226 protein-coding genes, 7 tRNA genes and 3 rRNA genes (2 of these 236 running past the window's edge) are annotated in these 224,394 nt (G+C 56.4%); 118 read left to right on the plus strand and 118 right to left on the minus strand.

All coding sequences use genetic code 11. From position 1 onward, the window contains the following. The 9 genes from infB to pspF form a co-directional block, all read right to left on the minus strand. Nucleotides 1-1,316, minus strand: partial view of a translation initiation factor IF-2 gene (gene infB / locus Q0778_RS06730; RefSeq protein ID WP_298335020.1) — the 5' portion only. It extends 1,240 nt beyond the left edge of the window; the window shows 1,316 of its 2,556 coding nt (coding positions 1-1,316); the start codon lies at nt 1,314-1,316; the stop codon falls past the left edge of the window. Nucleotides 1,317-1,396: 80 nt separating this feature from the next. Continuing rightward, entirely contained in the window at nt 1,397-2,146 is a 750-nt protein-coding gene (locus tag Q0778_RS06735) for a DUF448 domain-containing protein (protein WP_298308498.1), read from the minus strand. Beyond that, on the minus strand, nt 2,127-3,803 hold the full coding sequence (nusA, locus tag Q0778_RS06740) for a transcription termination factor NusA (RefSeq protein WP_298309278.1): 1,677 nt from the start codon (nt 3,801-3,803) through the stop codon (nt 2,127-2,129). The genes Q0778_RS06735 and nusA overlap by 20 nt, the downstream gene beginning before the upstream one ends. Continuing rightward, nucleotides 3,800-4,378, minus strand: coding sequence for a ribosome maturation protein RimP (gene rimP / locus Q0778_RS06745; RefSeq protein WP_298335022.1), 579 nt, complete (start codon nt 4,376-4,378; stop codon nt 3,800-3,802). The genes nusA and rimP overlap by 4 nt, the downstream gene beginning before the upstream one ends. A 157-nt stretch (nt 4,379-4,535) precedes the next feature. After that, nucleotides 4,536-5,024, minus strand: a complete 489-nt coding sequence (locus Q0778_RS06750) for a PilZ domain-containing protein (RefSeq protein WP_298335023.1) — start codon at nt 5,022-5,024, stop codon at nt 4,536-4,538. 120 nt (nt 5,025-5,144) lie between these two features. Beyond that, nucleotides 5,145-5,465, minus strand: a complete 321-nt coding sequence (locus Q0778_RS06755; protein WP_298308488.1) for a hypothetical protein — start codon at nt 5,463-5,465, stop codon at nt 5,145-5,147. A gap of 309 nt (nt 5,466-5,774) precedes the next feature. Beyond that, nucleotides 5,775-5,978 carry a hypothetical protein gene (locus Q0778_RS06760; protein ID WP_298308482.1) on the minus strand — a complete coding sequence of 68 codons (204 nt, stop codon included), beginning with the start codon at nt 5,976-5,978 and terminating at the stop codon, nt 5,775-5,777. Between the two features lie 74 nt (nt 5,979-6,052). Then, the gene (locus Q0778_RS06765; RefSeq protein ID WP_298335025.1) at nt 6,053-7,204 is read right to left on the minus strand and encodes a hypothetical protein; all 1,152 of its coding nucleotides are present in this window, start codon (nt 7,202-7,204) and stop codon (nt 6,053-6,055) included. A gap of 59 nt (nt 7,205-7,263) precedes the next feature. Further along, nucleotides 7,264-8,313 (minus strand): phage shock protein operon transcriptional activator, encoded by a 1,050-nt coding sequence (gene pspF / locus Q0778_RS06770; RefSeq protein WP_298308475.1) that lies wholly within the window; start codon nt 8,311-8,313, stop codon nt 7,264-7,266. A 205-nt stretch (nt 8,314-8,518) separates the two neighbouring features. Between pspF and Q0778_RS06775 the strand changes: the two genes are divergently transcribed. The 15 genes from Q0778_RS06775 (at nt 8,519) to Q0778_RS06845 (ending at nt 14,123) form a co-directional block, all read left to right on the plus strand. Then, nucleotides 8,519-8,686 carry a hypothetical protein gene (locus tag Q0778_RS06775; protein WP_298308471.1) on the plus strand — a complete coding sequence of 56 codons (168 nt, stop codon included), beginning with the start codon at nt 8,519-8,521 and terminating at the stop codon, nt 8,684-8,686. A gap of 174 nt (nt 8,687-8,860) precedes the next feature. Continuing rightward, nucleotides 8,861-9,691, plus strand: a complete 831-nt coding sequence (pspA, locus tag Q0778_RS06780; RefSeq protein ID WP_298309276.1) for a phage shock protein PspA — start codon at nt 8,861-8,863, stop codon at nt 9,689-9,691. A gap of 59 nt (nt 9,692-9,750) precedes the next feature. After that, nucleotides 9,751-10,062: an envelope stress response membrane protein PspB gene (gene pspB, locus Q0778_RS06785; RefSeq protein WP_298308467.1), complete on the plus strand. Its 312-nt coding sequence runs from the start codon at nt 9,751-9,753 to the stop codon at nt 10,060-10,062. Next, the gene (pspC, locus tag Q0778_RS06790; protein WP_298308463.1) at nt 10,059-10,436 is read left to right on the plus strand and encodes an envelope stress response membrane protein PspC; all 378 of its coding nucleotides are present in this window, start codon (nt 10,059-10,061) and stop codon (nt 10,434-10,436) included. The genes pspB and pspC overlap by 4 nt, the downstream gene beginning before the upstream one ends. 38 nt (nt 10,437-10,474) lie before the next feature. After that, nucleotides 10,475-10,741: a hypothetical protein gene (locus tag Q0778_RS06795; RefSeq protein ID WP_298308457.1), complete on the plus strand. Its 267-nt coding sequence runs from the start codon at nt 10,475-10,477 to the stop codon at nt 10,739-10,741. Nucleotides 10,742-10,762: 21 nt separating this feature from the next. Next, nucleotides 10,763-11,077, plus strand: a complete 315-nt coding sequence (locus Q0778_RS06800) for a hypothetical protein (RefSeq protein WP_298308454.1) — start codon at nt 10,763-10,765, stop codon at nt 11,075-11,077. Next, nucleotides 11,078-11,419 (plus strand): hypothetical protein, encoded by a 342-nt coding sequence (locus tag Q0778_RS06805; protein ID WP_298308452.1) that lies wholly within the window; start codon nt 11,078-11,080, stop codon nt 11,417-11,419. Continuing rightward, nucleotides 11,419-11,772, plus strand: coding sequence for a hypothetical protein (locus tag Q0778_RS06810; RefSeq protein WP_298335027.1), 354 nt, complete (start codon nt 11,419-11,421; stop codon nt 11,770-11,772). The genes Q0778_RS06805 and Q0778_RS06810 overlap by 1 nt, the downstream gene beginning before the upstream one ends. After that, nucleotides 11,769-12,128: a hypothetical protein gene (locus Q0778_RS06815; protein WP_298308444.1), complete on the plus strand. Its 360-nt coding sequence runs from the start codon at nt 11,769-11,771 to the stop codon at nt 12,126-12,128. The genes Q0778_RS06810 and Q0778_RS06815 overlap by 4 nt, the downstream gene beginning before the upstream one ends. Then, nucleotides 12,128-12,421: a hypothetical protein gene (locus Q0778_RS06820; protein ID WP_298335029.1), complete on the plus strand. Its 294-nt coding sequence runs from the start codon at nt 12,128-12,130 to the stop codon at nt 12,419-12,421. Before Q0778_RS06815 ends, Q0778_RS06820 begins: the two co-directional genes overlap by 1 nt. Beyond that, complete coding sequence (locus Q0778_RS06825; RefSeq protein WP_298335031.1) at nt 12,421-12,699, plus strand: hypothetical protein; 279 nt, start codon at nt 12,421-12,423, stop codon at nt 12,697-12,699. The genes Q0778_RS06820 and Q0778_RS06825 overlap by 1 nt, the downstream gene beginning before the upstream one ends. Beyond that, a complete protein-coding gene (locus Q0778_RS06830) occupies nt 12,696-13,061 on the plus strand; it encodes a hypothetical protein (protein ID WP_298308434.1) in 366 nt (121 codons plus the stop codon). Before Q0778_RS06825 ends, Q0778_RS06830 begins: the two co-directional genes overlap by 4 nt. Then, nucleotides 13,058-13,312, plus strand: coding sequence for a hypothetical protein (locus Q0778_RS06835; protein ID WP_298308431.1), 255 nt, complete (start codon nt 13,058-13,060; stop codon nt 13,310-13,312). The genes Q0778_RS06830 and Q0778_RS06835 overlap by 4 nt, the downstream gene beginning before the upstream one ends. Before the next feature lie 41 nt (nt 13,313-13,353). After that, nucleotides 13,354-13,770, plus strand: a complete 417-nt coding sequence (locus tag Q0778_RS06840) for a SufE family protein (RefSeq protein ID WP_298308428.1) — start codon at nt 13,354-13,356, stop codon at nt 13,768-13,770. A gap of 5 nt (nt 13,771-13,775) precedes the next feature. After that, entirely contained in the window at nt 13,776-14,123 is a 348-nt protein-coding gene (locus tag Q0778_RS06845; RefSeq protein WP_298308425.1) for a YbaN family protein, read from the plus strand. A 6-nt stretch (nt 14,124-14,129) separates the two neighbouring features. On the opposite strand, the gene Q0778_RS06850 is transcribed toward Q0778_RS06845, so the two are convergent. From Q0778_RS06850 to Q0778_RS06865, 4 genes are read right to left on the minus strand one after another with little or no spacing between them, the layout of a single operon-like run. After that, on the minus strand, nt 14,130-14,534 hold the full coding sequence (locus Q0778_RS06850; protein WP_298335033.1) for a hypothetical protein: 405 nt from the start codon (nt 14,532-14,534) through the stop codon (nt 14,130-14,132). A 24-nt stretch (nt 14,535-14,558) separates the two neighbouring features. Then, on the minus strand, nt 14,559-15,095 hold the full coding sequence (locus Q0778_RS06855) for a sterol desaturase family protein (RefSeq protein WP_298335035.1): 537 nt from the start codon (nt 15,093-15,095) through the stop codon (nt 14,559-14,561). Continuing rightward, nucleotides 15,092-15,910, minus strand: a complete 819-nt coding sequence (locus tag Q0778_RS06860; protein WP_298335037.1) for a fatty acid desaturase — start codon at nt 15,908-15,910, stop codon at nt 15,092-15,094. Before Q0778_RS06860 ends, Q0778_RS06855 begins: the two co-directional genes overlap by 4 nt. 45 nt (nt 15,911-15,955) lie before the next feature. Then, nucleotides 15,956-16,366 (minus strand): thioesterase family protein, encoded by a 411-nt coding sequence (locus tag Q0778_RS06865; RefSeq protein WP_298308415.1) that lies wholly within the window; start codon nt 16,364-16,366, stop codon nt 15,956-15,958. Nucleotides 16,367-16,490: 124 nt separating this feature from the next. Here Q0778_RS06865 and leuC point away from each other — a divergent pair, with 124 nt between their 5' ends. The 11 genes from leuC to Q0778_RS06920 all read left to right on the plus strand — a co-directional run bounded on the left by leuC (nt 16,491) and on the right by Q0778_RS06920 (nt 24,166). Next, nucleotides 16,491-17,918 (plus strand): 3-isopropylmalate dehydratase large subunit, encoded by a 1,428-nt coding sequence (gene leuC, locus Q0778_RS06870; protein WP_298335039.1) that lies wholly within the window; start codon nt 16,491-16,493, stop codon nt 17,916-17,918. A gap of 2 nt (nt 17,919-17,920) precedes the next feature. Then, nucleotides 17,921-18,325: an aldehyde-activating protein gene (locus Q0778_RS06875; protein ID WP_298308410.1), complete on the plus strand. Its 405-nt coding sequence runs from the start codon at nt 17,921-17,923 to the stop codon at nt 18,323-18,325. 45 nt (nt 18,326-18,370) lie between these two features. After that, nucleotides 18,371-18,598 (plus strand): isopropylmalate isomerase, encoded by a 228-nt coding sequence (locus Q0778_RS06880; protein ID WP_298308407.1) that lies wholly within the window; start codon nt 18,371-18,373, stop codon nt 18,596-18,598. A 30-nt stretch (nt 18,599-18,628) separates the two neighbouring features. Continuing rightward, nucleotides 18,629-19,474 carry an N-acyl homoserine lactonase family protein gene (locus tag Q0778_RS06885; RefSeq protein WP_298308402.1) on the plus strand — a complete coding sequence of 282 codons (846 nt, stop codon included), beginning with the start codon at nt 18,629-18,631 and terminating at the stop codon, nt 19,472-19,474. After that, nucleotides 19,474-20,073 (plus strand): 3-isopropylmalate dehydratase small subunit, encoded by a 600-nt coding sequence (leuD, locus tag Q0778_RS06890; RefSeq protein ID WP_298335041.1) that lies wholly within the window; start codon nt 19,474-19,476, stop codon nt 20,071-20,073. Before Q0778_RS06885 ends, leuD begins: the two co-directional genes overlap by 1 nt. A gap of 15 nt (nt 20,074-20,088) precedes the next feature. Continuing rightward, nucleotides 20,089-21,087, plus strand: a complete 999-nt coding sequence (locus tag Q0778_RS06895; RefSeq protein ID WP_298308395.1) for an NADPH:quinone oxidoreductase family protein — start codon at nt 20,089-20,091, stop codon at nt 21,085-21,087. 75 nt (nt 21,088-21,162) lie between these two features. Beyond that, nucleotides 21,163-21,486: a DUF1476 domain-containing protein gene (locus Q0778_RS06900; RefSeq protein ID WP_298308392.1), complete on the plus strand. Its 324-nt coding sequence runs from the start codon at nt 21,163-21,165 to the stop codon at nt 21,484-21,486. 5 nt (nt 21,487-21,491) lie between these two features. Beyond that, the gene (locus Q0778_RS06905; RefSeq protein ID WP_298308389.1) at nt 21,492-21,725 is read left to right on the plus strand and encodes a BolA/IbaG family iron-sulfur metabolism protein; all 234 of its coding nucleotides are present in this window, start codon (nt 21,492-21,494) and stop codon (nt 21,723-21,725) included. 41 nt (nt 21,726-21,766) lie between these two features. Then, nucleotides 21,767-22,099 carry a Grx4 family monothiol glutaredoxin gene (gene grxD, locus Q0778_RS06910; protein WP_298335043.1) on the plus strand — a complete coding sequence of 111 codons (333 nt, stop codon included), beginning with the start codon at nt 21,767-21,769 and terminating at the stop codon, nt 22,097-22,099. 419 nt (nt 22,100-22,518) lie between these two features. Continuing rightward, nucleotides 22,519-23,310: an NUDIX domain-containing protein gene (locus Q0778_RS06915; RefSeq protein WP_298335045.1), complete on the plus strand. Its 792-nt coding sequence runs from the start codon at nt 22,519-22,521 to the stop codon at nt 23,308-23,310. 7 nt (nt 23,311-23,317) lie between these two features. Then, the gene (locus Q0778_RS06920; RefSeq protein ID WP_298335047.1) at nt 23,318-24,166 is read left to right on the plus strand and encodes a phytanoyl-CoA dioxygenase family protein; all 849 of its coding nucleotides are present in this window, start codon (nt 23,318-23,320) and stop codon (nt 24,164-24,166) included. 345 nt (nt 24,167-24,511) lie between these two features. On the opposite strand, the gene Q0778_RS06925 is transcribed toward Q0778_RS06920, so the two are convergent. The 6 genes from Q0778_RS06925 to Q0778_RS06950 all read right to left on the minus strand — a co-directional run bounded on the left by Q0778_RS06925 (nt 24,512) and on the right by Q0778_RS06950 (nt 29,890). Next, a tRNA-Met gene (locus Q0778_RS06925) sits at nt 24,512-24,588 on the minus strand. 166 nt (nt 24,589-24,754) lie between these two features. Next, a 5S ribosomal RNA gene (gene rrf, locus Q0778_RS06930) occupies nt 24,755-24,869 on the minus strand. Between the two features lie 137 nt (nt 24,870-25,006). Next, a 23S ribosomal RNA gene (locus Q0778_RS06935) occupies nt 25,007-27,802 on the minus strand. Nucleotides 27,803-28,063: 261 nt separating this feature from the next. Further along, nucleotides 28,064-28,139 (minus strand) — tRNA-Ala (locus tag Q0778_RS06940). Between the two features lie 13 nt (nt 28,140-28,152). After that, nucleotides 28,153-28,229 (minus strand) — tRNA-Ile (locus tag Q0778_RS06945). A gap of 175 nt (nt 28,230-28,404) precedes the next feature. After that, nucleotides 28,405-29,890, minus strand: a 16S ribosomal RNA gene (locus Q0778_RS06950). The 16S, 23S and 5S rRNA genes sit together here with 3 tRNA genes alongside, the layout of an rRNA operon. Before the next feature lie 781 nt (nt 29,891-30,671). On the opposite strand from Q0778_RS06950, the gene Q0778_RS06955 reads away from it, so the two are divergent. The 3 genes from Q0778_RS06955 (at nt 30,672) to Q0778_RS06965 (ending at nt 35,184) form a co-directional block, all read left to right on the plus strand. Next, the gene (locus tag Q0778_RS06955; RefSeq protein ID WP_298335049.1) at nt 30,672-32,204 is read left to right on the plus strand and encodes a lipopolysaccharide biosynthesis protein; all 1,533 of its coding nucleotides are present in this window, start codon (nt 30,672-30,674) and stop codon (nt 32,202-32,204) included. Nucleotides 32,205-32,278: 74 nt separating this feature from the next. Continuing rightward, a complete protein-coding gene (locus tag Q0778_RS06960; RefSeq protein WP_298308374.1) occupies nt 32,279-33,277 on the plus strand; it encodes an aspartyl protease family protein in 999 nt (332 codons plus the stop codon). A gap of 65 nt (nt 33,278-33,342) precedes the next feature. Next, the gene (locus Q0778_RS06965) at nt 33,343-35,184 is read left to right on the plus strand and encodes an ABC transporter ATP-binding protein/permease (protein WP_298309270.1); all 1,842 of its coding nucleotides are present in this window, start codon (nt 33,343-33,345) and stop codon (nt 35,182-35,184) included. 6 nt (nt 35,185-35,190) lie between these two features. Here the strand turns inward: Q0778_RS06965 and Q0778_RS06970 are convergent, their stop codons facing one another. The 5 genes from Q0778_RS06970 to bamE form a co-directional block, all read right to left on the minus strand. Beyond that, nucleotides 35,191-38,043 carry a pitrilysin family protein gene (locus Q0778_RS06970; RefSeq protein WP_298335051.1) on the minus strand — a complete coding sequence of 951 codons (2,853 nt, stop codon included), beginning with the start codon at nt 38,041-38,043 and terminating at the stop codon, nt 35,191-35,193. A 61-nt stretch (nt 38,044-38,104) separates the two neighbouring features. Next, a complete protein-coding gene (locus tag Q0778_RS06975; RefSeq protein ID WP_298335053.1) occupies nt 38,105-38,500 on the minus strand; it encodes an ACT domain-containing protein in 396 nt (131 codons plus the stop codon). Continuing rightward, nucleotides 38,500-39,801 (minus strand): ATP-dependent protease ATPase subunit HslU, encoded by a 1,302-nt coding sequence (gene hslU / locus Q0778_RS06980; RefSeq protein WP_298308365.1) that lies wholly within the window; start codon nt 39,799-39,801, stop codon nt 38,500-38,502. Before hslU ends, Q0778_RS06975 begins: the two co-directional genes overlap by 1 nt. 54 nt (nt 39,802-39,855) lie before the next feature. Continuing rightward, a complete protein-coding gene (gene hslV / locus Q0778_RS06985) occupies nt 39,856-40,416 on the minus strand; it encodes an ATP-dependent protease subunit HslV (protein ID WP_298335055.1) in 561 nt (186 codons plus the stop codon). Nucleotides 40,417-40,464: 48 nt separating this feature from the next. Further along, on the minus strand, nt 40,465-40,944 hold the full coding sequence (gene bamE / locus Q0778_RS06990; RefSeq protein ID WP_298308359.1) for an outer membrane protein assembly factor BamE: 480 nt from the start codon (nt 40,942-40,944) through the stop codon (nt 40,465-40,467). A gap of 224 nt (nt 40,945-41,168) precedes the next feature. Here bamE and Q0778_RS06995 point away from each other — a divergent pair, with 224 nt between their 5' ends. Continuing rightward, nucleotides 41,169-41,696 carry a ubiquinol-cytochrome C chaperone family protein gene (locus Q0778_RS06995; protein WP_298308355.1) on the plus strand — a complete coding sequence of 176 codons (528 nt, stop codon included), beginning with the start codon at nt 41,169-41,171 and terminating at the stop codon, nt 41,694-41,696. Then, nucleotides 41,693-42,247 carry a YceD family protein gene (locus Q0778_RS07000; RefSeq protein WP_298335057.1) on the plus strand — a complete coding sequence of 185 codons (555 nt, stop codon included), beginning with the start codon at nt 41,693-41,695 and terminating at the stop codon, nt 42,245-42,247. The genes Q0778_RS06995 and Q0778_RS07000 overlap by 4 nt, the downstream gene beginning before the upstream one ends. A gap of 3 nt (nt 42,248-42,250) precedes the next feature. Here the strand turns inward: Q0778_RS07000 and Q0778_RS07005 are convergent, their stop codons facing one another. From Q0778_RS07005 to Q0778_RS07025, 5 genes are all read right to left on the minus strand, one after another. After that, on the minus strand, nt 42,251-42,454 hold the full coding sequence (locus Q0778_RS07005; RefSeq protein ID WP_298308352.1) for a helix-turn-helix transcriptional regulator: 204 nt from the start codon (nt 42,452-42,454) through the stop codon (nt 42,251-42,253). Beyond that, the gene (locus Q0778_RS07010) at nt 42,451-42,903 is read right to left on the minus strand and encodes a hypothetical protein (RefSeq protein WP_298335059.1); all 453 of its coding nucleotides are present in this window, start codon (nt 42,901-42,903) and stop codon (nt 42,451-42,453) included. The genes Q0778_RS07005 and Q0778_RS07010 overlap by 4 nt, the downstream gene beginning before the upstream one ends. A 101-nt stretch (nt 42,904-43,004) precedes the next feature. Continuing rightward, entirely contained in the window at nt 43,005-43,559 is a 555-nt protein-coding gene (gene ssb, locus Q0778_RS07015) for a single-stranded DNA-binding protein (RefSeq protein ID WP_298308347.1), read from the minus strand. 125 nt (nt 43,560-43,684) lie between these two features. After that, nucleotides 43,685-44,362 carry a COQ9 family protein gene (locus tag Q0778_RS07020; protein WP_298335061.1) on the minus strand — a complete coding sequence of 226 codons (678 nt, stop codon included), beginning with the start codon at nt 44,360-44,362 and terminating at the stop codon, nt 43,685-43,687. 12 nt (nt 44,363-44,374) lie between these two features. Further along, the gene (locus tag Q0778_RS07025; RefSeq protein ID WP_298308339.1) at nt 44,375-44,986 is read right to left on the minus strand and encodes an ankyrin repeat domain-containing protein; all 612 of its coding nucleotides are present in this window, start codon (nt 44,984-44,986) and stop codon (nt 44,375-44,377) included. Nucleotides 44,987-45,130: 144 nt separating this feature from the next. Here Q0778_RS07025 and Q0778_RS07030 point away from each other — a divergent pair, with 144 nt between their 5' ends. The 7 genes from Q0778_RS07030 to Q0778_RS07060 all read left to right on the plus strand — a co-directional run bounded on the left by Q0778_RS07030 (nt 45,131) and on the right by Q0778_RS07060 (nt 49,822). Next, nucleotides 45,131-45,742, plus strand: coding sequence for an SCO family protein (locus Q0778_RS07030; protein ID WP_298335063.1), 612 nt, complete (start codon nt 45,131-45,133; stop codon nt 45,740-45,742). Further along, nucleotides 45,730-46,188 carry a YcgN family cysteine cluster protein gene (locus Q0778_RS07035; RefSeq protein WP_298335065.1) on the plus strand — a complete coding sequence of 153 codons (459 nt, stop codon included), beginning with the start codon at nt 45,730-45,732 and terminating at the stop codon, nt 46,186-46,188. The genes Q0778_RS07030 and Q0778_RS07035 overlap by 13 nt, the downstream gene beginning before the upstream one ends. 3 nt (nt 46,189-46,191) lie before the next feature. Then, on the plus strand, nt 46,192-46,929 hold the full coding sequence (locus tag Q0778_RS07040; RefSeq protein WP_298335067.1) for a YgjP-like metallopeptidase domain-containing protein: 738 nt from the start codon (nt 46,192-46,194) through the stop codon (nt 46,927-46,929). Between the two features lie 74 nt (nt 46,930-47,003). Beyond that, the gene (locus Q0778_RS07045; RefSeq protein ID WP_298335069.1) at nt 47,004-47,615 is read left to right on the plus strand and encodes a DUF4402 domain-containing protein; all 612 of its coding nucleotides are present in this window, start codon (nt 47,004-47,006) and stop codon (nt 47,613-47,615) included. 167 nt (nt 47,616-47,782) lie between these two features. Continuing rightward, nucleotides 47,783-48,208 (plus strand): hypothetical protein, encoded by a 426-nt coding sequence (locus Q0778_RS07050; RefSeq protein ID WP_298335071.1) that lies wholly within the window; start codon nt 47,783-47,785, stop codon nt 48,206-48,208. A 2-nt stretch (nt 48,209-48,210) separates the two neighbouring features. After that, complete coding sequence (gene ribD / locus Q0778_RS07055) at nt 48,211-49,188, plus strand: bifunctional diaminohydroxyphosphoribosylaminopyrimidine deaminase/5-amino-6-(5-phosphoribosylamino)uracil reductase RibD (protein ID WP_298308321.1); 978 nt, start codon at nt 48,211-48,213, stop codon at nt 49,186-49,188. A gap of 10 nt (nt 49,189-49,198) precedes the next feature. Next, nucleotides 49,199-49,822 carry a riboflavin synthase gene (locus Q0778_RS07060; RefSeq protein WP_298308318.1) on the plus strand — a complete coding sequence of 208 codons (624 nt, stop codon included), beginning with the start codon at nt 49,199-49,201 and terminating at the stop codon, nt 49,820-49,822. 74 nt (nt 49,823-49,896) lie between these two features. Here Q0778_RS07060 and Q0778_RS07065 read toward each other — a convergent pair whose 3' ends face one another. The 3 genes from Q0778_RS07065 to Q0778_RS07075 form a co-directional block, all read right to left on the minus strand. Further along, on the minus strand, nt 49,897-50,091 hold the full coding sequence (locus tag Q0778_RS07065; RefSeq protein WP_298335073.1) for a hypothetical protein: 195 nt from the start codon (nt 50,089-50,091) through the stop codon (nt 49,897-49,899). A 127-nt stretch (nt 50,092-50,218) separates the two neighbouring features. Beyond that, nucleotides 50,219-51,196, minus strand: a complete 978-nt coding sequence (locus tag Q0778_RS07070) for an OmpA family protein (RefSeq protein WP_298308315.1) — start codon at nt 51,194-51,196, stop codon at nt 50,219-50,221. 386 nt (nt 51,197-51,582) lie between these two features. Then, the gene (locus tag Q0778_RS07075; protein WP_298308312.1) at nt 51,583-51,720 is read right to left on the minus strand and encodes a hypothetical protein; all 138 of its coding nucleotides are present in this window, start codon (nt 51,718-51,720) and stop codon (nt 51,583-51,585) included. A 249-nt stretch (nt 51,721-51,969) separates the two neighbouring features. Between Q0778_RS07075 and Q0778_RS07080 the strand changes: the two genes are divergently transcribed. After that, nucleotides 51,970-52,587 (plus strand): hypothetical protein, encoded by a 618-nt coding sequence (locus Q0778_RS07080; protein ID WP_298308309.1) that lies wholly within the window; start codon nt 51,970-51,972, stop codon nt 52,585-52,587. Here the strand turns inward: Q0778_RS07080 and Q0778_RS07085 are convergent. The 3 genes from Q0778_RS07085 to Q0778_RS07095 form a co-directional block, all read right to left on the minus strand. Beyond that, nucleotides 52,536-53,084: a GNAT family N-acetyltransferase gene (locus Q0778_RS07085; protein WP_298335076.1), complete on the minus strand. Its 549-nt coding sequence runs from the start codon at nt 53,082-53,084 to the stop codon at nt 52,536-52,538. The two genes, Q0778_RS07080 and Q0778_RS07085, sit on opposite strands and share 52 nt — an antisense overlap. A 9-nt stretch (nt 53,085-53,093) precedes the next feature. Next, the gene (locus Q0778_RS07090) at nt 53,094-54,281 is read right to left on the minus strand and encodes an aromatic amino acid transaminase (protein WP_298308303.1); all 1,188 of its coding nucleotides are present in this window, start codon (nt 54,279-54,281) and stop codon (nt 53,094-53,096) included. 102 nt (nt 54,282-54,383) lie between these two features. Then, the gene (locus tag Q0778_RS07095; protein WP_298335078.1) at nt 54,384-55,322 is read right to left on the minus strand and encodes an EipA family protein; all 939 of its coding nucleotides are present in this window, start codon (nt 55,320-55,322) and stop codon (nt 54,384-54,386) included. 304 nt (nt 55,323-55,626) lie between these two features. Between Q0778_RS07095 and Q0778_RS07100 the strand changes: the two genes are divergently transcribed. The 4 genes from Q0778_RS07100 (at nt 55,627) to Q0778_RS07115 (ending at nt 59,541) form a co-directional block, all read left to right on the plus strand. Next, a tRNA-Ser gene (locus Q0778_RS07100) sits at nt 55,627-55,717 on the plus strand. Nucleotides 55,718-55,883: 166 nt separating this feature from the next. Further along, entirely contained in the window at nt 55,884-57,032 is a 1,149-nt protein-coding gene (locus Q0778_RS07105; protein WP_298335080.1) for an integrase arm-type DNA-binding domain-containing protein, read from the plus strand. Between the two features lie 643 nt (nt 57,033-57,675). Continuing rightward, complete coding sequence (locus Q0778_RS07110; protein WP_298335083.1) at nt 57,676-58,467, plus strand: reverse transcriptase domain-containing protein; 792 nt, start codon at nt 57,676-57,678, stop codon at nt 58,465-58,467. 177 nt (nt 58,468-58,644) lie between these two features. Beyond that, nucleotides 58,645-59,541 (plus strand): hypothetical protein, encoded by an 897-nt coding sequence (locus Q0778_RS07115; RefSeq protein ID WP_298335085.1) that lies wholly within the window; start codon nt 58,645-58,647, stop codon nt 59,539-59,541. Between the two features lie 13 nt (nt 59,542-59,554). Here Q0778_RS07115 and Q0778_RS07120 read toward each other — a convergent pair whose 3' ends face one another. Next, entirely contained in the window at nt 59,555-60,211 is a 657-nt protein-coding gene (locus Q0778_RS07120; RefSeq protein WP_298335087.1) for a hypothetical protein, read from the minus strand. A 53-nt stretch (nt 60,212-60,264) separates the two neighbouring features. Continuing rightward, the gene (locus Q0778_RS07125; protein ID WP_156172168.1) at nt 60,265-60,414 is read right to left on the minus strand and encodes a hypothetical protein; all 150 of its coding nucleotides are present in this window, start codon (nt 60,412-60,414) and stop codon (nt 60,265-60,267) included. Nucleotides 60,415-60,739: 325 nt separating this feature from the next. Between Q0778_RS07125 and Q0778_RS07130 the strand changes: the two genes are divergently transcribed. The 3 genes from Q0778_RS07130 (at nt 60,740) to Q0778_RS07140 (ending at nt 62,492) form a co-directional block, all read left to right on the plus strand. Next, nucleotides 60,740-61,060: a helix-turn-helix transcriptional regulator gene (locus Q0778_RS07130; RefSeq protein ID WP_298335091.1), complete on the plus strand. Its 321-nt coding sequence runs from the start codon at nt 60,740-60,742 to the stop codon at nt 61,058-61,060. A gap of 1 nt (nt 61,061) precedes the next feature. Beyond that, a complete protein-coding gene (locus Q0778_RS07135) occupies nt 61,062-61,643 on the plus strand; it encodes an ImmA/IrrE family metallo-endopeptidase (protein ID WP_298335092.1) in 582 nt (193 codons plus the stop codon). 339 nt (nt 61,644-61,982) lie between these two features. Then, the gene (locus Q0778_RS07140; RefSeq protein WP_298335094.1) at nt 61,983-62,492 is read left to right on the plus strand and encodes a GNAT family N-acetyltransferase; all 510 of its coding nucleotides are present in this window, start codon (nt 61,983-61,985) and stop codon (nt 62,490-62,492) included. A 78-nt stretch (nt 62,493-62,570) separates the two neighbouring features. Here the strand turns inward: Q0778_RS07140 and Q0778_RS07145 are convergent, their stop codons facing one another. The 6 genes from Q0778_RS07145 to Q0778_RS07170 form a co-directional block, all read right to left on the minus strand. Next, nucleotides 62,571-63,539: a DMT family transporter gene (locus Q0778_RS07145; RefSeq protein ID WP_298335096.1), complete on the minus strand. Its 969-nt coding sequence runs from the start codon at nt 63,537-63,539 to the stop codon at nt 62,571-62,573. Nucleotides 63,540-63,834: 295 nt separating this feature from the next. Further along, nucleotides 63,835-66,774, minus strand: coding sequence for a MobF family relaxase (gene mobF, locus Q0778_RS07150; protein WP_298335098.1), 2,940 nt, complete (start codon nt 66,772-66,774; stop codon nt 63,835-63,837). 3 nt (nt 66,775-66,777) lie between these two features. After that, nucleotides 66,778-67,083: a hypothetical protein gene (locus Q0778_RS07155; RefSeq protein ID WP_298335100.1), complete on the minus strand. Its 306-nt coding sequence runs from the start codon at nt 67,081-67,083 to the stop codon at nt 66,778-66,780. Nucleotides 67,084-67,570: 487 nt separating this feature from the next. Continuing rightward, nucleotides 67,571-68,842, minus strand: coding sequence for a type II toxin-antitoxin system HipA family toxin (locus Q0778_RS07160; protein WP_298335102.1), 1,272 nt, complete (start codon nt 68,840-68,842; stop codon nt 67,571-67,573). Then, nucleotides 68,839-69,096, minus strand: coding sequence for a helix-turn-helix transcriptional regulator (locus tag Q0778_RS07165; protein WP_298335104.1), 258 nt, complete (start codon nt 69,094-69,096; stop codon nt 68,839-68,841). The genes Q0778_RS07160 and Q0778_RS07165 overlap by 4 nt, the downstream gene beginning before the upstream one ends. A 334-nt stretch (nt 69,097-69,430) precedes the next feature. Next, nucleotides 69,431-72,637, minus strand: a complete 3,207-nt coding sequence (locus tag Q0778_RS07170) for a cytochrome P450 (RefSeq protein WP_298335106.1) — start codon at nt 72,635-72,637, stop codon at nt 69,431-69,433. 562 nt (nt 72,638-73,199) lie between these two features. On the opposite strand from Q0778_RS07170, the gene Q0778_RS07175 reads away from it, so the two are divergent. From Q0778_RS07175 to Q0778_RS07185, 3 genes are all read left to right on the plus strand, one after another. Next, nucleotides 73,200-73,781, plus strand: coding sequence for a MarR family transcriptional regulator (locus Q0778_RS07175; protein ID WP_298335108.1), 582 nt, complete (start codon nt 73,200-73,202; stop codon nt 73,779-73,781). A gap of 61 nt (nt 73,782-73,842) precedes the next feature. Then, complete coding sequence (locus tag Q0778_RS07180; protein ID WP_298335110.1) at nt 73,843-74,532, plus strand: DUF4166 domain-containing protein; 690 nt, start codon at nt 73,843-73,845, stop codon at nt 74,530-74,532. Continuing rightward, on the plus strand, nt 74,529-76,079 hold the full coding sequence (locus tag Q0778_RS07185) for a TIGR01777 family oxidoreductase (protein WP_298335112.1): 1,551 nt from the start codon (nt 74,529-74,531) through the stop codon (nt 76,077-76,079). Before Q0778_RS07180 ends, Q0778_RS07185 begins: the two co-directional genes overlap by 4 nt. Here the strand turns inward: Q0778_RS07185 and Q0778_RS07190 are convergent. Next, on the minus strand, nt 75,979-76,794 hold the full coding sequence (locus Q0778_RS07190) for a M90 family metallopeptidase (protein WP_298335114.1): 816 nt from the start codon (nt 76,792-76,794) through the stop codon (nt 75,979-75,981). The two genes, Q0778_RS07185 and Q0778_RS07190, sit on opposite strands and share 101 nt — an antisense overlap. Before the next feature lie 375 nt (nt 76,795-77,169). Here Q0778_RS07190 and Q0778_RS16335 point away from each other — a divergent pair, with 375 nt between their 5' ends. The 3 genes from Q0778_RS16335 to Q0778_RS07200 all read left to right on the plus strand — a co-directional run bounded on the left by Q0778_RS16335 (nt 77,170) and on the right by Q0778_RS07200 (nt 78,918). Beyond that, on the plus strand, nt 77,170-77,271 hold the full coding sequence (locus tag Q0778_RS16335; protein ID WP_366519527.1) for an SWIM zinc finger family protein: 102 nt from the start codon (nt 77,170-77,172) through the stop codon (nt 77,269-77,271). A 140-nt stretch (nt 77,272-77,411) separates the two neighbouring features. Beyond that, nucleotides 77,412-77,570 carry a hypothetical protein gene (locus Q0778_RS07195; RefSeq protein ID WP_298335116.1) on the plus strand — a complete coding sequence of 53 codons (159 nt, stop codon included), beginning with the start codon at nt 77,412-77,414 and terminating at the stop codon, nt 77,568-77,570. Between the two features lie 82 nt (nt 77,571-77,652). Beyond that, a complete protein-coding gene (locus Q0778_RS07200) occupies nt 77,653-78,918 on the plus strand; it encodes an acyl-CoA dehydrogenase family protein (RefSeq protein ID WP_298335118.1) in 1,266 nt (421 codons plus the stop codon). Between the two features lie 12 nt (nt 78,919-78,930). Here Q0778_RS07200 and Q0778_RS07205 read toward each other — a convergent pair whose 3' ends face one another. From Q0778_RS07205 to Q0778_RS07230, 6 genes are all read right to left on the minus strand, one after another. Further along, nucleotides 78,931-80,100 (minus strand): ABC transporter permease, encoded by a 1,170-nt coding sequence (locus Q0778_RS07205; protein WP_298335120.1) that lies wholly within the window; start codon nt 80,098-80,100, stop codon nt 78,931-78,933. 95 nt (nt 80,101-80,195) lie between these two features. Then, nucleotides 80,196-80,939: an ABC transporter ATP-binding protein gene (locus Q0778_RS07210; RefSeq protein ID WP_298335122.1), complete on the minus strand. Its 744-nt coding sequence runs from the start codon at nt 80,937-80,939 to the stop codon at nt 80,196-80,198. 8 nt (nt 80,940-80,947) lie between these two features. Beyond that, the gene (locus Q0778_RS07215) at nt 80,948-82,183 is read right to left on the minus strand and encodes an efflux RND transporter periplasmic adaptor subunit (protein WP_298335124.1); all 1,236 of its coding nucleotides are present in this window, start codon (nt 82,181-82,183) and stop codon (nt 80,948-80,950) included. Nucleotides 82,184-82,388: 205 nt separating this feature from the next. Continuing rightward, a complete protein-coding gene (locus tag Q0778_RS07220; protein WP_298335126.1) occupies nt 82,389-85,973 on the minus strand; it encodes a M1 family aminopeptidase in 3,585 nt (1,194 codons plus the stop codon). A 15-nt stretch (nt 85,974-85,988) separates the two neighbouring features. Continuing rightward, nucleotides 85,989-86,885: an ABC transporter ATP-binding protein gene (locus tag Q0778_RS07225; protein ID WP_298335128.1), complete on the minus strand. Its 897-nt coding sequence runs from the start codon at nt 86,883-86,885 to the stop codon at nt 85,989-85,991. 121 nt (nt 86,886-87,006) lie between these two features. Further along, nucleotides 87,007-89,640, minus strand: coding sequence for a M14 family metallopeptidase (locus tag Q0778_RS07230; RefSeq protein WP_298335130.1), 2,634 nt, complete (start codon nt 89,638-89,640; stop codon nt 87,007-87,009). Nucleotides 89,641-89,864: 224 nt separating this feature from the next. Between Q0778_RS07230 and Q0778_RS07235 the strand changes: the two genes are divergently transcribed. Then, on the plus strand, nt 89,865-93,227 hold the full coding sequence (locus tag Q0778_RS07235; RefSeq protein ID WP_298335132.1) for a TonB-dependent receptor: 3,363 nt from the start codon (nt 89,865-89,867) through the stop codon (nt 93,225-93,227). Between the two features lie 83 nt (nt 93,228-93,310). Here the strand turns inward: Q0778_RS07235 and Q0778_RS07240 are convergent, their stop codons facing one another. Both Q0778_RS07240 and hppD read right to left on the minus strand, forming a co-directional pair. Next, nucleotides 93,311-93,883, minus strand: a complete 573-nt coding sequence (locus Q0778_RS07240) for a VOC family protein (RefSeq protein WP_298308034.1) — start codon at nt 93,881-93,883, stop codon at nt 93,311-93,313. Then, nucleotides 93,880-95,001, minus strand: coding sequence for a 4-hydroxyphenylpyruvate dioxygenase (gene hppD / locus Q0778_RS07245; RefSeq protein WP_298335133.1), 1,122 nt, complete (start codon nt 94,999-95,001; stop codon nt 93,880-93,882). Before hppD ends, Q0778_RS07240 begins: the two co-directional genes overlap by 4 nt. Nucleotides 95,002-95,149: 148 nt before the next feature. On the opposite strand from hppD, the gene Q0778_RS07250 reads away from it, so the two are divergent. From Q0778_RS07250 to Q0778_RS07300, 11 genes are all read left to right on the plus strand, one after another. Next, nucleotides 95,150-95,683: a VOC family protein gene (locus Q0778_RS07250; protein ID WP_298335135.1), complete on the plus strand. Its 534-nt coding sequence runs from the start codon at nt 95,150-95,152 to the stop codon at nt 95,681-95,683. A 3-nt stretch (nt 95,684-95,686) separates the two neighbouring features. Further along, entirely contained in the window at nt 95,687-96,331 is a 645-nt protein-coding gene (locus Q0778_RS07255; RefSeq protein WP_298335138.1) for a carboxymuconolactone decarboxylase family protein, read from the plus strand. Nucleotides 96,332-96,859: 528 nt separating this feature from the next. Continuing rightward, on the plus strand, nt 96,860-97,945 hold the full coding sequence (locus tag Q0778_RS07260; RefSeq protein WP_298335140.1) for an alcohol dehydrogenase catalytic domain-containing protein: 1,086 nt from the start codon (nt 96,860-96,862) through the stop codon (nt 97,943-97,945). 186 nt (nt 97,946-98,131) lie between these two features. Next, on the plus strand, nt 98,132-99,238 hold the full coding sequence (locus tag Q0778_RS07265) for an alkene reductase (RefSeq protein ID WP_298335141.1): 1,107 nt from the start codon (nt 98,132-98,134) through the stop codon (nt 99,236-99,238). A 119-nt stretch (nt 99,239-99,357) separates the two neighbouring features. After that, nucleotides 99,358-99,528 carry a hypothetical protein gene (locus Q0778_RS07270; RefSeq protein ID WP_298308017.1) on the plus strand — a complete coding sequence of 57 codons (171 nt, stop codon included), beginning with the start codon at nt 99,358-99,360 and terminating at the stop codon, nt 99,526-99,528. Between the two features lie 119 nt (nt 99,529-99,647). After that, complete coding sequence (locus Q0778_RS07275; RefSeq protein ID WP_298308014.1) at nt 99,648-100,181, plus strand: TetR/AcrR family transcriptional regulator; 534 nt, start codon at nt 99,648-99,650, stop codon at nt 100,179-100,181. 141 nt (nt 100,182-100,322) lie between these two features. Beyond that, a complete protein-coding gene (locus tag Q0778_RS07280; protein ID WP_298335142.1) occupies nt 100,323-100,733 on the plus strand; it encodes a nuclear transport factor 2 family protein in 411 nt (136 codons plus the stop codon). Nucleotides 100,734-100,779: 46 nt separating this feature from the next. Then, nucleotides 100,780-101,346: a carboxymuconolactone decarboxylase family protein gene (locus Q0778_RS07285; RefSeq protein WP_298335144.1), complete on the plus strand. Its 567-nt coding sequence runs from the start codon at nt 100,780-100,782 to the stop codon at nt 101,344-101,346. A gap of 101 nt (nt 101,347-101,447) precedes the next feature. After that, a complete protein-coding gene (locus Q0778_RS07290) occupies nt 101,448-101,816 on the plus strand; it encodes a glutathione S-transferase family protein (RefSeq protein WP_298335146.1) in 369 nt (122 codons plus the stop codon). A 30-nt stretch (nt 101,817-101,846) separates the two neighbouring features. Beyond that, nucleotides 101,847-102,074, plus strand: coding sequence for a glutathione binding-like protein (locus Q0778_RS07295; protein ID WP_298335148.1), 228 nt, complete (start codon nt 101,847-101,849; stop codon nt 102,072-102,074). A gap of 52 nt (nt 102,075-102,126) precedes the next feature. After that, entirely contained in the window at nt 102,127-102,612 is a 486-nt protein-coding gene (locus Q0778_RS07300; protein ID WP_298308003.1) for a GNAT family N-acetyltransferase, read from the plus strand. A 179-nt stretch (nt 102,613-102,791) separates the two neighbouring features. Here the strand turns inward: Q0778_RS07300 and Q0778_RS07305 are convergent, their stop codons facing one another. Both Q0778_RS07305 and Q0778_RS07310 read right to left on the minus strand, forming a co-directional pair. Then, nucleotides 102,792-104,315, minus strand: a complete 1,524-nt coding sequence (locus Q0778_RS07305) for an acetyl-CoA acetyltransferase (RefSeq protein WP_298308001.1) — start codon at nt 104,313-104,315, stop codon at nt 102,792-102,794. A gap of 10 nt (nt 104,316-104,325) precedes the next feature. Next, nucleotides 104,326-105,594, minus strand: a complete 1,269-nt coding sequence (locus Q0778_RS07310; protein WP_298335150.1) for an acetyl-CoA C-acetyltransferase — start codon at nt 105,592-105,594, stop codon at nt 104,326-104,328. Between the two features lie 142 nt (nt 105,595-105,736). On the opposite strand from Q0778_RS07310, the gene Q0778_RS07315 reads away from it, so the two are divergent. Further along, nucleotides 105,737-106,498, plus strand: coding sequence for a crotonase/enoyl-CoA hydratase family protein (locus Q0778_RS07315; RefSeq protein ID WP_298335152.1), 762 nt, complete (start codon nt 105,737-105,739; stop codon nt 106,496-106,498). A gap of 65 nt (nt 106,499-106,563) precedes the next feature. Beyond that, complete coding sequence (locus Q0778_RS07320; RefSeq protein ID WP_298307993.1) at nt 106,564-107,727, plus strand: acyl-CoA dehydrogenase family protein; 1,164 nt, start codon at nt 106,564-106,566, stop codon at nt 107,725-107,727. Nucleotides 107,728-107,871: 144 nt separating this feature from the next. Here Q0778_RS07320 and Q0778_RS07325 read toward each other — a convergent pair whose 3' ends face one another. After that, nucleotides 107,872-110,442, minus strand: coding sequence for a TonB-dependent receptor (locus Q0778_RS07325; protein WP_298335154.1), 2,571 nt, complete (start codon nt 110,440-110,442; stop codon nt 107,872-107,874). A gap of 211 nt (nt 110,443-110,653) precedes the next feature. Then, entirely contained in the window at nt 110,654-112,669 is a 2,016-nt protein-coding gene (locus Q0778_RS07330) for a TonB-dependent receptor (RefSeq protein ID WP_298335156.1), read from the minus strand. Between the two features lie 122 nt (nt 112,670-112,791). Here Q0778_RS07330 and Q0778_RS07335 point away from each other — a divergent pair, with 122 nt between their 5' ends. From Q0778_RS07335 to Q0778_RS07360, 6 genes are all read left to right on the plus strand, one after another. Then, entirely contained in the window at nt 112,792-114,303 is a 1,512-nt protein-coding gene (locus Q0778_RS07335; protein ID WP_298307987.1) for an NAD(P)/FAD-dependent oxidoreductase, read from the plus strand. A 52-nt stretch (nt 114,304-114,355) separates the two neighbouring features. Continuing rightward, a complete protein-coding gene (locus tag Q0778_RS07340; RefSeq protein WP_298335158.1) occupies nt 114,356-115,129 on the plus strand; it encodes a molybdopterin-binding protein in 774 nt (257 codons plus the stop codon). A gap of 2 nt (nt 115,130-115,131) precedes the next feature. After that, nucleotides 115,132-115,443, plus strand: coding sequence for a hypothetical protein (locus Q0778_RS07345; protein WP_298335160.1), 312 nt, complete (start codon nt 115,132-115,134; stop codon nt 115,441-115,443). A gap of 27 nt (nt 115,444-115,470) precedes the next feature. Beyond that, the gene (locus Q0778_RS07350) at nt 115,471-115,896 is read left to right on the plus strand and encodes a hypothetical protein (protein WP_298307982.1); all 426 of its coding nucleotides are present in this window, start codon (nt 115,471-115,473) and stop codon (nt 115,894-115,896) included. A 79-nt stretch (nt 115,897-115,975) separates the two neighbouring features. Next, on the plus strand, nt 115,976-116,950 hold the full coding sequence (locus Q0778_RS07355) for a polysaccharide deacetylase family protein (protein WP_298335162.1): 975 nt from the start codon (nt 115,976-115,978) through the stop codon (nt 116,948-116,950). Further along, nucleotides 116,947-117,855 (plus strand): GNAT family N-acetyltransferase, encoded by a 909-nt coding sequence (locus tag Q0778_RS07360; RefSeq protein ID WP_298335164.1) that lies wholly within the window; start codon nt 116,947-116,949, stop codon nt 117,853-117,855. Before Q0778_RS07355 ends, Q0778_RS07360 begins: the two co-directional genes overlap by 4 nt. 107 nt (nt 117,856-117,962) lie before the next feature. Here the strand turns inward: Q0778_RS07360 and rplA are convergent, their stop codons facing one another. Together rplA and rplK are read right to left on the minus strand one after the other, a co-directional pair. Further along, entirely contained in the window at nt 117,963-118,655 is a 693-nt protein-coding gene (gene rplA, locus Q0778_RS07365) for a 50S ribosomal protein L1 (RefSeq protein WP_298307974.1), read from the minus strand. 4 nt (nt 118,656-118,659) lie between these two features. After that, nucleotides 118,660-119,088, minus strand: a complete 429-nt coding sequence (gene rplK, locus Q0778_RS07370; RefSeq protein ID WP_298307971.1) for a 50S ribosomal protein L11 — start codon at nt 119,086-119,088, stop codon at nt 118,660-118,662. Between the two features lie 423 nt (nt 119,089-119,511). On the opposite strand from rplK, the gene Q0778_RS07375 reads away from it, so the two are divergent. From Q0778_RS07375 to Q0778_RS07390, 4 genes are all read left to right on the plus strand, one after another. Further along, a complete protein-coding gene (locus Q0778_RS07375) occupies nt 119,512-120,588 on the plus strand; it encodes an aspartyl protease family protein (RefSeq protein WP_298335166.1) in 1,077 nt (358 codons plus the stop codon). A 104-nt stretch (nt 120,589-120,692) separates the two neighbouring features. Beyond that, nucleotides 120,693-121,133, plus strand: a complete 441-nt coding sequence (locus Q0778_RS07380; RefSeq protein ID WP_298335167.1) for an ABA4-like family protein — start codon at nt 120,693-120,695, stop codon at nt 121,131-121,133. After that, nucleotides 121,130-121,966 carry a hypothetical protein gene (locus tag Q0778_RS07385; protein ID WP_298307961.1) on the plus strand — a complete coding sequence of 279 codons (837 nt, stop codon included), beginning with the start codon at nt 121,130-121,132 and terminating at the stop codon, nt 121,964-121,966. The genes Q0778_RS07380 and Q0778_RS07385 overlap by 4 nt, the downstream gene beginning before the upstream one ends. Before the next feature lie 182 nt (nt 121,967-122,148). Further along, nucleotides 122,149-122,820 (plus strand): PspA/IM30 family protein, encoded by a 672-nt coding sequence (locus Q0778_RS07390; RefSeq protein ID WP_298307957.1) that lies wholly within the window; start codon nt 122,149-122,151, stop codon nt 122,818-122,820. Nucleotides 122,821-122,823: 3 nt separating this feature from the next. Here the strand turns inward: Q0778_RS07390 and Q0778_RS07395 are convergent, their stop codons facing one another. Both Q0778_RS07395 and Q0778_RS07400 read right to left on the minus strand, forming a co-directional pair. After that, nucleotides 122,824-123,024: a hypothetical protein gene (locus Q0778_RS07395; protein ID WP_298307954.1), complete on the minus strand. Its 201-nt coding sequence runs from the start codon at nt 123,022-123,024 to the stop codon at nt 122,824-122,826. A gap of 10 nt (nt 123,025-123,034) precedes the next feature. Further along, entirely contained in the window at nt 123,035-123,805 is a 771-nt protein-coding gene (locus Q0778_RS07400; protein WP_298307951.1) for an SDR family oxidoreductase, read from the minus strand. A gap of 102 nt (nt 123,806-123,907) precedes the next feature. Between Q0778_RS07400 and Q0778_RS07405 the strand changes: the two genes are divergently transcribed. After that, nucleotides 123,908-124,807, plus strand: a complete 900-nt coding sequence (locus Q0778_RS07405; RefSeq protein WP_298307948.1) for a LysR family transcriptional regulator — start codon at nt 123,908-123,910, stop codon at nt 124,805-124,807. On the opposite strand, the gene nusG is transcribed toward Q0778_RS07405, so the two are convergent. Next, nucleotides 124,800-125,336 carry a transcription termination/antitermination protein NusG gene (gene nusG / locus Q0778_RS07410; protein WP_298307945.1) on the minus strand — a complete coding sequence of 179 codons (537 nt, stop codon included), beginning with the start codon at nt 125,334-125,336 and terminating at the stop codon, nt 124,800-124,802. The two genes, Q0778_RS07405 and nusG, sit on opposite strands and share 8 nt — an antisense overlap. A 66-nt stretch (nt 125,337-125,402) precedes the next feature. Further along, nucleotides 125,403-125,627, minus strand: a complete 225-nt coding sequence (gene secE, locus Q0778_RS07415; RefSeq protein WP_298335168.1) for a preprotein translocase subunit SecE — start codon at nt 125,625-125,627, stop codon at nt 125,403-125,405. A gap of 314 nt (nt 125,628-125,941) precedes the next feature. Between secE and Q0778_RS07420 the strand changes: the two genes are divergently transcribed. After that, nucleotides 125,942-127,471, plus strand: a complete 1,530-nt coding sequence (locus tag Q0778_RS07420) for an amino acid carrier protein (protein WP_298335170.1) — start codon at nt 125,942-125,944, stop codon at nt 127,469-127,471. 408 nt (nt 127,472-127,879) lie between these two features. Here the strand turns inward: Q0778_RS07420 and Q0778_RS07425 are convergent, their stop codons facing one another. Continuing rightward, complete coding sequence (locus tag Q0778_RS07425) at nt 127,880-128,326, minus strand: hypothetical protein (protein WP_298335172.1); 447 nt, start codon at nt 128,324-128,326, stop codon at nt 127,880-127,882. 131 nt (nt 128,327-128,457) lie between these two features. On the opposite strand from Q0778_RS07425, the gene Q0778_RS07430 reads away from it, so the two are divergent. After that, nucleotides 128,458-129,699 carry a PQQ-dependent sugar dehydrogenase gene (locus Q0778_RS07430; RefSeq protein ID WP_298335174.1) on the plus strand — a complete coding sequence of 414 codons (1,242 nt, stop codon included), beginning with the start codon at nt 128,458-128,460 and terminating at the stop codon, nt 129,697-129,699. A gap of 16 nt (nt 129,700-129,715) precedes the next feature. On the opposite strand, the gene Q0778_RS07435 is transcribed toward Q0778_RS07430, so the two are convergent. Further along, nucleotides 129,716-129,791, minus strand: a tRNA-Trp gene (locus tag Q0778_RS07435). A 148-nt stretch (nt 129,792-129,939) separates the two neighbouring features. Between Q0778_RS07435 and aat the strand changes: the two genes are divergently transcribed. Continuing rightward, the gene (aat, locus tag Q0778_RS07440) at nt 129,940-130,659 is read left to right on the plus strand and encodes a leucyl/phenylalanyl-tRNA--protein transferase (RefSeq protein ID WP_298335176.1); all 720 of its coding nucleotides are present in this window, start codon (nt 129,940-129,942) and stop codon (nt 130,657-130,659) included. On the opposite strand, the gene Q0778_RS07445 is transcribed toward aat, so the two are convergent. From Q0778_RS07445 to Q0778_RS07460, 4 genes are all read right to left on the minus strand, one after another. Beyond that, nucleotides 130,608-131,135, minus strand: coding sequence for a DUF2155 domain-containing protein (locus Q0778_RS07445; RefSeq protein ID WP_298335178.1), 528 nt, complete (start codon nt 131,133-131,135; stop codon nt 130,608-130,610). The genes aat and Q0778_RS07445 overlap by 52 nt on opposite strands. Nucleotides 131,136-131,154: 19 nt before the next feature. Beyond that, the gene (locus tag Q0778_RS07450) at nt 131,155-131,574 is read right to left on the minus strand and encodes an NADH:ubiquinone oxidoreductase subunit NDUFA12 (RefSeq protein ID WP_298307926.1); all 420 of its coding nucleotides are present in this window, start codon (nt 131,572-131,574) and stop codon (nt 131,155-131,157) included. A gap of 79 nt (nt 131,575-131,653) precedes the next feature. Then, nucleotides 131,654-132,169, minus strand: coding sequence for a DUF192 domain-containing protein (locus tag Q0778_RS07455; protein ID WP_298307923.1), 516 nt, complete (start codon nt 132,167-132,169; stop codon nt 131,654-131,656). Between the two features lie 7 nt (nt 132,170-132,176). Continuing rightward, a complete protein-coding gene (locus tag Q0778_RS07460) occupies nt 132,177-132,821 on the minus strand; it encodes a regulatory protein RecX (protein WP_298335180.1) in 645 nt (214 codons plus the stop codon). Between the two features lie 180 nt (nt 132,822-133,001). Here Q0778_RS07460 and Q0778_RS07465 point away from each other — a divergent pair, with 180 nt between their 5' ends. Continuing rightward, entirely contained in the window at nt 133,002-134,735 is a 1,734-nt protein-coding gene (locus tag Q0778_RS07465; protein ID WP_298307916.1) for a fatty acyl-AMP ligase, read from the plus strand. On the opposite strand, the gene Q0778_RS07470 is transcribed toward Q0778_RS07465, so the two are convergent. After that, nucleotides 134,732-135,718, minus strand: coding sequence for a hypothetical protein (locus tag Q0778_RS07470; protein WP_298307913.1), 987 nt, complete (start codon nt 135,716-135,718; stop codon nt 134,732-134,734). The genes Q0778_RS07465 and Q0778_RS07470 overlap by 4 nt on opposite strands. A 2-nt stretch (nt 135,719-135,720) precedes the next feature. Beyond that, complete coding sequence (locus tag Q0778_RS07475; protein WP_298335183.1) at nt 135,721-137,325, minus strand: TIGR00341 family protein; 1,605 nt, start codon at nt 137,323-137,325, stop codon at nt 135,721-135,723. A 196-nt stretch (nt 137,326-137,521) separates the two neighbouring features. On the opposite strand from Q0778_RS07475, the gene Q0778_RS07480 reads away from it, so the two are divergent. The 5 genes from Q0778_RS07480 to Q0778_RS07500 all read left to right on the plus strand — a co-directional run bounded on the left by Q0778_RS07480 (nt 137,522) and on the right by Q0778_RS07500 (nt 143,241). Then, a complete protein-coding gene (locus tag Q0778_RS07480) occupies nt 137,522-138,754 on the plus strand; it encodes a toxic anion resistance protein (RefSeq protein WP_298307907.1) in 1,233 nt (410 codons plus the stop codon). A gap of 13 nt (nt 138,755-138,767) precedes the next feature. Further along, nucleotides 138,768-139,583, plus strand: a complete 816-nt coding sequence (locus Q0778_RS07485) for a hypothetical protein (protein ID WP_298335185.1) — start codon at nt 138,768-138,770, stop codon at nt 139,581-139,583. 2 nt (nt 139,584-139,585) lie between these two features. Next, the gene (locus Q0778_RS07490; protein WP_298335187.1) at nt 139,586-139,888 is read left to right on the plus strand and encodes a polyhydroxyalkanoic acid system family protein; all 303 of its coding nucleotides are present in this window, start codon (nt 139,586-139,588) and stop codon (nt 139,886-139,888) included. 186 nt (nt 139,889-140,074) lie between these two features. Beyond that, entirely contained in the window at nt 140,075-140,674 is a 600-nt protein-coding gene (locus Q0778_RS07495; RefSeq protein ID WP_298335189.1) for a biliverdin-producing heme oxygenase, read from the plus strand. Continuing rightward, a complete protein-coding gene (locus Q0778_RS07500; RefSeq protein WP_298335191.1) occupies nt 140,671-143,241 on the plus strand; it encodes an HWE histidine kinase domain-containing protein in 2,571 nt (856 codons plus the stop codon). Before Q0778_RS07495 ends, Q0778_RS07500 begins: the two co-directional genes overlap by 4 nt. Nucleotides 143,242-143,244: 3 nt before the next feature. On the opposite strand, the gene Q0778_RS07505 is transcribed toward Q0778_RS07500, so the two are convergent. The 3 genes from Q0778_RS07505 to Q0778_RS07515 form a co-directional block, all read right to left on the minus strand. Continuing rightward, nucleotides 143,245-144,081, minus strand: a complete 837-nt coding sequence (locus Q0778_RS07505) for a class I mannose-6-phosphate isomerase (protein ID WP_298335193.1) — start codon at nt 144,079-144,081, stop codon at nt 143,245-143,247. After that, nucleotides 144,081-145,118, minus strand: a complete 1,038-nt coding sequence (locus tag Q0778_RS07510) for a sugar phosphate nucleotidyltransferase (protein WP_298307888.1) — start codon at nt 145,116-145,118, stop codon at nt 144,081-144,083. The genes Q0778_RS07505 and Q0778_RS07510 overlap by 1 nt, the downstream gene beginning before the upstream one ends. Nucleotides 145,119-145,207: 89 nt before the next feature. Beyond that, nucleotides 145,208-145,939, minus strand: coding sequence for an energy transducer TonB (locus Q0778_RS07515; protein ID WP_298335195.1), 732 nt, complete (start codon nt 145,937-145,939; stop codon nt 145,208-145,210). A gap of 250 nt (nt 145,940-146,189) precedes the next feature. Between Q0778_RS07515 and Q0778_RS07520 the strand changes: the two genes are divergently transcribed. Then, complete coding sequence (locus Q0778_RS07520; protein WP_298335197.1) at nt 146,190-149,219, plus strand: ATP-binding protein; 3,030 nt, start codon at nt 146,190-146,192, stop codon at nt 149,217-149,219. Nucleotides 149,220-149,295: 76 nt separating this feature from the next. Here the strand turns inward: Q0778_RS07520 and Q0778_RS07525 are convergent, their stop codons facing one another. The 3 genes from Q0778_RS07525 to Q0778_RS07535 form a co-directional block, all read right to left on the minus strand. After that, nucleotides 149,296-152,772 carry a TonB-dependent receptor gene (locus Q0778_RS07525; RefSeq protein WP_298335199.1) on the minus strand — a complete coding sequence of 1,159 codons (3,477 nt, stop codon included), beginning with the start codon at nt 152,770-152,772 and terminating at the stop codon, nt 149,296-149,298. A gap of 268 nt (nt 152,773-153,040) precedes the next feature. Continuing rightward, complete coding sequence (locus tag Q0778_RS07530; protein WP_298335201.1) at nt 153,041-153,982, minus strand: 2-oxoglutarate and iron-dependent oxygenase domain-containing protein; 942 nt, start codon at nt 153,980-153,982, stop codon at nt 153,041-153,043. 62 nt (nt 153,983-154,044) lie between these two features. Beyond that, the gene (locus tag Q0778_RS07535) at nt 154,045-155,289 is read right to left on the minus strand and encodes a nucleoside transporter C-terminal domain-containing protein (protein ID WP_298308253.1); all 1,245 of its coding nucleotides are present in this window, start codon (nt 155,287-155,289) and stop codon (nt 154,045-154,047) included. A gap of 203 nt (nt 155,290-155,492) precedes the next feature. Between Q0778_RS07535 and Q0778_RS07540 the strand changes: the two genes are divergently transcribed. Next, a complete protein-coding gene (locus Q0778_RS07540) occupies nt 155,493-156,212 on the plus strand; it encodes a queuosine precursor transporter (protein WP_298335203.1) in 720 nt (239 codons plus the stop codon). Here Q0778_RS07540 and Q0778_RS07545 read toward each other — a convergent pair. The 5 genes from Q0778_RS07545 to Q0778_RS07565 all read right to left on the minus strand — a co-directional run bounded on the left by Q0778_RS07545 (nt 156,209) and on the right by Q0778_RS07565 (nt 160,336). Beyond that, a complete protein-coding gene (locus Q0778_RS07545) occupies nt 156,209-156,397 on the minus strand; it encodes a hypothetical protein (RefSeq protein WP_298307872.1) in 189 nt (62 codons plus the stop codon). The genes Q0778_RS07540 and Q0778_RS07545 overlap by 4 nt on opposite strands. 257 nt (nt 156,398-156,654) lie before the next feature. Further along, nucleotides 156,655-158,430, minus strand: a complete 1,776-nt coding sequence (locus Q0778_RS07550) for a sodium:solute symporter family protein (RefSeq protein ID WP_298307869.1) — start codon at nt 158,428-158,430, stop codon at nt 156,655-156,657. Between the two features lie 13 nt (nt 158,431-158,443). Continuing rightward, nucleotides 158,444-158,752, minus strand: a complete 309-nt coding sequence (locus Q0778_RS07555) for a DUF4212 domain-containing protein (protein ID WP_298307866.1) — start codon at nt 158,750-158,752, stop codon at nt 158,444-158,446. An 86-nt stretch (nt 158,753-158,838) separates the two neighbouring features. Further along, complete coding sequence (locus Q0778_RS07560; protein WP_298335205.1) at nt 158,839-159,651, minus strand: DUF2189 domain-containing protein; 813 nt, start codon at nt 159,649-159,651, stop codon at nt 158,839-158,841. Between the two features lie 7 nt (nt 159,652-159,658). Further along, nucleotides 159,659-160,336, minus strand: coding sequence for an OmpW family outer membrane protein (locus Q0778_RS07565; protein WP_298335208.1), 678 nt, complete (start codon nt 160,334-160,336; stop codon nt 159,659-159,661). Between the two features lie 301 nt (nt 160,337-160,637). Between Q0778_RS07565 and Q0778_RS07570 the strand changes: the two genes are divergently transcribed. The 11 genes from Q0778_RS07570 (at nt 160,638) to Q0778_RS07620 (ending at nt 170,897) form a co-directional block, all read left to right on the plus strand. Further along, nucleotides 160,638-161,336, plus strand: coding sequence for a helix-turn-helix domain-containing protein (locus Q0778_RS07570; RefSeq protein WP_298335210.1), 699 nt, complete (start codon nt 160,638-160,640; stop codon nt 161,334-161,336). 85 nt (nt 161,337-161,421) lie between these two features. Beyond that, complete coding sequence (gene ccoN / locus Q0778_RS07575) at nt 161,422-163,098, plus strand: cytochrome-c oxidase, cbb3-type subunit I (protein WP_298335212.1); 1,677 nt, start codon at nt 161,422-161,424, stop codon at nt 163,096-163,098. 26 nt (nt 163,099-163,124) lie between these two features. Continuing rightward, nucleotides 163,125-163,901: a cytochrome-c oxidase, cbb3-type subunit II gene (gene ccoO, locus Q0778_RS07580; RefSeq protein ID WP_298307851.1), complete on the plus strand. Its 777-nt coding sequence runs from the start codon at nt 163,125-163,127 to the stop codon at nt 163,899-163,901. Then, nucleotides 163,898-164,062, plus strand: coding sequence for a cbb3-type cytochrome c oxidase subunit 3 (locus Q0778_RS07585; RefSeq protein WP_298335214.1), 165 nt, complete (start codon nt 163,898-163,900; stop codon nt 164,060-164,062). The genes ccoO and Q0778_RS07585 overlap by 4 nt, the downstream gene beginning before the upstream one ends. Next, complete coding sequence (ccoP, locus tag Q0778_RS07590; protein ID WP_298307845.1) at nt 164,055-165,011, plus strand: cytochrome-c oxidase, cbb3-type subunit III; 957 nt, start codon at nt 164,055-164,057, stop codon at nt 165,009-165,011. Before Q0778_RS07585 ends, ccoP begins: the two co-directional genes overlap by 8 nt. Further along, a complete protein-coding gene (gene ccoG / locus Q0778_RS07595) occupies nt 164,998-166,548 on the plus strand; it encodes a cytochrome c oxidase accessory protein CcoG (protein ID WP_298335216.1) in 1,551 nt (516 codons plus the stop codon). The genes ccoP and ccoG overlap by 14 nt, the downstream gene beginning before the upstream one ends. After that, nucleotides 166,548-167,000 carry a FixH family protein gene (locus Q0778_RS07600; protein ID WP_298335218.1) on the plus strand — a complete coding sequence of 151 codons (453 nt, stop codon included), beginning with the start codon at nt 166,548-166,550 and terminating at the stop codon, nt 166,998-167,000. The genes ccoG and Q0778_RS07600 overlap by 1 nt, the downstream gene beginning before the upstream one ends. Beyond that, the gene (locus tag Q0778_RS07605) at nt 167,001-169,133 is read left to right on the plus strand and encodes a heavy metal translocating P-type ATPase (protein ID WP_298335220.1); all 2,133 of its coding nucleotides are present in this window, start codon (nt 167,001-167,003) and stop codon (nt 169,131-169,133) included. It begins immediately after the preceding gene. Then, complete coding sequence (gene ccoS, locus Q0778_RS07610) at nt 169,130-169,288, plus strand: cbb3-type cytochrome oxidase assembly protein CcoS (protein ID WP_298307828.1); 159 nt, start codon at nt 169,130-169,132, stop codon at nt 169,286-169,288. The genes Q0778_RS07605 and ccoS overlap by 4 nt, the downstream gene beginning before the upstream one ends. Then, the gene (locus tag Q0778_RS07615; RefSeq protein WP_298307825.1) at nt 169,285-169,503 is read left to right on the plus strand and encodes a hypothetical protein; all 219 of its coding nucleotides are present in this window, start codon (nt 169,285-169,287) and stop codon (nt 169,501-169,503) included. The genes ccoS and Q0778_RS07615 overlap by 4 nt, the downstream gene beginning before the upstream one ends. An 83-nt stretch (nt 169,504-169,586) precedes the next feature. Beyond that, nucleotides 169,587-170,897, plus strand: a complete 1,311-nt coding sequence (locus Q0778_RS07620) for a radical SAM protein (protein WP_298335222.1) — start codon at nt 169,587-169,589, stop codon at nt 170,895-170,897. A 38-nt stretch (nt 170,898-170,935) separates the two neighbouring features. Here the strand turns inward: Q0778_RS07620 and Q0778_RS07625 are convergent, their stop codons facing one another. Continuing rightward, the gene (locus Q0778_RS07625) at nt 170,936-173,377 is read right to left on the minus strand and encodes a histidine kinase dimerization/phosphoacceptor domain -containing protein (protein WP_298335224.1); all 2,442 of its coding nucleotides are present in this window, start codon (nt 173,375-173,377) and stop codon (nt 170,936-170,938) included. Nucleotides 173,378-173,873: 496 nt separating this feature from the next. On the opposite strand from Q0778_RS07625, the gene Q0778_RS07630 reads away from it, so the two are divergent. Then, the gene (locus Q0778_RS07630) at nt 173,874-175,094 is read left to right on the plus strand and encodes a saccharopine dehydrogenase NADP-binding domain-containing protein (protein WP_298335226.1); all 1,221 of its coding nucleotides are present in this window, start codon (nt 173,874-173,876) and stop codon (nt 175,092-175,094) included. A 90-nt stretch (nt 175,095-175,184) separates the two neighbouring features. Continuing rightward, nucleotides 175,185-176,246 carry a fatty acid desaturase gene (locus tag Q0778_RS07635; RefSeq protein WP_298335228.1) on the plus strand — a complete coding sequence of 354 codons (1,062 nt, stop codon included), beginning with the start codon at nt 175,185-175,187 and terminating at the stop codon, nt 176,244-176,246. Nucleotides 176,247-176,374: 128 nt separating this feature from the next. Here the strand turns inward: Q0778_RS07635 and Q0778_RS07640 are convergent, their stop codons facing one another. After that, nucleotides 176,375-178,267, minus strand: a complete 1,893-nt coding sequence (locus Q0778_RS07640; protein WP_298335230.1) for an AMP-binding protein — start codon at nt 178,265-178,267, stop codon at nt 176,375-176,377. 22 nt (nt 178,268-178,289) lie between these two features. Further along, on the minus strand, nt 178,290-178,964 hold the full coding sequence (locus Q0778_RS07645) for a nitroreductase (protein ID WP_298307801.1): 675 nt from the start codon (nt 178,962-178,964) through the stop codon (nt 178,290-178,292). An 88-nt stretch (nt 178,965-179,052) separates the two neighbouring features. On the opposite strand from Q0778_RS07645, the gene Q0778_RS07650 reads away from it, so the two are divergent. Beyond that, a complete protein-coding gene (locus Q0778_RS07650; RefSeq protein WP_298335232.1) occupies nt 179,053-179,946 on the plus strand; it encodes a LysR family transcriptional regulator in 894 nt (297 codons plus the stop codon). Here Q0778_RS07650 and Q0778_RS07655 read toward each other — a convergent pair. The 8 genes from Q0778_RS07655 to Q0778_RS07690 form a co-directional block, all read right to left on the minus strand. Beyond that, a complete protein-coding gene (locus tag Q0778_RS07655; RefSeq protein ID WP_298335234.1) occupies nt 179,933-180,085 on the minus strand; it encodes a hypothetical protein in 153 nt (50 codons plus the stop codon). The two genes, Q0778_RS07650 and Q0778_RS07655, sit on opposite strands and share 14 nt — an antisense overlap. Nucleotides 180,086-180,349: 264 nt before the next feature. Beyond that, entirely contained in the window at nt 180,350-181,774 is a 1,425-nt protein-coding gene (locus Q0778_RS07660) for a hypothetical protein (RefSeq protein ID WP_298335236.1), read from the minus strand. Between the two features lie 69 nt (nt 181,775-181,843). Beyond that, nucleotides 181,844-182,488 carry a peptidoglycan-binding domain-containing protein gene (locus Q0778_RS07665; RefSeq protein ID WP_298335238.1) on the minus strand — a complete coding sequence of 215 codons (645 nt, stop codon included), beginning with the start codon at nt 182,486-182,488 and terminating at the stop codon, nt 181,844-181,846. Further along, nucleotides 182,485-183,264, minus strand: a complete 780-nt coding sequence (locus Q0778_RS07670) for a hypothetical protein (RefSeq protein ID WP_298307789.1) — start codon at nt 183,262-183,264, stop codon at nt 182,485-182,487. The genes Q0778_RS07665 and Q0778_RS07670 overlap by 4 nt, the downstream gene beginning before the upstream one ends. A 106-nt stretch (nt 183,265-183,370) precedes the next feature. Next, nucleotides 183,371-184,087: a C39 family peptidase gene (locus Q0778_RS07675; protein WP_298335239.1), complete on the minus strand. Its 717-nt coding sequence runs from the start codon at nt 184,085-184,087 to the stop codon at nt 183,371-183,373. Between the two features lie 98 nt (nt 184,088-184,185). Continuing rightward, nucleotides 184,186-185,265 (minus strand): hypothetical protein, encoded by a 1,080-nt coding sequence (locus tag Q0778_RS07680; protein WP_298307783.1) that lies wholly within the window; start codon nt 185,263-185,265, stop codon nt 184,186-184,188. 22 nt (nt 185,266-185,287) lie between these two features. After that, entirely contained in the window at nt 185,288-185,914 is a 627-nt protein-coding gene (locus Q0778_RS07685) for a hypothetical protein (protein ID WP_298307780.1), read from the minus strand. Next, the gene (locus tag Q0778_RS07690) at nt 185,911-186,468 is read right to left on the minus strand and encodes a hypothetical protein (protein ID WP_298335241.1); all 558 of its coding nucleotides are present in this window, start codon (nt 186,466-186,468) and stop codon (nt 185,911-185,913) included. The genes Q0778_RS07685 and Q0778_RS07690 overlap by 4 nt, the downstream gene beginning before the upstream one ends. 480 nt (nt 186,469-186,948) lie before the next feature. On the opposite strand from Q0778_RS07690, the gene Q0778_RS07695 reads away from it, so the two are divergent. Next, a complete protein-coding gene (locus Q0778_RS07695; RefSeq protein ID WP_298335243.1) occupies nt 186,949-187,221 on the plus strand; it encodes a helix-turn-helix transcriptional regulator in 273 nt (90 codons plus the stop codon). Nucleotides 187,222-187,363: 142 nt separating this feature from the next. Here the strand turns inward: Q0778_RS07695 and Q0778_RS16340 are convergent, their stop codons facing one another. The 3 genes from Q0778_RS16340 to Q0778_RS07705 all read right to left on the minus strand — a co-directional run bounded on the left by Q0778_RS16340 (nt 187,364) and on the right by Q0778_RS07705 (nt 189,407). Then, nucleotides 187,364-187,531: a DDE-type integrase/transposase/recombinase gene (locus Q0778_RS16340; RefSeq protein WP_366519529.1), complete on the minus strand. Its 168-nt coding sequence runs from the start codon at nt 187,529-187,531 to the stop codon at nt 187,364-187,366. A 151-nt stretch (nt 187,532-187,682) separates the two neighbouring features. Then, nucleotides 187,683-187,758, minus strand: a tRNA-Lys gene (locus tag Q0778_RS07700). A gap of 137 nt (nt 187,759-187,895) precedes the next feature. Next, the gene (locus tag Q0778_RS07705; protein ID WP_298335245.1) at nt 187,896-189,407 is read right to left on the minus strand and encodes a tetratricopeptide repeat protein; all 1,512 of its coding nucleotides are present in this window, start codon (nt 189,405-189,407) and stop codon (nt 187,896-187,898) included. 269 nt (nt 189,408-189,676) lie between these two features. On the opposite strand from Q0778_RS07705, the gene Q0778_RS07710 reads away from it, so the two are divergent. Further along, nucleotides 189,677-190,189 (plus strand): PEP-CTERM sorting domain-containing protein, encoded by a 513-nt coding sequence (locus Q0778_RS07710; protein WP_298307766.1) that lies wholly within the window; start codon nt 189,677-189,679, stop codon nt 190,187-190,189. Between the two features lie 101 nt (nt 190,190-190,290). On the opposite strand, the gene folK is transcribed toward Q0778_RS07710, so the two are convergent. From folK to Q0778_RS07725, 3 genes are read right to left on the minus strand one after another with little or no spacing between them, the layout of a single operon-like run. Then, nucleotides 190,291-190,755, minus strand: coding sequence for a 2-amino-4-hydroxy-6-hydroxymethyldihydropteridine diphosphokinase (folK, locus tag Q0778_RS07715; protein WP_298335247.1), 465 nt, complete (start codon nt 190,753-190,755; stop codon nt 190,291-190,293). 11 nt (nt 190,756-190,766) lie between these two features. Next, nucleotides 190,767-191,633, minus strand: a complete 867-nt coding sequence (aguB, locus tag Q0778_RS07720) for an N-carbamoylputrescine amidase (protein ID WP_298307760.1) — start codon at nt 191,631-191,633, stop codon at nt 190,767-190,769. A gap of 19 nt (nt 191,634-191,652) precedes the next feature. Then, nucleotides 191,653-192,522 (minus strand): hypothetical protein, encoded by an 870-nt coding sequence (locus Q0778_RS07725; RefSeq protein WP_298335249.1) that lies wholly within the window; start codon nt 192,520-192,522, stop codon nt 191,653-191,655. Nucleotides 192,523-192,660: 138 nt separating this feature from the next. On the opposite strand from Q0778_RS07725, the gene msrA reads away from it, so the two are divergent. Both msrA and Q0778_RS07735 read left to right on the plus strand, forming a co-directional pair. Continuing rightward, on the plus strand, nt 192,661-193,206 hold the full coding sequence (gene msrA, locus Q0778_RS07730; protein ID WP_298307755.1) for a peptide-methionine (S)-S-oxide reductase MsrA: 546 nt from the start codon (nt 192,661-192,663) through the stop codon (nt 193,204-193,206). A gap of 13 nt (nt 193,207-193,219) precedes the next feature. Continuing rightward, a complete protein-coding gene (locus Q0778_RS07735; RefSeq protein WP_298335251.1) occupies nt 193,220-194,038 on the plus strand; it encodes a hypothetical protein in 819 nt (272 codons plus the stop codon). Here Q0778_RS07735 and Q0778_RS07740 read toward each other — a convergent pair. Further along, complete coding sequence (locus Q0778_RS07740; RefSeq protein ID WP_298335252.1) at nt 194,022-195,263, minus strand: RsmB/NOP family class I SAM-dependent RNA methyltransferase; 1,242 nt, start codon at nt 195,261-195,263, stop codon at nt 194,022-194,024. The genes Q0778_RS07735 and Q0778_RS07740 overlap by 17 nt on opposite strands. A gap of 59 nt (nt 195,264-195,322) precedes the next feature. Between Q0778_RS07740 and Q0778_RS07745 the strand changes: the two genes are divergently transcribed. Continuing rightward, nucleotides 195,323-195,493 (plus strand): DUF1674 domain-containing protein, encoded by a 171-nt coding sequence (locus Q0778_RS07745; protein ID WP_298307744.1) that lies wholly within the window; start codon nt 195,323-195,325, stop codon nt 195,491-195,493. A gap of 67 nt (nt 195,494-195,560) precedes the next feature. On the opposite strand, the gene Q0778_RS07750 is transcribed toward Q0778_RS07745, so the two are convergent. From Q0778_RS07750 to Q0778_RS07765, 4 genes are all read right to left on the minus strand, one after another. Continuing rightward, on the minus strand, nt 195,561-196,970 hold the full coding sequence (locus Q0778_RS07750) for a cytochrome P450 (protein ID WP_298335254.1): 1,410 nt from the start codon (nt 196,968-196,970) through the stop codon (nt 195,561-195,563). A gap of 79 nt (nt 196,971-197,049) precedes the next feature. Beyond that, the gene (gene hemH / locus Q0778_RS07755; protein ID WP_298335256.1) at nt 197,050-198,084 is read right to left on the minus strand and encodes a ferrochelatase; all 1,035 of its coding nucleotides are present in this window, start codon (nt 198,082-198,084) and stop codon (nt 197,050-197,052) included. Nucleotides 198,085-198,178: 94 nt separating this feature from the next. Then, the gene (locus Q0778_RS07760; RefSeq protein WP_298335258.1) at nt 198,179-200,473 is read right to left on the minus strand and encodes a molybdopterin cofactor-binding domain-containing protein; all 2,295 of its coding nucleotides are present in this window, start codon (nt 200,471-200,473) and stop codon (nt 198,179-198,181) included. A 5-nt stretch (nt 200,474-200,478) separates the two neighbouring features. After that, nucleotides 200,479-201,480 carry an Mrp/NBP35 family ATP-binding protein gene (locus tag Q0778_RS07765; RefSeq protein ID WP_298335260.1) on the minus strand — a complete coding sequence of 334 codons (1,002 nt, stop codon included), beginning with the start codon at nt 201,478-201,480 and terminating at the stop codon, nt 200,479-200,481. A 74-nt stretch (nt 201,481-201,554) separates the two neighbouring features. Here Q0778_RS07765 and Q0778_RS07770 point away from each other — a divergent pair, with 74 nt between their 5' ends. From Q0778_RS07770 to Q0778_RS07780, 3 genes are all read left to right on the plus strand, one after another. Beyond that, a complete protein-coding gene (locus tag Q0778_RS07770; RefSeq protein WP_298307727.1) occupies nt 201,555-202,679 on the plus strand; it encodes a protease modulator HflK in 1,125 nt (374 codons plus the stop codon). A 1-nt stretch (nt 202,680) separates the two neighbouring features. Next, complete coding sequence (locus Q0778_RS07775; RefSeq protein ID WP_298307723.1) at nt 202,681-203,523, plus strand: protease modulator HflC; 843 nt, start codon at nt 202,681-202,683, stop codon at nt 203,521-203,523. A 204-nt stretch (nt 203,524-203,727) separates the two neighbouring features. Next, nucleotides 203,728-205,260, plus strand: a complete 1,533-nt coding sequence (locus Q0778_RS07780; protein ID WP_298335262.1) for a Do family serine endopeptidase — start codon at nt 203,728-203,730, stop codon at nt 205,258-205,260. Between the two features lie 134 nt (nt 205,261-205,394). Here the strand turns inward: Q0778_RS07780 and Q0778_RS07785 are convergent, their stop codons facing one another. The 4 genes from Q0778_RS07785 to Q0778_RS07800 form a co-directional block, all read right to left on the minus strand. Beyond that, nucleotides 205,395-207,458: a PBP1A family penicillin-binding protein gene (locus Q0778_RS07785; RefSeq protein WP_298308248.1), complete on the minus strand. Its 2,064-nt coding sequence runs from the start codon at nt 207,456-207,458 to the stop codon at nt 205,395-205,397. A 298-nt stretch (nt 207,459-207,756) separates the two neighbouring features. Beyond that, on the minus strand, nt 207,757-208,164 hold the full coding sequence (gene msrB / locus Q0778_RS07790; RefSeq protein WP_298307718.1) for a peptide-methionine (R)-S-oxide reductase MsrB: 408 nt from the start codon (nt 208,162-208,164) through the stop codon (nt 207,757-207,759). 74 nt (nt 208,165-208,238) lie between these two features. Beyond that, nucleotides 208,239-208,910, minus strand: coding sequence for a glutathione S-transferase family protein (locus tag Q0778_RS07795; RefSeq protein WP_298336128.1), 672 nt, complete (start codon nt 208,908-208,910; stop codon nt 208,239-208,241). Between the two features lie 66 nt (nt 208,911-208,976). After that, the gene (locus tag Q0778_RS07800) at nt 208,977-209,369 is read right to left on the minus strand and encodes a hypothetical protein (protein WP_298307716.1); all 393 of its coding nucleotides are present in this window, start codon (nt 209,367-209,369) and stop codon (nt 208,977-208,979) included. Nucleotides 209,370-209,506: 137 nt separating this feature from the next. Between Q0778_RS07800 and Q0778_RS07805 the strand changes: the two genes are divergently transcribed. Then, the gene (locus Q0778_RS07805) at nt 209,507-209,899 is read left to right on the plus strand and encodes a VOC family protein (RefSeq protein ID WP_298335264.1); all 393 of its coding nucleotides are present in this window, start codon (nt 209,507-209,509) and stop codon (nt 209,897-209,899) included. A 3-nt stretch (nt 209,900-209,902) separates the two neighbouring features. Here the strand turns inward: Q0778_RS07805 and metW are convergent, their stop codons facing one another. Both metW and Q0778_RS07815 read right to left on the minus strand, forming a co-directional pair. Beyond that, nucleotides 209,903-210,502, minus strand: a complete 600-nt coding sequence (metW, locus tag Q0778_RS07810; RefSeq protein ID WP_298307710.1) for a methionine biosynthesis protein MetW — start codon at nt 210,500-210,502, stop codon at nt 209,903-209,905. Then, on the minus strand, nt 210,499-211,596 hold the full coding sequence (locus Q0778_RS07815; RefSeq protein WP_298307708.1) for a homoserine O-acetyltransferase: 1,098 nt from the start codon (nt 211,594-211,596) through the stop codon (nt 210,499-210,501). The genes metW and Q0778_RS07815 overlap by 4 nt, the downstream gene beginning before the upstream one ends. 84 nt (nt 211,597-211,680) lie before the next feature. Between Q0778_RS07815 and hisC the strand changes: the two genes are divergently transcribed. Together hisC and Q0778_RS07825 are read left to right on the plus strand one after the other, a co-directional pair. After that, nucleotides 211,681-212,805, plus strand: a complete 1,125-nt coding sequence (hisC, locus tag Q0778_RS07820; protein ID WP_298335266.1) for a histidinol-phosphate transaminase — start codon at nt 211,681-211,683, stop codon at nt 212,803-212,805. Further along, the gene (locus Q0778_RS07825) at nt 212,802-213,710 is read left to right on the plus strand and encodes a prephenate/arogenate dehydrogenase family protein (RefSeq protein WP_298335268.1); all 909 of its coding nucleotides are present in this window, start codon (nt 212,802-212,804) and stop codon (nt 213,708-213,710) included. Before hisC ends, Q0778_RS07825 begins: the two co-directional genes overlap by 4 nt. Nucleotides 213,711-213,715: 5 nt before the next feature. Here the strand turns inward: Q0778_RS07825 and Q0778_RS07830 are convergent, their stop codons facing one another. Genes Q0778_RS07830 through ftsE form a run of 4 tightly spaced genes read right to left on the minus strand, consistent with a single transcriptional unit; the run spans nt 213,716 to nt 216,696 of the window. After that, entirely contained in the window at nt 213,716-214,435 is a 720-nt protein-coding gene (locus tag Q0778_RS07830; RefSeq protein ID WP_298307700.1) for a lysophospholipid acyltransferase family protein, read from the minus strand. 9 nt (nt 214,436-214,444) lie between these two features. Further along, on the minus strand, nt 214,445-214,981 hold the full coding sequence (locus tag Q0778_RS07835) for a YdcF family protein (protein WP_298307697.1): 537 nt from the start codon (nt 214,979-214,981) through the stop codon (nt 214,445-214,447). Nucleotides 214,982-214,987: 6 nt separating this feature from the next. After that, complete coding sequence (locus Q0778_RS07840; protein ID WP_298335270.1) at nt 214,988-215,932, minus strand: cell division protein; 945 nt, start codon at nt 215,930-215,932, stop codon at nt 214,988-214,990. Continuing rightward, nucleotides 215,929-216,696, minus strand: coding sequence for a cell division ATP-binding protein FtsE (gene ftsE, locus Q0778_RS07845; RefSeq protein WP_298335272.1), 768 nt, complete (start codon nt 216,694-216,696; stop codon nt 215,929-215,931). The genes Q0778_RS07840 and ftsE overlap by 4 nt, the downstream gene beginning before the upstream one ends. 164 nt (nt 216,697-216,860) lie before the next feature. Here ftsE and Q0778_RS07850 point away from each other — a divergent pair, with 164 nt between their 5' ends. Then, nucleotides 216,861-217,817, plus strand: coding sequence for a zinc-ribbon domain-containing protein (locus Q0778_RS07850; RefSeq protein WP_298335274.1), 957 nt, complete (start codon nt 216,861-216,863; stop codon nt 217,815-217,817). Nucleotides 217,818-217,829: 12 nt separating this feature from the next. On the opposite strand, the gene Q0778_RS07855 is transcribed toward Q0778_RS07850, so the two are convergent. After that, nucleotides 217,830-218,072, minus strand: a complete 243-nt coding sequence (locus Q0778_RS07855; RefSeq protein ID WP_298307685.1) for a hypothetical protein — start codon at nt 218,070-218,072, stop codon at nt 217,830-217,832. Nucleotides 218,073-218,279: 207 nt separating this feature from the next. On the opposite strand from Q0778_RS07855, the gene Q0778_RS07860 reads away from it, so the two are divergent. Both Q0778_RS07860 and Q0778_RS07865 read left to right on the plus strand, forming a co-directional pair. Continuing rightward, nucleotides 218,280-218,366 (plus strand) — tRNA-Leu (locus Q0778_RS07860). Between the two features lie 72 nt (nt 218,367-218,438). After that, nucleotides 218,439-218,840: a PaaI family thioesterase gene (locus Q0778_RS07865; protein WP_298335276.1), complete on the plus strand. Its 402-nt coding sequence runs from the start codon at nt 218,439-218,441 to the stop codon at nt 218,838-218,840. A 24-nt stretch (nt 218,841-218,864) separates the two neighbouring features. Here Q0778_RS07865 and Q0778_RS07870 read toward each other — a convergent pair whose 3' ends face one another. Then, nucleotides 218,865-219,374 (minus strand): flavin reductase family protein, encoded by a 510-nt coding sequence (locus Q0778_RS07870; protein WP_298307604.1) that lies wholly within the window; start codon nt 219,372-219,374, stop codon nt 218,865-218,867. Nucleotides 219,375-219,614: 240 nt separating this feature from the next. On the opposite strand from Q0778_RS07870, the gene nhaA reads away from it, so the two are divergent. After that, nucleotides 219,615-220,835: a Na+/H+ antiporter NhaA gene (nhaA, locus tag Q0778_RS07875; RefSeq protein ID WP_298307601.1), complete on the plus strand. Its 1,221-nt coding sequence runs from the start codon at nt 219,615-219,617 to the stop codon at nt 220,833-220,835. A 4-nt stretch (nt 220,836-220,839) separates the two neighbouring features. Next, a complete protein-coding gene (locus tag Q0778_RS07880; RefSeq protein ID WP_298307598.1) occupies nt 220,840-221,709 on the plus strand; it encodes an alpha/beta hydrolase in 870 nt (289 codons plus the stop codon). Here Q0778_RS07880 and Q0778_RS07885 read toward each other — a convergent pair. The 3 genes in view from Q0778_RS07885 to Q0778_RS07895 are tightly spaced (at most 30 nt apart) and all read right to left on the minus strand, a layout consistent with a single transcriptional unit that may run on beyond the window. Next, complete coding sequence (locus Q0778_RS07885) at nt 221,706-222,080, minus strand: hypothetical protein (protein WP_298335278.1); 375 nt, start codon at nt 222,078-222,080, stop codon at nt 221,706-221,708. The genes Q0778_RS07880 and Q0778_RS07885 overlap by 4 nt on opposite strands. Before the next feature lie 15 nt (nt 222,081-222,095). After that, nucleotides 222,096-223,523 (minus strand): flagellar filament capping protein FliD, encoded by a 1,428-nt coding sequence (fliD, locus tag Q0778_RS07890; protein ID WP_298335280.1) that lies wholly within the window; start codon nt 223,521-223,523, stop codon nt 222,096-222,098. Nucleotides 223,524-223,553: 30 nt separating this feature from the next. Continuing rightward, nucleotides 223,554-224,394: the 3' portion of an EscU/YscU/HrcU family type III secretion system export apparatus switch protein gene (locus Q0778_RS07895; RefSeq protein WP_298335282.1), read on the minus strand. It continues 296 nt past the right edge of the window; 841 of the gene's 1,137 nt are visible here — the last part of the coding sequence; its start codon lies off the right edge, out of view; the stop codon is at nt 223,554-223,556.

Here is a 224,394-nt window from a genome sequence, read left to right on the forward strand (position 1 = left end):
TGCGGCATGATGCCATCATCGGCAGCCACCACCAGAACAACGATATCTGTCACATTCGCACCGCGCTGACGCATCTCGGTAAAGGCTGCGTGGCCCGGCGTATCAAGGAATGTGATCTTTTGCTTATCCTTGGTCGTGATCTGATATGAACCGATATGCTGCGTAATGCCGCCGGCTTCGCCTTTGGTCACATTGGCACCGCGAAGGGCGTCGAGCAGCGAGGTTTTGCCGTGATCGACGTGGCCCATGATGGTCACAACCGGAGGACGCGGTTTTTGCGTCTCTTCTGGATCAACGTCCTCTTCAACCTGAATATCGACATCGGCCTCTGAGACTTTCTCGATATTGTGGCCGAATTGTTCGACGAGCAGTTCTGCTGTGTCCTGATCGATGGTCTGGTTGACCGTGACCATCATATCGAGATTGAACAGCTCTTTGACGAGGTCCGCGCCTTTTTCACCCATGCGTTTTGCGAGTTCACCAACCGTGATGGCCTCTGGCACGATGACGTCGCGCACTTGCTTCTCACGCGGCTTCGATGAGCCACCGCCGCCTTGCATACGGCGTTCTTTTTCGCGCGCACGTTTAAGAGCGGCGAGTGAGCGCGCACGGCGACCTTCGTCCTCATTAAGCGCTTTCGTAACGGTCAGCTTGCCAGAGCGACGCTTGTCTTTGCCGCCGCCTGCGTTGGCAGCAGCGCCCTTGTCGTCTTTCTTCTTAGGTGCCTTTTTCTCGGGCTTCTTGGGCTCAGGTCGTGCGATTGGCGTAAACTTGCGAGCTGCCGGTGTCGGCGTACTCCTCTTAGCCTCGGCTGGCGCAGCTTCAGTAGCCTCTTGCGCAGCGGCAGCCTCTGCCTCCACTTGGACGGCAGCCTCTGCTTCTTGTTTGGCGCGCTCTTCTGCTTCGACCTTGGCCTTTCGATTATCTTCTTCGCGCTTTTTCTTGTCTTCGGCGTCCTGCTTGGCACGCTGATCATCGCGCTTGCGATTTTCTTCCGCCATGCGCAGGCGCTCTTCCTCTGCCTCACGCTGCATCCGAGCAACGCGCTCTTGCGGGGTTTCGGCCGCGGCCGCTGGCTTCTTGGGCGCAGGCGCTTTGGCCACCGGAGCCGGTGTGGGCTCAGGCGCTGGTGCAGGCGTTGGCTCTGGCGCAGGAGCAGGTGTCTCGCCGGGCTTCAAGAGCTTACGGCGGCGCTTAACCTCGACCGCCACCTTATTGGTGCGGCCGTGGCTAAAGGTCTGCTTGACCTCGCCAGCTTCCACCGCCTTTTTGAGGCCAAGTGGTTTTCGTGCTGGTTTTTTCTCTTCGTCGCTCATGCTTGCTTCATTAGTCCTTCAAAAATCTCATTCTTGGCGCAGCAGTATCGCGCCGTAGCCGTGTCAGCGTTCGTTCAGCGTCAGGTGGGAGGGTCATTCCCCAAAAACCGCGAGAGGCGTGTCACTGCTTGGCCCACACGGCCAGAGGCAGACTTGCTCGTTTGAGAGCCGCCGGCCCGCGCCGAAACTCCCAAATGCACGACATTTTCGCGGCCCAATGCCACAGACAGAGCCTCTCGGTCCAGTGGCAAGACAGTTCCACGCACACCTGAACCTTCTTGGTCAGTGCCCACACGCCATGCTTGGTCCAACTTCTTGCGTCCATCCTCGCTGCTGTCGCTGGCGTGCAAGAGCAGCGCAATGCGCCCTGAACGGGCGTGTTCGGCAAGCTTGGCAGAGCCCATCACGATATTGCCACCGCGACGTTCGAGGCCAAGCCTGTCCAATAAGGTGCGAGTAAGCGCATCCTCGATCTGTTGCGCAAGTTGGTCGCTGTAGGAAAGTCTAGCGCGCTCACCATTTTCTTTGGCAGGACCACCTTTGAAAGCGCGCAGCAGCGCCTTCTTGAGATGGCCATCCGCCATCGCAGTTTCAAGCGCCGCACGGTCTGGCGCAATCCACGCGCCGCGACCTGGGGCCTTGCCCTGCGGGTCAGGCAGCACTTCACCGTCGGGTGAAATGGCAAGCCGGATAAGTTCTTCGCGCGGAAAACTCTCCCCGCAAAGGACACATTTACGTGTGGCACAGGGCCGCTCACTCCCGGAATCGCTTCCGGGAGGGCTTTTTTCAGTGATGTCGGAGCTTACGCACTCATTGTGGGGAGTCCGCATCGGCGGCCTCCTGAGTTGAGGCGTCTGCTGCTGGTTCCCCGTCTGCGGAGGCAGACAGATCATCTTCGTCTTCGAACCAGTGCGCACGCGCAGCCATGATAATTTCGTTGCCCTGCTCTTCGGTGAGGCCATACTCACCCAGAACACCGCCTTTGTCCTGCTCGCGTTGTGGCGGACGCCGCATTGGGGGTCCGTCAGGGTTATTGCGGCGACGCGGTGCTTCGCGTTTCTTGGCGATCAATTCATCGGTCGCAAGGTCTGCCACATCGTCGAGTGTCTTAAGACCGGCCTTACCCAACGTGACCAGCATCGCTTCAGAAAGGTGCGGCAGTTCAGCAATCGCGTCTTCGACGCCCAGTTCACGGCGCTGCGTACGGAAAGCTTCCTCCGCACGCTGGATCGCTTCAAGAGCACGGCTTTGGAGTTCCTCAGCGAGTTCTTCGTCAAAGCCTTCGATGGAAGCCAGTTCAGCGAGTTCGACGTAAGCAACTTCCTCAAGCTCAGCGAAGCCTTCCGCCACGAGAAGCTGCGAGAGGGTTTCATCAACGTCGAGCTCTTCTTCGAACATCTTGGAGCGCTCAGCGAACTCTTTCGAGCGTTTTTCGCTGGCCTCTTCCTCGGTCATGATGTCGATTTGCTGCGCGGTCAGCTGGCTTGCGAGACGCACGTTTTGACCACGGCGACCAATCGCAAGCGAAAGCTGATCGTCAGGGACAACCACTTCGATGCGGCCATCGTCTTCGTCAAGAACCACGCGGGCAACCGTTGCAGGCTGAAGCGCGTTCACGATGAAGGTCGCAGCATCGTCAGACCATGGGATGATATCGATCTTCTCGCCCTGGAGCTCTTGCACCACGGCCTGAACGCGCGAACCTTTCATACCCACACAGGCACCAACCGGATCGATTGAACTGTCGTGAGAGATCACGCCGATCTTAGCGCGCGAACCCGGATCGCGGGCGGCGGCTTTGATCTCGATAATGCCGTCGTAAATCTCGGGCACTTCCTGAGCGAACAATTTGCGCATGAAATCAGGCGCTGCACGGCTGAGGAAAATCTGAGGCCCACGATTGTTGCGCTCAACCTTAGTGATGAGAGCGCGAACACGCTCACCCACACGGGCGGCTTCACGCGGGATTTGTTGGTCGCGGCGGATAACGCCTTCTGCGCGGCCAAGGTTGACGATCACATGGCCGAACTCGACCGATTTGATAACGCCAGTGATAACTTCACCAGCGCGGTCCTTGAACTCTTCGAACTGGCGCTCACGCTCTGCATCGCGGACCTTTTGGAAGATCACCTGCTTTGCGGACTGCGCATCGATACGACCAAGATCCACCGGAGGCAGCGGGTCAACGATAAAGTCGCCAAGCGCTGCGCCTTCTTGCAGTTTTTGACCCTGCTTCAGGTCCACCTGTTTAAAGTAGTCTTCGACCTCTTCAACCACCTCAACCACGCGCCACAGCGTCAGATCGCCAGTGACCGGGTCAAGCTTTGCGCGGATGTCATTTTCCGCACCATAGCGATTGCGCGCAGATTTCTGGATCGCTTCTTCCATCGCTTCGATCACGATAGATTTGTCGATCATCTTTTCCGACGCAACGGAGTTCGCGATTGCGAGCAATTCTGCCTTATTGGCGGAAATAGCACTCATCAGTCGTCTGCCTTCTCTTTGGTTTCTTCTTCAATTTCGTCAGCGCCGCTTGCATCAAGCGGCTGGGTCGCAGCGATAAGCGCGTCTGTGAGGACAAGCTTTGCACTGTGAATTTGGCCCTGCGGGAGAGAAACCTCGCCCGTCTTGGAATCAGTGAGCGTCACTATACCACCATCAATGCCGGTAAGCTCGCCTTTAAACACACGTTTGCCGGTATCTTCACCTGACCAGCCTTTGGTCATAACAATGCGCGCCTCGTGCCCTGCCCATTTGGCAAAGTCTTTGTCACGAGTCAGCGGGCGATCGATCCCGGGTGAGGAGACCTCAAGGTGATACGCGCCTTCTATCAGAACTTCGCCCACTTCTTCGCGCGCATCCATCATTTCGGACACACGGCGCGAAAGCGCAGCGCATTGCTCAATGATCAACTGACCTGTCGCGGGATCTTCGGCCATAATCTGCAAAGCCTCACCGCCCTCGCCAGCTTCGGAGGGCATCATCGCCACGCGCACCAACTCAAACCCAAGCGCTTTCGCTTCGGGTTCAATCAGGGTGGTAAGGCGGGCAAGATCAGTCATGCAGTTCGGCAAATACTCAATATGTGTGTGACAAAGCCGTTTCGTGCCGGCCCCTGTTTGGCGCCAGCCCCTTCAGTGTTCGACCATGTCTGGATGAGGGGCAAATAGGCGCAATAAAACGCTTTGACAAGGCCCGTTTGAAAAAGCGCACCAGGCCTTAGCGTGAGCCTGTGACCCATTGCTTTGCTTGCGACCGAAGCCAGGAAAACTCTTCGGCCTGATAGGTTTCCGCAAAGTGGCGTATGGTCAAAACGTCCTGGTGTGCGACTGGTGGATCGAAAAGCAGTCCGTTGACCCCGCCTTTCGGAACCTGAGCCCTACGCACCACTTCGCAAAAGAGCTCTTCCCCGGCGATTTGCAGGAAGCCAGTTTCACTCACATCCAGGGGCTCCTCGAGGCCGACCTGTGCTCCAGTACACGATAGGTCAACAAGAATGCAGGTGTGCGTGCCATAGAGCGATACGAACTTGGCGGGCACGGACAAGCGTAGGCGAGGCGCCCCTCTTCTCCCGATCGGGATGCCGCATTCGGTGGTGTGCAGCAAAGGTGTGCGCACCGTCTTCGCATGATCTGATGAGGCAATGCCCGCAGCCGCAAGACCTTCTGGATCGGAAAATTGACGTCGAAGAGGGGATACCGCGCTCATAGCGCTTGAGCACTAAAACAAAGTGGTCAAGCCTGAGCCAATCAGAGGCTAAGTGGGATCACCTATGTGGAACGCCAGAAAGGCAAAAAAGGCCGAACTGCCTTACCCCTCCCATAGACGCTAATCAGCGTTGTCACCCCAGCCGCCGCCGCTCCGTCGGTCGTTCGACGATCGAGAGCGAGAAGAGTCATTGCCGCCAGAACCGTATCCCCAACCATCTTGAGCTAGCTCGTGGTCACGCTGAGCGGCACGCGCTTCTTCGATGGCTCTTTCACCCAGTTGAGCAGCACGTTCGGTTGCCCCTTCGGCAACTTTGGGTGCGACATAGGAAGCGCCTGCGGTCAGAATGAATACCAGACCAAACCCGACAAGCAGGACGGCACCGATAATGAAGCGAACCATTCCTGTAAAACTATCGACCAGATCAACAAGAACCCGCATTTCGTTTTCCTCAAATTTGCCTGAGCCGCACACCCGGAGCATGCGAAAGAAGAACATTTAGCGGAAACGGGTAAAAGAGCTGTAAAAGTGAGGACTCACGGTGAAGGCCAGCGAATTCAGCAAACCCAAAGTGCCTTGTTCTACCGGCCGGAATATCTGTGTTAAGTCAGATCAGGGCCATGAGGTGGGAACATCAATAAAAAATCCAGGTAGCTGCCTGCGCCGTGCGCGGACAACTGCCTTAGGATGAATGGTTCCCAGCCTGACTTATGCTAAGATGTAGGGGCAAATGTGGAGACGCATCGGGGCCTAGACTGTCGCAGCGCGACGAATGCGCGCCTCCTTGAGACTAGAAAGTTGGTCAATCTCAACCTGAGATGCTTTGCCTCGCGCACGATCGCGCGCAACTTTTCGAGACAAAAAGGACAGCAGACGGTCGTTTTCCCAACTGGAAACAATCTCGTCGTCCGCCTCATCACGCGGCTCTCCTGAAATGTTGGCAGGTTTCGTCATAAGTGCCCCATATCAGTAATACACTTAAGGAGAATTGAACACAATGATAATGATTGTCAACAAGCGGCGGTGCTTCAATCAGGGGGCTGGCCGCAAAGTACGATCAACCGAGCGCTCGATGCGATGCTTTCAAGAGCCTCCACATTGCGCCTCCTAAGGTCGTAAGCCCGTCGGTCTGACTTTGTCATGCGTTGGAGTTCCTCTTCACTTTTCACTTCGGCAAACGTGTTTCTTTGGCTTGATGTAGCAGTTAAGATACCCCAAACTTCTTGTCCGTTTTGCATTTCGCTTTCTTGCAGAATACCAACCGACATGACAGAGCCGAAGCTATCGGGTTCAAGTGTTTTGGCGCCTTGCGGTGGAGTATATTTGGTCCGGTTTGCAACGGTGGTCGCGTCGCTAACAACCACCACGTTCGTGTCCGGGATTTCCCCGGCGTTTTTGATGTAAGCCTCTACCTCGGCCCAAGCGTAGCCTGAAAAACTCTCGTTGCGTCCGATTGGTTGATGCGTTTTCAGTGGTCGATTCTCATCCGTGGTGCACTGTGCCACCCGGATCATCTGATTTTTGTTGGGCATCACTTTCCAAATAGAGAAGGTCAGAAAATCATCTTGCACTTTCCAGTTCAAGGCACTCTTTATTTCACGGTACACAGCGCCAAGGTAGCTTTTGGCGGCGGTTTCTTGATCCGCGCCAAAGGCAAGTGCCTCAATCATAGTGTTGATTCCTTCTTGCTGTGCAACGGCAAGAGCCTCGCGGCGACTGGATGAATCCTTGAAAGTGTCACGCAGCTCAGAGAGCCGGCCATCCGATTTTGCCCAACCATCCAAAAGTTTATTGTTTAGTGAAACCGCACTATGCGCGGCAGCAGCCATTGGAGCCGCGTCAACTTCCGAAAGAACGCCTGCTATTCCAGCGACAGACAAGGCACCAAGAACCAAGAAGATCACCCAATCTGGAATTCCCCCTTGCTGGGTATGGGAAAAAGCGATCGTTACCGCCGCTGCGACCGGAACTAGACTTATAAACCTGCGGACCCATGAATTCCGCCGCAGGAAATCGCCAACCTTGGTTGAGGTCCCCAAACTCTCGGTTCGCACCTCTCTCCGTATGTCGCTCAGCTCACTCTGAAGCTCTTTTTCCGCATCCTCTCTGACACGACGCTTGTTCGCAATCACAAGCTGATCATACACCCAAAGCCAAAATTTATTGGTTATCCGCCCCATGCAGCATGTAAAAGCTCTACTAAAACTAAAGTCAAGATCCGGTTTATGTTGAGTAAATGTTAGCCCTCATCCATCAGACTGTGCTTCTTGATCGCATGACGCAATTGATCATAGCTTAGCCCCAAAGCCTTGGCCGTCTGCCGTTGGTTCCAGCGATGCTTGCCTAAGGCGTGCTCAACAATGGCACGTTCATGGGCATCGACCGCAACCCGTAGATCGTCAACCGTTTCGAACTGGACACTTGGGGGAGGCAACGCTGCTGTTGGCGGTGCAGCTTCGCTTGGTACAGGCCCGCCCGTACCTTCTGAGCGGCGATGCGGAGGCGCCGCGGGTTTCCACGGGCTTTCAAACGGATCAAACTGCACATGAGCGATGGGAGTTGCTGGATCATCCCAGCGATAGACCGCGCGTTCGACCACATTTCTTAGCTCACGCACATTGCCAGGCCACTGATAGTTCTCAAGGTTCTCCATGACATGCGGCGCAAAGCCGGGCCACCCAAACCATTCGAGTTCGGTTGCCATCCGGCGGGCAAAGTACTCTGCCAAAACCGCAATATCACCATCACGCACCCGCAAGGGCGGCAAGGTGATCACTTCGAAGCTCAAACGATCAAGAAGATCAGCGCGAAACTCTCCGCTGTCGGCAAGCGCCGGGAGGTCATCATTGGTCGCCGCGACAATGCGCACATCAACGCGGATCGGGCGCGAGGAACCAATGCGCGTGACCTCGCCATATTCGACCGCCCTCAGCAGCCTTTCTTGTGCGCCCATCGACAGCGTGCCCAATTCGTCGAGGAACAGCGTGCCCTTGTCGGCTTCTTCAAACCGACCGGCGCGCGCTTTGGTAGCCCCGGTGAAGGCCCCCGCTTCGTGGCCAAAGAGTTCGGCCTCGATCAGCGTCTCAGGAAGCGCTGCGCAATTCATGGTGACGAGCGGCTCGTCCCAGCGATTGGAAAGGCGATGAAGGCGTTCGGCGATCAATTCCTTGCCGGTTCCGCGCTCCCCAATGACGAGCACCGGGCGCTGCATTGGAGCGGCTCTTGAGGCGCGCTCGACCGCATCCAGAAAGGCCCCGGACTGGCCGATAAACTGGTTCTCGCGCTCCATTCCGCTTACCTGATGCCTCCCTTACAAACCGCCATACGGCCCCTACGCCCAAGATATAGGAATTTTTCCCAATGCTTGGCAATAGGTACCATATGCGATATTCTCACTTTCGCATAAATCTTTTATTTTTCATTCGCTTACAAATTTTGGCACGCGGCCTGCAGTGTTAGGGGCAACACCGAAACACACCCAGAGGGGACCGATTATGTACAGCAAAGCCTTCTTCCGCACCAAACTCGGCCAAGCTTCCCTGGCCAGCATTGTTGCCACCACCGCCATGATCGCTCTCACCACTCAGATGAACGCTGGTCTGCAAGAAACACACTTCGCTCAGCCAACCGCTGCTTCGCCCATTCTGGTCGAGATGGCTTAAGGCAAGTTTGTGACCAAACGAGACGATCTTCCCCTAGGACCGGAGCGCGCAGTCCCCAACGCAGGCGATACCCCAGCGCCTAGCAAGAGCAAGAACGACGCATTGTCCCCTGAAAGCGTCAGCTCTTTCACAAGCGCTCCGGTCCAATCGGACGATGAAGAAGAGATCATCCCCGTGCTAGGCAAGAAGCTCTCACGCCTCGATGCAGAAATCGAGGCCTTGCGTCAAAGCCCCACCCCGACGCAAAGTCACAACAAAACGCATGACGAGACCGACTCGGAAGCGCAAAACAGAACAAACCCGTTTCTTGATGGAGTAGCCTTTATGGGCATTTTCAGCCGCACCCGCGATATCATCGCCGCGAACTTCACCGATATGCTCGATAAAGCGGATGACCCGCAAAAGATGATCCGCATGATCATCCTCGAGATGGAGGAGACGCTGGTCGAAGTCCGCGCGAGCGCTGCACGCACAATTGCCGATCAAAAAGAGATGCACCGCCATGTGGTGAAGCTCGACCGGCTTCAAACTGATTGGTCAGACAAGGCGCAGTTGGCCTTGTCGAAGGATCGTGAGGACCTGGCGCGTGCGGCTCTGGTCGAGAAGAAAAAGGCGGTCGGCATGGCCGGTCAGCTCAAAGAAGAGATCGCGGTACTGGACGATGCGCTGCGCGCCTATGAAGAGGATATTCAGAAGCTACAGCATCGCCTTCGCGAAGCGCGCAGCCGTCAGACGCAAATCGCAGCGCGCCTCGAAAGCGCAGAGAACCGCGTCAAGCTGCGCACGCTGATGAGCACTGAGCGCACTGACGAAGCCTTGAGCAAATTCGACCAGCTCGAACGCCGGGTCGACTACGCCGAAGGCCGCGCTGATGCGATTGCGATTGGCAATGAAGGTCCGCCTTCACTGTCAGATGAGATTGCCGCTCTCGAGGGCCAGGATGCCATCGACGACGAGCTTGCAGAAATGAAGAAACTTCTCGGCAAACCCGAGAAAGACGACTGAAAACATCGCCGATTGGTTGGACCAATCTTGGCTAAATGGACGAACAGGGAATTTGAGAAATGCCAGAGGAAATCATGGCCTTGATGATCGTAGGTATGCTGTTCATCGGCCTGCCTTGGGTGATCCTCCACTATGTGACCAAGTGGAAGACCGCCGCCACCATCACTTCGGATGACGAGGTGCTTTTGGAAGAGCTCTACAACCTTGCCAAGCGCCTTGATGAGCGCATGGACACGGTCGAGCGCCTCGTTGCAACCGACGACCCATCCTTCACCCCGGTCAAGCGCCTTCAGGCCGACCAAGAAACTGACAATCAACAGCTGCGCGAGCTTGAACAGCTTGTCGCAGAGAGAAAAGGAGCCCAATCATGAACAGCCGCACTTCGCTTTATCGCGATAAGCACAACGCCAAATTGATGGGCGTTTGCGCTGGGATTGCTGACTACACCGGTATCGATGCCTTTTGGGTGCGTCTGGGTGTGGTGGCGCTGACCATTTTCGCGCTCGGCCCGATTGGTTTTCTCGCCTATTTCGTAATGGGCTTTCTGCTCCAGAAGAAGCCGCCGCATCTCTACCGCGACAATCAGGAAGAGCAATATTGGCAGCGTGTTCGTCAGAGCCCGCAGCGCACCGCTCGCGAAATCCGCGCACGTTTCCGGGATATCGACCGTCGCTTGGCCGATGTGGAAACCTATTACGTCAGCAACAATCCGCGCCTGACCGCCGAGATTGAGCAACTGCGCTGATCAACTGATCACAACCTTACACGGGGGACGATTTAGTCATGCCTCTCGAGGAAATGTTCCTGAATATGCTGCTGGTCGTACTGGTCTTTGCCGGTGTCATGGGACTGACAAGCATGTTCCTGTCCCATCGCCGCAGCATGGCCGAAATCAAGTACGGTAAGTCCGACCGAGAGGCAGATCTGACCGAAGAGAACGGCCAGCTGCGCGAGACGGTGAGCCTTATGCAGGATCGCCTGGCTGTGCTCGAACAGATCGCAACCGACCCCGCCCGTCGCACGGCGGACGAAATCGAAAAACTACGCTGAGTTAGAAGGAGAGGGCGACACATGGACCCGATTATGATCCCGATACTGGGCATTGTCTTTGGCTGCACCATTCCGGTGGTCGCCATCTGGGCAAAGCACCAGCAAAAACTGGCGAAGATTCATGGCGAGACCACCGCCCACGCAACGGCTGAAAAAGCGGCGCAGTATGCCTCGCAGGTACAAAGGCTCGAGGATCGTGTGCAGGTGCTCGAACGCATCGTGACCGACCGCGGCTATGATGTTGCCACTCAGATCGAAGCCCTGCGTGACACCCGTGAAGTGGAGAGCGATGGAGCGGGCGTGCCTCTCAATATTGGAAACAAGGAAACCGCATAAATGGATTGGGGCAGTCCAGAATTCGTAGTCGCCATTGTAGCTATCAGTACGTTTGGTTGGATCATAAATAACTGGATCCGCGCCAAGCATGGCTATTCCTTAGAAGACGAATGGGGCGGCAAGACTGAGCGCGCCGATACCTCAGAAACCAACCGGTTGAAGGCCGAAAACGCTGATCTCAACGACAAACTCGATACAATGCAAGACCGCATGATCGTGCTTGAGAAAATCGTGACTGACCGGGGTTATTCACTCTCCGAAGAGATCGAAGCTTTGCGCGATGCCCCTTCTAAAGGAGATGCTGGCGTACCGCTCAACCTTAGCCAGAAGGAAAAAAGCTAATGAATGGCGATTTGATGGTGATGATCATGATCATCTCGATCATTGGCATCTCGATTGGTAGCGTGCTGATCCACACTTGGATCCAGGCAAAGCACGGCCACCCTCTCGAAGACAGTTCTGACGCGAAGGTCGATGTCGAAACATCCAAGACAATTGAGCGGATCGAGACTGAAAATCGGAAGCTGAACGACAAGCTCGATCATATGCAGGACCGGATGGTGGTGCTCGAAAAGATCGTGACAGAGCGAGGGTACTCCCTTTCGGACGAGATCGAAGCGCTCCGCAGCCTCCCAACCCCCGATGCCGACACAGGCAGAGCCCTCAACATTCCAATCAAGGAACCCCAATCATGAGTGTCGATGCAGCCGCTGTAATTGTACCCAACTTGCCCTGGATCATAGGTGGAGGATTGGCGCTAGGCGCAGCTGGGATAGCTGGCTGGATCCACACCACCCGCCTGCGCATCAAGCATGGCTACCCACTTGAGGGGGCCTGGGGTCAGTCTTTGAAGCCCGCGACCGATCATGAAGCCAAACAGCGCGTCACCTTGCTTACGCAAGAGAATGCAGAGCTTCGCGCTGAGCTTGGGTCCGTCAAAGACCGGCTCGCAAATGTGGAGCGGATTGTGACCGACGGCAGCTATCAGCTTTCCAGCGAAATCGACAATCTGCGCGCGCTTGAAAACCAAAAAGATGCGGGGAACGCCTGATGGATAGCGATCTGCTCATAATCTTCTCCGGTATCGTTCTGGCTCTGATTGTGATCGGAATGTCGATCAACGGGATCGTCAGCAAAGTGCTTGCCCATGAGCGCAAGATGCAAGAACTCAAACACTCGCCACAATCTCACACCGATGCCGTCCTGGGAGACAGAACCGATCTGATCGAAGATCGCCTGCGCGTCCTGGAGCGGCTTGCGACCGACCGTGGGGCTCTCCTCTCCGATGAAATCGAAGCGCTGCGCCTTGATGTGGCGGAGCGCCGCGAGAAGGAAGAAGGCTGATGTTCGGAGCCGACACCGCTCTTGTTTTTGAGGCATTGCAGATGTCTGCGGTGATCGGCGTGGTCACCGGCGGCATTGTCTATGTCGCTATGCGTTTTCGCCGCAAGTCGAAGAACTGTCGTGCAGTGGATCAAGTGGCGGGATCAAACCTTGAACAACGCGTGCGTGTGCTGGAACGGATTGCGACCGATCGCTCGATCGATCTGGCCAAAGAAATCGAGGCCCTGCGTGGGGCCCAGTCAAGTGTTGAACACAAGCTCAAGGAGTCTTCGCAATGAGCGGTTGGGCCGTTGTTGCCATTGTAGCTATCGTGGTCTGGGGCGTTGTCCAGATGGCCAAGGCTAAAGCCGGGATCATCTCGGACGAAGACGGCAATGAGACATTTGTTGGCAAGCCCGAGGATGCCAATGCACGCATTGAAAGCGAAGAGATGCGCCGCGAATTGAAGCAACTGCGCGACCGGCTGCATGTGCTCGAACGCATCGCCACGGACAACAACACGATGGACGCACGCGAACGGGCCCGCATCTCGGCTGAGATTGAGGCACTTCGCGGGACAGATGAAACCACTCTGACAGATGCGTCAGACAACGGGACCCCCCTCCCCACCTCCGAGAGCAATAAGGAGCAGAGTCAATGATTATGGACCCCACTCTGGTTATCACCGCTGCTTGTCTTGTCGGGATTTGCGTGGTCGCCTTTGCACTGCTTCGCGGCTGGCAGGGTTGGCTTGATCTCAAGCGTCAGGAGCTTGAGCGCCACAAGCGAAAGGCGAAGGAAGCGCCTGAGATCGAAGGCGGCGCATCGGCAGGTGCTGCACGCATCGAACTTGCCGACATGAAAGAGCGGATCAAGAAGCTCGAAGCGATTGCGAGCGGGGTTGAGCTTTAAGGCCCTTCCCCTTCACAAGATCGTTCCCTAAATGCGCCTCCATGCGATCACTTGATGACATTTTAGAAGAATACGAATTTCTCGAAGGCGATGAGCGATATACGCTGCTGATCGAGCTGGGGCGTGAGCTTGAAGCTATGCCCGATGCGCTCAAGACCGATGCGACCCTTGTACGCGGGTGTTCGGCAGCGGTCTGGGTCTATCCCACCGACACCGCAGGTCAGGGCGCACTGCACTTCCTTGCCGATAGCAACGCCGCCATTACCAAAGGCATCGTCGCGCTGGTTATTGCTGCAGTGCAGGACAGGCCCTCGAGCGAAGTGGCAAGCATGGACGTGGCAGAGGCGCTGGCTCCCTTCGATCTAAAGAACCAGCTTTCGAGCAACCGCACACAAGGCGTACCGAATATGATTGCACTGGTGCAAGAACACGCCGCACGGCTGGCCAAAGCAGGATAGTCGAGGTGCGGCGGCTCTATCTTGCCGCAGGGGTCCTCAGCGTCACTTTGGGCGCAATCGGCGCAATCTTACCGATAGTGCCGACGGTTCCGTTTCTCCTACTCGCCGCATTCTGTTTCGCGCGCAGCAATGAGGAATGGGAGCGCAAGATTATCGAGCATCCCCGCTGGGGCCCACAAATCATGGCATGGCGCGAGCGGAGGGCGATTGCGCGAAATGCGAAGATTAGCGCGATTGCTGCTCTCGCCGCTGGGGTCGCCTTCACCTACTTTACCCTTGGCCTACCGTGGGTTTGGATTTCCATCGGAGCTCTGGTCATCATCGGCACATGGATCGCCATGCGGGCTGAGTAGGCGCGTCTAGAGCTTCACTTCGGCGCTTAGCTTGTCTCCCACTGACTCTTCCGCACTGGGAGCGCGGTTCATCTCAAATCTTCCCTTCCAGTGCTCGATTGCCCACTCGCCGACTATCGCCTCACCGTCTTCGCTCAATGTGCCGCGATATTGGACCGTTTCCTGATAAATCTCGTCGACCGTCTCATAGTCTTTAGAGAAAGTGACAATGCAGGACTGCCTATGCCCATGAATCGTGGCGTGGACTGTCCTTTCGATAAGCTCATGCGGTTCGATCACGGTCCCGGTGAAGGCGCCGTTCGTCTCGTTGATAGTTGCCAAGAACGGTGTCGCTGGTCCGGCATCCGGCACATCTTTGTAGAAATATATCCCATCCCACGATCCCGTAATATCCAATGATCTATCGGTCATTACAACGCCAATTGCCAAATATGTTCAGTTGACCGTTGTGGTCCGCGCGGCAGCATCTTCACGCGCGGTAGCGCTGTCGCGCACATTGGCGATGCCTGCGCTGGCTTGCGCTTTAAGCTCGGCCTTAAGACGAGCCGGATCGCGCGCGATGACAAAGCCAAAGCTGACCCCGCCCTCCTTACCAATTGTGGCATGGTGCAGCTTGTGCGCCTGTACAAGACGTTTGGCATAACCCTTCTTGGGGACCCATCGGAAAAAGCGTTGGTGAACAAGGCCATCATGAACAATCGCATAGACAACGCCGTATAGATTAACGCCTAAAGCTGCCCACCACAGCCACTCCCAATAGAGTGACCCAAAAATGTACATTGCGGCATTTATTGTGCCGAAAACGGTGGCGTAGAGATCGTTCTTTTCGAAGGTATTTTCATGCGGCTCATGATGATCGCGGTGCCAGCCCCAGCCCCATCCATGCATGATGTATTTATGCGCCCACCAGGCAAAGAACTCCATGAATACAAGAGCGCCCAATGTGATCGCGATTGCCTCTAGCCAGGTCATGCTGAGCCCCGTGTTTCTCCAGCCGTGTCTCCGATCCCAGCACCGACCCCTGCTTTTCGGGCAACCGGAAGTGCCCACCAGGGCACATCCGGACGGCGGTGATGTTCAAGATGATAGCCGAAATGGAAGCATGTGGCGAGACTGATCAAAGTGCCAAACCGTTCGCTTCGCGCGTTGTGGTCATCAGCGAACCCCTTGCCCGCTATATGCGCATGAGGGCGATAGGTGCCGAAATAAAAAAGCTGTAGCGAGGACAGAAGCGCCGGTGCTCCATACAGGAGCACGATCTGAACCATCGGAATGCCGATGACGAGCCAATAGACTGCCACGACCAGATGCACGAACAGGAAGGATTGCAGCCCGAAATAGCGCTTGAAAAAGGTCACATACCAAGCGGCGAAATTATCAGGGTTGTGTTCATCGAAGTCAGGATCACCCGCATGGCCCGCGAGCCGATGATGGGTGTGATGGGCCTCGCGCAAGTCTTTCCAGCCGAACCCGGCGTAGAGGAACAAAAGCACCGTCGCGATTCCCTCACCAAGCTTTGGATTAGAAGGCACCAGCGTCCCGTGCATCGCATCATGACAAACGATAAAAACGCCAACCGAAAGCCAACATTGGAGCAGTGCAATAGCAATCGCGAAGGGCAGATTTTGCCAGCTCAATTCAAACACGAACATCGCAAAGGCATGAATGCCCAGCCAGCCGCCGGCGATCAGAATAGCAAGCAGCAATCCCACGGTCCCTTGCACGGCCTGCGAGGGCAATAAGAGCGGCTGTTGCGTCATGCCGGGAGATACGCTTGAGCTTAACATTTGGCTTTGTATAGGGCGCAAGTCGAGCTCACGCAAAGTACGAGGCTACTCAGCTCTGGAGACATCCGGGAAAAAGAACTCGCGCAGATGTTCCCCGATACGCGCCGGACGCAGTGTCTCTGCGTCAATACAGCACCAGCTTGATTGCACCTCGGCCAAGACATCTTCGCCCCTGCTGATCACTGTGCGATAGAAGGCGCGGGCGCCATTGTAACGCTCCAGCACGGTCTGCGCGATCACATCATCTTCGAGGAAGGCGGGCTTGCGATAGGTGATCTCGTGTTTGAGCGCGACCCAGGCCTTGGCCGCAACTTCTTCAGCCGGCGCAACCTTCTGCCAATGCGCGAGCACCGCATCCTGCACCCAGTTAAGGTAGCGCGCATTGTTCACATGCCCCATGAAGTCGATATCTTCGGGAAGCACTGTGATCGGAAACTGGAAGGGCATTGCTGACATGATTGTCAGTTAGCACGCCTTTGTGAAAACTCCAGTCCTATTCGCTCCCGGATCACACCTTATCTTGCCACTGAGGCTTTTGGGCGGCTATCGCCGGTCGCGAAGACCATAAAGAGACCCCCAAATGTCCAGCCGCCCACGCACATTGTACCAAAAGATATGGGACGACCATGTCGTCGAATCTCGCGATGATGGCACCGCGATCATCTATATCGACCGCCATCTGGTCCACGAAGTGACCAGCCCGCAGGCATTTGAGGCTCTGCGTTTGGCGGGGCGCCCGGTGCGTCGGCCAGAGCTGACCTTGGCGGTGCCCGATCATAACCTACCGACGACCGCGCGGCGTGATGCGAATGGGGGTAAGATCCCAATCGAAGATCCACAAAGCGCGCAGCAACTTGCAGCCTTGGAGAAGAACGCACCCGAGTTTGGCATTCGCTACATTGGTGATGCCGATGCAGAACAAGGGATTGTCCATGTCGTGGGCCCTGAGCAGGGCTTCTCGCTCCCCGGCACCACCATTGTTTGCGGCGACTCGCACACGGCCTCCCACGGCGGACTTGGCGCGCTTGCCTTTGGCATCGGGACCAGTGAAGTCGAACATGTGCTCGCAACGCAAACCCTGCTGCTCCAGCAATCCAAATCGATGGAAGTGCGGGTCGAAGGCAAAATAGGCCCCGGCGTGACCGCCAAAGACATCATCATGCATATCATCGGCGTGATCGGAGCAGCGGGCGGCACTGGCCATGTGATCGAATATCGCGGCCCGGTATTTGAGGCGATGAGCGTCGAAGAGCGCCTCACAGTCTGCAATATGAGCATCGAAGGGGGAGCGCGCGCTGGCTTGATCGCAGCCGATGAAACCACTTTCCGCTACCTCAAAGGCCGCCCGATGGCGCCCAAAGGGGACGCTTGGGACAAAGCGCTTGCCTATTGGAAGACACTGCAAAGCGATCCGGGCGCTGAGTTTGACACATCGATTGTAATCGATGCGGCCGCCATCGCGCCGAGCGTCACTTGGGGCACCAGTCCTGAAGACGTTTTGCAGATCACTGGTGTTGTCCCCGCGCCGGAGAGCTTTGCCGACGAAAACAAGCAGACCGCCGCTGCCAAGAGCCTTGAATACATGGGCCTCACTCCCGGCACTCCGCTCACCGATATTCCGGTTGAGAATGTCTTTATCGGCTCCTGCACCAATAGCCGGATCGAGGATTTGCGCGCCGCCGCAGAGGTGCTCAAAGGAAGGCGCAAGGCGGACAATGTGCGTTGGGCCATTGTTGTCCCGGGCTCTGGCCTGGTGAAGGCCATGGCTGAGGATGAAGGGCTCGATCAGATCTTTATCGAAGCAGGCTTTGAATGGCGCGAGCCGGGATGTTCGGCGTGCCTTGGCATGAACCCCGACAAAGTGCCGCCAGGCGAACGCTGCGCCTCCACGTCAAACCGCAATTTTGTTGGCCGACAGGGGCCGGGCGCACGCACGCATTTGGTTTCGCCCGCAATGGCAGCAGCAGCGGCAGTCAAAGGCAGGCTCACCGATGTGAGGGAGCTATAAGCATGACCGGGACCTGTCACTGTGGCGCGGTGAGTGTCACAGTGCCTCAAGGGCCTTCATATGTGAACTTTTGCGACTGCTCCTTATGCGCCAAAACGGGTGGTGTCTGGGGCTATTACGAGACGGCTGAACTAACAATCAAAGGCAAAACCGAGGGCTATCGCCGTGCTGATTATGCCGAACCAGCAGTTGAGATTCACTTCTGCCCCATATGCGGCACCACCACCCATTGGATCACAACCGAACATTTCGATGGCAACCGGGCAGGTGTGAATGTGCGCATTTTCGAACCAGCCGAACTCGGCGGCGTAGAAGCCCGCTTTCCCGATGGCCGCAATTGGTTTGGCGAAACGACGCCCGAACAACGCCGCCCAACCGGGAAATTGGGTGTAGACGCATTTCTGTGACACTGCTCCCTTGCAATGCATGCAAGACCATCTCATGTGAACATTATGACAGACGAAACCCCCTCCCCAGAGAATCCGGACGCGAACTCCGAAGACAAATCCTCAACCGGGCGTAAAGCCGCAATTGGCGCGGCGGCCACCATCGGCTCGGCAGCAATCGCAGCGGCGCTGCTTTATGCTGGCAAGCGGTTCAGGAAGAAGCCCGAGGACAGCGCCATCGGAGCAGGTCAGGCGGATAAGGCTCCCTCTGGCGAGCCTCCGGAAACTGACTGAGATTTTTCCAACCCTGCCAGGAGACCCATCATGAAGACGTTCTTGGGATGGCTTTTGGCCCTCGGCCTTGCCGCGTCAGCCACCGCGCAGGACACTGGTTCAGCGCCCGACCTAGAGATGTGGCGGCTCGGATGCGGAGAGCTTGAGATCAGCGATATGGCAGCGTTTTCGGATGCGCATCTTTATGATGGGGAACCGCGCACTCTCACAGTAAGCTGTTATCTTATCCGTAATGGCGACCAATATCTGCTGTGGGATGCCGGGCTCGACAAAGCGCTGGTCGGCGCGAGCTTCACCCAATCCGGCGCGACGCTTTCGATGGAGCAATCGATTGAAAAGCAGCTGGAAAGCATTGGGATCTCTCCCAGCGACGTGACCTATGCAGGGGTCAGCCACTTTCACTTTGACCACGTCATGCAGCTTCCCGATTTCGCTCAGTCCACTCTGCTTATCGGAGCCAAAGACTGGGAAATGATCAAAGCCGCGACCGGGCCCGACCCACTGCTTGACCCGCGACCCTTTGCTCCATGGCTTGGCGATGACACTGGCCAAGTGACCGCTATCGCCAAGGATCACGATGTGTTCGGCGATGGATCGGTGGTGATGAAAGCGACGCCCGGGCACACGCCTGGGCACACGGTACTGCTGGTCAGGATGCCGCAAATGGGTAACGTCCTTTTGACCGGTGATCTGTATCATTTCGAAGAACAGGTCACCAATCGTGGGGTCCCGGAGTTCAATACCGATCGCGCAGACACACTGGCATCCTTCGAACGATTCAATGCCACGGCGAAAACCTTGAACGCGACGGTCATCATCGGTCATGATCCGCGCCATCTGGATCGCCTTCCCCCATTCCCGGAATCAGCACGCTAATGGACAAGCTCACTCAGGTTGACGGCAAAGCCATCCCGTTTGGTGCCAAAAACGTAGACACGGACATCATCATCCCTGCCAAATGGCTCAAAACCATCACCCGAGAGGGGCTAGGCAAGGGTGCGTTTGAGACCTTGCGCGAGGATCCGGACAACATATTTGATACACCGGAAAACCAAGGCGCGCCTATCCTGCTTGCCGGAGACAACTTCGGATGCGGGTCGAGCCGTGAGCACGCCGCATGGGCATTGGGAGACCTCGGCATCCGCGCGGTGATTGCGCCGAGTTACTCCGATATTTTCTCGGGCAATGCGGTGAAAAACGGCATTCTGCCTGTGGTCCTGCCACAAGAAGCTGTCGACCGATTGATGGCAGTGGCCCGCGGAGGCGATCCTATCCATATCGACCTTGAAGCGCAGACCGTTACCACCGAGTTCCAGGACCGTTTCACCTTTGAAATCGATCCTTTTCGTAAGCACTGCCTGATGGGCGGTCTTGACGAGGTTTCGCTGACACTTGAGAGCAGCGAGGCCATTGACAGTTTTGAATCCAGACGCGCCGCGGCGCAGGGCTGGATTTCTGCCGGCACAAATATCTAAGGGAGAGCCATCACCATGAAAGCCATTCAGACCCACGACGTGGGCGGACCAGAAACGCTGACCTTGGACGAAGTTGACACGCCCACTCCGGGCAAAGGCGAGGTGCTGGTCGCAGTGAAGGCTTGCGCGATCAATTATCCCGACACGCTGATGATCCGCGACCTTTATCAATTTAAGCCAGAGCGCCCCTATTCCCCAGGCGGTGAGATCGCTGGGGTGGTTGAAGCGGTTGGCGAAGGGGTGACCAGCTGCAAGCCGGGCGACCGGGTGATTGGCATGCTCGGCAATGGCGGTCTTCGCGAGAAAGCGATTGTGCCAGATGGTCGCTTGTTCCCGATCCCCGAGGGCGTGCCGTTTGAGAAGGCGGCCTCGCTGCTCATGACATACGGCACCACCATTCACGGGTTTAAAGATCGCGGTTATATCAAGGAAGGCGATGTCGTCTTGATTCTGGGCGCGGCTGGCGGCGTCGGCCTTTCAGCGGTCGAGCTTGCCAAGGCCTATGGCGCCAAAGTGGTCGCTGCTGTTTCCTCCGAGGCGAAGGCTGAAATTGCCCGAAAGGCGGGCGCGGACGACGTTGTGATCTATCCGCGCGAGGAGATGGACAAGGCGGCGTCCAAAGAGCTTGCCAACGCCTTCAAAGCGGCATGCGGCCCGACCGGCGCGAACATCGTCTATGACATTGTCGGCGGACAATACTCTGAGCCAGCGCTGCGCTCTATCGCATGGGAGGGCAAATTCCTAGTAGTTGGCTTCCCTGCCGGTATTCCCAAACTGCCATTGAACCTGACCCTGCTCAAATCGTGCGATGTGTGCGGGGTATTCTGGGGCGCTTTCACCGCGCGTGAACCGGCAAAATTTGTCGAGCAAGTCAAGGAGCTCTTCGCGCTTATGAAAGAAGGCAAGATCGACCCGCTGGTCTCCGAAACCTTCCCGCTTGAGCGTGCTGGCGATGCCATTGCAAAGCTTGAAGCACGTGAGGCCGTGGGCAAGTTGGTGGTGACAATGGACTGAACTGGGACTGATTGCTTGCGGCGTCTCCTGCCGCACTCTATTTCTGCCAGGAACACTTTTTCAAAGGGATCCCCAATGACCGATTTTAAAGACCGCGAGCGCGCTGAAGAAGCCAAGTTTGCGATGGACGAAGAAACCGCCTTCAAGATCGCAGCCCGCCGCAATCGTCTTCTGGGCGAATGGGCCGCTGGCGAGATGAAGCTCACCGCAGAAGAGACCGAAGCCTACAAGAAGGCCGTAGTCCAGGCCGACTTCGAAGAGGCGGGCGACGAGGATGTGATCCGCAAACTCCTCGGTGATCTCACCGCCGCTGATACCGACATCAGCGAAGCAGACATTCGTGCCAAGCTTGAAGAAATGGCGATTGAAGCCAAGCGCCAATATATGAGCGAGAGCTAAACCGCATGCCCATGCCCGGACATGAAATTGAGACGGCAATCCTTGCCGCCCTTCCTGGCGCAACGGTCGAGCTCACCGATCTGGCGGGCGATGATGACCATTGGGCAGCCAAGGTGACCGCGCCCCAGTTCGCGGGAAAGAGCCGGGTGCAGCAACATAAGATGGTCTACGCTGCATTTGGCGACAAGATGGGCGGTGAGCTGCACGCCTTGCAAGTCACCACGGTTGTTCCCAAATAGCACGCGTAAACGCACACAAGATTTTTGAAGGTTCTTCGCAAATGTCTGACACTGACACCCGTATCGCCTCTGTAGTTGGTGAGAACGATGTGGTTCTCTTCATGAAGGGGACTCCGCTTTTCCCGCAATGCGGCTTTTCCAGCCGCGCCGTCGCGATCCTCGATCATTGCGGCGTGCAATATGAAAGCGTCGACGTGCTTCAAGACATGGAAGTGCGCCAGGGCATCAAAACCTATTCGGAGTGGCCCACCATCCCCCAGCTCTACGTCAAAGGCGAATTTGTCGGGGGCAGCGACATCATGATGGAAATGTTCGAAGCGGGCGAGCTCCAGCAGATGCTGGACGATAACGGCGTGGCCAAAATCGAAAGCTGACGAATACGTCGCCCAGGTCACGCCAGTGACCGCAAGGACGACCGTCCACCCGCAGCGAGGGCAGCTTTCCTACCTGTCTAGCTAGGGCGCGCGCCCGGATGGGCGTGCGCAAACCCCAAAAGAAAAGCCGCGTCGCACCGGGTACATGCGAGACGGCTTTTCAAAAACGGGGAGGTAACGCCCAGAGACCAGAAAGGGCTTACCTCAATTCGAAGACCACATTCTTCATCGTAACCTATGCATCCCCCGTGCCAAAACTGCGATTCCCCGCATTTCCGCGGGAGACGGTGGTTAGCCAATCCTTAAGCGGCTTTGGCGTGTAAAGTTTCCCGACAAACCGCACCTTCGATGCATTCTGTCTTGCGCCTGTGTGTAGAGGCCCTTGGCAATATGATCTTGTCCCTTCATCATTGCATGCAATGACAGACGAATCTCAAAAGCCGGAAAGCATTCCTGCGGCAACAATCATCATCTTTCGCGACTGTCCCGAAGGTGGCCCGCCTGAGGTGCTGATGACCGTGCGGTCGCGCAATATGACCTTTGCGAGCGGCATGGCGGTTTTTCCGGGCGGGCGCGTTGATCCGGAAGACTTTGCGCTTGCTGAACGGGTCGAGCCGCACTCTCGAGGCGATCTATCACTTGACGAGGCCGCGCATCAGATAGCCGCTGTTCGTGAGACGCTGGAAGAAACGGGCCTTGCCTTGGGTTTGAAGGGCGCGATCGATGCTGAACGCGCGGGGGAAGCAAGACAGCTTTTACACGAGAAGAAGACGCTTGCTCCGGTGCTCGATGCCTTCAACTGGGTGCTCGACCTGGACCAGATCGTCCCCTTCGCCCGTTGGTTTCCAAAGAATGAGAAACTATCGCGCGTCTACGACACACGCTTTTATCTTGCCAATCTGGGCACGGGCGATGTCGAAGTATCGACCGATGAGGCCGAAAACACCCGGCTGTTTTGGGTGAGTGCACAGGGCGCGTTGGGCATGGCTGAGAAAGGGGAAATCAAGCTCATCTTTCCCACACGCCGCAATCTCGAACGGCTCGCCCTTTTCGCCAGCTTTGAGGAAGCACGGGCTCAGGCTGAGGCTATCCCGGTCAAGACGATCATCCCCCGGATCGACACATCTGGCGAGCAACCGATGCTCACGATCATGCAGGATGCCGGCTATCCTATAACGGCCGAGCTCCTGGAGACGGTCGCACGGGGGTAGAGCCGCAATGCTGGAACAGCGTCACCTCGATTGCTTCCAAACGCAAGGCTTCTGCGTGCTTGAGGAATTTAAGTCGCGCAAAGAGCTTGAAGAGTTGCGCTCAGCCGCGGCCGCGATCATCGATGAATTTGATGCAGAAGGCCAAAGGTCCATCTTCACAACCAAGGAAGACCCCCGGCCGCGAGACGATTATTTCCTCACATCAGGCGACAAAGTACGTTGCTTCTTCGAAGAAGAGGCGTTCGATGAGAGCGGCCAGCTTGCACAAGAGAGGGCGTTGTCAATCAATAAAATCGGTCACGCCATGCACGACCTTGACCCGGTGTTTGAACGCTTCTCTCGTGACCCCAAATGCGGTGAAATTGCCAAGGTGCTTGGCCAGAAGGACCCGCAAATTTGGCAGTCCATGTACATCTTCAAGCAGCCTCGCATCGGTGGCGAGGTGCATTGGCACCAGGATGCCACCTTCTTCTATTCCACGCCGATCTCTGTTCTCACCTATTGGTTCGCGATCGATGATGCGACAATTGAGAACGGCTGTCTCTGGGTAAGCAAAGAGGGCATCGACACACCTCTACGACAGCGCTTTTGTCTACGAAACGGTGCAACAGAAATGGACACATTGTCCGAAACGCCATGGCCAGATGAATCCTCGGCCATGCCGATAGAAGTGAAGGCTGGATCCCTGGTTCTCTTTCACGGCCTCTTGCCGCATTACAGCCCGCCCAATCGCTCGGACAAACCGAGGCATGCCTATACGCTGCATGTGACGGATGGCGCGTGCAAATATTCAGAGCTTAACTGGATCCAGCGCGGATCTGAATTGCCTGCAAGAGGGTTTGCGCGAAGTTCCTAATTCAGAGAAGTGCAGGTTGAGAGAGCGGGAAACCAAGATAGCATGGAGCGCCGGTCCGACTTTGCATCGCGGTGCACGATCCTATCGATAGAGCCGCCATCACGCCCAACAAGCGGCATCAAAATGGCCAAATGCTCTACTGACAGATGGTAGAAACTTCGGGCTCAGACCACTCTGTGTTTCGGTGCGCCTATCGAAATCGTCGCGTGCCGTTGGCCTTGCCCCCCTGCCAAGCGACATTGTCGCCTCAACGTGCTGGATGCTTATCTCTCGCTCGTGGTCGAACGACAAAAGGCCCCGCTGGAAACAGCGAGGCCTTTTTGTTTTGGGTTTTCAATCTGACGCTGGTTGCGGGAGTTGGATTTGAACCAACGACCTTCAGGTTATGAGCCTGACGAGCTACCGGACTGCTCCATCCCGCGCTACCTAGCTGGGCGCTCAAGGCTATGCCGCCTAGAGACACCAAAAGGGCCAGCCCGTAGGCAAGCCCCTTTCGACTGCCTTGGCAGGCGCTCAAGACAGGCTTTGACAGTGAATGGGTTGTTTCCCGTAACAGTCTCAATAAAGAGACTTCCCACAAGCTACAATGCCTGGCGGCGACCTACTCTTCCATGCCTTAAGACATAGTACCATCGGCGCTAACTGGTTTCACGGCCGAGTTCGAGATGGGATCGGGTGGGTCACAGTCGCTAGGACCACCAAGCAATGAAGCTTGTGGGGTGTTAACGGGTCTTAAATCGATAATCGCGCCCCAGATTAGGGCAATGTGAACGTCTGGCTGGAGTATTTCTCCACCGCAAGACGAGCCCTGCATAAGCAGGCCTGTCATTGACAGTGCGAATTCTCAAGCACGAATAAATCATTAGTACCAGTTAGCTCCACACATTACTGCGCTTCCACACCTGGCCTATCAACGTCATGGTCTCTGACGGATCTAAAATACCTTATCTCAAGGGAGGCTTCCCGCTTAGATGCTTTCAGCGGTTATCCCGTCCATACATAGCTACTCTGCGGCACTCCTGGCGGAATGACAGATACACCAGAGGTATGTTCACCCCGGTCCTCTCGTACTAGGGGCAACTCCTTTCAAGTATCGACGCCCACGGCAGATAGGGACCAAACTGTCTCGCGACGTTCTGAACCCAGCTCACGTACCACTTTAATTGGCGAACAGCCAAACCCTTGGGACCTGCTCCAGCCCCAGGATGTGATGAGCCGACATCGAGGTGCCAAACACTGCCGTCGATATGAGCTCTTGGGCAGTATCAGCCTGTTATCCCCGGCGTACCTTTTATCCGTTGAGCGATGGCCCTTCCACGAGGGACCACCGGATCACTATGACCGACTTTCGTCTCTGCTCGACCTGTCGGTCTCGCAGTCAGGCATGCTTATGCCATTGCACTCTCGCAGCCGGTTTCCAACCGGCCTGAGCATACCATCGCGCGCCTCCGTTACTCTTTAGGAGGCGACCGCCCCAGTCAAACTACCCGCCATAGAGGGTCCCTGGTCCGGATAACGGACCTAGGTTAGACATCAGAAACAAACAGGGTGGTATTTCACAGGTTGGCTCCACTCGGACTGGCGCCCAAGTTTCAAAGCCTCCCACCTATTCTACACAGTTTCTTCCTAATGCCACTCTAAAGCTGCAGTAAAGGTGCACGGGGTCTTTCCGTCTAACCGCGGGTACTCCGCATCTTCACGGAGAATTCAATTTCGCTGAGCATATCCTGGAGACAGTGGGGAAGTCGTTACGCCATTCGTGCAGGTCGGAACTTACCCGACAAGGAATTTCGCTACCTTAGGACCGTTATAGTTACGGCCGCCGTTTACTTGGGCTTCAATTCGGAGCTTGCACTCCTCCTCTTAACCTTCAAGCACCGGGCAGGCGTCAGACCCTATACGTCGTCTTGAAGCCGACTTAGCAGAGTCCTGTGTTTTTGATAAACAGTCGCTACCCCCTGGCCTGTGCCCCCTGAAAAGAGTTGCCTCGATTCAGGGCCTCCTTCTTCCGAAGGTACGGAGGCAATTTGCCGAGTTCCTTCAGGATACTTCTCTCAAGCGCCTTGGTATACTCTACCTGACCACCTGTGTCGGTTTCGGGTACGGTTTATACGGAGAGGCTATTTCCTGGAACATCTTGGCAGCATGCCCAATCCAATAAGGACACACTACTTCCGACATCCGTCACACATCTCCAAGCCCACGAATATTAACGTGGTTCCCATCGACTACCCCCTTCGGGCTCGTCTTAGGGGCCGGCTTACCCTGCTCCGATTAGCGTTGAGCAGGAACCCTTGGTCTTTCGGCGAGAGGGCATCTCACCCTCTTTATCGCTACTCATGTCAGCATTCGCACTTCCGATATGTCCACCGTCGGTTACCCTTCGGCTTCAACCACTTACGGAACGCTCCGCTACCGCTCATAGTAAACTATGAACCCTAAGCTTCGGTAAATACCTTTAGTCCCGGTACATCTTCGCCGCAGGAACCCTTATTTAGACCAGTGAGCTGTTACGCTTTCTTTAAAGGATGGCTGCTTCTAAGCCAACCTCCTGGTTGTTTTGGGATTCCCACATGCTTTCGCACTTAGGTATTATTTGGGGACCTTAGCTGTAGGTTAGGGCTGTTTCCCTTTTGACGACGGACCTTAGCACCCGCCGTCTGTCTGCCAGACTAGACTCATTGGTATTCGGAGTTTGGTTAGAATTGGTACCGCTCGCGCAGCCCGCGTCCATCCAGTGCTCTACCCCCAATGGCAAAAATCTGACGCTCTACCTCAATAGATTTCGCGGAGAACCAGCTATTTCCCGGCTTGATTGGCCTTTCACCCCTAAACACAAGTCATCCGAGCATTTTTCAACATGCAACGGTTCGGTCCTCCAGTGCGTGTTACCGCACCTTCAACCTGCTCATGCCTAGATCGCCGGGGTTCGGGTCTAATCCAACATACTCAGTCGCCCTATTCAGACTCGCTTTCGCTTCGCCTACACCTAACGGCTTAAGCTTGCATGCTAGATTAAGTCACTGACCCATTATGCAAGAGGTACGCTGTCACCCCCTATGGGGCTCCAACTGCTTGTAAGCATCCGGTTTCAGGTACTGTTTCACTCCCCTAATCGGGGTGCTTTTCACCTTTCCCTCACGGTACTGTGTTCGCTATCGGTCATGTACGAGTATTTAGGCTTGGAGGGTGGTCCCCCCATGTTCAGACAGAATTTCACGTGTTCCGCCCTACTCAAGTCCTTTTCTAATCTTTTCGCATACGGGACTGTCACCCACTATGGTCTCACTTTCCAGAGAGTTCTGCTAATAATAGAAAAGGCACTGGCCTGGTCCCGGTTCGCTCGCCACTACTACGGGAATCTCGGTTGATGTCTTTTCCTCCGGGTACTGAGATGTTTCAGTTCCCCGGGTTTGCTTCACCAAAGCTATATATTCACTAAGGTGATACCTTATCCACCTCTCTCAATCTCTCCGAAGAGAAAGTGAAAGAAATGGTGAAGGTGGGTTTCCCCATTCGGAAATCGCCGGATCAAAGATTGCTCACATCTCCCCGACGCTTATCGCAGCGTGCCACGTCCTTCTTCGCCTGTACATGCCAAGGCATCCACCAAATGCTCTTACCTCACGCTTGAGAATCCACACTATCAACGACAGGTCTGCATAAAGTCCTGTTCGTCTTCACGATAGTGAGGAGAAATTATCTCAGCCAGATAATCAATTTGATTGATATTGTGATGCATAGACTACGCGTTGAGAAGGTCGGCTAGACCTTACAAAACAATCTATGCGCCACGGCATCGATTTAAAAACCCATTCACAATGTCAAATGCTCGGCGCCAATGCGCCTACTTGCTCGAAAGCAAGATCTCTTTCGTTTCATCTATCGGAAAATACCTGGTGGAGCCTATCGGGATCGAACCGATGACCCCCTGCTTGCAAAGCAGGTGCTCTCCCAGCTGAGCTAAGGCCCCTTAGGTATAGAACTGGTGGGCCTGAGAAGATTTGAACTTCTGACCTCACCCTTATCAGGGGTGCGCTCTAACCAACTGAGCTACAGGCCCACACCTGTCCTTCGCCAACCCAATGGGCCGCGAGGGGCGTGAGCCGGCTCAGGATAACAACACCCTGAAGTGTTGTTTCCGATTGATGAAAGGACATGAGGACGACGGCAATGTTCTTTGGAACTTGCGAAGCACTTCCAGACGCAAGGTCTGGCGCTTTCGCTTGTATCCTTAGAAAGGAGGTGATCCAGCCGCAGGTTCCCCTACGGCTACCTTGTTACGACTTCACCCCAGTCGCTGAACCCACCGTGGTTGGCTGCCTCCTAAAAGGTTAGCGCACCACCTTCGGGTGAATCCAACTCCCATGGTGTGACGGGCGGTGTGTACAAGGCCTGGGAACGTATTCACCGCGGCATGCTGATCCGCGATTACTAGCGATTCCGCCTTCATGCTCTCGAGTTGCAGAGAACAATCCGAACTGAGATATCTTTTGGAGATTAGCTGACCCTTGCGGGATCGCTGCTCACTGTAGATACCATTGTAGCACGTGTGTAGCCCAGCCTGTAAGGGCCATGAGGACTTGACGTCATCCCCACCTTCCTCCGGCTTATCACCGGCAGTTTCCTTAAAGTGCCCAACTAAATGATGGCAACTAAGGATGAGGGTTGCGCTCGTTGCGGGACTTAACCCAACATCTCACGACACGAGCTGACGACAGCCATGCAGCACCTGTCACTAGGTCCCCGAAGGGAAGGAATCTGTCTCCAGAAACCGTCCTAGGATGTCAAAGGCTGGTAAGGTTCTGCGCGTTGCTTCGAATTAAACCACATGCTCCACCGCTTGTGCAGGCCCCCGTCAATTCCTTTGAGTTTTAATCTTGCGACCGTACTCCCCAGGCGGATAACTTAATGCGTTAGCTGCGCCACCCAAGCTCTATGAGCCCGGACAGCTAGTTATCATCGTTTACGGCGTGGACTACCAGGGTATCTAATCCTGTTTGCTCCCCACGCTTTCGCACCTCAGCGTCAATAATTGTCCAGTAAGTCGCCTTCGCCACTGGTGTTCTTCCGAATATCTACGAATTTCACCTCTACACTCGGAATTCCACTTACCTCTCCAATATTCTAGCAATCTAGTTTCAAGGGCAGTTCCGGAGTTGAGCTCCGGGATTTCACCCCTGACTTGGATCGCCGCCTACGCGCGCTTTACGCCCAGTAATTCCGAACAACGCTAGCTCCCTCCGTATTACCGCGGCTGCTGGCACGGAGTTAGCCGGAGCTTATTCTCTAGGTACTGTCATTATCATCCCTAGTAAAAGAGCTTTACAACCCTAAGGCCTTCATCACTCACGCGGCATTGCTGGATCAGGCTTTCGCCCATTGTCCAATATTCCCCACTGCTGCCTCCCGTAGGAGTCTGGGCCGTGTCTCAGTCCCAGTGTGGCTGATCATCCTCTCAGACCAGCTATAGATCGTCGACTTGGTAGGCCGTTACCCCACCAACTATCTAATCTAACGCGGGCCCATCTAAAGGCGATAAATCTTTGGTCCGAAGACATTATCCGGTATTAGCTCAAATTTCTCTGAGTTATTCCGAACCTAAAGGCAGGTTCCCACGCGTTACGCACCCGTGCGCCACTCACCCCGAAGGGTTCGTTCGACTTGCATGTGTTAGGCATGCCGCCAGCGTTCGTTCTGAGCCAGGATCAAACTCTCAAGTTTGTGAAACTAACCAATCAAGCACGGGGAAAACCCCGCTATCTTGACTAGCAAGAGTATCAAGGAGCCGATACCTGCTGTCAAACGTAATGGATACGAATGAACATGCATCATCAGTACCGAACGTGGAGTTCAGTAAAGACGTGGCAATCGGCTTAAATTTAACTGGTTACTGCGACCTTGAAGCTCGCAGACCAGGCGCCGTCGCCCACATGTCCCTTCATCAAAAACCAACAATGTCAAAGAGCCACCAGACAATAAAAGGCGGACAGCGCATGTGTTCCTCGATTTTCAAACCGAGGGACAGGCTGTCCGTTTATGTTGGCGACCGTAGCGAGGAAGCGGTTGAAGCCGTCTGCTCCGCTGCGGTGAGAGGGCATATATGGGGGGCTTTGGATTCGGGCAAGGGCTTTTTGCGGATTTGTTTGAGAAAAGTTCCAAATATTTGATGTTAAATGATTTTTTATGCCACTTTGTGAGCCTCTAATTTGTTCCACCAGGGGCCATGAGCAGCATAACCAGCCGATATGAGTGATTCAGCCTCCATTTTGGTCTGATTCACGTCTCCTGACTCGGTCGCCGAACTCCTTGAATCCCGAATTGGAGCCCATTTTGTTCGATTGGGCGGAATCATTGAGGTGCGAGGCGTAAGATTCGTACATTCATATGCAAGATTGATTCGTTCACAGCCGATCTCTCTTCCACACAGTCCTCATATGTATGTCTCGCCATGGGTCGGCGCTGTGTGGACCATTTTTTCATCTTTGTTCGCTAACGCGTAACCATGACGATCAGCACCCCTGCCTCCGAACCGCCGATCACGGATGCGCAACAAAGCAATGCGGATGATACCCGCTTCGCTGCCCGAGTGCGTTCGGCTGTGGCTTGGCGGTGGGGCGCGCAGGTTGCTGCCCAGATAATCACCTGGACCTCTACCTTCCTGGTGGTGCGACTGCTCGACCCGACCGACTACGGTCTCTTTGCGATGAGTCAGGTCGTCGTCACCGCCCTCGCCTTCCTCAACGGCCAGAGCTTTGCGACATCCATCGTGCAGACGGAACGGATAGATGATCGACGTGTGGGTCAGGTGTTTGGGATGTTAATCGTCGCCAACGTCCTGCTCGCATCGATCCAGTTCCTTTTCGCGCCCTTTGCCGCTGCATACTTTGACGAGCCCATCGTGGCCGAGCTTTTGCGCGTCCAGGCTGTAATCTTTCTGACCATTCCTTTTATTGCGATGCCGTCTGAGTGGCTCGCCAGAAAGCTGGAGTTCCGCAAACAGGGACAGGCCAATATGGCAAGCGCACTGGTGGGTGCGATGACGGCCCTATTCCTCGCTTGGCTCGGATGGGGAGTGTGGGCGCTTATATATGCAGGGCTTTCGATATTCGTAGCTCGCGCAATTGGCCTTATGTGGGCCGCACGCTTCTGGATCGCCCCCGTGTTCAATCCGAAGGGCGCTTGGGATCTCTTCACATATGGTGGCGTGCTTACCTTATGCCAGCTGTTCTGGATCATCCAAAGCCAGTCCGACGTGGTGATCGCAGGTCGCCTGCTGGCGACTTATGATCTGGGGCTTTACACTCAGGCCTTGTTCTTGGCTCTGATCGTGACCGGACGCTTTATCCCGCCGATCAATGAGGTGGCACTCGCGGCCTATTCCGAATTGCACAGGGCGAAGAAACCGCTTGGCCCATACTTTCTCAAAACCGTGCGGTTGGTGATGATGGTGTGTACGCCGGTCTATGTTGGCCTTGCCCTTACCTCTGAGCATGTGATCCCCGTGCTTATGGGAGATAAGTGGACCGGGCTTATCCCGATTGTTGCAGGGCTTGCTGCCGTCATGCCGGCCTTTGCGCTGCATCTCATCTGCTCGCCTGTGACCAATGCAATGGGAAGACCCAAAGTCTATTTGTTTACGTCCATTGTAGGCGCTGCGATTTTCCCGGCGATGTTCGCATTGCTTGTCGCCGATGGCGCCATGGGCCTTGTCCACGCATGGTGGATCTCTGCCCCTCTGCTTTGCGCGATCACCCTGACCGTCACTCTTCCTCGCATCGGGGTCACCCCATTTGCTCTCTTGCGAGCCATCTTGCCTATCGCGATTGCCTGCGCCGCAATGTCACTGACCGTGCTAGGAGTCGAAAAACTGGTCGTGATTGACAGCCCATTCTTTGCACTCATGCGAAGCGCCAGCGTTGGAGCAACTGTCTATGCGGCCACATTCTGGTTTGGCTATCGAGGGATTGTTCGAGAAACATGGGCGCTCCTTCGAAATCCGAACTCGCACAATACCGGTCCAAGCCTCGCCATCTAAACATCTCATTCATTTGGGCTGATGCATCTTCTCTGGTATCGTTTCAGGATTAGCCCCATCCGAAGGGAAGAAGTATGAGCCTTTTTGCCGCCCTGACCGCAGTGGCTTCGAGCATAATTGCGTCCAGCGCCGCCGTCGCCGTCGAACCTCCCTCCTCCGGACAAGGCCTCGAAGCGCAGGCGGTAGCCCCCGACCTGACCGATCCAAACACCCAGATCCTTGAGCTGGAAGAGGACAATGCACGCCGCTTCACCGTGCCAGTCATGATTGAAGGCGCAGGGCCTTTCAACTTCATGATCGACACAGGCAGCCAAGCGACAGCGGTCACACATCAAATCAATCGCGGGTTGAGCCTTGCTCCCTCTGGCACAGCGACATTGGTGGGCATGGCCAGCCAGCGCAATGTGGATCTGGTCGAAGTGGAATCGATGACCTTCGGAGAACACACGGTCTATGATCTCATCTCGCCGGTTCTCGATGCGAATAATGTCGGTGCACACGGAATCCTCGGGCTGGATTCCTTGCAAGACTTTCGCGTGCTCATCGATTTTCGCGAAGAAACCATCGCCGTGCAAGATGTCGCAGCCCTCGACAATTATCGCTCAGGTTTTGAGATTGTCGTACGCGCCAATCCCCAGTTTGGACAGTTGCTCATTACCAATGCACTGGTCGAAGGTGTGCGCGCTACGGTGATAATCGACACCGGGGCACAAGCAAGCATCGGCAGCACCGCTCTACGCGAGAGAATTCGCCGCAAACGCGCGGAAGAAGTGATCACCACCGACGTGAATGGCGTCGAGATGATCGGTGAAATGCAATTGGTGAAGTCGCTTCAGATTGAAGGTCTGGCCCTGCGAAATGTGGCGCTAACATTCGCTGACACGCCTGCTTTTGATGCGCTCGGCCTTGGCGACAAGCCTGTGCTTGCTTTGGGAATGCAGCATCTGCGCATATTCGACCGAGTGGCGATCGACTTTTCTGAGAAACGGGTTTTGTTTGACGTGCCACGCGATGTGGCTCGCGCCATGCGCCGGGCACGGGGGCGAGGAGCCGGGCGTACGATACGACCATAGGGCAGTCCTAAGGCCTATATAAGCATCTTGCGTTCATAGAGGGCGGCCTCCACATGGTGGCAGCCATGCCGCCTGATACCGCAACTTCTGATCGCCCGACCAAGCCTGCTGACGCGGAAGGCTGGCAAACGCTCAGGCGTTTTCTCCCGTATCTCTGGCCCAAAGACAATCTTGACCTGCGCTGGCGTATCGGGCTGGCGATGGCTTTTGTGCTTATGGCTAAAGCCGTCATTCTCTCGCTGCCTTTCGCTTACAAGGGCGCGGTCAATGCAATGGAGGGTTCCCCCGCAGCCTCTGAAATCTCCGGTGCGGCGCAAGTCGCCATGGCTCTGGTCGCAGCCTATGTCCTTGGCCGCTTCACCTCTCTCCTGTTCGACAATTTGCGGAATGTCGCCTTTGAGCGTGTGGGCCAGATGGCGACACTCAGCCTTGCCGAAGATGTGTTTCACCGGCTTCACCGTCTCTCACTACGCTTTCACCTGACGCGTCGCACGGGAGAGGTCACCAAGATCATCGAGCGCGGGACCAAGAGCATCGACATGATGCTCTATTTCCTTTTGTTTAACATTGCCCCGACGGCGATTGAGTTGATCGCTGTGGGCGTGATCTTCTACCTCAACTTTGGCTGGGAGCTGGTGGCGGCAACCGCGCTCACAGTCATCGCCTACATTTTCACCACACGCTGGATCACCGAATGGCGCACCAAACTGCGGCGGGAAATGAATGACCTCGATGGTCAGGCTCTACACCGCGCAGTGGATTCACTCCTGAACTTTGAGACGGTCAAATACTTCGGGGCCGAGGCGAGGGAGGAAAAGCGCTATTCGAATGCAGCCCGCGCTTACGCCAATGCCGCGATGAAATCGGAGAACTCGCTGGCGCTTTTGAACGTCGTGCAATCGGGCATCACCAACGCCCTTATGGCGGGCGCTATGATGTATACTGTGTGGGGATGGAGCAAGGGCGAACTGACCGTGGGCGACCTCGTTTTCGTCAATACCTATCTCATGCAGCTTTTCCGCCCGCTCGATTTGCTCGGCTGGGTCTATCGCACCATCCGTCAGGGCCTGGTCGATATGGCAGAGATGTTCCGCCTGATCGACACATCGGTTGAGGTCGAGGACAAACCCGGCGCCCCCGCATTGGTTGTTGGCAAGCCAAGCATCGTCTTCGACAATGTCACCTTTGGTTATGAAGATGATCGCACAATCCTCAACGGCCTCAGCTTCGAAGTGCCCGCCGGATCAACCTGCGCAGTGGTCGGACCATCGGGCGCGGGCAAGAGCACAATCGCGCGGCTGCTCTTCCGTTTTTACGATCCCAAAGGCGGTCGCATCCTGATCGATGGACAGGACATTGCCGAGTGCCAGCAGGACAGCGTGCGCGCGGCCATTGGGATCGTTCCGCAGGACAGTGTTCTGTTCAACGACACGCTTGCCTACAATATCGCCTATGGCGCGGAAGGGGCGGACGAGGCGACGGTCGAGCAGGCGGCGCGAGACGCAGCGCTTATGCCGCTGATCGATCGGCTGAGCGAGCGGTTTGATACCATGGTTGGTGAGCGCGGCCTGAAACTTTCAGGCGGAGAGAAACAGCGAGTGGCCATCGCCCGCACGCTTGTTAAAAACCCGCCGATCCTGCTCCTCGATGAAGCAACCAGCGCTCTCGACACAAGGACTGAGCAGGAAATCCTCGGAACGCTCAAGCGGCTCGCCCAAGGACGCACAACCATTGCGATTGCGCATCGGCTTTCTACCATTGCCGATGCAGACCGCATTATCGTGCTTGACCACGGGACAATGTGCGAGAGCGGAACTCATGCCGAACTCCTTGCCCTTGGCGGGCTCTATGCCGAAATGTGGACCCAACAAGCGCAGGAAAATCGCGAGGAAAAAGCGGCTGAGTAGCGGTGCCTAACCACCTTCCTTGCGTAGGCTCGGAGACGACAAATCAAGCTCATCCAAGCTGATCACTTCAATATCATCGTGAAGTTTGCGCAAATCATCGAGGAAAAAGTCCGCCTCACCGACAACCACTAGAGTGGCAAGCTCTGGATCAATCACGCTGCGCGCCGCCGCATTCGCAGCACTCACGTCAATTCCAGCGAGGCGCTCAGACATACGGCCTGCATCGGTGGCCGGTAACTCGTGGAGCAACAGGCCTGAGACAATGGCGTTGAAGCCCGTGCTTCTCTCAAGCACCCGCCCATAACTGCCCTCAAGAAACATCCGCCGCCGTGCCAGCAGATCCTCGCGCAGCTCCTCTTCGTTCAGCTTCGCTATTTCGCCCAGCATAATACGCGCAACTTCGGCGGCATTTTCGTTGCGGGTTTGGGCGCTCGCCGTGAGGACTGAGCCATCTTTGCGGCCTTGTATTCGCGAATAAGCACCATAAGAAAGCGAGCGCTTGGTACGGATTTCTTCGAACAATCGGCCGCTTGATCCTCCGCCAAGAACCGAGTTGGCCAGTTGCAATGCATCGAAGTCACTCGAACCACGTGCTGGTGCTCGTAGTGCAGCGAAGACCGATGCTTGACCTGCACCAGGCATGTTCACGACAATGGTTCGAGGCGAAAGAGCTTCGCCCGCAGCTTCCTCCACGATCCGACCAACGGAGCTAGGAGTCGTCCAGTCGCCGAACATGGCTTCTGCTACGGCGATCGCTTTGTCGGTCGCCATCCCTCCAGATATGACAATTTGCATGCGATCTGGGTGGAAGAAACGCTGGCGGTGATAAAGCAAATCGCTGCGATTGATATTGGCGAGACTCTCAGGTGTTCCATCGGGCAGGTTGCCGTAAGGAGCATCGCCATAAAGCGCAGTTCGAGCGGCACGTCGAGACACGCTGCTGGGATCGGTCATTGTCACCCGCAAGGTTTCTATCCGCCGGTCCCTTTCGCGCAGGAATTCTTCATCGGGATAGAGCGCTCCTTTGATAATCTGCGCGGCCAGAGCGCCAGCCGCTCCAAGGCTGGTTGAAGGTGCAGTCAGTGAGAAAGTTGTGCCATCGCTGTCCGCATTGCCTTCAAAAGTCGCACCCAAATTCTCAAAGCGGGCGGCAATGCTCTGCGCATCGTTCTCGTGAAAACCACTAGCCGCCAGAGAAGCTGCGAGTTCCGCAATCCCCTCGTGACCTTCAGGGTCCGTCTTGCTCCCTCCGGGCATAACCATGGAGACAGTCACGAGCGGAACCGCTCCAGTTTGTGCCGCGACCACAGGAATACCGTTTGACAGCGTCGTCTCAACCAATTTCGGAGCGGCAACTGTTGGGCTTTCCAAGGGACCAGGCGGCAGCTCTCGCTCCGCTTCCGGTCTGACCGAGCGAACAGGACTTGTCGCCGGGTCTAACGTCCCGAAATCAGGCAATGGTACGGGGTTGGCATAAGAAGAGGCATCTTCGGGTCCATTCCTATACCTGATGGTCACGCGTCGTGCTGGATCAAGATAGCGCGCTGCAACCTTGCGCACGTCTTCGGCGGTCACTTTGGTTATTTGTGCAAGGCCCGTATCGGCAAAGTCTGGATCGCCGCTCGCCATCAATGCCTCGCCAAGTTCAAAGGCACGGCCCCGTGCGGTTTCGCGTCGGCGTAGCGAGGCCGCGACAATCTCGTTCTTGGCTTCGGTCAGCTCACTCTCGGTCACGGGCTCAGTCGCAAGTCGGGCAAGTTCTGCATCCAATGCTTCTCCGGCCGCCACAAGCTGATCGGGCCGGGCGAGCGCATAGATATTGATGTGACCCGCCTCTCGAAACATCGGAGCTGAGCCTGACGCCTGCACTGCCAGACCTGTGCGGATCAATGCATCTGCCAGTCGGTTGTTTTCGCCGCCGCTTATAATAGTGGCCAGCACGCGAATGGCCGGCGCATCTTCATGTGTGATCGGCTGAGCTTTCCATACTCCGCCAATCACTGGCAATGGCACATTGGGTCCAGTTGCTTCGACGATGCGTGGAGCCGCCAGTTCGGGCTCATACTCAGCGATGGTGGTGGCGATCGGGTTCTTGCGCCGTGGAATATCAGCGAAATAGATGTCGACCAGGCCGCGCAAATCGCCCGTCTGAAAATTGCCCGCGACGATTAGAGCTGCGGTGTCTGGCCCGTAATACGCTTCGTAAAACGCAAGCGCATCTTCGAAGCTCGACGCATCAAGATCCTCGATCGAACCGATACCCGCGCGGCGATGCGGCAACACATCATAGGCGTTTTCAGGAAGAACAAAGCGCTGCAACCGGCCATAGGGAGGCGCGAGCACGCGCTGGCGCAATTCTTCCTTGACTACGCCTCGTTCGCTTTCGAATACCTCTTTATCCACCACCAGATTGGCCATGCGCTCGCGGTGGGTCCATAGCATCGTTTCCAAATAGGCCGCAGGCACCTGCTCAAAATAGTTCGTGCGATCAACCCAGTTGGACGCATTGCGCGTACCCCCAATATCCGCCGTGAGCGAATAGATCAGGTTGTAGGGCATGTTCTCGGTCTTGCGGCTGCTGATATGCTCGAACAAATGCGAGAACCCAGAGCGTCCGTCGGGGTCATGCTTGGAGCCGATTTCATACCATAGCGAAGTTGTGACAGTGCTGGTGGTATCATCGGGCACTGCGATAACGCGCAGCCCATTGTCCAGGGTCCACATGGTGTATTCGATCGGCGGGGCGGACAGCAAAGGGCTACTCGCCTGAGATTGGACTTCAGCTTCTTCAGCAACAGCAGGGGTGCTTATGGCAAAGGCCAATGCGACAGCGCTTGTCAGCTGGACGGTACGGATCATGAAATGTGGCCTTCACGCAAGAAATTGATTTACGCGATTAAAGCGCGAGACCCAGTCCATTTCAACCTCGACCACTTGCCTCGCAGCTCAAAGTGCTCAGCAAATCCATTGCCTCTTGGCGTCGATCCCAAGGCACAAAGATGTGGTCGTGATGAAAGGCCGCGATAACGTTGCAGGCAATCCCGACATTGGCGAGCGCTGTCGAAACCGCAGCTGTAAGGCCCACGCCTTCGAGATCCGAATACACTTGAAGAGTGATGCGAGCGAAAGTCGGACTGGCCCTTTTAGTATCCACAGGCAGAACAAGCGTCGTTCCCTCGGTCTCGCGGATCAGCGCGAACGCCTCCGATGTTCTGTCCACGCTGGCATCCGCCGCAAACTGCCACGCACGCTCATCAAGGGCCGGCTCCATTCCCGCCAGCATGCCTCGAAGATCATTGACGGGTTTGCCGGGCATTAGAGAATGTACTTGGAAAGGTCACTGTCACCGGCAAGTTCACCCAGCCGCTCATGCACATAGGTCGCATCAACTTTGACCGTCTCGCCCTCGTGCTCCTCAGCTTCAAAACTGATTTCTTCGAGCAATTTCTCCATCACTGTCTGAAGCCGCCGCGCACCGATGTTTTCGATGCTCTCATTGACCTGCGCGGCGATCGTCGCAACCGCCTGAACCGCGTCTTCGGTGATGTCGAGCTCAACCTTCTCCGTGCCCAGCAGCGCACTGTATTGCTCCACCAGGTTCGCGCGAGTCTCAGAGAGAATGCGCACAAAATCTTCTTGCGTGAGCGCGCGAAGATTCACCCGGATCGGCAGACGCCCTTGAAGTTCGGGCAGCATGTCCGAAGGCTTGGCTACATGAAACGCGCCGCTCGCGATAAAGAGCACATGATCGGTCTTCATCGGACCATACTTCGTGGCAACAGTGGTGCCTTCGATCAGGGGCAGCAGATCACGCTGAACACCTTCACGGCTAACGCTGCCGCCGCGTACGTCGGAGACAGCGATCTTGTCGATCTCATCGAGGAAAACGATGCCATTGGTCTCTGCATTTTGCAGCGCGGTGCGGCTTACGTCTTCATCATCGAGGCGCTTGTCCGCCTCCTCATCGACCAGCTTGTCCCATGCTTCGGGAACGCGCATTTTCTGTCTTTTGGTCTTCGCCTTGCCAAAGGCTTTGCCCATCATGTCTGACAGGTCGATCATCTGCATATTGCCGCCCATATTGCCCATATCAAAGGGCATGCCATTTCCGGCATCAGCAACTTCGATCTCAACCTCGACCTCGTTCATCGCATTCTGGACGATGCGCTCCCGGAAGCTTTCACGTGTAGCCTCAGAAGCATTGTCGCCCACTAATGCGTTGAGAAGCCGCTCCATCGCAGCTTCGCTCGCCGCCTCGCGCACGCTTTCGCGCCGCCGCTCTTTCTCAAGGCGGATGGCCTCTTCAACGAGGTCGCGCGCGATCTGTTCAACGTCGCGGCCGACATAGCCGACTTCAGTAAACTTGGTCGCCTCAACCTTAACAAATGGCGCTTCGGCAAGCTTGGCCAGACGGCGGCTGATCTCGGTTTTACCGCAGCCCGTCGGGCCTATCATCAGAATGTTCTTGGGCGTGACCTCATTCTTGAGCTCTGGGCCGAGCCTTTGCCGTCGCCAGCGATTGCGCAGCGCCACCGCAACCGCGCGCTTGGCTTCTTTCTGGCCAATGATGTGCTCATCCAATGCGGCGACAATCGCCTTGGGGGTCAGGTTGTCCATATCAGTCCTAAGAAGTCCATTTGTCTCGCACGTGCTTCGAGCAAACCGCGCGGATTAGACGGTTTCTACCGTCAGATTGCCATTGGTGAAAACGCAGATATCGGCTGCAACAGCCATGGCCTTGCGCGCGATCTTTTCAGCATCGTCTTCATATTCGGCCAAAGCCCGAGCCGCCGCGAGCGCATAGTTGCCACCCGAACCGATCGAAGCGATCCCGCCTTCGGGTTCGAGCACATCACCGTTACCGGTAAGCACCAGCAAGCTCTCTTCATCGGCCACGATCATAAGCGCTTCAAGATTGCGCAAATATTTGTCAGTGCGCCAGTCTTTCGCGAGCTCCACAGCTGCGCGAAGAAGCTGCCCGGAATACTGTTCCAGCTTCTTTTCAAGCCGTTCAAAAAGGGTGAAGGCATCGGCGGTTGCACCAGCAAACCCAGCGACGACTTTGCTGCCCTCACCAATGCGCCGCACTTTGCGCGCATTGGGCTTCATCACAGTGTTGCCCATGGAAACCTGACCATCGCCCGCAATCACGACCTTGTCGCCGCGTTTGACGCCAATAATGGTGGTGCCGTGCCACTGAACTAGGCCGTGACTCGCCGCTTTATCATCCATGCCCCGAGATATGGGGGGCCGCATCAAAGCGTCAAGCTTGTGTGGAGCTTATGGGCCAGCCGGTCCGCCGGGGCCCACGCCGCCAACCTGACCGATATTGCCGAACAAGTCTTCAAGGAAGCCGCGCTCCCGGCCGAGGGTCGGTGTTTTGTCACCATCAGGTTGAAGAAAGACAACCTCATCCATGCCCTTGGTCTCGACTGAAGAAACACTGCCCGTGTCGTCAAACTTGACCGTCAGCACCGAATGTTCACGAATCCGCGGCCGAACAAAGGGACGGCGACCTGTTACACTTGAAATGTAATACCACGTCTTCTCGCCATATTGGCTTTCGTAGGTTGGGCGGCCGAGCGTGGCCTCGACCGAGCGGCGGTTGTCAATGCCGGGCTGAACCGTGCGAACCAACAGCGGATCGTTCACAAAACCGCGCGATTCGCGGATTGAAGTGCACCCGGCCACGGCCAAAACGGCCATGCTGATTGCCGCCACTTTGATCATTTTGCCCTTCGGCAAAGCTGCTCTACGCATAAACCCGTAAAATCCCGTCTTGTCCTGCCACTTGCTGCTTTCGGCAAGCGGCCTATATCGCTTGAGAGCGCCTTAAGCTGTGTCGCAGGCGCTGGCAATGTGCCCTGAAAAAGTAGTGCGCGCAAAGTGCTGGGGCCAGAGGGGTGAATTGCGGCTGAATACGCTTCTCTTGCGTAGCTGTCTCGCGATTTTCCCTTTGCTCAGGCGCATTATGAAAGGAAGTCATGTCATTTCTCTCCCGCTTGCTTGGCACCGGGCCCGACCCACGCGAAACCGTGCGCCCCTTGTGGCACCGCGTGGTTGAGTTGGCCCGCAAGCCTGAATTCTACAGCGACTACATGGTCGCCGACACCGTTGCCGGGCGGTTCGATATGATCACTGCTGTCCTATGCGCAGTAATGGTCCGGGTCGAGGCCCGCGAAATGCGCTCTGAAAGCGCGCTTTTGGCAGAGCTATTCGTTGAAGACATGGATGGGCAGCTGCGCCAGTTTGGGGTGAATGATGTGGTAATCGGCAAGCGCGTGGGCCGCTTGATGAGCGTGCTTGGCGGCAGATTGGGCGCGTATCGTGGAGCTTTTGCAAACAAGGACCTCGCCAAGCTTGCCGATGCTATCTCGCGCAATGTCACGTTTAGCGAAGGCGCAGATGAAGCGGCGTGCAGCGCAAAGATCGCAGGCGAATTGCTGTCCCTGTCTGAGCGGTTGGCAGGCTATGATGATGAGCAGATTTTGAGTGCAAGCGAGATACAATGAGCGAAATGCCTGAACCACTTCCGAAAAGTGAGCTGGAGCGGCTAATCAAGATCAAGGGCCGGCCCGCCGACCCGGTCATTGTCGAGGCCGACGCGGGTGAACGCGCGGCTCTGGCGAAGCGCTTTGGCCTTCCTGGCATCGACACTCTGCACGCTGAAGTAGATGTGGAGCAGCGCGGGACAGCGATCCGTGCAACGGGAACTCTGACGGCAGCAATCCGGCAATCTTGCGCTATTTCGGGCGAAGACTTTCCGGCTCAGATCGAAGAAGCGCTCGACCTGCGCTTTGTGGAAAAAGGAACGCCTGACCCGGCTTTGGACGAAGACGCTGAGGTTGAGATCGAACTCCACGCCGATGACTGTGACGAAATCGAATACTCAGGTGATGCATTTGACCTGGGAGAAGCGATTGCGCAGACGCTTGGCCTTGCGATTGACCCTTACGCCGAGGGGCCGAGCGCAGACGAGGCGCGCGCTAAAGCGGGCATTGCCAAAGAAGGTGAACAGGAAGGCCCACTGGCCGACATGCTTCGGGGTTTGACGAAGGATTAGAGTTTAGTCCCCCCGCCATGGATTGAAGAACAGCTCTTCAACCGGCAAATCAAAATAGGCAGCCAATTGGTAGGCAATCGGGAGCGAGGGGTCATATTTGTCCGCCTCAATCCCGATCACCGTCTGGCGCGAAATTCCAAGAGCATCGGCCAAGTCCGCCTGATTGAGCTTCTGCGCTTTTCGCAGCTCGCGAAGGCGGTTCTTCATCCTGGTTTACCTCCAGAAAGCGAGCTCCCACGCCATTTCCACCAGAGGTACATGAGGAAACCCGCCGCAACTTGGGCGAAGAACATGTGCATTGCGCCTTCACCATAGTCGGATTTGTGTGCCTTATTCGCGACCAACCAGAGCAAGAAGGCAAAGGCACCAAAGAAACCCGCGTGATACCAACTGCTCATAAGACCTTGCTGATGCACATCATCAAGACTGCGCCACCACAATATGTTGATCGACCAAACAGCGCCTCCCAAGGCAAGGAAGACACCAAAAGCGAGCCACACATTGTCGTCGAACAAATTGGTGCGCAGCGCGTATCCAGCAAACAATCCAACAGGGAGCATCAAAGCGACACACAGTGCGACATAGCCCCACTGTCGCCGGTCATATTTGGAAATACGCATCATAAACCTTTCGCTAATGTAAAAAGATTTATACATTTCGTGAGTTTTTGTGTCAAAATGTTTTTACTTTTGAAAAACAAAAAAGGGCCCCACGATTGGTTCGTGAAGCCCTTGAGAATTCTAACTGAGACGTGCAATCAAAACGGGATGTCGTCGTCCAGATCGTCATAGCCGCCACCCTGGCCACCGCCTGAACTGCCGCCTGAACTGCCGCTGCCACCCCCAGAGCTGCCTCCACCCTGGTTCCAGCCACCACCCGAACCGCCGCCAGAGCCACCGCCTTGGTTCCAGCCGCCGCCCGAACCGCCGCCACCACCAGAGCTGCCCCCTCCGCCATCACCGCGGCCATCAAGCATGGTTAGAGTTCCGCCAAGGCCCTGAATCACGACTTCCGTCGAGTAGCGGTCCTGGCCGTTCTGATCCTGCCACTTGCGGGTCTGCAACTTGCCTTCAATGAAGACTTTCGAACCCTTTTTCAGGTATCGCTCGACGACATTGACAAGGCCATCAGAGAAAATCGCAACCGTATGCCATTCGGTCTTTTCGCGCCGTTCGCCTGTGTTTTTGTCTTTCCAGTTCTCGCTCGTCGCAATGCGCAAATTGGCAACGCGTCCGCCGTTCTGGAACGAGCGGATCTCCGGGTCAGCTCCCAAATTGCCGATCAGCATTACCTTGTTGAGCGAACCCGCCATGACACTTGTCTCCCTGAAATTGGCCGCAGGGTCGGTGAACCTTGCGAATCTATGCCGCTTTCATAGGACACGATGTGCGGAGTGGCGAGGCGCGCTTCGCGTTTTCCACTCCCGACTTTAGGACGTTATCTTGAAGGGTAGCGCAGCCGCCCCAAAAACCGCGAGAGGCTTGGCAACTCAACATCGCGGTTGAGGAACTGCGCCTTGGCTTTTTCGAATTTCATCACACCATCAATCCGGCGGTCGAGGAATTCATAGGTTTTGACTTTGCCCTCGCTGTCGTCATTCACGAACACAGCCAGCGTCGCCGAGTAAATGCCACCAAGAATCGCACGCTTGGTGTAGTGGTTGTAATCGGTCGCCGTGTCGCCCGCGAGCCGCCACATGATGTCGGCAGACCGCCAGCCCAACTTGACACCGCGCCGCGCATTGTGCGGCATCGCCATAACCGAAAGCGCGCGGCGCACCGCTTCATCGATATGCTCCACCGCCTCAAGACGGAAAGCAACCAGTGTGCGAATGCGCTCCCTGATTTTAAGCTCGGCAAGGCGTTCTTGCGGCCATTCCTCTTCCATCGCCTGATCGACCTGCGCGATCCAGGCCTCGATCATGTCCATCGGCTGAGACAGGCCGCTTGGGAAAGCGAGTTTTGCCACATCGACATCGGCACCGGCCATTTCAGCCGCAGCGACGAGAGCAGTTTCATTCCACCCGTCGAAAACGGCCGAAGCGGCTATTTCAGGGGCCAGCGCAATGCGCAGCTCATCAAGTGTCATATCGGAAAAATCGGGAGAGGAGGTCATCTTTTGGGTGTCCTAGAAAGAGGGACCGTATTGCTGAGCTGACGATGAGCCCTCGCGCTTCTTATCCGCTTCTTCAAATTCACGCGCCAGCAGCGTGTTTGAGCTCAAGCGCTGCATATGATCGCGTGCAGAACGACCGGTGTTGTCATTGATGTCAGGATTGGCACCATCTTCAAGCAACAGGCGTACCAAAGGCACATTGCGCTGATGCACAGCTGTCATCAACGGGGTTTCACCCTGACTATCCGCAATATCAACCTGCGCGCCACCTTTGATAAGCGCTTCCACTCCATCAAGGTAGTTAAGACGGACCGCAATCTGAAGCGGTGTCACGCCTTTGCGGTCGCGCACATTGGGATTGCCGCCTTTCTGCAATAGGAAGCGGATCCACAAGGTGTCGCGGCGAAGCGTCACAATGTGCAGGCCATTCTCTCCGGTCGTGATGTCGCGGGTGTTGACAATCTGCGTGCCCGGCTCGCTCAACATTTCGGTTGCGAGGTCGCCGTCGCGATCCTTAACCGCTTCGAGAAACTTATAACCTTCCGATTGGCCTTGCGCATGGGCAGGCTCAATCGCGCTCACGGAATAAAGGCTGGCGAAGCCCATTCCGACCAAGGCCGCCATAGCAATCCGCGAATTAAACCCTAACTTGCGCACAACCGAGTACCCCACGCTTTGAACCTTTCGCTTTTCCTGTCAGAATTGACCCATATAGGGCACGCTCTGCCCCATTTCACGCCCTAGTGTTGAGTAGGCAATTAGCAGACCATGAACATCCCCGCCAATCCCTCACGTTTTGTGCTCGCTTTGGCCGCTAGTGCGGCGCTCAGCCTGTCGGCTTGTAGCCCTGGAGAGGTCGACTACGGTGAACCACCTTTGGCTGGTGCGGATATTGGCGGCGACTTCGAGCTTACCAATAAGAATGGTGAGACCGTGCGGTGGAGCGATTTTGAAGGGCAGTACCGGATCGTCTATTTCGGCTTTGCCTATTGCCCCGATATCTGCCCCACCGATATGCAGCGCACTGCGCAGGCCCTCTCAACTTTTGCCAAGAACGCGCCCGATCTTGCGGCGAAAATCCAGCCGATCTTCATCACTATCGATCCCGAGCGCGATACGCCCGAAGTTGTGGGCGAGTTCGCCAGTGCCTTTTCTGATGACCTCCTTGGTCTCACCGGCACGCCCGAACAAATTGCGGATGCGGCGGGCAAATTCCGCGTCTTCTATGCACGCGGTGAAGAGAGCGAGGCGGGCGGATACCTCATGGACCATTCGCGCATTGTCTATCTCTTCGACCCGCAGGGTGAGCCTTTGGCCACCCTCCCCGCAGACAGGAACGCCGATGCGGTGGCGCAGGAATTGGCGAAGTGGGTGAGGTGAGCATTCAACCTGCCTTGCGCGACGCCTTTTGGGAGCTGCCATTGGCAGAGCTCAGCCGGGCGGAATGGGAGGCGCTGTGCGATGGGTGCGGGCGGTGTTGCCTCCACAAGATCGAAGACGCTGATACGGGAGCCATCGAGGACACCAATGTTGCGTGCAAACTGCTCGATTGTTCGACCGCACAATGCAGTGACTATCGCAATCGCAAGGCTTTTGTGCCCGATTGCTTGCGTCTGACTCTCTCGATTGTTGAAGATGTGCCGTGGCTGCCTTCAACCTGTGCCTATCGCAGGCGAGCAGAGGGGCGCTCGCTCCCCGACTGGCATTATTTGCTCACGGACGACCGAGATGATGTGGTGCGCGCCGGTGTTTCGGTCGCAGGGCGTGTGATCAGTGAGACTGAGGCTGGGCCGCTCGAACACCATATTGTTGAATGGGAGCGGTAGGGCGTGATCGACTGGCTCAAACGCTCTCACATAGAACCCGAGCTTGAGCTCAACGGCGTTGTCGTGCCGATCACCCTTAAACGCCACCGCACTGCCAAACGGCTGACAATGCGTCTGGCCCCAGATGGAAGCGAGGTGCGTATCACCCTACCCAGCTGGGCGCGGTCAGCCGAAGCGATCGCGTTCGCCCATGCCCGCACAGATTGGCTGGCAGAGCAGCACGCCAAAGTTCCCCAGCGCGAGGCACCCGGCCCGGGAAGCGTGGTGCAGTTTCGCGGGCGCGACCTGAATGTCGATTGGCAAGAGACGCTTCCGAGAAAACCGACCCTCAATGGCAATTCCCTGACAATCGGCGGGCCCAAGTCCGGGATCGAGACGCGCATCAAGCGCTGGCTTGAGAAAGAGGCGCTCGGTCAGTTTGAAGGCGATATTGCCGATTACACCTCGGCTGCTGCGCTCGACACAGTGCCCGTGGGTCTATCGCGTGCGCAGCGACGGTGGGGCAGCTGTTCTGACGGCGGCGCCAAAGGGCAAAAGCGCATCCGTCTTAACTGGCGGCTGATCCAGGCACCTGACCACGTACGCCGTTCCGTCGCCGCGCACGAGGTCGCGCATCTTATTCATTTCGACCATAGCCCGGCCTTCCACGCCTTGCTTCGCGACATCTACGAAGGCGATATCAAGGAGGCAGATCGCTGGCTCAAAGCGCATGGCCGCAGCCTTTATGCGAACTTCGGATAGGTTCGTTGGGTGATTTTCATGACTAAGCGATAGTACGTAGGTCTTCGTTAACCTTGTAAAATTACACTGCAGTCATGTTTCGGCTATTCGCCTTTGGGTTTTTGCGACTGGGTACCGGCCTTGGCGCGGCGCTGCTTGCATTGGCAGGCGCGCCTGCCCTTTTGCCTGTGTCCCCGGTTTGGGCTCAGGGCAACTGCCCCAATTGCGATCTGCCCCCGGGTTGCCGCGGAAATAACAACAACAAGAACAATGGCAACGGGAATGGAAACGGTCGGCTCAATTGCGAGCGCCTGAACATCACGATTGAAAGCGATATCGATTTTGGTCGGGTTGTCCTGTTAGGCGATGGCGAAGGCCGCGTCGTCCTTGATCTCGCCACTGGCAAAAAGACCCTTATCGGCGATGTCGATGATCTGGGTGGCATGCCCTTCACCGGACGCGCCACCATTACCGGGGCCCCGTTTGAGCAGGTCATGATCAACTTGCCCAGCGAAGTCACCATGCGCGATAATCAGGGCGGCAATGCGCTGATCCGAGACTTCGTAAGCGATTTGGACACATTCGCCGTACTGGACGGCTACGGTCAATTGGAGTTCAGCTTCTCAGGCACTCTGGTGCTCGGCGCAGAACAAGTGGCGGCTGGAAACTTGCGTGGCCGAGTGCCGATCAGCGTCGAGTATCCGTAAGACGGTTCTAAACACAGGCTTCAAGCCACTGGCGCTCTTCGCTGTGAACGCCTATATTGGTGGGTGTCATGCGAATGCTCGCCAACTCACGTTTCAATCCCACGTCAGGAATAATCGACTTTTGGCATGAGTTCCGAAAGCCTAATCCCTTTCGGATCCCGTTTCTGATGGCATCGATGGTGCCCTTTGGTCTGATCTTCTGGTGGCTTTCGGGTGAGACGCTCTACAAAGATCCAGAACGCCCCACGATCACCTACATCACCACTTTTGACCCAAGCAGGTCGGATGCTGAAATTGCTGCCTCGAATGAAGCCAATCAGGAGGTAAAAGACCTGCGCGAGGAAAAGTACGAAGATCTGGCTGAGCGCAAGCGCGAGCTTTACAAGGCTCTTGGTGCAGCAGCGGGTATGGATGTCGAAGAGATCGACCGGCGCGGCCAAGAGGCACGCGAGGCCGAATTGGCAGAACAACGCGCTGAACTCGATGCGATGTTTGGCCGCGCTCCATCTGACAGTGGCAGCGATGACGGTGCAAGCGAGAGCGCTGAAAGCACCGAGGGAGCAGGCGCTGGCGCAGAAAGCTCCGCGCCGTAGGCATGATCGCTGTTGACGACGCCGATTGGATGGCAGCGACCGCGCGGCTGGCTGCGAGAACCTATCCCCTATGCCGCCCCAATCCGGGCGTTGCCGCGATCCTTGTAAAGGATGGCCGCGTCATCGCTCGCGGGATTACGCAAGCCACAGGCAGACCCCATGCAGAAGCCGAAGCTTTGAAAGGGCTTGGCGAGGGCGGCGCGAAGGGCACGACCCTTTATGTCACGCTGGAGCCGTGTGCCCACAAGTCAGAGCGCGGGCCAGCCTGTAGCGATATTGTCATCGCAGCGCGGCCTGATCGGGTGGTCATCGGGCAACTCGACCCTGATAAGCGCACCACCCGAATTGGGGTCAAGCGTATCGAAGCGGCAGGCATCGACGTCACCGTTCTCGATGACGAGCACTCGCGGGCCAGCCTTAAGGGCTATCTCACAAGGGAGAAGCTTGGCCGTCCCTATGTGACGCTAAAACTGGCGATGAGTTTGGATGGCTGCATCGCGCTTCCGGACGGGTCGAGCCAGTGGATCACCGGCGATGCAGCACGCGCCCACGTCCATGCGCACCGCGCACGGCAGGATCATATCCTTGTCGGGGGCGGTACGTGGCGCGCGGACAAGCCTCGCCTTGATGTCCGCCTTCCCGGCCTAGTGGATCGCTCGCCAGATCGCGTGCTTCTTACAAGAGGCATCGCGCCTGATGGGGCCCGCGTGATCAACGAGCCCGCGCAGATTTCCAGCCTCGAAGGCGCTCAAACTTTGTATGTCGAAGGCGGCGCCGTCGCAGCGGCGAGTTTTCTGGCTGAGGACCTTGTCGATGAACTCCACCTCTACCGCGCACCGATCCTTATTGGCAGCGGACAAAGCGCCCTGGGCGATCTTGGCCTTGAGAACCTCGCAGATGCCCATGACCGCTGGCAATTGAGCGATACGCGCCAGCTTGGCAGCGACACCTTCACCTCTTATGTGCGGGTTCGAAACTAAGGGGAACGTCATGTTCACAGGAATTGTCACCGCCATTGGCACCGTTACCGAGGCCGATCAGCGCGGCGATCTGCGCCTTCGTATCAGCGCTCCGCTTGACCCGGCCCGCATTGATATTGGTGCTTCTATTGCCTGCTCTGGCGTGTGTCTGACCGTGGTTGCGCGCGGCGGCGAATCGGGTGATGCCTGGTTTGATGTCGATGTTTCGGGCGAAACCGTCAGCCGCACGCATTCCGGCATGTGGGAAACGGGGGCCAGGCTAAACCTGGAGCCCTCACTGCGCCTGGGAGACGAACTGGGCGGTCATATCGTCACCGGTCATGTCGATGGAATTGGCCAAGTCGTCTCAAGCGAGGAGACCGGGGACAGCTGGAAGGTGATCATCCGCGCACCTGCTGAAATGGCACCCTACCTCGCAGAAAAGGGCTCAATAACGGTCAATGGCGTCTCACTGACGGTCAATGAGATTGAGGACCAGTCAGATGGCACGTGTGACTTCATGCTCAACATCATCCCGCACACCGCCGAAGTGACGACACTTGGCGCACTGAAGCAGCGCGATCAGGTCAATCTCGAGATCGATGTGCTCGCCCGCTATCTCAAGCGGATGCAGGGGCTCGCTGCACAGGACTGAAACCTAGTCAGGCAAACAAAAAGGGCGGGAGAGCAAATGCTTTCCCGCCCTTTTTTGTGGCTTAAGAGCTCCGCTTACTGTGTGACAGTCGCGGTGTTGCCCGAGCCATTTTGGGTGACCGCGCTTTGGCTTTGCACAAGCGCAGGCACAGGAGCAGGCGATGCAGTCGACAGTGCTAGAATGCTCACACCGAGCAGTGCGGTCTTTTTCGTATTGATTTTCCCCTTATCCGCGCAATGCACCGCGCGGTCACACGGCCGGACAGTCAACAGACGTCTAAATCTGCGCAAGTCCACATAGAGATTTCAGCACAGTTTGTCGTTTCTGTCCCATAAGGAAAAGGGCGGACTGCACTGCTGCAGCCCGCCCTTTCATAATGATCCGATGACTTAAAGATCAACGACGCGCGGTGCGCCCCGTTTCATTGTCATAGCCATCCACGCTTTTTGATACGAGCACGTTCACTTCGACCCGTCGGTTTTGGGCCTTGCCCTGCGTGGTCGAATTGTCGGCGACCGGGTTCGACTCGGAAAAACCAGTCGGTGTTAACATCCGGTAAGGTGCCCAGCCGCACTGCTGCTGAAGGTAGTTCACAACATTGCCAGCGCGCTTCTCAGAAAGGCGCTGGTTTAGCTCCTGACTGCCGGTTGAATCGGTGTAGCCAACAACCAGCAAAAGAGCATTGTCAATCTGGTCCGCCGCGCTTGCCGCATTGCAAAGCTCAGAGCGCGCCTCGGTGGAGAGGTTTGAGCGGCCCGATGCGAAATAAACAGCCGTGGTCGATTTCACATTGTATTGGTCGATATCACCAAACCGGCCTCGCAACTGCTCTGCAGCTTCAGCATTGGCCTGCACTCCAGCAGCATTCTCACCGATCGCGGCTTCGTTGCGGGTAAAGCGTGGGTTAGTCCCTTGAGCTACCAATAGAGCGGTTTCATAATCATCACCTGAGAACCGGATGCGTTCGGCAGCAAGGCCGCCCGTCCATTCACGGGTTGTCGCCTTGATGGGAAGGCCATCAAGAAGTGCGTCAAATCCGAGATCCTTAGCCCCAAGGCCAAGAAAACCGCCGCGTGCAATGATCCGGGTTTCTTCGGTCACTGAAAGCATAGTGGTAGAGCCATCAGCCATGGTTACTTCCACCCGGTCGCCACGGCGACCAGAGACAAAGCCCTCAATCTCCGGACCAACGGCAAGCCCTTCCAGTGAGCCTGGGCGAGGCGCAGTGACCGTAGTCAGCACCTCAGCAGGTCCATTGGTCGTCGGTACAGGCTGTACATCCTGAGCGAGCGCACCACTCACGCCAACACCGCCAGTGAGCGGGAGCGAGAAAGCCGCAGCCAAAAGCAGCGATTTGGGAGTTTTCCAAGTCATATTCATCCCTTGTATTCCTTCAAGCATAGGCACCAACCAATTCGAACAAATCGGCAGGGCTAAAACGGGTTGGTTCCCGTCTAATCCTGCCGGATGAACGCATGGCTGCGTTGCCATCCCCCTGTCAAAAAAGCAGTTCATATGCGGTTATTATCGCTTTTTTTGCGCATATAACAAGCGAGCGAGACGCAGCAACTGCTGGCTCGAACCTTTCTCCCAGATGAACAGACACGCCGATGAGACGTATTGCGCGGTTGTCCAGTGGCAGTCATGCGGTGAGCGGATATTGGTCCGGCAAGCTATGCGGACCCAGAATCGCGAAAAGGGCACGGGGATCGAAACCCCGCACCCTTCGCGCTCCTAATCGGTCGTGATCAGGGATTCGGTCATTTCTGAGTGATCTCCTTGGCGATCCCGCTGCCTTCTTGATCTATAACGAGATCAAAACCATCGACTTGGGCAAGCGCGACGGACGGAGCGGTCAGAGCTGGCAGTGACGAGGCGGCGAGTATGATGCGATGCATTGGAAGAACCCTTCAGTGACTGCAGAAGACCCATTGCTTTTGCTAAACGGCAAGGCCCCAAAATGGGTTAGGCCACATGTGCGGAAAACCACTCAGTATCGGAAACGACGACCGCCAATTGCGTGGAGGTTTGCGCGGGCAACGAGAGGTATTCCCTTTGGAATTGCCGCGGTCGGTGGTTTCGAAGCCGCCGACGCGCTTTATTGCAGTGTTTCCTACACAGGCTGTTTTGTGGCTTGATGCAGCCGCATGACTTACGCACCGCTGCCATCGATCCTTGCGCCTTGGCGAATTACGGTTCGCCAATCCGCCCAAACAACACGTCGCAAGCGCTCGCGCCCGCCTTCCTTCACCCCGGTTCAAGTGAAGAGCCGCAAAGATGGCTGGTCGCCTGAGGTGCAATGCGCTTTTCTGGCAGCGCTCTTTCGCAGCGGATCAGTTACGGCCGCAGCAAGGACGGTGGGACGCAGCCGGGCAAGCGCCTACAAGCTACGCGAGCGGCGCGGGGCGGAGAGTTTTGCGCGAAGCTGGGATCAGGTGCTAGCCGGACCATCAATCGATGGTTCGCGCCCGACCCGGCGCCGCACAGTCGCCGATTGGCGAAAGTTGACATTTGAAGAGCTGATTTGGCGGCACGAGGTGGGCCTGTGGCGGCCCGTGATGTACCGCGGGAACATGCGTTCGATTGAGCGAAAACCTGACAATTCCGCGCTTTTGCGGTTGATCTCGCGGATTGGCGGAGGGGAAACTCTGCGCAGCATGCCCTACCCCAGAGAGCGCATTTCAACTTTGCCCCAAACAGGGGGTTCGCTGTCTCATCCGAGCGAAAGAGGTCCACCCGCAAAGGAGGCGCGATCGATCACATAGATGACATGGGAGCTTGGACTCCCTGCCATGCCGCGATCTTCTTTCTTCTCGGTGAGGCGCCCGCCAATTTTTTCCATCGCCCTTCGAGAACGCCAATTGGTCTCGCCAACAGCAAAGCGGCATTCATTGATACTCGCCAAGGCATGGGTGAGCATCAGCCGTTTCAATTCGCGATTGGTGGGGCCACCCCAGAATTCGCGGGCAAGGAAGGTCCAACCGATCTCCACCGAACCACCGTTTTCCGGGTTCAGTCCCTGATAACGCGAGGAGCCAATAATCCTGCCGCTGGATTTATCGATGACAGCAAGTGCCCCTTTGTTGGCGAGGGCATCGTCAAAGAAGGTGCGAAAGACCGGCTCTTTCCAGCGATCATGTGCAGGGTGCTGGTCCCAAATCAGCGGATCGGCGGCGACGGCAAACAGCGCCTCCCAATCCTCTGGGGTCAGGGGGCGGAGCGTTAGGCTGGCCCCTTCAAGAATGGGCTGGCGCTCAAGCATGGTGCTCGCTCAGCCCGTGACGTCGGCAATCGCGCCGATGAACTTGTCGATATTGTCCATGGTGAGCCCGGCAATATTGATGCGGCCAGACCCGGCCATATAGATGCCGTGCTCTTCGCGAAGCTGCACGACCTGCTCTTTGCTCACAGGAAGGACCGAGAACAGCCCATTTTGCGTGGCCAGCGGGGTCAAATCGACACCGCCAGCCATGCCAGCCTCGCCAAGGTACTCGCGGACCTGGCGCATTCTTGCGCGCATCTGCTCAAGCTCATCGAGCCATTGCTCCGTCAGCTCCGGATCACGCAGGATCACGCGAACAGCCGCAGCACCGTGATCAGGCGGCATAGACCAGCTGGCGCGCGCCAATGCGTTGGCGTTGGAGAAAGCCTTGGCGAGAGTTGCGGTTCCTGCCTCACCGGCAGCGGAGAGGATGTAGAATGCCCCGACCCGGTCACGGTACATGCCGAAGTTCTTGTCGCAGGAATAGGCGATGAAAGCCTCAGGCACTTTGGCAAGAACACGACGCATCCCGGCGGCGTCTTCCGCCATGCCAAAGCCAAGGCCCTGGTAGGCCGTGTCGATGATTGGGAAGGTACCGCTCGCCACAAGCGCATCGGCAATCGCTTCCCACTGCTCGAGGCTATAATCGATCCCGGTTGGGTTGTGACAGCAGCCGTGGATGAGGACAGCTTCGCCCTCTCCTGCGCCATCGATTGCAGCGAGAACGGCATCGATGTTCGCAGTGCCGTCAGGGTTGGCATGCTCGAAACCCTGCCATTCGAGTTCAACATCGCCAAGGATCTGCGCGTGATTGGGCCAGCTCGGCGTGCCCATATGGAGCTTGGTAATGCCGGCCTGTTTGGCCAGCGCAATCGCCAAACGAACCGCGCCCGTGCCGCCCGGGGTCTGCATCCCCTCAAGTCGTCCACCCATCGTTGCATCCGAACCAAAGATGTACGGCATCAACGCATGGACAAAACCCATATCGCCCTCGGGCCCCAGATAGGACTTGGAATTCTGAGTATCGACCAACCTTTGTTCAGCGCCTTTAATCGCGCCGAAAACCGGAGTATCCCCCTGCCCCGTACGATAAACGCCGACGCCAAGATCGACCTTATCGGGCCTTTCGTCGGCGGCGTAGAGCTTGATCAGCGCCAGCAGCGCATCGGGCGATTGTTCTTCGAGTCGTTCGAGCATGGGGAAGCCTCTTACGCACAAGGCGCAAGGCTGCAACCACCTTTGCGCGGGCTGCGCGCGGGTTCGCTGAAAAATTGGTCAAGTTGTGCTGCGAAGACGCCTTTAGAATGGCAACCAACGGTGCTTCTTGGAAAAGCGCATATAGCCCGCATTGACCCCAAGTCTAAGCCCCGCCCCCAAGCGGATAGGGATGAGGACAACATCACCTCGCCGCATGTAGGAGGCATGCATTCCTCCAACCAGATAGGCTTGTCCCTCGCCCGCAGGGTAGCGGCGGAAGATGTCCTCGCTGTCGAACAGATTGTAGACGAGAACGAAAGTGTTCCCCGCATTGGCACCGGCATCAAAACCTACGGAGGGGCCCGTCCAGTAGACTTTCCGCTGACCTTCCACCTTGTGATGCAAAGTTCCCGAGCCATAACGCGCGCCAAAGATGAAGGCACCTCCTGCCTCACGACCAACGATGTAGCCATTGGGTTCGCCTTGATCACGCAAGAGATCCTCGATCAGACCCGCAAGACCTTGTGCTCCTTTACCAAAGACACCTTCTGCCGCGCCAATCAGATCATCCTCGGCATAAGTATCCGATTGCGTCGCGGCGCTGGCAACCACTTCGCCGTCAGCAGGGTTGGCCCAGTCAGGCGCTGGCTCACCCGTCGCGGACTGCGCGTTGCTTGCCCATTCACCGGTTTCGTTCGCAGCAGGAGCCCTGTCCTCCGGTGGAGGCATGCCCTCTACCGGATCGAGCGCTGGAGCACTGCGGAAACCGGGTTCGCTGAGATCAGCATCAACTGCATCGGTATCTCCAACGGTTGCGTTTGCGAGAGCCTCGTCAATGGACACTGGTCTATCGGTCGTGTGTGGCTCTTGCACTTCCTCAGGCACACTTGCTTCGAAGGCTTCGTCGGGATCGAAAGTCTCAAGTTGCTGCGCTTGTGTAGGGAGGGACAGACCCGCCAGGAGCAGGCCCAGCGTCCCTACGAAAGCGGTGGCACGGGTGCCGCTCGGCTTCCTGGCTGCAGCGAGAATGGACTTCAGCATATCAATCACCTCTTGCATGGCGCGCTAACATTGCGCTGGCCGCATTGGTTCCGCTGCGAAGCAGAGTCTCATTCATTGAGTGCGGCAATCGCTCGTCGGCCAAGCGAATCGAAAATGCGATGAGCCGAGAAGGCCGCCCGCTCCCAAAACTGGTTCGCATGCCGCGCCCGATGTGCCCCCAATGGGATTTACGGGAGCTGTGGGCAGGGTACAGGTGCAATTCATGCACATTGGCCCCTTGCCGCCCGAGAATGCTGCGACTATAGCGCCCGGCTCACAGCCAATACGCACAACATGCGTCAGCGGAGACGTGGGTGAGTGGCTGAAACCAGTTCCCTGCTAAGGAACCATACCTACTACGGGTATCGAGGGTTCGAATCCCTCCGTCTCCGCCATCTATACCATCCCAAGAGATCCCAGAAAGTCCCTGAAAGCCGCAGAATTCTGCGGTTTTTCGGACTTGCATCGGAATCTCTATTTCTTATTTTGTTCCAACCGTTCCCACACTTTCTACCCACCATTGTGGGAGCAGATGTGGGAAGAGAACCAGGATGGATGGCTATGGGAAAACTTTCCGCTGCTCAGATTCGAGCTCTCACTAAGCCGGGCCGCTACATGGATGGCGATGGCCTGTCGCTGCTGCTCACCGCTCCAAGAAAGGGGTATTGGGTCCTGCGCGCGACCATAAGCGGGCGCCGAAGGGACATCGGCCTAGGGCCACTAGAATTAGTTACATTGGCTGAAGCCCGCGAACTCGCGATCGACATGCGCCGCGATATTCAGCGAGGCATTGATCCGATCGAAGAGCGCAAGCGCCAGAAAATCGAAATCCTCACGTTCAAGGCCGCTGCCGAGAAGGTCCACACTGAGCAGAAAGCAACCTGGAAGAACGGCAAGCACCAGGATCAGTGGATCAGGACGCTGGAAACCTATGCTTTTCCCAAGCTCGGGGACCGGCTTGTGAATGACATCGAAGGCCCGCTTATTCGCGAAGTGCTTCTCGATTTCTGGCTGGAGAAGCCGGAGACGGCTCGCCGTGTAAAGCAACGGATCGGCGTTGTGCTCGATTGGGCATACGCAAACGGAATGCGCGCGACCGAAGCGCCAATGCGCTCGCTGAGCCGCGCACTGCCACGACAGCCGAAGCAGGACGGTCATTTCGCTGCGATGCCCTATGAGGATGTCCCAACTTTCTTGAAGCATCTGCACAAGCGAACGAGTGTCGCAAGGCTCGCGCTTGAGTTCCTGATACTGACTGCCTCTCGATCGGGCGAAGTGCGGGGTGCTAAATGGGCGGAGATCAATCTGGACGCAAAACTCTGGACTGTCCCTTCGGATCGGATGAAGATTGGAAAGGAACACGTGGTCCCGCTGACCGATGCGGCAATCGACGCCCTCGAACGTGCCAAACCTTACTACGCTGAATGCAGCGATCTGGTCTTCCCCGGTCGCAACGTCTTGCGCCCGATGTCCGACATGACGCTGCTCAAGATCCTGCGTTACGCGAAGCTACCCTTCACGGTGCACGGCTTTCGATCTGCGTTCCGAGATTGGGCCGCCGAGAAGACTAGCTACCCCGGCGAAGTGGCGGAAGCGGCACTAGCGCACACGGTCAGTAACAAAGTGGAGGCCGCCTATCGCCGCACCAACTACCTGGACAAACGACGCGAGCTGATGCGCGAGTGGTCGGATTTCTGCGTTGGAAGGTAAAGAAGCACTCTCATGAGCACGGCGGCTTTGCGCCCCAACCCAAGACGTAGGCTTCCGATTCCTTAGTTCCCAAAAGCGGACATCCTCCGTGGTCATCTCGGCCAAGGAGAATTCTAAAGGGAATTTCATAGTATGATCCAGCAGAGAAGATGCGGGTTCCGTGGAACTGACTTCCAAGAGGTCGCGAATGCCACCGCGTGGTGAGGACGCTGCAGCGGTATGTGTTTGAGACTAGCATTTCGGGTTCGAGAACCTGCGCAATCATAGTGCAATCTTGAGGATGGCATCGCCATCGACAGAGCGTGACCGGGATTTAAGAAACTACTTCAGCATCTTGACCGAGTTGCGCGCGATACCCATATCTTGGGCTCCTCGGCATGAGGTTTTTCCACGTGACCATTTGGGATTTTCCTGAATGAGCCACTTCGGGGCATTCGAATATGTGTCCATCGGGCCATGCAGAATGTCGTTTGGTTGGTGATTCGCGCGCAAGCGCTAGGCCGCCGGGGATAAGTGGGAGAACCCGCGGTTATGACGAAACAAAAGATTTCTCATTACTGTGGCCTCGCCTTGGACTGGGGAACCCGCGTGCTTAAGTTCGCTTATCACGCTCTCAAGTTCATAGGCGAGGTCACCAACTACCGTGCGCAATCTCTTCGATCATCATTTCACGCTTAAGCCGGGAACGAAGGTTTTCGTGCCCACTGACCATGGCCGTGAAGTTGGCGGTAAGATCAAGAAGCGTGTCGAAGGGTTATGGAAGGCTCCGCGCAATTATTTCCACCTGCGCGACGGAGGCCACGTCGCGGCAGCGCGACTTCATAAAGACCAGCCGTGGATCGCATCGATGGACCTTAAGCGCTTCTTTGAGCAGATAAGTCGGAGCAGAGTGCAACGCTCGCTACTTCGCATCGGCATCCCGCATGAAGATGCCTACGAGATGGCTTGTGACAGCGTAGTCGACAAGGCTCCACCCAATCGTGAGTTCAGCATCCCATTTGGCTTCGTTCAATCACCGTTACTCGCATCTTTAGCCCTTGCCAATTCCGCGTTGGGAACAGCACTCGGCAAGATTCAACGTTCTGGATTGCGTGTATCTGTTTATGTCGATGACCTTACCATTTCAGGCGACAACAAGGCTTCGCTTGTCGAAGGCATGACAGCGCTTGATCGTGCCGCCAAGACGAGCAATTTCGTGTTCAACGACCAAAAAACACAAGGTCCAGCATCAGAAGTAACCAGCTTCAATATCAAGTTCGGGTCAGGTCGTATGGAAATCATTGAAGACCGAATGGCCGAGTTCGAAGTCGCGATTCGATATGGCTCTGAATGGACCATCGGCGGCGTTCTCGGTTACGTAGGTGCCGTCAATAAAGGGCAGGCGGACGCGCTGACTAATTTGCTTGGGTCAGGCGAGCAGGGCAGCGCAGCATAGTCAAAGCGCTTGTCAAGGCTGCGCGATAACAGTTTGGCGAGTGTATAACGGCTAGCAACACTATTCACTCGAACGCCAGTTAGTTAAAGGTCGGGAATGAAATGGAAACCGAGAAACCTCAGAGCACTCGCGAACATCGTTTGCGGAAATGATGACCATTTCCACTACAGATCCAGCATGTACATCACCGAGTTCTTTGAAGACTGTGACCTCGAATATGTGCACGATGGCTCGACACGCGGTATGTGGGTTTCGGAGCGTTTGGAGGAGGTGCTCGCGATGCCTCAGCCTAGTCCAACGGTTCCTCCCGACGCTTTCATACGCATAATTCAACGAGTGCTCGACAAAGCCGAGGCTGATGACGATGATGCAGACCGAGACAAGGCTCTTGAAGCCATCAACGTTGTACTGGCTCGTGAAGGCTGGCAGGCCTTCTATGACGAGAATGAAACGGCTCAACTACGTCACATTGCAACGAAAAGAATTGCTCAGGTGGCAAACCCACACCGGCCACTCACTCCATCTGAGATGGAGCGTCGTGATCAACTTGTGTCGTATCTCGACAATTGCTCTGAGGACGAGCTTATAGAAGAAGTGCTTTTGCCACTTTTCCGCCAATTGGGCTTCCATCGGATCACTGCTGCCGGGCATAAAGACAAGGCCCTCGAATATGGCAAAGACGTGTGGATGAAATTTACTCTTCCCACGCAACACATCCTCTACTTTGGGATTCAAGCAAAAAAAGGGAAGCTCGACGCGTCTGGTAGAAGCACCAGCAATGTCGCTGAGATACACAACCAAATAACCATGATGCTCGGACATGAGATATTTGATCCGGAGATCAGTCGGCGAGTGCTGGTGGATCACGCATTCATTGTTGCTGGAGGTGAGATCACAAAGCAGGCTCGCAATTGGATAGGTACAAAGCTCGACGCAACGAAACGTTCGCAGGTTATGTTTATGGACAGAGACGATATCCTGAACCTGTTCGTCGTAACGAATTTACCTTTACCGAAAGGCGCTCTACCTTCGCCTTCGTCATACGATGATCTGGATGATGACATTCCATTTTAGCTCGAAAGCTTCCTCACCGGTTTCTGGTTTGGTCGAACCTCTGCATGATCCATGCAGCAGAACCCGATAGTTTGCCGTCAACTTTTGCAGGAAAGAGACAAGACCCGACAAACAGCATTGGATCTGGTCTCGCACGCGTAAATACAGGGGGTTCGCCTCCCTCACAAATCAGCCGGGACACACTGACCGGGGGCTTGCGAGGTTTGAATTTCAAGAAGCCACCAACGAACTGCATCGCAGCCTGAAAACGGTCTGCGGCAAGATCAGACTTCTTGCAGCATTCTGCATAACGTCCTGCGTCAGGCCGACAGCCGCACCATTCGTTGTGCTTCAATTCTGTAAGGCGCTCATAGATGAAATCTGCCGTCTGCTTTCCTGGCCACCAACCTATAACTTCTAGGTGTAGCTGGCAGAAGACCCACATTGTGTATTGGTCAATCAACGCGACTAGATCGCCACCGACCTTCCACGTTCCTTCGGATGGATTAAAGGCGCAGATCGATCCATCGACTGCGTTAGTATGGCGGGGGCCGATCCAAGTTCGGCTGACCGCAGTTGCCCAAAAAGCCCACGCTCGAATGGGCTGAAAATGGCGAAATGGGACAGCAATCAGGAATGCGGCCTTGCGATCAAGCCCAGACAGAACTGCGCTATCAACGGCAAGCCACATTCCCTCATTGCTCGTCCAGACAGCGGTACGCGGGTATGCCGCAAATACCGCATCTAGCTGGCCGAGATAGTTTTCACGTAGTCGCCCGCTGCTGGACGGCTCGGTGTTACAGGACGCCCGGGATCGACAGGACGACCTTTGCCATCCGGCGGCCCCTTGCCACGATCCGGCTGCGGATCGACACGGTCCTTGTTGTTCATCATAGTTCTCCGCGCCCAGTGTTTCTCGATCAACGATAGAGCCTTTGGGCGCCATGACCCCATCATTGAATACATTCGGGTAGACCTCCGCATCCACCTGCACTCCAATGTCTTGAAGCTGCCGACGGACCGCCGGTTTCATCTTCTTGGAAGCCCTTCCAATTCCGCACACTCCTGTGAAAAAGGGTCGCCCATTTGCAAAAACTCCTTGTGCTCTTGGCTGAGCTGTGATTCATAACTGCACCAGTTTCGTGGACACTTACCGCTTCGATGGCGAAGTGTCCACCATATTGTTACAGTAATACCATTTTTATGGACAGGAGGGGGAATGCAACTCGATGACCTAGGACGCCTCGTTCTTCAAAAGCGTGGAAGCATGGGGGTCAGAGCTGCTGCGCGGGAGATAGGTATCAGCCCTACAACGCTTTCAAAGATCGAAAACGGTCATATTCCCGATCAGTTAACGTTGAAAAAGGTCTGCGATTGGATCGGTGAAGAAGTCACAAAATTCACAGCGATGGGCGGACTTCAAATCGCGTTTAAAAAGGACAAAACCCTCGCACCAAACACCGCGCAATCGCTGGCTCGACTTATCGAGCGAGCTGAGGAGCAGTTTAAGGCCAAGGTGAGCAACGTAGCGGGACATTGATATGCTCAAGCGGGGCTTCAAGGCACAGAGCGAACGACGATCTGTCGAGGTTCGCAAGAAGTTCGGCCTCCAGCCGGACGCTCCCTTGAGTGCACGCAAGGTCGCTTCTGCGTATGACATTCTGGTTTGGACCGAAGTGGACATCGCGGGAGTGAGTGATGACGACTTGGTGCAGCTAACGGTCACGGACCCCGACAGTTGGTCGGCTTTCACAATGCGGGTTGGTGAGAAGCATCTGATTGTCGTCAATTCTAGCCAGTCCGAACCGCGTCAAAATAGCGTCATCATGCACGAGCTTTCCCATATCTTGCTCGGCCATGAGCTGACCTCAGCGGGGTTGAGCGCAGATGGTCATTTCGTCCCTACCTCATACAATCAAGACCAAGAAGATGAGGCGGATTGGCTAGCGGGAACATTGCTCCTCCCGCGCCCAGCGTTGCTGAAAATTCGCCGGACGGGACTGACCGAACATCAAGCTCAGAACAACTATCAAGTGAGTAGTCAGATGCTGACTTGGCGCATCCGCATGACCGGGGTTGATTACCAGCTTTCGAATGCACGAAGGCGCAGAGCCCGAGGCTAATGAGGGTACGCAGCGAGTTTCTCTCCGCCAATTCCGCAAATGCGGGCCATTCATGAAATGTCTGGTTTGTGCATTGCGAAATCGATAACCGGACAGTCAGCATACGGCCCATTTCCAGACCAGAGATTTGCCATGATTCCGACGACCGCTTTCAGGACATTTCGAAGATCGCCGGGACGGCGGAGATTGGGTGGGAAGCGGACGGTCTGCTTTCGCTGTCTTCAGCAAAGTGAGCAGACGCTTTTCATTTGAACCGCGAATAACCGCCTACAATACGATCCTAGTCATCCACAGCGAAAATGTGATTGCTTTAAAGCGATCATCCGCTCTACTTGAAAGATGATTGAAACCGCACATTTAGAACTGCGTCCACCGATTTACTCAGACTTCGAGGCCTCTGCTGCAATGTTCGCGGAGCAACGAGTCGTTCTGCATCTTGGGGGCGTGCCTCTCACGCGAGCTAAGGCATGGGAGAAATTTCTCCGCGATGTTGGACATTGGGTGATCGAGGATTTCGGGTTGTTTTCAATCATCGAAAAGGCCTCGGAAGAATATGTGGGAAAGATTGGCTTCGCGCGTTTTGAACGCGACCTTAGCAGTCAAACCGATACCTTCATCGAAATGTCGTGGACTCTGCGTTCTTGTTTTCACGGCAGGGGATATGCGTTTGAAGCCGCAATAGCATCCCAGGCGTGGTTTGACGAAAAATTCGCTGGGCGAACAGCCTGTGTAATAAGTCCTGACAACAAAGCTTCTATCAAACTTGCCAAACGGATTGGTTATCTCGATACTGGGAACACTCAACTTGATAATAGCAGCGTCAACCTACTAACACGCGATGTGCGTTGAGAGGATTATATGTGCTTCGGTTGTCTAGTTAAAACTAGGGACGGAAACACAGCTACCAGCGCCTTTTGATGCGAGCCCCTAGCGGCTCGCTATGATTGTCTCTCGCCATACAATCACCATACCCGCTGCGATCAACATAGGTGCACCCAACCAAAGCGTATTGGTAGGAAGCGTATCGAATAACAGCCACCCGTACATCGCTGCCCACAGGAGACTGGAGTAGTCCATAGTCATCACGCTGGAGACCTGGCCGAAACGCAGTGCGATCGTAATCAGCAACTGCCCTAACGTGCCAGTGAGACCAAGGCCTAACAGTAATAACCATTCGCGAGGGCTGTAAGGCTCAAACAGCAAAGTCACCGGCACTAGCAAAACCGCAACTGAGCAAACACAAAACCAAAAAACGATCACCGGGGGGGTGTCCGTTTGGGATAGATCGCGGATTTGGGTAGAGATGAGCGCCACCATGAAGGCGCCGCCAAGAGCGACCAGTGCGCCTGTCAGGGGTATAGCGTCGCTCCCTGGTTGGGCTATAATGACGACACCTGTAAAGCCTGCGAGAACTGCACACCACCGCATTAGGCCGACATTTTCTTTGAGTAAGACAGCAGAAAGCAAGACAGCAAAGATTGGTGCCGCAAATCCAAGGGTCGTTGCCTCAGCCAGTGGCAACAAAATCAGACCGCCGAAGCTTAGCATCATTGCGATCAAGCCGTAACCAGCGCGCGCGGCGTGCGCTAGTGGTCGTTTGGTCGCCAGCCTAGCAAGGCCACCAGAAAGCATCGCCCAACTCAAGATTACAGGCAAAGCGATGACCTGTCTCCAGAACACCAGTTCGATAAGATGAATTCCGCTATTAGCCGCAAGCTTTATCAGCGCCGCCATTAGCGCAAAACTCGCTATTCCACATAAGCGCAAGGTAAGCGCATACAAGGGTCTGTCAGTTCGAGTGAAGATCACTACCACAAGCTTAAAGCTCCATCGTGTTACAGAGGAATGGCGGCCAAGGAGCTTCCAGCACTTGGCGCGACCTACCTTGTATAGCATTGTATGTACGACACGTTCCGGAAGATGTTCTGGCTAGCGGATTTTAGCAACATGTCCTGTTGTCAAATTCAGGTTTGCAACCTCAATCGGCTATAGCCTCGTTCGAAGGAAGACTAGAAAGGCCACTTCCACCCCATCTAAAACACTTTGAGCGAGCGCAAACAACGTCCGCATTCAGGAAATGATGTTTTTACTGTCTATGACCGACATTAGGGTCGTAAGTGGAATGACCGCTCTCCGATCCTTCGAAACCTAAAGCTGACGTTCTTCAATCGGCCCAATTCGTGCCAATTCGCTACAAGCCAATCTCGAACGGCTTGATCCGCTCCTTGACTAGCTCTCGTGCATTTTCGTGTTCAGCCTGCCGATCATGATTGGTCGACTGAATTTGAGCCGCCCTGACTCCTTTGGCTGCCGCAGTCCCAAGCCGGTCGGTGGTTTCAGCTGCCGAAGACTTCTCGCCTAAGTTGGCCGCAATACCTCTCCCAACCTTGTCCCGGCTGTCGACGATCAGCGTAAGCTCATCCCGCAATCGCGTGATCGTAACGAGGAAGTTCCTTTGCGAGAGCAGTCGCCGCTCGCGGCTGTCGAGCACGGCAATGCCCTTATCTGCTGTGAGGCCCTGCGCCATATGGGCGTTGAGCGCATAGGCGAGGTCGATCCGCTTCAACATCGGGTCGTCTGGTTTCAGTTTGTGGTCCATGCCGCTGGAGCTCGTGACCGTCACCCCGTCCTGATCGATCGCGGTCACAGTTGCGCGGTCTGCATTTATCATTCCGCGCTTGTGGTCGCTCGCCGTCCATCGGATCGCGTCTCCGGTGTACAGATCGAGTTCCTTCCTCTCGAACAGCTGCAAGGTCTGGTCGCTGCCTTTCGCAGACAATCTGGACGGAACAAGGCGGCGCAAATTGCCTCGCTCATCGCGCAATGTGACAACGCCCTTTTCGGTATCGACGGCGGAGATCTGGTGGCTTCCGCGCCCGAGCCCGTGCCGCGTTTGTCGGCTTGCGACTTCAAGAACCATGCCCGGCTTGTAATTGCGCGCGTAGCGCAATTCCTCCCGGGTTGCGTTCACACGGGATAGAATTTTAAGCTGTGCGCTCACTGGTCCGATCTCACCATTGGCGGCGAGCCCGGTTTGGACTGCGGCATTTATCTCGGAGCGCAACTGACGACCTGCTGCGAAGATCGACGTGCGCTCGCGCTCGGCAGGCGGAAGTGACAGCCAGCGTTCCGCAGCAACTATTGCGCTGTTCTCCTGGACCTCGACGATGTGATCCTTGAGATGTTCGAGCGCATTACTGGTCTTTCCCGACTGGGCCGCCTGCTGCGCCCTCTTCAGGGTATCGGAGCGGGCGCGAAGATTGTGGTCCATGCGCGCCGTTGCGGTCCCTGCACGCTGCGCCAGAGCAAAAGGCTTGCCCGCTCCGACAGCCCCCAACTGCTTTTCGTCGCCCACGAGCACGAGGCGATCGACCTTAAGCAGATTGGCAAGCCGGATCAGCCGGTCCTGATCGCGGGAAGAGACCATTGATGCTTCATCGAGTACGAGGACAGTGTCCCTATATTCCTCGCGCGCAGCGGCGATGTCGGCTTTGGCTGCCGAGCCATCGAGGAGCTTACGATTCTGTCCAAGAAAGCGATGCAATGTCATCGACGGGATGCCGGTATCCTTCTCCAGCATGCGCACCAGCGTGTTCTGAACACCCAAGCCAATGACCCTCTTCCCATGCTCTTCCAGAAGCTGATTGAGTGGCTGCAGCACGCTTGATTTACCTGCTCCTGCCACACCCTGGACGGCCACGACACGATTGGTCGAAGACAGGATCAACCGGCCTGCTGCTTCCTGACCGGCATTTAACTTCATGCCGTAGTTGATAGCTGCTGAAGCTTGCAGGTATGGCCCTGCGGCGTCTGCGTTGAGGATCGGACGAACTGCGCCGTTTCCCTTCTCGATCTCGGCCAACATACGGCTCTCCAGCGCCAATGCATTGGATGTTGTCAGCCAACCTTTCTGCGCGCCACGCCCGCGCAACAGCGCGCCCTGCTGAGCAAGTTGCCCAATGCGCTTCTCGACGGACTTCATCGTCGTCGGCAAACCGAAATCGAGCGACGCCTTGGCGAGATCCGTGGCCGTGAACGCCGCCTCTCGCTCTGATAGATGCCGCACCGCCGAAGCGACCGCATGAGCCGTCGCAATCTCTTCCCTGCCCTTCATATGGAGCCGCTTGGGGATGAGCGGATCGCCCTCCCTGATGCCCATTTGCTCGGCGACGCTGGCAATCATTGCCTTGCCCCGTTCAAGCAAAGTGGGGCGATCAGTTGCTCGCTTTGCAGCCGCGACAGTCAGCTCGTGCGAACGCAGCCGGGCGTCGCGCACCATGCCTTCAAGGTCGAGCCCCTGATCCCAAGCCTGCCCTTCCCATTGGGCCATCAAGGTACCGCGATCAACATCGCTTTGTTTGGCCTGCCGGGTCGCCAGCGTCGCGACCACACCCGCCTCAAGCCCGCCGCCGCGTCGGGCTTCGAGCACCTCCTGACGCCGCGTCGAGAAGGCCATCACCGCGTCACGGTCTACACCCTTTGCTTCGAAGTTACCGTGCTTTCCGAATGCGCCGATCCGGTAACCAAGCTTCTCGACCTCGATCCGGAAGCGCGCCATCGTCATGGCATTGAGAAGAGTGTTTTGCTTCCACAGCTTGTCGTTGCGCAGCGCCCTCCACTTGCCGTCCTTGTCCTGCGTCATATTAGCGACGACGGCGTGGAAGTGCAGGTTCGGTTCCTGATTGCGGTTGGTGTCGTGCTGGAACAGGGCAATGGTCAGGTTGTCGCTCGCATGAAGTCGCTCCTTCCCGCCCTTTTCAATGCGATACTGAGCCGCATTCTTCTCCGCCCATTGGAGCGTTTCGACGACCGCTGAACGGTACGCGTCAATGATCCGCTGATCCTTGCCGACGAGTGCCAACAGTGACCAGCTCTTGGGCAGTGAAAAGGTCAGATCGGTCCCGGCGCGGTGGTATTGGCCCTGGTGTCCGATACGCTCGCCGTTGGGCAGTTCGCCGCGCAGGATTGCCTCGAACGGCTTGGTATCGACCATGCCCGAAAGACCCAGCCGCTCGGCACCTTTGCCGACCCAGATTCCGGACCGGTCAGCGTCCGCCTTGGTGTAGTAATTGTCGTTGGCGAAGTAGTTGGCCGCACCGCCGGCCGAGCGCACATTGGCAACCGAAAGCATCGCTCAGCGCCCCTCGCGCTTCGCGACTTTGCGCTCGCGATATTCGCGAATGCGTCGTTGGTAAGCGACCACAACCCGGTCCCGCAGTTCCTTATCTTTGTGTGTGCGGAGCCAGCCGTCGAGCGCGATTTTGGTGAAGAGCAGATCGGCCAGAACCTGATCGCGGAACGCGTCGTCCTGGGGCTGCTCGAGAGCCTCGATAACAGTGAGTTTCAGCCATTGGCTGACGCTCATATGCGCTGCATCAGCGGCGGCTTTGACGAGGGCATGAAGGTCTTCGTCGACATAGCATTGAAGGGCAAACCGCACTGCGTCACCTGACGTTTGGCCGACCCTCCACGGCCCATTGCCCCCTTTGGACTGACATCAGTCTACGGTAGCGACCACCTTGTAGGAAAACGCTAATTTTCGACTTCAAATTAATAGCTTATCCGCGAGCAACTCGTATGCGAGTTGCGGGTCACGGAGTGACATCAGATGACATTACTTGGCGACAGATGGTCAAATGACTGCGAAACCCGCAGAAATCTTCGTCTCCCAAACACCGGATCTCCGGGTACGGTGTGCCCTCCAATTTCCCATACTCCCCCACGTGACCAGACATTTCGACTGTTCGTTCTTAAGGGGTTTTCCAACGTCTTTCCGACGGATCTCCGCGCCCTCGCGGCGAAGGATCCTGACAATTTGAGTGGCACTAAAGCTCAGCATCGACTGCCGATCGCGCAGTAGCGGTTCCCTCTTCGAATCCGTTGCATGATTGCGGACGAGAGAGGTCTGGCTCCATCAATTTTAACGCTCAAACTTCCAAAAGCTTCAGTGCAGCAGCGCTGGCGCGGGTCGATAATGCTTCGGCAATTGGCGCGACAGCATCCTCAGGCGGATTGCCGGGCACCTGAACGCCCTTCTCAATTTCCTCCGTCACTGCGTCAGCAAGGTCACTCACCCTGCGGCGAATGTACGGAGCACCCAGCCCTGCTTCGTCCGCGAACCTCGCCACGCATTCGCTGTCAAATTCTTCGAGGGTCGCCGCGCGACCAAATCTCATTGCGAGCTTGGGGGAGAGCTCCTTCCACATATGCGTGGCGACAAGATCGTAGAGCGGGGCAAGCACCACCTCGCCGTTCTCCCGCCGCAGCAAACTGTAGTTCTTCGCATGTGCATCGGCATTGCCGATAAGGAGATTGAAGATTGCCGCGTCGGCCAGCTTCAGCACCTCACGCGCGGGTCGGGTCGCAGCGCTGCGCAACAGCGCGAAGCTATCGCTGAAAGTCGGCCCGCCCTCCGCCGCGTATTTGCGGTTCGAGGGGACGCTAAGTGCCTGAGCGAAGTCTTCCTGATGCAGACGGTGCGTCTTTCCGTCGAGCATCATCCGGTCATAGCGTTCGACCAGCAGCAACGGCTTGCCGGCCACCTCGCGCCACTCTGCATAGGCAGCATCAATGCCCACCGCGCGGACCAAGGCGAGGCAAAAGGCCTCATTTGCAGCCAATCCAGCAAAGCGATCCGGTTCAGGCTTGATTAGATGCGTGGATGGTTCGCCGGGACGAGGGATCGCAATGCCACAGTCCGCAGTGAGCACCACCGGCAGTTTGCTCTGTGCCCCTGCAAGGCTTAGCCTCGCGCCGCCCTCGCCTGCCAGCATGGGTACGGCAGGCAACCGATCGAGCAGTGCCGCAAGCTCGTTCTCTCGCAGTGGTTCTGGAGCGGTCTCGGATTGTTCTTGGACCGGTTTTGCATCTTTGGGCAGGAATGCGAGAGCACCGGCAACATCTCCGCCCAAAGCCTCAAGCAGGCGAAACGGATTGTCGGGCGAAACTCCAAGTGCCCGAGCGATAGCGGTGCGCTGGCTTTCTTCGGGAAGCAGTCCGCCAAAGACGGCCTTGCACGCACGGTCTTCATATGGCTCTTGCTGCTTAGGCATCGCATGGGAAAGCGCCGGGGCAGTTTCATCAGCCAGCCAGTCAGGCGCGTATACGAAATGCATCGCGCCGCCCTTGTCGATCGAGAGTTCGCCTGCCAGTCGCTCGTCCCACCAGACCACCAGCGTATCCAGAATTGGCAGCGTCACTCCGCCTCATCCTTCTTGGGCGCATCCGCTCGACCCGCAATCACGATCCCGTCGGGCCTTTTGATCTGCAATTCACATCCCAGTGCCGAAATCACATCTAAAACCTTGCCCATCTGGACAGTTGGTTTCCCCCGCTCCAGCTCAACGAGGAAGCGCAAGCCGACGCCGCTTGCAGCAGCCAACTCGTCCTGTCGCAGACCAAGCTCCTTGCGTTCATCGCGAATGATTTGGCCAATAGTGGCAACATTGAGCATGAGCATCACCTTTCCCGAACGGGAAATCTATGCGGATAGTGTATCAATTTCAAGATAATTTTCCCGAAAGGGATATTTGGTGCTCGAAGAGCGGCTATGGAGGGAGCGCTTTCCCGTACGGGACATACTCTAGGTCTCCAAAATCTTGTGATACTCAGCCAAAAGTTACTCAAAATCGGAGGCTCAAATCGCAATTCAGGGAAGCCGGGGAGCAATTGTGGTAAAAAGCCCTCCAGACGCCCCGCATTCCCGTTAAACCACAAGTGGTTGCATCAGCCTACTTGCCACCTCCGTCTCCGCCATTTTCCTACAGTGTCTCTTCTGAGCTAGGGCTCTAACCCACCCAGACATCAAGCAGGTAACGTTCTTCGTCCATCAGCGCATCGAACCACGCTTCAGCCTGCAACTTATCGAGCCCCTTCTTCTCGGAGCAGATTGTAACAAGTGCCTGCCGCACTTCGGGTTCCATCTTTGCGCCATCGCCGCAAATGTAGATGTAAGCGCCCGCTTCGATCATTGCCCACAAGGCACCTGCCTCTTGGAAAATAAGGTCTTGGACGTAGGTCTTTTGACCGTTCAATCGCGAAAACGCTGTATGGACCTTGGCGATGCCTCGCTCATGAAAGTCGTTCAACTCATCGCGATAGAGATAATCGATATCCGGGTGACGACAGCCAAAGAACACATGCGCTTCGCCAAGCACTGCCCCTTGCTGGTGCAGATGATCGCGTTGTTGCAGGAAGCTGCGGAACGGAGCGATGCCAGTGCCTGGACCAATCATAATAAGAGGGGTCTTCGGATCGCCAGGCAGACGGAATCTGGCCGTCGGCTTGCGCACCAGAGCCTGAAACTGATCGCCCGGCGCAAGCTCTGCCAGATAGTTGGAGCAAGTCCCCTTGAATTCGCCTTTGTCCGACAATGCAGGCCCTTTGACCACGCCCACAGTGATCGAACATCGATTGGGCGCGCTCGCAGGCGATGAAGAGATCGAGTAGTAGCGTGGGCTAAGAAATGGGATCATTTCCAGGAACAGTGCGAGCGGCAGATCACAAGCAGGATAGTCTTCGAGAATATCCAGTACCGACTTGCGCTTTTCTAGCACCTCTTTCGCGTACAGGTCCCTACCGTCCTCTGCGGGAGGAGCAGCGAGTGCCTCGATTGCGACCTTCGAATTGGGGCATTCAACAAAGTGCGCGAGCGTTGCGATGTCCTTGCGGGTTGCGACCGCTTGCAGTTCTCCGGCGGTTTTGGCGAGATGCAAGACCGAAAAAGTGCTGCCACTCGGAAACGGCCCTCGCATTTCACTGCGTGATTCAATCCGGACATAACTATCTCGATCAAGGCCAAATCGATTGAGCAGCCGCTCAACGACCGTACTGTCGTTGACAGGCACTACGCAAAGGTGGTCACCGGGCTCGTACTCCATCCCATTGGGCAGCTCGACCTCAATATGACGCGTCGAACGCCCGTCATCCTTGGTGATATCCTTGAGCTCGCGGCTGCGGACCAAAGTGACGTTGCGGGTCCCAACCCGGTCTGCCACAGCGTTGCCTGTGATGCTCGCGGTGAGCTCTACAGTATAAAGCGGCTCAGCATTCGCGCCAGCTTCTGGCTCCAGGTCCAGCTCAAAATGCTCACCTAACTGGGGGATCAGTGCATCGAGCCATGTGTGGAACTGCGTATCGACATCGGCCCGCGCATCAAGTTCTTCGCTGGCGACGATACGCTTTGCGCCAAGCGCTTCGAGGCGAACATCGATCTTTCGCGGCACTTCCTGAAACGTCGCAGCCCAATCGCTATTGCCACAACCAACCAGGAAGTACGACACTTCATCGAGACGGGCCTTGGTCGCCTCCAGCCAATCGACAAACTTCGCCGCATTATCCGGTGGCATGCCATTATAAGACGCACAGGCGATCGCGACCGCACCTTCGGCTGGCAATTTGCCCACGAAAGCATCGAGCGGTGCCATCGTCACATCAAAACCGCTGAACTCGGCCTTTTGCGCGAGCTCGCGAGCAAAGCTCTCGCTCGATCCCAAATTCGATCCGAAAAGTACCGTCAGCGACGTGCCATGCTTTGCCACACGCGATGTCATTTGCGCCTCGTCGTTGGGTTGCACCTTAGCGGTCGCCGCCCCCAACCGCTCCACATCATTGCGAAGCTGAGCCTTGATCGTGAATTCGTTCGGCTTGATCGAAAGCGTTTCCTTAATGTCGAGCTCATAATTCGAATAATCGAACAGCTCAAAGCGTTGAAGGATCATGCCCAAGACTAGGATCGATTCCTGAATTGCGAACTGCCGTCCAATGCAGGCACGCTGGCCATTTCCGAAAGGCTTGTACGCTGCCGGATCGCGAGCCGCCTCGGCTTCGGCGGAGAAGTTGTCAGGATTAAATGCGTCAGGGTTGTCGCCCCACACATTGGTATCGCGGTGGAGCGAGGGGATGACGACCGTTGTGAATGTCCCTTTGGGGAGAGCGTATTTGCCGCCCAGCACTTCGTCCTTGAAAGGTGCCAGTCCAAATGCCGGCGCGGTTGGCCAGAGCCGCAGCGCCTCAAGCAGGATCGAGCGGACATAAGGCAATTGTCCAATCTGCTGAAGCGTTGGTGATTGATCAATATTACGGCCCAGAACTGCGTCCACCTCAGCATAGGCGCGGCGAAGCACATCGCGATCTTTAAGCAGGTAATAGAGCGCAAAAGATAGCAAGCCGGAGGTCGTTTCATGCCCAGCGATCAGAAAAGTGTTGATCTGGAAACGGATATTCTCATCGGAAAGCCGCTCACCGGTTCGCGCGTCGCGTCCAGAAAGCATGAAGTCGAGCAAGTCTTCCGGCCCGTCACTACCCTTATTGCGTCTTTCACGGATGATCTCATCCACGAGGCGGTTCATGTAGGCTGCGTCGCGATGCAATTGCTTGATTTGCTCGCCCTTCAACAATTTCTCGCCGGGGAGGCCGCGCATCTTCTGTGTGGTGCTTAGTGTTCGATTGAGCGCCTCAATGAATGGGTGAAAATCATCACGGTAGAAGGAATTGAAGCGGTAACCAAAGCCGCAGACGCCAATTGTGTCGAGCGTCAGCCGGATCATGTCCTTGGGGACATCAATCACATCATCCGAATTCATCCGCTCCCATTTGAGCATCAATTGGCTGGCGATGTCCTGCATCATGGGAAGATAGCTGCCCATCGCCTTCTGACTGAAGGATGGCAGGAGAATGTGGTGCGCTTTGGACCAATTCGGATCGTCGGTATCGCCCGTAAAAAGTCCGTCACCCGCGATCGAGCGCAAACGTTTGAGCGGCCCACGGACGGTCTTGTCAAAACGCTTTTCGTCGCAAACCTCGGCGACCAAATCAGCCCCGGAAACAAACACAAGAGTGTTGCCCATAACCTCAAGCTTGAAGATCGGGCCGTACTCTTCTGCCAACCTCATCAACTCTTGAATCAGCTTCGAAGCATCAACGGTAAAGGCATTGCCAAGTAGCGGTACGCCCGGAGGCTTCGGTATCTCAAGGAGTTGGCTCGCATCTGTCATGGCGTCCGTTCATGCCAGACGAGAATTCGTACCGGAAGGGGGCTCATGAATTTACGATTCGACAGATACGAACACCTTCTTGCCGTCACGCTCACCGATATGAGAGGACAGTTTCCGCAACCTTGCACCATTTGTCACGCACATGGCTACGCTTGCGCCCAGTGACCGGGCCGACCGCAATGCCGCACGGCAAGAGATCAAGTGCATATAGGGGCTGTGGTCTGGCGGTGGAGGCGGATTTGGTCGGATTGGCGTTAGCACACTACAGGGGCTTCTCGGCCAAGGGGCGCTCGACCAGATCGATCCGTTTGACCAAATCCAGCTCGACTATTCGATAAGCATTTGCCGCAAGAGTCGGAGCTATTCGGAAGTAGGTTGCGTCCTGTTCGAAAAATCGCAGATCTCCCGAAAGTCGACCACCGACGCGGATCGGCTATGCGAACATCTCGATCTTGCCTGTCCCAACCCATGGCGCACAGAAAAGCCGTTTGCCTTCTTTGGCTTAGCCTCACTCACCGCCAACACACTTGACATAAGCATCATTATGACAGATATTTCTGTCATGACAGAAACAACTATCGATTCGGATAAACTCCCTGCAGCTGTCGAGGCTTTTGTGCTTCGCTGGGGAGACCTTGGTGGGCAGTGGGGTGTTAATCGCTCGGTTGCTCAGATCCAGGCGCTGTTGCTTTTGTCCGATCGTCCGCTGACTGCCGAAGAGATTTCTGAAAAGCTCGGCATGGCACGCTCGAACGTTTCGAACAGCATCAAGGAACTTCTTAACTGGAAGCTGGTGATGCGCGTGCCTGTTCTGGGGGACAGGCGCGATCACTACGTCGCTGAAACCGATATGTGGCAGATGGCGAGCAAGGTTGCTCAAGGGCGCAAAGAACGCGAGATTGACCCCATGGTCGCCGCGATCCGGACCGCGATGGAAGGGATCGACGACCCCAAAATTAGTCCAGAAGTGCGCCAGCGTCTCCACGGTATGCACGATTTCATCAACACCGTTGAGAGCTGGTACAATCAGATGATCCATGTGCCCCCGCAACAGCTTATGCGACTGATTGGGCTGGGCGGCAAAGTGGTGGGCCTTCTCAAGTTCGTCAGCCGCAAGGACAAGGCGGAAACCGAAGACGGGTAAAAAATTTGATACTGAATTTCTCTCAATACAGAAATAACTAATTGTTCAGGAGGTGGGCAAGATGCAGATGATGGCTAAGGAAGAGCGGCAGATCTTGGGGCACGAGGGTGCGCCAGCCCAGCTGGCTGACATTCGCTTCAGACAGCTCTTGGGAAATGCCAGCTGGGATGCCCTGCCTGCCCGTGTCCGTGCGCGCTTTGGCAAGCGGCTCAATGCGGGCGATAGCGCGAGCTATGTCGGCCAGGTGGCAGCATGCCAGATGAGCCTGAGCGGACGCATTCTCGCACAATGCTGCCGCCTGATCGGTGCGCCTCTGCCGTTGGAACGCAAAGGCGGAGGCGCCGCAATGGTCAGCGTGACAGAGGATGGGGCGAGCGGAGGTCAAGTATGGACTCGGATGTACGCAAGGCGGCGCGGCTTTCCGCAGGTCATCCATTCAGCCAAGCGGTTTGCCGGGCCCACTGGCCTTGAGGAATACCTAGGGCGCGGTTTCGGCATCGCCTTGCGGGTGAGGGCGATTGAAGGCGGCATTCGCTTCTCCAGCGATCACTATTTTCTTGAAATTGGCGGCAAACGCTTTCGCCTTCCCCAATGGCTCGCACCGGGTGAGCTTACCATCGATCACGTAGATCAGGGCGAAGGCGAATTCACCTTCTCCCTTGCCCTCAACCACGCCCTTCTGGGCGAGGTCATGCACCAGCATTGCCGCTTCTGCGACCAATCCGACAAAAGAGAAGGACAAATCCAATGACCGATATCCTATGGTTCTTCGTCTTCGCCCAGATGATGATGGGCGCGTTTGATACGCTCTACCATCATGAGGGGACAGAACGTCTCGCGTGGCGTCCTTCGCAACGGTTGGAGCTGACCCTGCACGGCATCCGCAATCTCGCTTATGCCGTCATGTTCATGGCACTTGGATGGTTTGAACCGCGGGGCGGCTGGGCCATTGCGCTCGTGCTTCTCCTGTTGGGCGAGCTCTTCATCACCTTGTGGGATTTTGTCGAGGAAGATCGCACCCGGCTGCTTCCGGCGAGCGAAAGAGTAACCCACACTTTACTCACCCTCAACTACGGGGTCATTCTCGCCATGCTTATTCCGTGGCTAATCGGCTTGGCGCAGCAACCCAGCGCTCTGGCAAGCAGCTACCACGGGCTTATGAGCTGGTTCTGCATCCTTGCGAGCATTGGCGTAGTCATCTCTGGTCTGCGCGATCTCGCCGCGGCTAAGCGGACCGAGCGCTTGACCGAGCGCGAACCGAGCGAGCTGGCGGCCATCCTACCCGCGCGACAATCGGTACTGGTTACTGGGGGAACCGGCTTTATCGGCAGTCGCCTTGTGCAAGGCCTCCTCGCAGCAAGGCATGAGGTAACCGTCCTTACTCGCAACAAATCCAGTGTCATGCCGCTCGCTGCGCATGGACCACTCCGCAATATTCAATCACTCGAGGAAATTGCCGATAACGCGCATTTTGACGCGGTCGTAAACCTTGCCGGGGAACCCATCTCCGATACTCCCTGGACCAAAGCGAAACGGGTCAAGATCGTGCAATCTCGCCTGCGCACCACTTATGACATTATCCGCCTGATAAAGCGCCTTGAGCATAAGCCTGAGGTGCTGATCAACGGATCAGCCATTGGTTGGTATGGCCTTCGTGGTGATGAAATCCTGGATGAGCAAGCCCAAGGAACCAACTGCTTCTCACGTCGAGTGTGCCGTTCCTGGGAACGGGCGGCGGCGCCTGCTGAAAGCCTAGGTGTGCGGACCGTGTATCTTCGCACCGGGCTCGTCCTTGATCGCAGCGGCGGCATGCTCGCAAAGCTTCTGACCCCGTTCGAGTTTGGACTTGGCGGGAAGTTTGGCCATGGCAAGCAATGGATGAGCTGGATCCACCGCGACGATCTCGTCAGGCTTATCTGCCACACCATTGCGCGCCGTGAGATAAGCGGTCCACTCAATGGTACTGCGCCAGAACCTGTCACCAATGCAGAATTCACTGCCGCGCTTGGCAAGGCGCTTAAACGGCCTGCCATTCTGCCAGTTCCAGCATGGCCCCTTCGCAAGGGTCTTGGGGCGTTCGCAGAGGAATTGCTGCTCAGTGGACAGTTGGTCATTCCCGAAGTTGCTCGGCGCAGCGGCTTCATCTTCGAATACCCATCAATCGATCTGGCGTTTGCGCAGATCGTAGGCTCCCCGCCTAATTCCACTGCGCAGGATCGAGCGCAAGCAGTTCTGACAGCTGAGCGTAGAGCGCTGGCTCCTCAGCCCGCATTGCACGGGGTTTCTCGAAGAAGGTGACTATCGCTTCGGCGAAGAATTCTTCGTGATTGGAGGCACCATAGGGGTCGATTAGAGTATCGGCCCCGCCTTCAACCCGCGCCACATGGCCCTGATACGCCTCCAACATTGCTTTCTCCCAGCCTGCATAGGCCTGACCCTTGCGCAGGATCGGAATGCCGTTGGTGTGGCCCGTCAAAGCGTCCAATTGATGGGCAAATTCGTGAATGACGACGTTGTGGCCATCGTCCGGGTCAAAGCCACCATGCAGAGCATGATCCCATGACAGAACGACCGGTCCCCTTGCCCAGCTTTCGCCCAGCAAGGTCAATCTGTCCTCATGCACGATATAGCCATCATGCGCATTACGATGCGGACGGAAGGCCGAGGGGTATAGCAGCACATTGCGGATCGTATCGTACCAGGCCGGGCTGTTGACGATCAGAAGGCACGCCTGTGCCGCGATCGAAAGCCGCATGCTTTCGGTCACCTCAAGACCATTTTTCCCGCGAAAGGTTACCTGATCGAGGAACAGATTGATCTTGCCCTCCAGCTTGGGGCGCAGTTCATCCGGAATCCGTCGGAAAAGCGGAAAAAGCTCCGCAACCACCGCCCGTTGTTGCGCTGTGAGAGGGGTTGCTAAAAGCTGCGTACGCCTCTGCTGCCGAGACCAGCGACGATACCAAAAGACACCGATAATTAGCGCGGCACCAATCAAGAAAGGCAGGAAGGTCATTACGAAGGGATCAAAACACTCATGCTAACAACGCCGACATCATTACCGATTTAGGGTGTCAGGGCTGTATTGCCAGACGCAGACTATTCGCTTGGACCCAATGCTCTTGTGAACTTCTGATGTTTAGCCCTTCACGACAATTGTAATCGTGATTACGTCTTGCAAAGCAATGAGGTGCAGCCTTCATGGCTGAGCCTGTTCTTGGGCTCTCAATTTCGCTTTCACTGCAAAAATTGAGTGTTTGGGCCCGACCAAGCTTCTCTGACGGCTGCAAAGGAGCTTTTGAAACCAGCAGAAGGGCCGCTCCTGCGAGAGAATGGCGACGGGCTTATCTGGGGAGAGTGCCGGGGCTGTGGCTCAATCCCTTAACGGCTTGTGGTCTCAGAACTTGACGCTGGCTACAATTGCACCTGCCCCAGCCGCAAATTTCTTTGCAAGCATGCCCTTGCGCTCATGTACATACGCGCCTTTCGCTGAGGGCAGTGTCCCGCAATGGGTGCGGGATTGGCTCTCACGCCGTCGCGGAGCGAGTACGGCAACCGCCACCGGGAAAAGGAAGACAAGAAAGGCCCAAGCCATCGATTGCCGCGACCAAGATCGATATCGAGCCCAAGACAATGACGCCAGAGGCACTCGCCAAGGCAGAAGCGCAACACGAGCGCAATCGCAAGAAGCGCGAAGAGATGATCGTGTACGGGATAGCCGCGATGACTGGATCGAGGATCGGCTTGAACGCGGCCTCACCGGTTTTGATCCGCTTCGTCACCCAGGAATAGCAAGCGCCCACATTTTGCATCTGAGAAGCAAAGGGTGCATCCATGACCGCGAATCTTCATTTGCGTGAAAAGAGCGGATGCCATGTTTGAGATACCTCAGGATATTCAAGACTACCTCACCGTGCTCGACGAGTTTATCGAGCGGGAGATCAAACCGCTCGAACAACGCGATGACAACATCCGCTTTTTCGATCACCGACGCGAGCACGCTCGGACCGACTGGGACAATGAAGGCCTGCCGCGAGAGGAATGGGAAGACCTTATGCGGCAAGCAAAAAAGCTCTCCGACAAGGCCGGTCATTACCGCTATCAACTACCACATGAATTCGGCGGACAGGACGGCACCAATCTGGGCATGGCGGTCATACGCCATCACCTCGCCAAGAAGGGGCTTGGGCTCCATAACGATCTTCAGAACGAACACTCGATCGTGGGAAATCTCGTCCAGCCGCTGATGATGCGCGACTTTGGAACGCCGGCACAAAAAGAAAAGTTTATGGAGGGCATGTTGCGTGATGAGCAACGCTGGGCCTTTGGCCTTACCGAAGAAGCCCACGGTTCCGACGCAACACATATGAACACCACAGCCACTCGCCACACCAAGGATGGCGTGGAGGGCTGGCTTATCAATGGCGAGAAAATGTGGACCACTGGGCTTCACACAGCTACCCACGTCATGACTTTTGCTCGGCACTCAGGCGAAGATGGCGATGCGAAGAGCCTGGGGTGCTTTGTGGTTGATGCGAAGGCTGAAGGCTTTGAAATCGGGGAGTATCTTTGGACGTTCAATATGCCCACCGATCACCCAAAATGCTCCTTCAGTGACGTGTTCGTGCCCGATGAAATGGTGCTGGGAGACCTCGATTGGGGCCTGGCTGCAGCGCAACACTTCGTCCATGAAAACCGTATCCGGCAAGCTGCCAGCTCTCTTGGAGCTGCTGAATACTGCGTTGCTGAGTCGATCCAATACGCCAAGGAACGCAAACCTTTCGGCAAGCCCCTCTGGCTCAATCAGGCGATCCAGTTTCCTATCGTGGAGCTTGCCACACAATGCGAAATGCTGCGCCTGCTGATTTTCAAAACTGCGTGGGAAATGGATCAGATGCCTAAGCCAGAAGTCGCGAAAAAACTCTCGCACAAGGTCTCCATGTGCAATTATTGGGCAAACAGGCTGGTATGCGATGCCGCAGATCGTGCGATGCAGGTCCACGGCGGCATTGGCTATTCGCGGCATAAGCCGTTCGAACACATCTACCGCCACCATCGTCGCTATCGCATCACCGAAGGCTCAGAAGAGATCCAGATGCGCAAAGTCGCAGGCGTTCTCTTCGGCAAAATCGCGAACTAACGCCGAGCGCGCCTACTCGGTTCGAAGAGCCTCAATTGGTGATAAGCGTGAGGCTCGAATTGCGGGATAGCTCCCAAACACCAAACCCAAAAAGGCTGAAAACGCCAGCGAACCTAATGCGACGCCGATCCCAATCGGAACCGGAAAGTCAGCATAGGCCGTCAACGCCGCTCCTGCGAGCCACGCCAAGGTCAGACCTACAGCCCCACCCAAAACGCACAGCACAGCGGCTTCGACAAGAAACTGGTTGCGGATATCGCTTCCCTTCGCGCCCAGCGCCATGCGCAGACCAATCTCACGAGTGCGTTCGGTGACGCTAACCAGCATGATATTCATGATCCCGATCCCGCCAACCAGCAGTGAGATAGATGCAATAGCCACCAGCACCGCTTGCAGGATGCCAGTGATGAACTGGCTTTCTTCCATGAACTCTTGCGTGGTGCGCACACGGAAGGGGTTTATCTCTCCGTCGCGGACCCGGTAGCGGTCCTTCAACACATTGGTGATGTCGATTTTGCCTTGGACGAGCGAAGCCCCCTCCTCAAAACCTGCGAAAGCCAGTTGCAAATCGTCTGGACCCGGCAGTGTGTCACCGACAAATCGTTGACGAATTGTGGAGATTGGCATCACCACCGTATCATCATTGTCGGTGCCAAAGGTTGAACCTTTCTCTTCAAGCAGGCCAATGACCTGAAACGGCACCCCATCGACGCGTACCGTTTCGCCAACTGGGTCAAACTCTCCAAAAAGTGTCTCTGCCGTGGTGCGGCCCAAGACCAACACCCGTGCCGCCGAACGGACATCGGCTTCGCTGATATAGCGGCCACGATCAGCCGGGTGATTGGTGATCTGGCCGTAGCCCGGCGTAGTGCCCACCGCGCTGGTCGATGTGCTGGCTCCCGCCGTCACAAGATCGAGCGTAGAACGCAGTTGCGGTGCTGTTGCGATTATGCCGGGGACCTCACGCTCAATCGCTCGCAAATCACGGCTCGTAAGCCGTCCACGATCAAAGGAGCGGCGACCACCCTCATTATCGGGCTCCGGCACAATGATCGCCATGTTGGAGCCAAAGCTGTTGATCGACTGCATCACCGATTCTTGCGCGCCATTGCCTACAGCAACCGCCAATGTGACTGCGAACACGCCGATCAAAACACCCAGCATTGTGAGGATCGAACGCATCAAATTTGTGTGCAAAGCCGTTAGGGCGATGGCGATATTGACGCCCCAACTTGCCAAGAAATTGGACCTTCTAGGCCTTACCGGAACGCTTGCCATTAGACGTCCTCCGCAAGCGAGGCACCGACTGCGACAGTTCGATTTCCGACCGGCCGGTCCTCGATCACTTTGCCATCGCGAAATTCTATTCGGCGCTTGGCATGCTCGGCAATTTCATCCTCGTGAGTGACCACAATGACAGTTATACCACTGGCGTTGAGGCTTTCAAAGATTGCCATGATCTCCTCGCTGGTCCGCGTGTCGAGCGCACCAGTGGGTTCATCGGCGAGAAGCATGAGCGGCTCGGTCACGAGAGCTCGAGCAATGGCAACGCGTTGTTGCTGACCGCCTGAAAGCTTCGCGGGCGTGTTAAGCAATCGGTCGCCCAGCCCCATGTCGATTAACTTCTCGGTAGCACGCGTTCGTCTTTCCGGCTTATCAAGCCCAGCGTAGATGAGCGGTACAGCAACATTGTCGATCGACGAGGTCCGAGCGAGCAGATTGAACTGCTGAAAAACAAAACCGATCTTCTCATTGCGCAAGACTGCCAATTCATCGCTCGACATGTCTGCGGTTGGCGTTCCATCGATCAGCACTTGCCCGGAGGTGGGCACATCGAGGCAGCCGATCATGTTCATGAAGGTCGATTTGCCTGACCCGCTGGTGCCCATAATCGCAACATATTCGCCATGTTCGATTAAGAGAGAAACCCCGTTCACGGCGTGGATGATCTCCCCGCCAAGATTGTACGATTTAACAAGATCGCGGGTCTCGATCAAAGGTTTGCCTGAGTGCTGCTCCATGCCCGGCCCTATGAACCCACATCCGAGCCATCACCGCGCAGGCTCTTGGAGCGGACAAGTACCGATTGGCCAGCCTCAAGCCCACCTGAGATTTCAACATAATCTTCACCTTCAAGGCCCGTCTCTACAGGCACACGCGAAGGCGCATAGGGCTCTTCACCCGGCACCCATACATAAGCCTGCTTGCCGTCTTGAGCATCATCACCCTCAGGCTGCTCACCGCGATCCTCTTCGCGCGGGAGGAAACGTGTCGACGCCACAGGCACACGAAGCACATCTTTCTTCGCCCCGGTGATAATTTCCACATTGGCTGTCATGCCGGTGAGGAGTCTCCCGTCTGAATTGTCGACATCAAGGATGACCAGATAGCTCACGGCATTGCCATTCTGTGTTGCGGATTGGCGGATCTGCTGGACTGATGCTTCGAACTCAGAGTCGGGATAGGAATCGACCGTGAAACGCACCTGCTGAGCTTCGCGCACCTGGCCGATATCAGCTTCGTCAACCGAAGCTTCGACCTGCATTCGACTCGTATCAGCGGCGATGGTGAACAGGTTGGGTGTTTGGAAGTTGGCGGCGACCGTCGTCCCGGGCTCAACCAGCTTGTCGATCACGACACCGCTCGTGGGCGCGATGATGCGCGTGCGCGACAGATCGAGCCGCGCTGACTCCAGTTCCGCCATGCTCTGCGCAATTTGTGCTCTCGCGCTTTGAGCCTGTGCCTGCGCTGTGCTCAGGGCAGCTTTGGCAGCAACAAGAGCATTTTCAGCCTGATCCAAGCCCGCAGTCGACACAAATCCCTTATCAGAAAGCTCCTTGCGGCGCGCAAACTCACGGGTTTGAACGTCAACATCGGTTGTTGACCGAGAAATCGACGCCTCTGCTTGAGCAAGGCTCGCACGTGCCAAGTCCACTTGCGCACGAGCTTGTGTCACTCGCGCGCGCGGCCGTGTCGCATCAATCTCGGCAAGCAATTGTCCGGCAGCCACCGGCGAATTGAAATCAACATAGACCGCAGTGATTTGCCCGGAGACTTCCGCCCCAACATTGATCGTGTTTAAGGCGCGAAGCGTCCCGCTTGCGGAAACGACACGGGCGACATCGCCTGTGCTCGCATCTTCTGAAACATATTCATAATCACGCCCACCAGATGATAGGAGCCCCCACAGGATGAGAATTGTGACAAGCGCAATTATGCCGGTAATGATTGGGTGTCGTTTGATCCAATCTAGCAATCGTTTCACTTTATCTCAGCCCCGTTTTGCAAATCCGCAATCGCCATACAACGAATCGAACGCCAATCGAGGCCAAATCACGTTGTCGGCCGGTTGAGGCTCGACGACGGGCGAGATATTAGCCGCGCGAGTCCATCCAATTTGCCAGCGCTGCCCACAACGATGGTTGAACAACATCCGCTGACGGCACAGCATTCATTCGCACAATTTGAGCTCAACCTGGCTCAATCAGATTGTCGTCAGAATTGCGATCGACATATTTGTTGTAGGGATCAACACCCACCCAACTCGGACGCTCACTGGTGACAAGCTTGATGGTTTGCGAACCTGATTGGATCGGGCGACGCTCCATCAAAAGTACGTTCGACTTTGCGAATTCGCCTGCCCCAGGACGCTCTGTGAAGACACCGATTTCAATCTGGTCACTTAGGTCTGCTTCGGTCTCCACGCCTTCGCCATCTGCATAGTATTTGGCGGCAGCAACGCTTAGCGTGGTTTCAAAAGTACCATCGTCAAGCTCGCGCACCTCAGCCTCTTCGGCTTTGAGGTCATAGACCGTAATCCGCTGCAACAGATCACGCACAAGATCGCGTTCTTCGTCATTGCGAGTGAGCGAATAGAAGCCTTCGACCAAGTCCTTAGAACTCGCATAGGGTTGGCTCTTGAAGCGGAAGCGGTTGAGGAGCTCGGCAAGCATCGTGTTCACCCGGTCTTCACCCAGACGGTCCTGGAGCAGATACATCACGACCGAACCCTTACGGTAGTGGATATAGCCCTGATTCTCGACCCGCTCCAGCGGAAGCTCTTCGATTGCCTCGCTTCCTCTTGAGGTAAGATAGTTATCGAGCTCAAACTTGAGGAAGCGGCGCATAGCGTCTTCGCCGTAAAGTTCTTTCATCACCATCAGCGCCGAATATTGCGCCAAGGTCTCGACCAGCATGGTGCCACCCTGTTGGTTAGCGGAGATCAACTGGTGCGCCCAATATTGGTGAGCGGCCTCGTGCGCGGTGATATAGGTGACGTAATCAATCTCACCCGGGTCAGCCAGATTGGCGAGGAAACCGATGTCTTCTGAATAGGGCATCGTCCCAGCAAAGGCCTGAGCAAAGCTCGCATAGCCCGGGAATTCGATGATCCGCGCATAGTCGAATTGATACGGTCCAAAGTTGGCACGGTAATATTTGAATGAGGCCTCCATCGCATCGATCATCCGCTCCGCATTGTAGGGGTGCTGTGCGTCGTAATAGACTTGCAGGTTCACCCCGTCGGCATCGCGGTCCATGATTTCATAGCGCGCCGATTGGATTGAGAAGAAAGCCAAGATGGGATTGGAGGATTGGAACCGAGCGATCCTGCGATCTCCCTGGACCACATCTGAAACCCGCTTACCCGGTGCAATTGGCACCTGATCAGCTGAGGTGGTCAGCGTAATGTCCGAATTCACCCAATCGACATTACCGACGTAGTTCTCTTCAAGAGCGCTATCGTCCTCCAGATCAGGTAGGCGCAACTCGTCATCCAACCCATAACTACGACGCGTCGCACGATCGGTAAGCAGGCCCTGCTCATTCATGCCGATTTGCGGAGCGAACTCAGCATTGTTGAGGAATGTACCGTTTTCGACCAGCCGCGTGCCATATCCGGTCGCGGTGAAAGCCTTATGCCAACGCTGACTTTTGAACGTCAGGCTCGCGCTTTCCCCAGGTGCAAGTGGCGTGTCAAAGCGATAGATCCGGTGCTGATAGGTCTCGTCATTCTTCTCCAGCGTGGCCCCCGGAACATCGACTTCAAGCAGTTTAGTATCGGCGTCAAACAGCCGGACATGCAGCATTTCAACGGGTGCACCAGTGTCGTTGACCATAGAATATGTACCCGATGCCTCCATCCGGCGTTCTTCCGGATAAAGATCGACCGCAAGCGTTACATCGGTGAGCGAAGGCTGTTTGAGATCAGCGTATTGGAGGTATTCCTTCTCATAATCAGCGAGCAGCTTTTCCTGCGCATCATTGTTGAAATAGGTGTTCTCAACATTCATCTGATTGTAGAGAAACGCGCCTGTTCCAAACGATGTAAGGACACCGACGAGGCCGAGTGCGCCAGCAACTGACATCGCACGGCGTGGCAGAGCTTTGAGGCGCGGCATCAACCGTGTTTCTGTACCGCGTCGCCACATCAGGTGAGCGAGAACCGCCATGACCAGAGCCATGCCGCCGAAGTAGAGCCTCATCCACCAGCCGAGTGCTCCGGCAACAGCATCACCATTCATATCCGAAACCGGATTGGCGATCCCACCACCATAAAGAAGAAGCGGGTGATCAAGCCCAATCCCCGCGAAGGTGATTGTGGCCACAATGTAGAGAACCATGATCCCCCAGCCCACATATTTGTTGGGGCTCAAGGCCTGCACAAAGACGGATAGGATCGCGAGCTGCAAGAGGTCGATTGTCAATGGCAGAACATACCACATCAGGTATTTGCCAAACTCAAAATCAAAATATCCGCGGCTCGCCTGCACAGCCATTGCCGCAAGGACTGAAATGATAAGTGTTGCAAAAAGCACTAACGTCACAGCTATGGTCTTTGGAACCATATAGGCCCAGCCCGGCAATGAGGTGCTGTCGACAATCTCGTGAAACTTGCGATCGCGGTCACGCCAAACAAGCTCGCCACCATAGTAAATCGCGATAATCAGTGGGATGATCGTGAACGTGCCCGCTACAACCCCAATGAGCGAGAAGGTCGCGGGGATGCGCGGGGTCCCATAGGTATCTGTTCCAAAGATCAGGGCGGCGAGGCAGTTGACCAGACCGAGCGCGAGCAAAACAGCAAACGCAGGGCTGCGCACGACTTGAGATATTTCGAACCGGGTTGTTGCTATGAGCCTTGCGAGACCCGCCTTTTCGGGCTGCGTTGTCGGCAAGGTCGCAACGGTCTGTGGCTTAGTCCGAGCCACCTTCTCAGCCTTCTTCGCGAGCTTCTGCGCCTTCCTGGCCGAAACCCCGCGCTCAGCAAAGCTGAACTGCCAAAGTGCAATCACAAGTGCACCCAACGCAATCACAAGCGCCATCATACGGTTGAAAAGTATGGTACCTGAGAGCGAGGGCAGTTGTGTGTTGAGCTCTGCCACAGTCCAATAGCGCGTCTCATTCGCGACTGCGGCAAGACCCAGAGGTTCCACCAACGCGGCAAAATCGCGATATTCCGGCTCCCCACCAACGATCCCGGTAAACACGAAATAGAGCACCAAGAAGCCGACAACCGCGACATATGTATACATCATCGAACGGGTGGTGGTCGCGACCGCAAAGAAGATCGCGCTCAGCATGATCACACTTGGCGCGGAAAAGAATGCGAAGCTCGCCAAGTAATAGCTCGCCTGGTTTGGACCAACAGTCTCTTGATCGAGCCAAGGGGCCAAGGACCCCAGAAATACAGCAAGTGGAATGACTGCAAAAGCGAGCAATGCCACGATCACCGCGCCTGTGAACCGTCCCATCAAATAGGAGAACTTGGTCACTTGCGTCGAACGCACCATGGGGCCAAAGCCGCTCTCATCATCGCGAACCACGACGTTCGCAACAAAAGCAGTGGTCACGAACATGAAAAAGATGCTTAGAATCTGCTGAACCTGAAGGATGGCAGAAGGGCTGTTGATATTGACGTTGCCCCCGCCTCCAATCTGGATTTGATCCCAAACCGTGGCTCCAAACGTCAGCAGGAAAAAGATCGCTACCGAAACCCAGAACACTGGATTGCGCAATTGGTAACGCAGCTCAAAAAGTGCGATTGAACCGAACATGGCGAAGTCTCCCGCTTAAGCTGCGTCAGCTTCAGGCACAGCACGGCGCGATGCAGCAAGGGTCGAGAAATAAACATCCTCGAGCCCGCCATCGACAGAGACGAAGCCATCGCCCGGATCATGGTCACAAAGAATGTGAATGATGGTCTCACCCGCAAACAGCCGGGTCGAGATCACCTCATACATTGAGCGATAGCCATCCAGCTCTCCGCGCTCGATAGTCTTGGCCCAGATGGTCCCTTTGGACCTGCTCATCAGTTCCTTGGGTGCACCCTCAAGTTTGATCGAACCGTTGACCAGAACCGCCATTGAAGGGCACAGGTCGGCCACATCCTCAACGATATGGGTTGAAAGGATCACCACCACATTCTCACCGATTTCAGCGAGCAGGTTGAGGAAACGATTGCGTTCTTCAGGGTCGAGGCCCGCGGTGGGCTCATCCACGATGATAAGGTCAGGATTGCCGATCAAAGCTTGAGCAATGCCAAACCGCTGGCGCATGCCGCCCGAAAAACCAGCAATCGCCTTCTTGCGCACACCCCACAAGTTAACCTGATTGAGCAGCGTCTCAACAGTGGCCTTACGCTCACCCCTAGCCCCAATGCCTTTGAGTACGGCCATATGGTCAAGCATGTCATAGGCAGAGACACGCGGATAAACACCAAAGTCTTGGGGCAAATAACCCAGCCGTTTCCGCAAAGCCTCGGGCTCCGCGAGAATGTCGAGCCCACCAAAGGTGATCTGGCCAGCGGTTGGTGTCTGAAGAGTCGCCACAGTGCGCATAAGCGTCGATTTGCCCGCGCCGTTCGGCCCCAAAAGCCCGAACATGCCCTTTGGGATCGTCAGACTAACGTCATCAAGCGCCTTCACACCATTCGCATAGATATGGCTGACATTCTTCAACTCGAGCATATGGACCGAACCCCTTTTTTGCCTTGTGCTCAAGGCTAGTCGGGTGTGTTGCTTATGTAAAGCACCATATGTTTACAAATTTCACCGTCCACGGCGTAAGATCGACCAGCCTCAAATCATCTCAGCGCACCCGTGAGGGCGCGATCAGAACTGCATTGGCGATGAGAAGGTCAAGGCCATCGAGGAATGCCCTGGTTGACGGATCATGAGCAAACCCGATGGTGAGGCCACGGCCAGTGCCTTGCGCCATCATGAAAGGCTTGAAAGCCATCTGACGCCGGTTTTCGTCCCACACATAACCGCTCTCGATCAGCGCATCAGGCGCCGCAAACCGCATGACATTGCTGCCATTTTCCTTATCGAGAGGCGTAAACACTGTCGATCCGCTTGCCAGCACAACAGCACCGTCATCATAGCCAGCGGAGAGGAAATGCTCCGTATCCGCGACCGTATTGAGAAGCGCTCCAGGTAGATTATCCGGGAGCGCCTCCTGATCCGCAATCGCCTCACGATACTCATCTTCGGACGTGATCTCGCTTGCTCTGGATAGTGAACCATCTCCGTCTGGGTCATTCTTCGCAGAAAGCCCAAGTGCAGCTTCGCGTTGAACCGAAAGAAGTGGATTGTCGCCCGACGCGAATGTGCCGAGTGAATTGCCCACTGCGACTAGAACACCGCCGCGTGCCACAAAGCCGCGCAGATTTCGGAGACCACCAGTTCCCATCGCACCGCGCGGCGAACCATTAGGAACTAGGACCACATCGTAGTCAGACAAATCAGCGCGGCCAAAGCGGTTGGTGCGGATCGGCACTACAGGAAGGCCGAGGCGCTGTTCAACTACAAAACGAAAAGCCCCGGCGCTTAGCTGTGAAATGCCTTCGTCCCACGCGATCGCGACCTTGGGCACGGTCAGGCGTACAAAGGCCGAACTTCCAAGGTTGGGACCATCTTCAACCCAGCTGTCAGCGATAGGCACGGTTTCCGCCCCGATCTCACGCGCAAGTTCTCCTAGCCGTGCCATCTTTTCTGGCGCGTTCACCGCAACTGGGAATAGCACCGTGCCGCGCGGGAAAGTGCGCCCATTCTTAGTAAAGGCTTCGTCGGTTGAGCGGGCCTCAATCCCTTCGCGAAGGGCCATTGTTACAAGACGAGCCTGACCGCTGTCGCTCCACGGAACCGCAACTGCGTAGGCACCCGTCGCATCACCAAGCGGAGCGATAGGCTCCTCTCCAGTCAGGGCTTGGCCTCCAACCGCCCGATTGCAAACATCCACTTTGACGCCGGACATTGCCCCTACGGACCAGGCAGTTACATCATAAAGCTCATGATCCAGATCGATTGAGCGGCGCTTTTCCTGCTCAAGGATAAACTCGCGCGGAAGTTCGGTGTCTTTGTCGAGTAGACTACGGACCAATTTTCCCGCTGGCTGTGCCTGAGGAACAGCGATGTAGCCTTGAGCATAGGAACGGCCGCACACGGTCACCGGACCAGAGCGGCGGACCACCTGGATGCCTTGTGCAGCCAACCTCCTTCCGAGATGCTCGGCATTCCAACGACGGCTTGCAAGGTCGATGACGTAAGCCCCAGTGCCCGATGCTCCGTTGGCATTGGCGAGGCGATAATCGGCGTAGTCGCGAAGGAACCGATCCGCATTCATAGCCACAGCTTCCGCTGTGGAAAGGCTCGCCATGAAGTGGTTGCGCACGCCAGTCGCATAAGGAAGCACCGTGCCATCGCGTCGGTCCCAAACGAGACCTCTTGAAGAGCCTTGTTCGTATGTCATCCCGACCGCGCCTTGGTGCGCGTTCCAAGTGTCGCCGTAGCCAGGATAAAACAGATCAAATATCTCTCGGGTGAAATAGGGTTCACCCATGGCATCAAAATTGCGCGCATTGTTGCGCCCGATCAGCTCATAAAGGTTAAGCTGTTCGGGCGTGATATTCGGATTCACCGGGTCGGCTGCAGGCGCGAAGAAATAAGTCTGATCGCCGCCCATTTCATGGATATCGGCAACCACAACCGGATTCCATTGGCGCAAGGCCGCAACCTTGCCCCGGGTTTCCGGTTGGCTCAGCGTGAACCAATCGCGGTTGAGGTCGAACATGTAGTGATTGACGCGGCCACTGGGCCAGGTTTCGTCATGTTCAGCTGCTTGCCGGTCGCCAATTGGTGTCATCCCGAGTGCATTGCGGAAATGACTCACAAATCGTGCCCGCCCATCCGGATTTTGCACCGGGTCAAGAACAACGATCGTGTTTGACATGATTTGGCGAACGCGTGGATCGTTCGGCGCAGCAAGCAGATGATAGGCCATCATGATCGCTGCGTCGGTCGATGCGATTTCGTTGCCATGCACCGAGTAGGCGAGCCAGGTTACCGCCAGTGCAGCGCCGTTGCTTTGGCGACCTGCGGCGATATTAGCCATATCCGCCTGGATGGCATCGATCCGTGCCATGTTTTCGGGCGCAGTGAGCACGAGGTAGTTAAGCGGCCGCCCCTGCCAGCTTGTCGCATATTCGACCATCCGGACTCGATCTGGTGCGGCGGCGACCAATGCCTGAAGATACTTTACTGTCTCTTCAGGACTGGTGATCCGCTCACCGGGTTGATGACCAATCACCTGGGTCAATGTGGGTATGGCTGGATCAAACTCGGCTTCAGCAAATGACTGCGCGATCGCTGGGGCCTGTAATGAAAACAGGGCAAGGACTGCGGCAACCGATGCAACGCAGCGCTGAAGTACTTTTACCATCATTCTTTTGGTCTTACTCGTAAAGAAAACAATCGCAAGAGCCCCGGTTGACCGATTGCTGGCACGCACTGAAACGGTTGTCCGACTGCGCATTCAGAGCCAAGACTGTGCCCATATGGCAACAATATTACGATTTTTGCCAGCCCCCTGATGGATTCGAATACCACTTTCTTGACACACTGTAGTCAGCAATCGACCATAGAGGCAGAACAAAGAAGGGACTGTTCATGAAACCTCTCAGAATTTCGGTGCAAGCGCTTTTGCTTGCGGCCACAAGTGCTGTGCCATTCGCAGCATTCGCCCAGGATGTGACTAGCAATGGGGCAAATCAGGAACAACCTGAAGAAAACCAAATTGTGGTTACAGGCTCGCGCATCGCCACTGACTCTACAACCTCGTTGCCGAGCCCAGTTCAGGTTATTTCAGTTGAGCAACTCCGAAACGCAGGTGAGATTGATATCTCTCAGACGCTGCGTGAAATTCCGGCGTTGCAGGGGTCTGATCCAGCAACACTGTCAGATGCCCAAGGCCTTGCCTTGACGGGCGCAAGTACACTTAATCTGCGGCAATTGGGCACAAACAGAACGCTCGTTCTGCAAGACGGTCGTCGTCATGTCCCAGGGATCGAAGGCACGGCCACTGTTGATGTCGGCTCAATCCCGACAGCTCTGATCTCGGATGTCGAGGTGCTCACGGGTGGTGCATCGGGTGTCTACGGTGCGGATGCTGTGTCAGGCGTGGTAAACTACAAGTTGCGCACTGGCCGCGATTTTGATGGGATCGAGTATCGCGTCCAAGGCGGTGTTAGCGATGAAGGCGACGCGGAAGAGGTCTTTGCCTCCGTCGCAGGCGGCGGCACATTCAGCGACGGACGCGGTAGCGCAGTTCTCGCTTTTGAGTATTCGCACTCGACCTCGATCCTAAACGGCGATCGCCCTAACTTTGCCGGCCCAGGCTTTTCTTCATTCAATCCCAGCAGCCCGTTCTTGAACGGCATTTTGGGCCTTGATCCAAACGCTGAGAACGCTTTTGTACCGGATCGCAGGCTGCCTGTTTCAAGCGAAGGCTCTACGATCGCGCTTGACCCAACGCCGTTTGCTTTCCCATTTGGGCAGCTTCTGTCCTTCGTAACCGACTTTAATCCTGCCTCGGATACGGTTCCGAATATCCCAGGCACCACCATCCCGGTTCTTCAGATCATTGATGCGAGCGGAAACCTTCGCGCGTTCAATCCGGGCTTCTCAACTGGTGCGTTTAACGCCAGCGGAGGCGACGGGATCTTCATTGGTGAGACGGCACCAGGCCTCACGCTTATCCCTGAGTTGACTCGCTTTAACGCAGCGGGCGGCGTGGATTACCAGATCACCGACAATCTCACGTTCTTTGCAGATGCGAAGTTCTCATATGTTGAAACAAGCAATATCGCGGGTATTCCGTTCTCCGACGATATTCCTATTGCACTCGACAACCCATTTCTCCCTCAAGCGCTGGTGGATCAGATCGCCGTAGTGGACGCGCTCGGTCCAGATACGCCAAGTATCTTTGTGGCAAGAGACAATGTCGGCTCGGAAATCAACGCTGGGACTGATATTGAACGCACAACCATCCGCGCATCGGGTGGCCTCCGCTGGGAGTCGCCTGACAACAACATCGCGTTTGAGGCCTCATACACATATGGCCGCACCGATGTGGACGACACAGCGCGCAGTGCACGTTTGAATGATCGCTATTTTGCTGCGATTGATGCCTTCGCGCTTACGGCGGCTGAACTTGATGGGACCAACTCGATTGCCGCATTTGGTGCGGGTGGCCCCGGAACGCTCAACGCCATTCGCAATGGTGAAGACCTCGTAATCGATGCAGGCACTGCCCAGGTCGGTGATATTGTTTGCCGTTCCGAAGTCACGGGCATTCCTTCCCCTGCAGCTCAGTTCGTTGGCGGTCCGCCCCTCTTCCCAGCAGGGAGCACCATCAATGGAGTTGATGTCAGCGGGCTGACCCGGGCCGTCACCTACCAAATTCTTGATGGCCGCTGCGCGCCAATCAACATTCTGGGACCCAATTCGATTGGAGGAGCAGGCGCGGCCTTTGCGTTCTCTGATCTGCTGGACGTGACGACCATTGAGCAGCAACAGTTCCTTGCCGTTCTTTCTGGTGACACTGGGCATTTCTTTGAGTTGCCAGGCGGACCGGTCGGCTTTGCCGCCGGTTTTGAGTATCGTCGCGACGATTCTCAGTTCACGCCGGATTCATTCTTCCAGATCGAAGGCGACGTCGTAACCAACAATTCCGTAATCATCAGTCCTTCGCCCACCGATGGACAAGGCATTACTGTCTATGAGGGCTTTGGTGAACTCAGGCTACCACTTCTGGCCGATATGCCATATGTCGAATTGCTCGAATTCTCGGCAACGGGCCGATACTCGGATTACAACACGATTGGCAGCACTGAGACCTATTCATTCGGCGCGATCTACAGCCCAGTTGAATGGCTGACGTTCCGCGGAACGTTTTCAAGAGCAATCCGTGCGCCAAACATTGGTGAGCTTTTTGGTCCGCAACAGGCCGCATTCATTGGAGTGGACGCCGATCCGTGCGATGATGGTAACATCAACAATGGTAGTGCGAACCGCCCAACTAACTGCGCTGAGTTCGTAGCAGCAGGATTTGACTCCTCGGACTTCCTGACTGCGTTTGTTACCGGCACGACAGGAGGCAACCCGAACCTGATCGAAGAAACCTCAGACAGCTTCACAGTTGGCGGTATCTTCCAACCTCAGGGAGTATTTGGGGGTGCACTCGATGGTCTCGTTGTGATTGCCGACTATTACGACATCGAAATTGACGATGCCGTTGGAAGCCTAACCGGCGCTGAAATCGCCGAGGCATGTGTCGATCTGCCTTCTACGGACAACCAGTTCTGTGGCGCAATTCAACGCGATCCGAACAATGGTGGGGCCATCTCCGGCTTCACCTCCGGCAACATCAATCTTGCCTTCTTAAGAGCACGCGGCATCGACTTCGAAGTCCGCTATGAGTTCGATGCTCCGTTCGGAAACGGTGATTGGGGCGTGTTCCAATTAAACGCAGCTGGGTCGCATTTCATTGAGCGCTTCACCGAGAGTGATCCGGTGATCGGTGAGACGATCGCGGCTGAAACCGATCCGGTTCAGCAAGAATTGTTGATCAAGGATCAGGCAACGGTTAGCGATCTTCTTGGTGTCATTGGCAACCCGGATTGGATCGTCAATTTCGGTCTCAATTGGCAGCACGACAACTGGTCGGTTGGTTGGCGGACTCGCTTCGAAGACAATGCGTTGCAGCGTTCGAACGCTGACAGCACCGACGTTGAGATCGTGAATGGTGCGGTTGTCGTTTCGGAGAACACGGGCCTTCTCGATCCATCGCAGTTCCGTACTGGCGATGCGTTCGAGCATGATTTCAACTTCACCTATGATGTGCTGGACAACGTCCAGGTGTTTGGCGGCATCAACAATGTGTTCGATCGAGAGCCATTCCTTGGCAGCCTTGCACGTCCGGTAAGCCCACGTGGTCGCTTCTTCTTCCTTGGCGTCTCAGGCGACTTCTAAGCTCAATATTGAACCAAACAAAAGGGGCGCGAAGGTCTGACCTTCGCGCCCCTTTTATTCATCTTGTTGAGACTGCAAATCGCTTAGGCATTACCGTGCTCCTTGTGGGCAATCTCGTGCAGCCAATCGGCATGGCGCGGCGCGGTCTTGGTCTCGCTCCATTCGTCCAGCATCACAGGTGCGACGCGCTTGAGCTCGGCGTATTGCTCATCGGTGCCAATGTCTGCGGCGAGTTCGACGCGGTGACCGTTGGGATCGAAGAAGTAGATCGACTTGAAGATGCCGTGGTGGGTCGGGCCTAACACGTCGATGCCCTCGCCCTCGATATGGGCTTTGGCGGCGAGAAGTTCTTCCTCAGAGCCGACCTTGAAAGCGAAGTGTTGAACCCATTGAGGGGTGTTCTCATCACGGCCCATTTCGGGCTGGTTGGGAAGCTCGAAGAAGGCAAGGATATTGCCGTTCCCCGCGTCGAGGAACACATGCATATAGGGATCATACGCGCCGGTCGAAGGCACATGATCCTCCGCAAAGGCAGTGGTGTAGTCCATGCCAAGCACGCGACCGTACCACTCGACGGTCTCCTTAGCGTCTTTGCAGCGAAGCGCTGTGTGGTGGACACCTGCGAGTTTAACGGGGTGGGTCCCAGAAACACTCACTGCGCCGGCTCCTCTTCGACGTTGAGCACACCGCGCGCAACTTGGTCACGCTCGATGCTCTCAAACAGCGCTTTGAAGTTGCCTTCACCAAAGCCGTCTTTGTAGTCGCCTACGCGCTGGATAAACTCGAAGAACACAGGGCCAATGCGCGGTTCTGCGAAGATTTGGAGAAGGAGACGTGGTGCGCCGCCTTCAGTGGCGCCATCAAGCAGGATGCCGCGAGACTTGAGCGCTGCTTCATCACGGCCGTGGCCGGGAAGACGCTCTGACAGCATCTCGTAATATGTCTCTGGCGGCGCGGTCATGAACGGCACGTCGAGCTTCTTGAGGCGGTCCCATGCGGCAACGATATCGTCGCAGATGAGCGCGATGTGCTGAATGCCCTCGCCATTGTATTCGCGCAGGTACTCTTCGATCTGACCCTTGCCGTTCTCGCCCTCCTCATTGAGCGGGATGCGGATCTTGCCGTCGGGCGCGGTCAGCGCTTTTGAGGTGAGGCCGGTGTACTCGCCCTTAATGTCGAAGTAGCGGATTTCCTGGAAGTTGAAGAGCTTCTCATAGAAGTCGGCCCAATAGGCCATGCGCCCGCCATAGACGTTGTGGGTGAGGTGATCGATCAGCTGGAAGCCGCAACCTTCTGGGTGCTTGTCGACGCCGGGGAGGTACTCGAAGTCGATGTCATAGATAGACAGCCCCTCGCCTGCTTCGTCCGCATAACGATCAACGAAGTAAAGGATCGAGCCGCCAATGCCGCGGATCGCCGGAATGCTGAGCTCCATCGGGCCGGGAGCATTGGCGACAGGCTCTGCGCCTTGTTCGAGGACGTGAGAATAAGCCTTGGCCGCATCGCGGACGCGGAACGCCATGCCGCAGGCGCCTGGACCATGCTCGCGCGCAAAGTACCATGCAGCGGATTTGGGCTCATAATTCACCACAAGGTTGATCCCGCCCTGACGCCACAAAGCCACGTCTTTCGAGCGGTGATTGGCGATGTGAGTGAAGCCCATGCTCTCAAAAACCGGCTCCAGCATACCTTTTTCAGAGGCGGAGAATTCGACGAATTCAAAGCCGTCGAGGCCAGCGGGGTTTTCGAACAAATCACCTGGGTGGAGGGTCATGAGTTTGTACCTTTGATTGAGAATATAGAGCCGAGGGACCGTGCCCTCAATTTAGTTTCTTTTGAAACTATCTAACTGGAGAGGGCTCATTTGTCAATTGAACCAAGCAGGCTTTGCGTGCAGGATTGCCGCAAGAGGTGAGAGAGAGATGATCAAGACCAAAGGAATCAATCACATCGCGCTGGTGTGCCGCGATATGGAGGAGACGGTGAAATTCTACACCGAGGTCCTTCAAATGCCGCTGTTCAAGACGGTCGAGCTTCCGGACGGCGGTCAACACTTCTTTTTCGATTGCGGCGGCGGCAATGCGGTGGCGTTCTTCTGGTGGGTCGATGGACCGCCTGCGGCTCCCGGTATCGCCTCGGTCAAATCTTTCCCTTACGATGCAAAGACGGCGGTGGGCTCGATGAACCATTTGGCGTTCGACATGGAAGAGAGCGAGCTTGAAGCCGCACTCGACCGGCTTGAGGAAGCAGGCGTTGAGCACACCCATGCGGTGATCAATCACGATGACAGCAAGATGGGCATGACGCAGCAAATGCATGAGGGTGTCTTTGTGCGCAGCGTTTATTTCACCGATCCCAATGGCATCATGTTGGAATTTGCGGCGACCACCAAAACCTTCGGCCCCGAAGACATCGCGCACAAGCCGGCCACTGCCGCCGACCGAGTGGAGGCGTAGAACATGCCTAGACTGCGCGAAGTCCCCAAGGCTGAAGCCGACGGTAGCATTCTCCCGCTTTATCAGCTCCTATTCGGAGATCGCGACCCGGTCGCTGAGCCCGGCACCGCCACAGGCACCCCCGGCGATTGGTGGACAGTTTTCGCCAATTCACCTGAGACCTTGGCGCACGCGGCCCAAGGGTTTGCCTATTACCGCTCACCAAAGCGCAAACTCGACCCAACCTTGCGCGAGCTCGGGCAAACATGGGCTGGTTGGGCCACAGGCAGCCGGTTTGTCTTCTCGCAGCACTGCAAGTCCCTTCGCGGCCTTGCCTATCCCGAAGAGAAGATCGAGGCCCTCCCCACTTGGCAAACGGCCACATGCTACACCGCGAAAGAGCGCCTTGTGCTCGCCTATGCCGACCGCCTTGTTGTGCACCAAGGGCGCGTGCCCGATGCGCTTTTCGATGCGCTGAAGGCCGAGTTTTCCGATGAGGAGATCATGGAGCTCACCTACACAACGTGCATGTATCTTATGCATGCAGTGATGAGCCGCGCGCTTCGCACAGAGTTCGATGATCGCGATGACCCCATCACCGAAGTGCCAGCGCCCGAAGGCTTTGATGCGCTCGATTTCCTAGGCGGGAACCGGGACAAGAAGGACTAGGCGCTAAGTCCCCTATCTCTGCCCACCGAGAAGGGAGGGGGATAGAATTTGCCACCAATCGACCAGCGTCTAATCACGGCCGAGCAGTTCGTAGTTTTGGTCGTTTATTGGCCCGATTGTCGCCTGTGCGGCCAACCGATCGAAGCCCAAAAGCCTTCATTCCGCTTGCGACCCACCTTCGGACACTAGGCGTCACGCAACCATGACGCATGATTATCGATGCGGTTATGATGTCGGCGGAGTTGTTCCTCACCTCCTATTCGAGGTATCCAAAGGAACGAACCAGCGTGACTAGAAAGACATTCACCAGAGGCTTGTGTCAATCGGATCTGCGAAGACCAAGCTTCATTCTCAAAAACCGAAGTTTTCGAAAGAGTGCAAATTAATTCCTTTTAACTATTGATATATACATAGGTGATATCTAGATGCTCCGGCGAGACAGCAATTGCTGTCCATTTTAAGATTCGGACGCTCTCAGATTTGGCCTGCAATTCAGGCAAGGGGTCCAAACTGAAGGATTAGAAAGCGATGTTAGGCACTTATTATCACGATCGCGGCCAAGTCAGAGTTGGCAACATCCCCGAGCCGCAACTGATTCAAGACAATGACGCAATCGTTCGCGTCACTCTCGCCGGAATTTGCGGCGCTGACCTGGATTTCGTGAACAACGGCCCAGAAGCGGGCGTTATGCAGGGCATGCGCCTTGGTCACGAATTCGTCGGCGTTGTCGAAGCGGTCGGCAAGGACGTCACCAATGTGAAGGTCGGTGACCGCGTGGTCGCATCGGCCATGTTCGTTGATGGCGAGTGCCACTTCTGCAAGCGCGACTTTAACTCATCCTGCGAACATGGCGGCCTCTTCGGTTCACCAATGTTTGTCGAGCATGGCGGCAACGACATTCAAGGCGGCCAGTCTGAATATGTCCGCGTCCCTTACGCCAACTCCACTTTGTTCACCCTGCCAGAGGGCCTGGCAACCGGCGCAGAAGATGCCCGCGCACTACCGCTCGCAGACAATTTCGCGACTGGATATCACGGTGCATTGAACGCCAATATCCAGGAAGGCGGCACAGTTGTCGTGATTGGCGACGGCGCGGTTGGTCAGAGCGCGGTTCTGGCCAGCAGCAAGCTGTTCAATCCAGAACAAGTCATCCACGTTGGCCGTCACGATGGCCGTCTGGGTTTCAGCCGCAACAAGGCCGGCGCGACCCACACCGTCAACGGCAAGACCGGCGATCCAGTTGAATTCGTCAAGGAATTGACCGGCGGATATGGCGCGCTCTCGATCATTGATACGGTCGGCAATCAAGCCTCGCTCCAGCAAACACTCGATATGGCGCAAGCCGGCGGCAAGATCAGTGTTTTGGGCTTTGGCCACTTGTTTGCACCGGTTGATCAGCCTTACTCAGCCTCGCTGTTTCGCAATCTCACCATTCACACTGGCGTTGTGAATGTGCCCGCGTACATGCGTACTCTGCTGCCTCTGGTTGAGGCTGGGAAGATTGATCCAAGCATTATCTTCACTGACATTCTGCCGCTCGCAGATGCAGCCGAAGGTTACGACCGAATGCTGATGCGCACTGATGGAACGATCAAGGTTGCCTTGAAGAACTAGGCCACCGCTGTCGATCCGGCATTGTGGAATTGGGGCGGCTTAGCGGCCACCTTAGCTGCCGCCGCTTGAGGTCGCCCTGAAATACCTATTTATATATAGATACTTTGCAATCCTACGACCACCTCAAGCTTCCCCCTCCTCCCGAAGAAGACTTCCCCAAAACCTAGCAAAGAAAGCACCCCTCTTATGACCACTCTTTTCGAACACGGAACCCTTGGAGACATTCATGTCAAGAACCGCATCTTCATGGCCCCTCTGACCCGCAACCGCGCGCACGGCGATGGCACGCCGCATGAAATGGCGATCAAGTATTATACGCAGCGCGCGGGCGCTGGATTGATCATCACCGAAGGCGCGCAAATCAGCTCAATGGGCCAAGGCTATATCAACACGCCGGGCATCTATAACGAAAAGCAACGCGATGCTTGGACCAAGATCACGCGTTCGGTTCAAGCAAATGGCGGCAAGATGGTTGTGCAGCTTTGGCATGTTGGCCGGATCAGCCACACCTCGCTGCTACCCGGCGGCGCGCAGCCGGTTGCACCATCAGCAATTCAGGCGACGGCTGATACCTTCACCGAAAACGGCGTTGAAAATGCATCGCTGCCAAAGGCTCTGGATATCCAAGGGATCAAAGAGGTGATTGCCGACTATGTTCATGCAGCACGCACTGCGATCGACGCAGGCTTTGACGGTGTCGAAGTGCACGCCGCCAATGGTTATCTGCTGAACCAGTTTATCTCTGCCCACACCAATCAACGCGAAGACGAATATGGCGGCAGCCCCGAAAATCGCGCCCGCCTGTTCCTCGAGGTGGTCGATGCTGTGTCGGCAGAGATCGGCGCTGGCCGCGTAGGTGCGCGCGTCTCGCCAACCGGCAAGTTCAACGACTTTGCCGATCCGGATGCGGCAGAGAACTATGGTTACATCTATGATGAGCTAGAGCGCCGCAATCTCGCTTACCTGCACGTGGTCGAAAGCTTTCCAGGCCATCCTGTTTCGAAAAGCGAAGAGAAACTGCTGAGCAACCTACGCGGTAATTTCAGCGGCAATTATATCGCCAATGGCAATTACGACAGCGCGGCCGCTTCGCAAGCGATTGCGGACGGCGCCTTCGCTGTCTCTTTCGGCCGGCCGTACATTGCCAACCCTGACCTCACTGACAGGCTTAGAGACAATTCGAAACTAAACGAGGTCGATGAGGCAACGCTCTATGGCGGTGATGAAAAGGGGTATTCCGATTATCCAACGCAGGATGAAACATATCTGCGCGCTCTTGCAGAGGTCCTCTAGCGCAGCAACGCCGGAGAACCCCCATCTGGTTCAGGGTAAGGCGGGTGAGCGGACGGCTTTTGAGAAAAGAACCCGTTCACCCAGCCGAGCCACTTTGCCGAACAATTAGGAAAATTCACATGTCAAATCACCGCGAAGTTCTGGTTTCCACATTCCTTGGGTTTGCAATCACAATGACGCTGTTCGCCCCGCCAATTATCATCGCAAAGATCGAGAAGGCGGAACGGATCGAAGCATACGATCGCTCCCAGTCTGCCCCAGCCAATGCGACGCCAACACTGACTGGCTGATGCTGGCGAGTCATCAAAGCCTGTTTCTTGACCTGAAAACTAAGGCTCTATTCCCATTCGATGGCTTGACTTTTGATGTCGCAATCTTATCTATATGCATATAGATTTATGTGGATGTTATGACCGATACAAAGACAAAAATTCTTGATCTTGCTGAATCCTTGACCCAGACGCGCGGGTTCAACGGCTTCAGCTATATCGATTTGGCAAATGAGATTGGCATCAAAACGGCCAGCATCCATTACCATTTCAAGCTGAAGGACGATCTCGCTGCGGCCTTGGTTGAGCGCCTTCGCGAGCAGCACGCCTTGGGTTTTGCTGCGATGGAGGCCGCGAATGAGACGCCGGAAGGGCGCCTTCAGGCTGCTATCGATTACTTCAAAGGCTATCTCGCCAAAGAAGAGTTTTGCATGTGCGGCATGATGGCGGCTGAGTTGCAATCGGTCAGCCCGCGCGTTGCCAGCCTGGTCAAGGCCTATTTCCGCGATTTCGAGGCTTGGCTGTACAAACAGTTTGAACTCGCAGGTCGAGAAAATGCTGACGAGCTCGCTATCGGCTTTCTCAGCACACTGGAAGGATCGCTCCTCATCGCCCGCCTTACCGGTGATGCCGACGTAATTTCGAAGGCCCTCAAAGGGTATCTCAAAGAATAAGAGCCTTTTTCTTCGTCTTGCCTATTGATATATAGATAGTCATCTTTAACTAAGCTCCATGGAGTTTCTCGGCGTCTCAGGCTCCGGTGGCTCACTATCCCCCAGAGGCCTCAACGCCTCGCTATTGAAAGACCCCAAATCATGTCCAACGCCCCAGCACCCAAAGTCACCAACCCAGAAGAAATCGCCAGCTTCGCGGAATATGAGGCCGTCGCCAAAGCGCTGCTTCCCTATATCGAAGCGGCTAAGACCGGTGATGGTGAACTCAGCCGTTCGGCCTTCTACGACCACGCCAATATCGTCGGCTCTATTGGCGGAGAGTTTTCGACACCAGATGCCAATGCATTCGCCGCAGAAGTATCCGAAATCGGCGCATCGCCAGACGTGCAGAGCCGGATCGCATGGATCGATATCTCTGGCCCTGCAGCCGCTGCGAAGGTTGAATTCATCAACTGGGCTGGCCTGCGCTTCACCGACTTTTTCGTCCTCTACAAACGTGACGATCAGTGGAAGATCAGCGGCAAAGTCTACGATTCCCACTCCAACAATTAAGCTTCAATACCCCCGAAGAAATACCCTCAAAAAGAAAGTGAATACAATGACTAACTTTACAGTCCACACTCAAGAAACCGCTCCGGAAGGCAGCAAAGAATTGCTCGCCGGCGCTCAGAAAACTTACGGCTTTGTGCCCAATCTGATGGCCACCTTGGCCGAGGCTCCCATCGCCGCTGAGGCCTACATCACGCTGGGCGGACTTTTCGACAAGAGCGATCTCACGCCAACTGAGCAGCAGGTCATCCTGATGACCAACAACCGCCTCAACGGCTGCGAATATTGCATGGCGGCGCACACCACCATTTCCGGTATGCAAGGTGTTGATGCCGATGTGATCACCGCACTACGCGATGGCACCCAGCTGGCTGATCCCAAGCTTGAGGCTCTGCGTGTATTCGCAGCGCAAGTGAACACTCAGCGCGGTTATCTTGAAGATGCGCAGATCGATGCGTTCCTCGCCGCGGGTTACACCAAGGGCAACCTGCTGGAAGTGATTGTCGGCACCAGCCTCAAGGTGATTTCGAACTACACCAACCATGTGGCTCACACCCCGGTTGATGCGGCCTTCCAAGCCAACGCCTGGACCGCTGAACAACGCGCGGCTGCATAACGACGATAGGCCCGCCGCTTTCCCCTTAGAGCGGCGGGCTTAGTCTTTGGCTACCATCGAGTGGCCGCAAGCCCTCAGGGCAAGATATTGGAATTTTGACCATGATTGATCTCTACACTTGGGGAACCCCAAACGGTTTCAAAGTCTCGGTTGCCCTTGAAGAAATGGGCTTGGACTACACCGTCAAACCGGTGAATATCGGCGCGGGCGAGCAGAAATGGCCTGAGTATCTTGCGATCAATCCGAACGGCCGCATCCCGGCGATTGTTGACCGCGACAATGACGATTTCGCCGTGTTCGAATCCGGCGCAATCCTGATCTATCTGGCTGAGAAAAGCGGCAAGCTGCTGCCGACAGACATGAAGGGCGGGTCTGAGGTTCTGCAATGGCTGATGTGGCAAATGGCGGGGCTCGGACCGATGCAGGGTCAAGCCGTCACCTTCCTCAAGTTTTTCCCAGAGCGCGTATAGCCAGCAATCGAGCGCTATCAGGCCGAAACGGTGCGGCTGTTCGGCGTGCTCGATCAGCACCTTGCAACCCGCGAATTTCAAGCAGGCGACTATTCCATTGCTGACATCGCCAATTGGTGCTGGGTTCGCTATCACGAATATGCCGAAGTTGAGCTTGATCAATTCCCCAATCTGATCCGCTGGCGCGACCAGATCGAGGCCCGGCCAGCCTCTGCCAGAGGCCTGGCTGTGCCAACCATGGCGGAACCGTCTAAATAGTGATGTATTCGGGTTTTGGTGCCTTTGTTTGAAGCTGATTTGAGACTGACCGATGCCGCCACGGACGTGGAATGTTGAACCCATAAGCGATGATGATCTTGCCGAAGTGCTTGAGCTCAATCAGCTGTATCAAAAGCAGCTTTCGTCGCTCACAATGGCGCAGCTGCGCGCGCTTCGAGATAACAGTTCGTACCACCGCAGCATCGAGGGCGGCAAAGCCTTCATCATCGCTCTCGACGATCGATCCGCCCACGATGGCGAGAATTTCCGCTGGTTCAAACAGCGCTTTGACAGTTTCGTCTATATCGACCGCATTGCCATTGGTGAAAGCCTGCAAAGGCGAGGACTAGCGGCTGCTTTGTATCAAGATCTGGAGCAGGAGGCGCGCAGCACCTGCCGTCAATACCTGTGCGCCGAAGTAGGCTTAGAGCCGCCCAACGAGGCATCGCTCCAGTTCCACGACGGCCTTGGGTTTAGACGCGTTGGCATCGGCGCAGCTGCTGGAAAAACGGTCCAATACTTTGCGAAAACCATCTAGACATCGCTCTGAATGAGATATGGATTGAAGTAAGAAGGTTGGATCGAGTCCGCTCTCACCCCCAATTTCCGGCATAGGCCGCTTACCCAGCCAAACCCAAAGCAGACGGCACATTTTGTCTGCGGTCATTTTTCGTGTTTGCAGCTATCACCATACCCTACCCGACACGGAGGGGAGAACTAGGCCAATCGCCCAATATTGCGGCCACGCTCATCGCGCGTCACGGTTAGCTTTGCGCCAAAGGGGCTTCCCCCTTCAAACGCCGTACGCGTTGCCTCGTGCGACAAATCTCCATTGCCAACCACGCGCTGGCCGGCCTCATTGCGGCCAATCCAGACTGCATCTGCGCCCTTCTTGGTGACGTTGATGGTGTAGCTTTCGATTGTCGCGCTCTCAAACGGTTCGCCGTAGCGCGGCACGGCATCGCTAGACTTTGGCACCTTAGCCACGCGCACCTCAGACCAATCGGCAGGCTCGGTCGAATAAATACCGGTCGCATATTTACTCATCCAACCGCCATTTGCACCCACCAGAGCGAACTTGCCCCGCTCACCGCGAACCTTCTGCACCGCTTCAACAATAGCGTGCGCTGAATAGTTGTTTCCCGCTCCTCCAAAGAACGGCAATCCGCCCGTAAGTGTCAGACCCCTCGGGTCATCGACGCTCAAACCAAAATGCTCAATCTGGTTGAACACAGGGATCGCAAAGCAGGAGTAGAAGTCGATAAAGGCCATGTCGTCCATGCCCTTGCCCGCGATTGCCAATGCCTGTTCGACGCTCGCAATCGAGGCTGGGTTTGCGGCAAGGTCAGGCCGCTCGGACAGCTCCAGTTCGGTTGCCGAAGTAACGCCGTGGATATGCACCCAGTTGTCTTCTGGCACGCCCAGCTCGCGCGCTTTGGCAGCGCTGGCGATAATGATAGCTGCCGACTGGTTCACCTGATCACGCGCCACCGTCATGCGGGCATAGGGCTCTGCCACGATCCGGTTGCGCTCGGTAATGGTGGCGAGTTCTTCAGCGCTCCGCTCTTTCGGAGCAGCGGCGTGGGGGTTGCTTGCTGCAACCTTGGTGAAGGGCTCAAACAGCTCGCCAATCTTGAGGCGGTAATCGTCCAATCCCAACCCCAGCTTCGCGCGCCGTGCATTCTCGGCAATCGCATAGAGCGGGATTGCACCGGTCGCACCATGCGCAAACAGGCCCATCTCCATCAGCCCATCGCTGCCAAAGCCTCGGTCTTCGAGGCTACCCTCAACCCCTTCAGACCAATCGGGTTTCTCACCTTTGGCCGCTAGCGCAAGGACGGTTGAGATGGCTTCAGCGCCCACAATCGCAGCACACCCACTCTCACCAGCAAGAATGCTCTGCGCGAACTCACCGACCAGATACTGGTTATACTGCCCGCCAGTGGTCGAAAGGATCGCCCGCTCCGGGTTCGCGCCAACCCGCGCCGCCATAGAGCGCGGCACATTGTTCGAGCCACCAAAGGGAGGCTTTCGATCAGGGCGTGAGATTTCAAACGCGCGGATTGCGGCCACGGTATCAATCGCGGGAGCAACCGGCTGAGCGGCGGCGCTGTCGGCAATCGCTGCCTTCAGCGCACGCCCACCCATATCCATATAAGACAAGGCTTCATAGCCGGGCTCGCCGACTTTCTCCGAATACTGCCCGACGCCGATGATGACCGGCGTGTTGTCAGCTACCATCGGGCAGGCCTCAGTCTACGAAGTCTTCGACACGCTCAACGATGATGGCGGGGGCCATGCCGCCGGCTGCGCACATGGTGACAAGGCCGGTCTTCTTGTTTTGACGCTCAAGCTCATCGACCATGGTGCCGATCAGGATCGAGCCAGTCGCACCGATGGGGTGGCCTAGCGCGATAGAGCCGCCATTGACGTTGACCTTGTCCCAATCAAGATCGAGGTCTTTGACGAACTTGGCCGCGACAACCGCGAACGCCTCGTTGATCTCATACAGATCAATGTCGTCCTTGGTCATACCGGCTTTCTCGAGAACCTTCTTGGCCGCAGGTACGGGCGCGTTGAGCATCAGTGTGGGATCATCGCCCATATTGGCGGTTTGCACGATGCGCGCACGCGGTTTCAGGCCGTGTTTTTGTGCGTACTCTTTGGAAGCGATGAGAACAGCTGCTGCGCCATCGACCACACCCGAGGAGTTGCCCGCGTGGTGGAAGTGCTGGATCTCAACGTCAGGGTACTTCTGATTGACGAGGCCGCGGAATGTCGTGCCATTTGCATCAAGCGGCACATCGGCGATCTTGGTGAAAGCAGGCTGGAGTTCGCCCAGCCCTTCGAGTGTGGTTTCAGGGCGCGGGTATTCCTCTTTGTCGAGAATGACCGTGCCGTCATCGGCGACCACTGGGACGACCGATTTTTCAAAGCGGCCCTCTGCGATGGCGACAGCTGCGCGCTGTTGTGAGCGGTAGCCAACCTCGTCCAATTCCTCGCGGGTGAAACCTTCGATGGTGGCGATCGCGTCGCCGCAAATGCCCTGGTGCGATTGCGGGTGAACCTGTTGCAGCCGATCATTATAGCTGCCCATCATCATCGGCTTGATGCCCGCTTTCATCTTCTCTTGGCTCATCGCGGCGGTGAGGCTCATCATCTCGGTGCCGCCTGCAACGATGCAGTCTTCCATGCCGCTCATCACTTGCGCAGCGGCCAGATTGACCGAAGTGATGCCGCCGCCACAGAAGCGGTCGAGTGTGGTGCCTGACGAGGTCACATCATAGCCTGCATCGAGCGCTGCCATGCGGCCAAGGTCGCCCGCTTGCTTGCCGTCCTGGGTGGAGACCGACCAGATCACATCATCAACCGTAGAGGTGTCGAGGCTGTTGCGCTCGGCTACCGCTTTGAGGACGGTGGCCGCAAGGTGCTGCGGGTGAGAATCGGCAAGAGCGCCTTTGCCCTGTTTGCCAATCCCGCGCGGGGTGCGCACTGCGTCGATGATATATGCTTCAGCCATCTGGTCTCTCTCTTCCTTAGGACTCGTATTTTTCGAAATTGCGGTTGACGTGTGCGTAAAGCGTCTGCACTCCATACACAAGAATTGAGTTTCAAATTGAAATGCCAAAATCGGCATTCGAGGTTCTGCAAGGAGAGAGCAGTTGAGCGAAGAAGTCCTAACGCAAGTCGATAACGGTGTTCTGATCGTCACGATCAACCGTCCTGAAGCCAAGAACGCCATGACCAAGGCGGCATCCGAGGCGATTGCTGCGGCGATGGACCGCCTTGACGAAGAAGACGACCTGCGTGTTGGCATTCTGACCGGTGCTGGCGGAACCTTCTGCTCTGGCATGGACCTTAAAGGTTTCCTGCGCGGCGAAAGCCCAAGCGTACCGGGCCGCGGATTTGGCGGCGTAGTGCAAGCCCCCCCTGCAAAGCCGCTGATCGCTGCGGTTGAGGGCTATGCGCTGGCTGGTGGGCTTGAGCTTATGATTGCGTGCGACCTTGTGGTGGCCAATGCAGGCGCGAAATTCGGCATTCCAGAGGCGAAGCGCGGCCTAGTCGCGGCTGCTGGCGGTGTAATGATGCTGCCTGACCAAATTCCTGAGCGGGTGGCGATGGAGCTGGCTCTCACTGGCGACTTTATAGATGCCCCTCGCGCTTATGAGCTGGGCATGATCAATACCGTGACCGAAGGTTCGGCGCTTGACGGTGCCAAGGCTCTGGCGGCCAAGATCGCCGCCAATGGCCCGCTGGCTGTGCGTGTATCGAAGCAGATCATGAAAGAGTCGCGCGCGTGGCCGATGGAAGAGCGTTATGATCGCCAAGGCAAGCTGATCGCGCCAGTGTTCGTGTCAGAAGACGCGCACGAAGGCGCAGCCGCTTTCGCCGAGAAACGCGCGCCCAATTGGAAGGGCAAGTAATTTAGCGAGGGGCGTCCAATGCGGGCGCCCCTTCGTACTTAAAGTGGGATTTTTAGGAGAGAGACATGCCCGTCATTGACGTGCCACAGCCCGAGTTCATGGAAGACGAAGAGATTTCGATCTTCGCGGACGCTGTGGGCAAATTTTATCAGCAACACGCCCCTGAAAAGCGCGTCCAGAAATGGCGCGATGAGGGACAAGTGGAACGCGAGTTTTGGAACGAAGCAGGCGCTGCTGGCCTCCTAGGTGTATCGGTCCCAACCGAATACGGCGGCCACGGCGGCGACTTTCGCCACGACATGGTTGTTATCGATCAACAGTCGAAGAACGATGTCGATGGCTTTGCAGCCTCGCTCCACAACACCATCATCCTGCCCTATCTCGTGCGCCACGGCACCGAAGAGCAAAAACAAAAATATTTGCCAAAGCTCGTCACCGGTGAGCTCGTCAGCGCGATTGCCATGACCGAACCGGGAGTGGGCAGCGACCTTCAGTCGATCACCACAACCGCCCTCAAAGATGGCAATGGCTACCGTATCAACGGGGCCAAAACCTACATCTCAAACGGTCAGACAGCCGACTTCATCGTCGTCGTTGCCAAGACCGATCCGAACGAGCGCGCCAAAGGCATCTCGCTCATGCTCCTCGAAACCGAGGGCGCAGAAGGGTTTGAGCGCGGTAAGAAGCTCGACAAGATCGGGCTCGATGCAGCGGACACGTCTGAGCTGTTCTTCGACAATGTGTTTGTGCCAGCAGAGAACGTCCTCGGCGGCGTCGAAGGCAAAGGCTTCTACCAACTCATGGGTGAGCTGGCTCAGGAACGCCTTGTTATCGCAATTGGCGCGGCCACGGGAATCGAGAAAGCGCTCGAAACGACGATGGAATACGTCAAGAGCCGCAAGGCGTTTGGACAGACGATCTGGGATTTTCAGAACACCCAGTTCGTTCTCGCCGACCTAAAGGCTCGCGGAACGGCGGCGCGGGTCTTTGTCAACGACTGCATTGGTAAGCTGCTCAAAGGCGAGCTCGACGTCGCGACCGCAGCGATGGCCAAGTATTGGGTCACCGAGCTGCAAGGCGAAGTCGTCGACAAATGCCTGCAACTGCACGGCGGCGCTGGCTACATCAACGAATACCCCATCGCCAAAATGTACCGCGACAGCCGCATCACGCGGATCTTTGGCGGGTCTAACGAGGTTATGAAGATGCTGATCGCGCGTAGCATGTAAGCGCCTACGACATAGACATTTCAAAAGGGGCGGCCTGGGTAACCAAGCCGCCCTTTTTGTCTCAAAATTCCGCACCGCAGCCAAGATAAAACGAAAAAGGCCGCCCGGTTTCCCGAGCGGCCTCGTTCATGTGCTTAAATCCACTTAGAATTTTGTGCGGATCGTTGCCCCGTACGTACGAGGCTCAAGCGTAAAGCTTGAGCGGGCGTTGATCGCGCCTGTCCCGCGAAGAACGTTGTTGAAGGTCACGCCCCGTGTGATCTCATTAGTGAGGTTTAGGACGTAAAATTCAAGCGATACGCGTTCATCGAAGGTGCGAATACCGGCGCGCAGATTGATCTTGATGTTCGAATCCTGAACATCGGCCACGATAAGCGGCGCTGCATCAATCGCAGCCTGCGTTTCTGCAACGGTTGCCCCCTGCGCAGGTGGGACAATCGCCTGTGTCGACGTGCGTTCATCTGATACGATACGAACTTGCCCTGCTGCGAAGAATTCGAGGCTGTCGGTGATCTCCGTCTCGTACAAGGCCCCAGCAATCGCAGTGATTTCCGCGGCGTTGGTAAGGTCATTCCCGCATAGCGAAAGCACCGTCACGCTGGTCAGATCGCCTGCACAATCATCGGGATAACGCGCATCCAGGATCGTCGCGCCGAGGTTGAAGGTCCAATTGTCACTCGGGCGAATGGCGCTTTCAATCTCGACACCGGTCGTCAGCGCTTCGGGCACGTTGAACGATTGGAACGCAGCTCCTGTAAATTCGAGGACCTGGAAGTTCGAAAAGTCTTGATGGAAGCCCGCGATGTTCAAGGTCACTGCGTCATCAAGCAGCAGGGCTTTCAGACCGATCTCGTAAGCATCAACCTCTTCAGAAAGGAAGGTCGGGTCTGCGCCCAACACGCCTGCGGTTGTATCGAGGTTGATACCGCCTGCCTTAATGCCGTGCGTAAAGCTGGCATAGGTGCTGATATCCGGCGTGATTTCGTAGCCCAATTTGACTGTGTAGATGAGCTCGTCATCATCGAAGTCAGCCTGGAAAGTTTGCGGGAGCGGGAGAACCGCCGACGCTGGAAGATCGGCCGGAGCCGTGAAACCAAAACAGCCGGTTCCCAATGCGAGCGGTGCAAGTGCCCCTAATGCTCCTGGAATTGACCCATCAAGAAAGCCAGGAACAAGGGCGTTGCAGACGTCATTGGTGTTCGCGACCTGGTTAAACCCGCCCGATTTGCTTTCATCGGTATAACGAAAACCGACTGTGAACTCGAGACCATCGGTTATTTCAAAGCTGTTATGCGTAAAGATCGACCAGCTTTCAGCTTCCTGAGTGAACCGGTTGGTGCTGAACGAGCCATTTGGGTCAAAGCCGGTAAGCGCGGTAAGAGGGTTGGCCCCCAGCGTTCCGAGCGTTGCACCGCCTGAAAGACCTGCGAACAAAGCGCCGATATATTCGCCGTAATCTTCTGCGAGGATAAACGAGTTGTTCGCTTCGATCTGCTCATCGGAATAGTAGCCGCCAACGAGCCAATTCAAACGGCCATCAAGCGCCTCACCCTGGAAACGAAGCTCGGCGGTGAAGGTCTCGATTTCGGTCAGCAGCTCAACATTAAAAACATCAACCGCCGAAAAGTCGGAATCGTAGAATTCTTCTGCGTCAAACTCGCGGTAAGACGCGATGAAGATCGCCTCGGCATTGTCGCCAATCGGATGCTCGAACTCTCCCAGAACGCCCCAGTTATCGACATCTGCCCTCGGAGCAAAAGTTGCGGCCACTGCACGGTCTTGTGCCGCTTCGTCAAATCCGGCTTGGTCAAAGGGAGTAGTCGCGAAGTTGCCCAATGGCTGACCACCGTTCCCTGGAAGGCCGACTGCAGCGTAGAACGGGCTAATCGGTGTTTCGAAAACCTGTGTGGCGACCCCCGCGCTTGATTGGTTTTTTGAATAATCACCGATGATGCGGCCTCTAAATCCGCTATCGGTTTCCCAACCGATTTGGCCGCGCACAAGGTAGCGATCAATATCGTTGGTATCGTCAAACTGGGTACCGGTCGCATCGACTACCGCAATCGCACCGTCCCGCTCACGATAGGCACCGGTAAGGCGCAGGGCGACTGTATCTTCCACCAGCGGCACGTTGACCGCGCCTTGAAGGCTGATCTCATCGAACCGCCCATATGTGGCATTGGCAAAGCCGCCAAAATCATTGAGGTCAGGCCGCACTGTGGTGATATTGAGCGCTCCTGCCGAGGTATTCCGGCCAAACAGCGTGCCTTGCGGGCCACGCAGGACCTCGACCCGCTCAATGTCGACAAACTCACCAAGGGCAACGCCCGGACGCGACTGATACGCGCCGTCGATGAAAATGCCGACCGCAGATTCAAACCCGATATTGTTGGATGTCGTGCCAACACCGCGAACGCGCAGCACAACCGACCCAGCAGCTGTCTGAGCCGTGGTGCTCGAGAAACTGGGCGCGACCGCCGTCACATCGCGGATCTCGTTCACGCCTTGCCGTTGAAGTTGCTCCGGGCCAACCGCCGTCACAGCGAGGGGAATGTCTTGAACATCCTGCGCCCGGCGCGTTGCGGTCACTATGATTACACCGCTATCATCGGGAGCGGTAAGTTCCTCGGTATCTCCGTCTTGAGCAAGGGCTGGTGTCGTAAATGCGCTGCACGCCATTAGGCCAGCAGCGTAAGTCGCAAACTTACGCGTCATACTTTCTCTCTCCACAATCCATCCGAGCTTTTGCCGGTATGGTTTCCTAACGAGAGACTATCAGCGCATTTCCGCGTGCCAAGTCACTGCGACGGGTTGTCGCACTCCTGATGCAAAAATGCCACATTTCGTGGTGCAACGCAGCATTTATACTTGAATGCGCGAAAGCGAGGAATTTTGTTTCGGAAGAGTCCTTGCCGAGGGGCGAAGATCACAATCCGACGCGAACCCCCAGCCAGACTGTGCGCGGCACCCCAAGGTCGATCACGCCGCCCGCATTGCGGGTCACAATCGTCTCGTCAAACACATTTTCTGCCCTTGCGACCACTGAGATCGCATCGGTCACTGGCACCTGCGCAAAGAGGTTGAGTGTGGTCGCTGCGGGCAGAACGTCGCTTTCCTGATCGTCTTCGAACTGTGCGCTGACATGGCGAAGAGTGCTTGCGAGCCGCACACCCTCGGTCGGCTCCCAGGCCAGAGTGGCTGAAGCGGAAAAGTCAGGCGTTTGGGGCGGACGATTGCCATCAAGCGCAATCGAAGGGCCTTCTCCATCGATGGTCGCATCGGTGTAAACAACCGAGGCATCGAGGCTAACCTCGCCAAACCTCAGCGTTGCAGCGCCTTCGATTCCCTGCGCATCAATCGCAGGCAGGTTTTGGCGCTGGCGCAGATTGGGCGCCAGGGTGACATTGGCGATCGCGTCTTCGACCCGGTTGTCAAAGGCTGTGATCGACACAAAAGCGTCGCGCGAAGGCTGCCAGTCGAGGCCCACTTCAAACCCTTCGAGCCGCTCGTTCTCAAGCGCCGCATTCGCCTGTGTGACGACAGGGAAGACCACAAAGGGGCGGTAAAGCTCGTTAAGTGTGGGCAAACGAAGGCCGGTGTACGCTGCTGCGCGAAGACTTACGCCTCGCGACGCATTGAACGATCCGCCTGCACGCCAGCTTACCGTCCAGTCAGAGCGGTCGGGTGTGACCGTCTCACTCACCAAGGTGCCACTCGCATCCAGTGCGCGGAAGAACCCGTCTTCGATCCGGGTGTGATCAGCGCGCAGGCCTCCGGTAAGCACAATCGGACCGATCGACCAGTCGTCTTCCAAGAAGAAACCCAGATTACTGTTCACTCCGCCACCGCGGCGGGTTTCGCGCAGGGCTCCAGTGAAGGCGCTGAACGCATCCTCCTGCAACTCGCCATCAGAACGGCGGTAATCAGCCCCAATCCGCACATCGTGGCCTTCAGCAATTGGGGGACGCAACTCAAACTTGCCTCCGATCCCGGTTGATGGCGTATTGCGTTGGTCAAGCACCTTAACAAAGCGAGTGGAGCTGATGATGATATTGTTGAAGTTGCGCGCCTGGACATAGGCGAGCGCATCAAACTGCCAATCGCCCCGGCCGACAATGCGTAAAGAGGCATCCTGCCCCTCGTGGTTTGAGTCCGCGCCTTCAAAGCGCAATGTGCGGCTGTCGTCAAAAGCGCTGATCCGCGCCTGCAACTCGACATCGGGCGAAAGCGGGGCAACCGCGCGAAGGCCCACTTGCCAGCTGTCGAACGCAGCCCGCGCAGTCGCAGGCACACGCTGATCATCAGGCGTGGTGAAGAAGCCCTGCCCTCTGTCCCAGCGACCGCTCACCACCGCAAAGCCACCACCCAATTCCTGGGCGACGATCCCGCTCGCCTCTGTTTCTGCGCGGTCATTGACGAGCGCACTCGCGGTCAGAGTATCGAGGCCCAGTGCTCCTGCACTTTCAAGTTCAATCGTGCCCGCCAATGCGCCCGCGCCAAATGGCCCGGAGCCGCCGCCGCGTGTAACTCGGATGCTCGACAACGTGTCGGGCGAAATTGATGAAAGCGGGATAAAGCCAAAAAACGGATCGGCAATCGGCACTCCATCCAGAAGGACCAGCGCCCGGCTCGTCGCGTTGCCGCCAAGCGCTCGCAGCGTCACCCCTTGCGCAGTCGGGTTAGAAGAGCGGCTGTCGGAACGACGAAACTGTTGAAAGCCCGCGACGTTGGAAAGCACATCCTCAATCCGACCTGAGCTGCTCGAAATGATTACCTCGCGTTCAATCGTCGTGGTCGAAAAAACTAGGTTTGAAAGAGCGGGCTCTAGCCCCTCTCCGGTCACCACAATTTCACTATCGCCCGCGTCATCTTGGGCGATAGCGGGCCAGGAAACACAAAGAGCAAGAAGCGACGAGACCGTCAGCCAATGAGGGGATTTCATGGGGGCACCGCCTAGCGGCATGACAAGTCCTTCGACAAGCCCAAATCAGTTGCTTTTTGCAATCATGACTCGCTTTTACGCCCCCCTTGTGCTTACCTTCCTGTAACTTGGAGTGAACGAAGATGTTAGCGACACCCCCTGACTTTGATGTTCTGATCGTTGGCGCAGGCATTTCCGGCATTGGTATGGCCGCCCACATGCAGATGAAGGCTCCAGAGCATTCCTACGCTATCGTTGAGCGTCGTGAGGATTTGGGTGGCACTTGGGACCTGTTCCGCTACCCAGGCATCCGCTCAGACAGCGATATGCACACGCTGGGTTTTGATTTCGAACCTTGGCGACATGAAAAGAGCATCGCTGATGCGCCTGCCATTCTCGAATATCTCAACAAGATCGTAGATGATCGCGGCATCCGCGAGCGCATCCGTTTTGGCCACAAGGTCATAAGCGCGAACTTCCGCGAGGACGAAGCGCGCTGGCATGTCGAGATGGAGCTTAGCGACGGATCGCGCACGCATCTCACGGCCAATTTCGTCTATTTGGGCAGCGGCTATTACGATTATGATGAGCCGCATGACGCAGGCTTTGAATTAGGCGAATTTGAAGGCCAAGTGATCCACCCGCAATTTTGGCCCGATGACCTCGACTACACCGGCAAGAAGGTGGTGGTGATCGGATCCGGCGCGACCGCCGTGACCATCGTTCCATCGATGGCGGACAAGGCCGAGAAGGTGACCATGCTCCAACGCACGCCAACTTGGATGTTTGCGCGGCCAGCAAAAGACGGCGTCGCCAATTTCCTGCGCAAAGTGCTGCCCGAGAAAGTCGCCTATGCGATAACACGCTTCAAGAATATCCGCTTCCAGGATTTCGCCTTCAAACGTGCTCGCGAAAAGCCTGAGAAGGTCAAAGAGGCGCTCTACAAGGGTATCGAGAAGGCACTTGGCCCTGACTATGACAAGACAGCTTTCACACCGCCTTACAATCCGTGGGAGCAGCGCTTGTGTCTCGTCCCCGACGACGACCTTTTTGAAGCAATGAAAGCGGGCAAGGCCGAAGTCGTCACCGACCATATTGCTGGTTTTGAGAGGAACGGCATCCGCCTCAAATCGGGCAAGCTGCTTGAAGCGGATATTATCGTCACAGCGACCGGCCTAAAGCTCGCCATCGCAGGCAAGATCGATGTCAGTGTGAACGGTGAACCCGTCGATTTTTCGCAGCGCTATTATTACAAAGGCTGCATGTATTCGAACCTACCCAATCTGGCGGTGGTGTTTGGCTATATCAACGCCAGCTGGACGCTGCGCGCGGATATCAATTCTGACTATGTCTGTCGCGTCCTGCGCGAGATGCGCGCCAAGGGTTCTGATATTGTAAACCCGGTGATGACACCTGCTATGGAAGCGAATATTGAGGAAGAAGATATCTTCGGCGACTTCTCAAGCGGATATCTCAACCGCGCAAAAGACATCAACCCGAAGAACGCGACCGAGTATCCGTGGCGGCTTAATCAAGAGTATGTACTTGACAAGAAGCGTATGGCCAATGACCCGGTTGATGATGGTGTCCTAATCTTCAGCCGCGCAGGTTCCAATGCGCAGACCTCTGAAGAACAACTCGAGGCCGCCGAATAAAGTCGTGATCTAAGATTGGCATTCATAAGGCACTTGGCTTAAGCGGTGTCCCATGAGTTCCTCCGTTACCAACAACGTGAAAATCTGGACCGCAGGCCTGATCATCATCGGTGATGAGATCCTTTCTGGCCGCACCCACGACAAGAATATCGGGCAGATTGCCAGCTGGCTTCAGGTCCAAGGCATCCGCCTTGCCGAAGTGCGCGTGGTGGCCGACGATGAGGATAAGATCGTCGCAGCGGTCAACGCTTTGCGGGCGGAGAATGACTACCTCTTCACCACCGGCGGCATTGGCCCGACGCATGATGACATCACTGTCGATGCGGTGGCCAAGGCCTTGGGTGTCGAGGTCGTGATCCACCCTGAAGCACGTTCTATGCTCGAAGGCTATTACGAAGGACGCGGCGGTCTGAACGAAGGCCGTCTTCGCATGGCTCGGGTGCCCGATGGGGCAGAGCTAATCCGCAACAAAAGATCGGGAGCGCCCGGCATTCGTCACGGCAATATCTTCGTTATGGCGGGTGTGCCACATATCGCGGCGGGAATGCTCGACGCGCTCACGGGCGAACTTGAAGGCGGCGCTCCATTGCTGTCTGAAACCATCGGCTGCTGGACCGCGGAAAGCGAGATCGCAAATCTCCTGCGCGAAGTTGAAGAGGCGCATGAGGACTGCCAGATTGGTTCCTATCCTTTCTTCCGTGAAGGCCGTGTGGGCGCAAACTTTGTGATCCGCTCAACCGACGCAGACAGCCTCAAATCCTGCGTCGATAGCCTAACCGATGGACTTGCAACGAACGGCTTGGACTTCACGCCAGGCGGGATTTGATTGTGAGCGACGGAAAGTGCCCAAAATGCGGAACACGTATCACCGCATTCCAGGCCGGTTTCAAAGGCAGAAAGAAGCCGTTTGAGTGCCGAGGCTGTGGCCAGAAAATCCAGAAAGCAAACTCTGAATTGTGGCTTGCCATGGGCGCATTCGCCGCGTTTTGGGGGATCAAGTCCCAAACCGATGACATCGCTGTGCTCGCGGCAGTGTTTTTCGCGATGTGCGCGGTGATCGTGCTCAAATCCATGTACCGTGCGCAGATCGAACTCGCTGACGCAGTTGAAGGCATGGCTCAGGAACCGTCGAGCAGTTGACCGGCAAGGGAAAGCAAGGGGGATCAAATGTCGATTAATCATGGGGCCGTCGCGCTCTTCACCGATTTACCGCAAGTCCTGCTCAAATACCGCGTCGCGGTAGGCGTGCTGGCGATCCTGATCTGCGCTGGCACATGGGCGATTGATCTGATGGAGTTGGTCTACAACTGCCCATTTTGCCGGGCTCAGCGCACGGTGATTGGTCTTCTCGGCTTCCTCTTACTGATGCCAAACCTGCGATTTTGGCTGGTGCGTTACCTTTCCGTGGTGTTCGGCATTTTTGGACTGGTTGTGGGCGCAACGCAGCACTTTCGCGGATGGGCGCGCATGAATGCGGGCGAGTTTGAATGGGGCGATCAGTGGTACATTAATCCATGGCTCCTCTCAGGCTGCGCCATCTTCATCATCACCGCATTGCTGCTGCTCATCTGGACGGAACGCAAGGGCGACTGATCCGCGACCATCATTGCGGGGCGAAACAATGAAGGCTCTCACCGCTCCTTAACCCCTTTACGCTATCGTCACGCGTGTGATGACCAGCGTTTTTGTCACCATCGACACTGAGTATTCCTCAGGACTTGTCACGGATCTGTCCGACGCCGGTCGGAGAGACAATTTTGCGCGCTCGATCTCTTGCGATACGCCCGAGGGGCCTGCTGGCATTTCCTACAAGCTCAAGATGTTTGAGCGGTACGGCATAAAGGCGGTGTTCTTTGTCGATCCCATGCCCGCTCTTGTGTGGGGCGTGGCAGCGGTTGAGGATGTCATCGCCCCCATTCTGGAGGCGGGTCAGGACGTTCAGCTTCACTGCCATACCGAATGGCTTGGACTGGCAGGAGATGCAAACCCCCTCGCGTCCAAACGAACCGGTCAGAACCTCTATGATTTCCCGGTGGAAGAGCAATTCGAGATCCTTCAATTTGCCCGCGACACATTGGTTGCGGCAGGCGCGCCCTCTCCCGTTGCCTTTCGTGCCGGGAATTACGGCGCAAATGACGATAGCTTGCGCGCACTTGCTCAGCTTGGTCTGCGTTACGACAGCAGCTTTTGCCCCGCGCTCCCCGAAGCCAGCCGTATCAGCCTAACACCAGAGCACCGCTGCCCCACCTTGCATGAGGGCATGATCGAAGTGCCCGTAGGCTGCATCGGCACCCATTCAGGCGGGTTGCGCCATGCTCAGATCACCGCGCTTTCGCTGGACGAGATGTCTTCCGCTATCCGTCATGCGAGCGATTTGGGCTGCCCAAGCTTCACCTTGGTCACGCATTCCTTCGAACTGATCAATCGTCGCAAATTAACGGTGAACCCAATCGTGCGCCGACGGTTTGCCGGCTTGTACCGCTTGCTTGGCACTACGGGCGGGGTGGCAACCGCCAGTTATCGCGACAATCCACCGCTGCCAGCAGGAACTGGCCCATCCCCCGCCCCGCTCCAGGCGAACCCATTGCGAACCGGCTACCGCTATGCCGAGCAACTTGTCTCCAACACGCTCTACGGTGCGCTGTGAGTAGCGGCGCTTCCATCGACTTCACCCTCGGCTCGCGGCGATTGGCTTCGGTTGACCGCGCGCTTGCCACATGGGCTTTCAGTCTTGAAGACGCTCTCGACGGTTCATCTCCTCTGACACCTCCCCCACTGGGTGCGGACGGTCTGCGCGTACTCTCAGCCCCGCAATCACGCATCGCAGAGATTGAAGAGCGTTTCCCTAATCACCTCCTTGGTTCGCGCCAAAGTTACGGGCGGCATTACATCGCCATGGAAGGCAACTCCTTTGAAAATTACCTCGCTGGCTTCTCAAGCAAGACCCGTTCTACCCTCCGGCGCAAGGCACGCAAACTTGCCAAGGAAGCCGGAGAATACACTCTAACCGAACACATCACCCGCGCCGAAGTTGAAGCCTTTCTCGAAGCCGCGCTTCCCTTGTCCGCCAAAACCTATCAGGCGCGTTTACTCGATGCGGGTCTTCCCGATAGTCCAGAGGCGCGCGCCGAAATGCTCAATAAAGCTCAGAACGGCCAAATGCGGTGCTTCCTCCTTTGGGTCGGCAAGAGGCCCATCGCCTATCTCAGCCTCCCGCTTGTAGGAAATACCCTCGTCTATACGCATCTGGGCTATGACCCCGAGTTTGCGCGGCTCTCACCTGGCACCGTCTTACAACTTATCGCGCTTGAGCGGCTATTCGCTGAGAATGCCTACGCCTATTTCGACTTCACCGAGGGTGAAGGTGCGCATAAGGCCATGTTCGGCACGGATAGCATCGAATGCTCAAGCTTCGTGCTCCTCAGCCCAACCATCGCCAATCGCGCACTGCTCGGGGCAAGGGCATCGTTCGACGGCGCGGTCGAAGCTGCTCGCAGTGTGGCAGACCGCACAGGCGTGCTCACCAAAATCCGTTCCGCTTTACGAGCCTAAACGAAAAAGGGGTTGGAAGCTCTAAGCTCCCAGCCCCTTTTTCATGTTCTTCCGAAGTAGGAAAGCAGAGCTCTTAGCTTGCTACCGCCTCGCGAATTGAACGCGCTTTACGCGCCTTCGACCTGTGATGCGTCAATCTTGAGGCCTGGACCCATGGTCGAGGTCAGAGAGATCTTCTTCACATATTTGCCTTTGGCACCTGATGGCTTGGCTTTCACAACCGCTTGGGTAAGCGCTTCGAAGTTTGCCTTCAAAGCCGCATCGTCAAACGACAGCTTGCCGATGCCGGTGTGAATGATGCCCATTTTCTCAACGCGGAACTCAACCTGGCCGCCCTTTGCGTCCTTCACGGCTTGCTCTACGTTAGGAGTGACAGTGCCAAGCTTCGGGTTAGGCATAAGGCCTTTAGGGCCGAGCACTTTACCCAGACGACCAACAACACCCATCATGTCAGGGGTTGCGATCACGCGGTCAAAATCGAGGTTGCCGTTCTGCATCTCTTCCATGAGATCTTCTGCGCCAACTTTGTCAGCACCAGCAGCCGTGGCTTTGTCCGCATTATCGCCGCGTGCAAACACAGCAACTTTCACGTCTTTACCGGTGCCCGATGGTAGCGAGACCATGCCGCGAACCATCTGGTCAGCGTGACGCGGATCAACGCCAAGGTTCATCGCCAGCTCAACGGTTTCGTCAAACTTCGCTTTGTGCGCGCGCAGTGTCGCGATGGCTTCGTCCACGGTGTAGAGCTTGTCATTGTCGAGCTCAGCAACGGTTTTTTGCTTTTTCGTCAGTTTCGCCATGATCTTAGCCCTCCACCTCGAGGCCCATCGCGCGAGCGGAGCCTTCAATGATCTTCATCGCGGCTTCGATATCGTTCGCGTTGAGATCTTTCATTTTCGTCTCAGCGATCTCTTTAACCTGAGCTGAGGTGATTTTGCCGACCTTCGTCTTGTTCGGCTCGCCAGAACCCGATTTGATCTTAGCGGCTTTCTTAAGCAGATAAGATGCAGGCGGGGTTTTGGTGGTGAAGGTGAACGAGCGGTCAGCGTAAACCGTGATCGTGGTGGGGATCGGGGCGTTCTTCTCAAGGTCCTGTGTCGCGGCGTTAAACGCCTTACAGAATTCCATGATGTTGACGCCGCGCTGACCCAGCGCCGGGCCGATTGGCGGGCTGGGATTAGCAGTACCAGCTGGCACTTGCAGCTTGATATAGCCTTCGATTTTCTTGGCCATGAATGGCCTCCTTTCGCACTGTCTCCGCCCTCTTTTGAAAAGCAGATCATGTTAAGCGGTCAAACAGTCGATCTGGCGATCAACCTCCCGCACTGGTTCCCAATTGGGATTCGCGTGTGAAACGCGAGGGCGCTCCATTAGCGTTTTGTGACCCTTTCGCAAGAAAAAAAGCCCGCGCACGCCTTTCCGTTTGAGACACTTGAGACACTGTCCAAGGGCAAAAAACCGTTGCCTGACGAAACGCGCTGAAATCAGGCGGAAAAGACCCGTGAAAAAGCGTGCGAAGAGGGGGATTGCTGTGAAGGCATTCCACGGCTTCTAGCGCAGACTACGTAGTGTAGGAAAATTCGGCGAGTGCGGCCCGGAGTCGGCTTGGCGCGCCCCTGATGCGCCATATTCACGCAAATATGCTATGATCACGTCATGAGGCCGTTCGGAAACTTACTAGCCTGTGCAATTGCGATCAGCGCCGCAACGCTAATCGCCGCGCCTGGCACCGCCCTGCCAGCTCATGCACAGAACGGCGATGCTGAAACTTCGGACCAAGACCAAGCACCACAGATGCCCGAGTTGCCTCCCGCCGAGTTTGACGAAACACTCTCGGTTGGCGGTGACGAGATCGAGGCGCGGCAGTTGCGCAGCCGCATGACGGTTGAGGTCAACATCAACGGCACTGGTCCGCACAGGTTCGTGGTTGATAGCGGCGCAGACACTTCGGTGATCGGGCGGAAGCTGGCAGCGGAGCTGGAACTACCCGGTGCTGACCCGGTCCTGCTTCACTCGATGACTGAAAGCACGATGGTGGACCGCGCTCAGGTCGATACTCTTGAGTTGGGGCCTTCGATGGTCACCAACCTTGAGCTCCCCGTGCTCAAAGAGGCCTTTATTGGCGGGGATGGCATGATTGGTCTCGATGCGCTGGTAGAGCAGCGGCTGATGCTCGACTTCGATGAAAGGATCATCACGGTAGAGGATCGCTACGATGAACCAGTCGACTTTGGCCGAAACGAAATCATCGTGACCGGGCGGCTTCAACGTGGCCAATTGATCCTTACCGAGGTGAAGGCGCAAGGACACGAGGTCGATGCGATCATCGACACTGGAACAGAAGTGACGATCGGCAATTTGGCGCTCAAGGAAGAGTTGATCCGTCGCAGCAACCGTGACGATCAAACATTCGAGATTTTTGGCGTAACTGGAGCCAGCGCTGAGATTGAATTTGCCATTGTCCACCGGCTGCAAATGGGACCCGTCACGTTCAGCAATGTGCCCATTGCGTTTGCGGATGTCCCGCCCTTTGAAGTCTTCGGAATCAACGACAAACCTTCCTTGCTGCTCGGCACCGACTTGATGGAGACCTTCCGCCGTGTATCCCTTGATTTTGCCGAACGGAAAGTACGCTTCCAGCTCAAGAAATGCGGTTCGCAGCTCGCAAGGGTACGCACCATCAAGCACGCAACTCGGCTAAGGGCTCAAGCTGCAAGCGCGTGCGAACGCTAGAGCGCTTGACCGACGGAAGGTGTGTTGCCAGCACTAGACACCTCGAATGACCCGATCTAGACCTGCATAGGCAGGAGGATAGGGCCATACTCTCACCAGATCAGATGTTCGGTTACGCAGGACAGACCGCCATGTTGGGCTGGCTGATCCTGATTTTTCTACCTCGCCATTGGGGCTGGCTGGTCGCCATTCCTCGCTATGTGGTCCCATTCGGATTGTCGCTGCTCTATGCTGGCCTTGCCATGACGCGTTTCTTCCAGATTGAGGGCGGCGGTTATGGTTCCTTGGATCAGGTCGCAGTGTTTTTGGGCGACCGTGAGATGTTGCTCGCAGGCTGGGTGCACTATCTCGCTTTTGACCTGTTCATCGGCGGTTGGATCGCGGTCCAATGCGACAAGCTCGGGATCAACCGGCTCTTGCAGGCACCTATTCTTATGCTGACCTTTATGTTTGGCCCCGTCGGGCTCGCTCTCTTTATGGTGATGCGAGCCGGCTATTTCCGAAAGAGCGAAGGCAGTATTCCGGTGCGGGAGACGGCGGCATGAACCTGTTTCGATCCAATAGCGCACGCGCGCCTGTTGTTCCGCTATCCAGCAGGTTTGACAACGATCTTGTCACCCGCCTCAACCTTGCATTGGCACTGTTCATGGCGGCGTGTTTTGTGGTGTTCATTCCCGCTTGGTTGATCGACACACGCCTGCTCGACAGCGCCAATGTCTGGACAAAGCCACAGAAGTTCCATGTCTCACTTTCACTGCATTTCTTGACGCTAGCCGTCCTGATGCAGCTCGTGCCGCGTGAGGTGCGGAAGGGGCCGGTCCTCGTGATCTTCTCATACCTTGCGGCGGCCGCACTGGTGTTCGAGTTTGTCTGGGTGGGCCTGCAAGCAGGGCGCGCATCCCGCTCACATTTCAACTTCGACTCCGCGTTCGAGGGGATCATGTACGCTTTGATGGGTCTCGGTGCGTTCCTGCTGATGACGATCTGCATGGCGCTCGCGGTACAGATATGGCGCAAGGGAGACCGGGCGCGCAAAGGGCTTTGGCTGGGCGCGGTTGTTGGGCTAACCTTGGCGTTTGTGAGCACGCTCTACTTTGGGTTCACTATGTCGAGCTCGGGCCGATATGTCGGTGCGCCGCTCACGGGTGGAGGCGCGACGGTGCCCTTCTTCGGCTGGTCGAGGGAATATGGTGACTTGCGTCCGGCCCATTTTGTGAGCCTTCACCTGATGCAAACCGTGCCGTTAGCCGGGTGGCTGGCGGATCGCTACGGCTGGAACGCGGTGTTAACTGTCGCAGGCGTTGCAATCGTCCAATTGGGCGTTGCAGCTGCCCTTTTCTTCCAGGCTCAAAGCGGCGCACCCTTTTGGCCGGTTTAAGCCAGAGACCTAAGAAATTGCTCCATCACTTACGGAGCCTGGAGACTTGGCTTTGAGTGGCGAAGCAGAGCCTAATCGAAAAGCTAAATCCCAGGTAAAGGCACTTACAATTACTCCTTAACTTGTCGCATCTATCAGCAATCCCAGGGATTTACATCGTAATCAGACAAAGGGAGAAACTCGTGCTGCGCGCTGCAATTCAACTCAAAGATATCGTTTCCAGCAATGTGACAGCGCTGGTAGAATCGGCCGCCAATCCTTCAAAGCTGTTGCACAACTTGCAGCGCGAAATTGAGGCTTCGATCATCGCTCTCGAAAGTGATAAGCGCAAAGCTGAGCAGCGCTTGGCTGATCTTGAAGCCCGGCGATACCAGACCCAGTTCCGCGAGGCGGATTGGGGAGATCAGGCAAAGGTGGCTATGGATGCCGGTGACGAAGCGCTGGCTCGCCAGGCGCTCTTGGCACGCGAAGACTGCCGCCAGCTTTTGGACAACACCGAACAAAACCTCAAAACTGCAAAGTCCGAACTCGAATCGATTTCGAAAGCGGTTGAGGAACTCAACATCAAGCGGGAGGATGTGCGCCAACGCAGCGCCGATCAGCTTGCAGCCGATGGCAGCGACGGAATCTGCGGTTCGTCCGCTCACTCGAAAACCGACAAGCGTCTCGATAAGATCTCAAAACTTCAACGCCGCGCTGAATTTGCGACCGACGATGTTTCGCCCAGCATCAGTGAGGTGGCCGTCAGCCGTGACATCGAAGAAATGCGCCGCGAACGGGCAGTACAGGAAGAGCTCGATGCACTTCGAGGCGGCCCCGCACCTAAGAAAAGCGCGCGCCGCAAATCCAAGTAGGCCTTAGGTCAGGTCATTCAGTCTGCCAGCCAGCTCATGGACCGGGGTCTTCATGCCCTTGGTCCGGCTGGTGAGGTGGTATTGATGGCACAGCTCGCATTTATAGGCGCGCAAAGTGACATCCGCGCGCGCCGCGACTTCCTCCGCCGCCTCGCGGGTGGCGAAGCGTTTTTTGCGAGTGCAGATGCGCGGGGTGGTTTTCATCTTGGCAATTCTAACCGAGCGGAGGGAGACCGACCAGAGCGCGCCCTTCCTCGGTCTTGATCGAGAAGTCGGTTCCGGCGAATTGGCGACCGCCGTCGCCGCACAGGAACACCACAGCGCGCGCAGCCCATTCGGGCGGAATATGCACGCTTGGATCCAGCTGGCTCACCGGGTTCATGCCGGATTCGCGGATCTGGTCCATCATCGGCGTTGCAACGGTCCCGGGGCTAAGGCCGACAATCGTGATCCCGCGCGATCCATATTCCTTGTGCCCAACTTCTGTGAGTTTCCGAGCCGCCGCCTTGCTTGCGCAATAATGGCTCCACCCTTCAAGAGCGCTGTTTACCGCGCCTGAGCTCATATTGATGATCGTGCCCGCGCCCTGTTCGAGCATAGGCGGGAGCCCAGCGCGCATAGCGTTGAACACGCCCTTCACATTGATGTCGATTGCGTCGGCCCAAAGGTCCGGGTCGACCTCGCCTAGGTGCCCGATTGGCGTCATGGTACCCGCATTGTTGACGAGAATATCGACGCGCCCAAAGTGCCCAATCGCCTTTTCAAACGCGGCATCGACTTGAGCGCGCACCGCCACGTCGCAAACCGAAGTTTCAACCCGTGCACCTACCTCTCGAAGACGCTTGGCGATGGTCTCTAGCCGCTCTGCGCGCCGGGCAAGGAGCATGAGATTTGCGCCAAGCTCGGCCATCAGGTCAGCACAAGCTTCGCCAATTCCGCTGCTCGCGCCGGTGATGATTACGGTTTTTCCGGTAAGGTCATTCATTGGGGTCACCTGTTCACTTTAACTTTGCGCAGCCCATTTCTCATCACTATCTGACGCAATAAAGCCTGTTCACGACAATTCATTTATGCAATTTTCGCATTAATGGATAGTCATCAGCTTCAGGCATTCCTCACCGTTTGGCGGCTCAAGAGCTTCTCGGCGGCGGCAGAAGAGCTTGGCACAGCGCCTTCATCGATCTCTCGCACAATCGCGGGCCTTGAAGCAGAGTTAGGCGCACGGCTCTTCCAACGAACCACCCGCGCGATGCAACCGACCGATGCGGGACTTCGTCTCTACGAGAAAGCTGCACCTCTGATCGAAGATTGGGAGGACTTGCGTGCTTCAATCAGCGGAGAAGACCGTGAGCCGCGTGGATTGCTGCGCGTAACCGCCTCGATCGCTTTCGCTCGCATAATCATTGCACCAATGCTTGCGCGTTTTACCGAGGCCTATCCCGAAGTGAGGGTCGAATTGGCCCTGTCGGATCAGCGGGTCAATCTGATCGAGAACCAAATCGATGTGGCAATCCGACATGGCGCAATGGAGGACAGCTCGCTGATCGCGCGGCGATTGCTGAGCGCGTCTTACCGGTTAGTGGCGAGTCCCAGTTTGCTCGAAAACCAGCCTCGGCTTGAAAACCCAGCGCAGCTCTCGCAGCGTCCGCTTGTATCCTTCTCTTTCGGAGAGTTTCGCAGCAATTGGACCTTCGCCCGAGGCGACGAGACTGTGCACGTCCCTGTCGAACCTGCGATTACCGCCAGCAACGCCTTGGTCGTGCGCGAAGCCGCAATCGCTGGAGCTGGCTACAGCCTGCTCGCCGACTGGATGATTGCAGAAGACCTCGCCGCTGGTCGCCTGGTCGAAGTCCTGCCCGAGTGGCGTGTCACAGGGACGCTTGAGACAAGCGATCTATGGCTCGTCTATCCGAGCAGCCGCCTAGTCCCGCGCAAAACACGTGCTTTTGCTGACTTTCTGACCGAAGCTGTGAGCAGTCTTACTTAACCAGCTCAACCTGTTCAAAGTCGAGCTCAACCGGCGTCGCACGGCCAAAGATCGAGACCGAAACCTTGACCTTCGCCTTGTCGAAGTCGAGCTCTTCAACCACGCCGTTGAAGCTCGCGAATGGCCCATCGAGCACTTTCACCTGATCGCCAATTTCGTAATCGACGTGGATGTCTTGCTTCGGAGCAGCCTTTGCTTCTTCCACACCGCCGAAATAGCGCGCTGCTTCGCGTTCGCTGATCGGTTGGGGCTTGTTGTTGTTGCCAAGGAAGCCCGTCACCTTCGGCGTGTTTTTGACAAGGTGATAAATGTCATCGTTCATGCGCAGCTTGGCGAGCACATAGCCCGGCATAAACTTACGCTCGACCTGCACCTTTTTGCCGCGTTTAACCTCGGTCACAGTCTCAGTTGGAACTTCGATTTCCTCAACGCCCTCTGTCAGACCAAGACGGTCGGCTTCGGCGAGGATCGCTTCTTTGACCTTGTTTTCAAACCCGGAATAAGCGTGGATGATGTACCAGCGAGACATGTGTGATTGTCCTTGAAAAAGCGCTTGAGCGCCAAACTTAGGCGAGCGTCAGCAGAAAGTTTACGGCTATGCGAGGGTCAACAAGAAGTTGACGACGGCATTGAACAGACTGTCGACACCGAAGAAAAACAGCGCGAGCACCACCATGAAAATGAAGACGAAGATCGCAGTGCGAACCGTCTCTTCGCGGGTGGGCCAAACCACCTTGCTGGTTTCGGTGCGCACCTGATTCACAAATTCTGGAATCGAGGTTTTGCGCTTTTTGTCCTGAGCCTTGGGTGCCTCAGCCATATGCCTAATCTTTCCGCTACGCGTGAATTACGATTTTTCCGTCTTTCAGGTAGGGCTCATCGCCGTCTGGAACAAGGTCCAGAGGGGCTATGCTTGCTACCGATTTCGGAAGTGACCCGGCAAATAGGGCGATTCAACACCAATGGCAAGAGTGCCGATCGCCCACGAGCAGCTATTTCACGCCTCCGCAACATTATTCCCTAGCCAGCCGCGCATCACGACGATAGCGTGTCACCAATTCAACTGCGTCCGAAAGCTTACTGGAAGAAAGCGAACGCGGCGCTCACGGGAAGCAAAACGGGGATTTCTTACAGATGGCAGCACCTGAAACTGCGCTGGCGACACTTGGCGTCAGCTTTGCTGATCGCGTCGTCAATGTCTCGGACTTTATCTGGGGCGGCACTTGGAATGGGGCGGAGATCATTCCGTTCCCGCCCATGGTCATCATCCTTTTGGGCATTGGCCTCTACATCATGGTCGGCCTCAAATTTTACCCGCTGCGCAATCTGGGCAGTGCTTTTGCCGGCTTGTTCAAGAGCCGCAAGAGCGAAGGTGACGGCGAGATTTCTCCCTTCGCCGCGCTTTCAACCGCACTCTCGGGACAAGTCGGCACAGGTAACCTTGCAGGGGTTGCCACCGCACTTGCCCTTGGCGGGCCGGGCGCGATTTTCTGGATGTGGATTACGGCGCTGATTGGAATGGCCTTGGCCTTTGCTGAGGGTTCGCTTGCAATCCGATACCGCGAAAGAACGACAGAAGGCGCATGGCGCGGCGGTCCGATGACCTATATCATGATGGGTCTTGGACCGAAGTGGACCTGGCTTGCGATCCTGTTCTGCCTCGGCACGCTGTTCTCAGCGGTCATCACTGGCAATTCAATCCAGGCAAACGCTGTGGCCGATGGCCTCAACGAACTGTTTGGCATTGAAGAAGCCATTGGCGGCGCGATTGTCGCTGTGGCGGTATTCATCGTCATTATCGGTGGGATTAAGTCGATCGGCTCAGTCGCGGAGAAGGTCATACCCTTCATGGCGGGCGCTTACATCCTGATGGCTTTGCTGGCACTGATCCTTAACATCGCGGACATTCCGGCGACCTTCCAACTGATCTTCTACCATGCGTTTAACCCGGCAGCAGCCACCGGCGGTTTTACAGGTGCAATGATCATCATCGCCATTCGCGCAGGTGTTGCCCGCGGTCTGTTCTCAAACGAAAGCGGCCAAGGTTCGACCCCAATCGCGCACGCGGTGGCTCAAACCAATGACCCAGAGCAGCAAGGCCGCATGGCGATGCTGGGCTGTTTCATCGACACCATCGTGATCTGTACGATGACGGCTTTGGTAATCCTGACCGTTCAAGGGGATTTCACCGGAGGCGGACAGGCTGTGAAGCACGCTTGGGAGAGCGACCTTCAAGGCTTTGCTATGACATCAGGCGCCTTTGCGGCCGCCTTCCCGCTTCAAGTGGGCGGCATCGCAATCGGTACTCTGATCGCCAGTATTGCGCTTATCGTTTTCGTGTTCACCACGCTCCTTACCTGGAGTTACTATGGCGAGCGTGCGATCACATTCATCTACGACCGTATCCCGGGCGCAACTGAGGGCGGTGAGAAGATCATCCACCTCATCTGGCGCGTCCTGTGGTGCGTTGTGATCTACATCGGCGCAAGCGCAGACCTCACCACCGTATGGCGCATGGGCGATATCTCCAATGCAGCGATGGCTTTGCCAAACCTTATTGCGCTGCTGCTGCTCTCAGGCGTGGTGTTCAAGCTGGCCCAAGGCATCCGTGATGCAGGCCCAACGCATAAGGCAGAGACGCCTGAGCCGCCTGAAGAATATTAACTCTAGGTAGCTCTAAAAACGGAAATGGGAGCGTTCTACTCGCAAGAACGCTCCCAACACCCGGATACGGGTCCCCCCAATGAATTGCGGCCCAGCAGCTGTCGAGCCACGGAAGGCTCGTGCACCATTGTGAAGGCTCTGCCATAGGCCATTGCTCCTGTGGCAGAGCCTCACACGCGGGACGCTGTTAGACTGCTCCAAGCGTCGGGCCGCGAGCAGCGACGCAAAGACATTGAGATATGATCTTACCCCCCAGTACGATCATCATCAGGCCAGAAGAGATATCTTTGCCCAATGCCATTGTCCTCAAGCCGCTTGGCTCGAAGAGGAGGATGACTCAGGAACAGCTTGCACGATGTGCAAATTGCCACATTCGGAAAATTGCGTAGGTATTGAGAGGTGCGGGCGTTAGAGCGCTTTCGATACTGCCTCGCGGGTCCCCAGCACTTTCGCAAAAATCCATCCACCAATGCCACCTGCAACTACCTGCGAGGCAAATCCTAATCCCGAACGTGCACCGCTGATCGGGACAGTCTGAAACTGTATATACATGAGGCCCAAAATCAGGCCGAGGGCCGCAGCACCCGCTATTGGATAGGCAACGCTGGAGAGGCTCGGCAGAAAGCGTTTCATCAAAGCGGCAACCGCAAACCCAAGAATCAAAGCCACCAGAATGATCGCCAGATAGAGATACATATTGGAAACATCGAAGGCGGTCATGCTGAGCCGGTCAGAGAAACTCACCGGCACATTGTGCGCACCAATGACGAATTGCGAATTCGCAATCACCGCGATCACATAAGTACCAAGGGCTGCGACGATCAGTGCACCAATCCAACGGGCAAAACGCTTCATCTTTCTCTCCGACTTGTCGCAGCAAACTAGAAGGTTCGTGCTTGCAATCAAGCCCCGCGCACCGCGGTGGACAAATCGCGCCGAGAGCCTGATAAGCGCACCCAAGAATGATGCTCCTCGGGGAAACTAGAATGCGTGCATTTACCACCACTCTCGCTTTGGCAGCAGCAGCGCTTGCTCTCGCATCGTGCGCGGATCAGGGCGCTTCGCCGACTGGCGACAAAACCAGCGTGCTTGCTGGACGCGTTGATGCAGGCCCAATCAATTACGAGGTGGAGACACTCGCCGCGGGGCTCGACCACCCATGGTCGCTCGCCTTCCTTTCCGATGGCGACATGCTGGTGACTGAGCGTACGGGGGCACTGCTCTTGGTCAGCGCAGACGGGTCAGAGAAGACCATATATGACTTCAACCAAAACGGTGATTTCCCTCCTGTACACCACGGTGACGGGATGCAGGCGGGGCTGTTCGACGTGGCGCTCCACCCTGATTTTGCAGAGAATAGCCAAATCTACATCTCCTATGCGGGAAAGGTGGAGAACGGCGAGAACACGCATTTTCTGATGCGTTTCACCTATGCCGACGGCGAACTCACCAATGGCGAGCAACTGTTCCAAGCAACGCCTTCGCGCGTTCAAGGAAATCATTACGGCGCGCGGATTGCCTTCTTGCCCGATGGCTCACTGCTGATGCCGACCGGCGATGCGTTCCACTTCCGCGAGGAAGCGCAGAAGCTCGACAACCACTTCGGCAAGATCATTCGCCTCAATGCCGATGGCTCGGTTCCAGCGGACAACCCGTTTGTGAACCAAGAAGGCGCACTCCCTGAAATCTGGTCCTACGGCCATCGCAATCCGCAAGGGATCATCCTAGCAGCAGACGGCCGCGTGCTTGAAAATGAGCATGGCCCCGCAGGCGGAGATGAGGTCAATGAGATCAAACGCGGCGCCAATTACGGCTGGCCCACAGTGACCTATGCGCTCGATTATTCGGGTGGACGGGTTTCTCCGTTTGAAGCGCTGGAGGGAACCGAGCAATCGCTGGTTCACTTCACCCCTTCCATCGCGCCTTCCGGCTTTGCTCAGTATGCTGGTGAAGCCTTCCCCGATTGGCAGGACGACCTGTTTATCTCGGCCCTGGCACTCCAGCATGTGCGGCATATTGATATGAACGCAGATGGCTCGTTGGGCACGCAGCAAGAGCTGTTCGGAGAGCTCGGCGTGCGCTTTAGGGACGTGCGCACTGGACCCGATGGAATGCTCTATCTGTTGACCGAAGAAGGAAGCGACACCAGCCGCATACTGCGGATCAAACCGCAAGGCTGGGAACAGCCCGCAACAGATGAAGCGGAAGAGACGGAACCGCCGGAATAATCAACATCTGGGAAAATGGCAGGGGCACAGAGACTCGAACTCTGGACCTTCGGTTTTGGAGACCGACGCTCTACCAACTGAGCTACGCCCCTACGCGAGAGAGGGGCCTTTATAACGCCCTTTGGTATTAGGCAAGCGCCCTCTTGCGCAATCTCGGGCCGCGTTTCTCGCTCCGATTGTCGAATCCGTACTGACGCACGGACTTCACACTGATAGTGGCCGACCATTATGCATTCGCCCATGCGAACACCTGTTCCAGTTGAAACATTGCTGCTGGCCTATCGCAGCGGGATTTTCCCGATGGCGGACAATCGCGAGGACGAGGAGATTTTCTGGGTCGAACCGCGCGAAAGGGCGATCATTCCTCTCGAAAGCCTGCACGTCTCCAAATCCTTGCGCAAAGTGCTGCGCAGCGACCGGTTCACGATCACACTCAATCGGGATTTTGAAGCGGTGATGCGTGCCTGCGCCGCGCCGCGTCCGGGCCATCCCGAAAGCTGGATCAGCGGGCGCATCGTCGAAAGCTACAAGGCACTGCACGCAGCGGGTCATGCCCATTCGATCGAATGCTGGGAGCACGATGGTGAGAACGGCCTGCGACTAGTGGGCGGGCTGTACGGCGTTTCGTTCGATTCGGTGTTCTGCGGGGAGAGTATGTTCAGCCTTGCCGACAATGCCAGCAAGGTGGCCCTGTGCTGGCTGGTCGCATGCTTGAATGAGGCCGGTTTCAAACTACTCGACTGTCAGTTTATGACCGATCACCTGGCGAGCATGGGTGCGGTCGAGATGCAGCAAAGGGCCTATCTGGAGCTGGTCGGAAGAGCACGCGGGAAGCCCGATCTAAACTTGGCAGATGCGTTTTCGCACTTTGCGGATCAGCAGACCGAGCCTGACGCCCACTCTTCGCGTCATTCTTCTCCGGGAAAGCGCATCGCGCAATCCTTGACCCAAACATCGTAGATGGGATGCTCGACTACGTTTAGACTGGGGTTTTCCTTGAACAGCCAGCCTGAAAAGACGCGCGTGTGCTCGCTTTGCCCGCGTTCCAGCACGTCGACTTGCACGAAAGCACCGATTTCCTGAGGGAATTCAAAAGGCGCGGTGCGCTCGCATGCATCAAGGCGGACGATGACGGGGCCCTCTTCGACGCTTTCACCGGGGCGAAGCTCAAAGTCCTGGCTCACATTGTTGCGCTTGTTGAGGAGGCCAACAGTGGCAACACGTTCTGCCATGGGCGTGACGCCGTCTAACGCTTGCGCTTCGGCCAAAGCAGCATCGGTGGATTGCGACGGGGTGTTGGTCTCAGCCGCACTCTGCTCATCCGCATCCCCTTCATCGTCCGATCCCATAAGCGAACTCGCCGCATCGCATCCGCCCAGCGCAAAAGCAGCCAGCAGCGGAAGGACGAGAGTGTGCTTGCGGATCATGAAACGCATGGAATGCTTGTCCTGAAGCTCAGCCCTCGGGGGACCACGCCTCATAATCGCCATCGGCTTTGGCGCGCTTGCCTCCGCGCTCGATCATGCCTTGAGGCAGATAGGCATTGGGCGTGCCGGTCGCGTTGGGCGTGTAGTCGACCTCCCACACCTTGGCAGGGGGAAGGTGGCTTTCGGGCACATCCTCAAATGCGCCGTGGAGCCAGCCGTGCCACTCGCTCGGCACGCGGCTTGCGTCATTGGTGCCGTTATAGATCACCCAGCGCCGCTCTTTTTGCGTGTAGGATCCCGTGTTGGGTCCGCCGGTGCCTTTAGAACGGTAGTATTTGTTGCCTTCCGCATCGGTGCCAACATGCTCGCCGCCAACGCGGGTGGACCACCAATGCGTGCCAAGCGTCGCGCCGTCCCACCAAGTGAAGATCTTGCCCAGAAAACTCATAGTGTCATTCCCATGAGCGAAGCCGTTAGCGGAATTGTTCTGTTAGGCCAAGATAGAGGTCATGCCTAAGCGCAAGAAACTATAAGCTCGCGTCTTCCGGCAGTTCGAAAATGACCTCATCGCCCTCGCCAATGCCAAGCTCAGCTGACAAGCCCCCACGAATCTCAAACACCGCGATCGAAAAGCCGCGCGATCTCACGCTCTCAAGCGAATAGGGGACCCCCGCCTCGATATTGGTGATACGGTTGTTTGGGCCGATAAAGATAATGTCGAGCGGGAGCGGCGTGTTCTTCATCCAGAAGCTGCGCACTTGCGGCGAATAGGACGGGAACAACATGCCCTCATCATCGCCCATCTCGGTGCGGAACATCATGCCTTTGGCCTGTTCTTCCTGAGAGGCCGCAAGCTCCGTCACAAATCTGTGCCGTGTTTCGCCGCTAACAATGGTTACATCGATTAGTTTCAGGCCCGCCTCTGAGACCTGCGAGGTCTCCATAGGTTGGACCGGAGCAGGAGCGGTTTCCTGCGCCGCTGTGCCATTGGGTGAACACGCGACCAGCGCCATTGCCACCAGTGCTGCTGCAATTCTCACCATGTGCTTTTCACCATTTTTTGGGGCCCTCTTCCTCTTCAGCTTCCAAGAGCCATTCCTCTATGTCAGCTTCCTCTCGCGCATCAAGGATGAACGCGATGTGATCGAATTTGTGGCCCGCCCGGAGCATTGCGGCAACCTGTTTCTCGCGGCGTTTGTGCGATTGTTCGGGCGGTTCGTCGTCTTCGGGTGCGATGCCAAAGGGCCCAAACCGGCGCTTCCTGGCAAGCAGGATTGCAGCGCGCCGTATTGCAGCCTCGCTGGGCGCGGTTTCTTCGCGAGTATGCTCGTCGACGCCAGCAGCCCAGAGCGCTTGCTCGACCCGTCTCGCGCCATAGCCACGAGCGGTCAGATCGCGGGTTTTGGAGCGGGCATAGGCCTCATCATCGACATATCCGAGTTCGATCAAGCGCGTGACCAGCGCCGCAACATCAGGCATCTGCACTCGGCCATCTTCATCTTCGGCAACGCCCCGCTCACGCAGCTTTCTCGCCAAATAGCCTTCGAGCTTGGCCCCCGTGGTGGCGAAGCGCGCAACATAGGCAAGAGCGAGGTCACGCAAGGTCGTTTCATCGAGCGGACGCGTCTTTTTTCGTTTACGCACAGCTTTCTTGCGTTCCGAAGTCGGGCTCTCTTCCCCGGGAAGAGACGACATTTCGTTACGTTTTGATGACCTTTTGCTTCCCTCGGGCTTCATTTCGCCTTATTCGTGCCACAGTCCTTATCAAATGGAAAAGACAAAAGGCCTTCAGAGCATATATCCATGCGATGGAGAAACGGGGATTGAATTGAGTGCGCTGGACACGCACGCCAACTGACGGGTACCGCAAACACCATGACCGACGCCGCTTTGACGCCGACGCCGAATGATTGTGAATTGCCAAGGATCCGCGCCAAGTTCGCGACCTTTAATGACGCCATCGACTATGCCGCCCGAAGCAAGAAGGGCATGAACTTCCACGACATGCGTGGGAAGCTCGAACGCGTCTATCCTTATTCGGAAATGCGCGAAGATGCGATTGAGATGGCCTATCGCATGATTGCGGCGGGCATCAAGCCACAGGATCGTGTCGCGCTGATCGCGGAGACAGGGCCGGACTTTGCCGCGCTGTTCTGCGCCTGCGTCTATGTCGGCGCGTGGCCCGTACCGCTGCCTCTGCCGACATCGTTTGGCGGGAAGGAGAGCTATATCGATCAGCTTGCGGTTCAATTGCGAAGCGCTGATCCAGTGGTGTTGATCTATCCGGAAGAGATCGGCGAAATGGCTAGCGCGGCTGCGGCAAAGCAGGAGTGCTCCGGGATAAGCTGGCAAGATTTTGCCAAATATGAAGCGCCCAAGGTCGATCTTAACAAAGCCTCGCCGCAAGACATTTGCTATCTGCAATATTCCTCGGGCTCGACCCGCTTCCCAACCGGCGTCGCGGTCACCCATGAAGCGCTGCTGCACAATTTGTACGGCCATGCGGAATCGATGAACCTGAGCACGAATGACCGCTGTATCAGCTGGTTGCCGTGGTATCACGATATGGGCCTTGTGGGTTGTTTCCTTTCGCTTGTCGCGAACCAGTTTTCTGTCGACCTGCTCAAGCCTGATGCATTCGCGCGCCGCCCGCTTGCCTGGCTCGATATGATCAGCCGCAATCCCGGCAACACCGCAAGCTACTCGCCAACCTTCGGTTATGATATTTGCGCCCGCCGCATCTCCAGCCAGACCAATGTGGCCGAACGCTTTGACCTCTCGCGCTGGCGGATTGCTGGCAATGGCGCGGATATGATCCGCCCTGACGTGATGCAGAGCTTTGTCAACGCCTTCAGCGATGCCGGGTTCAAAGCCTCTGCCTTCACCCCATCCTATGGCCTTGCTGAGGCAGTCCTTGCTGTCACGGTCATGCCGCCGGGCGAAGGGATCAAGGTCGAGCTCGTCGAAGAAGAACGCCTATCCGGCACACCACGCGATCTTAGTCGTCCGGCTCGCTACCGTGCGATTGTCAATTGCGGCAAGCCGCTTCCCGATATGGAAGTGGAGATCCGCGGTGAAAGCGGCGATTCACGCGGCGACCACCAGATCGGCAAGGTCTGGTGCCGCGGCCCAAGCGTCATGCATTCCTATTTCCGCAATGTCGAAGCGACTGAGGATTGCCTCGTCGATGGCTGGCTCGACACGGGCGATATGGGTTACACTGCCGATGGCTATCTGTTCATCGTTGGCCGCGCCAAAGACATGATCATCATCAATGGCAAGAACCATTGGCCCCAGGACATTGAATGGGCTGTCGAACAGCTCCCTGGCTTCAACCACGGTGATATCGCGGCTTTCGCACTTGAGACCGAAAATGGCGAAGAGGCGCCAGCCGTCCTGGTCCATTGCCGCGTGTCTGACCCGGTCGAACGCGTAAAACTGCGCGAGCAGATTTCCGACAAGGTTCGCTCGGTCACGGGTATGAGCTGCGTGGTCGAACTCGTCCCGCCGCGCACGCTGCCGCGCACAAGCTCCGGCAAATTGAGCCGCGCCAAGGCGAAAAAGCTCTACCTTGCGGGCGAGATTGTACCGCTGGAGCTGGCGGCTTAGGGATTAGAAGCTGTAAGCACCGGTAATTCCACACCGCTGCGTGCCAGGATTTCAGCTGGATCATTGAAAGCCAGTAGTTCTCTAATGGCCGCACGCCGGTCCGGTGCATTTTCAACATATCCTTTGGAGATTTGCATCCCGACCCAATAGCCAAGTTCCGAAGGCCAACCTTCCGGTGAGGAGCCAGCATTTGCAAACCATCGGAAGAAAGCTGCGTTCCTTAAGTCAGCATCAAGGCCTGCATCTCGCACCTTTGCGAGATCGCGCGTAAATTCTTGCAAAACGAAGTGCCGATTTGCTGAAGCCCAATCATCGCGGGACGGGTCGGGCACCGTGCCGGTCACTAGCGCCGCCAGATAGTCAGCTGTGCCTTCGTTGATCGCCGCCGTCAGCATCGGATCGGCATCGACCTTCGGCCCGCCAAAGCGTTGGAATGTGTGCACGGTCTCATGCGCATAGAAGGTTCGCATAATGGCCCGGAACGCAGCTTCATCTGCGGCGATGCTGCACAGTACCTCAAGCCCGAGAACCTGCATATCAGACTCCGCCGTCCCTCCGCTATTCAAACCCCCGAAAACGACAGCTATCCGCGGCAGAGATTGTTCCGGAAGCAGACCTCGAAAAGCTAGATAGATAGACCTAAGCTCATCTTCAGTTTGCCTGATTATTGGCAGGCATCGCTCAATAGCATCTCGATAAGTGTCCGGGTTTTCTGCAATCTTTGCCGCAAGATTCTGAGCGCTGATGATTCGGCCAGGAGTGAATATCTCAAGCGCACGACCGCCAAACTCAAGATAACGATTCTGCAACTGCTCAGCGGTCGGTGCGCCATCAAAATCTTCGAACAGCAGTGCAAACCGCTCTGCATCCTCAAGTTCCACTCGAGCAGTAAGGGGATCAATGGTTTGCCCCATTGCTGGCAAGGAGAAGTTACTCACCCAAAGGATGATCAAGATGCGCAGATGGCGCTTGGTAACACGCACCTCTAACGCCCTCCCCACTCGGCCCTTAGCGGGCCAGAGCCGGGTTCGACCGTCACACTAACACCGCGTTCGGCGAGCAATTCCGCCGCCTTGATTGCATCATCTTCCGAGCCTTCGAGTACGACAGGCAAGCCAATGCGCTTAGCCGCCCATGCAACGATCTCGATCGCATCTTCGCCTTCGGCCGTAGGGGCATCTTCTTCAAAGGCGATATTGCCTGGCAAATCGCCAATCGGTGGCAATAATTCGATCACCCAATCGGGCTCAGTCGCAGCAATTCGCATTTCCAACGCGCGATAGGCTGACAGACTGGCCCCGTCGAGCTCGGTCGCCCGCACAGTCGCGCGCCGGCGACCCGCATCGATAGTGACCTCATCTTCCGAAACGCCAGCGACAAGCGACAGCCGGCTGGCCAACGCGCTAACCCGAGCACTGGCTGCGCGCTCCTCAATGGCGCGCACCGCGGCCAGCTCTGCCTCTTCCGCGTCAACCGAGTTGGTTCCGGTGGGAACCTGCGTCAAGGAAACCTCAACCTCGCGGCCCAAGCGTACTCGAAGAGCCCTGGCGATATTGGCATCGGCCTCCGGACGAAATTCCGGGTTGAACATTGTGGCGGAAACACCGACCGAAGCGTCAGAAAAAGCGAGGTCCAATTCTGACAACCGGCCAGCGCCCTCAAATTCTTCCGTGATCTCGTCGCGGACGATCCGCTGTGCATTGGCTTCCCAAGCAATAGTGCGCAGCGAAAGTGCCAGCGGCACTGCCAAAGCGATAAAGACGAGGATGATTACGCCATTCTGGAACTGAGACTGGCGTTGGCTGAGGCTGCCGCGAAACCCGTACAACTTGGCCAGCGCCCATGCAGTGAGCGCGATGGTGACAAGGTTGGTCACGTAGAGCAGCAGGGCGCCCGAAAAGACGGTCCAGTTAAACGTCGCGAGGCCAAAGCCCACCACCGCCAATGGCGGCATCAGCGCGGTCGCAATGGCAACCCCGACAATCGCCCCTGCGCGCCCGCGGATCATGGCATATGCACCCGCAAGACCGGAAAAAAGCGCGACGAAAAGGTCAAACAGATTGGGCTGTGTCCGGGCCGCAATTTCCGGCGTGATCGTCTTCACCGGGGACAGGAACACCAACAGGGCACACAGGGCAATCGCCATGACGCTGCCCCAGAACAGAGAACGGGAGGACTGCTTAAGCCATTGATAATCCGTTATCCCAAGCGCAAAGCCAAGCCCCATGATCGGACCCATCAAGGGCGACAGGAGCATCGCGCCGATGACCACGGCGGTTGAGGATTGCAACAGGCCGATAACCGCGATCCCGGCGCTCATTGCAGTCATGAACAGATAATGTTCGGACATCGCGCATTCGTCGCGGCGTTTGGCAATCACGTCCTCGTGATCAACTGCTCCGATCACTTCATCACGCCACCATCCGCGAACGGTGGCAAGCACGCGCATGAAGCCGATCCGGCTTTGCGTTGCGGCCATCACTGCCTCGCCGGCGCTATCAATTTTGCCATGAACAGCGGCCACTTCCGGCGCGGAACCCGCCTCTTGCCCGGTCTCAGCGGCAGCTTGATGTTCGTCTTGATTTGACAATGGATTTCCTTTTCGCACGCCATTTACTTCCAATCCGAGCCAAACAAAAGCGGGAAAGAACCGTCGCGCCACGTAAAATCATGGACGAAGCCCCTGGAAACGGGCAGTCTTGAACAACGTGTTTTAGATGCCTAATACAGTATTGTAAGCAGGCCTGCCTTTGTGAAGGCCAATGAGGGAGCCACGATTTCTTGCTATGAGTACCGAGACAACACCGGATCTGAACGTTTCAGCACCCACCAAGACGGCAACCGATTTTGAACTGACACCGCCGGCCCCTGTGCCGCATGTCGCGCCCGAGAAGGCGGCGGGTTTGGTCCCGGTTTCGACCGAGCAGAAGTCCAAGCTTGAGACCAAGGCGGATGCCTTTGTCAGCGACTTGATTTCGGTCGATGCCAATTCGCCGGAATTTGGCGCAAAGGTCGACCAGATCACTCGTATGGGCCAAGAGCAAATCCGCGCAGCGGCATCCCATTCCAATCGGTTCCTTGACCGCCCTGTACGCGCAATGGACGCTGATAGCGGTGTCGGCAGTGATTTGGCAGAATTGCGCCGCACGGTTGAGGACCTCGATCCGGGTAAGAAGAGCAAACTGCTTGAGCCGCGCCGGCTGTTCGGCATCATCCCGTTTGGCAACAAGCTCAAGAATTACTTCGACAGCTACACCAGCAGCCAAGGGCATATTCAGGCCATTCTGGAGCGCCTGGAAAGCGGCAAGAAAGAATTGCATCTCGACAACGCTGCGATTGATACCGAGCGGGCCAAATTGTGGGATGCGATGGGTGAATTGGAGCAAATGATCCACATCGCCAAGACGCTCGATGCGAAGCTTGAGAACAAGGCGTTGGAGCTCGATGCCAGCGATCCGGAAAAAGCCAAGGCTTTGCGCGAAAGCGCGCTGTTCTACGTGCGTCAGCGCACACAGGACCTGCTCACGCAAATGGCAGTCAGCGTTCAAGGTTATCTCGCGCTTGATCTGGTCAAGAAGAATAATGTTGAGCTGGTCAAAGGTGTCGACCGGGCAAGCACAACCACTGTGGGCGCGCTGCGCACCGCGGTGACCGTCGCGCAGGCGATGACCAATCAGCGGCTCGTGTTGGGCCAAGTCACCGCGCTCAATCAGACGACCAGCGACATCATCGATTCGACCAGCACGCTGCTGCGCGAACAGACCGCACAAATCCACGAGCAGGCGGCTTCGAGCACCATTCCGCTTGAGACGCTCCAGCGCGCTTTCCAGAACATCTATGACACCATGGATGAAGTGGACGATTTCAAAGTCCGTGCGCTCGACAGCATGAAGCAGACAGTGAACGTCCTGTCTGATGAGGTCGAGAAGTCCAAAGGCTATATTGCGCGCGCCGAGGGTCAGGCCCAAGCGCAATCAAAAGTCGCCTCCGAACCGTCCTTGCTGGCATTAGACAGCTGATCGGGGATAGCTGATGTCTGACAGCACTCACGAATCTGATCGAATATTGGGCGCAGCCAAGCAATCGCTTCTGACTCAGCAGTCAGGCGGCACGCATCGCCCTGCGAAGTCGATTGGCCAGGGCTCAGCCAATGTGAAGCTCAAGACATGGCTCAAACGCGCGGGCTATTTCGGCGCGGCACTTTTGGCGATCATGGCAAGCGCCTCGGTAATCGGAGCCATTATTGGCGGCATCGGCTTTTGGGGTATCATCATGACCCTGTTTGCCGTGGGCATCGCGGCTGGCATCTTCATGCGCTATCCCACTGTCAACATTCCCAAGCGTCATGAATTGAAGCAGGGCAATCCCAAGCAGATGGTCGCTCGCACCGAGCTTTGGCTTGAAAGCCAGCGCAGTGCCCTTCCTCCTGCGGCTGCCTCTATTGTCGAACAGTTGGGCGGTCAATTGGATGCCCTGGGCGCGCAGCTTGCGACCATGGACGAAACGCACCCCGCCATGTCCGAAGTGCGCGATCTCGTCGGCGAATACATCCCTGAGACGATCGACAATTACCGCAAGATTCCCGAACATTTGCGTAAGGAAGAACACGCCGGCTCCACCGCCGATGAACGCTTAATCGAGAGCCTCACCAAGCTATCCGGCGAAGTTGATCGGGTAACACGGCGTTTGGCCGAAGGGGCGATGGACGATCTTGCGGTCAAATCGCGCTATCTTGATTACCGCTTTGGTGGGGATGATCTGATCGCCGATATGACCGGATCACCTGATACTGGCGTCCCTCTTCCAGAGCTTGATGTTGTTCCAGCAACTAAGAAAGAAGCTGGTTAGTCGTGCGGGTATCGCTGCCACACAGTCTCGGCGCAGAGGAAGTGCGTCGCAGGATGCACGCTCACGGGCATGAGATTGGCAGCTATTTTCCACCCGGAATGGCAACGGTCGAGACCGATTGGCCGCATGAGGACCGGATGGACCTTTTCATCACCGCTGCCGGACAACAGATCGATGGCGGCATAGATATTTTCGACGACAAGGTCGTTATCGATCTCGACCTGCCCGCCATTCTCGGTTTCTTGCGCGGTACGCTTGAGCGAGCGGTGCGCAAGCACGGCGGCAAACTGCTCGAAAAAAGCTAGCAGGGAGAGGCGTTCCTGCCGCTCCGAGCCTCTCAAACCAAACAAACCATCGTTCAACCTGTCAGGCCCGTAGGGGTCAGGCTGGCCGTTACCTTCTTGGCTACACATCCCGCATCCGTCATGATACATTGACGATACTTCTGACCAAATAGTCAGACATCGTCGGGACGAGATTGAGAATAGAATATGAAGCCAGGGGGCGCGAACAGGAAAGCGGTGACCTTGCGAGATCATTTGCGCCGCGCAACCGCGCACTCGCACGACCGCCTTGATGCCTCAATGCGCCCGGCGGCTGATTGGCGCTCGCCCGATGATTACGCCCGCTTTTTAAGTGCGCAACATGCAGCGCGTGTCCCAGTAGAAGCGTGGCTCGCCCAGCATGCACCTGCGCATCTCACACCGCCGGAACAAACATCTCTGCTCGCACGCGATCTGTCGCGGCTGGGCAAGCGAAATATTCCGGCACGAGACTCTTTCACGCTGACCGCCTATGGCGAGGCGAGCGCAATTGGCGTGGCATGGGTGCTTGCGGGCTCGTCGCTTGGCAACCGCGCAATGCTCCATGACATGCGGCGCTCTTTGCCCAAGGGGACTGAGTGGCCTCATGAATTCTTGAGCAGCGTTGAAATGAGCCAATTCTGGAACAGTTTGCGCAGCCTGGTCGAAGTGCCTGCTCATCGAGAACAAACGGAAGCCGCCTCACACGCAGCGATCTGCGTGTTCGATCACTTCTTCAATGTCGCACGCGCCAATCAATCGGCAACCGAATTGGAAGGTGTACGATGAACTTCCTCTCCGCCGGACAAGATCAGACTGAATGCGACCGTGAGGCGATCCACCTCATCAGCGCAATTCAAGGCTTTGGTGCCTTGATCGCGGTGAATGCGAACTGGACAATTACCCATCGATCCGCGAACTGTTCGACGGTCTTGGGAACGGGCGATGCTTTTGAGATTGGACAACCGCTCGACCTAAATTTCACCCGCAATGCTATGATGGCTTTGAAAGCCGCTTTTGACCAGATCGTCAAAGAGGATTCGGTCGAGCGGCTATTCGGCCTCGATCTGCTGGGAAATGGCGCTCTGTTTGACTGCGCAATCCATCCTTCTGGCGGCAAGATCATCATCGAGTTCGAGCCCCACGATACAGCAGCATTCCAGAATCATCTTGCCGGTGTTACCCCGGCCATCGGTGGGCTCTCGACCGCGCAATCGACCGATGAACTCTGCAGCATGGCGGCAAAGGTGCTCCGCGATTTGCTCGGTTATGACCGGGTGATGATCTACCGTTTTCGGCGCGATCAAAGTGGCGAAGTCATTGCTGAAGAAAAGCGAGACGATCTCGTATCGTACCTCGGCCTGCGCTACCCAAAGACAGATATTCCGCAGCAAGCGCGTCGACTCTTTGTGCGCAATCGCTTTCGCATTATTGCCGATACCCAAGCTGAAGCTGTTCCAATCGAGGCAGCACCAGACGAGCAGAATGCCCCGCTTGATCTGTCGATGAGTGTGCTGCGCTCACTTTCACCGGTCCATGTTCAATATATGAAAAACATGGGCGTCAGGGCCTCACTATCGATTGCGATTGTCAGGCGAAGCCAATTGTGGGGCCTGATCTCCTGCCATCATGACACCCCGAGAACGGTACCCTATTCGCTGCGCAGCATCGCCGAGATGCTGAGCCATGTGTTCTCGATGACGCTTGATCGGATATTGATCGAACGCACCGAGAAATTGCGAATCCGCTCGCAAGGATTGCACGATCAGATGTTGCGCCGCCTTGCTGAAGGTATTTCATTTGTCGACGACCTGGAGATGTTTGCAGGCGCTCTTGGCGAGTTGATCCCACATGATGGAGCCTCGGTTCTGATCGGCGAGGGTTATCACTCGACCGGTGATTGCCCTGATCGTGATCAATTTGCCGCACTGCTGCCCTCATTGTGCTCTTCGCCTGACAGCGCAGTTCTGGCCGCTCGCTCGCTTTCTGAACATATCTCTGAAGCAGCAGAGTTTTCGGATAAGGTTGCCGGTGCATTGATCCTTTCGATCTCACGTTCGGCGAACGATTATCTCGTGCTGTGGCGCAAGCCCCTTACCCAAACCGACTATTGGGCTGGAAACCCGGCGAAGGCGATGATCGAAGGCCGCGATCAGCTTGAACCGCGCACCAGCTTTTCCGCCTGGGCAGAGACTGTCGAAGGGCTCAGTGCAGAATGGAGCGATGATGAGCTGATGATCGCCAACAATCTGCGCGCGACCTTAATGGAAATTGTCTTACGCATGAACGATGAGGTTGCGATCGAGCTTAAACGTGCTCGTGAACAGCAAGATTTGCTGATTGCAGAGCTGAACCACCGGGTTCGCAACATCTTGAACCTGGTCCGTTCGCTCGTTTCGCAGTCGGGCAAGGATGCGATCAATATTGCCGATTTTTCTGAAAACATCGACGGACGGATCGCAGCTCTTGCCATCGCCCATGACAATATCACCCGCCAGAACTGGACCCCCGCCCCGCTTCATTCGCTGATCGAAAGCGAGATCGCAGCGTACGTAAGCAGCAAGAAGGATCGCCTCACAATGGTCGGCGATCCCGTTCTGATCGAGCCTGAGGCCTATACGGTGCTTGCCTTGGTGGTGCACGAGTTGGTGACCAATTCGGTGAAATACGGCAGCCTATGCGACGACAAGGGGACCATCGAGGTCAAAGTCAGCCGGGCGATCAATGGCGATTTGCTGATCGATTGGATTGAGCGCGGTGGGCCTCCGGTGAAGCCCCCGACACGGCAGGGATTTGGCACGACTATCATTACCCGCCTAATCCCTCATGATCTACAAGGTGAAGCGGAATCGGACTTCAAGGATTCAGGTCTCGAAGCGAAGTTTCGCGTACCCGCGCGCTTCATAGCGTCGCAGGGCGAGGTCGACGCTCCATTGAATCACCAGGCTGCGCCAGAGATAGGCTTTAAGTCCAAGGCAAAGGACGGGCAGCTTCCTGAGCACGTCCTCTTGGTTGAGGACAATATGATCATCGCCCACGATACCGAAGGCAGCCTGCGCGAAGCCGGGGTCAAATCGGTCACGCTTGAAAGCACGGTCGGCGGCGCACTCGCCGCAATCGAGAAGCGCGAGCCCGATTTTGCGATTGTTGATTTCAACCTCAGAACCGAATCCAGCATCAAAGTCGCCGAAGAACTCGCCAGGCGCGGAGTGCGTTTTGTCATCGCCACTGGCTATTCCGAATTGGGGAACGAGGCGGAGGAGCTTGGTGCTGAGGCCATTATTCGCAAGCCCTATGGCATGGATGAGATTGTTCGCGCGCTCAAAGGTGAGTTGCTTGGCGAGCGCGCAGGTTGAAGGTCAGACGCTGCGGGTGAGAAGCGTGATCTGGGCCCTGCTGAAATCCAGTTCATCAAGCCCAGAAGCGACGAGGCACTCGCCCTCTTCGGCCACGACTTCGCCTAATTTGCTTTTGACCACACCCTTGAGCGGCAAGACCTGCAGCGTACCAGGATAGGCAGCTTCCATCGCTGGTCCAGGCACACCCTCCACCCGGTCAAGACGAAAGCGCTTGGCATCAATCAGCGTCTCGCCGCGCTCTTCTACTGTGCCTGAAAGGTCAGCCGGATAGGGCTCACCGAGGGCCACCGCCAATGCGCGTTCGAGGTGAAGTTCCCTCGGTCGGCCGTAATCATACAGGCGAAACGTGGTATCGCTGTTCTGCTGGACTTCGACCAGCGTGAGCCCCGCACCAATCGCGTGTACGGTACCCGGTGTCAGGTGAAATACGTCACCAGCTTTGACGTCATGCCATGTAAGGAGCTCTTTGATGGAGCCGTCTTTCGCCGCCGCCCCAATCGCCTCTGGCGTGATCTCGGCATCAAAGCCAATCGCCAATTGCGCGCCTGGTTCTGCATCAAGCACCAGCCAGCATTCTTCTTTGCTATCCTCGCCTTCGAGCGTGTTGTCTTCGCCCGGATGAACCTGGACTGAGAGCTTCTCACTGGTGAAAAGGTATTTGACCAAGAGGTCGTTTTGTTCAGGAGGGGGCTCGAACCAGATTTCGCCAATCCGCTGGCCATCAGGCGCGGTGAAAGGAGCGGGCAAATCCTCACGTCCCCACACCTTTTCGACCATGCGCTTGGGAAGCTTGCGGACGAATGGCTCGGTTGTGGACCCGCTTGCAGCGCCAGCCATCACTGATTCACCGCGCCCGGCAATTTGCCGACCTTTTGTGCACCATCACGTGTCGTCACGAGGACCTCCCCATTGGCGACGATGATGCAAACATCCTCAAGGCCAACAGCTGAAATGCGAGGGCCATCGCTCATGGCAAGCACGCCTTCGCAATCGGCAAGGTCTACGTCGCCGCGAGTGACATTGCCCGATTGAGCGTCGTCATCCTGCTCAACCAATGCGTCATGAAGCGCTGCCCAATTGCCTATGTCAGACCACCCCATGCTAGCTGGCACCATTGCCGCGCGAGTTGAGTTTTCCATCACAGCGTAGTCGACCGACTCTGCGTCAATCTCAGAGAAACTCTGAGCGTCAGGATGAAGCACTGCGCCGTCCTGAGTAGCACCTCCGATGGCCGCCTTCACAAGGCCTGCCATGGCCGGGCGATGCTCTTTAAGCGCTGCAAGGAATGCGCCCGCGCGAAAGGCAAAGATACCGCCATTCCAGCTGTAGCTACCGCTATCCAGATACCTTTGCGCGCGCTCCAAATCCGGCTTCTCAACGAACTCAGCGATGGCGAAGCCACCCTCCAATGCATCGCCCTGCCGGATATAGCCATAGCCCGTTTCCGGGCGTTCTGGTGTAATCCCAAAAGCAGTCAGATAATCTTGCGCAGCCAATTCGCCCGCTGCAACCGCCGCTTCACAAAAGCTCTTCGGCGCAGCGATATAGTGATCGCTTGGACATACCAGCATGATGTCGTCGGGTTCGAGTAAGGTCGCTGCCAAAGCGATGGCGGGTGCGGTGTTCTTGGCCGCTGGTTCAATGATCAACCTGTGTGGACTTCCGCGCATTTGCTGCGTGATCAGATCTTGGTGAGCAGGGCCTGCTACAATGATCGGATCGGCAAAGCGTGAATCGTCCGCGACCCGCGTGGTCGCTTGTTCGAACAGGCTTGTCTGCCCCGTCAAAGGGAGGAAAGGTTTGGGACGGACTTTAAGGCTCAGCGGCCACAAACGAGTGCCGCCGCCGCCGCACAGGATAATTGGATGGATCACGATTGTTGTCTTCCCTAATTACAGTCGCACCCCCTAGCGTAAGCCTTGCACCCGAATACGCAGCGGAACAATGTCGCGCTCTATTTGACCTATCGCTCGCGAAAATCAACACGATATCCGTAGCGAGAGGCAACCGGTTCACCATTCGCTCTTCGTGCAGGATTGAAGCGGATTTTTTCGATGACCAGACCGCACACGAGAGCCGTAGTTGTGTCATCTGCACTGCTGCGCGCGACTGAGCAATTCTGCGCCCTGCCATCAGGTGTGACGGTAAAGACCACCGTTACCGACGTACCGAACCTGGTCGAGCGTCCCCCGGCAGGCACCGGAAAGTCGCGCCGTGGGTCAAGCAAGCCAGAGCGCACGCTGGGGCGCTCGGCAATGCCATTGCCCTGACCACCGCCTTCATTGCCGCTGCCTGTGCCCAGTCCCTCTCCCTGATTGCCGGTTCCATCGCCCGCTTCCGTCGCTCCCGAGCGTGTTGCTGTCCCCGTGGAAGACGCACGCGGGCGCGGTTCTGGCTGGTTTTCAATTTGAGAGGGACTCGGCGCGGTCACCGGCTGTGGGACAGCCTCCTCACCTGCATCGCCTTGAGCACCCGCATCGGGTTCCGGCTGTGTCTCAGGCGGTTCATCTTCGGGGGCTGTTATCGTGACCGTAAACACGCTCGCGACCTCTTCTTCAATACTGGCCGTGAACTGCGGTGCGAGCAGGCGCGACAAACCGTAAAGCGCAAGCAGGTGAAACACGACAATTCCGGCCAATAATGGCCAACGTGGAACCTTCGGTTTTCCCTGATAGCGCGGTTTGGGTCTGATCATCTATTCTCTGCGAATGTGAACTTGGATTTGTGCGAGATTTGGAAGCGCGTTGCAGCAGGTCGAAACCGGTACTTGGCCTAAAACAACCGCTGACCCTTATCACCACCTCGGATGATTTGCGATGGAGCCCACGATAAAGAGCGCTGCAGAAATGTCAGCATCAGGCGAGGCCCTTTCGTACGTCGAGAGAGCTAGGGTCGATGCAACCATCGATGCCCATGCGTATCCATTCAGGCATCCCGTTGCCCGAATGAACTTGCACACTCTTTATGGTCCAAAGGTGGACATTTGTGCTCTAGTCGTTGGGCTCGGCACCGGGATCGCCTATTTCCTGGCAGGGCTCTTGTGCCTTTCGGTAGCGCAACTTGACGCAACGCTGGCCTGTGTCTGGCTGCCCAATGCGATTGCGATTGCAGTGCTCTTTGTCGCACGCCTGCGCAATGAACTTCCGGTCATTCTTGCTGTCGCGATTGCTAGTGCTGCCGCCAACGCGCTGGCCGGGGCAACATTGGCCTTTGTTCTGGCCTTCACAGCCGGAAATCTGGTCACTATTCTGCTCGTTGCGTGGCTAACCCGCAAAGCTTGCGGCGATCTCCCTGACCTCTCCAACCTCTCACATTTGGGATACTTCTTGCAATATGGAGGTGTGATCGGCCCCGTTATTGGGGTGCTGGTTGCCCTCCCCGTTTTGGGACGCGATCCCGGAGCAATTTGGGCAGGGGGATCAGCATGGTTCCTGGCTGACAGCATGGGTATCATCCTGTTTGTCCCAGCTGTTCTCTTGATTGCGCAGTTGGCGCGCGAGCCAATTGGCAACATCAAACGGCATCTGATCGAATTGCTTGCCATCTCCGGTTTGGGACTTGCCGCAGTCTATCTCGTATTCAGCCAAACTGCCTACCCACTGTTGTTTCTTATCCCGCCGGTCACTTTGCTGGTTGCGCTGCGGTTGGGCACGCTTGGCGCATCCCTGTTTGTACCTGGCCTTGCGGTGGTTGTGTGTGCAACCAGCTTTGCCGGGCTAGGGCCAATCGCTCAAGGAGAGTTGAGCGAATTAACTCAGGCGAACCTCATCCAAGCATTCATCGCTGCAAACTTCCTCACTGGTCTTCCCATCGCAGCAATCCTTGCAGGGCGAAAGCGCATGACTGACGAATTGGAAGAAGGTCGGCAAGAGCTCGCACTGCTCACTGAGGGGATTACTGATGCGGTTCTGATGATCAATTCAGTGGGTGTCTGCACCTATGCTTCACCGTCAGTCGAGGTTGTGCTTGGACGGCCTCCGGACGAGTTTCTTGGCAAGACCGTCGCGGATCGCGCCCATGAAGACGCCCGCGAGCGCATCGAGTCTGTCATTGAGAAACTGCTCGAAGGGGAAACCGACAAGGAGCGGATAAGCTACCGCAGGCTGCTCAACGATAAGGATGGGCATCCGGTCTTTATCGAGGCCGATTGTGCGGTGGTTGTAGATGCATCGACAGGCAGTCCCAGTGGAGTCGTCATGTCAGCGCGCGATGTCACCGAGCGGGTCGAACTTGAATTGCTCCTCACCAGAGCTCGAAGCTCAGCGGAAAAGGCCGCAAGAGCAAAGAGCGAATTCCTCGCCAATATGAGCCATGAGATCCGCACACCCATGAACGGGGTTCTTGGTTTCGCAGAGATGCTGCGCGAAGGGGATTTGAGCGACGAGAACCGCCGCCATGCCGATATGATCGTGCAGTCGGGACGCTCTATGATGATGCTCCTCAATGACATTCTGGATCTCTCCAAGATCGAGGCAGGGCAGGTTGGTATTACCAATGAGCCGGTTGATCTGCTCGCGACCATTTCGGAATGCGCCGCTTTGTACCGGCCGAGCGCGGAGAAGAAGGGGCTCCAGCTCAATTTCTCTATGGCCGGGGATTCTGCTGGCCTTGCGCAGGATGAAGATGCCAATGGCCTTTGCCCATGGATCATGACCGACGGCTTGCGCCTGAGGCAAATCGTCCTCAACCTCGTCGGCAATGCGATCAAATTCACCGAGCTAGGTCAGGTTGAAATCAACGTATCGGGCGATGAGGAAAAACTCAGCATCGAGATCACAGACACCGGAATTGGGATTTGTGAAACGCGTCTAGAAACGATCTTTGCGCCTTTCACTCAGGGCGAAGGCGACACCGCCCGTCGCTTTGGCGGGACGGGGCTTGGCCTCTCGATCAGTCGGCAGTTGGCGGAATTATTGGGGGGCACCATCAATGTGGAGAGCAAAGATGGCGAGGGTTCGACATTCCGCCTCACCCTGCCCGCCAATTACACCGAACCCGCTGTCCCGGAACCCTGTGAGGATGAACCGTTTGAGCCTTCTATGCTCACCCAATCGGCAAGCATCCTTCTGGTGGAAGACCATGACGTGAACCGGCTATTGGTCTCCGAGATGCTTGAGCGATGCGGTCAGGCCGTGGCCACCGCGCATGACGGGAATGAGGCGATCGCCATGGTCATCGATTCGATCATGCGCGGCAAGCCCTATGATCTGATACTGATGGATATTCAGATGCCTGGCTGTGATGGCTATGCCGCCACACGAGCGATCCGGTTGGAGGGGATTACGCCCGATGAGCTGCCGATCATCGCGCTCACGGCCAACGCCTTTCCCGAAGATTTGGCCGCAGCACGCGATGCCGGGATGCAAGCGCACCTGGCCAAGCCATTGGTCTTTTCTGACCTTGCCCGCGCGCTTCAACGCTGGCTTCCCACCCGCATTATCGCAGCGAACGAACCCGATGAGATCGCAGAATTGCGTGCTCCTCCCGATGCCGATCCTCACCTAGCTGATGAAGCGTATGAAGCGGAGCTTCCTGCCACACCTGCCGCTGAGATCGTCGATATCTCGCGCAACCGCTCGACAAGAACTCCCAAGATTGGCCAGACCTCTCTGGCCGAAGCCCGACTTGACAACATACAGCAATCGAGCCTGTCCCAATTCCACTCGCCCAGCCTGATCAACCGTTGGACCAAACGCCGCAGTGAAGCGGTCGAAGCGGTGCGAAGTGCATTGGAAAACGGCGCGCTTGGCGGAGATGGCGGTTCGCAGGAGGAGCGTGAGAAGATCGCAAAGCTGGTTCACAAGCTGGCAGGAACGGCCGCCATCTTTGGCGAGGCGGAACTCGGTGATCAGGCTGCCGCACTCGTACAGGCCCTGCGCATGAGCGTCCCCGGCGATGTGCGCGAGGCATTGGCCTTTGAACTTTTGAGCGTTGCCGATGACCCCGAAGAAACGGTGTCCAAAATAGGCGCATAACGCCCCCTAGCCACAAAAAGAAACGGCGGAGCCTTAAGGCCCCGCCGTTACATCAATCGAACTTCAGTGTGCCGAATTAGAATTCGTAGCGAACACCAAGTTGGATGCGCCATATGCTGTTCGAAATGGAAGTGAACCCATTATCGTCACCGGTCGGATCGTCAATCAAAACGAGGTCCCCTTCGTCAAAGTTGTCGATGACAAGGAGACCCGTATCGTCGAACTCAAGATCGGTCAAAGTCACACGACCATCGAATCCTCCGAAGCCACCGCGTTGGTTCCCATCGCTTCCCAAAAGGTTCAGGAAATTGTCGATATCAGCAAAGACTTCGAGCCGATCATCCTTTATCCCAGTCAGGCTGCCGATAAACGGAAGCTCTTGGCTAAATCGCAGATCCATGTCGAAGAACCAGGGATTGCGGCAAGAGTTGCGCTCGATGATCTCACCTGGCGTGAAATCACAATTGATATTCGTAGCCAAGGTCGGATCGGTTCCGTTCAAGACAGAGATTAACCGAGTTACTGCGGCCGGATCGCTATTTGGCGAAAGCAGCGGGTCATCGACGCCGGTCGGGACGTATAGGAGCAAATTATTCTCAGCGCTGCTAGAGTCAGTGAAGTCCGGAAAACCGTCATCGTGCACAAGGCTGTAAGGACGGCCTTCTGCCGCACGGAAGAAAATGCCTAGCCCAGTATCGAACCCGTCAATGAACTCCTCGCGGAAGTTCAGAGCAACCACGAAGTTGTGCCGTGTTTCGAAGCCCGATTGTGCGACTGGCAGATTTTGACGATCCACAGCTGGTGTGTTGTCAAAGTTTGAACTTGCCGTCGCTGAACGAAAAGCGATCGTTTCTTCGCTATCATTGAAAGCATAGCCCATGCTGAGGTTGACACTACCGCCCTCAGTGAAGACCCCTTCACTGAACCGCTTGGAAATAAGCAGTGAGGCATTGTGGCTGTCGAAGCTTGGTCCGTTGTTGAGTTGAAGGAAATCATCGATGCCGGTGCCAAAACACTCAGGAGTTACGCCAGAGAATGTCGGTGGAGTATTGTCAACCAACGTTGCATTACAACCTGCGTTGATTGGATCGATTGGGCGAATAATCGGACGTCCATCCGATGCAAAGCCACCAGCACCCAGCGATGGATCAACAATCTGCGTCAAATCCGTAATGTTCAGCGTATCGTTGAACCTTGTGTAGATGTAATCGAAGTTCAGACGCCAATTACTAAAGAACCCCGTCTCAGTACCAAATTCCGAAGCTAGGCCGAAATTGAGGCGAACCGCGGTGGGAATGTCGAAATCAGGAGCGGTTGAATCGACGTCCGCCCCGCCAGCAGACGCTTCTGCCTCACCAGCATCCAAGACACATTGCGGGATACCGGTGAAGGCACCACCGCTCAGTACGCTTGGCTGACCGCTTACCGGATCAATATTTAACTGATCGGGCGAACAGGCGTTAGTGGTGCCCAACCCAGTCGTAAAACCAGTGTTGGAGAAAGCGTTCGAAAAGAACACGACCGGATCGCCACCAGTAAAGATACCAGCACCTGCAGTCAGACGGGTGCCGGAAAAGAACCCGTCGTTATCAAGCTCATAGGTCGCTGCAAAACGAGGAAGGATTACAGGATCAATTGTGCTGAACGGCACAGCATTGGAGAAACCAAAGCGTTGTGTAAACAGCGGGTTATTAAGCGGTGCATCGCCATCGAAAAGTTGGACACGAACACCAGCACTTAACGAAAGCTGGTCCGTCGCCTGCCAATCATCCTGAGCGAAGAACGAATAAATTTGACGGGAGAATTGTGCTGCTGCGTTATTGATATCAAAATCAGTAGCAACATTAATGTCCGCACCGACCGCTGAGCCGTCTACAATCTCATCATTGCTTGGGAACAATTCTGAGCCGCCTGAGATCAGACCAGCTGCAAAATCGTCGAGATTGTTGAAGAATAACGTGCCCGTTGCGTTGATTGCAAATAGGTTGAACACCTCAAGATCGTTCACTTCGGCACCAATCTTGAAGAAGTGACCAGCGCCCGCATCGACATTCATAATGAAACGCGCTTGATTGATCTCGCTCTGCAAAGCGTTTGCGGAACGGAAAATGCCGGGGCCTGTCGCCAAAGTTCCATTATCGCCAGGACCTTCAACCCCAACTACGAGGCGAACGGTAGGATCATCTGACTGCGCTTCACCGAAACCAAGCGGACCTTGGACATCAGTCACCTCCGCCCGGCTCAGACGCAGCTCGGTTGAAACCGTATCGCTCCAATCAGCATACCATTGGAAGGAGTAGGTGTCAGAGGTCGTGCCTTCGTCTTCGAAGGAGTTGAGACCTCCAAATTGGTCTCCCCCAAAATCGTCCTCGATGTTCGATTCTTCGAGGCGCTGATAGGTTCCTACAATACGGTGATCATCGTTAATCTGCGCGTCGAGACGACCGAAGTAGCGGATAGAGGTCTCAGCCAATGTCGTTGGGATAGGACCAATATCTTGACCGTAGACGTCATTGGCAATTTGCGAGAACTGGTCGAACTGGGCCTGCGTGACGAAATCGAACTCACTCGCAGCGCCCGAACCAGCAGGTCCGCCATTGAAGCCATCGCCCAGATCGGTTTCTTCATAACCAAAGGAGAAGAACAGGCGATCGGGGATGATCGGACCGTTTAGGGTCACACCCCAACGTTCTTCGCTGTCGGCAACAATCGGTTCGGAGAGACCATTTTCGAAAGTTACTTCGTCGGCGGTCAGGCCTGAGTCGAAGTAGGTGTAAAAGGCTGAACCATGAAATTCGTTTGTACCCGCCTTGGTAACGACGTTCACAAGGCAGCCGGTGAAGTCAGTGTATTCGACGTCGAATGGCGCGAATTCAACAGAGGTTTGCTCGATCACGTCGAAAGGAAGCGGAAGAGAGTTACGTGCTGCAAACGGCGTACCGTTTAGACCGAAGACGTCCGATTGGACGATGCCGTCCACTGTGAAAGTGTTGGTCCGGTCGTTGCCGCCCAGACAGGAAATCCGGTCGACCTCATCACTCCGCTCGAGGCTGACACGCGGGTCGATACGGATGATGTCGCGAATGTCGCGGGTGATCGAGGGGAAGGACTCGAGAACCTCGGTGCCAAAGGCTGTTCCGGGACCGACAGCGACCTGACTCACTTGAGCACGTGCGCCGGTGACTACGATGACGTTGCCAGCATTTTCCGAAGAAAGAGCAAAGTCAAATGACGTGTTACCGGAGATGTTCGTGAAGATATTCTCAACCGTCTGACCTTCAAAGCCAGGGGCGGTTACTGTCACCGTGTATGGACCGCCTGGTGCCAGAGCTTCAACACGGAAGCCGCCGCCAGAGCCGCTTGTTGTTTCGCGAGTGCTGTTGGTTCTGGTGTCGGTCACTACAACAGATGCACCGGCAATAACGGCACCGGACTCATCCGTCACGCTGCCCTCAACGCCCGAGGTGATGGTCTGCGCATAGGCAGGCGTTGCGATGGTGGTTGCAGCGGTCAGACTGACTACGCTAGCTGCCAATAGATACTTTAATTTCATGAGAGGGTGCCCTTTATCACATTCCCGATCGGATACTGGACGCGGCCTTAGGCCACTGAGCGGCTCCATGAGGAGGTTTTAGTGACAGGTCTATGACACCCCAATTTCGGGGTCTGGAAAACTATCAGAACGAAATTGCCTAGACGCGCAAAAACCCCGGAAATCCGGGCAACACAACCCTGTGTTGCGCCTATGCCACGCAGGCAGGCTTTTTGCTTTTGCCGCAACTTTCAGCTGGAAGAAGGCGGAATCAGCGAATCAAAGGGGGTCAAGCGAGGTTTATCTCACGCAGTCGCTGCAGCAGAAAATCGTGCGAGCTGATCGGCTTTTCCGGTTTTGCGCCCTCTTGGTCCACGCAGCTATCTAGAGGATCGATCAAAAAATCGGGCCGGAAATGTAGGAAGAATGGCATCGAGTAGCGAGAGCGCTGTGCACCGGCACCTTTGGGGTTGACCACGCGGTGTGTGGTTGACCGCAAGATACCTGCCGTGAGCCGCTCCAGCATGTCACCCACATTGATGACAATCGATCCTTCCTCGGCATAGACCGGATGCCATTCGCCCGCCTTCGTCAACAGCTCAAGGCCAGCTTCTTCAGCACCCAACAGCAAAGTGATCGTGTTAATGTCACCATGAGCTGCGGCACGAATTGCGCCCTCGGGCGCGTCCGGGCCAAGCGGCGGATAGTGCAAGAGGCGCATCACCGAATTGCCGTCCTCGACCGTGGCCGCAAAGTAGTCCTGCGGGAGGCCCAGATGCAGGGCGATTGCCTGAAGCACGCGAAGGCCGGTTTCTTCAAAGGCCGCGTAGAGTTCGCTGAAAGTCTCCCGGAACTCGGCAATCTCTGTAGGCCAGATGTTGGGTGCCATGAATTCAGCGAGCGAATGGCCTTCAGGCAGATCGCGCCCAATATGCCAGAACTCTTTAAGGTCAAACACGTCGGCATCCTTGGCCTTCTCGGTCCCGAACGGGGTATAACCTCGTGCGCCACCTTTGCCCGCCAGATGATAGGCCCGCTTTGTTTCTTCTGGGAGAGCGAAGAAAGCCTTTGACGTCTCCTCGGCTCGCTCGATCAGCTCTTGCGGAATCCCATGATTGCGCACCACGGCAAAACCATATTCAGCAAAGCTCCGGCCGAGCTCTTCAGCGATATCCTGAGGTGCCTGTGCCAGCGAAACGGAAGCAATGTTGGTCGTCGGTGTGTCAGTCATGCAGTCCACTTAATGTGGGTACGGCCTGTGTTCCAGTCAGTTCGGCGGAGAAAAGCAAAAAACTAGAACGGCAAAAACAGGCTCGCCAAAGCTGCGCTCATCAAGTTAGCAAGGCTTCCGGCTGCTAGAGCTTTCAGGCCAAGACGCGCAATCACTGGCCGCTGATTGGGAGCAAGACCGCCTGTTACTGCCATTTGAATCGCGATAGAGGAGAAGTTGGCAAAGCCGCACAGCGCAAAGGTCAGGATCGAACGGCTGCGTTCTGTCAGTCCCTCAACCGCGCCCAATTCGATGAATGCCACAAATTCATTGAGGACGATCTTTGTGCCGAACAGTCCACCAGCGATCTGTGCCTGATCCCAATCTGAGATGCCAATCAAGAACATGACGGGAGCAAAGACATAGCCAAGCAGCTGCTGAAACGTCACATCAGGATAGCCAAACCAGCCGCCAACCCCGCCAAGCATGCCGTTGGCCAATGCAACGAGCGCCACAAACACCATGACCATAGCGCCCACGGCAACCGCGAGCTTCACGCCGGTCTGCGTGCCTTGTGCTGCGGCTTCGATGATATTGGCGGGCTTTTCGCCTTCTTCGAAAGTCTCCGAGACTGTCACCGATTCAAGCTGCTTATCGTGTTCGGCAGCTTCCTCGGGATCGTCAGGCATAATGATCTTGGCCATCAAGATCCCGCCTGGTGCCGACATGAATGCTGCAGCAAGCAAATACGGCACCGCATCGCTTCCGAGGAAAGAGGCGTATGCGGCAAGGATTGTCCCAGCAACACCTGCCATACCGACACACATCAATGTGAACAGGCGAGAGGGTGGAAGCGCCGCGAGATAGGGTCGAACGACAAGCGGGCTTTCGGATTGTCCGACGAAGATATTGGCCGCGCTACCCAATGCTTCGACCTTGCTGATGCCGGTCACCCAACCAATCGCCCCGCCAAGCCAGCGCACCAATCGCTGCATCACGCCGAGGTAGTATAGGATCGAAACGAGCGCAGCGAAGAAGACAATGACAGGCAAGGCTGCGATCAGAAATGTGTTGGCAAAGGGATTGGAATCCATCGGGCCAAACAGGGTCTCGATCCCGCTCACAGAGTAATCCAGCAAAGCAATTACGCCATTGGACAAGAACTGGATCATCACAACGCCAAAATCAGTGCGCAAGACCAAGAGCGCCATCGCCGCTTGCAAGGCAAACGCCGCGCCCACCACTCGCAGTTTTATCCGGCTCTTCCCTGATGAAAGGACAAAGGCAATGGCGAGAATGGCGATGATGCCAAACACGCTAAAGAGCATCGAAGTTGCAGTTTCACTCACGTAAGGCCCTCAACAGCAGGCCATTCGCTGGCGCGACAGCCTGCCTTCTTTTTGTATAATCTGATCCAATCGCGGGGTGGCAGGTCAAACGCTGCTTCGCAAGAGGTCTGACACAGCCCCCCGTTGACAGCTTTGCCAGCAGCGCTTTTCTTTTGGCAAGCCCTCGCCTAGCGATAAGCCGCATGAATGACACCGCAAGCCAAGCACCCGCCACATCTGCTGAGACAGCAAGCCCACCGGGCATTTCCATGCCTTTGGGACTGTTCGTTTTCACGCTGCTCTATGGCGGGATGACCGTTCTTGCTGGCGTGCTTGCCTACAAACAGGTGCAGTTATGGCCGACCGATCTTGCGGTGGAATCGGGCATTTTCGCCTTCCTCCTGCTGGTGGTTATCTCGAGCACTCTGGCTCAGCTCTATGGCAAGCAGATGGCGCAAAGGATTGTGTGGTGGGGGTTTCTTCCACTGCTTATCGCATCGGTCCTGATGCAGTTGGTGCTAAACCTCCCCGCCTCACCTGAAATGCTGGAAGGACGCGCAGAAGATCTCGCCGCATTCGAGCAGGTGCACTCGACCGTGTGGCGCGTTTGGGCTGCGGGACCGGCAGCCTACATCGTTTCACTGCTACTCAACATCTGGATCTTTGACCGGTTAAAGGGCTCTGGCGAGGCAAGCACGATTGGCCTGATGGTGCGCGGCGCATTAGCCTCGGCTCTGAGCCAAGCGCTCGACTCAGTGATATTCATCACGCTCGCTTTTTATGGCCTCTTCCCGATTATGAACCTTCTGATCGGACAGGTCATCGCCAAGGTCGCGCTCAGCATCGTTCTGGTGCCGTTTCTAATCACGTTTGGGGTTAAAGCGGCTCAATGGCTGGACGCTAGGAAAAGCGGGCAAAGCTAACCCTTGGGCTGATCGCTGCGGATCAGGTGATACTCGTTACGGTTCAAAAATTCACCACCGTCGAATCGCACATCCTTGCGGGTAACGAATGCTGCTTCACCGATTTCATAAGTCACACGGATGTCTGCGGGGCGATTGTCGTCACTGCCTTTGCCTTGGATGACCAGAACGAGGCCGCCAAACATAGGCGAGACTCACCCCCACCATAATCCATGCAAACGCCCGCCGCTCAAGCCCACGGCGGAAGAAATAGAGAAGCGCCATAAGCGGACAGGCCATTGTCAATCCGATCAATGCGGATCGCCAATTCATAACCAGAACTTCAATGCCTTCCATACTCACCCTTTACAGCTGTCTGTGGCCGAATCAGAAGCGCCTTGCATTCGATAAGACTGAGGGGTGGATGACACTTTTGCGGCTTTTGAGCCGTGGTCTGGATCACTTAGTGCGTGCGAGCCTCGCCCGCTCCACGTGGAATCCGGATCGAGTCCACGAGGCGGCGCACTTCGAGCGGGGTCTTGGCGGTGAAACTTGCAACGCCAATCGCGACCGCAAAATTGATCGCCATACCGATCACCCCAATACCTTCGGGCGAGATGCCAAACAGCCAGCTGTCCGCCGTATTTGCCGCCGGGTTCATCAGCTTGAAGTATGCGATGTAGCTAAAGGTGAAGCCGAGGCCAGAGACCATCCCAGCAACAGCGCCTTCCTTATTCATTCCTTTGAAGAAGATGCCCATAAAGATCGCTGGGAAGAGGCTCGCTGCGGCAAGGCCAAAGGCGAACGCCACAACCTGCGCCACCCATCCTGGAGGATAGATGCCGAGGTAACCCGCCACCACGATGGCTGCGGTGGCCGCAACGCGTGCTGCCAAAAGCTCGCCCTTGGCCGAGATGTTGGGCGTAAAAGTGGACTTAAGAAGGTCATGGCTGACCGAGCTTGAAATGACGAGCAAGAGGCCTGCTGCTGTCGACAGAGCGGCGGCAAGACCACCAGCTGCCATCAAAGCAACCACCCAGCCCGGCAGATTTGCGATCTGCGGATTGGCCAAGACCAGCGTGTCGCGGTCTACGTAAACCTCGTTGGCGCTCTCTGCGTTCGGTGTGTTGGAGATCACTCGCTCTCCCGCTGGGCCACGCTGACCTGTAAACTCAGGCTTGCCCTCAAAGGCAACACCAGGGCGATATTGCATCACACCGTCGCCGTTCTTGTCCTGCCAAGCATAGAGCCCTGCATCTTCCCACGCGGTGAAGAAGCTCTCGACTTGGGCATATTCAACATCGTCAACCTTATTGATGAGGTTGTACATGCCGAACGCGCCAACAGCCGGTGCAATGGTGTAGAGCGCGGCGATGAAAACCAGCGCCCAGCCAGCGGACTTGCGGGCATCGGAAGCCTTAGGCACGGTGAAGAAGCGCACAATCACGTGAGGCAGGCCAGCGGTGCCGACCATCAGTGCCAGAGTGATGCAGAACACATCGATCATGCTTTTGGAGCCATCGGTGTAAGCATTAAAGCCCAACTGGACGAGCACATTATCGAGCTTCTCAAGCACATAGGTGCCCGATCCATCGTTAAGCTGTGACCCCAGACCCAATTGCGGGATGGGGTTATCCGTCAGATAAAAGCTCAAGAAGAAAGCTGGCACTGTGTAAGCGAAGATCAGCACGCAATATTGCGCGACCTGCGTGTAGGTGATGCCCTTCATCCCGCCCATCACCGCGTAGATGAAGACGATGCCCATACCAATGATCACACCCATGGTGATCTCAACTTGCAAAAACTGCGAGAAGACGATCCCCACACCGCGCATTTGCCCTGCGATATAGGTGAAGCTGATGAAGATAAGGCAGATGACCGCTACAACGCGCGCAGCTTTGGAATAGTATCTGGTGCCGATAAAGTCGGGCACGGTGAACTGCCCAAATTTGCGCAGGTAAGGGGCAAGCAGCAGCGCCAAAAGCACATAACCGCCGGTCCACCCCATCAGGTAAACCGAGCCATCATATCCGGCAAATGCCAGAATACCTGCCATTGAAAGGAAGCTGGCAGCACTCATCCAGTCGGCAGCTGTTGCCATACCATTGACGACAGGATTAACCCCGCCGCCGGCAACGTAAAAGTCTTTCGTGGAACCAGCCCGCGACCAGATCGCAATACCGATATAAAGCGCAAAACTTAGCGCAACGAAGATGTAAACAAGGGTTTGCGTTTCCAACTTTCAGCCCCCCTCAATCATCAAGATCATATTTGCGTTCGATCTGCCTCATGCGCACGGCATAAAAGGCGATGAGCACTATAAAGATGTAGATCGAACCCTGCTGTGCAAACCAGAAGCCGAGCGGGTATCCACCTAAACTGAATTGATCGAGGAAGTCGCGAAACAGGATACCGCAGCCAAAGGATGCTGCGAACCAGACCACCAAGAGGCTGCACAACAGGCGCGTGTTCTCTCGCCAATAGGCTTTTTCGGTCGCGGTGGTTTCGTCCCCGACATGGTCAGCATCCCCGTGATCCGCTGTCGAAACAGGATCGTCCATTCCTCACCCCTCATCCTGCTTGCCAAACGTGGAGAATCCACGAAGCACTCTGCCTAGGGCAGAATCGGGTTGTCAGATAGGGGATTTCAATCTGTTGAGAGCGTCTTGCGGTACAAATGCCATGTCGCGTGCCCCAATACTGGGAGCACAACAAGCAATCCCAGAAAGGCCGGGACCATGGCGATGAACAGCAGCACCGCGATGATGAAGGCCCACGCCAAGAGCACCGTAAGATTGGCCCGAAATGCGGCAAGGCTGGTGATGATAGCGGTAAGAAAGTCAACCTCGCGATCGATCAGCATCGGCAGGCTGAAGAGCGTCACCGCGTAAAAGGCCAAGGCCATCACTCCGCCCACCAGACTTCCCAATGCCAGCATGATCAGTCCGGGCCGAGTGACGAGAAACTCCAGCGATTCCGATCCTGCGCCCGATTCGACAATCGCAATCGAAAAGATCACATGAGCAACGATCAGCCAAAAACCGAAAGCCACAAAGATGATCACCCCCATACTGAGGATTTGCTCATCGCCCCGCCCTCGCACTGCGCCAAGGATGGCAGGCCAGCTCATCGCAAGTCCTTGCTCGCGTCGGCGGCTGACTTCATAAAGACCAACGGCTGTAAATGGAGCGATTAGTGGAAATCCTGCTGCTGCGGGTATCGCCCAAGTCAATTCACCTCTTGCGACCAGCAGATAGGTGAGCGCAAGCCCGCCCAAGGCGAAGATGCTCGCGAAGAAGAGGCCGAAAGCCGGCGCAGATCGAAAATCACTCCAGCCAGATGCCAGAGCTTGCTTCAAATCTGCCCCGGTTAAACTGCCCGGCGCATTGGCTTGATCCTCGATCGTACCGTTAGCCAAATGTCCACCCTCCTGGGCAGCCCCCTGATAGAGCTGCCCCATAACAGCGTCAGAAGCGGTAAGACACTCCCGCACTCAAGACCCACGGGTCCAGATCGTGATCATTGGAGATCACAACGGTGTCACCCACAAACCAGCTTGCGGTCGTACCAATGAAGTAGCGCTTTGCATCGAAGCTTACACCAAAACCGTCTTCGCCCACAGGAACGTCGAGACCGGCCTGAAGCACAAACCCGAACTCATCGGACAGCGTCGTGTCGGTGACGCCTAGCGGAATGGTTCCGGCAGCGCCGTCATCGACATCGAGCCAGATGAAATAGGCGACGCCAGCCCCTACATAAGGTTTCACACCGCCGAGATCGAAATGCGCTTTGCCGGTCACGGTTGCCGGGAGCAGGAGTCCATCAGAGACCAATTCGGTTCCAACCGGGAGGCCTGCAGTCGCGTCGACATCGTGCTGTGTCACACCAGCGATGGTTTCAATCGAGAAATTCTCGGTGAAGAAATACTCGACCGCAACGGTTGGTACGTAATTGTCGCTCGCTCTGGTTTCGAGTCCAGCCGTCACCCCAACGAGATCAACATTGACCTCATCGATATTGCCATCGGGCAGCACTGCGGTGGCGAGCACCTTAACTTGAATTTCTCCGGCTTCGTCCTGAGCCAAAGCAGGAGTGGCAAGCATCGCCATTGCAGCAGTTCCGGCACAAAGTAGTGTCTTGTTCATTACATCAAATCCTTGATTAGCCTAGAAAAGCGAGATTGACTGAGCTCGACAACAACAATTTTACGTTCGTTTGTCGTCAGCCAGATGGGTTACCACCCGGCCTAAACCAGCATGCTTTCGCGCTCATTTCATCGTGGCTCTGTTCCCATGAGCAGCAGTGGCCACCCGATGCGGCCCAGGATGTTTGCTGCTGTTGCTCAAATGACCCCCGTTCGATTCGCTCGCATTGATTCAGATCAATGTACGGATGCGATTTTTCGCGAAAATGGGTGAGCATGGACACAAGAAAGACACCCGAGAGATGACATTTCCCGATTTGTTTGAACGCTTTTCGTCGGAAATCCTGCCGCTTGGCTGTGCAGACGCGACCCATTTGCGATTTCAGTCGATCGCTCGGTTCGCGAGTGCGCGGGCAGGCGATGCGCCATTTATCGTGAATGATCGGGATCAAATCGTCTTTATCGCAAAAGGAAGTTCAAAGCTGGTCGCCGAAGCCTCGCAAGAGCGCGAGCAAGTTGTAGCGTTCCATTTTGTCGGCGATCTGGTCTTGGTCCCCGCGCGCGGTGCGCATGCCTACACCTTGTATGCGCTTGATAACTGCGACCTGATCTTCTTTCAGTCGGATGAGTTCTTTAAGCTTGCACGGTATGAAACCGGCATGATTGATGAGGCTTTGGAACGGGCCATGCTTGCCCTTGCTCGCAGCCGTGAGAAAGCCGTCGCCTTAGGACGCAAATCCGCACAAGAACGTCTTGCCAGCTTCTTCTTGAACATGGCGGAACGCATCGGCTCAAAGCACGAAGAGGGCTGGGTCATGCAGTTGCCGATGTCGCGCAGTGACATTGCCGACAGCCTTGGGCTGACGATTGAAACGGTAAGCCGTCAACTCAGCGAACTACGCGATGCCGGGCTTTTGACGACGCAAGGGCGCTCTCAAGTGCACCTTCTCGATTGGGATGGCCTGGCCTCACGCGCAGGCCACCTTGTTCCTGCTGAATAGATTTTTCTGGAATTTGATCTGAATCAAACACTCCGCTTGGGGCCGGCTCTAATGCCTGTGCAAGCGATACGAAGGGATCGGGATTATGGAAGCTGTCGTTGGCCGTGCCGGCCTTTGGTTTTTGCTCGCATTGGCCGCGCTTGCGGCAATGATCGGGGCACAGGATGTAGGCTTTGCAGTTCATGCTCTGATTGTTGGCATGGTGGCCTTTGGACTGGCGGTTTTTACCGCGGTGCGATTTGATCCACTCGCCAAGGCGCAGAGCATCTTCAAAATGCCCCCCGGCGACAGCCGTTATGACGACGATGTTGTTCGCTGGGGTGTGATTGCGACAATGTTCTGGGGTCTGGCTGGCCTTTTGGCCGGCGTGTTTATTGCTGCTCAGCTCGCATTCCCTTGGCTCAATTTCGAACCCTACCTCAATTTCGGCCGTGTCCGCCCGCTGCATACCAGTGCAGTGATTTTTGCCTTTGGCGGCAACGCGCTGCTGGCAACGAGCTTCTACGTAGTTCAGCGCACTTGCCGAACGACGCTGGCCCTTCCCGGCCTCGCTCGCTTTGTGTTCTGGGGATACCAGCTTTTCATCGTGCTCGCGGCAACCGGCTATCTGCTTGGGGTCACCCAGTCGAAAGAATATGCTGAGCCTGAATGGTATGTCGACCTCTGGCTAACCGTGGTCTGGGTTGCCTATCTGGTGGTGTTCGTCGCCACGATCCTTCGGCGCCGCGAACCGCATATCTATGTCGCCAACTGGTTCTTCCTCGCCTTCATCGTCACCGTGGCGATGCTGCACGTAGTCAACAACCTGTCGCTTCCGGTCAGCCTATTGGGATCACGCAGCTACTCTGCCTTTGCCGGAGTTCAGGACGCTCTGACCCAGTGGTGGTACGGCCACAATGCGGTTGGGTTCTTCCTCACTGCAGGGTTCCTGGCGATGATGTATTACTTCGTGCCGAAACAGGCAGGGCGGCCAGTGTACTCTTATCGCCTGTCGATCATCCACTTCTGGTCGCTGATCTTTCTCTACATCTGGGCGGGTCCGCACCACCTTCACTACACCGCTCTGCCGGACTGGGCGCAGACGCTCGGCATGGTGTTCTCGATCATGCTTTGGATGCCCAGCTGGGGCGGTATGATCAACGGCCTGATGACACTCAACGGCGCATGGGACAAGATCCGCACCGATCCGATCATTCGCATGATGGTCCTGGCGCTCGCCTTCTACGGAATGAGCACCTTTGAAGGCCCGATGATGTCGATCAAGGCGGTGAACTCGCTGTCGCACTATACCGATTGGACCATCGGACATGTTCACTCCGGCGCGCTCGGTTGGAATGGCATGATCACCTTTGCCTGTGTCTACTTCCTCGTGCCGCGGCTCTGGAAGAAAGAGCGCATGTATTCGCTGCGGATGATCAACTGGCACTTCTGGCTCGCGACGCTCGGCATCGTTTTCTACGCCGCCAGCATGTGGGTCGCCGGGATCACCCAAGGCCTGATGTGGCGCGAATATGGTGCGGACGGATATCTGGTGAACAGTTTCATCGACACCGTCGTCGCGCTTCATCCGATGTATCTGATGCGGGCCTTTGGTGGGCTGCTGTACCTCTCAGGCGCCCTCATCATGACCTACAACATCTGGATGACGATTGCTGGCAAGCAACGCGTGGAGGCACCGATGGATGATGCCGATTACGATGAAATCGCCGACCGGCCAATCGTCACCGGACCCCGCGGGGCCCAACCAGAGCCAGCCGAATAAAGCGCGCGCGAAAGGGATAATCAATTATGACTGACACTTCTCCAAACGCGCCGGACCAAGGCGTTTTCGAAGGGCACAAGCGGCTCGAGAAAAACATCACACTGCTTGCCATCGCGACCTTTGTCACAGTAGCAATCGGCGGACTCGTTCAGATCACTCCGTTGTTCTATCTTGAGAACACGATCGAGGAGGTGGACGGCATGCGTCCCTACACCCCACTCGAGCTGGCTGGGCGCGACATCTACATACGTGAAGGGTGCTACACCTGTCACAGCCAGATGATCCGCCCATTCCGCGATGAGGTGGAGCGTTACGGTCACTACAGCCTTGCTGCGGAAAGCATGTTCGATCACCCTTTCCAATGGGGCTCCAAGCGTACCGGACCTGACCTGGCACGTGTGGGCGGTCGCTATTCGGATGAATGGCACGTCCAACACCTTAAGGACCCGCAAAGCGTGGTGCCGCAGAGCATTATGCCGAGCTATCGGTTCCTTTCCGAAACGCCTATCCAGATTGCGGATGTCTCTGCCAATCTGACCGCGCTTTCCCGCGTTGGGGTGCCTTACAGCGACACCGATATCGAGCAGGCCGAGAACGATATGTTCGCGCAAGCTGACCCAGAACTTGATCCCGGCGATCTGGCAGAACGCTATCCCAAGGCGCAGATCCGCGATTACGACGGCGATCCATCGCGGGTGACGGAGATGGATGCGCTGGTCGCTTACCTCCAAATGCTTGGCACATTGGTCGATGTCGACAGTGCAGCGGCACAGGCTGAACTTGCAGAGGAGCTGGGTCGATGAGCAGCTTCTACGACACATTTCGCCATTTTGCCGACAGTTATGGGCTGGTGATGATCTTCGGTCTCTACCTGCTGCTGTGCGGCTGGCACTTCCTTCCCCGTTCGCGCGCAGGTGTCGAACAGGCCAAGAATTCAATTTTCCGGGATGACGAACATGGCTGATAACAAACGCATTGATGAGCCAACCGGCACAGAGTTTGTCGGTCATGAATGGGACGGGATTGAAGAACTCAACACCCCTCTGCCGCGTTGGTGGCTGTGGACTTTCTACGCGACCATAGCCTGGGCCCTCGTCTATGTGGTGATGTATCCCGCATGGCCATTGGTCAGCAAGGCGACCGAGGGTGTGCTTGGCTGGTCAAGCCGGGGGGAGCTTGCCCAGGAATTGCGCGATGCACAGCTTGCGCGGGCCGAGACTTTTGAGCTGATCGCAGCAACCGACCTGACCGAACTTTCCAGCAATCCTGAGCTTATGGGGCAGGCGATCTCCGGCGGTGCGGCCGCATTCAAACAGCACTGCGTGCAATGCCACGGCGCAGGCGCGGCGGGTTATGCCGAGTATGGCTATCCCAACCTCAATGATGACGATTGGCTGTGGGGCGGTGAGCTTTCCGAGATCGAGTTCACGCTCACCCACGGCATACGTTGGGAAGGATCGGATCAAACCCGGTTTAACATGATGCCCGCCTATGGCGACTTTATGAACGCTGGCGAGATTGACGCACTGACAGCCCACGCCCTCTCCTTGAGCGGGAAGGCACAAAGCAGTGCGCAAGGGGCTCAGCTCTACGATCAGAACTGCGCCGCCTGTCATATGGCAGATGGCTCGGGCAGCCAAGAGCTGGGTGCACCGGCACTGAACGATGCGATCTGGCTCTATGGCGATGATCCGGCACAGGTGCGCGCGCAGATCGCTCAGCCGCGCCACGGTGTAATGCCAGGGTGGAGCGACAAGCTTGACCCGGTCACGATCCGTATGCTCGCCGCATACATCCACTCTCGCGGTGGTGGCGAAGCGACGATTGAGGAGCCTTCAGACGCCGAGCCTATCGCAAGTGAGTCCGTTCAGGCAGCGGCCGCTGACAAGGCGGAGGCTGATGAGCGTCTCTGAGGGCCTTGATAGCTCTCAGGGAGCAGCACCAAAACGCGATTGGGGCGGAGCGGTCGAAAGTCTCGCTCCGGACCCCGTCGCGGCAAAGCGCTTGGCCGATCCCAAGCGGCCTCCGCCTTCGCTCTATGAAAAACGCAAGGCGGTACACAACAAGCGTATCGATGGGCCGTTCCGTCGTTTCAAATGGCTGGTGATGCTCGTCACTCTGGGGATCTATTACGTTACCCCTTGGATTCGCTGGGATCGCGGGCCCTATGCTCCTGATCAAGCGGTGCTGATCGATCTGGCGAACCGCCGCTTCTACATGTTCAATATAGAGATCTGGCCGCACGAGTTTTACTTTGTGGCGGGGCTTCTCATCATGGCGGGGATCGGGCTTTTCCTTGTCACCAGCGCGGTAGGCCGCGCGTGGTGTGGCTATGCCTGTCCACAAACGGTGTGGACCGATGTGTTTCAGCATGTCGACCGTTTCTTCGATGGTGACCGCAATGCGCGCATCCGCCTCGACAAGGCACCGTGGCGCGCCTCCAAGACCGCCCGCCGCCTTGGCAAGTGGGCGGTTTATCTGTTCATCGCTTTTTGGACCGGCGGTGCATGGATCATGTACTTCGCCGATGCGCCCACGCTCACCTACCAATTCTGGCGCGGAGAAGCGGCTCCTGTTGCCTATATGACGGTCGCCGTTCTTACAGGCACCACCTTCTGGCTCGGCGGTTTCATGCGCGAGCAGGTCTGCATCTACATGTGCCCTTGGCCGCGCATTCAGGCGGCGATGCTCGATGAGAAATCGCTGATCGTCACCTATAAGGATTGGCGCGGAGAGAAGCGCGGCAGCGTCAAGAAAGCCGCCAAGAACCCCGAGGAATACGGCGATTGCGTCGATTGCCTCCAATGCGTTGCGGTGTGCCCGACCGGTGTCGACATTCGCGAGGGCCAGCAGATCGGCTGCATCACCTGCGCTTTGTGCATAGACGCGTGCGACAAGGTGATGAAAGACATTGGTCGTCCGCGCGGGCTGATCGATTATGCGACGCTTGAGCAGTGCGAGAAGGAGGCCGCTGGCGCTCCGCCTCAGCCCGCTTGGAAAGCGCTGATGCGTCCGCGCACCTTTATCTATGGCGGGATTTGGGGTGCGATTGGACTTGCCATGCTGTTCGCATTGGGAGCCCGAAGCCACACCGATCTCACCGTATCCCCTGACCGCAATCCACCCTTCATGCTGTTGAAGGATGGCTCCGTGCGTAACGCCTACACGCTGCGACTGCGCAATATGGAAGCGCGGCCTCGCGATATGGAAATTGCGCTTCAAGGCCTTCCAGCCGGTGCATTGATGTGGACCGACCGGATTGCCTTTGAGGATGCGTCGAGCAGCCAGGTAATCCGCGTCGATGCCGATGCAACCCGTTTGGTGAAGGCCTATGTCGTTTTGCCCGAAGGCAGCGCAACAGGGAATTTCACCTTCACGCTCACTTCGCTGGATGAGCAACGCGAAAGCGATAGCGAAGAGACCAGTTTCACAGGACCAGGAGACATTTAATGGCGGTTCAAAGACGCCCTTTCACCGGTAAGCATATGGCCGCCATTCTTGTGGTTGGCTTTGGCGTGGTGGCTGCTGTGAATTTCTTCATGGCCAGTCATGCTGTGGGAGGGTTTCACGGGATCGTGGTCGAAAACTCCTACGTCGCGAGCCAAAAGTTCAATGGCTATCTCGAACAAGCCGAAGCGTCGCGGGCCCTGGGATGGGAAGCGAATGCCGCGCGCGATGAGGCGGGCCATGTGGTCCTCACCACGTCTGACGTGCCTGAGGGCGCTTTGATCACTGCCAAGCTACGCCGCCCGATTGGCGAACAAGAGTTTGCTGAACTGACATTCGGCCTTACCGCCAATGGACAATATCGTTCGAGCGAACCGGTCACCGATGGTCGCTGGACCATGCGCCTCACGATCACCGCGGGCCAAAACACATGGGTCGAGGAAAGCGAACTTTAGATGACCGCACTCAGCCCCACTCTCCCAGCAGATCCAGACACGCTAGCTTCGCGCTTCACCGTGCCAGGCATGCGCTGTGCCGGGTGCATCGCCAAGATTGAACGCGAACTGCCCAAAGTCGCCGGGGTGAAAGCTGCCAGAGTCAATTTCTCGTCCAAACGGGTGGCGGTCGAGCACGATAAGGAGCTTGGCGAAGACGCTCTTCTACAAGCACTACAGGGGCTCGGATTCGAAGCGCAGCGCATAGAAGACAACCCTCTTGGCGCTGAGGAGAAAGAGCACCGCAAACTTATGCGTGCTCTGGGCGTGGCAGGCTTTGGCATGATGAATGTCATGCTCTTGTCTGTCAGCATCTGGTCTGGGGCTGAAGGAGCAACGCGCGAGGTCTTCCACTGGCTCTCGGCGCTAATTGCGCTTCCGGTGATAGCCTATTCCGGACAGCCTTTCTTTGCCTCGGCGTGGATGGCACTCAAATATCGACGCACCAATATGGATGTACCGATATCGATCGGGGTAATCCTCGCAACCGCGCTCTCGGTCTATGAGACCGCAACCGGAGGCGGGCACGCATACTTCGAAAGCGCGGTGATGCTGCTGTTCTTCTTGCTCGCGGGCCGCGCTCTCGATTCGACCATGCGCACCCGTACCAGAGCCGGGATTGGAGCACTGCTCGGCCGCATGGGCAAAAGCGCGAGTGTGATCGGGCCCGATGGCACTGTCGCCCGCGTGGATGCAAAAGAGCTTGAGCCCAGAATGCTGGTGCTGGTCGCCGCGGGCGAGGGGCTGGCGGCTGACGGAGAGATCGAACAGGGCGAAAGCACCATCGATAACTCCATGCTGACGGGCGAAAGCAAGCCGGTCCCCGTTGGCACAGGAGATACCGTCCATGCAGGCGCGATCAATCTGGGGGCGCCGTTTCAGCTGCGCCTGACCCACACATCTGATGACACGGCGCTCGCCGAAATCGCACGCCTGATGGATGAGGCAGGCCAATCGCGCAGCCACTATGTGCGTATCGCCGACCGGGCGAGCCGCACCTATGCGCCCGTGGTCCACAGCCTCGCCGCACTGGCCTTAGTCGGATGGATGATTGCGGGAGCGGGATGGCATCAATCTCTGGTCGTCGCTATTGCGGTGCTGATTATCACTTGCCCCTGCGCGATGGGATTGGCTGTCCCGACCGCGCAAGTCGTGGCTTCCGGCGCACTTCTGAAACGCGGTCTCCTCGTCAAAGACGGCAGCGCACTGGAGCGCTTGGCGGAAGTCGACACAGCTCTGCTCGACAAGACCGGAACCCTTACTTTGGGAGAACCAAGACCGGACATCTCCCTCCTTAATTCGGAAGCAAAGTCAGTCGCTCTGGGGCTTGCTCAGGCCAGCCAGCATCCCTTGAGCCGAGGGCTCGCACAGGCGCTTCGGGAAGATGAGATTGAGCCGGCCAAAATTGACCAGATCGACGAGACAAGCGGAAAAGGCATTGAAGGCGTTTGGCGTGGTGTCCGTGTCGCGCTCGAGCGGCCCAATGCGGAGACCAGCGACCTTGCCACCACCTTGCGCATCGGCTCGCAAGCCCATGTCCTGCGGTTCACCGATCCGCTCCGAACGGACACCCACCAGACAATCGAAGCGCTATGCATCCTTGGGATTGAACCGGCCATTTTGTCCGGCGATCGACGGGCCCCAGTTGAAGCCACAGCAAAATCTCTAGGCATTCCAGCCACGGCCAATGTGTCCCCTCAAGAAAAGCTTGCCGCGCTTGAGGAACTGCGCGGGCATGGTGCAAAACCATTGATGGTGGGCGATGGCTTGAACGATGGCCCTGCCTTGGCGGCGGCCCACGCCTCTATCGCGCCCGGAACAGCCAGTGATGCCAGCCAGCAGGCAGCCGACGCTGTGTTTATCGGTGAAAAGCTGATGCCCGTCGCACTCGCCGTGCGGGTGGCGCGCCGGACCATGGTGATTGTGCGTCAGAACTTCAGCTTTGCCATAGGCTACAACGCGCTTGCCGTGCCGCTTGCCCTGTTTGGCTTTGTCACCCCGCTGATCGCCGCGATTGCTATGTCGCTTTCCAGCCTAGTGGTGGTCGCCAACTCCCTGCGACTTGCGGGCAGTGCGAAGGAGAACACGAAATGACTGGGCTCGCATATCTCATCCCCATTGCTCTGTGCATGGGCACCCTTGGGCTCGTCGCCTTCTTCTGGGCAATGCACTCTGGCCAATATGAGGATATGGATGGCTCGGCCCAGCGCATCCTGATCGATGATGAGGAGGAGGGAGACCGCTCATGAAAATCCTCGCACTTTTCGCACTGGTCCCGATTGCGTCTGGTCCACTCCCACAGGAAGAGCGCACTTTGACGCTCGATCTGTGTCTCGGCGGTGAGATCACCATCCCTCTCGGCGATAAGGATAGCGAGCGCCCTAATGAGCATGACGGCGGCTGCCACACTCAGGCCTGCCATGCGGGAACCTGCCGCCAGAAGGAAAAACCCGTCAGGCGTTGATTCCTTTTGGAATTTGATCTGACGCAAAGACGATCCTTGGCTGAGCGGCTTATCTGTCCTCCTAATCAAGGAGCGCGAAGACTATGTGGCCCTATTTTCCCGAACTGCTCGAAACCCCCGTCCCGCGCTACACCAGCTATCCCACAGCCGCCGATTTTGGGCCGATCGAAACAGTCTCACTTGCTCAAGCTATTGCCGGGGCTAGTGGTGATATTTCACTCTATCTCCACATCCCGTTCTGCGAGAAGATTTGCTATTATTGCGGATGCAATACGGGCGCTGCGAACAAGCGTTTGCGAGTAATGAGCTACCTTGCCGCGCTTCATAATGAGATTGAGACGGTCGCTAGCCTTCTGCCGCGCGATGCGAGAGTACGGCGGGTTGCCTTTGGCGGCGGAAGCCCCAATGCCATTCGAGCGCGCGAATTCATCGATCTTGTCGACGCGATCCATCGCAATTTCTGGTTGGAAGAGACTGAGTGGTCGATTGAGCTCGACCCGCGCTCTTTCGACAGTGTCTTTGCCTCAGCGATCGAGGATGCGGGCATCACAAGGGCAAGCATGGGGGTGCAGACGTTTTCCGCACATTGCCAAGAGGCGATAGGCCGGGTGCAGGGCGATGCACTGATTTGCCGCAGCATCGATATGCTCCGCTCTGCAGGCGTGAAATCTCTCAATTTCGATCTGATGTGTGGGCTTCCGAAACAGACGGAGGAGGACGTCGCCGACAGTCTTTCCTATACCCGATTGCTTGGCGCAGACCGCATAGCTGTGTTTGGCTATGCCCATGTCCCGCATCTCGTGCCACGCCAGAAGATGATCGATCCAAACGCTCTGCCGGGCAGCAAAGAGCGTTTTAATATGGCCGCTCAAGCTTATGACTACTTGGCCAGCCATGGGTATGAGGCAGTCGGCTTTGATCATTTTTCCTTGCCGCATGACAGCATGGCGAAGGCGGCGCGTGACGGAACATTGTGGCGCAATTTCCAGGGGTTTACCGATGATCAGAGCGAAGTTCTCATCGGCCTTGGCGCAAGTGCAATAAGCGGCTTCTCTGGACTTCTTGCCCAGAATGAGAAGAACAGCGGCGGCTATCGCACAATGGCCTCGCAAGGCCGGTTAACCGCAAGCCACGGCATAGTGCGCACAAGCGAAGACCAGCTGCGAGGGCGCATCATCACCGAGCTTCTTTGCCAAGGGAAGTCGCAGCTATCGCCCTGCCTTCGTGCAAAACACAAGGGAAGCCTTGAGCCCTTTGTGAGTCGTGGATTGGCGGTGCTTGAAGAGTGCGAGCTAACCATCCTACCTGATGGCCTACCCTATGCGCGGGTGATGGCTTTGCTCTTCGACAGCTTTCGGCATTCCACGGCAAAAGCAATCAGTTCAGCGAACTAGGCATCGGAGAGCCACTAAACTATTGTATTTCTGATCAATCACCCAGATCGCTTGGCAATGGTGAACGACCACACGGTTCCATTGGGTCCCGTGTCGAAGCTTTTTTCCGCTTCAAGTTGTGCTTCCAAATCGTCGACTAAAGTCAGACCCAGACCGGCCCCTCCCTTCGCCATCATCGATGTATCGATGCCCAAGCCGTTATCGGCAATAGTAAGTTCGATCTGTTCCCCTCGGTCACGTAGGGTAACATCGATCTGTCCTCCAGCATTTACAAAGCCATGCCTGAAGGCGTTGGTGACGAGTTCGTTGACAAGCAGGCCAAGCGGCGTGAGGCGGCTGAGGTCGACGCTTACCTCGTCCAGATCGCTTTCGATCAAGACACCATCCCGGCCGAGACTTTCCGTCAGCAAGTCGATCAGCTTTTCGATGTAAGGCCGAAGTGCAATTTCGCTCGTGTCGCCGAGCGGCTTTGAATAGATATGGTCGTGCAGCAAGGCCATGGTGCGAGCACGGTTGGCCGCCTCTCTTTGATTTGACTTGGGGTCGGCACTATCCGCCTGTCGCCTGGCATCCATGTTGAAGAGGCTCGTGAGTAACTGCAGATTGTTCTTGGTCCGGTGGTGGATCTCCGCCAGAAAGGTGTCCTTTTGCTGCGCGAATTTCCGTTGGCGTCGAAAGGCTGTGAAAGCAAGGAAGGCCAGCGCGATCGCAAGCGCTGTCGTCACAGCCCCTAGCCCAGCTCTCAACTGTGACGCGCGGAGCTCCGAAGCCGTGAGAGCGGACTTCTGCTCCATTAGAGTGTATGAGGCTTCGCGCTCCTTCAACGCCAGCTGGATTTCGGAATTCGCGATCGCACGTAGGCCCGTTTCTTCGAGCCTGCGTCTGTTAAGCTCAAGTGCCGCAAGGGCATATTGTGCTGCCTCATCATCCCGGTCTATAGCGCTCATGATGCCAGCCATGGCCTCGGCGTAGTCAATCTTCGCGTAAAGATCGCCCGGCGCATCGAGGGCATAGAACTGACTATTGTCATCTGTTTTCATCAGCTCGCGCGCACGGAACAATGCCGAGCGAGCAGCATCCGTACGACCATTGTCGACATAGCGTGCGCCCAGCCATGCCAAAAGAGCGGCCGCCTCTGGTTCATCGGCTCTGGTGCCATGCTCCAGAAGTATCTCTGAAGCCATCTCGCCAGTCAGGAATGCGCGATCATAGTCGCCAACTTCGTAAAGAGAGCGTGCAAATCGCCCCGCAATCATGCCGTCGAATTTACGGAATGGCTGATCCGCACTGGTTTCCATTGCAGTAGCGAACCAGTCTGTAGCAACCTCATGGCGATTCGCCATCGCATGGGCTTTGCCCAATTGATATTGAGCCTTGAGCACCATATCAGGCCGGTCTGGCGAGTAGCGACGCATGATCGGAATGCTCTGTTCGATCAGGGGAATTGCGGAATCAGGATCGCCGATTTCTGTGAAGACAACCGCTCTGTTGATCAAGGTAGCGGCCGCCATAGCATGCTCGCCAATTCGCAAATAGCCTTCCTGCGCTTCCTCATACATGCTCATCGCTTCGGCATACTGGCCTGCACGCTTCGCATTTATGGCTCTGGAGTTGTAGCCATTGGGGATTATGGCGATGAAGCCGCTCCGTTTAGCTGCCTCAATCTGTTGCATGCCAAGATTCAACAGCTTTTCGTAATCGATTTGTTCGTCCGGGCCCCGAGCGATTAAGGCGGTCAAGAGACATGGTTCTTCGGGAGTGCCGCGTGCGGACTGGGCCCGACGGGACAAGTCAACAAAGCTCACGTTTGCTTCATACGCGGCAGCCAATCCAAGCTTATGACATGCCATTCCAGTTCTGAATTGATCGCCTAGATTAGCGAACTGCTCAAATGCTGTCGTGTAGTCCTTCTTCGCACTATTGTATGCACGACGAAGGTGGGCCGCTTCGCCCCTGTCAAAAGTGACGAGCGCCTGCAAGCCAACCATGTCGGCATGGTTGGTAAACAACGTAGTTCTGTCGCTCAACTCGCGGAGCGACTTCATCTCTTCTTTCGCTTGACTCAAGAGAAACTGCGCATGGGCAAGATAGCCCATTGCGAGCCAGTTCTTGGTGCGTGTCGCGGAACGGATCGCTGCGGCTATCTCTCTCAGATCGACAGCCTCGTCATTTCTTGCCGCCAGCATGATTGCCGCCGCCCTAAGGGCCTCACCGCGTCGGCCCCGCACCTGACGGGCGAGGTCTTCAATGTCATTTGTCGGAAGGTAGAAACGCGCGAGTTTCAAGTCGCCATCGACGATGGTGTGCAGCATTGATTGAGGAAGTGCAGCCAGCGCAACCTTGCACCGGTCAGCGCCCTTTTCAACAGTGTGAGCCGCCTTAAGTCGAATGGAGCATGCGGGCGGCAAATCGCCAGAAAACGCTTTGGCATCCGCGAGCACGACGTTTGACGCATGCCCAGGCGTAGCCAGACTTAACACGGCGAGGAACGCTCCCAGCCCGAGAAAATTCTGAAAACCGATACCCGTCAAATCAACATACTTTCAAAAAGCGCGCCGATGTCACAAGCCAAGTGTCATCCTGTTATCAAAGCGGCAGCAATCGTTCCGGCAAACCTCTATGCGAATTCGTCCTCGCAGAAAAAGAGTGGAGGTTGTCGCGTCGCACTGAATCTAACCTTCGGGGAATCTTTTGTAACTCCTGGCGACTGATTTGGCGAATCAATTAACAAAATGGGGCGGTGTTTTATCAGCAATTGGCTCATCGCGGTGCATCTCAGCTGTCGGACGAAAGTTGAAAACATGGCCCTGTGACGAATGTCCGAATTCGGGCGATGAGCGACGGCCTCGAAGCAGAAAGGCGAAAATCGGAGACATCAGACAAGGCTCTTGCCTCAATCTGGTTGCGTTTAAGCCAAGAGCATTGGAAGGCAGTAATTGAATTCTCAGACGCAATCCTCTCAAACTCGGGGCAATCATGACTGACAAGACCTTCGACATCATCGTCTACGGCGCGACGAGTTTCGTCGGGCAGATCATTACGCGCTACATGCATGATCAGTTCGCTGATGGCTCAATCACCTGGGCAATAGCCGGGCGCTCCAAAGCAAAGCTTCAGCAAGTCAGCAACGAGATTGGCTTGGACGGTATCGAGCTTCTTGTCGCCGACGCAGAAGATAAGGCGGCGTTGCAGGCACTATGCGCACGCACCACGGTCGTCATGTCGACAGTCGGCCCATATGCGCTCTACGGCGACACTCTTGTCGAGACCTGCGTCGAAAGCGGAACGCATTACTGTGACCTGACCGGCGAGCCTCAATGGATCCGCAAGATGCACACGCGCTATGAGGAGGCAGCCCAGGCATCAGGTGCGCGCATCGTGCATTGCTGTGGCTTTGACTCGATCCCGTCTGATCTTGGTGTTCATTTCCTCCAAAGCGAAGCCATGAAGAAGTTTGGTCAGAACTGTGACCGCATTGATATGCGGGTGGTAAAGATGAAGGGCGGAGCTTCAGGCGGAACCATCGCCAGCATGATCAACATGGTCAAAGAAGCGTCCGCCGATGCCGAACTTCGGCGTGAGCTTAAGGACCCGTATAGCCTGTGCCCACCCAACCACGGATTCACAGCGCGTCAGCGTGACGTAAGGATGGAGTATGACAGCGAATATGGTGGGTGGATCGCTCCTTTTGTGATGGCCGCCATCAACACGCGCGTCGTGCACCGCTCGAATGCACTGACCGGCAATAGTTACGGTAATGACTTCCGTTACGAAGAGGCCACCGCGACCGGCGATGGTCCAAGCGGCAAACGGATGGCGCGTCTGACGTCGCTAGGCATGGGTGCACTGATGGTTGGCATGGCTGTCCCTCCAATCCGCTGGTTGCTCGAGAAGACGGTTCTGCCAAAGCCAGGAGAAGGCCCGAGCAAGAAAGAGCAATTGGAAGGGAAGTTCGACCTTCTGTTCTTTGGGACAACCCCAAATGGAGACAAGGTCAGTTGCCGGGTTACCGGCGATCGCGATCCTGGCTATGGGTCGACCGCGAAGATGCTCTCACAGGCCGCCGCTTGCCTGGCGCAAGACATTCCGGATGACATTCCCGGCAGATTCTGGACACCTGCAGCACTTTTCGGCGACACATTGATTGAGCGCCTCAAAGCGTATGCAGGCCTTACATTTGAATTGCGGAATGAATAGCGAGCACGAACCAGCAAATTGCTTGGCTTGACCGGGCAGACTGGGATAAGCAGAATTCTCAAAACCCTCTAACCCTCCCTAAGGACAAGAGTGACACACAATTCTCAAGGCGATGTCTTTGCATCGCAGTCGATAGGTGGCGAGGTTCTCTCTACTGGAGCAAGTGCCAGCATTGATGCCAGCCGCATAGTGAAGAGCCTTGTTGCGTTTCGAACGCCAAGCGTTTCGCGCAGTTGGTACGAGCTTTCGGTTACATTCGTGCCTTTCCTAGTCGTATTCGCGATCATGATGTTTGCCGTATCGGCAGGCCACTATCTTGCACTTCTTCTCACACCACTATCAGGTCTGCTCCTGCTTCGGATGTTCATAATCCAACACGATTGCGGCCATGGCTCGTTCATGCCGGGAAAGAAGAAGAACGACTGGATTGGTCGAGCGATCGGGGTGTTGACCCTGACGCCTTATGATTGTTGGCGGCGATCGCATGACCTTCATCATGCAGGGACCGGAAATCTCGATGCGCGCGGTTTCGGAGACGTCGACACGCTAACTGTTCGTGAATTTCAGTCTCTTTCACCGCTCAAGCGATTTGGGTACCGACTGTATCGGCACCCCCTCACTATGCTCGGCTTCGGTCCAGCCTACTTGTTCTTGCTCCGGCATCGTCTTCCAATAGGTCTTATGCGAGCCGGTCCGATCTATTGGCTCAGCGCCATGGCCACAAACGTTGCGACAGGGTTGCTGCTTGCCGTTCTCGCTTGGCAATTCGGTTTGGACACCACCATGCTGGTTTTTCTGCCGACACTCCTTTTCGCGGCGACGACTGGGGTCTGGCTGTTCTACGTCCAGCACCAATTTGAGAGTGCCCATTGGGATGCCCGTAAAGACTGGTCTTTCAAAGATGCCGCCCTTCACGGAAGCTCTTATTTGGACCTGCCCGCCCCTTTGCGTTGGTTCACAGGAGGTATTGGCATCCACCACATCCATCACCTGATGAGCCGAATCCCATTCTATCGTCTCATCGAGGCGCTTGACGCCCATCCGGAGCTTGCGAACGTAAACCGCATTACTGCAAGGCAGACGATCAGACCTTTCCTGTTGGCTCTATGGGACGAAGACCAGAGGAAGATGGTGAGGTTTCGGGACATTTAGACACGGAGTGAACGAGCTTGAAACACGCAGGATCTTTGCGAAGCGCGTTTTCTCAATCAGAAACACACGGCTCAAACACACGTGTCGATCAACGAGTGTCTCCGATGCAAAATCAACTTCATCTTATGTCATACTGCACTCTCGTTGGTCAGCAGAGGTTTGATGTTCAACGCGGCGAGCTGAGCCTCGGCAACCAGGCGAAATTCGGCAAAACCCTGTCGTGAAAGGCCAGTTGCGACGACTTCCACCGGTCGCGTTGCCCCCGGTGCACATTCTCGCGCCTGGACTTCTATTTGCGCATCATTCGAAAGGGCCTCGTTCAACAAACGAATGGCAACGCCCTCGGCGGCCAGCGCTCGCAAGGCTGGTTTGTAGACTTTGCCGATCGCAGTCAGGGGGAGCGCTTCAAGGACCGTAACTTCCGCGGGTGCGGCGGGACGCTCGGAAACATGTTCGCGCGCATAATCGAGCAACTCGTCCTCGCTTACACTACTACCCGCGTTCAGCGTGACGAATGCCTTGGGAATCTCTCCTGCATATCCGTCTGGCTGGCCAACTGCCGCGACCATGTTCACCGCGGGGTGGTGGGACAGCGCCTCCTCAATCAGACGGGGATCAATATTGTGTCCCGATCGAATAATCAGATCCTTGGCGCGGCCTTGTAGCCAGACGTATCCGTCGCCATCGACCCGTCCAAGGTCTCCGGTGTCGAGCCAGCCGTCTTCATCGACACGCTCATCACTGGTCGACTGCAGTTCACCGGTGGCGTAGGCGGTCGAAGAAACCACGTTGGGATCGCGCACCAGAATTTTGCCGACTTCACCATCTTTCACGTTTTGGTAGGGCCGGTGGTCAACATCGATCACAATCCGGGCTTCTTGGTAAGGGGCGAATGGACCGACAGAGCCGGGTCGCTTTTCACCTCCAACGGGGTTTCTGGCGCAGAACGTCGATGCCTCGGTCATTCCATAGGTCTCGACAATCTCCGCATCCACTTTTGCAGAAATGGCATCGATCAAGGCCACCGGTAATGGCGCCGCTCCACTGACGATCTGTTTTAGGGACGAGATATCTCCATCGATCGGAATATCTTTCAATATCCCAACGACCGTTGGCACCACGGCGGCGCTTGTCACCTTATGCTTGGCAACGATTTTCCAGAAATCGCCCACCATGAAAGGATTGCGATAACCGTGTGGACCGCACAAAAGAATGGTCGCTCCAGCCGCAAGCGAGATCAGTGGCGTCGCGATCCCTGCGATCACATGATATGATGGCAACCCGGCAAGCGAAACATCGCCTGTTTCGTAGCCACTGCCCAACAAGCCCATGCAGGTGGTAGCGAGCTGATTGTAATGAGACATTGCAATCAGTTTCGGTGCAGATGTCGTGCCACCCGTGTGGAATGTGCTGGCAATGTGTCCCGGCTTGGGCGGCTTGATGTCGGTGAGAGAGTCAGCCGGCACCTCGGCGATCAGCTCAGCATAACCGATGGCACCTTCGTCTTGAGCATCGAGCGTGATGATCGTGACATCCTGCGGGAGCACCTCCGCCACCGCCAAAGCCTTGTTATAGACATCGCTATCAATCGCAGAGCTTACCGTGATTATCACCTTTACCCCGGCCATCTGCATGATGTTGCAAATGTGATCCTCAGACAAAAGCGGGTTGACCGGATTGGTTCGTCCAGCCGTGCTCGCCGCCAGCATACAGACATATGTCTCCGGCAGGTTCGGCGCGAGAAAACCAACTGCATCATCTCTGCCAATCCCAAGTTTGCGAAATGCATTGGCCGCCTTGGTGACTTGAGCAAGCAGGTCCTTGAAGCTCAGGGTTTTGGGCTCATCATCGGCCAAACCATATTCGAGAAACTTCAGGAAGGGAGCCTCGCCCCATGTCTCGGCCGCGCTGCGGACAAGGTCATAGATCGACTGTTCCGCGATGCGTTCTTCAATCGGAACACACTCGAACCGGCGGATATCATCGATCGGGACAAGAGGAGCCTTGTCCTCTAGGGACATTTTGATGAGTGATTGCGCCATCTCAAAACCCCCGGAGACTTGCAAAGTTCTCAATAGGCTCGCGATCGGTCACCAGCGAGTTGATCGGCGCATCAGGGTCTGGGTAGCCCAGCGCCATGCCACAGTACAGAATCTGGTTTTCAGGCAATTCAAGGTAGCTTGAGGTTGTCTTGTACATTGCTGACCATGCTTCCTGAGCGCAGGTGGCAAGGCCTTTCTCATGTGCCAGGAGCATGATCGTCTGGATGAACATTCCCAGATGCGCCCATTGCGGTCGGTCGAAATCACGATCGATACAAAAGAACAATCCGACAGGTGCGCCAAAGAGATCAAAGTTACGCGCAAACTGCATCATTCGCGCCATCTTGTTTTCTCGCTCAACACCGATCGTGGCGTACATGTCTTCGCCACATTTGAAGCGGCGCGCTTTGTAGGTCTCGCCCAGGTTGCTCGGGTAGAGTTCGTATTCGCTGCCTTCCCCGCGCTGGTTGGCTGCCAGGGATTTGCGAACCCTGCCAAGAAACTCCTGAAGTTTGTTTCCCGTCAACGCGTAGACGAACCAGGGCTGCAGATTGCTACCTGACGGGGATCGGGATGCTGTTTGCAGCAATTCGACCAGCGTCGCTTTCTCAACCGGTTGATCGGTAAAGGAGCGGGTCGAACGCCGGTTGAGCACGCTTTCTGAAATTGAAGTCATAGTGGCCGCCGCTTGATTATGATTGACTGCATGCATCCTTGAATGGATGGCTTGTGATAAAAACGGATAGTATGTATCCCTATAATGCATGCATGGTGATCGACTTCTACTGGCTGAAACTCTCATCACAGTGCTTGAGGTGGGTAGCTTCACTGACGCCGCCGCTAAACTCGGGGTGAGCCAATCTACCGTTAGTCGGCGGATTGCTGCGCTTGAGGCGAAACTGGGCGGAACCCCTCTGTTTCATCGGGGCACACGATGGATCGAACCGACTCAGGAAGCAGAGGCATTCGTTCGCGACATTCGCCTGATCATAGGGCAACTTGAAGCGGCCGAGGCCCGCATTCGTGACTTAGACGAGGAGCCTACCGGGAGGCTCAATGTGTCCCTGCCGCCCGCGCTTGGCCGTGCAAAGCTGGTTGCGCCCATTGCTCGGCTAGCCACGCGTCACTCAAGGCTGAGCGTCAAGATCGATCTCTCCGAAGATTATGTCGATCTTCGCGATGGCGCTATTGATCTGGCAGTCCGAATTCGACCGCTTGAGCAAACGGGAATTGCAGTCGAAAAAATTGGCGAGAGCCGGATCGGGATTTATGCCTCACCAGACTATCTCAAGACCGCCCCAAAGCTCGCATCGGTAGATGATTTGAGCGATCACCTTATTATCGGGCTGACCTCATTTTTTGAAAGAGATATGGCGGCGATGGCCCGCAAGCATAGGCGCGCCTATGCAGACATCCAACCCACCGTTTTGGTGAATGATTTTTCGGCCATTCGCGCACTGCTTCTCAAAGACTTAGGAGTTGGATTCCTTCCCGACTATGTCGCGCAGAACGATGTCGGCGACAATCGCCTAGTCAATTGCATTGGTGGGTTATCGATCCCCCCTATAGAGATCTTTGCACTCTATCCGCACGGATTGCGCCGGACAGCGCGGCTAGCCGCCGCAATGGAAGCGCTGCGGAACGCTACGACGAGGTGACACCGGTGTTCTGGCGGGTGCAGCGCCGTGGTCCTGCGATACCTTTGGCCGGCATGTGATTATTTGTGGACGAGAGCTCATCAAGATCGTGTTTCTCATCGTCCCATACGGCGAACTTCAGTCCGACGAATACGTTCATGCCCGTTGGCGCCTGGGCCTCAATCTCGCTCACGCTGGGCCTCGAAAGCACGCTCATAGGCTTCTACGGCGCCCCGCGCCGGTTCTATGTGACGGCCGAGTTCAACTTCTAGACGGAGGATCAAATCCAGCTTCGCCAGTTCGCGACTGAGCGGTTCCTAGATGCGGAGACGGCTCAGTCCATCGGCGCCCCTCGGCGGTCAGTTAAAGGCTAGTGCTGTGTGCTCGTTTGACTGGAAGAGACGGTGAATGGCCCAATCTCTCTTCAAAACCGAAAAGGAACCCTTGCACTTATTGTGAAATCCGGTGCGTCTGTTGTCATCCCGACACCCACACTAGTCAGGAGTGAGGCCCTCTCTGTCAAAGCGAAGGTCGCGCCGAGATTGAGGAGGCCCACAGTCGACCCGCTACCGATGACGTCGCTGAATTCCTCATCGACAAAACGCAGACGCGTCTCATCGCCAAAGCGGAGGGTAAAGCTGCTCGAGAGGCTCGACTTCTCATTCAGCGCAAAGGCGAGCCCTGCGCCAAACTGGATCGAATTGCCAATGTCCACACTGCCGGGCTGGTCTCCTTCGATTTCGTCGATATCGGAAAAGCTCATTGGGAAATTGTGGAAGTAGGTTACATTGCCAAACACAATCATTGGATCCAGCGTTTTGAGCGCTGAGGCTCCGATTGAAGCGGCCCAGACACCACTGCCAGTTGACAGCGAGGCTGGCACCTCGAGATTGCCCTCCGTGCCCACGACTTCGACTAGCTCAATTCCGAACGGGTCCCTCCCCGTGGGAGGCTTCACCCTTGCATTGAGAACAACATCGGGTCTGCGCACGGTTTCCTGCAACAGGCGATAGCTCGCCCCAAAACTGATATCACCCAGGCCGAATTCCTCAACGCGCGCGTCGGCTAAACCCGCGGCATTTCCTCCTGCTCCACCAGATTGAAACACCGATGAACGATAAATCAACGGTACGCTGATATCAAACTGTAGCCGATCAGTAGGGGCAAAGCGGCCAGTGAAATCTGTCGTGATAATATCTGAGCTTTGCTCATCAACACTGATGCGCCCTAGGAAGATTGCATCAAGCGCGAGAAACCCGCTGAGATTGATACGCGCATCGTCGAAATGAGTGTAATTGACCCCGGTCTCAAAACTGAATCGCCGCCCGAAATAGCCCTGTGTATCCTCAGTAATATCGGTGACCGATTGTGACGGTGCCGGCTCACGCCTGCGCCCGGGTTCCGCATCTTGTGGCGCATCTTCTTGGTCCTGCAACTCGGTATTGACGAAGTGCCGCGGGCCTCGTTGCAGTTCGATTTGATTGCCATGATAAACGGGGGCCATCACATTCGGCCCAAGGCCGCGACCTCTCATAGCCGCCTGCTCGTCAGAGTTCAGGGGATGAGCGCCCGCCAAACCAGCAACTTTCTCGAGCCGCTCCAGTCGATCTTCGAGATCGGTTATGCGTTCCTGTGCCAGCACCTCTCGTGCGCGCAGGTCCGCGATCTCAGCTTCCATTGCGCTACTATCGGTTACTTCATCGTCCAGCGGGACTGCTTCATATCCGATATTTGGTGTGCCGGGCTGGGCAGGACTCGTCTCCTGCGCATGGGCCTCTGTATTTGCAATGAGTGGTAATGCGGTCGCAATCAAAAGCGCCACAGCACGCTGGTTTTTGATCTTCGACATTTGATTTCTCCCCTCCCGTCAATCAAATCCTTCTCAAACAGCGATCCGTCTCATTCGTTTTCTTGACCTTTAAGGATGCAGCAGGACCCACAAAGTGGCGACATCTGGGATGCCGCTCTGGTCCAATCTCGCCAATTGTTGAAAGCGGCTCAGGGCCTCGCGGAATTCCGGCGAGTCCTTTCCGTCGCGCTCGCCTGCAAACAGGCCTCGCCGCGCCAACTGGTTTTGCGCGCGACGAATGATCTTCTCATAGACGAGCACGCTCTTTTCACCCTGACGCAGTTCCACCAATTCGGATTCGCTCGCTAACCTGTGCGGCATCATCGACACGACAAGTCGCTGCGCGACCATCGCGAGACCGTCTTCGCGGGACTGCTTGCAATGTTGATCAAGGATTAGCGCGAAGGCCTCAGCTGTGTGCCAGGGTGCCAGGTCGAATGTGTTGGGTTCATAGCGGTTGGCAGCCGTGAGATACCCTTCGATGAAGCCGAGATATCGCGCGGCCCGCTGAGGGTTGTTCTCCCGGGCGTCAGAGTAGGCCGCGCAACTGGCCCGTCCCGCGCCCTCTACAGCGAACTGACGATCGGCAGTTTCAGCCCGCACCATTGCTGTACCAAAGAGCAGGCAGAACGTGACGGTCGTCAGCATCAATCCAGCAACCCACAACCTGGTGCGATCATAGGCTTTTTGATTTACCCCGAGAAAATCCGTCACATCCCTCTCCCCTTCATTGCCGATAAAGCTGTTTGGACGTTATGTTGCTGAGCGCGACGCAGATCATCGACCCCGATGGTGATCGCCATTTCATTGCGGATCGAATTTAGGCTGCTCTGGAGGAGAACGTGCTGGGCGGCCTGATTCATCTCGCCGCTTATCCCTTGTCGGACGGATTCGTTGCCCCGCGTCATCACGATGCCCAGCTGATCGCGGGCCACCTGAAAATCGATGATTTCGCCGCCATCGGTTACCAAAGACGCGCTGGAATCGATCAACGAGACCTCCTCCATTGGGAGCGATTGAATCGATCCACTGGGGACTACAGATACATTTAATGTGTTGAGCACGTTGTTGTTTGACCCGGCGATTTCCTGGGTCTGGACCAGGCCTTCGACACCTTCCAACCGACCGATGGAGAATGTTGAATTTACCGCATTTGATGCGAGGCCAGGACTGCTCTCCGCTTGCAGACCGCTCACATCCATGGTTGCATCACCGCAATCTGCACAGGTACGGTCCCAAGAGATCTGGATCATCGGTGAAGCGCCCTCCAGATTGCCCGCTCCATTCGCGAAGTCGACATTGAACCGCAGCATAGCGAGGACCGTCACCCCATTGGCACTCTGCCAGCTCTGGAGAAGCTCGACCCCGAAAAAGTGAATATTGTCAGCCCGCACGAATTTCCCTCGCATTTCGGAAAGTTCATTGTCGGAGACCTCCCGGCCTAAGCCTTCAAGCCCGGTTGCGGGCGGACTGGCTGCGATGAGGCTCAAGGAGCAGACGCTCAACATCAGAGGACCTGCAAGTCTGTGCGTACGCCCCGGCATCGATCTGCCTGGACTGCAGTGATGAAGGTTGGCGTGTTCCATTTTAAGTCTCCTAGAAGACGAAGCTGTAGGTGGGCCCAAAACCCTGGTCGTAGATCTCGGCGTTCGGGACTGGTGAGCGCAAGCTGTAGAGGCGTGCAGCGGAAAGGGGCGGTGGTGGGTTGAGAAGCGCGGTGTCTGGGTCAAAACCTTCCCCGACGATGACGAAGATCACGTTGTTCCAAGCATCCTCAAATCTACGGCGCGACATTGTTCTGTTGCCAAGCGCGGGGTCGCCGATCTGGATGAAGTCCTCGCTGACCTTGCGAACGACTACGAAATGCTTGTAATTCTTGATATCTATCAGAGCTATTCCCGGGACCTTCAGCCTTTGAAGGGCGTCGTACTCGACCTCATAGCCTTGCCCGGTCATTCCCACCGCAAGCACGTAATTCTTCATGTCGAGCAGCGAGAAACCCTTTTCCCGGATCACATCAGGGTCCGCGATCTTGAGCATATTGACGAGCACTTGTTGTTCGCTGGTGTTCTTGTCGTAAGCGAAGTTGAAAATTGTCGCGAGCGCGGCCGCCCCGCAGCTGAAATCGGTCTGTTGGCGCACAAGATTGGTGAATTTGCGCATCCGCCAACTTGAGACAGTCTTGTAGACGGGTTGAGTGCGCAAGCCTTCCTGACCCACGGCAAAGGGCTGAATCCCTGCTGGCGCGGTTGCGCAGCCTGGCAGGTTGGCAAGGCACAAACAGCTTAAAGGAAGGGTGGTGAGCTTACGCATCTCGAACTGCCTCATACGGTGAAGGGGAGGACAGGGGACCGCTGTGATCGAGGTCCCCTGTCCTTGGACGGCCGTTTTATGAGCCGTCTCTGGGGGCTCTAAGAGCCGTCGCCACCACCGCCGGCACCGCCGCCGTTTCCGGCGCCAGCTTCACCGACCGCTGCGACCAGCGAGTTCATCTGCTGGTTGAAGTTACCGGCTGCGAGGTTCACACCAAGATTGCCCGAGCCGGTGTAAGTTCCGGCATTGATGATGTTCGTCTCATCCTGGATGTTGGCGAAGTTGCCAACGCTCGCCTGGATGACACCAGCAGTTGCCTCAGCCATTGCCGCATCTGTCGCGACAGCAAGAACCAGAGCATTTTTCTGCAAGTTCATGTTGCCAGCAGCTGCATTCAAGCCAAGGTTGCCGTTGGCATTGATCGTAGCATCACCATCGAACACCGTGTTGCGGGTGCGGAAGTTGTTCTTGTCATCTTCCTCCAGCGTGTTCGGATCATCGTTGATGTTGTTGAGCGTGGTGAGTTGCAGCGCGGTAAGCGATGCCTCTGCCATGCCGCCAGTATCATCATCGTCACCTTCGAAGTTCGAGACTGCGAGGGCAGCGATGTTCTCTTGGATATTGAAGTTACCTGCCGACAGGTTGATCCCGACATTGCCTTCAACATCGACCGAGAAACCTGCGATCGTGTTAATCAGCGGCGCGAAGAAGCCAGCACGAATCTGCGGTTGGACTTCACCATCGACCAGCCCATCATTCGGATCCTGACCAGCTTCGCTGATACCTGGGCCGAAGATCGGATCGACAAAACCGTTTTCACCGTTGAGCTCATTCTCTTCGTTGAACCAGAGAGTGTTGCCTACCAGGGACTGCTTGTTGTCGACCACGGCAACAGCCGCCGCATCGACGTTTATGTCGCCATTGAGATTGACGGTACCCGCAAGGGTCACATCCTTGGTGAAATCGATGTCGGTTTCAATCTCCGTTTCGATTTCGTTCTCGTAATGCACTTCCACAGTGCCTTCGAGACCAAGTTCTAGTCCGGGATCTGGCCGCTCTTCGAGTGAGTCTCCAATTTCGTCAACGAGATCTGCCACGATATCCTGTGCAAGAACGGATGTCGGTGCGAAGGCTACGGCTGCTGCCGCTACTCCCGTCAGGAGCACATGTTTACGCATTGTCTTTCTCCTTCATAGTGCTTCAATTCGTGCCGACCTCCATGGACAGCACAGCGACATTGGCCGAGGCGTTCCCCGTGCCACCGATGATACTCACCTGGACGATCCCGCTGCTGTCGCGGAACGCGTCCGGATCAATCCGGGCAATGTGTTCCGATTGTGCGGAGGCGTCGTTGGTGCTCAACGGCTCGGAGGAAGCGCGGGTCTGCGAAAGGATCGCAGTTGATGCGACCCGCCCTTCCAATCCTGTTGTTATCATGGCGATGTTGGCCTGCTGGTTGTTGGAACCCGCCGCGATATTGATCGCTGTCAGGCCCTGGCTTCCAGCAAAGGCATCTTTCGAGATTTGTGCTTCGTATCGGCGGCCAGACTCCGGGCTGGTGTTTTCTCCAAGTTGAGAAACGGCCGCTGTGTTTATCGCGGCCTCACCGGTGGCGATTGACGCTATATTTGCCTGTTGGTTGCCGTCTCCGGCGGCGATGTTGAGGTGTCTTACGCCCTCAAACCCGTTCTCTCCGCTATCGACAATGATATAATCGCCAACCTTCGCCGGTACCGTGTCGTTTGCATCTTGCGCGACGGCCGGGCAAGCTTGAGCAAATGCGATGATGCAAGCTGCATAGCCTACGAGGCGTGGGACAACCGTCATTGGCCGCCACCGTTTGCATTACCGGCTGCGCCAAATGCGTTTGATACTGACCCCAGTGCGCTATTGACCGCAGCGTTTGCCGAACCAAGGCCTGTTCCAATCGAGTTTGAAACGATTGATCCACCGCCCGTTTCGGCAAGGCCATTCAACGAGACCAGCCCACTTCGTTCGAGCGTGTCGGATGCCAACGAGTCGGTGGTGCCATTTGCGGAGTTGATCTTAGAAAATTGATCGAGCCCGTTTAGAGCAGATGAAGTGATCAACGCAGCCTGAGCGTCATCAAGCTCGGAAATCCCCAGCCTGATCGCGCCTTCGAAGGCCTGATTGGGAATCAGAGACACTTCGAGAATGTCCCCCGATCCGGTCGCTTGTGCAGGCCTCGTTGGCACGTCGCGTGTGATTAGCAAGCTGCCCGGTGATGGTTCGCCACCGGCTTGCGCCGTTTGAGCCGCAAGGCTCATAGGCAATGCAGCTGAAACCACTGCGGCGATAACCGAAAATCGGCCAACTGCGCCAAATGGACGCAGCCGATTGCTTCGCAGATTGCGATGCATGATCCCTCTCCCAATTTAGGGAAAAGGCGTTTGCCGAATCCCCCTATTGCGTGAGGAAGACTGCACTGGCTTTGAGAGTAAGACTATCCGAACGAATCCCTTGGGCCTAGTTCCAAGGTCGATTCGCCAACGTGATTCTCCTTGAGCAAAAACCTCACCTGAAAAACACCCATATCAGGTGATGATCACGCGAAATCTGTGCCGTCCATTTGATCAGAATCAAAGCTCGTCGCTTGAAATTAATGCAACAAATCAGAGCTATGGCTCAGAAGTTCGTTCGAAAAATGAAATTCTACTTTTCTTAGTAGCCGTGTCTACTGACCTTGATGTATTGTAAAATCTTGGGGGCGACCCGTCACAAGCAAATAATGGGAGGCTCGATCAAGGCGATACGCGTGATCGAGAACGAAGATCGCCTGCTTTAGAATCACATTCCTTGGGTCTGCGATGAACTATGTCTTGCGGTAGGAGGATAGACTTGTGATCATAGATAACGACGATGAGCCTTTGCATTTGACGCTTCGCGAAACTGAAATTTTGAAGCTTGCTGCTCTCGGACTAACGACGAAGGAAATGGCACAAAGGGCGGGGATCGCTCCAAGCACTGTAGAGCGGCACATTGAGAACACGCGCCTAAAAATGCGGGCAAAGAACCGTGTGCACATGATTAGCAAGGCGATAGCTGCCGGGCTGTTGACGGTCGAAGACAGCGAGAGAACGATTGAGCAAGACCCAAACAAGCTATCCGCTTGATTAGGCTTTGGGCATGGAGCGCAAATGGGAATCATGTCCCTACTTGTGGTGCATTCAACCTGACTCAAATTCGTCTTCATCAGAGACGCTGCGCCCTACGTTTGCAGTTCTTCGAGCTACCAGTTTTGCCGCTCGACCAAGGTCACGTAGCGGTTGACCGATCCCGTTTCTTGGTGGCCTCGCATTCGAGAATCTCACCTCGATGAGCCACTGCTCGCCAGAGGTATTGCTTCTCGCAATCGATGTTCGCAAACGGTGTTGCCAGACTAACTTCACCTGCTGAGTCGGCGCTGCTGTCATTCTCGCGCATGTCTCAGTCAGAGACCAAGAAATGAGAGACTTTCGCCTAAATGGGAGTTCCAAAAGAGTAGGAGAGACGAGCAGAATTGGCCCGGTCCCGTTACTCTGAGATCACCCTGAAAGGTGGAGACGACAGAACCGCTTCTTAATTTGAAAAAAGGTGGTGAGCCCTGCTGGGTTCGAACCAGCGACCTACTGATTAAAAGTCAGTTGCTCTACCGACTGAGCTAAGGGCCCCCAATTGCGAGGTAACTCGGTACTGACGAGAATCTCATGTCTCGTGAGAGCGCCCAACTAGGGAGGCAAAGGCGGTCGGTCAAGCCATCAGAGCCTGCTTGGGTGCGATTGTTGCGCTTTGTCCAGCCCAATACGGGTCAACTGGCGTTCGCAATCGCCCAATGCTCGGCGATTTCGCGGTTGCCGGGAGCGCCTTCCCACGCCTTTTGCAGCCAATTGCGTGCTTCGGCCTTGTTGCCGCTCTTCCACAAAGCCCAGCCCAATGTGTCTTGTATTTCCGGGCTTGTCGGGGCCTCTGCAAGAGCCCGGCGCGCGAGGGCAACTGCTTCGTCATGCTTACCCAGCTTGGTCTTCACAGCGGCCGCATTGTTGAGAAGCGCCGGGTTTGATTGCCCGGCCCCTTCGAACAATGGTGCATAGATACGTTCGGCCGTGACCCAGTCACCAGCACGTATGGCAGCGGCTGCCTCGCGCATCTCCGTATCAAGCGACGGTGCATTACTACGCGCGTCGATCTTGGCGCGGATGGTTGCCGGATCGCCCTTCCCCGACTTCTCTGCCAACGCAAGGGCTAGGATCAGGGCCTTCTGATCAGATTGCGGATGCTCGACAAGCGGAGCGATTGCCTCCCACGCCGCGTCGAATTGCTGCTGTTCGGCCAGACTGTTGGCGAGCACCTGGCGCGCGAAGGGATCACCGCCGGTTGCCTCGACGTAATCGCTCAGAGCAAGCGAGGCCATTGCGTGTTGTTCGCGCCCGGCATCAATCATTCCGCGCAGACGCGTGAACTCCGGCTGTTTGGCAAAGTCAGACGGCGCACTTTCAATCAGTTCAAAGGCTCGCAGAAGGTCGCCGGCGTCAAATGCCATTTGCGCAGCGAACAAGAGGCCGATGGGGTGCGAAGGCCCGGCATCATTGGCTTTGTTGATCCAGTTGCCCGCTTCCTGTGTGTCGCCCCCGTCACGAGCGATGGCTGCCATCGCAAGCATTGCGGTCTGATGCATCGGCCGCACGCTAAGCACCTTCTCAAAATGGCGCTTGGCATCCTGTACATCTCGTAGACCCAGTCGCAATTGCCCCGCAAAGAGATGCGCCTGACTGACTACCGGTTGAAGTGCGAGGACCGGCTCAATCCGGGCGAAGGTCGCCTCGGCCTTGCCCTCACTCCACAAACGCTCCGCATCGATTGTCACGAGCCGTGGGTCGTCCGGGAATTTTGCAAGTCCTTCATCCAGGACTTCATAGCTTTCCTCGATCTTACCATTAGCCAGATGGAATGCGATTGTGGCCGTGTAAGCCAGCGCATTGTTCATGGTGAGACTGCCAACCGTCTCGCCAGCGGCGGCCATGTAGTTGCCCATCACCTGCGCTTCGGCAAGCTTGGCGCGGGCGAGCGAATATTCAGTATGCGTCTCTGGCACGCGCTGAAACTCTGCAATGGCACGGTCTGGATTGTCCAAGGCAATTGCCGCATCGCCGGCGAGCATGCGCACCGCCGGGTCGTTCGGGTCAGCATCTATCGCCTTGCCCACCAAGTCGAGCGCAGTGCGTGGTTGGCCAGATGCAAGTGCCTCTTGCGCAGCGGTGAAGGGATCGCCCGGGCTTGTGTCACACCCGGAAATTACGGGGCTCAGAAGCAAGGCGGTCACGCTTCCAAATCGGAGGAGGGTCTGGCGCAAAGTCATGGTGGCGATCTAGCTGATTTGGGTTAACGGCTTCTTTGGGCTGGCCTTAATGTCGGAATTCTTGACAGAATCCGGATACGCCGTGCGCACGTTAACCACCAGACTAACCGGAAAACTTCGATTCCATATCGTTTGGCACGGCGATTGCTTGTTCTCCCGGTAACCAATTTATGCGCTCAGGTCTTACTTCCGATCGGCCTGTTGGTGCTCGCAAACGGATTAGGGGATATGGGATGAAAACGGCAATCAAGACCACTGCGATTGCGCTGGCTGCGACGACTATGGTGGCAACTGCACCTGCTTCGGCAGCAATCTTCGAGTATGAAATGAGCGATGGTGATATCCTGACCATCGACAGCGAAGCAGGGACCGGAACATGGATTGGTGATGACATCAATGTATCGTTCGAAGGCGCTGACCTTAAAGGTTTCCAGGGCGGCAACAATCCCAGCTTCAATTTCACGCTTTCCAACATGACGGGGACGCGAACCATCCGTGGTCAAGAATTCACTCCGACAACTCGCAACGGCAATCGCACTCACCCATGGGTGATCAAGACGCAAGGCAGCGGCCGTATCAATCTCTGGTCGTGGTGGGGCAACCCGGTTGTGGCTGGCGACTATGTTCGCGGAATCGCTGACTATCGGGTTGTTGATGTACCAGCGCCTGGCGTGCTCGGCTTGTTTGGTCTTGCTCTCGTAGCGCTCGGTCTTGGCCGTCGTCGCCGCAAGGCCGCCGCTGCTTAAGAAGTTAGTCTCACAGAATTGGTCCTTCTGTAAGTGCAAGAGCGCCTCGTCGGAACCTCCGGCGGGGCGCTTTGCTTTTTTGGATAACCTTAGACGTGATCCTAGACCCGTGCACACAGTTGCCGGACGCTTAAACCTGTCACGGGATCGCGCCAAGCTGGGGCGATTTCATTGGCTGGCTTCAAAACAAAGTCGCGAGACCTGAATTCAGGGTGCGGGATAGTGAGCAAGGGCTCAGCAAACACCCCGCCGCTCCACAGCACGATGTCGAGATCAAGCACACGGTCGCCCCAGCGCCTGCCCTGTCTGCGCCCAAAGGTGCGCTCAATTTGCTTGAGCCCTTTGAGAAGACTTGGCGGATCGTATTCGCTTTCGAGCACAAGAGCTGCATTGGCAAAGCGGCGCCGCGCCGGCCCTAGCGGGTCGGTGGCAATCACTCTCGAACGGGCAGTGACTGTGCCAAGGGCTGCGAGTTCCTCCATTGCCACACGCACTACATCGCGTGGGAAACCGTAGGAATGATGCCGCTGATTGGAACCCAGCGCGACCAAGTAGGAGCTGCTCAAGGGTACTTCACTCAAACATCTTCTGCGATACGGCCGTAAAGCTGCGGGCGGCGGTCTCGGAAGAAACCCATGCCAGCACGATGCTTCGCAGCGCGCACCAGATCGAGTGTCGTGACCAGCACGCCCTCTTCGTCAGCGCCAAATGCATCGACCAGATCACCCCATTCGTTGGAGATGAAGGAGTGACCGTAGAAGCTTTGTTCGCCTTCCTTACCAATCCGGTTGGATGCGACCACTGGCATACAGTTCGAAACCGCATGGCCGACCATGGCTCTGCGCCACATGCGGCTTGTATCGAAATCCGCATCATAAGGCTCGGAGCCAATCGCGGTCGGGTAGAGCAGCACCTCGGCTCCCTGCAATGCCATTACGCGCGCGCATTCGGGGTACCATTGGTCCCAACATATGCCCACGCCGATGCGGACATTTGCGCCGTCATCGCCGGACACATCCCAGGATTTGAACCCGTCATTGCCAGGCCGGAAATAGAACTTCTCCTCGTACCCCGGCCCATCAGGAATATGGCTTTTGCGATAAGTACCCATGATTACCCCATCGGGCCCGATCATCGCGACAGTATTGTAATAGTGGTGCCCATCGCGCTCGAAGAAGCTTGTGGGGATTGTCACCTTAAGCCTCGCCGCCAGTGCCTGCATCGCGCTAACGCTGGGATGCTCGGCCGTGGGCCGGGCCAGCGCAAACAGCGCTTCGTCCTCTTCACGGCAGAAATAGGAGCCCGAAAACAGCTCAGGCGGCAAGATCAGCTTGGCCCCACGCCTCGCGGCCTCTTCTACAAGTGCAGAAACAGCCGCGATGTTTGCCGATTCATCCGGACGGGAAAGTGATAGCTGTAAGGCGGCAACAGTGAGAGTGCTCATGCCGCCGCCCTTTAGAAGGTTAGTCCGTTTTGCGGAACAACAAAGTCATCCGATCGCTCTCACCAATGGCGCGGTGGCGAGCCATTTCTTCTTCACTCTGACGACCAAATCCGAACGAGGGTGGAAGCGTCCACACACCGCCTTCATAATCGGCCGTGTCATTGGGGTTGGCGTTAACTTCGCTTTCGGCAGCAAGTTCAAAACCATTGGCTTCAAACATTTTTACGACAACGTCCTGTGGCAAATAGCCACGCTGGCGAGCAACATAATCGTCCCATGATGCCCCTTCTGGTGCCCGGTGCTGAACCACACCGACCATGCCATCATCTTTGAGCATCATGCGCGCAGCCTTGATCACATCATCAGCAGTGTTGCTGATGTTCAGACCGTGCATCGAACGGAAGATCAGAACACGGTCGACAGTGCCTGCGGCCTCTTCGGGCATTTCATCAATTTCAAAAGCCATGACATCTTCTGCATCGACACCCATCCCATCGGCGATGCTCTGCTTGAAGTTCTCGGTCCATCCTTTGGAACGGGCTTCTTGAGCGCGGGTGTTGTAAGTGCGCGCATCGCTGTCCCCGTTAAAGGCGATGTAGGTGCCCGCCGGCATCACATAGGGCGCAAGTACGCGGGTGTACCAACCTCCGCCTGGGGCATATTCGGCGACTGTCATAGTTGGCTCAACACCAAAGAATGCGAGGGTTTCTTCCGGATTGCGATATTGATCACGCGCACGGTCATCATCACGACGCTCGTGAGTCAGAACATCGGAAAGGCTTGGCGCTGCGGCTTCAGAGTGTTCGTCGGCAATAGCGGGGGTGGCGACAGCGAGCATGGCAGAGCCAGCGGCGAGCAAGCCTAGCGGGGCAATAAACTTAAGTTTCATGGGTCGGGATCCTCTCTAAGTGAACTCTCTGTTTGTAACTCTAGGGTTTGACAGGCGCATGACAAGAGATGCGTAAAGGTCTTTCGGAAATAAGCTGTCGTTCCTATGTCTTGGCGCAAGAAAACTATCGGAGACAATATGGAACAGGCAATTATCGCAGGCGGATGCTTTTGGTGCACCGAAGCGGTCTTTCGCGATGTCGTGGGTGTGAGCGAAGTTGAGAGCGGTTATATCGGCGGCACCGTCGCAAATCCGACCTACAAGCAGGTGTGCACCGGCTCCACCGGCCACGCCGAAGGGATACGCGTGACCTATGACCCCTCCGCCATCAGTCTCGCAGAGATCTATGACGTGTTCCTTGGAACGCATGATCCAACCCAGCTCAACCGTCAGGGCAATGATATAGGCACGCAGTACCGCAGCGCCATTTTCCCGCTTTCCGCTGCGCAAGATGAGGAAGCACAGGCTGCGGTCTCCCGCTGGAATGATGAGAATGGAAAAACGGCGGTGACCACCATCGAGGGCCTCGAAGGCGATGCACAAACTGCTGTTTGGTATCCTGCCGAAGACTACCATCAGGAATATTGGGACGGCGAAGGCCAGCGCAATCCATACTGCCTCGCGGTGATCCCGCCCAAGATCATGAAACTGCGCAAGAGCTTTCAGAAGTATGTGAAGAGCTAGAGGCTAAGGGCCGATGGCGCAGCAACATCCCACCAATCCTTATTCCTGCGCGCACGAGGTACAGAAGGATGGAACGGTCGCGTTTGAATGCTCCCAAGATGCGAAGGCAAACCCATGGTTAACCCTGCCCCCGCATCATCCAGTGGTGGTCCAAACGCAAAGCTTCTGGACAGCCGTGGGTGCGGCAAGTGCCTTGCAAGGGTGGGAAAAAACCAAGTGGACGGCGCTCACCTGGATTGATTGGGAGCTTGGTGATGCAAGCGCAGGTCATGCCACGCGCGGCGTGTATTGCCGCGATGGCCAGGATGACAGCCTCGGTTATTTCCTCGATCTGTTTAACAAAGACGGCGCGAAAGTGGTCTCCATCCACGGACGTGGTGTGGTTTTTCGCAATCGCAATTTCGAGAAATGGCGCAAAACCTCGAAGGAAGAAGCGCGCAAGTCTACGCAGTCATCGGCCTTCACATATTCCGGCCGAGAGGTTTTGGGATTGGTCAAAGACGAGCGCGCCTTTGTCGCGCCCTATCAATCGGAAAACTCGCATGTCGATGTATTGGTTACGAAGGAAAACGGGCTGCCACCAGGCAATCCGCTCATTGGCGGATCGGGCGACCATGTGAACTCGACCCATTTGCACGAAATCGCACGCCAAGCGTTGTTCCTAATCAAGGGCCGCACGGATATCGACACCAGTGGTGAGATGACGATGAAACGCTACGTCGAGCTGGGCACGCCCGGGCGGCTGAAGATCACGTCGAACGAGGCGGACAGCATAGGCTTCGAGCTTGAGCAGCTTGGTAAGCCGTGTGCCGAAATTACTCTGCGCTGGTAGTCCAGCGACCAACGAAAAAGCCATCCAGCCCGCCTCGATCGGCCAACATTCCGGGATGGGTGCGCAGCCAGCCTTCCTTTGAAGGTTGCAGACCTGAGGGAAGTTCCTCTGGCTTTATCGGCAATTGGGTTAGCCCGAATGTCTCGTCAATCCAGCGAGCCATCGCCTCGCCCTCCTCCGGTTCAAGCGAACACACCGCATAAATGAGCAGGCCGCCGGGCTTGAGCCAGCCGATAGCCCGCTCGACCAAAGCACGTTGAACCTCGACCATCTCAGCTATCTGGCGCGCGCCGATGCGATGGAGCACATCAGGGTGACGGCGACAGGTGCCAGTCGCGGAGCAGGGCGCGTCCAAGAGTATCGCATCGAAATGGTTCTTGGGTTCCCATTGGAGCGCGTCAGCTCTCACAGCGGATGCCTTGAGGTATGTACGCTTAAGGTTGTCTTTGAGCACGCCCAAACGCCGCTTTGATATATCGAGCGCCGTGACACTCCACCCATGCGCGCTCAATGCCATAGTCTTGCCACCGGGGGCGGCGCATAGGTCGAGGACATGCTTGCCCTTGCCCTCTCCAAGCAATCGCGTGGGAAGTTGGGCGGCCAAATCCTGCACCCACCATGCGCCTTCTTTGTAGCCTTCGATCCTTTCAATCGGCGTGCCGCGCGGCAGGCGGATATGGCCTGGAGCGAGGCTTACGCCGCCCAACTTTGCCTGCCATTGATCGGTTTCATCGGTTTCCTTCAGATGCAGGTCAACCTCGGGCGGAAGGGCAAGACCATGCGCCATCTCCGGCCAGCGTTCTCGAATTCGTTGCGGCAAGGTTGGCACATCTGGGAGAACCACCTCGCGCTTGGTCAGGGTCGAGAACACGCCATGAGCCAAGCGCCTCGGACCACCAGACAAAAGCGGCAAGCCCGTGGCAATCACTGCATGAGGCGGTGTCTCCAGCCGCAACGCTTGGGCCAACATCAAGCGCAGCACACTGCGCGGCTTTGCATCATCTGGAAGCGGCTTCTTGGTCGCGCTGTCGATCAGCGCATCGAGATCGCTCAGCCACCGCAAAGCCTCTCCCGCTATGGCCCTAGCCAATGCCTGATCCGGCGCCTTCCTCACATCGCGCAAAGCGGCAGGCGCGGCCTGCTCGAGGGTTTCCCCCCGGCGCAGCACCGCATCGAGCATCTTGAGCGCGGCTCTTCGCGCGTGAATTCCGGAAGGTTGTGCCATTGGCGGCTCGCTTAGCGCTCCTTGAAACAAAGCGCCACTTTGCGCATTTGATAAATACGATGACCACAGAGAAATCCCCTGAAGCCAAAGCCTTCAAGAAACCCAAGCATTGGACTAATGATCCGGTGCCTAAGCCTAAGGCGGTCGATCCGGACAAGGATGAACCGCGCGACTTGTCTCCCACGCGCTATGGCGATTGGGAGAAAGACGGGATTGCCTGGGATTTTTAGAGTTTCTTGTTTCTCGCACCCGCATCCGCGGGTGGATCCTCGCTAGACGGCCTTCGGCACCGTTGCCTCACAACTTCTTGAATTCGATCTTCAAGCCATCCTTAGGCTGCGGGATTGGCCAAGGCTGCCATTCGGGTGAGTAGCCCTGCTCGGCTTCGATCCGATAGCGTTGCAAGAGCTGCGCAAGCAGGATCTTCACTTGCATATAAGCAAAGTGAAGCCCCAGACACATATGCGCGCCGCCACCGAAGGGAACCCAGGCATATTTGTGGCGCGCCTTCACCTTATCCGGTGTGAAGCGCATCGGATCGAAGGTGTAGGGATTGTCCCAATATTCGTCTGAATGGTGGGTCCAATAGATGTTGATCCCCACCGCTTGGCCCGCAGGAATGCGATAACCTCCAAACTCAAAATCCTTAAGCGCTCGTCGCGGCATCGACGGCACCGGCGGCATCATCCGCATGGTTTCCTTGAACGCCATTTCCGTAAGCTCAAGCTTGCCAAGGTCTTCATAAGAAAGCGGGCGCGGGTTGCCGTCTGCATCGGGACCGCCGGTGACGGCAAAAATCTCTTCGCGCAACTTTTCCTGCCACGCTGGCTGGGTCGCGAGGTAGTACATGAAGGATGTAGCCGAGGAGGTGATGGTGTCATGCGCCGCCATCATCAGGAAGCTCATGTGATCGACCACGGCATCGACTTCGAGAAGTGATCCATCTTCTTTTGTTGCGGTCGCGAACTGGCTGAACATGTCCTGCCCACCACCCTCTTTGCGCCGGCGGATCACTTCGCGGTTTAGAAATTCAACCATATAGGCGCGACCATCCACCCCCTTCTTCATCTTGGTGAAGGGCAAGGGTTTGCGAACCGGTGCGACAGAAGCCTGGACCATATCAACAAAAGCGGTGTTGATCTTGTCTGCCTCTGGTCCCCATGGGATGCCAAGGAAACTATCAGCCGCAAGGTCAAGCGTGAGGCTTTTGATTGCCGGATTGAACCGCATCGGCCCTTCCCAACCAGCAACTTCGCGCGCGATGCCGGAATTGAGCGAGCCGCAATAATGACGCATCGGCTCTGGTTTGAAAGCAATCGAAAGCGCCCGCCGATCAATCCGATGGTGATCAAAATCGAGCAGCATTAACCCCCGTGGGAAGAGCTGATCGAGCACAGGCCCCCAACCTTGCTCGCTCGAGAAAATCTTGTCCTTGTTAAACAAAACCAGCTCATTGGCTTCCGCCCCAATCAGCGAGACATGCCAACCGCCAAACGCCTTGGTTTTGTAGACTTTGCCATAGGTTTCAACCATCCGGCGCGTAAAACCATGTGGGTCAGCCAATTGCTTGAATGTGTTGCCGACCAGAGGCAGACCTGCCTCGCCCGGAATGTGAGCGATGTCGCCATCCGTTGGAACGCCGTCGCTCCAATGCGGGAACTCGCTTGGCTCATCGATTGCGGGTTGTGGCTTGGCTAAAGTCGCCATGGTGTGGTCTGCTCCAATGGGGAAATTCAGTTCAGGAATGCAACTTATCAAATCGAATGCCCGTCTGGAAGGTCGAATGTCAGACCCAGCCAGAAAGCTCGCGCTGAATCAGTGCTTCGAGCATCTTCACACCCGGACCCGAGACATTTAGGCATTCGAGCACGGCGAACTCTTCGCCGCCCGCTTCGAGGAATTCATCCCGCCCTTCGAGAGCAAGTTCTTCGAGCGTTTCGACGCAATCGGCTGAGAAGCCGGGAGCTGCCACGACGAGGCGCTTGGTTCCCTTTTTACCTTCAGCTTTCAATGTGTCATCGGTGGCTGGCTCAAGCCATTGCGCCGGGCCAAAGCGCGACTGGAATGTGGTTTCAAACCGCACACCTTCCCATTCGGGCCGGACCTCCAGACGTTCGCGCAAAAGCCGCGAGGTTTTTTGACAGTGGCAGTGATACGGATCACCTTTCTCAAGCGTCCGCAGCGGCATGCCGTGAAAGCTCAAGAGCATAACCTCAGGTCGGAACGGGAGCGCGCTAACTTGGGCAGTCAAATCATCTGCCAGCGCGGTCAAGTAGAGCTCTTCATCGTGATAGGGCGGCAGGAACCGTAAGGCTGGCTGCCAGCGCAAGCCTTTAAGCACACGCGCGACTTCGTCAAAAACGGTCGCGGTCGTGGCTGCTGAATATTGCGGGTAAAGCGGTGCGATCAGAATGCGATCACAGCCCCTTTGGATCAGCTTATTGAGCTGCGTATCGAGCGATGGATTACCATAGCGCATGGCATAATCAACGATCACATTGTCGCCATACTGGCTCGCAATCGCCTCCGCCTGACGCGAAGTGATATCCGCAAGCGGCGAGCCTCGGTCGGTCCAAACCTTGGAATATGCAGCGGCGCTTTTCGCAGGACGCGTGTTCAAGATGATGCCGCGCAAGATCGGCTGCCATGCGATCGAAGGAATTTCGATAACGCGCGGATCGGACAAGAATTGCCTGAGATAGCGCTTTACCGAACCCGGATCAGGCGCATCAGGTGTCCCCAAATTGACGAGAAGCACGCCAACGGAGCCGCTCGCAACGGGCGGGTGATCATTCGGGAGATGTTGGTCTTGCCAAGTCATTTGTGCTGGGAACGCTTCAAAATAGAATTCGGGTCCGAGCGTGGCGGCAAAACCAATCGAGTTTGCCGCGATCCCCACGCAACATGATTTGAGCCTAAAGCCCACCAGAAAGTAGGGGCAGTCGCCTCAACCGCAAGCCTGTAGCCGAAAAGAGAGCATTCGCAATAGCCGGGGAAACCACAGCTGCACCCAATTCACCCGGATCAACGGTGCGGGCGGCGCTCGGCAGGAAGTCGACAATAACTTCAGGGCAATCCGCAAGTTTGGGTAGCCCGAAGTCCGCATATTCAAAGCTTTCTGGCAAACCTCCGCGCATTACCGGTGAATGGCCTAGCGCAATGCCAAGCCCAAACAACAGCCCGCCTTCGATCTGCTGCCGAGCAATATCGAGATTGACAATCCGCCCGATATCAACCGCTGCCGCTAAGCGCGCAACCCGAAGCCCGCCCTCGCCGCGCCGAGCCGTAGCAACGCACGCAATCCTCCCACCTGTTTCGGGGTCTCCTATTCGGTAGCAGGCCAACCCCTGTCCGCTTTGGTCCTGACCACCACCCCATTCCGCAAGCGATGCCGCACGCTGGAGACAGGCGGCGAGGCGGACATCAGAACCCAGCATCGACATGCGGTAGGAAAGCGGTTCGCGCCCGCTTGCTTCTGCGATTTCATCGACAAAGCTCTCAATGCCAAAAGCGCTGGCGATATGAGCATTGCCGCGCACTCGCCCTGTAGGATAGCCAGTCTCCACGGGAATATGGCGCACAGTTACGCTGGGAAGCTCATAAGCCGGCACAGCCCCTTCGAGGGCGAGGGCATCCTTCTGTCCCGTGGTCTCTCGAATCGCGGCCCAAGGGGTCAAATTATCGAACAGCCGCTTCCCGAATTCATGCGTAGATGGTGGAGTGGCAACCCGCAGTTTGAGCGCGTCGATCGCGCCACTCGTCTGTCCGCCTTCGTCGCCGCCTGCCAATTGCGCGCCGATCAAGGTGTAGACAGGTGCTGAAGGCCGTGATCGGATGACCTCCTCGCGCCGCGACCAAGTTAGCTGAACCGGGCGCTCCAGCTCCTTGGCGATCTGCGCTACCTCAATAGCGTGATCATGCTCGAGGCGCGCGTCAAAGCTGCCGCCGGCTGACATCGGATAGAGCGCTACATCTTCAATGCTCAGCCCGACCGCCTTGGCCGCAGCCGAACGCGCTTGTTCTGGTGCTTGAGATGCGATCCACAGCTCCAGCCGTCCATCGGTGTATCGCGCCACCGCACTAGCGGTCTCAACCGGCGCAGCGTGGAACGCGTTGACCTCATAGCGTCGCGCCATATCAACGCGAGTCATCGCCTCTTCGCCGAAGCCAGTTTCAGCAATCTTGAAGCTGTCACCAGAGCTCAAGAGCGTGTCGAGCCTTGCGGTGATATCGTCGCTGTTAACGGGAAAATCGGTCTTGAATTGCGGTACCATCGCTTGCAGAGCGCGATCTGCCGCCCACCACGTCGTGGCCGCGACAGCTAACCAACGTTTGTTTCGAACAACTCCGACAACGCCAGAAATACCGCGCGCGCCATCAGGATCGAAATCGGTAAGCTCGCTGCCATTGTTTGGCCCATGCCGGATCGCAGCATAGACCATACCGGGAAGCCGCACATCGCCCGCAAATCGATGAGATCCATCGACCTTCGAAGGCAAATCAATACGCGGTGGAGAATTGATGTCCGGCACATCAGGATCGTTTCCAGCCAGATTCCCGCTTGATGGCTCTGGACGCAAGGGCGGAGGATCGGGTGGCGATTGCTCGGCAGCGCCAACGGCAAGCTCGCCAAATGTGGCGCGATTATCGCCCCAACTGACGATGCCATTGGCTACCTCGCACTCTTCCCATGTCGTGCCCCAACGCTCTGCCGCTTCCATTGCGAGCACGGCTCGCGCAGCAGCAGCTGCCTCTCTGGCAGGCATTTCATAAGCTACCAACGAGGTTCCATCAGCCGTGGCGGTAAACGCTTTTGACGTTGCAAAACGCTCAGCGAGCACCGCATCGCTGGTCTCAGACAGGCCAGCAGCAAGTGGGTCCCAAAGACCGATCCACCGTTCAGCAAGCTTCGTATTGGGATAAGCAGCTGCAGCCGCGGCGGGCTCTACTGCAATCTGGCGCCAGTCTGCGCCCAATTCCTCGGCGACTATCTGAGGCAAAAGCGTGGTGATCCCTTGTCCCATCTCAAGCTGGGGCACGGCGACCGTAACCACCCCGTCCTCAGCCACTTTGAGCCACGCGCCCAACACATGCTCGCCTCGCGCCGCAGTAAGTGGATTGGGATAGTTCCGCGGTAAAGCCCACCAGGCGACGACCAAGGCGCCACCAATGGCAGCGCCTCCGATCACACCTCGTCGGGTTATCTGCATTGCACCTATATCTTCCCTTGTGTGATCCAGCGGTCAAGCGCGCTCGCGATCGCCAAGAAGGGAGCTGCGCCCTCATCGTCACCGGCCGCGGGTGGCTTGCCCGCATCGCCTGCGAGCCGCGTTTCGATAGTGAGTGGGATACGACCCAAGAAGGGAATCTCAAGCGCGCCTGCAAACTTCTCCACGCCGCCTTCACCGAAGGGGTTCGAGACATGCCCGCATTCAGGGCAAGCATAACCCGCCATATTCTCAACCAGGCCAATGATCGGCACGTCGCCATCTTCAAAGAGTTGACCAGCCCGCGCAGCATCAAGCAGGGCCAAGTCCTGCGGGGTCGAAACCAAAACTGCTCCATCAGGCTTGCTATCCGCCATCATCGATATCTGCACATCGCCCGTGCCCGGGGGCAGATCGATCAACAGGAGCTCTGTATCGTCCCACTTCGCATCGACGATCTGAGTGAGCGCTTTGCCCGCCATCGGTCCTCGCCATGCGAGCGCTTTTCCCTGCGCCACAAGATTACCCATAGAGAGCATTTTGACACCATGGGGGCTTTCCACCGGCACCAGCTTGTCGCCATCCGCTTCTGGCTTTGCATTTTCTGTGGCGAGGAGGCGCGCCTGGGAGGGACCGTAAATGTCTCCATCGATCACTCCGACCTTGCGACCCATCTTAGCCAAAGCGACCGCGAGATTGGTGGTGAGGGTTGATTTGCCCACTCCGCCTTTGCCAGAACCCACTGCGATTATCATGCGGCGGCGGCGATCCGCGATAAGAGCCACGCGCACCTCTTCGACTTGCGTTAGCCCGCCAAGCGTATCTTCGATAAGCTTCTCAAGCTCTTCACGTGCCTTGGCACCCAGATCACCGGCTTCGGCCACCACGATAGCGCGACCCTCTTTCAGCCTTGCCGAGCGCACGCGGCCCTGAATCTCAATCGGCAATGCTCTCCGCAAAAGGGCTTCGTCTTGCTCCAAATTGGCTTGTGTGTTCTCATCGCTGCTCATGGCTTTGGGCCTCTAACATCAAAATCCGTGTTTCAACCCCTGTTTTTCCTGCAAACGCATCCTATAGAAAGAACATGCGAATTTTTGACGGTTTCAGAAAACAATTCGGCCTCGCGATGGCTGGCAAGAAAAACCCTTGGGGCAAACCCGGCGGAAGTGGGGCGGATTCTGGCGGGAATGAGTCTTCGGGAGACAATTCAGAAGGCCCCCGCAATCCTTGGCTCCCGGGCGGAGGCGGCGGAGACAAACCGCGTCGCTCTGCCAGCATCGAAGACATCTTTAAGAATAAAGGCCCCGAAGGTCCGCGCCGTGCAGGCGGAGGTGGAGGCCCTTCACTTCGTTTCCCTGATCGTCCCGGAGGCGGCAGCTGGCTACCCATTGCATTGGTCGCAATTGCCGCCGTTTGGGTCCTCTTTTCAAGCGTCCACTTCGTTCAGCCCGGCGAGCAGGCAACCGTCACCCGATTTGGCGGCAAGTATGTCGGCAGCTTCTCGCAAGGCACCAACTGGTCCTATCCTTATCCAATCAGTATCGTCGAAATAGAGAACGTTGAAGCCGCCCGTATCGAAGAAGTGCCAAGCAAGCTTATCCTGACAGGAGACCAGAACTTGGTCGATCTGTCATATTCAGTACGCTGGAACATCAACGACATTTCCTTGTTCCAATTCCAATTGGCAGATCCTGTGGAGACCGTGCGAGAGGCGGCGGAAACCGCGATGCGTTCATCGGTTGCTGAGAAAACGCTCGATACGGTCATCTCAGGTGAAGGTCGCGCAGACATTCAGGCCAATGTCCAAACCCGAATGCAAGGCATACTCGACAGCTATGGTGCCGGGATTACCGTGCTTGGTATCGAAGTAGACAAGACCGATCCGCCCGAAAGCGTAGTCGAGGCGTTCAATGACGTTCTTGCAGCGCAACAGGATGCGGAACGTGAATTGAACGGTGCTCGTCGTTATTCACAGCGGCTGCTGGCCCGCGCAGAGGGTGATGCCGAACAGTTTAATCAGATTTACGGCGAATATCGCCTCGCCCCGGAAGTGACGCGCCGAAGGATGTATTACGAGACAATGGAAGCCGTGCTTTCCCGGACTGACAAAACCGTGATCGACGCCGATGGCGTGACCCCGTATCTGCCACTGCGCGAGGTTGAGCGCCGCTCGGCCCAGCCAACAACTCCAGCGACGGAGGGGCAGTAACATGGAAAACATTTGGACCCGTTTCAAACTGCCAATCATCGCAGCAGGCGTTCTTCTTGTCGGGGTTGCCTCGACGCTCTTTGTGACGCCTGAGACCAAACAAGCGGTCATCATTCGCACAGGTGAGCCGCAAGACATCGTCAACATGTACGATCCCGAAGACCCCTTTGGTCAGACCGGAGCCGGTATCTGGTGGCGCATTCCCTTCGTTGACCGTGTGCAAATGGTCGAGCGCCGCGTGCTTGATCTTGATATGGACAATGAACAAGTACTCACCAGTGATCAGCAGCGTCTTCGCGTAAACGCCTATGCGCGCTACCGGATCATTCAGCCGGTCACCATGATTGAGCGTGCCGGCGACGAATCGCGCCTCAACGTGCAGCTTGCCCGGATTTTGCGTTCGGCCTTGCGTCAGGAATTGGGCCGGCGGACCTTCGCCAGCCTTCTGACAGCAGAGCGCGGCAGTGCGATGACCCAGATTCGTGAAACACTCGACACACAGTCACGTGAATATGGCGCGCAGATCATTGATGTACGGATCAAAGCGGCTGACTTGCCCGAAGGAACGCCATTGCAAGCGGCCTTCACCCGGATGATTTCCGAGCGGCAAGAGCAAGCTGAGACCATCCGTGCACAGGGACGCAAGAACGCGCAGATTATCCGCGCACAAGCCGATGCGCAGGCTGCATCAACCTATGCAGACGCCTATGGCAAAGACCCGGATTTCTACGATTTCTATCGCGCCATGGAGAGCTATCGTCAAACCTTCATCAATGGAGACGGCGACAGCACAATGGTGCTTGACGCGGACAATGAGTACTTCAATCAGTTCAACGGGCAATAATTAGGGCCAATAAGCGTGGCCAATGATGCGCATAGGTTGACCGAGGTTTACGCCTCTCGACCGACCAACGGCATACTTCCGACTACGAACGTGGTTGTGCGTTCAAACGCCGTTAAGTGCATCTGGGGCCTAAACGTGGTCGTAGTTTGAAGAGACCTAGGCGCCGATCCATTCGGATGCCTATGTAGGAAGGAATAAGAGGACGTGAGCAACGTGCGGTATGTATATGGACTGACGAGTGCGCTTCTGGTTGGCGGCGCAGCGGTTTCGCTAATGACTGGCATCCCGGCAGGAGCGCAGGTTGCGCAAAATGACACCAGTGTGATGGACCGCATGGTCCCGGTTGCCGGTGCCCCTGCAAGCTTTGCCGACCTGACCCAGCAGTTGCAGCCCGCTGTGGTCAACATCGCGACGCGCCAATCGGTTGAAGTCAACCGCAACCCATTCGCGGGAACGCCATTCGCTGAGCTATTCAACCGGCGCGGCGGCAATCAACCTCAACGCCGTGAAGCCCAATCGCTAGGCTCAGGTTTCATCATCAGCGCCGATGGCTTTGTGGTTACCAACAATCACGTAGTTGCACCTGATAACCGCGCACGTTTGGAAGAGATCACTGTCACTTTCCCAGATGGCAGTGAGTACGAGGCTGAGCTGGTCGGAGCAGACCCTGATTCGGATCTCGCTGTTCTCAAGATCATGTCGGACAACACCTTCCCCTTCGTGACTTTCGGCGACAGCGCTGAATCACGTGTCGGCGAGTGGGTGGTTGCGATTGGCAATCCCTTTGGCCTTGGAGGCACGGTCACCTCCGGGATCATCTCGGCAGTGTATCGTAACACCGGTCAAGGTGGTGCCTACGACCGCTTTATTCAGACAGATGCCAGCATCAACCGCGGTAACTCGGGCGGCCCGCTGTTCGACATGCGCGGCAATGTGATCGGCATCAACAATGCGATCTTCTCGCCTTCAGGTGGCAGCGTCGGAATTGGCTTTGCAATCCCCAGCGAGATTGCAGCACCTATTGTTGATCAGCTCAAGCAAGGTCAGGAAATCGAACGCGGCTATTTGGGTGTCAGCCTTCAGCCGGTGAACGATGACCTGGCCGATTCTCTCGGAATTGACCGCAATCGCGGTGAACTTGTCCAGATTGTCACCGATGACAGCCCGGCAGAACGTTCAGGCATGCGAGCAGGTGATATTATTGTCGAGATTAACGGCAGTACGGTCACCTCTGATCAGACAGTATCATTCCTGGTCGCCAATATCGATCCAGGGGTGAGCATCCCGGTAACTGTCTTGCGCGAAGGCCGCAGGGTTGAGCTTGAAGCAACCCTCGCACGTCGTCCGAGCGCCGATGAATTGGCGGAACAACAGCAGACATTCGATCCGGATTCGGAAGAACCGATGAACCCTGATCAAATGGACAATCAGATCGCTGAGAAGCTTGGCCTGCAGGTGTTGGAAATGACCCCGCAAATTGCGCGCAGCCTAGGCGTTGATGCCGATACGGTGGGCCTCGTCATTGGTGCCGTTGATCCCAATTCGGACTCGGGTCGCAAAGGCCTTCGCCGCGGTGATGTGATCCTCTCGGCCAATTATCAGACTGTTGGAACAATCGACGCACTGCGCGAACAGATTGCCGCCGCGGAGGCCGATGGCCGCGATGCGGTATTGCTGCGCATCCAGCGCCGTGGTCAGCCTCCGCGCTTCCTTCCCATTCGTCTCGGCGGCAACTAAGCCCGCAGCCAACCTAACGAAAAACCCCCGCAGCCATCTCGGCTAGCGGGGGCTTTTTGTTGGCGTGATCATTTGTGAGATCACCGAAACCGGTATCGCGGTCGCTCGTCAATGCGGACCCTGACGGCGACCAGCTATGACGGCGGATCATCTTCCCGTAAGAAATTCGGGTCCGATACTGACCTTGGCGGCTCCGGCGGAGGCGAGCTGGGCGCTCCGCCTATCGCCTCCTCAAGAAAATCATCAGTAACTGCGGCAGGTGGCTCTTCAACCGGGCCTAGCGGTCGCTCACCTTCGATATCGAACGCTGGGCTCTCTGGGTCGCCGCGACCCGGCTCGATCAGATTACCCTGCTCATCGATGAAGTAATAGTCATCCGGATCGCCAAATAGCGCTTCTTCATCGGGCTCTAGCTGCCATTCGGGCAGGTTCAATTCGATGTCGAATTCCTCCACCGCGCGGTCTTTCACAGCATAGCGCATGTAAGCAGCAAAGGCGCGCGCTGGCGCACGGCCACCTTGAAGCCCTGACACTCTCTTCGCGTCGTCGCGCCCCATCCAAACACCCGTGGTGATACCGCTGGAGAAACCGACAAACCAACCATCCTTGTTGGAGCTGGTGGTGCCGGTTTTGCCCGCCACCGGTCGCCCGATCTGCGCCGCGCGGCCTGTGCCAGTTTGCACGGCAGCTTGCAGTAGATCAGTGATGCCAGCGGCCACATAGTCGGGTACCAGCTTGCTTTCGCGCGGCTTCTTTCGGCTGTAGATGGTTTCGCCATCCGCGGTCACCACTTTGGAAATACCATAAGGCTGCACCGCCATGCCCCTTGCAGAAATCCCGGCGAAAGCTTGCGTCATTTCAAGCAGACGCACTTCGGAGGCACCCAGCACCATGGATGGGAATGTCGAAACGGGCGAGCTGATCCCAAAACGCCGAGCCATCGAAGCGACTGTGCCAAAGCCCACCTCATTGCCAAGCTGCGCCGCGACTGTGTTAATCGAAAAGGCAAAGGAGGTGCGCAGATTGGTCTCGCCTACATTGCGTCCATTGGAATTGCGCGGACTCCACCCATCGATGGTCACCGGCGTGTCGACGACCTTGTCATCGGGCGTGTATCCGGCCTCCAGGGCGGCCAGATAGACGAACAGTTTCCAGGAAGACCCCGGCTGACGCATCGCATCGGTCGCACGGTTGAAATTGCTTTCAACATAGTCGGTGCCGCCTACCAAAGCGAGGATCGCGCCATCGCGATCGAGGCTCACCAACGCCCCTTGCGCACCGTCAGGAGAATTCGCCGCGACGGCAGCGGTCGCGGCGCGCTGCATGCCCACGTCGAGCGTGGTCCATACCTCCAAGGGCGCATTGGTCTCCGGCAGGATCAGGTCGAGCTGCGGCAGCACATAATCAGTGAAATAACGTACCGAGTTTTGCCCCGCCTGTTGCTTCAATTGAACCGCATCGACATCAACCGAAGCCTGATCGGCAGTGATATAGCCTTGCTCACGCATCAATCGCAGCACCACGGCCGCGCGGTCGACTGCGGCTTGCACATCGGCGGTTGGGGAGTAACGGCTTGGTGCCTTCACAAGACCAGCGATGATCGAGGCTTCAGCAACGCTCAGTTCTCTGCCGGGGTGGCTGAAGAACTTGCGGCTCGCGCTGTCGACACCATAGGCACCGCCACCAAAATAGACCTTGTTGAGATAAAGCTCGAGGATCTGCTCTTTGGAAAACTTCCATTCGAGCGCCATCGCGAGGACCGCCTCGCGCGCCTTGCGATCAAAGGTGCGGTTGGAGCTCAAGAACAGATTGCGTGCCAATTGCTGACTAATCGTCGAAGTGCCCCCAACCCGTGAGCGTGCTCCAGTGAACCCTTCGACAATCGCTCCAGTCGTACGCACGGGATCAACGCCAAAGTGCGAGTAAAAACGTTTGTCTTCCACCGCGATCATGGCGTTGCGCATGTTCTGTGGAATATCGTCGTGATCAAGCCATTCACCAAAGCTCGGACCAATCTCTACGATCTCACTACCATCGCGCGAAAGCACCCGGATTGTTTGCCCGGCTTGGCTCGATTTCAGTTGGTAAAAGCTTGGAAGCGTGCGCGCGGCGAATCCCACCGCAAAGGCGAGGAACACAGCACCCAAGAGGGCTCCGAGTGTGCCGAAGATCGCAACTCTCTTGGTCCATTTCCACATTAGTGAGGGGGCTTTCGCAGCAGCCTTCTTCTTTTTCGAAGACGAGTTCTTTGATTTGCCCGATGACGCGCGCTCGGTCGCAGCGCGGCGTGAGCCACGCTTGCCCTTGTTCTGGAGGTTGTCACCTCGATTCGACATTCAGATCTATTGAACCCTTCGCGGCCACCAACCCATTAACTTGCATCTCCTGCATAAAGAACTTGTAACGGCGCGTGAACACAGGCGCGCGGCTCATCCCCATAAGATGGTCGCCTTCTACACCCAATGGTGCAGTTTCACCGCAAAAGAGAGACTGAGTTCAGCCTTCCTCGGGCGCGAACTCGAGTGCAGCAGAGTTGATGCAGTAGCGAAGCCCGCCTTGTTCGGGTGGTCCGTCGGGGAAGACATGACCCAAATGGCCATTGCATTTGCCGCAGCGCACTTCGGTGCGGATCATGCCAAATGAGACATCGCGGTGCTCGTCAATCACATCGGAATCAGCGGGTTTGGTGAAGGCGGGCCAACCGCAACCGCTGTTATACTTGGCAGCGCTGATGAACAGACGCGTGCCGCAAGCTGCGCACATATACTCGCCGTTCTCATAAAACTTGTCGTACTTGCCGGTGAAAGCCCGCTCGGTCCCTGCTTCGCGCAGAACATGGAACTGCTCGGCACTAAGGCGCTCGCGCCATTCCTCTTCGGTTACCGTTCTAGGATCATCGGTCATTAGGGGCCCTCATCTCTGATGAGATAAATATCGGTACACCGAACCCAAGGCGCAAGGCCAAAGAGTCCCGGCTCCTATCCGTCAACCAGTGCGTAATGGGCAGGCGGCGTAATCACATCCATGCGCTCGGTCAGCAGCGGGCGGAAACTTGGTCGGCTTTTGAACACCGAATACCAGCCGCGCGTCTGGTCGTGGCCTTTCCAATCGATCCCGCCAAGGTAATCAGCAACACTGATTTGTGCAGCGGCGGACAAATCGGCCAGACTCATGGTGGAGCCTGCCAGCCAAGGGCGGTTATCAATCAGCCAGTCCATATAGTCCAAATGCCCATGCGCATTCTTCATCGCTTCACGCAGCGCCGAGCTGTTTGGAGGCTGCTTGTAAACCAGGCGCTTGGTCATCCGTTCCAACAGCAAAGGTGCAGTCACATCGGTGTAGAAATTCTCATCGAATAGAGCGACCAGACGGCGTATTTCGGCCCGGTTGGCCGCTGTCCCATTTATCATGGGAGATGTGTCGACTGTCTCTTCGAAATATTCACCAATCGCCCTACTGTCAGCGAGCGTGATGTTCTTTTCCTGATGCACAACAACCGGCGTCGTGCCGGCCGCGTTGAGGTTGTGGAACATCTCGGACGGATTCCAGGGCTCTTCGCGCACCAGATCGTAAGCGATTCCCTTCTCACCCATGAGAAGCCGGATCTTACGAGAAAACGGACATAAAGGGAATTGGTAGAGCTGCCACATCGTGGGCGCAGTCATGCCGCAATCCGCCGTCAAAATCCACAAGGTTGAGGCGCGATTCGCTGCCTATCACCGGGCTTTGGTCGAACTTGCCTCTATAAGCGCAAGACAGGCAGGCATCATCGCTTCAACTGAAACGAAGTTGTCAGCCTGATGTCGCGCTTTTTCCGCCTCGACCAGGCGCGTTACGTCGCTCCGGTCAAGAGTGTAGGCATCGATCAGACGCACCATAGCGGTTAGGAAAAACTCGCGTGCGTTCGCCTCTTCCATATTCGGCCAAGCGGCACCCCGCTCGTCGCCCGCCTCTTGCCATCCTTGGACAATAGCAAAAGCCGTTCCGCAGCGCGGGGCAGTCGTCTGTTCGATGGGAAGATCGGCAAAACTGGTAGGTGCTGCCGGAGCAGGTGTGGCTGACTGAAGCGCGAATGGCGTGATAAGCGCGGCAATGAACGAAAATGTCATGCACGCCCTTTAGCCGACAACTCCTGAACCTGCGACTACCGATTGAGTTGCCTGCCACATTCAACATTACGCCTTGCCGAGCTCTGCAAGGGTTCCTAGGTCTCCTTCGTCCCATCCATGAGAGGAGTACGCATTTCATGCTCAATCACACGATGATCGGTTCGAACGATATCGAAAAATCTAAGTCATTTTATAACGCAGTCCTGAGTGTGCTTGGCGCTAAGGAGCCAATGGTTCATGTCAATGACACTGGGCAAACTCGCTTGTTCTACATGCACAATGGCAGCACGTTCTCAGTCAGCGAGCCAATCAATGGCGAGCCAGCAACGACTGCAAATGGCTTCACTGTTGGTTTTGCCTGCGACTCGCCAGAGCAACTGCAAGAATTCCACGATGCGGCAGTTGCCAATGGCGGCTCAAGTTCAGAAGACCCTCCCGGACTTCGCGAAGGCAGCATGGGTCCCATGTATCTATGCTATTTCACTGATCCCGACGGCCACAAAATCTGCGGTATCCATCGCCCGGGCTAATTCTCAACGATTTAGCTGAAACACGGCATATTCAGCGCGCCAATTGGCTCCCAAGGGGCTGATGGCGCGCTCATTTGCGAAATTCCATTCTCGGGAAATCTTCGCGTTTTTTTCTGCTGCCAAAGCGCGGAAGTCCTCCACCGTAACATGGTGGATATTCTCTGTCTCATACCAGCTCACCGGCAGAGCATTGGTGACAGGCATTTTACCCCCGAACATCAATGCTGCGCGCGTGCCCCAATGGGCAAAGTTTGGGAATGACACAAACGCCACATCCGCAACCCGCAAGAGCTCCCCGAGCACCTGATCCGGGCGATTGGTGGTCTGAAGCGTGCGGCTCAACACAGCAAAGTCGAAGCTTTTGTCGGGGTAATTGGCCAGGTCGGTGTTGGCATCGCCCTGAATTACGGAAAGACCGCGTGCGACGCAGCGCTCTACCTTCACAGGGTCTAGTTCAACTCCGCGCACATCGGCACCATGTTCTGCTGCCAACGCTGCCATCAAGGCGCCATCTCCGCAGCCCACATCGAGCACCCGCGCGCCCTTCTTTTCGCGGCCAATCTGATCGGCAATTGCAGCTAGGTCGAAACGTAACGCGCTCATTCGACAAACCCCCGCACAACACGGTCAAGCTGATCGTGAGGAAGCAAGAAACTGTCGTGCCCTGCGCTTGCACTGAGCTCAACAAAGCTCACCTTGGCGCTGGTTGCGTTGAGAGCATGCACCACGTGTCGGCTTTCAGCGGTCGGATAAAGCCAGTCTGTGTCAAAACTCACCAGGCAGAAACGGGCTGAGGTGCCAGCGAAAGCATCTGCGAGCTTACCGCCATGTTCTTCGGCCAGGTCGAAATAATCCATCGCGCGGGTGATGTAGAGGTAGGAGTTCGCATCAAAGCGCTGGGTAAAACCGCTGCCCTGATAACGAAGGTAGCTTTCAACTTGAAAATCAGCCTCGAAACCGAAACTCTTAGAGTCCCTATCCTGCAAACGGCGACCGAACTTCTCAGTTAGCCCTTCCTCAGAAAGATAGGTGATATGCGCGGCCATTCGGGCCACGGCCAAGCCGTTGTCAGGCTTCGCGTCTCCGCCATAGTAAGCGCCGTCGGCCCAGTTCGGATCGGCCATGATGGCTTGGCGACCAAGCTCATGAAAGGCGATATTCTGGGCCGAATGGCGAGCGGTGGAAGCAAGCACCAGCACGCGTTCTGCACGCTCGGGCCAGTTAGCGGCCAAGCTCAGTGCCTGCATTCCACCCATCGAGCCGCCCACGACCGTATGCAACTTTTCAATGCCCAAACCATCGAGAAGGGCGACGATCCCGCGCATCATATCGCGAATGGTGATAACCGGAAAACGCATTCCATAGGGCTGTCCATCGGGCCCAATCGAAGCAGGACCGGTCGAGCCCATACATGAGCCAATCACATTGGCGCAGATGACATGAAAACGGTCTGTATCGATGGGTTTTCCCGGCCCTACCATGCGCTCCCACCAGCCCGGTTTGCCGGTGATAGGATGGTTGCTCGCGACATATTGGTCACCTGTCAGCGCATGGCACAAAAGGATCGCGTTCGACCTGTCCGCATTGAGCTCACCATAGGTCTCGTAAGCAATCTCAGCAGCCTCAAGCACCTGCCCGCTATCGAGCGGAAGGGGCTCTGGGATTGCAAAAGTTTTCGAGGCAAGCAGGAGGGTCATATTGGCCAGCGACTTGGGGGAGCACTCCATACATGTCAATTGGGCTGTTCTTGAAGGCGCTTAGCCGTTATCGCGCCTCCCGCTATGACAAAGACAGCGACACGGCGTCCAGAACCCAAGCCCTACATCATGGGCATCCATGCCTATGTTCCCGGAAAGTCGAGTGGCAGGGATGGACGCGCGTTGGTGAAGCTGTCGGCAAATGAGAATCCGTTAGGCTCATCGCCAGCCGCATTGGAGGCGCTTGCAAACCCTCGAGGTGCCGAAGCGGGTGCGGCGCCTTATCCAGACCCTGATTCCAAGGATCTGCGCATGGCACTGGCCGAGCTCCACAGTCTCGATCCCGCACGGATTGCATGCGGGACAGGTTCGGATGAATTGCTCAATCTGGCAGCCCAAGCTTTCGCAGGCGCTGGCGACGAAGTGATGTTCTCGCGTCACTCCTTTGCCGTTTATGACATTGCCGCACGCCGGTGCGGCGCGGTGCCGGTAGAGGTCAACGACACAAATTTCACCGCCGATGTCGATGCGCTTTTAGCAGCGGTGACGGAAAGCACCCGCGTCGTATTTCTTGCCAATCCCAACAATCCCACAGGGACTTGGCTGCCGCCGAGCGAAGTCGAGCGCCTACACGCATTGTTGCCCGAAGATGTGCTTCTGGTGATTGATGAAGCCTATGGCGAGTACCTTGCACCAGAGTTCCAGCGTGTCGGCTTTGGCCTGGCTGCGCAGTATGAAAATGTGCTGGTGACGCGAACCTTCTCCAAGATCTACGGGCTCGCCGCCGAACGTATCGGCTGGGCAACCGGCGCGCCGCATGTGATTGACGCAATCAACCGTATTCGGGGTCCGTTCAACGTAACGACCGGCGGTCAGAAAGCCGCGCTGACGGCGGTTGGCGACCAGGACTTCGTCCGCGCCAGCCGCGATCATAACTCGGCCGAGCGAACCAAGTTTGCAGCCGCCATCGCAGCGTTGGGCAATCACGGTCTAACCTGCGTACCAAGCGAAGCTAACTTCCTGCTGGTTCGCTTTGAGGGCGATGTTACAGCGGAGGCCGCGCTCGACGCGCTTGCTGGCGCTGGCTACGCGGTGCGTCACTTGCCCACACAAGGCCTGCCCGATGCGCTGCGTATCACGATTGGCAAGTCGGAGGATATGGAACAGGTTATTGCGACCCTCCGGACCCTGTGCGGAGAAGCATCATGAGTTTCGAGCGCGTTGCAATTATCGGGCTGGGCCTCCTAGGCGGTTCGGTCGGATTGGCGATCGAGGAGCAATTGCCTAAAATCGCGACCAGAGGGTATGACCGCGATGAACAAGTGCGCATCCGCGCCGCAGCACGAGGGCTGGTCGGCGAGGTGTGCGGCAATGCTCAAGACGCATTGGCCGATGCCGATCTAGTCATTCTCTGCGTGCCCGTCGGCGCGATGGAAGCCACCGCGAACGAACTTGCTCCGCATTTGAAGCGCGGCGCGATCATCTCGGACGTGGGCTCGTCGAAGGAAAGTGTTGCGAAGGCACTCGCCAAAGCGCTTCCTGGACATATTGTCATCCCTGCGCACCCCGTAGCGGGCACCGAGCAAAGCGGGCCGGAAGCTGGCTTTGCCTCGCTCTTTGTCAATCGCTGGTGCATTCTGACGCCGCCCGAAGGTGTTGATCAGGCAGCCGTTGAAGCGCTTTCGGATTTTTGGACCAAGCTCGGCGCAATGGTTGAGATTATGGATGCCGAGCATCACGATTTGGTGCTCGCAGTCACCAGCCACATTCCGCACCTTATCGCCTACACGATCGTGGGCACGGCGAGCGACCTGGAAGAAGTGACGCGCTCTGAAGTGATCAAATATTCCGCCGGGGGTTTCCGGGACTTCACCCGGATTGCCGCCTCTGACCCCGTCATGTGGCGCGATGTATTCCTGAATAACAAGGGCGCTGTGTTGGAGGTTCTGGGGCGCTTTACCGAGGACCTAACCGCCCTTCAGCGTGCGATCCGCTCAGGCGATGGCGACACCTTGCACAACCTCTTCTCCCGCACCCGCGCGATCCGGCGTCAGGTGATCGAAGAAGGTCAGGATGACGGCCGTCCAGACTTTGGGCGCAAAGATCACATTTGATGGATTCACACGCTCGCTTGAAGTGAACTTGACGGCACGCTCTCGCCGGTATTCAGCGCATTGATCGCGCGGTGCACACGGCGCTCCATCTCTGCGCGGGGAAGCCCCGCGGGAATGGTTTCACCTACGCGATAGGTGATTGTGCCCGGCAGCTTGATCAGGCGATGGTAAAAGGGCCCACTGTTCACCGCAACCGGGACTACAGGCAAGCCCAGCAACTTATAGATCCCCGCGAAACCAGATTGCAGCGGCGGCTCCTTCCCATGAGGCACGCGGGTGCCTTCAGGAAAGATCACGAGCGGTCGCCCTTCTCCAATCCGCAGCTTGGCCGTTGCGATCATCTCACGCAAAGCTCGTGCCCCTTTGTCTCGGGCAACAGGTACAAGCCCATAGACCTTCGCCGAAAAACCCCAACCGGGTATCCAGAACAACTCACGCTTGGCAAAAACCGTGGGAAAACTGAACAGTCGCGGCATATCAATCGCTTCAAAGAAGCTCTCATGCTTTACAGCAATCAGTACGGGCTCGTCGGGGATAACGCCTTCTTGGACGATTGAGATTCCAAGGATGTTCTCAACACACCAGAAATGCCAGTCACCCCAAATCGCCACAACTCTCTTCAATGCACCGCGTCCAAAAGGGATGGCAAGCACTGATGCGACGACCAGAACTGCGCTGAACCCGTAAAAAAGCGGATAGAAGAAGATGTTGCGAAATAGGGCCAAACGCTCAACTCAATAACCAAAGATCCCAGCTATAAAACTGGCGATTAGCTTGTGATATTCAAGGAAGAGGCTGGCAAGGCTCGGGGCGGACGGAACCGCATCGCGCACAACAGTGACGTTTTCGGGCAACGTTCGGGACAGCTCACCAGCAGCGCGCCGCATATGCCAATCGGTCGTCACAAGGCGCAGTGAGGTGACCTGTTTCTGTTCAACCCATGCAGCGGTTTCTGTGGCATTGCCACGCGTATCGACAGCCATGAAACCAAGGCTGACACAGCAATCCATTTGCGCATCTGGCACTTCGAATTCCGCGGCGAACTCTTCGGGAGTGACTTCCGGATCGACACCGGTGACCAGCATCCGTTCGGCCAGTTCTTGGTCGAGTACTGCCAGACCTTGCGCGATGCGACCAGCGCCGCCCGTGGGCACGATCACAGCATCGGTCTTCTCCGCACCAGCAGGCTGCGGCAGGGCCACGGTGAACCACAAAAAGCCAAGCGCCCAAACCATCAGCGTCGCAGCAGCGAGATAACGAAATGTCTTCATGAGCCTCTACAACATAGACCTTAAAGCATAGCCGATTGTTATACGCCCGGTGATGAGCGCAAGCATAACGCCTCCGACAGGAATGGCGGCAATGATAAGCCAATCAGTGAGCGCCAGCCCGCCGCTGCTCACCATGCCGCTGTCGAGGCTGGCAAACTGCTGTCCCAAAAGCCACAGCGCAGCGAGGCCAACTAGCAGACCGATGACAGCGCCAAAGGCCGCTTCGCGCAAAACAGAACGCTCAAAGATGCGAGTGACTTGCGCGTCAGTCCCACCCAGCAAGTGGACAATCTCCACCGTCTCGCGGTGATTTATGAAGGCATTGCGCGCGGCGAGCCATACAGCGGATGCGGTTGCGATCGACACAAGGGTAATTAGAGCGAGCGCGAGATATTGGAGTGCAGAGAGCGCATCATAGACGGGGCGCAGCCATTGCGATTGCGCATCGACACGCGCCTCGCCACCCAAAGGCTCCAATGCAGTGTCGAGTGCCGATTGCAATTGAGCGAGCTCATCCGTGGATGCGCTGCGCGAGAGCTCAACATCGATCAACGCAGGAATCGGCACATTGTCGCTCGCCACGCTCACACCAAGCCAAGGCTCGAGTAATGCTTGCAGCTCCGTTTCTGGCACGACTCGGACGGAGGTGACTAACGGATGCGCGCCCAATGCGGTTGCTGCTGCCTCAGTCTGCGCGGTGCGATCATCCAAGCCGGCCTCGATAATCTGCACTGTCACAGCATCAGCCAAGTCTGCTCGCGCATTGTCCGCGAGATTGCGTAGCGAGAGCCCACCAGCTGCCGCGATCACAACCAGAGCGATAAGGATAGCGATCACCCAGGGAATCGGCCCGCTGAGGCGCGCAGGAGGTGCCAAGATGGTGGTGACCTCTTTCACAGGACCAAGGCCCAACTCTTGGCCAACCTCTTCGGGGACAGGGGGAGCGCTCACTTGGCTGCTCCAAGACTATCGGTGCGCGAGCCAGTCGCCGCTGGTTTTGACTTGGGCGCGGGCGGATAGCGCAAGGCTCCAGTGGGATCGGACAAGCGCCCTTTGTTGAGCCGCATGATCAGGGAATCTGGCACTTTCTTGAGCAAGTGGACATCGTGGGTCGCAACAATGACTGTCGTTCCCACGCGGTGGTTGAGCGCCTCGAACAGCCGCAACAACTTGAGCGCCATTTCCGGATCGACGTTGCCGGTCGGCTCGTCAGCGATCAGGACCTGGGGACGCGCAATTACCGCTCTGGCAATAGCCACGCGTTGCTGCTCCCCGCCCGACATAGTCTCTGGGATCGCGTGCATACGGTGAGAAAGCCCCACCCATTCAAGCATGTCGCCAACAGATCGCTGCACCTTGGCCTCATCGGTCCCAGCCAGCCGCAAAGGGAGGGCAACATTGTCGAAAGCTGAAAGGTGCTGGACCAGACGGAAGTTCTGAAACACAACGCCAAGGCGCCGCCTGAAATCAGGCAAGCGACCACGAGGCAGGGTGATCATGTCCTTGCCGAACATGCGAATGCTCCCACGCGAAGGCCGCTGAGCCAGATAGAGAAGCTTTAAGAGGCTGGTCTTTCCCGCGCCGCTCGCGCCTGTGAGGAAGTAAAAACTTCCTGGAAACAAAGTGAAGGACACATCCGACAGCACTTCCGCATCGGTGCCATAGCGAAGCCCGACATTGTCGAATTTGACGATTTCAGAGGGCCTCTCGGTCATGACCTTAGATTTATCAGCGTGGGTTAGCTTGGGGAAGCCCGTGCGCGTCGCAAAACCCCGGCATTTCGACCAGTGTCATTCGGAATCGTGCTTCCATGTGGAAAAAGGGCGAGTTTTGCACTGCACTCAGCATCTTGCCCTTGTGCCCCGACGCAGTGTGATTCATGCATTTTTGCGCAATGATCATCTCCTGTCCTGCTTGCGGAACACGCTATGTTGTACCCGAGACAGCCATCGGGCCGGAAGGGCGCACGGTTCGCTGCGCCAAATGCAAGCACAGCTGGTTTCAGGAGCCAGAGCTGCTTGAGCTAGACACCGAGGATGAAAAGCCCGTTGCCGCCGCTACGCCTACTGAAGAGGCAGAGTCGGAAGAGCCGCCACCTCCGTCTCCAGAACCGGCAACTCCGCCTCCTCCACCACCGGTTCCGACCTCGACCGAGACGGCAAATGTCCCTGCACCATCAGTCGATCACTGGCGCAGCGAGGATCGCAATGCGAGTGATGAAGATGAGGGTGCACCGGGAGACGATAGCGCACCGCCCGTCGAAGAAGAGAGTTATTCTGGCTCTAATGATCCATTGGCCAATGCAGACGATGATGATCACTACTACGATCATGCTGACAGCGCATTTGGCAATGACGAATATGAAGAAGAGGCCTCAAGCTTCGAGTATCGCCCACCGTTCACTCGTCGGCGCAATTCACTCAAAATGTGGACACTTGCTGCCGCCGTCTTTGCCCTTTTGGCGACCGGCACCGTCGTTGCGGTAAATTATTACGGCCTGCCTGATTGGGTTCCGATCCAGCGGCCTGAATTCGGGATTGGCAAAGCTGATCTCGAACTCGACTTTCCGGCCGAGCAGCAGCGCAAGGAAGTGCTCGATAGCGGAGAGGAGATTTTCCAGGTCCGAGGCACGATCAACAATGTCGGGCAGGAGACCATGAATGTGCCGAGCCTGCTGATCGTTTTCCGCGACGCGCGCGAGAAGAATGTCTATTCTTGGGTCGTAGTGCCCTCGAAACGTGAATTGGCACCGGGCGAGAGTCTGAACGTAACCGAAGCGATCACCGACATTCCCGCCACTGCGCAAGCAGCCGAAATCGGCTGGTCACCTGCCTGAAACAGCATCAATTCAGCTGAACTCGATCCAAGGCGTGCCTTGGGCGTCGCGGGCACGCTGCATCTCGGGGGCTTTCGGATCGACAGGCTGCCGTACAGCCCTCTCAAAGCTTGAGAATTCAATGCGAACGGGGCGGATCACGCGAGCGCTGGCGCGCACCTGAACAGCCACCGGTCGGGTCCTCGCAGTCGTTGCTTCGACCGCTTGCGGGACGGCGCTTTGCGCGAGGATCAAGAGGGTAGCGGCAAGGCTCATACGCGATGGTTATCGACGCATTCACCATCCTCACAAGTCCGTTAGAAACCGTATCCCAATGCGGGACACCGAGCTCACACAGGCTAATTGCAGTCGTTAAATCGCACCTATGCATCAAAGCTCTTGCACGGGGACCAGCCCCTTGCTAGTGGCGCGCTCCTACCGAGGGCGATGCGTGAAAATCGTGATCCCCTGCTTACCCAGAGTGCGGTCGTGGCGGAACTGGTAGACGCGCAACGTTGAGGTCGTTGTGGGCTAACGCCCGTGGAAGTTCGAGTCTTCTCGACCGCACCAAATTTCCGGACATACACTGTACGAGAGAGCGAGCTATCGTTTGTTTACGCCCTATCTGTATAGCTGTGGACCATGACAGATTCACGCTTCCACCCCTCGGCTGGCGGCTTTGTCCCGCATATGGGCATCACGCTTATCGACGAAGGCGAGGGCTGGCTCGAGGCTAAGATGGTGATCAAACAGCATCACTTGCGTTCAGGAGCGAATGCGCTGCACGCTGCTTCGATGATTGCTTTGGCTGACAGCGTTTGCGGTTTTGCAGCGGGTAATGTCCTTCCCGAAGGGGCCAAGGGCTACACCACGATAGAGTTGAAATCGAACTTCCTCGGTACGGCGAGTGAGGGCACGCTGATTGGCCGCGCGGAAGCCGATCATTTGGGCAGGACAACGCAAGTGTGGAGCTCAACCGTGACCCACAAGGAAACGGGGCGTAAATGCGCATTATTCCGCTGTACTCAGATGATACTGTATTGAGTTTACGAGCTTAGCTTGAGGTGTTCAGTCTTGCGGTAGGCTGATAAACTCGCCCTCGTAAAAGCCGAGTGCCTTTCCGCCAACGTCCGCTGGACCACTGAGCGCGGTCACTTCTCCAAGGATCATAGTATGATCGCCCGCTAGATGGGTTGTGTGCGCGCGGCATTGAAAGGTAGACAGCGCGCCTCTGATGACAGGCAGGCCTTCGCTGTTCAGCTCAAAATCGCCCTCTCGCACCGCGCTATTGCCGCGAGACGCATAGGCCAGGGCCTGCTCGCCCTGCTCAGCGTTGAGGATGCTGATGGTAAATTGTCCCGCTCTCGCAAACAGGTCAAATCGGCCCGAATCGTTGTGAAGGCTCCAGCATACAAGCAAAGGCTCAAGCGAAACTGAGACGAAGGAATTGATCGTCATTGCGGCGATATCACCCCCGTCCGCTTCCAAAGCGACAACGCAAACACCCGTCGGGAAATGGCCCATCGCGTTGCGAAAGTCCGCTGAACTCGGCGGGGTTGGGTTCTGGGGATCGCGCAAAAAAGGGGCTCCGATGCTTGTAGGCGGGGTTTCCCCCAGCGCGAAATGATAAATGCACCCGCGCGTTCGACTGATGCTGTGCAATTGTCAATGCGTACTCGGCGGCCCGGTTCCCATCTCGATAGTAAGCTATGCACAACAGGCCTACGCCGGTCGGCCTATTGCTATTGCGCCAATGGAACTCACATTGAGTTGGAGAATTAGTAAGGTAAGACAAGACCTTTATTCAGGGACATTGTAATGATCGACCGTGTGAGTACGGCCCTCAAAGACTTCCTAAAGCAAGAAAGCGCCGGCGGGATCGTATTGATTGTAGCTGCGGGCCTGGCGCTTTTGATCGCCAACAGTCCGCTGGCTGATGCCTATTTCGGTACGCTTTCGACCAAGCTTAACGTCTCCTTCGGCGATTTTGCGATTAACAAATCGCTGCTCCTGTGGATCAACGATGGCCTGATGGCGATCTTCTTCTTCCTCATCGGATTGGAAGTGAAGCGCGAAATCCTGACGGGTCAGTTGTCCAGCTGGGACAAGGCCTCGCTGCCCTTGGTCGCGGCAGTTGGCGGCATGGCGATTCCGGCGTTGATCTATGTCGGCATCAATTGGAATTCACCTGAAAGCATAAGCGGGTGGGCCATTCCGGCCGCGACTGATATTGCCTTTGCGCTTGGCATCTTGTCGCTGTTGGGGCCGCGCGTGCCGGTCGCGATGAAGGCCTTGTTGCTGGCCATCGCGGTGATCGACGATATTGGCGCAATCACGGTGATCGCTCTGTTCTACACTGGCGAGATCAAGCTCGATATGTTGGGCGGGGGCGCGGCAATGCTGGCGCTGCTGTTCGTGCTGGGACGGCTCAAGATTTCCTCCTCTATTCCCTATGTGCTGCTAACCGTCATCATGTGGGTCTTTGTCCTGAAATCAGGGGTCCATGCCACTTTGGCAGGCGTGACGGCCGCGATGATGGTGCCGGTTGTGGCGCGCGATGGCTCAAAGCTGCTCGAACATATGGAACATGGTCTGCACAAATGGGTAGCCTTCGTGATCATCCCGATCTTCGGCTTTGCCAATGCCGGGGTCAGCCTGTTCGGCCTGTCGCCCGCCGATCTGTTGCAACCACTTCCCTTGGGGATCGCGCTCGGCCTCTTAATCGGCAAGCAGGTCGGCATTGTCGGCTTTGCCTGGGTCGCGGTGAAGGCGGGCTTTGCCAGGCTTCCCGAGGGCGTTAGTTGGCGCAAGATCCATGGGCTTTCTCTGCTTGCCGCGATTGGCTTCACCATGAGCCTGTTCATCGGCAACCTCGCATTTGTCGATCCGGCGCTCATTGACGCGGTCAAGCTGGGCGTGCTTTCCGGGTCACTGGTGGCGGCTTTTGCAGGGTACTTCCTGCTCAAATCAGCGCTTCCTGACGAGGTTCCGAGCAATGATCACTTGCCAAAAGAGGAAGCGGCCGTGCAGAGCGCCTGACGAGATGCTCGATACGAGAGAACCTGACTTGCACCATATCGAGGCTGGCAAGGTTACCCTTGCTTATCACGAATGGTCGGCGAGCGCTGATGCGCCCGTCCTTCTGATCGCTCACGCGACCGGATTCCACGGGCGCTGCTATGATCCCATTGCTGCACAATTCTCCGAACACCGGGTGATCGCGGTTGATATGCACGGCCATGGGGCATCGGGCGGCGATCCATTGCAAGACTGGCAAATCGTGGTTGATGAATTGGTCGTCCTGATTGACCGACTGGGTCTTAAGGGCGCAGTCGGCATGGGCCATTCGATGGGAGGACACGCCATCCTGCGTGCGGCAGCCGCGCGACCAAACACTTTCAAATCGCTCGTTTTGTTCGATCCGGTGGTACTCGACCCCCAGTTTTACGATTTGAAGGTCGCTGGCTTTTCTCAAGACCAGATGCATCCTGCAGCTAAGCGTAAACGGAACTTTGCCTCGATCGAAGAGATGATGACGCGGTTTGAGACGCGCGATCCCTACTGTCTTTTTCGCCGTGATGTGTTTGAAAACTACTGCCGCTTTGGTCTGACACCGCTCGAAGACGGCGGGTTCGAGCTTGCTTGCGCGCCTGAGATGGAAGCGAGCATGTACATGTCGAGCCTTTCAGGAGCACCGGCCTTAGAAGCAGCTGCCTCGTTGCAAGTGCCCACCACGGTGGTTCGCGCAATGCGCACTCAGGCGCGCGACTTTAAGGGCTCGCCAACCTGGCCGGGGCTGGCTGAAAGCATGCCAAACGGAATAGATATGGATCGTTCCGACATGACCCATTTCCACCCGTTCCAAGATCCCGATGACGCAGCCCGCATCGTCCGCGAGGCGATGACGGACTAAGCCGAGCGCGCCGCTTGCAGCAGCGCGCTCAAATCATCGCGCGCCCTGACAAGATCCAAGGGAGAGCTACGGGTCATATTGCGAGCAATGGTTGCTGCAACACCGCCATAGAATTGGGTTAAAGGACCGAACAGGGGATTGTCTGTCGACACGCCTCTGGCAAGCCAGACCGTGATGCCGTGGGCGCGAGAAAGCAGATCGCGAGGAACCTTGCCCGGTGTATGCTCGATAACCACCAAAGCCTGACCCAGCGACGCGACCGCCTCTTCGAGGCAGATGCGGGTCAAATCTTCTCCCGCAGATGCCTCAATCCGCGCGTCCAAGTCCACCCTGCGATAGGCCTTCGCCGCTCCTTCAGAGAATGGCATCATCGTTGCTAATCTCTCTTAGTTTGATTGGTTGAAGGCTTCGATTTGCTGCTCAAGGAAGCTCAGCGTGCTTTGTGATGCGGTCACATTGCTTTGTGCCGCGATAAAGCTGCGGGTGAGGCGGTTGCGCAAGCTCTCCTGATTTTCAGCGACACGGGCAAGGCGCTCATCATTGCGTTCGATCTGCGCTTCATAGCGGGCAATAGAGCCACCCAGCGAGCCCGGATCGGAGAACAATGTGTTGTCGCGGGCCAGCCCGTCGATTGTAGCAAAAACGCCAAACGCCCCGGCAGTAAACATTGCAGCAGCCCCATCAGGAGAAGAGGTCAGCGTTTCATTCAGGCGTGCCGTGTCGAGTTCAAATGTACCGTCTCGCGTTATTGATAAGCCGAGATCGCCCAGCGTTGAGGGCTCGCCATCCTCTGCGCCGGGCATCACCACTTCGTTTGCAAGTGCAGAGAGGTCGGCCCGCAATCCACGCGCACCTGAATCATTGTTGAGTGTGCTTCCCAGGCCAGACGCTTCCTGACTGAGCAAGCTGACCACATCGTTCAACGCCGCGACAAAATCGGTCATCACCGCGCTGATCGCACCATCATTGGTTTCGAAGCTCAAGGTGGTAGGAGTGCCGATATTCGTCTCGTTGAGCGTGAGGCCGATCCCTTCCGGCAGGCCCGTGACCGTGTTGGAGGAGCTCGTCAGCTCAACCGTGTCGAGCCTGAAAACCGCATCCTGGGACGCTTGGCGTAATTCACCTGCATCGCTTGCGGGGTTCCATGCAAGATATGAGAGATCGCCGGGCGTGGCACTGCCGCCAGCGCTGGTGGGTTCGAGTACAAAGCCGTTCGGTGCGCCATCTTTCCCCTTGATCACCAATTGCGCGCCGTTTGAGCCTTCAGCGACATAGGCGAATAGCTTGCCGTCGCTGCCATTGGAGATCTTCGCGGCAAGTGAGTCCAGCGTGTCGTCGGCGGTCACGTCGATCGCGAGAGCCGTCTGTTCGGTGTCTTCAGTAAAGCTTGCTCCGCTGACAGACCCGAAGCGGATATTGAGCGTCCCTTCCCCCACCAAATCGCTGCCCGCCCCATAGCTTTGCAGAGCAAGGGTTTGGCCTTGCGCAAGTTGGCTTACTTCGAGCGAATAGCTTCCTTGTGGCGCAATCCCAGTGGTGGTCGTCACATCAGCCACAGTAGGACTGGCCAGGTTTGGTTGAGGCGAAAGATCGCCATTGCGCACCCGGTCTCCCAAAGCACTCGCCAAATCATTAAGCGAAGAGCGGATCAGCGCAGCCGCCGATATTTGCACTTCGAGCGACGCATTGCGCGATTCAAGATTGGCGCGCCGTGGCTCAAATGAAGCCTCCGACAAATCGTTCGCCAGCTGAATAAAATCAATGCCGCTGCCAGCGCCAAGCGCTGAGATGATGGAGGAGCCTTGGTTTTCCATGAGGCTCAGAACGGCTATTTCGAGAATTGCTTAAGCAGTTTTTTCGGGCTTCCCATCGGCATCGAAGCGCAGGTCTTCCGGTACATCCACTTGCGGCATTATCGGGCGCTCTCCGCGCTTCAACGACAGCACAAAAGCAACGAGCGCGGCGATGGCAATATAAAGCTCTTCACGCACCATCTGATTGGGCCGGGTCGTGAAATAGACTGCACGTGCAAGGCTGGGGTATTCAAGCACCGGCAGGCCCATCTCTCCCGCCATTTCGCGCATCGCCCATGCGGTTTCGCCGCGCCCTTTGGCCAGCACCACTGGAGCGGGGGCAAGCTCGGGATCATAAGTCATGGCAACCGAAAAATGCATCGGGTTGACGACCACGAACTGAGCATCTTTCATCGCCTTGCCAAAACTGCCACGCGCAAGGTCACGTTGCCGTTGACGACGCGCCGATTTCATTTCGGGAGATCCCTCGGCCTGTTTGGTCTCGTTCTTGAGGTCCTCAAAGCTCATTTTGAGGCGTTTATTGCGCTGAAACGCTTGGATTGGATAGTCGACCATGGCGATGACAGCGAGGCCTATGACCAGCAAGAAAGTGAGCGAAGCTGCCGCCTCCCATGCGTAAGCAAGCTGAGTTTCCAAAGAGGACCGGCCCATCCCGAGCAAGCTATCGAGCGTCGTGTAAATCCAATAACCAGCGACCGATCCCAAAAGTGTGAGTTTGAGGATCGACTTGCCCAACTCAATCATGCCCTGTGTCCCAAAAATCCGCTTCAAGCCGCTTAAGGGATTGATCCGCTGGCCTTTGGGTTTGAGGTTTTGCAGGACGAAACGCCCCTCACCAAGAAGCAGTTGCACGCTCACAGTAATGAGCGTG

This window comes from uncultured Erythrobacter sp. (assembly GCF_947502395.1).
Classification (GTDB): domain Bacteria; phylum Pseudomonadota; class Alphaproteobacteria; order Sphingomonadales; family Sphingomonadaceae; genus Erythrobacter.

Bases quoted from the DNA above. Each gene is read 5' to 3' on its own strand.
- Q0778_RS06735 (WP_298308498.1), bottom strand. From the start codon at position 2,146: ATGCGGACTCCCCACAATGAGTGCGTAAGCTCCGACATCACTGAAAAA.
- rimP (WP_298335022.1), bottom strand. From the start codon at position 4,378: ATGACTGATCTTGCCCGCCTTACCACCCTGATTGAACCCGAAGCGAAA.
- Q0778_RS06750 (WP_298335023.1), bottom strand. From the start codon at position 5,024: ATGAGCGCGGTATCCCCTCTTCGACGTCAATTTTCCGATCCAGAAGGT.
- Q0778_RS06755 (WP_298308488.1), bottom strand. From the start codon at position 5,465: ATGCGGGTTCTTGTTGATCTGGTCGATAGTTTTACAGGAATGGTTCGC.
- Q0778_RS06760 (WP_298308482.1), bottom strand. From the start codon at position 5,978: ATGACGAAACCTGCCAACATTTCAGGAGAGCCGCGTGATGAGGCGGAC.
- Q0778_RS06765 (WP_298335025.1), bottom strand. From the start codon at position 7,204: ATGGGGCGGATAACCAATAAATTTTGGCTTTGGGTGTATGATCAGCTT.
- pspF (WP_298308475.1), bottom strand. From the start codon at position 8,313: ATGGAGCGCGAGAACCAGTTTATCGGCCAGTCCGGGGCCTTTCTGGAT.
- Q0778_RS06775 (WP_298308471.1), top strand. From the start codon at position 8,519: ATGTACAGCAAAGCCTTCTTCCGCACCAAACTCGGCCAAGCTTCCCTG.
- pspB (WP_298308467.1), top strand. From the start codon at position 9,751: ATGCCAGAGGAAATCATGGCCTTGATGATCGTAGGTATGCTGTTCATC.
- pspC (WP_298308463.1), top strand. From the start codon at position 10,059: ATGAACAGCCGCACTTCGCTTTATCGCGATAAGCACAACGCCAAATTG.
- Q0778_RS06795 (WP_298308457.1), top strand. From the start codon at position 10,475: ATGCCTCTCGAGGAAATGTTCCTGAATATGCTGCTGGTCGTACTGGTC.
- Q0778_RS06800 (WP_298308454.1), top strand. From the start codon at position 10,763: ATGGACCCGATTATGATCCCGATACTGGGCATTGTCTTTGGCTGCACC.
- Q0778_RS06805 (WP_298308452.1), top strand. From the start codon at position 11,078: ATGGATTGGGGCAGTCCAGAATTCGTAGTCGCCATTGTAGCTATCAGT.
- Q0778_RS06810 (WP_298335027.1), top strand. From the start codon at position 11,419: ATGAATGGCGATTTGATGGTGATGATCATGATCATCTCGATCATTGGC.
- Q0778_RS06815 (WP_298308444.1), top strand. From the start codon at position 11,769: ATGAGTGTCGATGCAGCCGCTGTAATTGTACCCAACTTGCCCTGGATC.
- Q0778_RS06820 (WP_298335029.1), top strand. From the start codon at position 12,128: ATGGATAGCGATCTGCTCATAATCTTCTCCGGTATCGTTCTGGCTCTG.
- Q0778_RS06825 (WP_298335031.1), top strand. From the start codon at position 12,421: ATGTTCGGAGCCGACACCGCTCTTGTTTTTGAGGCATTGCAGATGTCT.
- Q0778_RS06830 (WP_298308434.1), top strand. From the start codon at position 12,696: ATGAGCGGTTGGGCCGTTGTTGCCATTGTAGCTATCGTGGTCTGGGGC.
- Q0778_RS06835 (WP_298308431.1), top strand. From the start codon at position 13,058: ATGATTATGGACCCCACTCTGGTTATCACCGCTGCTTGTCTTGTCGGG.
- Q0778_RS06840 (WP_298308428.1), top strand. From the start codon at position 13,354: ATGCGATCACTTGATGACATTTTAGAAGAATACGAATTTCTCGAAGGC.
- Q0778_RS06850 (WP_298335033.1), bottom strand. From the start codon at position 14,534: ATGACCGATAGATCATTGGATATTACGGGATCGTGGGATGGGATATAT.
- Q0778_RS06855 (WP_298335035.1), bottom strand. From the start codon at position 15,095: ATGACCTGGCTAGAGGCAATCGCGATCACATTGGGCGCTCTTGTATTC.
- Q0778_RS06860 (WP_298335037.1), bottom strand. From the start codon at position 15,910: ATGTTAAGCTCAAGCGTATCTCCCGGCATGACGCAACAGCCGCTCTTA.
- Q0778_RS06865 (WP_298308415.1), bottom strand. From the start codon at position 16,366: ATGTCAGCAATGCCCTTCCAGTTTCCGATCACAGTGCTTCCCGAAGAT.
- leuC (WP_298335039.1), top strand. From the start codon at position 16,491: ATGTCCAGCCGCCCACGCACATTGTACCAAAAGATATGGGACGACCAT.
- Q0778_RS06875 (WP_298308410.1), top strand. From the start codon at position 17,921: ATGACCGGGACCTGTCACTGTGGCGCGGTGAGTGTCACAGTGCCTCAA.
- Q0778_RS06880 (WP_298308407.1), top strand. From the start codon at position 18,371: ATGACAGACGAAACCCCCTCCCCAGAGAATCCGGACGCGAACTCCGAA.
- Q0778_RS06885 (WP_298308402.1), top strand. From the start codon at position 18,629: ATGAAGACGTTCTTGGGATGGCTTTTGGCCCTCGGCCTTGCCGCGTCA.
- leuD (WP_298335041.1), top strand. From the start codon at position 19,474: ATGGACAAGCTCACTCAGGTTGACGGCAAAGCCATCCCGTTTGGTGCC.
- Q0778_RS06895 (WP_298308395.1), top strand. From the start codon at position 20,089: ATGAAAGCCATTCAGACCCACGACGTGGGCGGACCAGAAACGCTGACC.
- Q0778_RS06900 (WP_298308392.1), top strand. From the start codon at position 21,163: ATGACCGATTTTAAAGACCGCGAGCGCGCTGAAGAAGCCAAGTTTGCG.
- Q0778_RS06905 (WP_298308389.1), top strand. From the start codon at position 21,492: ATGCCCATGCCCGGACATGAAATTGAGACGGCAATCCTTGCCGCCCTT.
- grxD (WP_298335043.1), top strand. From the start codon at position 21,767: ATGTCTGACACTGACACCCGTATCGCCTCTGTAGTTGGTGAGAACGAT.
- Q0778_RS06915 (WP_298335045.1), top strand. From the start codon at position 22,519: ATGACAGACGAATCTCAAAAGCCGGAAAGCATTCCTGCGGCAACAATC.
- Q0778_RS06920 (WP_298335047.1), top strand. From the start codon at position 23,318: ATGCTGGAACAGCGTCACCTCGATTGCTTCCAAACGCAAGGCTTCTGC.
- Q0778_RS06955 (WP_298335049.1), top strand. From the start codon at position 30,672: ATGACGATCAGCACCCCTGCCTCCGAACCGCCGATCACGGATGCGCAA.
- Q0778_RS06960 (WP_298308374.1), top strand. From the start codon at position 32,279: ATGAGCCTTTTTGCCGCCCTGACCGCAGTGGCTTCGAGCATAATTGCG.
- Q0778_RS06965 (WP_298309270.1), top strand. From the start codon at position 33,343: ATGCCGCCTGATACCGCAACTTCTGATCGCCCGACCAAGCCTGCTGAC.
- Q0778_RS06970 (WP_298335051.1), bottom strand. From the start codon at position 38,043: ATGATCCGTACCGTCCAGCTGACAAGCGCTGTCGCATTGGCCTTTGCC.
- Q0778_RS06975 (WP_298335053.1), bottom strand. From the start codon at position 38,500: ATGCCCGGCAAACCCGTCAATGATCTTCGAGGCATGCTGGCGGGAATG.
- hslU (WP_298308365.1), bottom strand. From the start codon at position 39,801: ATGGACAACCTGACCCCCAAGGCGATTGTCGCCGCATTGGATGAGCAC.
- hslV (WP_298335055.1), bottom strand. From the start codon at position 40,416: ATGGATGATAAAGCGGCGAGTCACGGCCTAGTTCAGTGGCACGGCACC.
- bamE (WP_298308359.1), bottom strand. From the start codon at position 40,944: ATGCGTAGAGCAGCTTTGCCGAAGGGCAAAATGATCAAAGTGGCGGCA.
- Q0778_RS06995 (WP_298308355.1), top strand. From the start codon at position 41,169: ATGTCATTTCTCTCCCGCTTGCTTGGCACCGGGCCCGACCCACGCGAA.
- Q0778_RS07000 (WP_298335057.1), top strand. From the start codon at position 41,693: ATGAGCGAAATGCCTGAACCACTTCCGAAAAGTGAGCTGGAGCGGCTA.
- Q0778_RS07005 (WP_298308352.1), bottom strand. From the start codon at position 42,454: ATGAAGAACCGCCTTCGCGAGCTGCGAAAAGCGCAGAAGCTCAATCAG.
- Q0778_RS07010 (WP_298335059.1), bottom strand. From the start codon at position 42,903: ATGTATAAATCTTTTTACATTAGCGAAAGGTTTATGATGCGTATTTCC.
- ssb (WP_298308347.1), bottom strand. From the start codon at position 43,559: ATGGCGGGTTCGCTCAACAAGGTAATGCTGATCGGCAATTTGGGAGCT.
- Q0778_RS07020 (WP_298335061.1), bottom strand. From the start codon at position 44,362: ATGACCTCCTCTCCCGATTTTTCCGATATGACACTTGATGAGCTGCGC.
- Q0778_RS07025 (WP_298308339.1), bottom strand. From the start codon at position 44,986: ATGGCGGCCTTGGTCGGAATGGGCTTCGCCAGCCTTTATTCCGTGAGC.
- Q0778_RS07030 (WP_298335063.1), top strand. From the start codon at position 45,131: ATGAACATCCCCGCCAATCCCTCACGTTTTGTGCTCGCTTTGGCCGCT.
- Q0778_RS07045 (WP_298335069.1), top strand. From the start codon at position 47,004: ATGTTTCGGCTATTCGCCTTTGGGTTTTTGCGACTGGGTACCGGCCTT.
- Q0778_RS07050 (WP_298335071.1), top strand. From the start codon at position 47,783: ATGGCATCGATGGTGCCCTTTGGTCTGATCTTCTGGTGGCTTTCGGGT.
- ribD (WP_298308321.1), top strand. From the start codon at position 48,211: ATGATCGCTGTTGACGACGCCGATTGGATGGCAGCGACCGCGCGGCTG.
- Q0778_RS07060 (WP_298308318.1), top strand. From the start codon at position 49,199: ATGTTCACAGGAATTGTCACCGCCATTGGCACCGTTACCGAGGCCGAT.
- Q0778_RS07070 (WP_298308315.1), bottom strand. From the start codon at position 51,196: ATGACTTGGAAAACTCCCAAATCGCTGCTTTTGGCTGCGGCTTTCTCG.
- Q0778_RS07075 (WP_298308312.1), bottom strand. From the start codon at position 51,720: ATGCATCGCATCATACTCGCCGCCTCGTCACTGCCAGCTCTGACCGCT.
- Q0778_RS07080 (WP_298308309.1), top strand. From the start codon at position 51,970: ATGACTTACGCACCGCTGCCATCGATCCTTGCGCCTTGGCGAATTACG.
- Q0778_RS07085 (WP_298335076.1), bottom strand. From the start codon at position 53,084: ATGCTTGAGCGCCAGCCCATTCTTGAAGGGGCCAGCCTAACGCTCCGC.
- Q0778_RS07090 (WP_298308303.1), bottom strand. From the start codon at position 54,281: ATGCTCGAACGACTCGAAGAACAATCGCCCGATGCGCTGCTGGCGCTG.
- Q0778_RS07095 (WP_298335078.1), bottom strand. From the start codon at position 55,322: ATGCTGAAGTCCATTCTCGCTGCAGCCAGGAAGCCGAGCGGCACCCGT.
- Q0778_RS07105 (WP_298335080.1), top strand. From the start codon at position 55,884: ATGGGAAAACTTTCCGCTGCTCAGATTCGAGCTCTCACTAAGCCGGGC.
- Q0778_RS07115 (WP_298335085.1), top strand. From the start codon at position 58,645: ATGTACATCACCGAGTTCTTTGAAGACTGTGACCTCGAATATGTGCAC.
- Q0778_RS07120 (WP_298335087.1), bottom strand. From the start codon at position 60,211: ATGTGGCTTGCCGTTGATAGCGCAGTTCTGTCTGGGCTTGATCGCAAG.
- Q0778_RS07125 (WP_156172168.1), bottom strand. From the start codon at position 60,414: ATGATGAACAACAAGGACCGTGTCGATCCGCAGCCGGATCGTGGCAAG.
- Q0778_RS07130 (WP_298335091.1), top strand. From the start codon at position 60,740: ATGCAACTCGATGACCTAGGACGCCTCGTTCTTCAAAAGCGTGGAAGC.
- Q0778_RS07135 (WP_298335092.1), top strand. From the start codon at position 61,062: ATGCTCAAGCGGGGCTTCAAGGCACAGAGCGAACGACGATCTGTCGAG.
- Q0778_RS07140 (WP_298335094.1), top strand. From the start codon at position 61,983: ATGATTGAAACCGCACATTTAGAACTGCGTCCACCGATTTACTCAGAC.
- Q0778_RS07145 (WP_298335096.1), bottom strand. From the start codon at position 63,539: ATGCTATACAAGGTAGGTCGCGCCAAGTGCTGGAAGCTCCTTGGCCGC.
- mobF (WP_298335098.1), bottom strand. From the start codon at position 66,774: ATGCTTTCGGTTGCCAATGTGCGCTCGGCCGGCGGTGCGGCCAACTAC.
- Q0778_RS07165 (WP_298335104.1), bottom strand. From the start codon at position 69,096: ATGCTCAATGTTGCCACTATTGGCCAAATCATTCGCGATGAACGCAAG.
- Q0778_RS07170 (WP_298335106.1), bottom strand. From the start codon at position 72,637: ATGACAGATGCGAGCCAACTCCTTGAGATACCGAAGCCTCCGGGCGTA.
- Q0778_RS07175 (WP_298335108.1), top strand. From the start codon at position 73,200: ATGACAGAAACAACTATCGATTCGGATAAACTCCCTGCAGCTGTCGAG.
- Q0778_RS07180 (WP_298335110.1), top strand. From the start codon at position 73,843: ATGCAGATGATGGCTAAGGAAGAGCGGCAGATCTTGGGGCACGAGGGT.
- Q0778_RS07185 (WP_298335112.1), top strand. From the start codon at position 74,529: ATGACCGATATCCTATGGTTCTTCGTCTTCGCCCAGATGATGATGGGC.
- Q0778_RS07190 (WP_298335114.1), bottom strand. From the start codon at position 76,794: ATGACCTTCCTGCCTTTCTTGATTGGTGCCGCGCTAATTATCGGTGTC.
- Q0778_RS07195 (WP_298335116.1), top strand. From the start codon at position 77,412: ATGACGCCAGAGGCACTCGCCAAGGCAGAAGCGCAACACGAGCGCAAT.
- Q0778_RS07200 (WP_298335118.1), top strand. From the start codon at position 77,653: ATGTTTGAGATACCTCAGGATATTCAAGACTACCTCACCGTGCTCGAC.
- Q0778_RS07205 (WP_298335120.1), bottom strand. From the start codon at position 80,100: ATGCGTTCGATCCTCACAATGCTGGGTGTTTTGATCGGCGTGTTCGCA.
- Q0778_RS07210 (WP_298335122.1), bottom strand. From the start codon at position 80,939: ATGGAGCAGCACTCAGGCAAACCTTTGATCGAGACCCGCGATCTTGTT.
- Q0778_RS07220 (WP_298335126.1), bottom strand. From the start codon at position 85,973: ATGTTCGGTTCAATCGCACTTTTTGAGCTGCGTTACCAATTGCGCAAT.
- Q0778_RS07225 (WP_298335128.1), bottom strand. From the start codon at position 86,885: ATGCTCGAGTTGAAGAATGTCAGCCATATCTATGCGAATGGTGTGAAG.
- Q0778_RS07230 (WP_298335130.1), bottom strand. From the start codon at position 89,640: ATGATGGTAAAAGTACTTCAGCGCTGCGTTGCATCGGTTGCCGCAGTC.
- Q0778_RS07235 (WP_298335132.1), top strand. From the start codon at position 89,865: ATGAAACCTCTCAGAATTTCGGTGCAAGCGCTTTTGCTTGCGGCCACA.
- hppD (WP_298335133.1), bottom strand. From the start codon at position 95,001: ATGACCCTCCACCCAGGTGATTTGTTCGAAAACCCCGCTGGCCTCGAC.
- Q0778_RS07250 (WP_298335135.1), top strand. From the start codon at position 95,150: ATGATCAAGACCAAAGGAATCAATCACATCGCGCTGGTGTGCCGCGAT.
- Q0778_RS07255 (WP_298335138.1), top strand. From the start codon at position 95,687: ATGCCTAGACTGCGCGAAGTCCCCAAGGCTGAAGCCGACGGTAGCATT.
- Q0778_RS07260 (WP_298335140.1), top strand. From the start codon at position 96,860: ATGTTAGGCACTTATTATCACGATCGCGGCCAAGTCAGAGTTGGCAAC.
- Q0778_RS07265 (WP_298335141.1), top strand. From the start codon at position 98,132: ATGACCACTCTTTTCGAACACGGAACCCTTGGAGACATTCATGTCAAG.
- Q0778_RS07270 (WP_298308017.1), top strand. From the start codon at position 99,358: ATGTCAAATCACCGCGAAGTTCTGGTTTCCACATTCCTTGGGTTTGCA.
- Q0778_RS07275 (WP_298308014.1), top strand. From the start codon at position 99,648: ATGACCGATACAAAGACAAAAATTCTTGATCTTGCTGAATCCTTGACC.
- Q0778_RS07280 (WP_298335142.1), top strand. From the start codon at position 100,323: ATGTCCAACGCCCCAGCACCCAAAGTCACCAACCCAGAAGAAATCGCC.
- Q0778_RS07285 (WP_298335144.1), top strand. From the start codon at position 100,780: ATGACTAACTTTACAGTCCACACTCAAGAAACCGCTCCGGAAGGCAGC.
- Q0778_RS07290 (WP_298335146.1), top strand. From the start codon at position 101,448: ATGATTGATCTCTACACTTGGGGAACCCCAAACGGTTTCAAAGTCTCG.
- Q0778_RS07300 (WP_298308003.1), top strand. From the start codon at position 102,127: ATGCCGCCACGGACGTGGAATGTTGAACCCATAAGCGATGATGATCTT.
- Q0778_RS07305 (WP_298308001.1), bottom strand. From the start codon at position 104,315: ATGGTAGCTGACAACACGCCGGTCATCATCGGCGTCGGGCAGTATTCG.
- Q0778_RS07310 (WP_298335150.1), bottom strand. From the start codon at position 105,594: ATGGCTGAAGCATATATCATCGACGCAGTGCGCACCCCGCGCGGGATT.
- Q0778_RS07320 (WP_298307993.1), top strand. From the start codon at position 106,564: ATGCCCGTCATTGACGTGCCACAGCCCGAGTTCATGGAAGACGAAGAG.
- Q0778_RS07325 (WP_298335154.1), bottom strand. From the start codon at position 110,442: ATGACGCGTAAGTTTGCGACTTACGCTGCTGGCCTAATGGCGTGCAGC.
- Q0778_RS07330 (WP_298335156.1), bottom strand. From the start codon at position 112,669: ATGAAATCCCCTCATTGGCTGACGGTCTCGTCGCTTCTTGCTCTTTGT.
- Q0778_RS07335 (WP_298307987.1), top strand. From the start codon at position 112,792: ATGTTAGCGACACCCCCTGACTTTGATGTTCTGATCGTTGGCGCAGGC.
- Q0778_RS07340 (WP_298335158.1), top strand. From the start codon at position 114,356: ATGAGTTCCTCCGTTACCAACAACGTGAAAATCTGGACCGCAGGCCTG.
- Q0778_RS07350 (WP_298307982.1), top strand. From the start codon at position 115,471: ATGTCGATTAATCATGGGGCCGTCGCGCTCTTCACCGATTTACCGCAA.
- Q0778_RS07355 (WP_298335162.1), top strand. From the start codon at position 115,976: ATGACCAGCGTTTTTGTCACCATCGACACTGAGTATTCCTCAGGACTT.
- rplA (WP_298307974.1), bottom strand. From the start codon at position 118,655: ATGGCGAAACTGACGAAAAAGCAAAAAACCGTTGCTGAGCTCGACAAT.
- rplK (WP_298307971.1), bottom strand. From the start codon at position 119,088: ATGGCCAAGAAAATCGAAGGCTATATCAAGCTGCAAGTGCCAGCTGGT.
- Q0778_RS07375 (WP_298335166.1), top strand. From the start codon at position 119,512: ATGAGGCCGTTCGGAAACTTACTAGCCTGTGCAATTGCGATCAGCGCC.
- Q0778_RS07380 (WP_298335167.1), top strand. From the start codon at position 120,693: ATGTTCGGTTACGCAGGACAGACCGCCATGTTGGGCTGGCTGATCCTG.
- Q0778_RS07385 (WP_298307961.1), top strand. From the start codon at position 121,130: ATGAACCTGTTTCGATCCAATAGCGCACGCGCGCCTGTTGTTCCGCTA.
- Q0778_RS07395 (WP_298307954.1), bottom strand. From the start codon at position 123,024: ATGAAAACCACCCCGCGCATCTGCACTCGCAAAAAACGCTTCGCCACC.
- Q0778_RS07400 (WP_298307951.1), bottom strand. From the start codon at position 123,805: ATGAATGACCTTACCGGAAAAACCGTAATCATCACCGGCGCGAGCAGC.
- Q0778_RS07405 (WP_298307948.1), top strand. From the start codon at position 123,908: ATGGATAGTCATCAGCTTCAGGCATTCCTCACCGTTTGGCGGCTCAAG.
- nusG (WP_298307945.1), bottom strand. From the start codon at position 125,336: ATGTCTCGCTGGTACATCATCCACGCTTATTCCGGGTTTGAAAACAAG.
- secE (WP_298335168.1), bottom strand. From the start codon at position 125,627: ATGGCTGAGGCACCCAAGGCTCAGGACAAAAAGCGCAAAACCTCGATT.
- Q0778_RS07420 (WP_298335170.1), top strand. From the start codon at position 125,942: ATGGCAGCACCTGAAACTGCGCTGGCGACACTTGGCGTCAGCTTTGCT.
- Q0778_RS07425 (WP_298335172.1), bottom strand. From the start codon at position 128,326: ATGAAGCGTTTTGCCCGTTGGATTGGTGCACTGATCGTCGCAGCCCTT.
- Q0778_RS07430 (WP_298335174.1), top strand. From the start codon at position 128,458: ATGCGTGCATTTACCACCACTCTCGCTTTGGCAGCAGCAGCGCTTGCT.
- aat (WP_298335176.1), top strand. From the start codon at position 129,940: ATGCGAACACCTGTTCCAGTTGAAACATTGCTGCTGGCCTATCGCAGC.
- Q0778_RS07445 (WP_298335178.1), bottom strand. From the start codon at position 131,135: ATGCGTTTCATGATCCGCAAGCACACTCTCGTCCTTCCGCTGCTGGCT.
- Q0778_RS07450 (WP_298307926.1), bottom strand. From the start codon at position 131,574: ATGAGTTTTCTGGGCAAGATCTTCACTTGGTGGGACGGCGCGACGCTT.
- Q0778_RS07455 (WP_298307923.1), bottom strand. From the start codon at position 132,169: ATGGTGAGAATTGCAGCAGCACTGGTGGCAATGGCGCTGGTCGCGTGT.
- Q0778_RS07460 (WP_298335180.1), bottom strand. From the start codon at position 132,821: ATGTCGTCTCTTCCCGGGGAAGAGAGCCCGACTTCGGAACGCAAGAAA.
- Q0778_RS07465 (WP_298307916.1), top strand. From the start codon at position 133,002: ATGACCGACGCCGCTTTGACGCCGACGCCGAATGATTGTGAATTGCCA.
- Q0778_RS07480 (WP_298307907.1), top strand. From the start codon at position 137,522: ATGAGTACCGAGACAACACCGGATCTGAACGTTTCAGCACCCACCAAG.
- Q0778_RS07485 (WP_298335185.1), top strand. From the start codon at position 138,768: ATGTCTGACAGCACTCACGAATCTGATCGAATATTGGGCGCAGCCAAG.
- Q0778_RS07495 (WP_298335189.1), top strand. From the start codon at position 140,075: ATGAAGCCAGGGGGCGCGAACAGGAAAGCGGTGACCTTGCGAGATCAT.
- Q0778_RS07500 (WP_298335191.1), top strand. From the start codon at position 140,671: ATGAACTTCCTCTCCGCCGGACAAGATCAGACTGAATGCGACCGTGAG.
- Q0778_RS07505 (WP_298335193.1), bottom strand. From the start codon at position 144,081: ATGGCTGGCGCTGCAAGCGGGTCCACAACCGAGCCATTCGTCCGCAAG.
- Q0778_RS07515 (WP_298335195.1), bottom strand. From the start codon at position 145,939: ATGATCAGACCCAAACCGCGCTATCAGGGAAAACCGAAGGTTCCACGT.
- Q0778_RS07520 (WP_298335197.1), top strand. From the start codon at position 146,190: ATGAACTTGCACACTCTTTATGGTCCAAAGGTGGACATTTGTGCTCTA.
- Q0778_RS07525 (WP_298335199.1), bottom strand. From the start codon at position 152,772: ATGAAATTAAAGTATCTATTGGCAGCTAGCGTAGTCAGTCTGACCGCT.
- Q0778_RS07530 (WP_298335201.1), bottom strand. From the start codon at position 153,982: ATGACTGACACACCGACGACCAACATTGCTTCCGTTTCGCTGGCACAG.
- Q0778_RS07535 (WP_298308253.1), bottom strand. From the start codon at position 155,289: ATGCTCTTTAGCGTGTTTGGCATCATCGCCATTCTCGCCATTGCCTTT.
- Q0778_RS07540 (WP_298335203.1), top strand. From the start codon at position 155,493: ATGAATGACACCGCAAGCCAAGCACCCGCCACATCTGCTGAGACAGCA.
- Q0778_RS07545 (WP_298307872.1), bottom strand. From the start codon at position 156,397: ATGTTTGGCGGCCTCGTTCTGGTCATCCAAGGCAAAGGCAGTGACGAC.
- Q0778_RS07555 (WP_298307866.1), bottom strand. From the start codon at position 158,752: ATGGACGATCCTGTTTCGACAGCGGATCACGGGGATGCTGACCATGTC.
- Q0778_RS07560 (WP_298335205.1), bottom strand. From the start codon at position 159,651: ATGGGGCAGCTCTATCAGGGGGCTGCCCAGGAGGGTGGACATTTGGCT.
- Q0778_RS07565 (WP_298335208.1), bottom strand. From the start codon at position 160,336: ATGAACAAGACACTACTTTGTGCCGGAACTGCTGCAATGGCGATGCTT.
- Q0778_RS07570 (WP_298335210.1), top strand. From the start codon at position 160,638: ATGACATTTCCCGATTTGTTTGAACGCTTTTCGTCGGAAATCCTGCCG.
- ccoN (WP_298335212.1), top strand. From the start codon at position 161,422: ATGGAAGCTGTCGTTGGCCGTGCCGGCCTTTGGTTTTTGCTCGCATTG.
- ccoO (WP_298307851.1), top strand. From the start codon at position 163,125: ATGACTGACACTTCTCCAAACGCGCCGGACCAAGGCGTTTTCGAAGGG.
- Q0778_RS07585 (WP_298335214.1), top strand. From the start codon at position 163,898: ATGAGCAGCTTCTACGACACATTTCGCCATTTTGCCGACAGTTATGGG.
- ccoP (WP_298307845.1), top strand. From the start codon at position 164,055: ATGGCTGATAACAAACGCATTGATGAGCCAACCGGCACAGAGTTTGTC.
- ccoG (WP_298335216.1), top strand. From the start codon at position 164,998: ATGAGCGTCTCTGAGGGCCTTGATAGCTCTCAGGGAGCAGCACCAAAA.
- Q0778_RS07600 (WP_298335218.1), top strand. From the start codon at position 166,548: ATGGCGGTTCAAAGACGCCCTTTCACCGGTAAGCATATGGCCGCCATT.
- Q0778_RS07605 (WP_298335220.1), top strand. From the start codon at position 167,001: ATGACCGCACTCAGCCCCACTCTCCCAGCAGATCCAGACACGCTAGCT.
- ccoS (WP_298307828.1), top strand. From the start codon at position 169,130: ATGACTGGGCTCGCATATCTCATCCCCATTGCTCTGTGCATGGGCACC.
- Q0778_RS07615 (WP_298307825.1), top strand. From the start codon at position 169,285: ATGAAAATCCTCGCACTTTTCGCACTGGTCCCGATTGCGTCTGGTCCA.
- Q0778_RS07620 (WP_298335222.1), top strand. From the start codon at position 169,587: ATGTGGCCCTATTTTCCCGAACTGCTCGAAACCCCCGTCCCGCGCTAC.
- Q0778_RS07630 (WP_298335226.1), top strand. From the start codon at position 173,874: ATGACTGACAAGACCTTCGACATCATCGTCTACGGCGCGACGAGTTTC.
- Q0778_RS07640 (WP_298335230.1), bottom strand. From the start codon at position 178,267: ATGTCCCTAGAGGACAAGGCTCCTCTTGTCCCGATCGATGATATCCGC.
- Q0778_RS07645 (WP_298307801.1), bottom strand. From the start codon at position 178,964: ATGACTTCAATTTCAGAAAGCGTGCTCAACCGGCGTTCGACCCGCTCC.
- Q0778_RS07650 (WP_298335232.1), top strand. From the start codon at position 179,053: ATGCATGGTGATCGACTTCTACTGGCTGAAACTCTCATCACAGTGCTT.
- Q0778_RS07655 (WP_298335234.1), bottom strand. From the start codon at position 180,085: ATGAACGTATTCGTCGGACTGAAGTTCGCCGTATGGGACGATGAGAAA.
- Q0778_RS07660 (WP_298335236.1), bottom strand. From the start codon at position 181,774: ATGTCGAAGATCAAAAACCAGCGTGCTGTGGCGCTTTTGATTGCGACC.
- Q0778_RS07675 (WP_298335239.1), bottom strand. From the start codon at position 184,087: ATGCGTAAGCTCACCACCCTTCCTTTAAGCTGTTTGTGCCTTGCCAAC.
- Q0778_RS07680 (WP_298307783.1), bottom strand. From the start codon at position 185,265: ATGCGTAAACATGTGCTCCTGACGGGAGTAGCGGCAGCAGCCGTAGCC.
- Q0778_RS07685 (WP_298307780.1), bottom strand. From the start codon at position 185,914: ATGACGGTTGTCCCACGCCTCGTAGGCTATGCAGCTTGCATCATCGCA.
- Q0778_RS07690 (WP_298335241.1), bottom strand. From the start codon at position 186,468: ATGCATCGCAATCTGCGAAGCAATCGGCTGCGTCCATTTGGCGCAGTT.
- Q0778_RS16340 (WP_366519529.1), bottom strand. From the start codon at position 187,531: ATGCGCGAGAATGACAGCAGCGCCGACTCAGCAGGTGAAGTTAGTCTG.
- Q0778_RS07710 (WP_298307766.1), top strand. From the start codon at position 189,677: ATGAAAACGGCAATCAAGACCACTGCGATTGCGCTGGCTGCGACGACT.
- aguB (WP_298307760.1), bottom strand. From the start codon at position 191,633: ATGAGCACTCTCACTGTTGCCGCCTTACAGCTATCACTTTCCCGTCCG.
- Q0778_RS07725 (WP_298335249.1), bottom strand. From the start codon at position 192,522: ATGAAACTTAAGTTTATTGCCCCGCTAGGCTTGCTCGCCGCTGGCTCT.
- msrA (WP_298307755.1), top strand. From the start codon at position 192,661: ATGGAACAGGCAATTATCGCAGGCGGATGCTTTTGGTGCACCGAAGCG.
- Q0778_RS07735 (WP_298335251.1), top strand. From the start codon at position 193,220: ATGGCGCAGCAACATCCCACCAATCCTTATTCCTGCGCGCACGAGGTA.
- Q0778_RS07740 (WP_298335252.1), bottom strand. From the start codon at position 195,263: ATGGCACAACCTTCCGGAATTCACGCGCGAAGAGCCGCGCTCAAGATG.
- Q0778_RS07745 (WP_298307744.1), top strand. From the start codon at position 195,323: ATGACCACAGAGAAATCCCCTGAAGCCAAAGCCTTCAAGAAACCCAAG.
- Q0778_RS07750 (WP_298335254.1), bottom strand. From the start codon at position 196,970: ATGGCGACTTTAGCCAAGCCACAACCCGCAATCGATGAGCCAAGCGAG.
- hemH (WP_298335256.1), bottom strand. From the start codon at position 198,084: ATGACTTGGCAAGACCAACATCTCCCGAATGATCACCCGCCCGTTGCG.
- Q0778_RS07760 (WP_298335258.1), bottom strand. From the start codon at position 200,473: ATGCAGATAACCCGACGAGGTGTGATCGGAGGCGCTGCCATTGGTGGC.
- Q0778_RS07765 (WP_298335260.1), bottom strand. From the start codon at position 201,480: ATGAGCAGCGATGAGAACACACAAGCCAATTTGGAGCAAGACGAAGCC.
- Q0778_RS07770 (WP_298307727.1), top strand. From the start codon at position 201,555: ATGCGAATTTTTGACGGTTTCAGAAAACAATTCGGCCTCGCGATGGCT.
- Q0778_RS07775 (WP_298307723.1), top strand. From the start codon at position 202,681: ATGGAAAACATTTGGACCCGTTTCAAACTGCCAATCATCGCAGCAGGC.
- Q0778_RS07785 (WP_298308248.1), bottom strand. From the start codon at position 207,458: ATGTGGAAATGGACCAAGAGAGTTGCGATCTTCGGCACACTCGGAGCC.
- msrB (WP_298307718.1), bottom strand. From the start codon at position 208,164: ATGACCGATGATCCTAGAACGGTAACCGAAGAGGAATGGCGCGAGCGC.
- Q0778_RS07795 (WP_298336128.1), bottom strand. From the start codon at position 208,910: ATGTGGCAGCTCTACCAATTCCCTTTATGTCCGTTTTCTCGTAAGATC.
- Q0778_RS07800 (WP_298307716.1), bottom strand. From the start codon at position 209,369: ATGACATTTTCGTTCATTGCCGCGCTTATCACGCCATTCGCGCTTCAG.
- Q0778_RS07805 (WP_298335264.1), top strand. From the start codon at position 209,507: ATGCTCAATCACACGATGATCGGTTCGAACGATATCGAAAAATCTAAG.
- metW (WP_298307710.1), bottom strand. From the start codon at position 210,502: ATGAGCGCGTTACGTTTCGACCTAGCTGCAATTGCCGATCAGATTGGC.
- Q0778_RS07815 (WP_298307708.1), bottom strand. From the start codon at position 211,596: ATGACCCTCCTGCTTGCCTCGAAAACTTTTGCAATCCCAGAGCCCCTT.
- hisC (WP_298335266.1), top strand. From the start codon at position 211,681: ATGACAAAGACAGCGACACGGCGTCCAGAACCCAAGCCCTACATCATG.
- Q0778_RS07825 (WP_298335268.1), top strand. From the start codon at position 212,802: ATGAGTTTCGAGCGCGTTGCAATTATCGGGCTGGGCCTCCTAGGCGGT.
- Q0778_RS07835 (WP_298307697.1), bottom strand. From the start codon at position 214,981: ATGAAGACATTTCGTTATCTCGCTGCTGCGACGCTGATGGTTTGGGCG.
- ftsE (WP_298335272.1), bottom strand. From the start codon at position 216,696: ATGACCGAGAGGCCCTCTGAAATCGTCAAATTCGACAATGTCGGGCTT.
- Q0778_RS07850 (WP_298335274.1), top strand. From the start codon at position 216,861: ATGCATTTTTGCGCAATGATCATCTCCTGTCCTGCTTGCGGAACACGC.
- Q0778_RS07855 (WP_298307685.1), bottom strand. From the start codon at position 218,072: ATGAGCCTTGCCGCTACCCTCTTGATCCTCGCGCAAAGCGCCGTCCCG.
- Q0778_RS07865 (WP_298335276.1), top strand. From the start codon at position 218,439: ATGACAGATTCACGCTTCCACCCCTCGGCTGGCGGCTTTGTCCCGCAT.
- nhaA (WP_298307601.1), top strand. From the start codon at position 219,615: ATGATCGACCGTGTGAGTACGGCCCTCAAAGACTTCCTAAAGCAAGAA.
- Q0778_RS07880 (WP_298307598.1), top strand. From the start codon at position 220,840: ATGCTCGATACGAGAGAACCTGACTTGCACCATATCGAGGCTGGCAAG.
- Q0778_RS07885 (WP_298335278.1), bottom strand. From the start codon at position 222,080: ATGATGCCATTCTCTGAAGGAGCGGCGAAGGCCTATCGCAGGGTGGAC.
- fliD (WP_298335280.1), bottom strand. From the start codon at position 223,523: ATGGAAAACCAAGGCTCCTCCATCATCTCAGCGCTTGGCGCTGGCAGC.